Source organism: Desulfoluna butyratoxydans, assembly GCF_900699765.1.
In the GTDB taxonomy this organism is placed as follows: Bacteria; Desulfobacterota; Desulfobacteria; order Desulfobacterales; family Desulfolunaceae; genus Desulfoluna; species Desulfoluna butyratoxydans.
In genome coordinates this window covers 515449-746134 of sequence record NZ_CAADHO010000002.1, presented here as the reverse complement: position 1 = coordinate 746134, position 230686 = coordinate 515449, and the positions used below count along the sequence as shown (strand labels likewise).

The 230686-nt window shown below is 57.7% G+C and carries 178 protein-coding genes and 3 tRNA genes (1 of these 181 cut by a window edge); 116 read left to right on the top strand and 65 right to left on the bottom strand.

The genetic code is table 11. The features are described 5' to 3' along the window. On the bottom strand, window positions 1–115 hold the 5' portion of the coding sequence (locus MSL71_RS08215; RefSeq protein WP_180138667.1) for a zinc metallopeptidase. It extends 566 nt beyond the left edge of the window; 115 of the gene's 681 nt are visible here — the first part of the coding sequence; it begins with the start codon at window positions 113–115; its stop codon lies off the left edge, out of view. Window positions 116–170: 55 nt separating this feature from the next. After that, window positions 171–569 (bottom strand): acyl-CoA thioesterase, encoded by a 399-nt coding sequence (locus MSL71_RS08210; RefSeq protein ID WP_180138665.1) that lies wholly within the window; start codon window positions 567–569, stop codon window positions 171–173. A 391-nt stretch (window positions 570–960) separates the two neighbouring features. Here MSL71_RS08210 and MSL71_RS08205 point away from each other — a divergent pair, with 391 nt between their 5' ends. From MSL71_RS08205 to MSL71_RS08190, 4 genes are all read left to right on the top strand, one after another. After that, on the top strand, window positions 961–3855 hold the full coding sequence (locus MSL71_RS08205; protein ID WP_180138663.1) for an ATP-binding protein: 2895 nt from the start codon (window positions 961–963) through the stop codon (window positions 3853–3855). After that, entirely contained in the window at window positions 3839–4861 is a 1023-nt protein-coding gene (locus MSL71_RS08200) for a response regulator (protein ID WP_180138661.1), read from the top strand. Before MSL71_RS08205 ends, MSL71_RS08200 begins: the two co-directional genes overlap by 17 nt. 49 nt (window positions 4862–4910) lie before the next feature. Next, complete coding sequence (locus tag MSL71_RS08195) at window positions 4911–5957, top strand: HD-GYP domain-containing protein (RefSeq protein WP_180138659.1); 1047 nt, start codon at window positions 4911–4913, stop codon at window positions 5955–5957. Between the two features lie 191 nt (window positions 5958–6148). Further along, window positions 6149–6730: a TetR/AcrR family transcriptional regulator gene (locus MSL71_RS08190; RefSeq protein WP_180138657.1), complete on the top strand. Its 582-nt coding sequence runs from the start codon at window positions 6149–6151 to the stop codon at window positions 6728–6730. A 1188-nt stretch (window positions 6731–7918) separates the two neighbouring features. Here MSL71_RS08190 and MSL71_RS08185 read toward each other — a convergent pair. The 19 genes from MSL71_RS08185 to MSL71_RS08095 form a co-directional block, all read right to left on the bottom strand. Next, on the bottom strand, window positions 7919–8719 hold the full coding sequence (locus MSL71_RS08185; RefSeq protein ID WP_180138655.1) for an MBL fold metallo-hydrolase: 801 nt from the start codon (window positions 8717–8719) through the stop codon (window positions 7919–7921). A 290-nt stretch (window positions 8720–9009) separates the two neighbouring features. After that, a complete protein-coding gene (gene dut, locus MSL71_RS08180; RefSeq protein ID WP_180138653.1) occupies window positions 9010–9468 on the bottom strand; it encodes a dUTP diphosphatase in 459 nt (152 codons plus the stop codon). 358 nt (window positions 9469–9826) lie between these two features. Further along, window positions 9827–11128, bottom strand: coding sequence for a M16 family metallopeptidase (locus MSL71_RS08175; RefSeq protein ID WP_180138651.1), 1302 nt, complete (start codon window positions 11126–11128; stop codon window positions 9827–9829). Next, entirely contained in the window at window positions 11070–13283 is a 2214-nt protein-coding gene (locus MSL71_RS08170; protein ID WP_180138649.1) for a polyribonucleotide nucleotidyltransferase, read from the bottom strand. The genes MSL71_RS08175 and MSL71_RS08170 overlap by 59 nt, the downstream gene beginning before the upstream one ends. A 231-nt stretch (window positions 13284–13514) precedes the next feature. Further along, window positions 13515–13784, bottom strand: a complete 270-nt coding sequence (gene rpsO / locus MSL71_RS08165; protein WP_180138647.1) for a 30S ribosomal protein S15 — start codon at window positions 13782–13784, stop codon at window positions 13515–13517. Between the two features lie 268 nt (window positions 13785–14052). Then, a complete protein-coding gene (gene truB, locus MSL71_RS08160; RefSeq protein WP_180138639.1) occupies window positions 14053–14958 on the bottom strand; it encodes a tRNA pseudouridine(55) synthase TruB in 906 nt (301 codons plus the stop codon). A gap of 9 nt (window positions 14959–14967) precedes the next feature. Continuing rightward, window positions 14968–15933, bottom strand: coding sequence for a DHH family phosphoesterase (locus MSL71_RS08155; protein WP_180138637.1), 966 nt, complete (start codon window positions 15931–15933; stop codon window positions 14968–14970). Between the two features lie 105 nt (window positions 15934–16038). Then, window positions 16039–16419 carry a 30S ribosome-binding factor RbfA gene (gene rbfA / locus MSL71_RS08150; RefSeq protein ID WP_180138635.1) on the bottom strand — a complete coding sequence of 127 codons (381 nt, stop codon included), beginning with the start codon at window positions 16417–16419 and terminating at the stop codon, window positions 16039–16041. 142 nt (window positions 16420–16561) lie between these two features. Next, window positions 16562–19534, bottom strand: a complete 2973-nt coding sequence (infB, locus tag MSL71_RS08145) for a translation initiation factor IF-2 (protein ID WP_180138633.1) — start codon at window positions 19532–19534, stop codon at window positions 16562–16564. Window positions 19535–19638: 104 nt separating this feature from the next. Continuing rightward, on the bottom strand, window positions 19639–21120 hold the full coding sequence (nusA, locus tag MSL71_RS08140; protein WP_180138631.1) for a transcription termination factor NusA: 1482 nt from the start codon (window positions 21118–21120) through the stop codon (window positions 19639–19641). Continuing rightward, a complete protein-coding gene (locus MSL71_RS08135; RefSeq protein WP_180138629.1) occupies window positions 21120–21650 on the bottom strand; it encodes a ribosome maturation factor RimP in 531 nt (176 codons plus the stop codon). The genes nusA and MSL71_RS08135 overlap by 1 nt, the downstream gene beginning before the upstream one ends. Before the next feature lie 369 nt (window positions 21651–22019). Further along, window positions 22020–22349 carry a MerR family transcriptional regulator gene (locus tag MSL71_RS08130; protein WP_180138627.1) on the bottom strand — a complete coding sequence of 110 codons (330 nt, stop codon included), beginning with the start codon at window positions 22347–22349 and terminating at the stop codon, window positions 22020–22022. Between the two features lie 199 nt (window positions 22350–22548). Further along, window positions 22549–24978 (bottom strand): phenylalanine--tRNA ligase subunit beta, encoded by a 2430-nt coding sequence (gene pheT, locus MSL71_RS08125; RefSeq protein ID WP_180138625.1) that lies wholly within the window; start codon window positions 24976–24978, stop codon window positions 22549–22551. Window position 24979: 1 nt separating this feature from the next. Then, entirely contained in the window at window positions 24980–25987 is a 1008-nt protein-coding gene (gene pheS / locus MSL71_RS08120) for a phenylalanine--tRNA ligase subunit alpha (protein ID WP_180138623.1), read from the bottom strand. Window positions 25988–26186: 199 nt separating this feature from the next. Further along, entirely contained in the window at window positions 26187–26537 is a 351-nt protein-coding gene (gene rplT, locus MSL71_RS08115) for a 50S ribosomal protein L20 (protein ID WP_180138621.1), read from the bottom strand. A gap of 245 nt (window positions 26538–26782) precedes the next feature. Then, window positions 26783–26980 carry a 50S ribosomal protein L35 gene (gene rpmI, locus MSL71_RS08110; protein ID WP_180138619.1) on the bottom strand — a complete coding sequence of 66 codons (198 nt, stop codon included), beginning with the start codon at window positions 26978–26980 and terminating at the stop codon, window positions 26783–26785. A gap of 251 nt (window positions 26981–27231) precedes the next feature. Continuing rightward, the gene (infC, locus tag MSL71_RS08105; RefSeq protein ID WP_281374464.1) at window positions 27232–27726 is read right to left on the bottom strand and encodes a translation initiation factor IF-3; all 495 of its coding nucleotides are present in this window, start codon (window positions 27724–27726) and stop codon (window positions 27232–27234) included. 198 nt (window positions 27727–27924) lie between these two features. Next, the gene (locus MSL71_RS08100; protein WP_246317743.1) at window positions 27925–28434 is read right to left on the bottom strand and encodes a nucleoside deaminase; all 510 of its coding nucleotides are present in this window, start codon (window positions 28432–28434) and stop codon (window positions 27925–27927) included. A 229-nt stretch (window positions 28435–28663) separates the two neighbouring features. Beyond that, window positions 28664–29221: a type I restriction enzyme HsdR N-terminal domain-containing protein gene (locus MSL71_RS08095; RefSeq protein WP_180138617.1), complete on the bottom strand. Its 558-nt coding sequence runs from the start codon at window positions 29219–29221 to the stop codon at window positions 28664–28666. Window positions 29222–29717: 496 nt separating this feature from the next. Here MSL71_RS08095 and MSL71_RS08090 point away from each other — a divergent pair, with 496 nt between their 5' ends. The 3 genes from MSL71_RS08090 (at window position 29718) to MSL71_RS08080 (ending at window position 32232) form a co-directional block, all read left to right on the top strand. Then, on the top strand, window positions 29718–30776 hold the full coding sequence (locus tag MSL71_RS08090) for a deoxyguanosinetriphosphate triphosphohydrolase (RefSeq protein ID WP_180138586.1): 1059 nt from the start codon (window positions 29718–29720) through the stop codon (window positions 30774–30776). Window positions 30777–30838: 62 nt separating this feature from the next. Next, window positions 30839–31420, top strand: a complete 582-nt coding sequence (locus tag MSL71_RS08085) for a YkgJ family cysteine cluster protein (RefSeq protein ID WP_180138584.1) — start codon at window positions 30839–30841, stop codon at window positions 31418–31420. Window positions 31421–31455: 35 nt separating this feature from the next. After that, window positions 31456–32232 carry a YkgJ family cysteine cluster protein gene (locus MSL71_RS08080; RefSeq protein WP_180138582.1) on the top strand — a complete coding sequence of 259 codons (777 nt, stop codon included), beginning with the start codon at window positions 31456–31458 and terminating at the stop codon, window positions 32230–32232. A 484-nt stretch (window positions 32233–32716) separates the two neighbouring features. On the opposite strand, the gene MSL71_RS08075 is transcribed toward MSL71_RS08080, so the two are convergent. Beyond that, window positions 32717–33535 carry an SDR family NAD(P)-dependent oxidoreductase gene (locus MSL71_RS08075; RefSeq protein ID WP_180138580.1) on the bottom strand — a complete coding sequence of 273 codons (819 nt, stop codon included), beginning with the start codon at window positions 33533–33535 and terminating at the stop codon, window positions 32717–32719. A 569-nt stretch (window positions 33536–34104) separates the two neighbouring features. Continuing rightward, a complete protein-coding gene (locus MSL71_RS08070) occupies window positions 34105–34830 on the bottom strand; it encodes a YkgJ family cysteine cluster protein (protein WP_180138578.1) in 726 nt (241 codons plus the stop codon). An 803-nt stretch (window positions 34831–35633) separates the two neighbouring features. Here MSL71_RS08070 and aprB point away from each other — a divergent pair. From aprB to qmoC, 5 genes are all read left to right on the top strand, one after another. Beyond that, on the top strand, window positions 35634–36071 hold the full coding sequence (gene aprB / locus MSL71_RS08065; protein WP_180138576.1) for an adenylyl-sulfate reductase subunit beta: 438 nt from the start codon (window positions 35634–35636) through the stop codon (window positions 36069–36071). A 69-nt stretch (window positions 36072–36140) separates the two neighbouring features. Next, entirely contained in the window at window positions 36141–38120 is a 1980-nt protein-coding gene (aprA, locus tag MSL71_RS08060) for an adenylyl-sulfate reductase subunit alpha (RefSeq protein WP_180138574.1), read from the top strand. A gap of 324 nt (window positions 38121–38444) precedes the next feature. After that, window positions 38445–39716 carry a CoB--CoM heterodisulfide reductase iron-sulfur subunit A family protein gene (locus tag MSL71_RS08055; protein WP_180138572.1) on the top strand — a complete coding sequence of 424 codons (1272 nt, stop codon included), beginning with the start codon at window positions 38445–38447 and terminating at the stop codon, window positions 39714–39716. Between the two features lie 6 nt (window positions 39717–39722). Next, window positions 39723–42047: an FAD-dependent oxidoreductase gene (locus MSL71_RS08050; protein ID WP_180138570.1), complete on the top strand. Its 2325-nt coding sequence runs from the start codon at window positions 39723–39725 to the stop codon at window positions 42045–42047. A 103-nt stretch (window positions 42048–42150) separates the two neighbouring features. Next, window positions 42151–43323 (top strand): quinone-interacting membrane-bound oxidoreductase complex subunit QmoC, encoded by a 1173-nt coding sequence (gene qmoC, locus MSL71_RS08045; RefSeq protein WP_180138568.1) that lies wholly within the window; start codon window positions 42151–42153, stop codon window positions 43321–43323. Between the two features lie 710 nt (window positions 43324–44033). Here the strand turns inward: qmoC and sat are convergent. Both sat and MSL71_RS08035 read right to left on the bottom strand, forming a co-directional pair. Then, window positions 44034–45305: a sulfate adenylyltransferase gene (gene sat, locus MSL71_RS08040; protein ID WP_180138566.1), complete on the bottom strand. Its 1272-nt coding sequence runs from the start codon at window positions 45303–45305 to the stop codon at window positions 44034–44036. A gap of 380 nt (window positions 45306–45685) precedes the next feature. Next, complete coding sequence (locus MSL71_RS08035) at window positions 45686–47128, bottom strand: FG-GAP repeat domain-containing protein (RefSeq protein ID WP_180138555.1); 1443 nt, start codon at window positions 47126–47128, stop codon at window positions 45686–45688. A gap of 536 nt (window positions 47129–47664) precedes the next feature. Here MSL71_RS08035 and MSL71_RS08030 point away from each other — a divergent pair. Continuing rightward, the gene (locus tag MSL71_RS08030; RefSeq protein WP_180138553.1) at window positions 47665–48909 is read left to right on the top strand and encodes a hypothetical protein; all 1245 of its coding nucleotides are present in this window, start codon (window positions 47665–47667) and stop codon (window positions 48907–48909) included. 388 nt (window positions 48910–49297) lie between these two features. Here MSL71_RS08030 and gatB read toward each other — a convergent pair whose 3' ends face one another. Further along, complete coding sequence (gene gatB / locus MSL71_RS08025; RefSeq protein ID WP_180138551.1) at window positions 49298–50743, bottom strand: Asp-tRNA(Asn)/Glu-tRNA(Gln) amidotransferase subunit GatB; 1446 nt, start codon at window positions 50741–50743, stop codon at window positions 49298–49300. A 313-nt stretch (window positions 50744–51056) separates the two neighbouring features. On the opposite strand from gatB, the gene MSL71_RS08020 reads away from it, so the two are divergent. The 10 genes from MSL71_RS08020 (at window position 51057) to MSL71_RS07975 (ending at window position 64637) form a co-directional block, all read left to right on the top strand. Further along, complete coding sequence (locus MSL71_RS08020; RefSeq protein WP_343052572.1) at window positions 51057–51320, top strand: DUF2065 domain-containing protein; 264 nt, start codon at window positions 51057–51059, stop codon at window positions 51318–51320. 3 nt (window positions 51321–51323) lie between these two features. Continuing rightward, complete coding sequence (queA, locus tag MSL71_RS08015) at window positions 51324–52376, top strand: tRNA preQ1(34) S-adenosylmethionine ribosyltransferase-isomerase QueA (RefSeq protein ID WP_180138550.1); 1053 nt, start codon at window positions 51324–51326, stop codon at window positions 52374–52376. A 432-nt stretch (window positions 52377–52808) separates the two neighbouring features. Further along, a complete protein-coding gene (gene tgt / locus MSL71_RS08010; protein WP_180138548.1) occupies window positions 52809–53936 on the top strand; it encodes a tRNA guanosine(34) transglycosylase Tgt in 1128 nt (375 codons plus the stop codon). 549 nt (window positions 53937–54485) lie between these two features. Continuing rightward, the gene (locus MSL71_RS08005) at window positions 54486–55667 is read left to right on the top strand and encodes a pyridoxal phosphate-dependent aminotransferase (RefSeq protein WP_180138546.1); all 1182 of its coding nucleotides are present in this window, start codon (window positions 54486–54488) and stop codon (window positions 55665–55667) included. A gap of 779 nt (window positions 55668–56446) precedes the next feature. Next, window positions 56447–56683, top strand: coding sequence for an OadG family protein (locus MSL71_RS08000; protein WP_180138544.1), 237 nt, complete (start codon window positions 56447–56449; stop codon window positions 56681–56683). 18 nt (window positions 56684–56701) lie between these two features. Next, complete coding sequence (locus MSL71_RS07995) at window positions 56702–58798, top strand: biotin/lipoyl-containing protein (RefSeq protein ID WP_180138542.1); 2097 nt, start codon at window positions 56702–56704, stop codon at window positions 58796–58798. 58 nt (window positions 58799–58856) lie between these two features. Continuing rightward, the gene (locus MSL71_RS07990; protein WP_246317742.1) at window positions 58857–60200 is read left to right on the top strand and encodes a sodium ion-translocating decarboxylase subunit beta; all 1344 of its coding nucleotides are present in this window, start codon (window positions 58857–58859) and stop codon (window positions 60198–60200) included. 712 nt (window positions 60201–60912) lie between these two features. Next, window positions 60913–62466: an acyl-CoA carboxylase subunit beta gene (locus MSL71_RS07985; RefSeq protein ID WP_180138540.1), complete on the top strand. Its 1554-nt coding sequence runs from the start codon at window positions 60913–60915 to the stop codon at window positions 62464–62466. A gap of 428 nt (window positions 62467–62894) precedes the next feature. Next, the gene (amrB, locus tag MSL71_RS07980) at window positions 62895–63749 is read left to right on the top strand and encodes an AmmeMemoRadiSam system protein B (RefSeq protein ID WP_180138538.1); all 855 of its coding nucleotides are present in this window, start codon (window positions 62895–62897) and stop codon (window positions 63747–63749) included. A 3-nt stretch (window positions 63750–63752) separates the two neighbouring features. Beyond that, window positions 63753–64637, top strand: a complete 885-nt coding sequence (locus MSL71_RS07975; RefSeq protein ID WP_180138536.1) for a hypothetical protein — start codon at window positions 63753–63755, stop codon at window positions 64635–64637. A 262-nt stretch (window positions 64638–64899) separates the two neighbouring features. On the opposite strand, the gene MSL71_RS07970 is transcribed toward MSL71_RS07975, so the two are convergent. Together MSL71_RS07970 and gltX are read right to left on the bottom strand one after the other, a co-directional pair. Continuing rightward, window positions 64900–64973 (bottom strand) — tRNA-Gln (locus MSL71_RS07970). A 181-nt stretch (window positions 64974–65154) separates the two neighbouring features. Further along, window positions 65155–66555, bottom strand: coding sequence for a glutamate--tRNA ligase (gene gltX, locus MSL71_RS07965; RefSeq protein WP_180138534.1), 1401 nt, complete (start codon window positions 66553–66555; stop codon window positions 65155–65157). 268 nt (window positions 66556–66823) lie between these two features. Between gltX and rpmF the strand changes: the two genes are divergently transcribed. The 13 genes from rpmF (at window position 66824) to MSL71_RS07900 (ending at window position 76135) form a co-directional block, all read left to right on the top strand. Next, window positions 66824–67006: a 50S ribosomal protein L32 gene (gene rpmF, locus MSL71_RS07960; protein WP_180138532.1), complete on the top strand. Its 183-nt coding sequence runs from the start codon at window positions 66824–66826 to the stop codon at window positions 67004–67006. A gap of 80 nt (window positions 67007–67086) precedes the next feature. Further along, window positions 67087–67836: a 3-oxoacyl-[acyl-carrier-protein] reductase gene (gene fabG, locus MSL71_RS07955; protein WP_180138531.1), complete on the top strand. Its 750-nt coding sequence runs from the start codon at window positions 67087–67089 to the stop codon at window positions 67834–67836. Between the two features lie 18 nt (window positions 67837–67854). Then, on the top strand, window positions 67855–68085 hold the full coding sequence (gene acpP, locus MSL71_RS07950) for an acyl carrier protein (protein WP_180138529.1): 231 nt from the start codon (window positions 67855–67857) through the stop codon (window positions 68083–68085). A gap of 131 nt (window positions 68086–68216) precedes the next feature. Beyond that, the gene (gene rpiB / locus MSL71_RS07945) at window positions 68217–68675 is read left to right on the top strand and encodes a ribose 5-phosphate isomerase B (RefSeq protein WP_180138527.1); all 459 of its coding nucleotides are present in this window, start codon (window positions 68217–68219) and stop codon (window positions 68673–68675) included. A gap of 346 nt (window positions 68676–69021) precedes the next feature. Continuing rightward, complete coding sequence (gene glyA / locus MSL71_RS07940) at window positions 69022–70266, top strand: serine hydroxymethyltransferase (protein WP_180138525.1); 1245 nt, start codon at window positions 69022–69024, stop codon at window positions 70264–70266. A 76-nt stretch (window positions 70267–70342) separates the two neighbouring features. Further along, a complete protein-coding gene (locus MSL71_RS07935; protein WP_180138523.1) occupies window positions 70343–70798 on the top strand; it encodes a deoxycytidylate deaminase in 456 nt (151 codons plus the stop codon). Between the two features lie 44 nt (window positions 70799–70842). Further along, window positions 70843–71304: a transcriptional regulator NrdR gene (gene nrdR, locus MSL71_RS07930; RefSeq protein ID WP_180138521.1), complete on the top strand. Its 462-nt coding sequence runs from the start codon at window positions 70843–70845 to the stop codon at window positions 71302–71304. A 63-nt stretch (window positions 71305–71367) separates the two neighbouring features. Then, a complete protein-coding gene (ribD, locus tag MSL71_RS07925) occupies window positions 71368–72468 on the top strand; it encodes a bifunctional diaminohydroxyphosphoribosylaminopyrimidine deaminase/5-amino-6-(5-phosphoribosylamino)uracil reductase RibD (protein WP_180138519.1) in 1101 nt (366 codons plus the stop codon). A gap of 70 nt (window positions 72469–72538) precedes the next feature. Further along, window positions 72539–73195, top strand: coding sequence for a riboflavin synthase (locus MSL71_RS07920; protein WP_180138517.1), 657 nt, complete (start codon window positions 72539–72541; stop codon window positions 73193–73195). 76 nt (window positions 73196–73271) lie between these two features. Further along, entirely contained in the window at window positions 73272–74501 is a 1230-nt protein-coding gene (locus tag MSL71_RS07915; protein WP_180138515.1) for a bifunctional 3,4-dihydroxy-2-butanone-4-phosphate synthase/GTP cyclohydrolase II, read from the top strand. A 103-nt stretch (window positions 74502–74604) separates the two neighbouring features. Next, window positions 74605–75084 carry a 6,7-dimethyl-8-ribityllumazine synthase gene (gene ribH, locus MSL71_RS07910; protein WP_180138513.1) on the top strand — a complete coding sequence of 160 codons (480 nt, stop codon included), beginning with the start codon at window positions 74605–74607 and terminating at the stop codon, window positions 75082–75084. Continuing rightward, the gene (gene nusB / locus MSL71_RS07905; protein ID WP_180138511.1) at window positions 75085–75489 is read left to right on the top strand and encodes a transcription antitermination factor NusB; all 405 of its coding nucleotides are present in this window, start codon (window positions 75085–75087) and stop codon (window positions 75487–75489) included. Between the two features lie 19 nt (window positions 75490–75508). Continuing rightward, window positions 75509–76135, top strand: coding sequence for an MBL fold metallo-hydrolase (locus tag MSL71_RS07900; protein ID WP_180138509.1), 627 nt, complete (start codon window positions 75509–75511; stop codon window positions 76133–76135). Between the two features lie 151 nt (window positions 76136–76286). On the opposite strand, the gene MSL71_RS07895 is transcribed toward MSL71_RS07900, so the two are convergent. Both MSL71_RS07895 and MSL71_RS07890 read right to left on the bottom strand, forming a co-directional pair. Continuing rightward, a complete protein-coding gene (locus MSL71_RS07895) occupies window positions 76287–76496 on the bottom strand; it encodes a rubredoxin (protein WP_180138507.1) in 210 nt (69 codons plus the stop codon). A 155-nt stretch (window positions 76497–76651) separates the two neighbouring features. Then, on the bottom strand, window positions 76652–77050 hold the full coding sequence (locus tag MSL71_RS07890; protein WP_180138489.1) for a hypothetical protein: 399 nt from the start codon (window positions 77048–77050) through the stop codon (window positions 76652–76654). 620 nt (window positions 77051–77670) lie between these two features. Between MSL71_RS07890 and ispG the strand changes: the two genes are divergently transcribed. The 3 genes from ispG to MSL71_RS07875 all read left to right on the top strand — a co-directional run bounded on the left by ispG (window position 77671) and on the right by MSL71_RS07875 (window position 82681). Continuing rightward, window positions 77671–78747: a flavodoxin-dependent (E)-4-hydroxy-3-methylbut-2-enyl-diphosphate synthase gene (gene ispG, locus MSL71_RS07885; RefSeq protein ID WP_180138487.1), complete on the top strand. Its 1077-nt coding sequence runs from the start codon at window positions 77671–77673 to the stop codon at window positions 78745–78747. Window positions 78748–78819: 72 nt separating this feature from the next. Next, window positions 78820–80340 carry a proline--tRNA ligase gene (gene proS / locus MSL71_RS07880; protein WP_180138485.1) on the top strand — a complete coding sequence of 507 codons (1521 nt, stop codon included), beginning with the start codon at window positions 78820–78822 and terminating at the stop codon, window positions 80338–80340. Between the two features lie 190 nt (window positions 80341–80530). Beyond that, window positions 80531–82681, top strand: coding sequence for a RelA/SpoT family protein (locus MSL71_RS07875; RefSeq protein WP_180138483.1), 2151 nt, complete (start codon window positions 80531–80533; stop codon window positions 82679–82681). A 198-nt stretch (window positions 82682–82879) separates the two neighbouring features. Here MSL71_RS07875 and MSL71_RS07870 read toward each other — a convergent pair whose 3' ends face one another. The 3 genes from MSL71_RS07870 to MSL71_RS07860 form a co-directional block, all read right to left on the bottom strand. Continuing rightward, on the bottom strand, window positions 82880–83026 hold the full coding sequence (locus MSL71_RS07870; protein WP_180138481.1) for a hypothetical protein: 147 nt from the start codon (window positions 83024–83026) through the stop codon (window positions 82880–82882). 65 nt (window positions 83027–83091) lie between these two features. Continuing rightward, window positions 83092–83775: a S1 family peptidase gene (locus MSL71_RS07865; protein ID WP_180138479.1), complete on the bottom strand. Its 684-nt coding sequence runs from the start codon at window positions 83773–83775 to the stop codon at window positions 83092–83094. A 21-nt stretch (window positions 83776–83796) separates the two neighbouring features. After that, entirely contained in the window at window positions 83797–85446 is a 1650-nt protein-coding gene (locus MSL71_RS07860) for a BCCT family transporter (RefSeq protein WP_180138477.1), read from the bottom strand. An 837-nt stretch (window positions 85447–86283) separates the two neighbouring features. Here MSL71_RS07860 and MSL71_RS07855 point away from each other — a divergent pair. The 8 genes from MSL71_RS07855 (at window position 86284) to MSL71_RS07820 (ending at window position 97714) form a co-directional block, all read left to right on the top strand. After that, complete coding sequence (locus MSL71_RS07855; RefSeq protein WP_180138474.1) at window positions 86284–87426, top strand: acyl-CoA dehydrogenase family protein; 1143 nt, start codon at window positions 86284–86286, stop codon at window positions 87424–87426. A gap of 11 nt (window positions 87427–87437) precedes the next feature. Continuing rightward, on the top strand, window positions 87438–88475 hold the full coding sequence (locus MSL71_RS07850) for an acyl-CoA dehydrogenase family protein (RefSeq protein ID WP_180138472.1): 1038 nt from the start codon (window positions 87438–87440) through the stop codon (window positions 88473–88475). Between the two features lie 618 nt (window positions 88476–89093). Continuing rightward, window positions 89094–90710, top strand: coding sequence for a carboxyl transferase domain-containing protein (locus MSL71_RS07845; RefSeq protein WP_180138470.1), 1617 nt, complete (start codon window positions 89094–89096; stop codon window positions 90708–90710). Window positions 90711–91196: 486 nt separating this feature from the next. Then, window positions 91197–92687 (top strand): acetyl-CoA carboxylase biotin carboxylase subunit, encoded by a 1491-nt coding sequence (accC, locus tag MSL71_RS07840; RefSeq protein WP_180138468.1) that lies wholly within the window; start codon window positions 91197–91199, stop codon window positions 92685–92687. A 161-nt stretch (window positions 92688–92848) separates the two neighbouring features. Continuing rightward, the gene (locus MSL71_RS07835) at window positions 92849–93373 is read left to right on the top strand and encodes an acyl-CoA carboxylase biotin carboxyl carrier protein subunit (RefSeq protein ID WP_218950973.1); all 525 of its coding nucleotides are present in this window, start codon (window positions 92849–92851) and stop codon (window positions 93371–93373) included. A 233-nt stretch (window positions 93374–93606) separates the two neighbouring features. Continuing rightward, entirely contained in the window at window positions 93607–94386 is a 780-nt protein-coding gene (locus MSL71_RS07830) for an enoyl-CoA hydratase/isomerase family protein (RefSeq protein WP_180138464.1), read from the top strand. Window positions 94387–94620: 234 nt separating this feature from the next. Beyond that, on the top strand, window positions 94621–96399 hold the full coding sequence (locus MSL71_RS07825; protein WP_180138462.1) for an acyclic terpene utilization AtuA family protein: 1779 nt from the start codon (window positions 94621–94623) through the stop codon (window positions 96397–96399). A 655-nt stretch (window positions 96400–97054) separates the two neighbouring features. Beyond that, complete coding sequence (locus MSL71_RS07820; protein WP_180138460.1) at window positions 97055–97714, top strand: TetR/AcrR family transcriptional regulator; 660 nt, start codon at window positions 97055–97057, stop codon at window positions 97712–97714. A gap of 40 nt (window positions 97715–97754) precedes the next feature. Here the strand turns inward: MSL71_RS07820 and MSL71_RS07815 are convergent, their stop codons facing one another. Then, window positions 97755–98048, bottom strand: a complete 294-nt coding sequence (locus tag MSL71_RS07815) for a hypothetical protein (RefSeq protein ID WP_180138458.1) — start codon at window positions 98046–98048, stop codon at window positions 97755–97757. Window positions 98049–98634: 586 nt separating this feature from the next. After that, window positions 98635–98937 carry a Dabb family protein gene (locus tag MSL71_RS07810; protein ID WP_180138456.1) on the bottom strand — a complete coding sequence of 101 codons (303 nt, stop codon included), beginning with the start codon at window positions 98935–98937 and terminating at the stop codon, window positions 98635–98637. A gap of 493 nt (window positions 98938–99430) precedes the next feature. Between MSL71_RS07810 and MSL71_RS07805 the strand changes: the two genes are divergently transcribed. The 8 genes from MSL71_RS07805 to MSL71_RS07770 all read left to right on the top strand — a co-directional run bounded on the left by MSL71_RS07805 (window position 99431) and on the right by MSL71_RS07770 (window position 109183). After that, window positions 99431–100975, top strand: a complete 1545-nt coding sequence (locus tag MSL71_RS07805; RefSeq protein WP_180138454.1) for an ABC transporter substrate-binding protein — start codon at window positions 99431–99433, stop codon at window positions 100973–100975. 487 nt (window positions 100976–101462) lie between these two features. Continuing rightward, a complete protein-coding gene (nikB, locus tag MSL71_RS07800) occupies window positions 101463–102392 on the top strand; it encodes a nickel ABC transporter permease (protein WP_180138452.1) in 930 nt (309 codons plus the stop codon). 10 nt (window positions 102393–102402) lie between these two features. Beyond that, the gene (locus MSL71_RS07795) at window positions 102403–103257 is read left to right on the top strand and encodes an ABC transporter permease (RefSeq protein WP_218950972.1); all 855 of its coding nucleotides are present in this window, start codon (window positions 102403–102405) and stop codon (window positions 103255–103257) included. A gap of 34 nt (window positions 103258–103291) precedes the next feature. Further along, window positions 103292–104266 carry an ABC transporter ATP-binding protein gene (locus tag MSL71_RS07790; protein ID WP_180138449.1) on the top strand — a complete coding sequence of 325 codons (975 nt, stop codon included), beginning with the start codon at window positions 103292–103294 and terminating at the stop codon, window positions 104264–104266. Next, on the top strand, window positions 104263–105255 hold the full coding sequence (locus MSL71_RS07785) for an ABC transporter ATP-binding protein (protein ID WP_180138447.1): 993 nt from the start codon (window positions 104263–104265) through the stop codon (window positions 105253–105255). Before MSL71_RS07790 ends, MSL71_RS07785 begins: the two co-directional genes overlap by 4 nt. 738 nt (window positions 105256–105993) lie before the next feature. Continuing rightward, a complete protein-coding gene (gene pepT / locus MSL71_RS07780; protein ID WP_180138445.1) occupies window positions 105994–107238 on the top strand; it encodes a peptidase T in 1245 nt (414 codons plus the stop codon). 577 nt (window positions 107239–107815) lie between these two features. Then, window positions 107816–108601 carry an alpha/beta hydrolase gene (locus tag MSL71_RS07775; RefSeq protein WP_180138444.1) on the top strand — a complete coding sequence of 262 codons (786 nt, stop codon included), beginning with the start codon at window positions 107816–107818 and terminating at the stop codon, window positions 108599–108601. A 114-nt stretch (window positions 108602–108715) separates the two neighbouring features. Continuing rightward, window positions 108716–109183: a UPF0158 family protein gene (locus MSL71_RS07770; protein WP_180138442.1), complete on the top strand. Its 468-nt coding sequence runs from the start codon at window positions 108716–108718 to the stop codon at window positions 109181–109183. A 238-nt stretch (window positions 109184–109421) separates the two neighbouring features. On the opposite strand, the gene MSL71_RS07765 is transcribed toward MSL71_RS07770, so the two are convergent. The 4 genes from MSL71_RS07765 to MSL71_RS07750 all read right to left on the bottom strand — a co-directional run bounded on the left by MSL71_RS07765 (window position 109422) and on the right by MSL71_RS07750 (window position 114096). Continuing rightward, window positions 109422–110135 carry a spermidine synthase family protein gene (locus MSL71_RS07765; protein ID WP_180138440.1) on the bottom strand — a complete coding sequence of 238 codons (714 nt, stop codon included), beginning with the start codon at window positions 110133–110135 and terminating at the stop codon, window positions 109422–109424. Window positions 110136–110509: 374 nt separating this feature from the next. Continuing rightward, window positions 110510–111331, bottom strand: a complete 822-nt coding sequence (locus tag MSL71_RS07760) for an EFR1 family ferrodoxin (protein ID WP_180138438.1) — start codon at window positions 111329–111331, stop codon at window positions 110510–110512. A 232-nt stretch (window positions 111332–111563) separates the two neighbouring features. Then, window positions 111564–112244 carry a putative periplasmic lipoprotein gene (locus tag MSL71_RS07755; protein ID WP_180138436.1) on the bottom strand — a complete coding sequence of 227 codons (681 nt, stop codon included), beginning with the start codon at window positions 112242–112244 and terminating at the stop codon, window positions 111564–111566. Window positions 112245–112578: 334 nt separating this feature from the next. Beyond that, window positions 112579–114096: a sigma-54-dependent transcriptional regulator gene (locus MSL71_RS07750; RefSeq protein ID WP_180138434.1), complete on the bottom strand. Its 1518-nt coding sequence runs from the start codon at window positions 114094–114096 to the stop codon at window positions 112579–112581. 427 nt (window positions 114097–114523) lie between these two features. Here MSL71_RS07750 and MSL71_RS07745 point away from each other — a divergent pair, with 427 nt between their 5' ends. From MSL71_RS07745 to MSL71_RS07715, 7 genes are all read left to right on the top strand, one after another. Beyond that, a complete protein-coding gene (locus MSL71_RS07745) occupies window positions 114524–127315 on the top strand; it encodes a type I polyketide synthase (protein ID WP_180138432.1) in 12792 nt (4263 codons plus the stop codon). A gap of 836 nt (window positions 127316–128151) precedes the next feature. Continuing rightward, window positions 128152–128586 (top strand): hypothetical protein, encoded by a 435-nt coding sequence (locus tag MSL71_RS07740; RefSeq protein WP_180138430.1) that lies wholly within the window; start codon window positions 128152–128154, stop codon window positions 128584–128586. Window positions 128587–128749: 163 nt separating this feature from the next. Beyond that, complete coding sequence (locus tag MSL71_RS07735; RefSeq protein ID WP_180138428.1) at window positions 128750–129877, top strand: sodium ion-translocating decarboxylase subunit beta; 1128 nt, start codon at window positions 128750–128752, stop codon at window positions 129875–129877. 220 nt (window positions 129878–130097) lie between these two features. Continuing rightward, on the top strand, window positions 130098–131651 hold the full coding sequence (locus MSL71_RS07730; RefSeq protein WP_180138426.1) for an acyl-CoA carboxylase subunit beta: 1554 nt from the start codon (window positions 130098–130100) through the stop codon (window positions 131649–131651). A 9-nt stretch (window positions 131652–131660) separates the two neighbouring features. Further along, window positions 131661–131861, top strand: a complete 201-nt coding sequence (locus MSL71_RS07725) for a hypothetical protein (RefSeq protein ID WP_180138425.1) — start codon at window positions 131661–131663, stop codon at window positions 131859–131861. Window positions 131862–132015: 154 nt separating this feature from the next. Beyond that, on the top strand, window positions 132016–133956 hold the full coding sequence (locus MSL71_RS26660) for a biotin/lipoyl-containing protein (protein ID WP_180138423.1): 1941 nt from the start codon (window positions 132016–132018) through the stop codon (window positions 133954–133956). A gap of 835 nt (window positions 133957–134791) precedes the next feature. Beyond that, the gene (locus MSL71_RS07715; protein WP_180138421.1) at window positions 134792–134971 is read left to right on the top strand and encodes a hypothetical protein; all 180 of its coding nucleotides are present in this window, start codon (window positions 134792–134794) and stop codon (window positions 134969–134971) included. Window positions 134972–135086: 115 nt separating this feature from the next. On the opposite strand, the gene MSL71_RS07710 is transcribed toward MSL71_RS07715, so the two are convergent. The 4 genes from MSL71_RS07710 to MSL71_RS07695 all read right to left on the bottom strand — a co-directional run bounded on the left by MSL71_RS07710 (window position 135087) and on the right by MSL71_RS07695 (window position 138901). After that, window positions 135087–135914 carry a methylenetetrahydrofolate reductase gene (locus tag MSL71_RS07710; RefSeq protein ID WP_180138419.1) on the bottom strand — a complete coding sequence of 276 codons (828 nt, stop codon included), beginning with the start codon at window positions 135912–135914 and terminating at the stop codon, window positions 135087–135089. 69 nt (window positions 135915–135983) lie between these two features. After that, window positions 135984–136157 (bottom strand): hypothetical protein, encoded by a 174-nt coding sequence (locus tag MSL71_RS07705; RefSeq protein ID WP_180138417.1) that lies wholly within the window; start codon window positions 136155–136157, stop codon window positions 135984–135986. A gap of 11 nt (window positions 136158–136168) precedes the next feature. After that, window positions 136169–137803, bottom strand: a complete 1635-nt coding sequence (locus MSL71_RS07700) for a long-chain-fatty-acid--CoA ligase (protein WP_180138415.1) — start codon at window positions 137801–137803, stop codon at window positions 136169–136171. A gap of 192 nt (window positions 137804–137995) precedes the next feature. Then, window positions 137996–138901, bottom strand: coding sequence for an acyl-[acyl-carrier-protein] thioesterase (locus MSL71_RS07695; protein WP_180138414.1), 906 nt, complete (start codon window positions 138899–138901; stop codon window positions 137996–137998). Window positions 138902–139303: 402 nt separating this feature from the next. On the opposite strand from MSL71_RS07695, the gene MSL71_RS07690 reads away from it, so the two are divergent. Further along, complete coding sequence (locus tag MSL71_RS07690) at window positions 139304–141016, top strand: SulP family inorganic anion transporter (protein WP_180138412.1); 1713 nt, start codon at window positions 139304–139306, stop codon at window positions 141014–141016. 508 nt (window positions 141017–141524) lie between these two features. Here the strand turns inward: MSL71_RS07690 and MSL71_RS07685 are convergent. Both MSL71_RS07685 and MSL71_RS07680 read right to left on the bottom strand, forming a co-directional pair. Further along, on the bottom strand, window positions 141525–143150 hold the full coding sequence (locus MSL71_RS07685) for an FAD-binding dehydrogenase (RefSeq protein WP_180138410.1): 1626 nt from the start codon (window positions 143148–143150) through the stop codon (window positions 141525–141527). Window positions 143151–143504: 354 nt separating this feature from the next. After that, window positions 143505–144101: a TetR/AcrR family transcriptional regulator gene (locus MSL71_RS07680; protein WP_180138408.1), complete on the bottom strand. Its 597-nt coding sequence runs from the start codon at window positions 144099–144101 to the stop codon at window positions 143505–143507. A 207-nt stretch (window positions 144102–144308) separates the two neighbouring features. On the opposite strand from MSL71_RS07680, the gene MSL71_RS07675 reads away from it, so the two are divergent. From MSL71_RS07675 to MSL71_RS07635, 9 genes are all read left to right on the top strand, one after another. Continuing rightward, on the top strand, window positions 144309–144488 hold the full coding sequence (locus MSL71_RS07675) for a hypothetical protein (RefSeq protein WP_180138406.1): 180 nt from the start codon (window positions 144309–144311) through the stop codon (window positions 144486–144488). A 107-nt stretch (window positions 144489–144595) separates the two neighbouring features. Continuing rightward, on the top strand, window positions 144596–145597 hold the full coding sequence (locus MSL71_RS07670) for a biotin--[acetyl-CoA-carboxylase] ligase (protein ID WP_180138404.1): 1002 nt from the start codon (window positions 144596–144598) through the stop codon (window positions 145595–145597). Window positions 145598–146081: 484 nt separating this feature from the next. Beyond that, window positions 146082–147743 (top strand): methyl-accepting chemotaxis protein, encoded by a 1662-nt coding sequence (locus tag MSL71_RS07665; protein ID WP_180138402.1) that lies wholly within the window; start codon window positions 146082–146084, stop codon window positions 147741–147743. 75 nt (window positions 147744–147818) lie between these two features. Next, window positions 147819–148043 carry a CcdB family protein gene (locus MSL71_RS07660; RefSeq protein WP_180138400.1) on the top strand — a complete coding sequence of 75 codons (225 nt, stop codon included), beginning with the start codon at window positions 147819–147821 and terminating at the stop codon, window positions 148041–148043. A gap of 176 nt (window positions 148044–148219) precedes the next feature. Further along, window positions 148220–149431, top strand: coding sequence for an exonuclease SbcCD subunit D C-terminal domain-containing protein (locus tag MSL71_RS07655; RefSeq protein WP_180138398.1), 1212 nt, complete (start codon window positions 148220–148222; stop codon window positions 149429–149431). Continuing rightward, the gene (locus MSL71_RS07650) at window positions 149428–152886 is read left to right on the top strand and encodes an AAA family ATPase (protein WP_180138396.1); all 3459 of its coding nucleotides are present in this window, start codon (window positions 149428–149430) and stop codon (window positions 152884–152886) included. Before MSL71_RS07655 ends, MSL71_RS07650 begins: the two co-directional genes overlap by 4 nt. 759 nt (window positions 152887–153645) lie before the next feature. Then, window positions 153646–155811 (top strand): SF1B family DNA helicase RecD2, encoded by a 2166-nt coding sequence (recD2, locus tag MSL71_RS07645; protein WP_180138394.1) that lies wholly within the window; start codon window positions 153646–153648, stop codon window positions 155809–155811. 500 nt (window positions 155812–156311) lie between these two features. Continuing rightward, entirely contained in the window at window positions 156312–157076 is a 765-nt protein-coding gene (locus MSL71_RS07640; RefSeq protein WP_180138392.1) for a hypothetical protein, read from the top strand. Between the two features lie 439 nt (window positions 157077–157515). Continuing rightward, a complete protein-coding gene (locus MSL71_RS07635) occupies window positions 157516–158097 on the top strand; it encodes a GyrI-like domain-containing protein (RefSeq protein ID WP_180138390.1) in 582 nt (193 codons plus the stop codon). Window positions 158098–158143: 46 nt separating this feature from the next. On the opposite strand, the gene MSL71_RS07630 is transcribed toward MSL71_RS07635, so the two are convergent. The 5 genes from MSL71_RS07630 to MSL71_RS07610 all read right to left on the bottom strand — a co-directional run bounded on the left by MSL71_RS07630 (window position 158144) and on the right by MSL71_RS07610 (window position 162840). Next, window positions 158144–158219: transfer RNA gene (locus MSL71_RS07630), tRNA-Val, on the bottom strand. Between the two features lie 142 nt (window positions 158220–158361). Beyond that, window positions 158362–159567 carry a hypothetical protein gene (locus MSL71_RS07625; RefSeq protein WP_180138388.1) on the bottom strand — a complete coding sequence of 402 codons (1206 nt, stop codon included), beginning with the start codon at window positions 159565–159567 and terminating at the stop codon, window positions 158362–158364. Between the two features lie 15 nt (window positions 159568–159582). After that, complete coding sequence (locus tag MSL71_RS07620) at window positions 159583–160563, bottom strand: polyprenyl synthetase family protein (protein WP_180138386.1); 981 nt, start codon at window positions 160561–160563, stop codon at window positions 159583–159585. Further along, a complete protein-coding gene (gene rimO / locus MSL71_RS07615; RefSeq protein WP_180138384.1) occupies window positions 160560–161894 on the bottom strand; it encodes a 30S ribosomal protein S12 methylthiotransferase RimO in 1335 nt (444 codons plus the stop codon). The genes MSL71_RS07620 and rimO overlap by 4 nt, the downstream gene beginning before the upstream one ends. A gap of 124 nt (window positions 161895–162018) precedes the next feature. Beyond that, a complete protein-coding gene (locus MSL71_RS07610; protein WP_180138382.1) occupies window positions 162019–162840 on the bottom strand; it encodes a crotonase/enoyl-CoA hydratase family protein in 822 nt (273 codons plus the stop codon). A 467-nt stretch (window positions 162841–163307) separates the two neighbouring features. Between MSL71_RS07610 and MSL71_RS07605 the strand changes: the two genes are divergently transcribed. Both MSL71_RS07605 and MSL71_RS07600 read left to right on the top strand, forming a co-directional pair. Beyond that, window positions 163308–164330: a tRNA dihydrouridine synthase gene (locus tag MSL71_RS07605; protein WP_180138380.1), complete on the top strand. Its 1023-nt coding sequence runs from the start codon at window positions 163308–163310 to the stop codon at window positions 164328–164330. Between the two features lie 308 nt (window positions 164331–164638). Beyond that, window positions 164639–165919, top strand: coding sequence for an HD domain-containing phosphohydrolase (locus tag MSL71_RS07600; protein WP_180138378.1), 1281 nt, complete (start codon window positions 164639–164641; stop codon window positions 165917–165919). 501 nt (window positions 165920–166420) lie between these two features. On the opposite strand, the gene MSL71_RS07595 is transcribed toward MSL71_RS07600, so the two are convergent. From MSL71_RS07595 to MSL71_RS07585, 3 genes are all read right to left on the bottom strand, one after another. Then, window positions 166421–167716 carry a (Fe-S)-binding protein gene (locus MSL71_RS07595; protein WP_180138376.1) on the bottom strand — a complete coding sequence of 432 codons (1296 nt, stop codon included), beginning with the start codon at window positions 167714–167716 and terminating at the stop codon, window positions 166421–166423. Window positions 167717–167719: 3 nt separating this feature from the next. Continuing rightward, window positions 167720–169102, bottom strand: a complete 1383-nt coding sequence (locus MSL71_RS07590; RefSeq protein WP_180138375.1) for an FAD-binding oxidoreductase — start codon at window positions 169100–169102, stop codon at window positions 167720–167722. A 145-nt stretch (window positions 169103–169247) separates the two neighbouring features. Beyond that, window positions 169248–170942, bottom strand: a complete 1695-nt coding sequence (locus MSL71_RS07585; protein ID WP_180138374.1) for an L-lactate permease — start codon at window positions 170940–170942, stop codon at window positions 169248–169250. Between the two features lie 912 nt (window positions 170943–171854). Between MSL71_RS07585 and MSL71_RS07580 the strand changes: the two genes are divergently transcribed. The 4 genes from MSL71_RS07580 to MSL71_RS07565 all read left to right on the top strand — a co-directional run bounded on the left by MSL71_RS07580 (window position 171855) and on the right by MSL71_RS07565 (window position 178457). Then, a complete protein-coding gene (locus MSL71_RS07580) occupies window positions 171855–175256 on the top strand; it encodes an ABC transporter substrate binding protein (protein ID WP_180138373.1) in 3402 nt (1133 codons plus the stop codon). After that, the gene (locus MSL71_RS07575) at window positions 175253–176704 is read left to right on the top strand and encodes a sigma-54-dependent transcriptional regulator (protein WP_180138372.1); all 1452 of its coding nucleotides are present in this window, start codon (window positions 175253–175255) and stop codon (window positions 176702–176704) included. Before MSL71_RS07580 ends, MSL71_RS07575 begins: the two co-directional genes overlap by 4 nt. 859 nt (window positions 176705–177563) lie before the next feature. Further along, a complete protein-coding gene (locus MSL71_RS07570; protein WP_180138371.1) occupies window positions 177564–177866 on the top strand; it encodes a Dabb family protein in 303 nt (100 codons plus the stop codon). 321 nt (window positions 177867–178187) lie between these two features. Further along, window positions 178188–178457 carry a hypothetical protein gene (locus tag MSL71_RS07565; RefSeq protein WP_180138370.1) on the top strand — a complete coding sequence of 90 codons (270 nt, stop codon included), beginning with the start codon at window positions 178188–178190 and terminating at the stop codon, window positions 178455–178457. A 148-nt stretch (window positions 178458–178605) separates the two neighbouring features. On the opposite strand, the gene nifJ is transcribed toward MSL71_RS07565, so the two are convergent. The 3 genes from nifJ to MSL71_RS07550 form a co-directional block, all read right to left on the bottom strand. After that, on the bottom strand, window positions 178606–182145 hold the full coding sequence (gene nifJ, locus MSL71_RS07560; protein ID WP_180138369.1) for a pyruvate:ferredoxin (flavodoxin) oxidoreductase: 3540 nt from the start codon (window positions 182143–182145) through the stop codon (window positions 178606–178608). Between the two features lie 1250 nt (window positions 182146–183395). After that, window positions 183396–185552: an L-lactate dehydrogenase (quinone) large subunit LdhH gene (ldhH, locus tag MSL71_RS07555; protein ID WP_180138368.1), complete on the bottom strand. Its 2157-nt coding sequence runs from the start codon at window positions 185550–185552 to the stop codon at window positions 183396–183398. Further along, complete coding sequence (locus MSL71_RS07550; RefSeq protein WP_246317740.1) at window positions 185549–186115, bottom strand: LutC/YkgG family protein; 567 nt, start codon at window positions 186113–186115, stop codon at window positions 185549–185551. Before MSL71_RS07550 ends, ldhH begins: the two co-directional genes overlap by 4 nt. Window positions 186116–186773: 658 nt before the next feature. Between MSL71_RS07550 and MSL71_RS07545 the strand changes: the two genes are divergently transcribed. The 30 genes from MSL71_RS07545 (at window position 186774) to MSL71_RS07405 (ending at window position 214262) form a co-directional block, all read left to right on the top strand. Then, window positions 186774–187505 carry a FadR/GntR family transcriptional regulator gene (locus MSL71_RS07545; RefSeq protein WP_180138366.1) on the top strand — a complete coding sequence of 244 codons (732 nt, stop codon included), beginning with the start codon at window positions 186774–186776 and terminating at the stop codon, window positions 187503–187505. Between the two features lie 781 nt (window positions 187506–188286). After that, complete coding sequence (locus MSL71_RS07540) at window positions 188287–188778, top strand: hypothetical protein (protein ID WP_180138364.1); 492 nt, start codon at window positions 188287–188289, stop codon at window positions 188776–188778. Window positions 188779–189320: 542 nt separating this feature from the next. Continuing rightward, window positions 189321–189767, top strand: a complete 447-nt coding sequence (locus MSL71_RS07535; RefSeq protein WP_180138362.1) for a hypothetical protein — start codon at window positions 189321–189323, stop codon at window positions 189765–189767. Between the two features lie 332 nt (window positions 189768–190099). Then, a complete protein-coding gene (locus MSL71_RS07530) occupies window positions 190100–190633 on the top strand; it encodes a hypothetical protein (RefSeq protein ID WP_180138360.1) in 534 nt (177 codons plus the stop codon). 258 nt (window positions 190634–190891) lie between these two features. Further along, complete coding sequence (locus MSL71_RS07525) at window positions 190892–191761, top strand: hypothetical protein (protein ID WP_180138358.1); 870 nt, start codon at window positions 190892–190894, stop codon at window positions 191759–191761. Window positions 191762–191921: 160 nt separating this feature from the next. After that, window positions 191922–192563: a helix-turn-helix domain-containing protein gene (locus MSL71_RS07520; protein ID WP_180138357.1), complete on the top strand. Its 642-nt coding sequence runs from the start codon at window positions 191922–191924 to the stop codon at window positions 192561–192563. 297 nt (window positions 192564–192860) lie between these two features. Then, window positions 192861–192937, top strand: a tRNA-Met gene (locus MSL71_RS07515). Between the two features lie 223 nt (window positions 192938–193160). Then, a complete protein-coding gene (locus tag MSL71_RS07510; RefSeq protein WP_180138355.1) occupies window positions 193161–193592 on the top strand; it encodes a hypothetical protein in 432 nt (143 codons plus the stop codon). Between the two features lie 124 nt (window positions 193593–193716). After that, window positions 193717–194109, top strand: coding sequence for a hypothetical protein (locus MSL71_RS07505; RefSeq protein ID WP_180138352.1), 393 nt, complete (start codon window positions 193717–193719; stop codon window positions 194107–194109). A gap of 26 nt (window positions 194110–194135) precedes the next feature. Beyond that, on the top strand, window positions 194136–194636 hold the full coding sequence (locus MSL71_RS07500; RefSeq protein WP_180138350.1) for a hypothetical protein: 501 nt from the start codon (window positions 194136–194138) through the stop codon (window positions 194634–194636). Window positions 194637–194725: 89 nt separating this feature from the next. Next, the gene (locus tag MSL71_RS07495) at window positions 194726–195031 is read left to right on the top strand and encodes a hypothetical protein (protein WP_180138348.1); all 306 of its coding nucleotides are present in this window, start codon (window positions 194726–194728) and stop codon (window positions 195029–195031) included. A gap of 149 nt (window positions 195032–195180) precedes the next feature. Continuing rightward, a complete protein-coding gene (locus tag MSL71_RS07490) occupies window positions 195181–195342 on the top strand; it encodes a hypothetical protein (RefSeq protein WP_180138346.1) in 162 nt (53 codons plus the stop codon). Then, a complete protein-coding gene (locus MSL71_RS07485; protein WP_180137601.1) occupies window positions 195342–197645 on the top strand; it encodes a hypothetical protein in 2304 nt (767 codons plus the stop codon). The genes MSL71_RS07490 and MSL71_RS07485 overlap by 1 nt, the downstream gene beginning before the upstream one ends. Before the next feature lie 16 nt (window positions 197646–197661). After that, a complete protein-coding gene (locus tag MSL71_RS07480; RefSeq protein WP_180138344.1) occupies window positions 197662–198003 on the top strand; it encodes a DUF2460 domain-containing protein in 342 nt (113 codons plus the stop codon). Beyond that, window positions 197997–198995 carry a golvesin C-terminal-like domain-containing protein gene (locus tag MSL71_RS07475; RefSeq protein WP_180138342.1) on the top strand — a complete coding sequence of 333 codons (999 nt, stop codon included), beginning with the start codon at window positions 197997–197999 and terminating at the stop codon, window positions 198993–198995. The genes MSL71_RS07480 and MSL71_RS07475 overlap by 7 nt, the downstream gene beginning before the upstream one ends. A 9-nt stretch (window positions 198996–199004) precedes the next feature. After that, window positions 199005–199400 carry a C40 family peptidase gene (locus tag MSL71_RS07470; RefSeq protein WP_180138341.1) on the top strand — a complete coding sequence of 132 codons (396 nt, stop codon included), beginning with the start codon at window positions 199005–199007 and terminating at the stop codon, window positions 199398–199400. Then, window positions 199390–203163, top strand: coding sequence for a phage tail protein (locus MSL71_RS07465; protein ID WP_180138339.1), 3774 nt, complete (start codon window positions 199390–199392; stop codon window positions 203161–203163). The genes MSL71_RS07470 and MSL71_RS07465 overlap by 11 nt, the downstream gene beginning before the upstream one ends. 1 nt (window position 203164) lies before the next feature. Next, window positions 203165–203623: a hypothetical protein gene (locus tag MSL71_RS07460; RefSeq protein WP_180138337.1), complete on the top strand. Its 459-nt coding sequence runs from the start codon at window positions 203165–203167 to the stop codon at window positions 203621–203623. A gap of 8 nt (window positions 203624–203631) precedes the next feature. Next, window positions 203632–204588, top strand: coding sequence for a hypothetical protein (locus MSL71_RS07455; RefSeq protein ID WP_180138336.1), 957 nt, complete (start codon window positions 203632–203634; stop codon window positions 204586–204588). Between the two features lie 16 nt (window positions 204589–204604). Continuing rightward, window positions 204605–205378: a hypothetical protein gene (locus MSL71_RS07450; RefSeq protein ID WP_180138334.1), complete on the top strand. Its 774-nt coding sequence runs from the start codon at window positions 204605–204607 to the stop codon at window positions 205376–205378. A gap of 8 nt (window positions 205379–205386) precedes the next feature. Next, on the top strand, window positions 205387–206220 hold the full coding sequence (locus MSL71_RS07445) for a hypothetical protein (protein ID WP_180138332.1): 834 nt from the start codon (window positions 205387–205389) through the stop codon (window positions 206218–206220). A 5-nt stretch (window positions 206221–206225) separates the two neighbouring features. Next, the gene (locus tag MSL71_RS07440) at window positions 206226–207050 is read left to right on the top strand and encodes a radical SAM family protein (RefSeq protein ID WP_180138330.1); all 825 of its coding nucleotides are present in this window, start codon (window positions 206226–206228) and stop codon (window positions 207048–207050) included. Then, on the top strand, window positions 206938–207912 hold the full coding sequence (locus MSL71_RS07435; protein WP_343052559.1) for a radical SAM protein: 975 nt from the start codon (window positions 206938–206940) through the stop codon (window positions 207910–207912). Before MSL71_RS07440 ends, MSL71_RS07435 begins: the two co-directional genes overlap by 113 nt. An 8-nt stretch (window positions 207913–207920) precedes the next feature. Further along, on the top strand, window positions 207921–209054 hold the full coding sequence (locus tag MSL71_RS07430; RefSeq protein ID WP_180138326.1) for a radical SAM protein: 1134 nt from the start codon (window positions 207921–207923) through the stop codon (window positions 209052–209054). A gap of 8 nt (window positions 209055–209062) precedes the next feature. Continuing rightward, window positions 209063–210646 carry a hypothetical protein gene (locus tag MSL71_RS07425; protein WP_180138324.1) on the top strand — a complete coding sequence of 528 codons (1584 nt, stop codon included), beginning with the start codon at window positions 209063–209065 and terminating at the stop codon, window positions 210644–210646. 8 nt (window positions 210647–210654) lie between these two features. Next, the gene (locus tag MSL71_RS26870) at window positions 210655–211197 is read left to right on the top strand and encodes a thrombospondin type-1 domain-containing protein (protein ID WP_425484395.1); all 543 of its coding nucleotides are present in this window, start codon (window positions 210655–210657) and stop codon (window positions 211195–211197) included. Between the two features lie 16 nt (window positions 211198–211213). Then, window positions 211214–212131 carry a hypothetical protein gene (locus MSL71_RS07420; RefSeq protein WP_180138322.1) on the top strand — a complete coding sequence of 306 codons (918 nt, stop codon included), beginning with the start codon at window positions 211214–211216 and terminating at the stop codon, window positions 212129–212131. Between the two features lie 260 nt (window positions 212132–212391). Beyond that, entirely contained in the window at window positions 212392–213234 is an 843-nt protein-coding gene (locus tag MSL71_RS07415) for a lytic transglycosylase domain-containing protein (RefSeq protein ID WP_180138320.1), read from the top strand. An 8-nt stretch (window positions 213235–213242) separates the two neighbouring features. Then, entirely contained in the window at window positions 213243–213419 is a 177-nt protein-coding gene (locus tag MSL71_RS07410; RefSeq protein WP_180138318.1) for a hypothetical protein, read from the top strand. 393 nt (window positions 213420–213812) lie between these two features. Beyond that, window positions 213813–214262, top strand: coding sequence for a helix-turn-helix domain-containing protein (locus tag MSL71_RS07405; protein ID WP_180138316.1), 450 nt, complete (start codon window positions 213813–213815; stop codon window positions 214260–214262). A gap of 313 nt (window positions 214263–214575) precedes the next feature. Here the strand turns inward: MSL71_RS07405 and MSL71_RS07400 are convergent, their stop codons facing one another. After that, window positions 214576–214812 carry a hypothetical protein gene (locus MSL71_RS07400; protein WP_180138313.1) on the bottom strand — a complete coding sequence of 79 codons (237 nt, stop codon included), beginning with the start codon at window positions 214810–214812 and terminating at the stop codon, window positions 214576–214578. Between the two features lie 247 nt (window positions 214813–215059). Beyond that, on the bottom strand, window positions 215060–215260 hold the full coding sequence (locus tag MSL71_RS26865; RefSeq protein ID WP_425484406.1) for a winged helix-turn-helix transcriptional regulator: 201 nt from the start codon (window positions 215258–215260) through the stop codon (window positions 215060–215062). A gap of 947 nt (window positions 215261–216207) precedes the next feature. On the opposite strand from MSL71_RS26865, the gene MSL71_RS07390 reads away from it, so the two are divergent. Further along, window positions 216208–216945 (top strand): hypothetical protein, encoded by a 738-nt coding sequence (locus tag MSL71_RS07390; RefSeq protein WP_180138309.1) that lies wholly within the window; start codon window positions 216208–216210, stop codon window positions 216943–216945. A gap of 257 nt (window positions 216946–217202) precedes the next feature. On the opposite strand, the gene MSL71_RS07385 is transcribed toward MSL71_RS07390, so the two are convergent. From MSL71_RS07385 to mobA, 6 genes are all read right to left on the bottom strand, one after another. Next, a complete protein-coding gene (locus tag MSL71_RS07385; RefSeq protein WP_180138307.1) occupies window positions 217203–217871 on the bottom strand; it encodes a YkgJ family cysteine cluster protein in 669 nt (222 codons plus the stop codon). 775 nt (window positions 217872–218646) lie between these two features. Beyond that, a complete protein-coding gene (gene mltA, locus MSL71_RS07380; RefSeq protein WP_180138305.1) occupies window positions 218647–219885 on the bottom strand; it encodes a murein transglycosylase A in 1239 nt (412 codons plus the stop codon). Beyond that, window positions 219882–221330 carry a DNA recombination protein RmuC gene (locus tag MSL71_RS07375; RefSeq protein WP_180138303.1) on the bottom strand — a complete coding sequence of 483 codons (1449 nt, stop codon included), beginning with the start codon at window positions 221328–221330 and terminating at the stop codon, window positions 219882–219884. The genes mltA and MSL71_RS07375 overlap by 4 nt, the downstream gene beginning before the upstream one ends. Beyond that, window positions 221330–221812 (bottom strand): cyclic pyranopterin monophosphate synthase MoaC, encoded by a 483-nt coding sequence (gene moaC, locus MSL71_RS07370; RefSeq protein WP_180138301.1) that lies wholly within the window; start codon window positions 221810–221812, stop codon window positions 221330–221332. Before moaC ends, MSL71_RS07375 begins: the two co-directional genes overlap by 1 nt. Before the next feature lie 271 nt (window positions 221813–222083). Continuing rightward, a complete protein-coding gene (locus tag MSL71_RS07365; RefSeq protein ID WP_246317739.1) occupies window positions 222084–222452 on the bottom strand; it encodes a molybdenum cofactor biosynthesis protein MoaE in 369 nt (122 codons plus the stop codon). Window positions 222453–222760: 308 nt separating this feature from the next. After that, entirely contained in the window at window positions 222761–223375 is a 615-nt protein-coding gene (mobA, locus tag MSL71_RS07360) for a molybdenum cofactor guanylyltransferase (protein ID WP_180138299.1), read from the bottom strand. 335 nt (window positions 223376–223710) lie between these two features. Between mobA and pyrR the strand changes: the two genes are divergently transcribed. Continuing rightward, window positions 223711–224250 carry a bifunctional pyr operon transcriptional regulator/uracil phosphoribosyltransferase PyrR gene (pyrR, locus tag MSL71_RS07355; RefSeq protein WP_180138297.1) on the top strand — a complete coding sequence of 180 codons (540 nt, stop codon included), beginning with the start codon at window positions 223711–223713 and terminating at the stop codon, window positions 224248–224250. Window positions 224251–224260: 10 nt separating this feature from the next. Beyond that, window positions 224261–224764, top strand: a complete 504-nt coding sequence (locus MSL71_RS07350) for a MogA/MoaB family molybdenum cofactor biosynthesis protein (RefSeq protein ID WP_180138294.1) — start codon at window positions 224261–224263, stop codon at window positions 224762–224764. Between the two features lie 386 nt (window positions 224765–225150). On the opposite strand, the gene MSL71_RS07345 is transcribed toward MSL71_RS07350, so the two are convergent. Beyond that, window positions 225151–225642 carry a phosphate-starvation-inducible PsiE family protein gene (locus MSL71_RS07345; RefSeq protein WP_180138292.1) on the bottom strand — a complete coding sequence of 164 codons (492 nt, stop codon included), beginning with the start codon at window positions 225640–225642 and terminating at the stop codon, window positions 225151–225153. A 275-nt stretch (window positions 225643–225917) separates the two neighbouring features. Here MSL71_RS07345 and MSL71_RS07340 point away from each other — a divergent pair, with 275 nt between their 5' ends. From MSL71_RS07340 to phoU, 5 genes are all read left to right on the top strand, one after another. Beyond that, complete coding sequence (locus MSL71_RS07340; RefSeq protein ID WP_180138290.1) at window positions 225918–226736, top strand: phosphate ABC transporter substrate-binding protein; 819 nt, start codon at window positions 225918–225920, stop codon at window positions 226734–226736. A 115-nt stretch (window positions 226737–226851) separates the two neighbouring features. Then, complete coding sequence (pstC, locus tag MSL71_RS07335; protein ID WP_180138288.1) at window positions 226852–227829, top strand: phosphate ABC transporter permease subunit PstC; 978 nt, start codon at window positions 226852–226854, stop codon at window positions 227827–227829. Window positions 227830–227831: 2 nt separating this feature from the next. Continuing rightward, on the top strand, window positions 227832–228716 hold the full coding sequence (pstA, locus tag MSL71_RS07330) for a phosphate ABC transporter permease PstA (RefSeq protein ID WP_180138286.1): 885 nt from the start codon (window positions 227832–227834) through the stop codon (window positions 228714–228716). A gap of 207 nt (window positions 228717–228923) precedes the next feature. Further along, complete coding sequence (pstB, locus tag MSL71_RS07325; RefSeq protein WP_180138284.1) at window positions 228924–229700, top strand: phosphate ABC transporter ATP-binding protein PstB; 777 nt, start codon at window positions 228924–228926, stop codon at window positions 229698–229700. Between the two features lie 261 nt (window positions 229701–229961). Next, the gene (phoU, locus tag MSL71_RS07320) at window positions 229962–230624 is read left to right on the top strand and encodes a phosphate signaling complex protein PhoU (protein ID WP_180138282.1); all 663 of its coding nucleotides are present in this window, start codon (window positions 229962–229964) and stop codon (window positions 230622–230624) included. Window positions 230625–230686 lie beyond the last annotated feature (62 nt).

Sequence of the window (230686 nt, the reverse complement as noted above, 5' to 3'; positions counted from 1 at the left end):
GTCCGGTGCCCGAAAAATAGGCATCCCGGTTGTAGCGGGCAAGGATGTATCGTGCCCAGGCCTGGGGCCCGAAGAGAATCACCAGGATAAGAAGCGCTGCAACAAGAAAAGTCATGAACACTCCCGTAACATAAAAGGGCACGGGAAATCCGCAGCCCTTGGGGTGCAGATCAGGCAGTCAGGGTCCCTCCGGCCAGGGACCGGTACCGCACCTCGGCGGGGAGGTCGCACTTTTTCCCCTGCTCGTCCAGCCTGACAAAGGTGATGGTGGTGGAGAACACGTGCCTCTCGTTCGTGGCCCCGGGCTCGTCGGAGAAAACCTCCACCCCGTACCTCACGGAAGAGCCCCCCTTTTTCACCGGCTCGATCTGAAACCGCAGGATGGCCCCGCTGATCACCCTCTGCTTGAACACGATGTCGTCCATGCCGATGGTCACCAGGGTGCAGCCGGGAAAATCCCGCGACGCAACGAGCCATGCATATTCATCGATCCATTTGAGCAGGGCCCCTCCAAAAAGATAGCCGTGGTGGTTGAGGTGTTCGGGGCGAACAATGGCATAGGTGTCCATAAACGATTCTCTCCAGCGTCACGTGTTAAAAAATGCCTTTCCCAGAGCCCTTCGACCCGGTGAATTCGGCACACAGCTCCTGTGGCGTGTCTGCGGCTCCCCTTCGAACACACCCGTAACCGGGCCGATAAAAGAGCCTTCTGCACTCTACACAGGCTCTTTCCGGGTTTCAATGCAGATTTTCTCACCCCTTTATGGCCGCTCCTTATCTGTGGTATACTGGCACATTGCAAACGCACCTTCGCGATGCCTGCCCCGCCCCCGTCGACCCGGAACCGGAGTCTTCCTGCAGGCCCTCTTCGCCATCGCACACCCCGACCCAAAAAGACCGGCACCATCCCTTCCCTTGCGGCCCCTGTGCCCATGCGCCGCCGCCCAAAGGAAACCTGCCATGAGCCTTCGCCTTAAACTGACGCTTTTTATGGCCTTGTTTACGGCCACCCTGCTCGGCGCATATCTCGCATGGTGGCTCCCGGCGTATACCCGGCGGGTCGAATCCGACCTGATCACACTGGGAGAGGCCGAGGTCGCCCTCCTTGCCGAGGCCATGCGGCCCGGCATCCTCTCTGCGCCGCCGGGGGGCCTTGTGGGCGCCCTGGAGCACACCCTTGAGACCTCTCCGGTCTGGAGTCGCGTCATCCTGACCGATGCCCGGGGAAAGCAGGTCTACCCCCCCACGCCGGAGCCCCCCGAAACCACGCCCCTGACCTGGTTCGACGCCTCCATCACCCACGGCATGGAGGAGATTGCCACCCTGCGCCTCGGCGCCAATGTCAAAGCCCTCACCGCAAAGCGCACCGAGGCCGCCGCCCGCATGGGCCTTTTGCTCATTGCCCTGCCCGGGATCCTTACCATGGCCCTGCTCCTGTACATGACCCGGCGGATTACCCGGCCCCTGAACCGGCTGGGCGTTGCGGCACACCACATTGCACGCGCCGATTTTAGCGTCACCCTTCCCGGGGCCACAGGCGATGAAATCGGCCTGCTGACCCACGCCTTTGACACCATGAAGACCCGCCTTGCGCAACGGGAAAAAAAAGGCACCGAGGACCAGCGACGCCTCTCGGCCATCATCAACAACGCGGCGGCCGGTCTCATCACCATCGACCATGCAGGGACCCTGCGATCCCTCAACCAGGCGGCGGAACGCATGTTCGGATACGCATCCAGGGACGTCCTCGGACAAAACATCCGCATCCTCATGCCCCGGCCTTACCGAAGGGAACACGACCGATTCATACGGCGCTACCTCCAGTCAGGAGAAAAACGAGCCATCGGCATCGAGCAGCAGGTCAAGGGCAGGCGGAAAAACGGCGAGGTGTTCCCCATCTGGCTTGCGGTCTCGGAGATGAAACAGACCGAAGAGCCCATGTTTGTGGGATCTATCCTGGAAATCACCCAGCAGAAGAGCGCAGATGCCGAGCTGATGAAACACCGGGACAACCTGCGCGCCATGATCCATGAGCGCACCAAGGACCTGGAGGTCGCCATGGAGAAGGCCGAGTCCGCCAACCGGGCAAAATCCAACTTCATCTCCAACATGAGCCATGAAATCCGCACCCCCATGAACGCCCTGCTGGGCTTTCTGGCCCTGGCCCTGGAAAAGGACGACTTGCCTGCAGAACTCCGAAGCTACCTGGAAGTTGCCCACCGCTCCTCCTGGAGTCTCCTGGGCCTCCTGGACGACATCCTCGACATCTCCAAGCTTGAAGGAAACCGCATGGAGCTGGAGTTCACCCCCTTTGACCTCACCGCCCTGCTGCGGGACATCTCCCAGACCATGGCGTCAGCCGCCCGAGAAAAGGGCCTCTACCTGCGGTTATACATGGCCACGCCCATGCCCCGGTACTGCTCAGGAGACCCCATGCGCCTCCGGCAGGTCCTCTTCAACCTTCTCTCCAACGCCGTGAAGTTCACCCACAACGGGGGCGTCACCATTCATGTGGAAGCCCTCACCGGTACGAACATCCACTTTGCCATCAACGACACGGGCATCGGTATTCCCGAAGACCAGCTGAAGCGTATCTTCGAGCCCTTTGCCCAGGCCGATGACTCCACCACCCGACGATACGGGGGCACCGGTCTCGGAACCGCCATTGCCAAGCAGCTCACCGAACTCATGGGCGGCACCATCTGGGTCAAAAGCGAGGTGGGCAAGGGAAGCACCTTTCACCTGACCCTCGCCCTGCCGGAGGCCACAGCGCCCCACCGGGAAGCGCCGCAGCCCCATGTGCCGGTCCCGGTGACGGCAGCCATTTCCGTCCTCGTGGCCGAGGACATCGATGAAAACGCCAAGCTCATCATGATCCGCCTGGAGCAGCAGGGACACGGGGCCGTGTCGGTCTCCAACGGGCAGGAGGTTCTCAAAGCCCTTGCCGAAAGGCCCTTTGACCTCATCCTCATGGACGTTCACATGCCGGAAATGGACGGCCTGGAGGCCACCCGCAGAATCCGCGACGGTGCTTCCGGCAAGGCCCCCCGAACCATCCCCATCATCGGACTCACGGCCAGCGCCGGAAAGCAGGATGTCATGGAATGCCTGGGCGCGGGCATGGATGAGGTGGTCACCAAGCCCATCGATTTCACGCGCCTCTTTGCCGCCATTGAGGCCACCCTCCCCTTTGAGGGCCTCACGGCCCAGCCCACAGCAGAGCCTACTGATGACTCCTGCAACACCTGGCCGAGAATTACAGGGGTCGATATGCAAAAGGCCATGGCCACCTGGGGAGACCGGACCGTCTACCTCAAAGCCCTCTCGTCATTCGTGCAGAAATTCAAAGCAACCCCCCAGGCCATGCTCCGAGCCGTGGAGGCGGGGGGCACCGATGGCATCCACCAGAAACTCCATGCCATCAAAGGGGCGTCTGCCAACCTCTGCATGACCGAAGTTCACAGGGCCTGCCAGGCCCTCACACCCCTGCCGGGCCCCGACGAAAGCCACAAAGCGCGCCCCCTTCTCCTCACCCTCCACGGCGCGTTCCAACGATTGGCCCAGGCCCTGACACTGCCGGACCGGAAGGCCCCGACCACAGCCCACCCCGAGCGCTCCCCGGAACAGACGGCAACCTGGTTTGCCGAGCTGTTCAACGCCCTCGGCACCGACAACCCGGACCGGGTGGCGCCCCTTCTGGAACCGACAGTCGCCTGTATCTCCGAGGCACACACCCAAGCCATCCAGGACAGGGTGGAGCTGTTCGACTTCCGAGGGGCAGAGGAAGAGGCCAGGAACACAGCCCGAGACATGAACATTTACCTAAACGGGGAAGCCCATGGCGCAAAAACATAAAATACTCGCGGTGGACGATGAGCCCGGCAATCTTCAGATCATCCGGCTCATCCTCAAGGACCACTACGATCTGGCCTTTTCCACCAGCGGGCGGGAGGGTCTCCACGCGGCATACAAGCACCGGCCCGACCTTCTGCTTCTGGACGTAATGATGCCGGACCTCAACGGATACGACCTGTGCCAAAACCTCAAGGCAGACCCCAGGACCCGGCGTATCCCCATCATCTTCGTCACGGCCATGGGGGATGTGGAGGACGAAAAAAAAGGGCTGCAGCTCGGGGCCGTGGACTACATCACCAAACCCATCAGCCCCCCCATTCTCAAGGCCCGGGTCAACACCCACCTGGCACTCTATGACCAGAACCGGGAGCTCGAACATGCCGTTGCCCGCCGAACCCGGGACCTTCACTCCAGCCGCCTCAAGGTTATCCAGCGCCTTGGAAGGGCCTCGGAATACAAAGACGACGAAACCGGGGCCCACATTATCCGCATGAGCCACTACTCCCGGATGATCGCCCTGGCCGCCGGGCTCTCCCAGGAGGAGGCCCAGCGCCTCTTCACCGCCGCCCCCATGCACGATGTGGGAAAAATCGGCATCCCCGACAACATCCTCCAGAAACCAGGGCCCCTCACTGCCGAAGAGTGGGTCATCATGAAGCGCCACCCCGCCATCGGAGCGGAGATCATCGGCGAGGACGACTCCGAACTCCTGAAATACGCCCGCACCATTGCCCTGACCCACCATGAAAGATGGAACGGCTCCGGGTACCCCGGTGGCCTTGCCGGTGAGGCGATTCCCTTTGAAGGGCGTATTGTCGCCCTGGCCGACGTCTTTGATGCCCTCACCAGCAAGCGCCCGTACAAGGAGGCGTGGCCCGTGGAAAAAGCCATGGCCCATATTGCCGACGAATCCGGCGGCCACTTTGACCCGGCCCTGGTCAAGGCCTTCATGGGCATCAAAAAACACCTGCTCTGGGTTCTCAACAAATGGGGCGACAAGGCATGAGCCCCGGTATCCGTTACCCGAACAACCCATCCTTATCAGGAGACCTTCCGTGGAAAAATGGACCATTTTGACCGTGGATGATGAGCCCATCAACCGAGAGGTCATCAAACATATCCTCAAAGATCACTACCGGCTGATGTTTGCCGAAAACGGTTTCAAAGCCCTGGCCATGGCCACTGGCAGCCTGCCGGACCTCATCCTCCTGGATGTGATGATGCCAAAGATGAGCGGCTACCAGACATGTGTCGCCCTGAAAAAGGACCCCAGGACCCGGAATATCCCCGTCATCTTCGTCACGGCCATGACCGACATCGAAGACGAAACCACGGGCCTGGAAATGGGCGCCGCCGACTACATCACCAAACCCATCAGCCCCGCCATCCTCAAAGCACGCATCGCCACCCACCTGGCCCTCTACAACCAGAACCGCACCCTGGACGCCAGGGTCAAGGAGCGCACCAAGGAGCTCAACAACACCCGCCTTGAAATCATCCAGCGGCTGGGAAGGGCCTCGGAGTACAAAGATGACGAAACCGGGCTCCACATCCTGCGCATGAGCCACTATGCCCGTCTGCTCGGCCAGGCCATCGGCCTGCCCGAGGTGGAGGTCAACCGCCTGTACAATGCAGCCCCCATGCATGACATCGGTAAAATCGGCATCCCGGACTGCATCCTCCAGAAACAGACGGCCCTCACCGAAGACGAATGGCAGATCATGAGACGCCACCCCAAAATCGGGGCGGAGATCATCGGCCCCAACCCTTCCCTTCTGCTTCAGATGGCCCGCACCATTGCCCTCACCCACCATGAACGCTGGGACGGCAGCGGCTACCCCCGCCGACTCAAGGGCGAAGCCATCCCCATCGAAGGCCGCATCGTGGCCGTGGCCGATGTCTTTGATGCCCTGACCTCAAGGCGCCCATACAAAGACGCCTGGGATGTCAGCCGGGCAGTGGACTACCTCCGAAAGGAATCGGGACACCTCTTTGACCCGAACCTGATCAACCAGTTCATGGGCATCCTTTTCCAGGTGATCGAGGTCAAAGAGCGCCTCGCCGACCACCCTGAGGCCGTGCACCGTGCGGCGGCAAACTGAAGCAAAACCCTGTGGAAAACCCGATTTTGCTCGAAGCCCGCGACTGGCTGCCAAGTCGCCCGGCCCTGGCCGCCCGACCACAACCCATCATGATTATAGAGGATAACACAGGCATTCTGGCCAACCTAATAAGGGAGAGCCGGGGATATCCACCCCTTGACATTAAATGAATGATCGTTTATTAAACTCCCATGAGACCCAAAGACGAAACCAAACGAGAGGCCATCCTAAATGCCGCCATGGTGCTGATCAACACCCTGGGTCTGGCCCACACCTCCATGTCCAAAATCGCCCGGGAGGCTGGGGTCTCCCCCGCCACCATCTACATCTACTTCGAGAACAAGGACCATCTTCTCCTCACCCTCTACGTGGAGGTCAAACGGGAGATGAGCCGGGCCATCCTGGACAGCCTGGACGACGACCTGGACATCCGGGACGCCTTCCGCTTCATGTGGGAAAACCTCTACGCCTACTACCTGGCCTACCCGGACCACTTCGTCTTTGCCGAACAGTTCTGCAACGCCCCCATCGCCGATGCCGTGGAGGAAGAGGAGGCCAAAGGCTTCTTCGCACCCTTCACCCACCTCATCGAGCGAGGCCAGAAAGAGGGCATCCTCAAGCAGGTTCCCATGGAACTCCTCGTGGCCTTTGCTTTTCACCCCCTCACCCAGCTGGCCAAACAACACGTCAAAGAGGGAATCGCCATGGACGACGACGGCCTCGAAGCCGCCTTCTCCTGTGCCTGGGACGCCGTGGCCGCCCCCGAGGCATAACTTGCCTCCGGCGGCCCTGCCGGGGGCCAAACTTTTATAAAGTTTGACAAACAGGTCTTGATAGCTTTGGCATGAATTCCAGCGATTTTGACTGTTCTAATTTTTCGGAAAGTTTTTTGCGGAGCTTTTTTCAAAAAAGGGAACCTCCGGGGGCTCTGCCCCCCTCACCATAGAAGGCATCGCCTTTGCTTCTCTCCTCTTTGTGCTTCCCAACCCACGCCAGTTTTTCACTCCATGTCTGCTAAATTCGCCGTAACTTGATGATAACCTGACTCCGCTGTTGGAAAGTGCCCCAAAAGCGCCCTCCTGCTTCAGACTGTAGACAAAGGGATGAAAAAGATACCTTATTAGACTATTACAAATAAACAATCGTTCATTTATTATAAAATTTTGCAATCTTTCTGTGTATTGCCATGGCGTAAGACCAAGTCCTTTTCTCCCATATGCCCCCCATGCCACATAGCTTGTACCGCACACGTTGCGACGTTAGAAAAGGAACGCGGTTATTCCTTGGGTATAGGCTAATCCCAAAAACAACGTCCTGTTCAGCTCCCTTCCTGACCGCCCATGGCAACGGGGCCACACTTTTCATTGAAAAGTGCTAAACGATCGTTCTTTTATTATATCTTTTTAGAAGCAGTATGATGATAACAGAGTCCAGAACCATTGCACCCGATGCCACAGGTGTCCTCGTCTGTAATAGGGTTCCCACAATACCCATCTCCCTCTTATGGACACATATAAACAAACGATTATTCGTTTATTATAAGCACATCAAGAACACGGCGTTTTTATTCATGTTTGACTTCTATTACCGTTGGCTTCGGCGGTTCGCAGGGGCAATGTTACCCTGAATGGCTATACCGACCAGAGCATACGGGCAGCCCGTCAGCACATGTGGTGAGCCCGAGGAACGAAGGCTTGGAGCATCTGCGATACTGGGGTCAAAGGGCCCAGCCTTTTGCCGCCGAAGACAGTACGGTTAAATCGACACTGGATAAGTAGCGACAACGTATCCTTCTCATTCTGAGCTTGTATGCCACCCCGGACAAACCACCAGCGTTGATGTCGGGCGAAGCCCGAGCCAAAGGCCCTTGTGCTTTGGCCCGAGGAACGATGGGCGAAGCAAAAGGGCAATATGCTTTCGAGGTGGCTCACCTCGCTGCCAGCGCCAGGCTTTTTATGCGTCTAAAATGAAATCACGGGGGTGGAGAGGTGTTGCTTGGCCACGGAGATGGAGGTGTTGCTGCCGCTGAGAACGCTGTAGGCGGCGGCAAGGGCAAGATCGGGGGTGTTGTTCTCCTCGCTCAGGTGGGCAAGGACAAGGTGGGAGAGCCGGGACCGGTCCACGGCATCCAAAAGGGTGGCGGCCTCTTCGTTGGAAAGGTGGCCCACACGGCTGCGCACGCGCTGTTTCAGGGGCCAGGGGTAGTTGGGATTGTCGTAGAGGAGCTCCGGGTCGTGGTTGGACTCCAGGATCAGGGCGTTGCAGCCCGACAGGTGCTCTTTGACAAGGTGGCCTGCAATGCCCAGGTCCGTGGCGATGCCCAGGGTCGATCCGGACGGGGTGGTGACCCGAAATCCGGAGGTATCGGCCGCGTCATGGGAGATGGAAAAGGGATGGATCTCCAGCCCCCCCACGCAAAAACGCCTGCCGCACTCCATGGCCTGAATGTCCATGGCTTTGGTCTTGCCGAGCTTCTTGACCGACCCCGTGCGGGTGGCCTCGGTGATGAACAGGGGGATCCCGAACCTTCGACACACCACCCCCACGCCCCCCACATGGTCGGTGTGCTCATGGGAGACCACCACGGCAGAGAGGGTCGTGGGATCGAGGTCCCGCTCAGACATGCGCCGCTCCAGCTCACGGCCCGAAAGACCGCAGTCAAACAAGACCGCCGTCTCTCCCCCCTTTACGTACAGGGCGTTGCCCTTGCTGCCGCTGGCGAGCTGGCAAAAACAGTTTTCCGGTTCCTGAATCTCAGTCATCTCATGTCATCCCAAAGAATATAATGCCTCCGGCGGCCCTGCCGGGGGCCAAACTTTTGAAAAGTTTGACAAACAGATCTTAACAGCTTTGCTATGAATTCCAGCGATTCTGACTGTTCTAACCTTTCGGAAAGTTTTTTGCGGAGCTTTTTTTCAAAAAAGCGACCCACCGGAGGCAACTTATTTTTTAAATGCGCTTGCGCAATAAGCTTTCGAGGTGGCTCACCTCGCCGCCGGAGGCTGTTTTTTGGAGTTGAATCGTTACTTTTTGTTTTGATGTTGCACCGGCTTTATACGCCGGTGTGCCCGAAGCCGCCATCTCCGCGCTCTGTGGCGTCGAGGTCGTCCACCACGGTGATCTCGGCCTGCCAGACACGGGTCACGATCATCTGGGCGATGCGCTCATTGCGATTGATAATAAAGGGCTCGGCGCCAAAGTTAATGAGGGCCACCTTGACCTCGCCCCGGTAATCGCTGTCGATGGTGCCCGGTGCGTTGACGATACCGATGCCGTGCTTGACGGCCAGGCCGCTCCGGGGCCGGATCTGGGCCTCAAATCCCTTGGGAAGGGCCATGGAAAACCCGGTGGGGATCAGGGCCACGGCACCGGGTGCCAGGGTCACGGGTGCTTCATTGGCCGCATGGATATCCATGCCCGCGGCCTCTTCGGTCATGTAACGAGGCAAGGGAACGTCGCTGTTTTTCTGCGGGTCAAGGCGCTTGAAGGCCACCCGGGGTCTGTCGGTCATATCGGCTCCATATAATAAAAAAATGCGTAACTAATCAGTTCAAAAGCGCCTCCGGCGGCCCTGCCGGGGGCCAAACTTTTAAAAAGTTTGACAAACAGGTCTTAAGAAAGTCATTCCAGGCTTCGCCGAAAGAAATTCGTCACTTCTTTTGGAAAGTTTTTTGCGGAGCTTTTTTTCAAAAAAGCGACCCGCCGGAGGCATGCTTTTTTTCAGCACCCTTGCCCATAGGAGACTCGTTTTACGGAGCGGCAAAAAAATACCGTAACAGGCAGAGACAAAAAAAGGTACCCCCACACAGGAGGTACCTTTAATTTTTTTGGTGTCATGGGGAGCCGGCCATGGGGTCAGCCGGACGCCATCACAACCCGAAGACCTTTCGGATCTCTGCTTCGGAAGGGTCGGGACCGAGGACGGCCACGGCGGGTTTCTGGCTGAAGGCCATGTCCGCGACCTTTCGGACCTCTTCCACGGTGACGGCCTCGATCTGGGCCACCACCTCATCCAGGGAGAGCTGGCGTCCGAAGTGGAACTCGCTGGAGGCAAGTCGTGCCATCTGGCTGTCCACGCTCTCGGAGGCCAGGAGGATATTTCCCTTGGTAAAGGCCTTGGCCTCGTCCAGGGTCTCCTGGTCCACGCCGTGCTCGCAGAGCCTCATGAGCTCCTGATTCGTCACCTCCAGGCATTCGGTGAGCCGGTCCGGGCTGACGCCCGCATAGACACCGACCATGCCGCTGTCCACGTAGGACGCGTTGAAGGAGTAGACGTTGTAGGCAAGGCCACGCTTTTCCCGGATCTCCTGAAAAAGCCGAGAGCTCATGTTCCCGCCCAGGATGGTGTTCATCAGGGAGGAGGCAAAGCGCATCTCGTCGGTGACGGAGAGGCCGGGCCACGCCAGGCTCACGTGGGTCTGCTCGATGTCCCGGGACAGGGCCTTCACCCCGGACAGGGGGGCAGGCACCTTCCGCACGGGAAACCCGTCACGGGCCTTGATGCCTTCAAAGGCCGGGGCCAGAAGGGAGACAATCTCCTCGTGGTCCACATGGCCTGCGCAGGAGATCAGCACCCGGTCGGGCTGGTAGAGATGGGAAAAGAACCGAACCAGATCCTCCCGCCCGTACCCCAAGATCTGCTCCCGGGTACCCAGAATGGACCGCCCCAGGGCGTGATCCCCCCAGAAGCACTCTTCCAGGAGGGTATGGATATGATCCTCGGGGTTGTCCTCCACCATGCCGATCTCAGAGAGAATCACCGGCCTTTCGCTCTCCACCTCTTCCTGGGAAAAGGTGGAGTTCAGAAAGATATCGCTGAGCAGGTCCGCCATGGTGACGAGATGCTCATCCATCACGCGGGCGTGATAGCAGGTGTTCTCCATGGAGGTAAAGGCGTTGGTCTGCCCGCCAATGGCGTCGAAGGCCTTGGCGATGTCGTAGGACGACCGCTTTTGGGTTCCCTTGAAGAGCATGTGCTCGATGAAGTGGGAGAGCCCGCCTTCGGACACGGCCTCGTCACGGGCGCCTGCGTCTACCCAGACGCCCATGGAGACGGACCGCACATGGTCGATCCGTCTCGAGACGATGCGTACGCCGTTTGTCAGTGTGGTCTTATCGACGGCCCCTGTCATTGCCCCCTCGACCACCTCGTCCGCCGCGTCCGCGGTCATCCCTTCGGCCGCCCCTGTCGTCCCGGCGTCCGCCGCGGTCATCGCGGTGGGGACGTGCCTCTTCCCCTTCGGGGGCGGGCAGGACTGCCTTGTGGCTCAGGCGGATTTTTCCGTCGCGGGTTACCTCAAGGACACGGACCTTGAGCTTGTCCCCTTCGCTGACAATGTCGGAGACACTGTTCACGCGGTAGTGGGCCAGCTCGGAGATGTGGACGAGGCCGTCCACGCCCGGGCGGATGGTGACAAAAGCGCCGAAGTCGGCGATCTTGGCCACGGTGCCTTCGTACTCTTCACCGGGCTCGGGATCGGTGCCGATGTCGTTGACGATCTGAACCGCTTTGGCTGCGTCTTCCGCGTTGACGGCGGTGATCTTCACGGTGCCGTCATCGGAGACTTCCAGGCGGGTGTTGGTGTCGGTCTGGATCTGGCGGATGTTCTTGCCGCCGGGGCCGATGATGTCTCGGATCTTGTCCGGGTTGATCTTGACCACGTGCACCTTGGGTGCGTGGACAGAGATCTCCTCACGGGGTGCGTCGATGGCGTCGAGCATCCTGTCGAGGATGTGGAGGCGACCTTTACGGGCCTGCTCCAGGGCCTTGACCATGATCTCCTTGGGGAGTTCGTTGATCTTGATGTCCATCTGAAGGGCGGTGATGCCCTCGGAGGTACCGGCCACTTTGAAGTCCATGTCGCCGGTGTGGTCTTCATCCCCGAGGATATCGGAGAGGATGGCCACTTTGTCGCCCTCTTTCACGAGGCCCATGGCGATGCCGGAAACCGGCTTGGAGATGGGCACGCCGCCGTCCATGAGGGCCAGGGTGCAGGAGCATACCGTACCCATGGAGGAACTGCCGTTGGACTCGGTGACCTCGGAGACGAGGCGCACGGTGTATTCGAAGTCTTCCTTGGAGGGAAGGATCGGCTCGATGGCACGGAAGGCCAGGGCACCGTGACCGATTTCACGTCGGCTGGGTGCACCCACGCGCTTGCACTCTCCCACGGAGTAGGGAGGGAAGTTGTAGTGCAGCATGAAGGGCTTGGTGGTGTCCCCGGAGAGGGTCTCCACACGCTGCTCGTCCATGCCGGAGCCCAGGGTCAGGATACCCATGACCTGGGTCTCGCCGCGGGTGAACAGGGCGCTGCCGTGGGGGCGGGCCAGTACGTCCACGTCGCAGGTGATGTCGCGGATCTCGTCAAAGGCGCGGCCGTCGATGCGGTGCCCGTCTTCGAGGATAATGGCGCGGGCCACCTTCTTGCTCAGGGAGCTGAAGATATCGGAGATCTCGTCCTTGCGCTCAGCCATCTCTTCGGAGAGGCCTTCGATGAGCTCGGCTTTAACGGCTGAGACAGCGGCTTTACGGGCCATCTTGTCTTTCACCTGAAGGGCTTCGCGGACCTTGGCGGCCGCCTGGCCGTCCACAAAGGAAACCAGGGACTCGTCCACGGCAGGGGCTTCCACCACGCGCTTTTCACGGCCCACAGCCGCACGCATCTGCTCCTGAATATCAATGAGGGGCTGGATGGCGTTGTGGCCTGCTTCCAGGGCCTCGATCATCTCGGCTTCGGAAACCACTTTGGCCCCGGCTTCCACCATGGTGACACCGGTCTTGGAACCGGCCAGTACGATGTTGATGTCGCACTCTTCCATCTGGCTCAGGGTGGGGTTGATGACGAACTCACCGTCCACACGGGCCACGCGTACGGCGCCGATGGGCCCTTCAAAGGGCAGCTCGGAGATATGCAGGGCCGCGAAGGTGGCGATCATGGCCAGAACATCGGGCTCGTTCTCCTTGTCCATGCTCATGACGGTGGCGATGACCTGGGTCTCGCAGCCGTACCCGTCGGCAAAGAGGGGTCGGATGGGGCGGTCGATGAGGCGGCAGGTGAGAATCTCTTTCTCGCTGGGACGCCCCTGCTCACGCCTGAAGTAGTTGCCGGGGATACGTCCGGCCGCGTAAATCTTCTCCTGGTACTCCACGGAGAGGGGAAGGAAGTCGATTCCCTCCTTGTTCTTATCGGCCCCTACGACGGTAACCAGTACACTGGTTTCGCCCATCTGTGCGATGACGGCCCCGGAGGCCTGCTTGGCGATTTTGCCGGTTTTAAGGGTCAGTGTCTTTCCATTCAGCTCGGTTTCAAAGCTGTATTCTTGCATCTATTGCTCCTTGGTTAGGTGAAACCGCTGCGTTCATTTGTGAGGCCCCTCATCGAACGTCCTCATAAATAACGGCACGCGTGAGCCATCCACCCATATGACGGGGGTCGATACCTCAGGTGTGCTTATTTAAAAGGAGTTCGGTTTCGGGTTGCCTCGTGTGCGGCGGTCAAGGGGTATGGGAGTGCGGAGGGCACCGGAACCATTTCCGGTGCCTTCCGCAAAAACCATCTATCGTTTGAGGCCGAGTCGTGCGATCAGCTCACGGTAACGAGTGATGTTCTTCTTCTTCAGGTAGTTCAGAAGACGACGGCGACGGCCGACGAGAATCAGAAGGCCACGACGTGAGTGGTGGTCTTTCTTGTGTACCTTCACGTGCTCGGTGAGGTACTTGATTCGGTCGGTCAGAAGTGCAATCTGCACTTCGGGGGAGCCGGTATCGGACTCGTGGGTTTTGTACTGCTCGATGGTTCCCAGTTTCTGCTCAGTGGTAAATACCATGGATCTTGCCTCCAAATCTGGGCGCGCACCCTTCGGAGGGACGTTTTTCCGCTCCGTCGTGCTTGATCGCCCTTAATGAATAAAATTGGAATAATGAAAACCGGCAAACCGTTCGGCAAACGTATCTGCCAGCCCCGCCCGGCCTTCTCCGATCCGATATTCCATTCAGACCGGCTGCATCATTCGGGCGGTTGCTTCTGCTCGCATAAGTGCGACCGTAAGTCCCCCACAGGGAACCCCGACGCACAAATAACGAATAATTATACCTTTATGCGTTAAAAACACAACAATATTTATGATGTGCCCCGTATTTTGCCGACTCCACCACGGCAATCAGGGCGCCGTGGCCGTCCAGAACCCGGCAGAAATCAGCCCCGGCCTCCTGTCCGCAAGGCGTCCAAGCCAAAGGGTTCCCGTTCATGACCAGGGCTCGGGTGGCCTCGTCCACCACCATGGACGGCAGGTGGGAGAGAGCCTCGGCCATGGGGATCATGGACAGGTCTTCCCGTTCCATGGTCTCTGCCTCGGAAAGGGGCAGGGCCTCGTCCACATGAAACCCGGAGCTCTCGATACGGCGAAGGGCGGTGAGGTGCCCCACGGTCCCTGCGGACTCTGCCATGTCCCGGGCCAGGCTGCGGATGTAGGTCCCCTTGGAACAGCTGACCTCAAAATCGATGTGGGGAAAGGAGAAGGCCACAAGCCGGTTTTCATGGAGGGTCACGGGGCGGGGGGGCTTTTCCACGGCCTGCCCTTTTCGGGCCAGCTTGTAGAGGGGCACCCCGTTGTGTTTCAGGGCCGAGTAGATCGGCGGAACCTGCATAAAATCCCCGGTAAAGGCGGCACACAGGGCCTCGGCTTCGGAAAGCCCCAGGCGCGCCTCAAGGGCGGCCATGGCCTCGGCGGACTCGGTGGTGAGCACATCGCCGTCGGGGTCCAGGGTGTCGGTGAGGGTCCCCAGACCGAGGCGGGCTGCGTAGCGCTTGTCTGCATCAAGGAAAAAGCGGGAAAGCCGCGTGGCCTTTCCCACGGTGATCACCATGAGGCCCGTGGCAAAGGGGTCCAGGGTGCCCGCGTGGCCCACCTTGGAGAACTTGAACCGCTTTTTGATGCGGTAGACAACCGATGCCGACGAGATTCCCGCCGGCTTGTCGATCAATAAAATACCGTCGTTCATCTGTCTTATCTAGAATGCGTCGGAGATCCGAAGCACTTCCTTTTTGATGTCCTTGAGGCTGGTAAAGGAGGTAAAGGCGGCTGCGCCGGGATGGCCGCCGCCGCCGTAGGCCGCGGCAATGATCCCCACATCCACGGGGCCGTTGGAGCGCAGGCTGACGTGGTAGTGGGGCTTGGGCCTGTCCCCGGGAAGGGGCCGGGACTCCTGAATGAGAACGGCCACCTGCACATCTTCGATGTGCTTGGCGTAGTTCACCAGGCCGTTGATGTCGTCCACGCTGGTCTCGGTCTCCCGAAGCATCTCCTGGGTCAGGTACATGACGGAGAGCTTCCCGTTGTCGGAGATCTCTATGGTGTCCAGGACCATGTTCAGGAGTTTGAGGCGCCCCAGGGAGTAGGTGGCAAACAGGGTCTGGGCCACCTTGTAGGAGTCCACCCCGATCTCCACCATGCGACCGCAGATAAAATAGGCCTCCGGGGTCGTGTTCTGGAAGAGAAAAGAGCCGGTGTCTGTAAAAATGGCCGTGTAAATGGCGTACGCCATGGAGGCGTCGATGGGCACCTTCAGGTCCGTCACCAGGCGGTAAACGAGTTCTCCGGTGGACGACGCGGCCGGATCCACCATCTGGTGGAGGCCAAAGCCGGTGTTAGTCACGTGGTGGTCGATGTTGAGCACGGTGGGAATCCGGCCCACTTCGTCGGCATGGGACCCCACCCGGGACAGGTCACTGCAATCCAGGACCACGGCGGTGTCGTAGGACGAGAGGTTCCCGGGATCGGACATGATCCGCTCGATGCCGGGAAGAAAACGAAAAATGGCGGGAATGGGGCTCTCATTATACAGCCGCACGTTTTTCCCCATCAACGACAGGGCGCGACCCAGGGCCAACAGCGACCCGATGGCGTCACCGTCGGGCCGGATATGGGTCACGAGGAGCAGGCTCCTGCTCTCTTTCAGGGATTCCAGAATCATCATCCTGATGGCCTCGCATAGCTCTGAACGATCCGTCTGTATACGGTCACAGGAAAAACCACGGCACCCTGCGCACCAACGCGTGACGTCGTCGCTGAAGTTACCGGGTTACGACTCCGATTCGCCTTCTGATTCGGAGTCACCATTGACCGAGAGAGTTTTGAGGACCTCGTTGATATGCGAACCGTAGTCAAAGGATTCGTCATACACGAAGGTCAGCGACGGCATGAACTTCAGCCCGAGCTTGCCGGCCAGGGATTTTCGCAGAAACCCCGAGGCACTTTTGAACCCGGCCAGGGCGTCGTACTTGGCTTTTTTTCCACCGGACACGCAGAAAAAAACCTGGGCATGGCGCAGGTCGTCGGTGAGCTTGACGCCTGTCACGGTGGCCATATCAAGGCGGGGATCGCTCACCTTTTTGTGCAGCAATTCCGAAAGGGTGGACTGAATTTTAACGCTGACCCGTTCAGCACGAGAAAACGGCTTCATACTGGGTATGTATCCTTATGGTGTCAAACGCTGAAATGCCCCGTCATGAAAAACCGGTAAGGCGTATGGCGAGGCATTGCAGCGTGGAAGTCTTTTCAGAAATACCAGAATAGAATGCCGGCCCGAAGGCCGGCAGGATGCGCTAATCGAGGGAAGGTTTGATCTCTTCCAGGTAGTAGCAGTCGATGGTGTCACCGAGCTTGACATCGTTGTAGTTCTCGATGCCGATACCGCATTCGTAGCCCTGGGCCACTTCTTTGGCATCGTCCTTGAACCGCCTGAGGGAGGCCAGGTTGCCGTCGTAGACGATAACCCCCTCGCGCAGGAGGCGGACCTTGTTGCCACGGACAATCTTGCCTTCGAGAACGTAACACCCGGCAATGGTCCCTTTCTTGGGAATCACAAAGGTGTCGCGAACTTCGGCACGACCGAGGATCTTCTCCTCGAAGGTGGACTCCATGAGTCCGACCATGGCGTCTTTGAGGTCCTTGATGGCATCGTAGATGATGTCGTAGAACCGCATGTCCACGCCCTCTTCCTTGGCCATGTTCTGGACCTTGGTGGCAGGGCGGACGGCAAAGCCGAGGATGATGGCGTTGGAGACCGCTGCCAGGGAGACGTCGGATTCGGTGACGGTACCGGTGGCGGCGTGGATCACATTGACCTTCACCTCGCTGGTGGAGAGCTTGCCGAGGGACTCGCGGAGGGCCTCGATGGAGCCGTGAACGTCGGCCTTGATGATCAGGTTGAGGTCCTTGACCTCGCCCTCTTCCATCTGCTCGAAGAGACGATCCAGGGTCACGCGGCTGTTCTTGGCCAGCTCGCGGGCACGGGCCTTCTGGAGGCGATGCGCACTCACCTGCTTGGCGTCTTTGTCGTCTTTGACCGCAACCATCTCGTCGCCGGCTTCGGGAACACCGGTGAGGCCGATGATCTCAACAGGCATGGAGGGACCGGCCGTGGAGACCTGCTCGCCCTTGTCGTTGAACATGGCTCGGATCTTGCCGTGGTACATGCCGCAGACAACGGACTGCCCGGACTTCAGGGTACCTTCCTGGATCAGGACAGTGGCCAGGGGGCCACGCCCGATGTCGAGCTTGGACTCCACCACGTGGCCGATGGCCAAACGATCGGGGTTGGCATCCAGCTCCAGGACTTCTGCCTGGAGAAGGACCATGTCCAGCAGATCGCCGATACCTTCGTGGCTCTTGGCCGAGACGTTGACGAAGATGGTGTCTCCGCCCCAGTCTTCCGCCAGAACGCCGTGATCGGAGAGCTCTCGCTTCACACGATCCGGATCGGCATCGGGCTTGTCGATCTTGTTCACCGCGACGATGATGGGCACCTCGGCCGCCTTGGCGTGGTTCAGGGCCTCAACGGTCTGGGGCATGACACCGTCATCGGCGGCAACCACCAGGATAACCAGGTCGGTGACCTTGGCACCGCGGGCACGCATGGCGGTAAACGCCTCGTGACCGGGGGTGTCGAGAAAGGCGATGGCCCCGTTTTCGGTCTGCACGTGGTAGGCACCGATGTGCTGGGTGATGCCCCCGGCTTCCCCTGAGGTGACGGAGCTTTTACGGATCACGTCAAGCAGAGAGGTCTTACCGTGGTCGACGTGGCCCATGATGGTGACCACGGGGGATCGGGTCACACGCTTCGAGGGATCCTCGTCCACGGAGGAGGTGCTCAGGATGGTCTCTTCTTCAAAGGCCGCGCGCTCCACTTCAAAACCGAATTCCACGGCAACGAGCTCTGCGGTATCGTAATCGATGGTCTGGTTCACCGTGGCCATGACGCCCATGCCCATGAGCTTGATGATCATGTCGTTGGCCTTGATGCCCATGCGCTTGGCCAGTTCGGCCAGCACGATGGTATCATCCACCTTGATGCGTCGCTTGATGGCCTTGGGCACGGTAATCTGGGTCTTCTGGCCCACGGGCTGCTGCTTGTGCCTGCCGCCCTTACGGCCTTTGCGGCCCCGGCCTTCGGAGTACAGGGCGTTGCCCTCCACCACGGTCTTCTTACGACCCTTCTTGCGAGAGCCGAAGGCGTCTCCGCCGGTCTCGTTACCACGCCCGCGACGGCCCTTCTTGCCGCGTGAATCACCGGCCATCTCGCCACCCGTGGGGGGCATCTGGGGCTCATGGGTTCGTTCGTTGCGATCGTGGGTGTTGTTATTGGGCGTCGAAGGTCGGGAGTAACCGTTACCACGATGGGTTGACGCCTCTTTGTCCCGGAGGAACGCGGGCTTGGTCCCGGGCTCGGGGAGTTTGATAATCTTGGCAGCCGTGAACTTCTTCACTTTCTTGCGTTTCTTCTTGGGCTCATCTTTATCAGCCGCAGAAGCATCCGCCTCATCAGGTTGTCCCGTCTTACCGCCTTCTCCGGCTTCAGCTGCCGGAGCCACATCTTTTTCAGCGGCCTTTTCAGCCACCGGTGCCGCCTCTTGGGCGGGTTCGGCTTTCATCTCTGTGACACTCTCCTCTTCGTTCTTGGCCTCGACAACGGGTGCTTCCGGCGTCTCGGCAACGGGAGCTGGCGTCACGCTTGCGGGCTCAGGGGCGACCTCGGGGGCTGCGGGCTCTTCCTGGGAAGGCGTCTCAACCACGGGTCGCTTGATGATGCGGGCCGGCTCACTTTTCTTGGCTTTCTTGGGTTTCACGGGCTCGGTGGCCGCCTTGGCCTCGGCCTCGGCTGCTTCGTCCTCTGCCTCGACCACAGGCGTCTCCGCCTTTACCACCTCTTCAACAGGGGGAGTGGTCTCGGAGGCGGCTTCGTCAGCGGTTTCCGGCTGAGGAGGCTTCACCTCGGGGCGCACCACCTCTTTTTCCGCCACGGCGGCGGGCTCCACGTCGGAGGCGCTTTCTGCCTCGGCGTGTTCTGCATCGTTACTGCGCTTGCGTCGCCTGATGACGGTCTTTCGAACGCGCTTGTCCCGAGTCTCCGGATCTTTATCGCCAAAGAGGTTCTTTCGGATCAACTCAACGGTCTCATCCTCCAGAGAACTCATATGACTTCCAACCTCAATGCCCATGGCCTCAATCTTGTTGAGCAACGCACGGTTGGTCATATTCAGGCTTTTGGCAAGTTCATAAACTCTGATTTTTGCCATTCACTCCCCCTAATATATTCTGCAATATATTCTGCAACAACTCCCTGTTCACACGGCTTACCGAAAAACCAATCCTTGTGTGACGCCCGCCCGGGTTTTAAGGCTTACGCGTCGAGATTCGGCTCGGGGTCTGATTCCTGCTCCGGGCTATCGCCCTCCTTGTCGGCCTCATCGGCGTCCAGGGGTTCCGGCTCGGGTTCTGCTTCCTGCTCCGCGCTCTCGTCTGCACCGTCAGCCTCTTCGGCCACCGGCGTATCAAGCTCGGATTCCTCCGACATATCGTCTTCGGGGATGTCGCTCGCAGCGGCGTCGTCTGCCGCTGACTCATCATCTTCTTCGCTTCCCGTCTCCGCAGGCTCCGGGTTTCGGGCTGATTCAAGGACCAGGGTTGCCCGCTCCTCGTCAAAGCCGTCGATGTCGAGAAGATCGCTCATGGAGGCTTCCGCCACATCATCGACGGTGTAGTACCCGCTGGAATGAAGGGCCTCGGCCTGGGCTGCACCGACACCGGGAATGCTCATGAGGTTGTTGAACTCATCCTTGAGCGACCGGCTGTGCTCTTCTTCGCTGACCACATCCAGCTGCCATCCTGTGAGGATGGAGGCGAGCCGGACGTTCTGCCCTTTCTTTCCGATGGCCACGGAGAGGTAGTCCACAGGGACGATGACCTCCATGGTCATGGTGTCTTCATCGATGATCACCTTGGCAATCTCCGCAGGTGCCAGGGCGTTGCAAACATAACGGGCGGCATCGGGGTGCCAGGGGATGATATCGATCTTCTCCCCTTTGAGTTCCTGAACCACGTTCTGGACGCGGCTTCCCCGCATGCCCACACAGGCGCCCACGGGATCGATGTCCGAATCAATGGAGCTGACGGCGATCTTGGCACGTACACCGGACTCCCGGGCAGCGCCGTTGATCTTGACCACCCCTTCCATGATTTCGGGGACCTCGGTCTTGAACAGGGCGATGAGAAACTCCGAACTGGCCCGGGTCAGAATAACCTGGGGTCCGCGGGACTCCAGGAGGATATCTTTGATGAGGGCACGAACCCGATCGCCTCGACGGAAGGTCTCCCGGGGAATCTGCTCCCGCACGGGCAGCACGGCCTCGGTATTGCCGAGGTTGACGATGAGGTCCCCCCGGTCCACACGCTGGACAATGCCGTTGATGATCTCTCCCTTGCGGTCGATGAAGCTTTCATAGATGGCTTCGCGCTCGGCATCCTTCATTTTCTGGATGATGACCTGCTTGGCCGACTGGGCGGCAATGCGACCGAAGGTGGAGGTGTCGACCTTCAGGCCGAGGCTGTCCCCCATCTCGCAATCCCGATCCAGCTTTCGGCCCTCTTCGATGGTGATCTCCACGTCGGGATCCACCACCTCATCGACGACTTCCTTGAACTGGAAGACCTCGATCTCACCGGATTCTTCGTTATATTGAACCTCAATGTCGGCATTTTTACCCAGTTTTTTCCGGGCTGCAGACGCAAGGGCCTCTTCCATTGTCTTGATCAGCACATGAAAATCGATACCCTTGTCTTTGCTGACCTGCTCAACAACTCGTTTGATCTCTGAAATTTGCATCAGCTCTCTCCAATATTTCCGACAAGTCTGGCACGTTTGATGTTCTCAAGGGCAATCTCGTGCGTTGTTCCATCCACGTCCATGCACACCATCTCACCCGGGGCCTGCCCGAGGAGTGTGCCTTTGAAACGGCTTCTCCCTTCAACGGGGGAATGGGTCGTGATGACAGCCATGCTCCCTTTGAAGCGATCGAAATCCGCTGGTTTGGAAATGGGTCGGTCAAGGCCCGGTGAGGAAACCTCCAGACGGTATTCACCGCGGATGTCCAGGGAGACGTCCATGAGGTCGCCCAGCTGACGGCTCACATTGGTGCAGTCGCCCAGGCTCACCCCGCCCTCTTTATCAATATAAAGGCGTAGAATCGTCTGGCCAAACTCGGTCACGGTCTCCATGTGAACAAGCTCCAGCCCTTCGCCCTCGCACAGGTCATCGGCAAGGCGCCGCGCCTCGGCAAGGTGCCGTCCGGTGATCGCCGAATGCGATCGGCCCTCTTTTTTTCGATTTTTCTGTTTTTTGGAGCTGGTACCCATACCGTTTATCCGTTCAACCCACTGTAACACAGCGCAGTAAAAAACAAAAAACGGGCGTTTTGCCCGTTCCCGAATGCAACAGACCTTCATGTCACGGTATCGCCCGAGTGGGCAGACACCACTGCCGAATGGCCTCAAGGAACGGGGCTCACCCAGCAAAAAGCCCCGAAAATGGGACTGTTTCAAGGGGCGCACGGGTGGTAAATACGACAGGGCCAAACCCTTCGACGCCAGGTACCGGCGGGTTTTACCCCCCCGGAGCAAGCGTTGCGCGCAGCTCCCTCAAATTTCCAGCCTATTCTAATAAGATAAAAAAAGTGTATTGTCAATATATTAATCAGGGATGCCGCGCCCGAGGCCTTGCGCTGCCTAAACCATGGCCCGAATCAGCCGCAATTCGTCCACAATCCCCTGGAGAAAATCCCGGGTGGATGCCGGGGCGGCTTCTTTGTCCTTCCCCTTGCCCCCGAGCATTTTTTTGGCGCCTTCAATGGTATAGCGCTCATCGTGGAGCAGGCGCTTGATCTCCAGGATCGTGTCGATGTCTTTCCTGCGGTACATGCGCTGCCCCGACTCCGTACGCTTGGGACGAATGGCGGAAAACTCGCCCTCCCAAAAACGCAGAACATGGGACTCCAGCCCCGTCAGGCTGCTCACCTCGCTGATTTTGAAATACTTTTTCTGAGGAACAATACCCATTTTATCCTCCCCGCCTTGCGTGTCCTGGTCACCGGACCGTCACCGCGTCCAGCCCGCACCAACCTCCTTTTCGGAACCCCACCCTCGTTTGCGTCGCGCCCCGGCCCAAGGCCGGGACGCCTCAAAAAAAAGGGGCGCCAAAGACGCCCCTTTCCTGCCCGATCACAGCGTTCCTGTGTTGTCGGTACCTTCGATGGAATCAGGGAAGGACAGCATCGAAACGCTTTAACAGCATCTCCATGATCCGGTTGTGGATCTTGTTGACCGCCTTGTCGTTGAGGGTCTTGTCCGCAGATCGGTAAACCACCCTGAAGGTGAGGCTCTGCTTGCCTTCGGGGATGTTCTCCCCGGCGTACCGATCCAGGAGCCATGCACGCTCGATGAGGGGCTGCTTCTCGTCAAGAATGGAAGCCACCGCATCACCTGAGCGGACAGACGCCTCGCAGATGATAGTCACGTCCCGTGTCACGGAGGGAAACTTCGGAATGGCCGTGGCCTGACGGTCTCCGGAGATACGCTCCGCAAGGGGCGCCATGGCCATTTCAAAGACAAAGACATCCTGCTTGAGCTCAAAGCTCTTCAGCACATCGCCGTGGACCTTGCCGGCAAGACCGATGGCCTCACCATCCAGCAGGATCTCAGCCGTGTACCCCTGACGGGTATAGCTGCAATCATCCGCCGCCATGGGCCGGAAGGCAACCCCGGAAACGTGCAGGGCCTCAAAGAAGCCTTCGAGGGCGCCCTTGAGGTCGAAGAAATCGCACGACTCTTCCTTGCCGAACCAGGAGGCGGCCCGACGGTCACCGGTGACAAGGCCGGCAAGCATTTCCGGCTCCTGGGGAAGGGTTTCCCCTTCTCCTGCGATGAAGGTAGCCCCCACCTCGAAAAGCCGCAAGCTGCGCTCCTGGACGCTGATGTTTCGAGCGGCAGAAGAGAGAAGCCCGGGCACAAGGGAGGTTCGCATCACCTTCTGCTCTTCGGAAATGGGATTGAGGATGGTCACCAGGCGCCTGCGTGGGTCTGCCTCGGCAAAGCGCAGCCTGTCCACGGCGTCTTCCCGGATAAAGCTGTAGTTGACGGCCTCGTTGAAACCAAGCCCCACAAAGGCGCCGCGTACGGCCTGACGCGCTTCAAAGGCAGGAGGATAGCTCTCCTTGGCAGCCACAACCTTGGCGTAGGAGGTCTCGATGTTGTTGTACCCCCAAAGCCGGGCGATCTCCTCGGAGATGTCCTCGGGCCGCTCCACGTCCACGCGGAAGGAGGGCGGAACCACCTCCAGGGTGTTGGCGTCTGAAACGGTGACGGTAAATTCGACGCGGGCAAGGTACCCTGCCATGTCATCGGCCGACAGAGAGGTTCCCAGGCGCCTGTTCAGGGCGTCCACGTCCACGGTGATGGTCCGGGGCGCATAGGGCACGGGGTTTTCGTCGATGAGGCCTTCCACCAGGCGCCCGTTGCCGAGCTCCGCCATAAGGGCCGTGGCCCGATCCAGGGCATACACAACGCCCTCGGGGTCGGTGCCGCGCTCGAAGCGATGGGACGCATCGGAATGGATCCCCGTAAGCTTGGAGGTCTTCCGCACGGAGGTGGGGTTAAAGCAGGCGCTCTCCAGGAGTACGCGGGTGGTCCCCTCCTCAATTTCGGAGTTCATACCCCCCATGACCCCGCCGATGGCAACGGATTTCTCGCCGTCACAAATCATCAGCATCTCGGCGTTGAGCTTGTGCTCTTTTTCATCCAGGGTGGTAAAGGCCTCCCCTTCGGATGCGCGCTTCACCACGATGCGATTCTCGGCAAGGCGGTCAAAATCAAAGGCGTGCAGGGGCTGACCGGTCTCCATCATCACGAAGTTGGTGATATCCACGATGTTGTTGATGGGCGTCAGACCCACAGAGAGAAGTCGCCGCTGGAGCCAGGCCGGAGACGGCCCCACCTTGACGTCAAAGACCAGACGGGCGGCATATCGCCAGCACAGATCCGCGTCTTCGATGGTAACCGAGGTGTGATCACCAATGGTGCCCAGGGATGCGTCGGCCTCGGGAAGGGAAACTGCCGGACGGGTAAGCACCACGGGAGGCTCCTGAAGAGAACCGGCTTCACGAGCCACGCCAAGCACACTGAGGCAATCGGGACGGTTGGGGGTCAGGTCGATCTCCACCATGGAGTCGAACAGGTCCAGAGCCTCCTTCAGGGGCGTACCGGGCTCAAGGTCGGTACCGAGCTCCATCAGACCGGAGGCATCGGTGTCCAGCTGAAGTTCCCGGGCGCTGCAGAGCATGCCGCCGGACTTCTCACCGCGGATTTTCCCCTTCTTGATCTTCACCCCCCCGGGCAGAACCGCGCCGGGAAGGGCGCAGGGCACCACAAGGCCTTCGGCTGCATTGGGCGCGCCGCAGACGATGCCCACGGGCTCGTCGGCACCCACGTCCACCTGGCAGAGCCGGAGCTTATCGGCGTTGGGATGAGGTTTTGCCTCGACAATCCGGGCCACGACCACGCCGTCAAGGGAGTCATACAGAGGGGTTACGGAGTCCACCTCCAGGCCGGCCATGGTGAGCCCGTCTGTGAGGCCTTCGAGACCCATCTCCAGGGGTATGTATTCTTTTAACCAGCTTAGACTGAATTTCATCTTAGAATTGCCTCAGGAACCTGATGTCGTTTTCAAAATACTTCCGAATATCATCCACGCCGTATTTGAGCATGGTGATACGCTCGATGCCCATGCCGAAGGCGAAGCCGCTCACCTTGTCGGTGTCGTAGCCCACGTTCTCCAGAACAGCCGGGTGCACCATGCCGGAGCCGAGGATCTCAAGCCAGCCGGTATGGGAACAGACTCGGCAGCCCTTGCCCCGGCAGATCACGCACTTGATGTCCACCTCGGCGCTGGGCTCGGTGAAGGGGAAAAAGCTGGGACGGAACCGAAGGGAGATGCCGGGATCGAACATCTGGTGAATAAAGGAGGTGAGAACGCCCTTCAAATCCCCGAAGGAGACGTCTTTGTCCACATAGAGGCCTTCCACCTGGTGGAACATGGCCGTATGGGTCAAGTCGGAGTCACACCGGTACACCTTGCCCGGAGCGATGATCCTGACGGGAGGCTCGCTCTTTTCCATGACGCGGGGCTGAGTCGGAGAGGTGTGGGTCCTGAGCACGGTTTCAGGCGAAATATAAAAGGTATCCTGCATATCCCGGGCGGGATGGTGCTTGGGAATATTGAGGGCTTCAAAGTTGTAGTAGTCGCTCTCGACCTCGGGCCCCTCCACCACGGAAAACCCGAGACGGGTAAAAATCTCACAAATCTCCGTGGCAATGCGGGTGATGGGATGAAAGGAGCCGACCTCGGCACGGCGCCCGGGAAGGGTGACATCAATCCCCGGGTCAGACGCCTCGGCCTCGGCCGCAAGGACGCCCAGGCGCTCTGCAACGGCATTTTCGAGCCCGCGCTTCATCTCGTTGGCCCGCTTGCCCGCCAGGGGACGCTCTTCCGCAGGGAGGGCGGAGATATTTTTAAGGTACTGAGTCACAAAACCCTTTCGACCCAAATACTGGGTGGAAAGGGTTTTCACGCTTTTCTCATCGGAGGCCGCCTCAATGTCGGAAAGGGCCTCACTGTAGATCTGTTCGATATTAGTTTCCACGGTCGCGCTACGTATCCAGTTTGGATGGCCTCAACCTTCAAGAGGGTCGGGACCTGTTAAAAAAACGAGGCAAGGCAGCGTGCTTTGATAAAAGCGAGGCCGCCTTACCCCGAAAAAGGCCCATCCGAAAGAGCGGGTCGACATGCGTGGCACCAAGGCCGTCAATGCACGACCCGACTGTGGCAGGGAATCGATCTCCTTAAAGCTGCTGGGACGCTCGCTCTGCAATCACGGAAAACGCTGCAGGGTCGGAAACGGCCAGTTCAGCCAGGACTTTACGGTCCAGATCGATGTTGGCCAGCTTCAGGCCATGGATAAACTTGCTGTAGGAGAGACCGTTCATACGCGCGCCGGCGTTGATACGGGCGATCCAGAGTCTACGGAACTCGCGTTTTTTCTGCTTGCGGTCGCGGTAGGCGTACATCAACGCCTTGTCTACGGAGTCGGCCGCGGTGCGAAACAGTTTGCTGCGACCGCCACGAAAGCCTTTGGCCAGCTTAAGAACCTTATTTCGACGCTGCCTCGCTTTAGTTCCTCTTTTAATTCTCATTGTCTTTCTATCTCCTTCGTTACATCACGGCCTGACCGTTTACCTACAGTGGTCCGTGATGTCCGCCGTTTTTTTCTGGTGATGGTGACCGCGCCGAATCTTAAACGTCCAGCAACGGTTCAAAATCTCATTTTCGATTCCGTTGATCGGCCCGCTTGAACCTGGTGACCTCCGGATCCCGTACGGCAAAGCCGTTAAGGGGCTGGGGTTCCAGGCGGGGACAATCGCCTCTGCTTCAAGAAAGGCTACCCGTTGGGGAGCATTCTCCTGACAGCTTTAACGTTGGTTGCATCAAGAACCTGTGCAAGCCTCAGAGACCGCTTGCGCTTGGTGGTCTTCTTGGTGAGGATGTGGCTTGAGTTGGACTTGTTGAACTTGTATTTGCCGGAACCGGTCTTCTTGAAGCGCTTTGCAGCTGCTCTGTTGGTCTTGATCTTGGGCATGGTGTAAAACCTCTTTCACATTTAAGGTGGCGCAGACATCTGCCGCCCGAAGGCCGAATAACCACAGGCGAACCGAACGTGTACGGTACCGCCTGCGCCGAATGTCATCACGTTGACGCCCCGAACCGGGAAACGGGGACCCCGGAGTCGAAGGCATTATGACGACCCCGCAAAAAGCCGCAAGTCACCGGCCAGGTCTCCGGCATACCGGAAGACCACGGAGGGTGACCCTTGTGCTTTGCGAAGGCATCTTACTTGGGAGCGAGGATGATGAACATGGTACGCCCTTCAAACTTGGGCATCTGCTCTACCGTCGCGACGTCTGCAGTCTCTTCGGCGACACGGGCAAGCAACTCGCGTCCCAGGGCGGAGAGGGTAATTTCACGCCCGCGGAACATGCAGGTTACCTTGACCTTGTTCTTCTTGCCGATAAACTTTTTGATGTGACCGACCTTGGTCTGCAGGTCATGGTCACCTGTCTTGGGCCGGACCTTGATCTCCTTCATCTGGAAGGAGCTCTGCTTCTTCTTGGCCTCCTGCCGCTTCTTGGTCTCTTCGTACTTGAAACGACCAAAATCCATAATCTTGCAAACAGGAGGATTCGAGTTCGGTGCCACCTCAACAAGATCGAGTCCGCCTTCAGCGGCTGTGTTCAATGCCTTCTGAATGGGAAGCACGCCAAGCTGGGTTCCGTCGGAACCGATAACGCGTACTTCTCTTGCTCTGATCTTGTTGTTGACGTTGATTTTGCTGCGGTTAGCTATGTTCTCCTCCTCGTGGTCTACTGTTTCAAGCTATCAGTCCGCAATCACAGTCTATTTTGCGGATAATGTATCATCAACAAACGTTCTATTTATAGAAGATTTGGCACAAATGCAAGAAAAAAGTTACTTTTTCCGGGTTGTTAATCCCTGAAACCACAGGGAACAAAAGGGCTCGGCAGACTACACGGCTTCTAAGGTGTACCGTTCCAGAAAGCTGTCCTTCCAGTACCCGTTGTCCGGATTGGAAAAAAACGCCTTGAACAGCACCAGGCTCTCCTCCCGGAGAACGCGCCCCCGGACCTCAACCCCGGCCTGGGCGTACAGGGGCCCCACACTGGAGAGATCACAGGACGCCCCGCCCCCCATGGCGTCTTCATAGGCCCACACCACACGGGAGACCCCGCTGAGCAGAATCGCCCCAAAGCACATCAGGCAAGGCTCCATGGTGCAATACAGCGTGGCATTGGCCCCCTGGGCAAGCCCCCCGGATTCCAGAAGGCTCCTCAGGGCCGTCACCTCGGCGTGGTCCAGCTCGTTCCCGGGCCCTGCGGCCGTACCGCTTCGTCGCCCCGTGGCCACCACACGCCCCCCTGACACAACCACGCACCCAACGGGAAAATCCCCTCCTTCAAGGGCCTTTCGGGCCTCACCAAGGGCAACCTCCATCCAACGGATATCGTCTTCAGACACACTCACACTCCCACGTTTAAATTTTTGCCCCCGGCGGCCCTGCCGGGGACCAAACGCTTAAAACGTTTGTCAAACAGGTTTTGTTTTTTGGAGACGCACCCCAAACGGGGTATAATCCCTCATATTTTTTCATTTATCAAGGCGTTTACCGCAATGTTTTTTGCGGCGCTTTTTTTCAAAAAAAGCGACCCGCCGGAGACATAAGCTGAATAGTTACCACAAAAAACCATCACTCCAGCCTGCAGATGGTGGTGTCGCAGGGACAGCTGTCATCCACCTCGCAGGCATGGAGAAGCCGAAGGGCCATCTCCCTGCGCCGCTCCGGCACCGGCGCCATGGACGCCTCCGAGACCAGGGCCTCCAACTCGCCCCGGCCGGGGATCGCATCAAATCCGCTCCCCCTCACTTTCCCGGTGCCGGCGTCCAGCACATCGGCGTCCTCGCCGTTGGTCACCACCACCACAGGAATCTCATGGGGAGCCAGCACCAGGCACAGGGCCTGGCCCGATCGGTGACGGGTGACAATGGAACCTGGCCGGTAGCGGACCACCATGGCCGCGACCCCACCCGACGAGACGATAAAATCCACAGGAAACCGGGCCTTCTTCTCCCCGGCCCCCACCTCCACAACCCGGGACGCATCAATTTCACCCGGGGCAAACCCGCACACATCCATAAGATGCCGGGCAATTTTCTGGCGATACCGCTCGTCATGGGTGTCCGTCAATGTTTTGCCCGTCAGGCAGTCCGTCAGCGTCCCCAGAATCAGGTGATGACCTTCGCTCATATGCGCCTCCTCGACCATCAAATCCCTTTGACCATCTTTCAGTCTAACCGATTCAGCAGGGCGAAACAAGAATTGCCGCGCCTTACCCGGGGCAAACACATTCAGGTATTGACTCCGGCGGCCCTGCCGGGGGCCAAACTTTTGAAACGTTAGACAAACAGGTTTTGTTTTTTGGGGATGCGTCCCTACAAGGCATAGCCCCTCTTCTTTTTTATTACCGGAACGTTTTTGCGGAGCTTTTTTCAAAAAAGCGACCCGCCGGAGGCACCCCTCGGACAAAACGCCCGCCAAAGGCGCCCACACTGCGGCTTTCAGGGCTTCACCTTGTATTTACCCCTCAACCTGTTATATAAAGGTTATTTTATTTTGCCATGGTGCGCCATGGCCGCTCGCATCCAGTGCAAAGGGGGCACCACATGCAAGCCCCGACCAGCCGCTCGTTTCCGGCGCATTGCACGCCACCCGAGATGGTTCTGAAAAGAGGGACAAGGCCATCATGACATCACGTGAAGAGTTCGAAAAAAGGGAGGAGAGCTTTCTCTCCCCCTACGGGCTGCCCAGCTCGCAGTCCAGGGGCCGGGTACGGGAGGAAGAGGCCTGCCCCATCCGGAGCGACTTTCAACGCGACCGGGAGCGCATCGTCTACTGCAACGCCTTCAGACGCCTGAAACACAAAACCCAGGTCTTTCTCTCCCCGCTGGGGGAACACTACCGAACGCGCCTGACCCACACCCTTGAAGTGGCTCAGATTGCACGGGCCGTGGCCCGCGCCATGCGCCTCAACGAAGACCTCACCGAGGCCATCGCCCTGGGCCACGACCTCGGCCACACACCCTTCGGCCACAGCGGAGAGACGGTCCTGAAGGAGATCTACTCCGGCAACTTTTCCCATCCCATCCAGAGTCTTCGGGTCATCGACATCCTGGAAAAAAACGGGGCGGGGCTCAACCTCACCCTGGAAGTGCGCGACGGCATCCTCAAGCACTCCAAAGGGTACGGCACCATCATCCCGGAGTCCAAACGGGAAAAGGCCTGCACCGCAGAAGGTCAGGTGGTGAGGGTGGCCGACATCATGGCCTACCTGAACCACGACCTGGACGACGCCATCCGAAGCGGGGTCATCTGCAAGGATCAGATCCCCGAACGATGTGTCCGGGTCCTCGGCAGCAACCACCCGGAACGGGCCACCACCATGGTCCGGGACCTCATCTACGCCTCCCACCCGGAAAACGGAGAGCTGAAGCTCCAGATCACCGACGAGGTACACCGGGCCATGGACGAGCTGCGCAATTTCCTCTACCACAACGTCTACCGGTCTCCGCAGGTCCACAATGAGTTCGTCAAATCCAAAAAGATCCTGAGGGAGCTCTACACCTTTTTTCTCCAGGATGCCAACGAGACCATCTTCTCGCACGAGCTGGCCGCCCTGGAAATGCCGAACCACAACACGATCCGCTCCAAAGAGCGCTCCGTCTGCGACTTCATAGCCAGCATCACCGACCGGTACGCCCTGGAACTTTACGAGCGCCATTTTTTTCCGTCGTCGCTGGTATAAACCACAGCGGGCCCGCACAGCCAGCCGAGGCCCCATACACGAGACACAAGGCAAAAACACCCATGAACAGAACCCGCCCCCTCATCAAGATCGATAATCCCGAATGGGCCCACCGGATCAAGCACCTTTTCGATAAAATGGACGGCAGCTATGCTGCGGCCGCATCGTCAAGCGGGTTCACCTGCGCAGGCTGTGAAGACAACTGCTGCCTCTCCCTGTTTTATCACCACACCCTCATGGAACTCTTCTACCTCAAAGAGGGCCTTGCCACTCTGCCGGAAGAGACCCTTGCCACCGTCACCTTCCGGGCCCAGGAAGCGGCTCCCCTGCTCCACCAGCGTGCCAACGGAGAGCGGGAGGAGAAGGTCCCCTGCCCCCTCATGGAAGAGGGGCAGTGCATCCTCTATGAACATCGCCCCATGGTCTGCCGGCTCCACGGCGTCGCCCACATCCTTGAACGGCCGGACGGCACCGTCATCGACGGCCCCGGGTGCGCCCGATACGAGCAGGCCAGCACCCAAAGCCTGCCCCTGAACCGCACGCCCCTTTACCGGGAGATGGCCATCCTTGAAAAGGAGCTGAGGGAAGAGACCGGCTTTGCCGACCGACTGAGACTCACCATCGCCGAGATGATCCTGCTTTAATCAATAAAAGGCGATCCGCCGGAGACCATAAGCCCATGAAACACCTTGACACCCCCACCCTGGACGGCCTCGAAGGCCGCATCAAAGAGGGCGAAACCTTCCGGTTCCGCTGCCACTCAGGCCTTGAATGCTTCAACCGCTGCTGCCGCAACCTCAACCTCTTCCTGAGTCCCTACGACGTGCTGCGCCTCAAACAGGGCCTGAACATCACGGCCGGAGAATTCATCGACCAATACACCGATGCCGTACTCAGAGAAGGAAAGGCCCTTCCAGAGCTCCTGCTCCGCATGAATGACGATGACGAGGCCACCTGCGTCTTTCTCTCCGAGGCCGGCTGCACGGCCTACGACTTCCGTCCGGACACCTGCCGCACCTTCCCCTGCGAACACGGGCTCTACTACAACGCAGAGGGCCAAAAAGAACGGGTCCTCTTCCTTCGCCCCCCCTCTTTTTGCCGGGGCATCCACGAAGAGCAGGAACTGACACCGGAGGCGTGGCAAAAAGACCAGAACGCCGAAAAGCACAACGCCATGAACGAACTCTGGGGAGAGGTGGAGACGCTTCTATCCGGCAACACCTGGGGCGCAGAAGGTCCCAAGGGCCAGCGCGCCAAAATGGCCTTCATGGCCGCCTACAACGTGGATGATTTCAGGGAATTTATCTTTGGAAGCTCGCTTCTGAAACGCTGCAAAATCAAAAGCGACCTCAAGATGAAACTGAGAAGGGATGACGTGGCCGTGATGAAATTCGGCTTCGAATGGATCCGGGTCTTTCTCCTGGGCATGCCGTCAAACATGATCCACATGAAATAAAAGCGGGTGCCTCCGGCGGCCAGGTGGGGGGCACCTGAAAACCCTATTGCGAATGCTCGAAGATGGCCATCATGCAGACATTTTCGGGGCATTCGCGTGATGTGTGACACATGGCAACCGTCCTTACAAAAAGCTCCTTTTCGCTCTTCTGGAAACACAATAAGAGCCCCTTGGGATTCGCCTGACTTTACCCAGAACAAAGTCGGTGGATCGTTATGTTGCACCCCCAGCTAAGCCGCCGGACGCAAGCCCAGTCAAATAAAAATATGTACAAAACATGCCAACGTATCCTCTCACTTCAAAGCGTGCTGGCCGGTTGCATACACCATACGTAGTTATATCGGGCGAAGCCCGAACCGAAGGCCGTTGGGCTTTGGCACGAGGCACGAGGGACAAAGCCCAAGGGGGACCTGCTTTCGAGGTGGCTCACCTCGCCGCCGGAGGCACGCTTTTTCCCGGCAACGTTGACCATAGCGGTCATGCCTTACAGCTTTTCCACCCCTTCCGGCATCTCCCACACCCGATCACCGCCAAGGACATACCCGCCGTCGAGGCGAATGACGGAACCCGTCATAAAGGGGGCGTCAAACGCGAGGAAGCTCACGGCCTTTACCACATCGTCCGGTGTGCCGGTGCGGCCCAGGAGGGTATGGTCCACCAGACCCTTTTTAACCTTGTCGGGATGCATGCCCCAGCCTCTAGTCTCTTTGCCGTGGCGGGTGTCCATAACCCCCAGCATCAGCTCATTGACCCGGACATTGGGCGCGCCCAGGCGGGCCCAGGTTTCGGTGAGCAGGGAGATGCCACGGTTCAGGGCAGAATACCCCTCGTTAAACAGGTAGCTGGCAGGACCGCTTCGTCCCACCACCCCTGCAATGGACGTGAGATTCACCACGCAGCCGTCCGGGGCCTTTTTCAAATACGGCAGGGCCGCTTCAAACACCCAGCGCTTGGCCGTGAGGGTGGTGGCCACCTCCAGCTCCCACTGGTTCTTTGTGTAGGTACCGTGGACCACGGGCATGCCGCCCCGCTCGATGTTGTTGATGAGGATGTCCAGGCGCCCGAAGCGGTCAATCACGCGTTTGATAAGCCCCGGCACCACCTCGGTGTCGGTTAAGTCCACGCGAACGATCTCATGGTCACACCCCACCTCGGCAAAGGCAGCCTCCATGGCCGGAAGACTCTCCTCCCAGTCGTGCCAGGTTAACACCGTCCGAATCCCGCGGCGGGCCAACGAGAGCCCGATCTCCCGGCCAATCCCCTTCACCGCCCCCAACACCAACGCCACACGTTCGTCTGCCATCTTTCAAATTCCTTTTCTGTTAGCCAAAAGCATGCCTCCGGCGGCGAGGTGAGCCACCTCGAAAGCAGATAGCCCTTGCGCTTTGTCCCTCGTTCCTCGGGCCAAAGCGCAAGGGCCTTCGGCTCGGGCTTCGCCCGACATAAACGCCGATGGTTTATACGGGCTGACTCACAAGCTTCGACGTAACAGGATACGTTGTTGCTACGTGTCCATTTTGGATCTAACCGCACTGCTTCCGGAGGCCAACCCCTTTAAAAAGACTAACAAACAGATCTTAAATCATCATGCCTCGGATCCACCGTAACAGTTCAGGCGCGATCCCTTCAGGAACATTTTTGCGGAGCTTTTTTCAAACAAGCGCTCCTAAATGCCCTTCACTTCTTTGCAGAAAAATAAAATAGGCATCTCCTGCAAAAGCGGTTGCCATATGTCACACGCCACGCGAATGCCTCGAAAGCGCCTGCATGATGTGCACCGCCACGCATTCGCCACAGGGTCCCCAGGTGCCCCCACCTGGCCGCCGGAGGCATGCTTGTTATCACCCACGTTGGCCATGTCCGGACTTTACATCACGACGCCCGTCGGGTGCCGAAGAGGCGCTCCCGGATCCAGCCCATGGCCTCGCCGAGGAGGGCTTCGTCGTCTTCGAGCACGGCCTGTTTACGTTCTGCATCCAGGGAGATGGTCCCGTCGGCCACCTGGCCACGGAAACCGTCGAGGTCGTAGCAGGCGAGTTCGAAGGCCTTGCGGTCATCTCCTTCCAGGCGACCGGGCATGTGCTGCTGCTTGAGGCTGATAAGCTCCATCATTCGATCGTTGTGTTCGTTGTAGGCCACAAGGCCCTGGCTTTCCATCCAGCGTCTCGGGGTCCACACCTCTCCGCCGATGAAGCCCTCGCAGATGGGGTCTTCGATGACGGCAAAGTATTCGGAGATCGAACCGTCATCCCGGGAGCGGGCCAGGGCACGGGCCAGGGGAAAGAAACGACAGGAGGCCGGACGGTCGTCATACACGGCGCAGCCTTTGTCGGTCACAAAGGGACAGGCATTGTGTTCCCTTGTGGAGGTCTTGAAAGAGACCACGGGAAGGCCGGTGCTATCCCCTGTGTATATAAAGGTATAGGTATCGAGGAACTCGCGGGTGGACACCTTGAGGGCCCGGCTCAGCCGGAGGATGTCGTACGGATAGAGAAACTGGTTGAGATCGCAGCAGCACTGGTTGAAACACCCTTTTTGGGCGCCGCATGCAAAGGTAAAGGATTCGTCGATTCCAATAAACTGTGGTTCACCGCTCATAACACCTCCGTCCGGGGCCATGCCCCCCAAAAACATATTGTGCCGGGACCGACCCCGCCCCATTGGGTATGGCGGCAACGCATCCCGACTGTATTTCTTGAGCCTTGTGCCGGAAAAAGTCACCCCCCGGCCCCGGTGCGGCATCGCTCCGGAGGCACCATGGTCCCCCAGGCAGGTACCAATGTCAAGACCGCCTGAGGGGTGGCCCCGGGACTGAACGTCAATTCACTGATGGAAACCTTCAAAATTATTGATTTACTAGAACATCGTTCACGTCGACTTATGATAAATTCCTTTTAACAACCCAAAATTTATGGCCTGGAAAGCACCATAAACCCCCGCATCTTAGAGATGTTACCTCACACTCCGCCCCCCTCATCCCCATGCAACGCTTTCCATTTAAAATCCGACAGATACCTATATCTGGTATGAACTACCACTCATTATAGAAGATGTGGAAATACCACGAAAAACACAGTAGATAGCTCTTTTTTCTGGGAATTTCAGCCCCTAAAAATGGTTGACAAGGGTCAGACCCGGTGATACTTTGCAGCTTAATTATTATCATGGGAAGTAGGATTGATAGACACTATCACCTATTAGAAAAAAGCAATTTGAGAAGAACATTATATATCGGCGGAGAGGACGAACTCTGCGGATACATAATTTTTTTATTATCGTAGCCAAGAGGTGTAACACCTCAGGCAACAGTGTCAGTGGCGATACCTCCATTTTGGGAGTTTCGCCAAAAGTTAACGAGGCATTGAACAGGTGATCAATGCCCTATCAGGGAGGTATAGCAAATGCCAAGCTATGTAATCGCTGAAAAATGTGACGGTTGCAAAGGCGGGGAGAAGACAGCATGTATGTACATCTGCCCCAACGACTTGATGGTTCTGGACCCCACTGCCATGAAGGCCTACAACCAGGAGCCCGATCAGTGCTGGGAGTGCTTTTCCTGCGTTAAAATCTGCCCCTCACAGGCCATTGAAGTACGCGGCTACTCCGACTTCGTGCCCATGGGCTCCAGCATCATGCCCATGATGGGCACCGAGGACATCATGTGGACCTGTAAGTTCCGTAACGGTGTCGTCAAACGCTTCAAGTTCCCCATCCGAACCACCGCCGAAGGTTCCGCCAATGCCTACGAAGGTCTCAAAGGCAAAGACCTCAGCTCTGCCCTCCTCTCCACTGAGGAAGCGGACGGTAAGACCCTTGCACAGCCCCTCGAGCTTGCATAAGTCTTTTTGGTCACCACGAAGGTGTTTCTGATTACGATTCAAAAAATTTCTTTTTAGGAGGAAATGACAATGGCATTACCTAACAAGCCTTTGGGAGAACTGAAAGCTGTTCGCGACCCTGAAGTCGTCGAAATGGAAGTGGATATTCTGATTGTTGGCGGCGGCATGGCTGCCTGCGGTACGGCCTTTGAGGTCAAGAAGTGGGCCAGCGACGACACCAAGATCCTTCTCGTTGACAAGGCCGCCATGGAGCGTTCCGGCGCGGTTGCTCAGGGTCTCTCCGCCATCAACACCTACATCGGCGAGAACACCCCCGACGATTACACCCGCATGGTCCGTAACGACCTCATGGGTATCATCCGTGAAGACCTTTCCTTTGACGTAGGCCGCCACGTGGACGACTCCGTTCACCTCTTCGAAGAGTGGGGCCTCCCCATGTGGAAGAAGTCTGCCGACGGCAAGAGCATGGACGGCAAGAAGGGCCTCAAGATGGGCCTCCTTAAAGATGGCGCCACTCCTGTTCGTACCGGTAAGTGGCAGATCATGATCAACGGTGAATCCTACAAGCGTATCGTTGCCGAAGCCGCCAAAAAGGCCCTCGGTGAAGAGAACATCCTTGAGCGTGTTTTCATCGTCGAGCTTCTCAACGACAAAAACGATCCCAAGAAGATCGCCGGCGCCGTTGGTTTCTCCACCCGTGAAAACAAAGTCTACATCATCAAGTGCCAGACCATGATGTGTGCCTGCGGCGGCGCGGTTAACATCTACCAGCCCCGTTCCGTTGGCGAAGGTAAAGGTCGTGCATGGTACCCCGTATGGAACGCAGGTTCTACCTACACCATGTGTCTCCGTGCAGGTGCTGAGCTCTCCATGATGGAAAACCGTTTCACCCCCGCCCGTTTCAAAGACGGTTACGGCCCCGTGGGTGCCTGGTTCCTCCTCTTCAAGGCTCACCTTGAAAACGGTATCGGCGAAAACTACGCCGCCACCGACCGCTCCAAAGAAGAGCTGGCCAACTACGCGCCTTACGGCACCGCAGCCATCACTCCGACCTGTCTGCGTAACCACCTGATGCTCTTCGAGATGAAGGCCGGTCGTGGTCCCATCATCATGAAGACCACCAACGCCCTGCAGAAACTCGGCGAGACCATGGACAAGAAAGAGCTCAAGCACCTCGAGTCCGAAGCTTGGGAAGACTTCCTTGACATGACCTGCGGCCAGGCCAACCTCTGGTGCGCCACCAACACCGAGCCCGAGAAGAAAGACTCCGAGATCATGCCCACCGAACCGTACCTCCTCGGTTCACACTCCGGCTGCTGCGGTCTCTGGTGCTCCGGTCCCGATGAGGACTGGGTACCCGAGTCTTACAAGTGGGGCGTCGGCGACAAGGTCTACAACCGTATGACCACCGTTCCCGGCCTCTTCACCGCTGGCGACGGCGTTGGCTGCTCCGGTCACAAGTTCTCTTCCGGTTCTCACTACGAAGGTCGTGTGGCTGCCAAGGGCATGGTTCAGTACATCACTGACAACCCCTTCAAGCCTGAACTGGCCGAGACCAAAGAAGAGCTCGTCGACCTCGTATGGAAGCCCGTCCGTACTTACCTCGACAACAGCGAGTTCACCACTGCGCAGAACGTGAACCCCAACTACTGCAAGCCCGATGGCATGGCCCTTCGTCTCATGAAGGCCACCAACGAGTACGGCGGTGGTACGGCCACTTACTACCAGACCAGCTCCAAGGCCCTCGAAATCCTCATCGACGACCTGCTCAAGATGATGCACGAAGACTGCGAGAAACTCGCAGCCGGCGACCTGCACGAGCTGATGCGCTGCTGGGAAATCTTCCACCGTCTCTACACCGTAGAAGCTCACGTACGGCACATCCAGTTCCGTAAAGAGACCCGTTACCCCGGTTTCTACTACCAGGCAGACTTCCCCGGCCAGGATGATGAAGAGTGGTTCTGCTTCGTTAACTCTGCCTACGACAGGAAGTCCGACGAGTGGACCATGAAGAAAGAGCCTTACCACAGAATCATCCCCATGAAGTAATTCTAAGGGAAGCTGTGATGAAGTAGCTTAAATAAGCCTCCAGATGTCCCTTGCGATGTCTGGAGGCTTTTTTTAATGCCCCGCGCTCTTTCATGGGACTGAATTTATTTTTTTGTTGTAAACACTTTTTCCTTCGCCGAAATGTTGTGTCCAGATTTTTGCGGGCTTCAGCCCTTACGCCGGAGCCCGACGGAATGTGGACACGCACACCAAGGTGACCAAGGAGAAGGTGAACAGCACCATCTTGTCCCCGGAGTCCACAAAAAAGAGTAGCGAATACGATGGTTTCGACAGTTTATAAACATTTATGCATGGAGGGATAGCATGACAATCGACAAAGCAGCCCCTGCTAGTGCAAGCATTTTGGTCGTTGGCGGTGGGATCAGCGGACTGACCACCACCCTCGAAGCCGCTGAAACCGGCCACGAGGTCATCCTGGTTGAAAAAAACGCCTACCTCGGCGGGCGTGTTCTCCAGTTGAACCAGTACTTCCCCAAACTCTGTCCTCCCACCTGCGGGCTTGAAATCAACTTCCGCCGGATCAAGGACAACCCTGCCATTCACGTGCAGACCATGACCGAAGTGGTGAAGGTCGAAGGGACCCCCGGCAACTACGAGGTGACCCTGAAAACCCGCCCCCGCTACGTCAACGACAACTGCACCGGCTGCGGCGCCTGCGCCGAAGCGTGTGAAGGTGAAATCGAAAACGAGCTCAACTTCGGGATGGATCGCACCAAGGCAGCCTACCTGCCCCACCCCATGGCCTTCCCCGCCAAGTACATCATCAGCGAGTACATCAGCGCCGACGACAAGAAGAAGTGCGAAGAGGCCTGCAAGTACGGAGCCATTGATTTTTCCATGACCGAGACCACCACCACCGTGAAGGTGGCCTCCGTGGTCTGGGCCACCGGATGGAAGCCCTACGACGCCACCCGCATCGACAACCTGGGCTTCGGTCGTCACCAGAACATCATCACCAACATGATGCTGGAGCGCATGGCCTCCTCCACCGGCCCCACCGAAGGGAAAATCGTTCGTCCCTCGGACGATGCAGCCCCGAAATCCGTGGCTTTCGTGCAGTGCGCGGGCTCCAGGGATGAGAACCACCTGCCCTACTGCTCCTACATCTGCTGCATGGCATCCCTCAAGCACGCCACGTACCTGCGCGAGCAGTACCCCGACTGCGAGGTCACCATCTACTACATCGACCTCCGCGCACCGGGCCAGCGCTACGAAAAATTCTACAACAAGCTCAAGGAAGACGAGAAGGTCTTCTTCGTCAAGGGCAAGGTGGCCGAAGTGGCTGAGGCCGACAACGGCTGCGTCACCGTGGTGGCTGAAAACGCCGTCACCGGCAAAAAAGTGCGCCAGACAGCCGACATGGTGGTCCTGGCCACGGGCATGGAGCCCAGCCTCGCAACAGACAAGCCCCAGGCGGATCTCACCTTCAACGACAACGGCTTCATCATCAACGATTATGACAAGGGCGGCATGTTCGGGTGCGGCTGCGCCAACAAGCCCGCTGACGTTGTCTCTTCCAACCAGAATGCTACAGGTATGGCCCTGAAAGCGATTCAAACCGTAGTAGGGAGGTAAATAACCATGGCAAAAAAATATGGTGTATATATCTGCACAGGTTGTGGAATCGGCGATGTCCTCAATATCGACGAGCTGGCGGGTGTGGCTGAGGACGAGGGCTACACCGTCAAGCGTCACGAATGCCTCTGCGGCAAAGAGGGCCTTGAGATGCTCAACGCCGACGTCAAAGACGGCGTCAACGCACTGTCCATCAACGCCTGCTCCCGCCGGGTCAACTACGACATCTTCAAGTGGGACGACTGCCTGGTGGACCGCGCCAGCATCCGCGAGCAGGTGGTCTGGAGCATGAGCCGCGAGAAGTACCCGGCCAAAGGTCCCGAAGACGACGATTACTTTGTGGACAACATCCAGCTGGCCGCCAACGACTACATGCGCATGAGCCTGGCACGCCTCGAGAAGATCGAGCAGCCCGAGCCCTTCAAGCTTGAGAACCAGAGCAACAAAATCCTGGTTATCGGCGGCGGCATCACCGGTATCAACGCGGCCATCGACGCAGCCAAAACCGGCGCCGACGTCACCATTGTGGAAAAAGAGGCCAAGCTGGGCGGCTGGGCAGCCAAGATGCGCAAGCAGATGCCCCAGGGCGAGCCCTACACCGAGCTCTTGCCTCCGGTCATCGGCGACACCCTCGCCAAGCTTGACGGCTTCTCCAACATCACCGTCAAGACCAGCACGGTGGTGGCCCGTATCGCCGGTCAGCCCGGTGACTTCACCGTGACCCTTAAAAAGCCCGGTGAGAAGATCCCCTTTGACGTGCCCTTCCCCCTTCCCGAGGAGATGAAGGTGGATGAGGCCGGCAACGAGCTGGACGCCGAAGCCCTGGCTGAAAAGTACAAAGAGTACAACGAAGGCCGTGAGGACATCCTCCACCTCGACCCCGAAGGGGAACAATTCGGTGCCGTGATCCTGGCCGCCGGCTGGCGCCCCGCCGAGCTCACCGCCGAGGCATACCCCCACCTCTCCATCGACGATCCCGATGTGATCACCAACGCCCAGTTTGAAGAGATGGCAGCCGCAGGCAAGCTGACTCGCCCCTCCGACGGCAAAGAGGCCAAGAACGTGGTCTTCATCCAGAGCCCCGGTGCCGGCAGCGACCGCGACTTCGAGTACGCCGGTTCCGTTACCAGCCTCGTGGCCCTGAAGCAGGCCAAGTACGTCCGTGAAGACTACGAAGACGGCAAGGCATACATCTTCTACCAGCACATGCGCACCCCGGGTCTTACCGAGGAGTTCTACAAGAGCATGCAGCAGGACAACGGGGTCTTCATGACCAAGGGCGACATCGCCTCCGTTACCAAAGAAGGCAAAGCCTTTACCGTTGAAGCCAACGGCACCCTTCTGGGCGACAACCTCAAGGTGAAGGCCGACCTCGTGGTCGTGGCCGCCGGTATGGTCCCGGTCACCGTGGACGACGCCGTCATCAACCTGGCCTACCGCCAGGGTCCCGGCTTCCGCGACAACGACATCTTCGACGGATACGCAGACTCCAACTTCATCTGCTTCCCCTACGAAACCCAGCGTACCGGCATCTACGCCGCCGGCGCCATCCGCCGGGCCCAGACCATGGAAGAGTCCATCGAGGATGCCTCCGGTGCGGCCCTCAAGGCCATCCAGTGCCTTGAGTCCGTCAACCGCGGCGTGGCAGTCCACCCCCGAAGCGGGGACATGACCTTCCCGGACTTCTTCTTCCAGCGCTGTACCCAGTGCAAGCGCTGCACCGAAGAGTGCCCCTTCGGCGCCCTGGACGACGACGAGCGCGGGACCCCGAAACCCAACCCCACGCGTTGCCGTCGCTGCGGTACCTGCATGGGTGCCTGCCCCGAGCGTATCATCGGCTTTGCCGATTACAGCATCGACTCCGTGGGCTCCCAGGTCAAGTCCGTCTGGGTTCCCTCCGAGGACGACTACTACGAGCCCCCCATGCGTATCCTGGGCCTGATCTGCGAGAACGACGCTCTGCCCGCCCTGGACATGGCCGCCATGAAGAAACTCGGCGTTGACGCCCAGATTCGCTTCATCCCGGTTCGTTGCCTGGGTTCCGTCAACGTGGTCTGGATCAAGGACGCCCTCTCCCAGGGCATGGACGGTGTCTTCCTCCTCGGCTGCAAGCACGGGGACGACTACCAGTGCCACTTCGTCAAAGGCTCTGAGCTGGCCGATGTCCGTATGAAAAAGATCGGCGACGCCCTGGCCTCCCTCGCCCTCGAGGAAGAGCGCGTGGCCCAGTTCGAAATTGCCATCGACGAGGCAGACAAGCTGCCTGAAATCGTCAACGGCTTTGTCGAGCAGGTGGTGGCCCTGGGTCCGAACCCCTTCAAGGGCTTCTAAGACCCGGCTCTTATGATGCAATGATCGGAGCCTCCCCTGATGCTTTCGGGGGAGGCCCCTTCAAGCGAGTTTCTAACGCAGAAAACGATGAGGAGGAATTCTCATGTCCGATAAAACCCTTGTGAATCCAAACCTGGAGTTCATTGATGAAGTGGTGGGACTCGGTGGCGACTCCCTGAAGAAGTGTTTTCAGTGTGCAACCTGCGCCGTGGCATGTCCCATCGCCCCCGAAAACTCACCCTTTCCCCGAAAAGAGATGATTGCGGCCTCCTGGGGCCTCAAGGATCGCCTGGTGGGAAGCGCCGACATCTGGCTCTGCCATGAGTGCGGAGACTGCTCCACCCTGTGCCCCCGAGGGGCTCAGCCCGGCGACGTGCTCTCGGCCATTCGCTCCTATGCCATTACCGAGTACGCCCAGCCCAAAAAGCTGGCCAAAATGGTCACCGACAAGAGCAAGTTCTGGATCCTTACAGCCATTCCCGCGGCCTGGTTCGCCCTCATGGCCATCATCACCATGACCATGGGCGGCACCATGGAAAAGCTCTTCGGCTTTTTCGGCGCTCACTGGGTGCACCACACCGACGCCCCCATCGCCCAGGCCCGGTTCATCTCCTCCTGGCTGGTGGACCTTACCTTTATCCCCCTTGCCATTGCCGCAGTTACCGTCTTCTACCTCGGCCTCAAGCGCATGCTCAACGACATGCACGAAAACGCCCTGACCGAAGGCAAAACCGACAAGCAGGACCTGGACATCAAGGCATTCCTGAAAACCATCCCCGCCGTGATTCCCAAGATCCTCAAGCACACCCAGTTCAACGAGTGCGGAGAGAACAAAGCTCGCGGCACCGCTCACATGATGGTCCTCTACGGGTTTGTGGGTTGCTTTATCGCCACCAGCATCGGCTTCTTCCTTCTCTATGTGGTTGGGAGTGCAGGCCCCTACTCTCAGGTCAACCCCCTCAAGTGGTTCGGTAACCTGGGCGGTATCCTCATCGTCCTGGGCGCAGCCCTGATGATCAAGGACCGACTCGGCAAGGATAAGACCAGCAACTACAAAGACTGGTACCTCCTCGGCCTGGTTGTTCTCCTGGGCGCCACCGGTCTCCTCACGGAGATGGCCCGCCTGGCAGGCAGCACCTTCGGGACCTACCTGCTCTACTACATCCACCTGATCGCGGTCTTCCACCTCTTTGCGTATGTGCCCTTCTCCAAGCTGGCACACTTTGTTTACCGCATTGTGGGCATGACCTACGCAGAGTATGCAAACCGCCAGTAGTGGCTGAAGCTGCATCTGAATAAAAAAGGAGAGCCGCGCAAAGCGCGGCTCTCCTTTTTTTTGGGTTTACCATACCGAACGGGGCATGGCCAATGCCTCAAAAACCATGGCAGACCCAATTCCTTCCAGAACCGCCTCACCTTCCCGGCAGTTTCGTTCTCCAATGCCTACCCAATATCCACAGGAAAACCAAAAACGCTCATAGTAAGGGTTTCACCATCGCCGTACCCCTTCCATATCTGAATAAGAATTCATTCCATTTTGAGCCTGTCTGACACCTTGAGCAGCCATCTTACACTTATAAAGACTGACATGCCCACAGACTCTCTGGATTCTGTATGCGCCCACGTTGTGGCATTCAAGACGGTTCACACCCATGGTGACGGGTGCGGCACTCCCCTTTCCTCGCCACCTGGCATTCCGTCTATGTTCCGACGAATAACGATTCAGACGAAGCCTTCTATGGTTCAAGCGAATGGAGTAACAGGCTCCGGCGGCAAGGTGGGGGCACCTTGAAGCTCTGTGGCAAATGCATGGAGCAGACACCATGCACACGCTTTCAGGGCATTGGCGTATGGGTGTGGTATGTGTTTCAAAGGCAAAAACTCCGACGGCCCTGACCGGAGGCATAAAAAAAGGGCGGTGCATCACTGCACCGCCCTTTGACAAGCAAACCTATTATTTCACCCCGTCAGGAGTGACCACCCATGCTATTTACCGAGAGCGGCAGCGTGGGTTTTGATCTCAACTTTTTCGGTGAGACCGGCATAGTACTCGCGGAGGATGACGAGAACTTCTTCACGACCGAAGTGATCGGGAATCTCGGTGCCTTCGGAGAGGCCTTTACGCAGCATGGTGCCGGAAAGGATAACGCGGTCTTCTTTGCTGTGGGGGCAGGTACGCAGGGAAGCCATGCCGTCGCACTTCTTGCAGTAGAAGGTCCAGTCGATCTTCAGGGGCTCGCAGAGGAGACGCTTGCCTGCATCTTCGGGCATGGGGATCTTGTCGAAGAGATCCTGGGCTTCGAACATGCCGTAGAAGTCGCCAACACCAGCGTGGTCACGACCGATGATCATCTTGGAGACACCGTAGTTCTGACGGAAGGTGGCGTGGAGGAGGCCTTCACGGGGGCCAGCGTAACGCATGTCAAGGGGATACCCGCCCTGGAGAACGTTCTCTTTGACGAAGTACTTGTCAACCAGGGTATCGATGCATTTTACGCGTACTTCCGCGGGGATGTCGCCGGGCTTCAGGTTGCCCACGAGGGAGTGGATGAACACGCCGTCGCATACCTCGGCAGCAAGCTTGGCCAGGTACTCGTGGGAACGGTGCATGGGGTTACGGAGCTGCAGGGCAGCAACGGTTTTCCAGCCGCGCTCTTCGAAGATGGCACGGGACTGTGCGGGGGTCAGGTAAACACCCTTGTACTTCTCGGGGTAGTCGCCTTCGGAGAGAACCTTCACGGGACCGGCCAGGTTGAAAGCCTTCTGCTTCATAACCATCTGAACGCCGGGGTGATCGTCTTCAGCGATTTTCCAGAACTCTTCTGCAGTGGGAGTGCCTTCGCCCATGAAGACCTTCTCGCACTCGTAGCGCTTGTCGGCTTCGGTCATCTCGTACTTTTCGGTGACCTTCATGGTAGCCATGATCTCGCCTTCGGCGGTCACAAGGGCAATCTCTTCGCCGTCGGTGATGGCGTCAGCGTCTTCTTTGGAGGCGTCGAGGGTCACGGGGATGGGCCAGAAGGTCCCGTCAGCCAGGAGGAAATCGTCGCAAACACCTTTCCAGTCGGCTTTGGTCATGAAACCGGTAAGGGGGCTGAAACCACCGATGCCCATCATGATGAGGTCGCCTTCGGCGCGGGGGCTGATGGTGATTTTCTTGAGCCCTTCGGCTTTTTTGAGTTCAGCTTCCTTTTCAGCACCTTCGAGAAGGCAAATGGTCAGGCCTTTCCCACCATGGGGAGCAACTAAGTTGGACATGAGCACGTCTCCTTTCATTAAAAAAAATGACTTGGATATAATTCGAATAAATGTTCTTCACATTTACTTCATGTGCGTTATCTCTATTATTAAAGTAGATGAATAGGAAACAAGGCCGACTTTGTCAAGTTGAATTTAGGACTTTCATCAACACAGATGATGATAAAAGTTTTATCGCATTCACAATTCCGCTTTATTTTTGACCGGTTGATTGTTTTTTCACCCCATATGGTGCATTTTCAAAACCGCCACACCACCTGTAGGGACAACAACCGGCATGAAAAAAGGCCAAAAAAAAGGCACCGCCCCTTGATGATAAGGAGCGGTGCCGTCTTTTTGATGTCAAATCAGCCTTTACGGATGGATCTGTCCCCTTTGAATTACTTCAGGGGAGACAAAACAAAGTAGGAGCGGCCCTTCCCGGAAAGGCCGGCCTTTTTGTTGAGGACGCCACCGAAGACCTCCAGCTCGCCGTCTCCGTCGATATCCACGATATCAAAATCGATCAGGAACCCCTTGAAGGCTGCCGAGCTTGCAACCGGTGCCAGCTCATAGCCGTTCCAGCCCACAACCACGACCTGACCGTTCTTGTAACGCTTCATGCCTTGGAAAAAATGCCCCAGAGAGTCTTTATGCTTAAGAACGCCCACCCCTTTAAGGTTACCGTGGCCCACGGATTTAACGCGAGAAACCAGGTAGCGCCTTTCTTCCTGTTTCTTGGACCCTTCAGCCTTAGTCAGGAAGAATCGGGACCCCCCGAAATTTTCATCACTCCGGTAGACACTGGCAGTGGCCGTGGCGTCATTCCAGAAACCAAGACGCCCACCTTCAGACAGAAGAAAGTACCCGTTGCCATCGCCTTTCAATACAGGGGCCGTGTCCCACCCCAGGACATGGAAGGCATCATTCATCTCCAGAGGCTGTCCCAGTTCAAGTCCCTTGGCCTCTAAGCTCACCCGATGAATATCGCCCCAATAATCGATGCCGTCGAGTCTCTGGGCGATGCAAGCGCGGCCGCCCTCGGGCAGGGTCACAACAGCCGAAAGAAACGGTGCGGGTTTCCCCACCTGAACAAGGGAGGTCCCATCATGCCTGAACACCAGAGTAAAGGGGTCCTGGTTCACGGAGTGAACGGTAGAAAGCAGAACCTCTGCATTGCCGTCTCCGTCAAAATCAAGGGTATCCAAACGAACCGGCTTGAGGTAATCGGGGTAACTCACCCGGCCAGACTCGGCAATGGCTTTTTTAGACACGTTCAGGAGAAACAGGGTCCCCCTTGTTGCGGCCACGGCTTCCACCACCCCGTCTCCGTTCAAGTCCGCAGCAACCACGCTCTGGACCTCCATGGAAAAAATATCGCTTCGCACGGAATCTTCTTCGGTGGGAGCAGGCGCAGGAGTTGCCACCTCATTTTTTACAACCGGTGCAGGCACCGATGATGCCTTGGGCGCTTCCACTCCGGCAGTCATTTTGCCGGCCACCTCATCTGCCAGCTCACCCACAAAACCGATGAGCTCGGCTTCGGTGCCTGATCGGGAAAAATGGAAGCCCTTTTGCTCCATGGAGGCGCCGAGGTTGGCGGTACCGCCGAACAGGGTGACGCTGATATCAAGGGAGGGGCCGTCACACTCAGTAAGAACGGAGACCCCTGCCTCCCCGAGTCGGTTGGCCACCATCTGGGCCACGCCGGTTTTCAGGTACCCGCTCGCTTCGGGTCCGTTGTAGGCCACCTCGTCAATGGACAGGCAGGGCTGGGCCCCCATGGCCGTCCCCCCCAGCAGGAGGACCATGGTTGCCACCATACCGGCAACCCGCTTCTTCATGTGGAATCTCATAGACATCCTCTCCCGGCAAATACGCCGTGTTCATACCTATTTTATATAAGGTCGCTTTACATAAGTAGTGTATTGACAATACACAGAAACTTCACTTTTTTTAGACTATCATCATATCCACGTTGGGTGAAGTTTTTTCTACCCGCAAAACCACGTCTCGCCACCGAACTGTTTTTATTAATGATTCTCTCGAAGAACACCCTTCTAAAATCGTAAAATTATATTGACATTCCCATTGAAATTTTTTAAAAACTTAATCTTAATTAAGGTAACATAATGGATGTGTTGCTTTATGTTATCCGGTTGCTGCTTGTTGTTACACCCCGGAAATCTTCGTATTTTTCTAACGATTTCCAAACAGTATGGTGCTACCTTCCTGCGAAACCGGAGTCATGGTCAACACCGGCAATGCCGCGCATGGAGCCTTGCGATCGGTCTGACGCGCCTTCAGGGACCTGTCCGAAGCTAAGAATGCCAACGCGCCGGGGGACTATTTGAAACCTGAACGATAAGGAGATTTATTAATGTTCAAGAAAGTGTTCGCTGCAATGCTCGCCGGCCTTTTCATCAGCGCTCCTGCCTTCGCAGAAGTAAAGATGAGCGGTTCTTTTTTCATCAAAGGCAACGCCAACCAGTCAGCTTCCAAGAAGATTGACAACTACAGCTACTACGAGTCTGACTTTGAAGTTAAAACCGACTTCATCGTGGACGAAACCACCTCCGCCAAGCTCGTTGTTGAAGCCTTCGATGAAAATTGGACGAGCTCCAGCGCTGCCAACTCTGACACTATCGGTGTCACAACGGGTGTCTCTCAGGCCGCTGACAAAACTGTCTCGACTACCAGCGGAACTGCTGTTTCCGGGGAAGCCCAGAACCACCTTCAGGTCACCACCGCCACCCTGACCCACAAGTTCGCCACCGGCACCTCCTTCACCGGTGGTGTTTCCGGCAACCGTGATTCCTGGGGTACTCTCTTCGGCGATGACGCCGACAAGAACTACTTCGTTCAGATCGATCAGGCCCTCTCCTTCGGTACCCTGGTCCTGAAAAACGAAAAAATTGAAGAAAATGAACTTACCGATGACAACCTTGACGAAGACGGCTACCTCCTCGGCCTGAAGACCAAGGCTGGTGGCTTCGACATCATGCCCGCTGTCTACTACCGTGACAACCAGAAGGATGACAAAACTGAAGCCCGTTTCATGGTTGCAGCCACAGGTAAACTCGGCGCCTTCAGCATTGAGTCTGAATTCGGTTATGCCGACTTCTCCGATGACAAAATTGACGCCAACGAAGGTAGCGTTTTCGGTGCTTGGGTTGACGCTGGCACTACTGTTGCTGGCCTCAGCATCAATGCAGGCATCCTCTACTCTGGCACTGACGATGCAGTAGTTTACAATGTTGGTGACGAACTCTGCCCCATGGAAATCCTTGGCGATGACATCCTCATCGATGGCGCCAGCCTCGTTCGAGTTAAGGTAGCTAAAGCCATTACTGAAAAAGTGGGTGTTGACTTTTCCGCGGCTTACACCATGACCAACCTGGACGACGACTACAAAACAGCTACTGTTGTTGACGATGACGGCGATGTCAGCTTCAAGTACGCCTTCGACAAGGCTTACGAATTTGACGCAAATGCCTTCTATAAGGCTACTGACGCTGTCACTCTTTCCTGCGGTATTGCCTATCTTGACGGTGACTACGCCGACGATTCCTCTTTCCCCCAGGCTCGCATCGACAGCTACGCCAAAATCAACGTTGCTTTCTAATTTAAGCAATACTTAGATTTTCGGTTAGTTTAAAAAAGGCCCGCCTTTCGGCGGGCCTTTTTTTTATCTCCTAACATGCCCTCCCCCCCCTTGCCGCCATAGCCTAACTCCCTCCTCTAAGCGTTTCAGCGGGAAGTCTTCAAAAGAACCTTTTTCTCCCCATACCCAATAAAAAACCCCTGCTCATGGATGAGCAGAGGTTTCATATATTACCGACACCATCAGTAGATGGTATTAATTTGGTCAACACAAAAGCATCCGACAAGCCGAAACACTCGAACAGGTGAAAAAGTATGCAAAAACCTGTTTGTTAAACTTTTTAAAAGTTTAGCCCCCGGCAGGGCCGCCGGAGGCTTTTTATACGTTTTACGTTTGCTTTTTCAGGCCATCAACCATTCAGCTTCTCGTTCAGGAGCTGATTCACCACCTTGGGATTGCCCTTGCCCTTGGTGGCTTTCATGACCTGCCCCACGAAAAAGCCCATGAGCTTTTTCTTGCCGCCGCGGAAGGCCTCCACCTCTTTGGGATTGTCGGCCAGAAGTTTGTCCACGATGCCTTCGATCTCAGAGGTGTCTGAGACCTGGGCAAGGCCCTTTTCATCCACAATCGCCTTGGCCTCTTTACCGGTGGCTGCCATCTCGTCAAAGACGGTCTTGGCCATGGTGCCGCTGATGACATCCTCCTGTACAAGGGAGAGGAGTCCTGCCAGCATCGTTGGGGACACGGGCACGTTGCCGAGGTCCATGCCGTCGGTGTGCAGAAGCCCCAAGACCGAGCCCATGACCCAGTTGGCAACCATCTTGGCCTGCTTGGGCTTGGAGCCGAAGATTGCCAGGCAGTTGTCGAAGTAGGTGGCCAGCTCAATGGACGAGGTGAGGACATCGGCATCCGCCGCAGGCAGGTTCAGCTCTTCCACGTAACGCTTCTTCATGGCATCGGGCAGCTCAGGCAGGCTGCCTGCGATTTCATCGTACCAGGCATCGTCGATGACCACGGGCAGAAGATCGGGATCCGGGAAATACCGGTAATCGTGGGCGTCTTCCTTGCTGCGCATGGAGGTGGAGATCTCCTTGTCAGCGTTCCAGAGGCGGGTTTCCTGGATCACCTCGCCGCCGTTGTCCAGAATATCAGCCTGACGGTTGATCTCATAGCGAATGGCCCGCTCGATGTTCCTGAAGGAGTTTAAGTTCTTCATCTCGGTGCGGGTGCCGAACTCTTCCTGCCCTTTAGGCCGCAGGGAGACGTTGGCGTCGCAGCGCAGACTCCCTTCTTCCATGTTGCCGTCGCATACCCCGATGTGGCGCACGAGCTGATGGATTTTTCTGACCAGGGCACCGGCCTCCTGGGCAGAACGCATATCCGGTTCGGAGACGATCTCGATGAGGGGCACTCCGGCGCGGTTGAGGTTCACCAGACTGATGGGACGCATGGGATCATGATTGAGTTTGCCCGCATCGTTTTCCATATGGATCCGGGTAATGCCGATGCGCTTGGTGGAACCGTCTTCGAGCTCGATGTCCAAGTGACCGTGCTCGGCAATGGGCAGGGCAAACTGGGTGATCTGGTAGCCAAGGGGAAGATCCGGGTAAAAATAGTTCTTTCGGGCAAAGCGGTTCACCCGGTTGATGGTGCAGTTGGTTGCCACCCCGGCCTTGGCCGCATAGGCCACTGCGGTTTTGTTGAGCACCGGAAGCACCCCGGGCATGCCGGTACAGACCGGGCAGGTCTGGCTGTTGGGCTCCGCCCCGAAGGCGGTGGAGCACCCGCAAAAGATTTTCGTTTTGGTTTTCAGCTGCGCATGTATTTCAAGGCCAATGACGACTTCATATTCCATATCCGACTCCGCTCCATGGGCGATATCATAACAAAGAACCGGTCCATCAAGCCGACAGACCGGTATGTATATAAAAGTAAGGATTATAGAAGATTTCAGGTTTGATGACAAACCCTTATTCATGGCCGAGGGACTTTCCCGGCCCGACGGATCGTTACGCACCACCAGACTCGTCACGCTCTCTCACGGCCCTTCCCATCCCCTCGCCACCAAACACGGATACCAAAAATATACGTTTTGACAAACCCCGATCGCCATACTATAAATACGGGTTTTTCAAACTGTTTTGCGCCGACGTCAAGGTGACCGGCACATGAAACGAACCACACCGGACGGGACAAACCACGAACACCGCTCGCTCCCACCGATGTGTCAAGGCACGGCAGACCATATGAAATATTTTCTTTGCGTTATCGGAATGGTGATGATTGTTGAGGGACTTCCCTGGTTCGGATTCCCGAACAGGGCCCGCCAGATTCTCCTGACCCTGGCCGCCCAGCCGGAAAATCGCCTGAGAAGCATGGGGCTGTTCATGATGCTTGGAGGGCTTGCCCTCGTTTATCTGGGGAATATGTAAGAGATGTACCAACTCAGTGATTATCGATTCGACCTTCCGGAAGAACTCATCGCACGCCACCCGGAAAAAAACCGTACCGACTCCAGGCTTCTGCACCTGGAGCGTCACACCGGTGCAAGGCACCATCGACATTTTTCCGACCTCTCGGGCCTCCTTAATAAAGGAGACCTCCTGGTCGTCAACAACACCAGCGTCATCCCCGCCCGGCTCATCGGCCACAAAGAGACCGGCGGCAAGGTGGAGGTGCTGATCCTGGACTACCGGGAAGGCATGGCAGCCATGGACCGCGACGGGGCTTTCTCCTGCCGATGCCTGCTCAAGGCGTCCAAGCGGGTCAAGCCCGACACGCCCATTCGCTTCGGAGACGGTTTTTCCGCCGTTGTGGAAAGCTTTGACCAGGGTATTTACCGCCTCCGGTTTGCGTGTGACGGCGACTTTGACCGCCTCCTTGAGACCCACGGCAACATGCCCCTGCCCCCGTATATCAAACGGGACGCGGACGCCTTCGACAAAAAGACCTACCAGACGGTGTATGCCAAGAACCGCGGGGCCGTGGCCGCCCCCACCGCAGGGCTCCACTTTACGGGCGACCTCATGGAGACCCTGAAAGCCAAGGGCGTGGAGATCGCCGAACTCACCCTCCACGTGGGATACGGCACCTTCGAGCCCGTGCGGGTGGACGACATCCGGGACCACGCCATCCACACTGAATGGTACGAGGTCTCCGAAGCCACCGCAGCCGCCGTGAACAACGCCAAAGCCGAAGGCCGCCGGGTCATCGCCGTGGGCACCACCTCGGTGCGCACCCTGGAGTTTGCCACTGCCAAAGACGGCACCCTTACCCCCGGCGCCGGCCCCTGCGATATCTTTATCTATCCCGGCTACCAGTTCAAATGCGTGGACGCCATGGTCACCAACTTCCACACCCCGGAGTCGACCCTCCTCATGCTCGTCTCCGCCTTTGCCGGAAGAGACACCATCTTCACCGCCTACGAAGAAGCCGTCAGGCTGAAATACCGCTTCTTCAGCTATGGCGATGCGATGTTTATTGACTAAAGCGGACCGAAAAAGCATGCCTCCGGCGGCGAGGGTGGCGAAGCCACTGTAGCGAAAACACCTCGAAAGCTGATTGCCCTTGCTTTTTGTCTCTCGTTCCTCGAGCCAAAGAGCAAGGGCCTTCGGCTCGGGCTTCGCCCGATACAAACGCTATCGGTTGATGCAAACAGCGTCACAAGCCTCGAAGTAACAGGATACGTTATCGTAACGTGAGCAGTATCCTCATTAGCCGTGAAAGCGTTTCGACTTCAAGCAACCTCTTTCAGGCAAACGCCGGAGGCAACCGTCATATGAAAACAGCCTGTTCTACGCGGGCGAAGCCCGTCAGCGAATGTTATAACCCGAGGAACGAGGGTTGGAGCATTCGCAAACCTGGGGTGCAGGGGCTTTAGCCACTGCCCGCCGGAGGCAGCTTTTACATTAAGGAAAACCATGAGACTTACATATACCAAAGAAGCCCAGTCCACAGAGTGTCGGGCGCGGGCAGCCACCATCAAGACGCGTCGGGGGGAAATCAAAACCCCCATTTTCATGCCGGTGGGCACGGTGGGGTCTGTAAAGGCCGTGTCGGTTGAGGACCTGGAGGAAGCGGGGGCCCAGATCATCCTGGGCAACACCTACCATCTTTATTTACGGCCCGGCACGGAAGTGCTGGATGTGTTTGGCGGGCTCCATGATTTCATGAAATGGAAGCACCCCATTTTAACGGACAGCGGGGGGTTTCAGTTTTTCTCCCTGGCCAAGCTCACCAAACGTACGGAAGAGGGGGTCTCGTTTCAGTCCCACATCGACGGATCCCGACACCTCTTCACCCCGGAAAAATCCATTGAGGTGCAGAACCACATCGACTCGGACATCATGATGTGCCTGGACGAGTGCACGCCCTACCCGTCGGACCACAGGGCCACCAAAGAGTCCATGGAGCTCACCACCCGATGGGCCCAGCGCTGCTATGATTTCTGGCAGCAGGAGACCAACTTGCGCAACAACGCCTTCGGCATTGTCCAGGGCGGCATGTACAAGGACCTGCGCACGGCGTCTGTGGAGCAGATCTGCGACATCGATTTTCCCGGCTACTCCATCGGCGGCCTCTCCGTGGGCGAACCCAAGGACCTGATGATGGAGATGGGCGAGCACACCCTGGCCCAGATGCCGGACCTGAAGCCTCGCTACATCATGGGCGTAGGCACACCATCGGATATCGTGGAACTGGTCTCCATGGGCGCCGATATGTTCGACTGCGTCATGCCCAGCCGCAATGCCCGAAACGGCAAACTCTTCACCTCCGAAGGGGCCCTCAACATCGCCAACCAGCGGTATCAGAAAGATGAAAAACCCCTGGATCCTGTGTGCACCTGCTACACCTGCCGCAACTACTCCAGGGCCTATCTGCGCCACCTGTACAAATCCAAGGAGCTCCTGGCCTACCGCCTCAACACCATCCACAACCTTCATTATTATATGAACCTCGTGGGAGAGATCAGGCAGGCCATCCTCGAAGACCGCTTCATGGCTTGGCGCAAAGACTTCTACGCCGCCATGGAGGGCGGGATTCAGTAGTGAAACAAAAACGTGCCTCCGGCGGCAAGGTGGGGGCACCTTGAAACCCTATGACGGGCTCCGCCCGTTGCTTACGGAAGAGGGTGGCCAACCTCCGGCATACAAGCGGAGTCCGCTCTTGTCACGAGGGTGCCAGAAGCATCAACCAACTGTAGGGTGCGCTTGCGCACCATTGACGGGCCTTGTAATCGCAATACGGCTTCAGGGCTTCTAAGATTTGCGATGCATGAAGCTTCATTAGTCCAACCCACCAAAGGGTTTCCCAACAACTACCCGATGAGGCATAAGCAACGCCGATTCTCCCCCCGTTTTCTCAGTCCCTTCCTTCGTATGGATAAATTTCTTTGATTTTTTTCCACATCCTGTGAAATAAAAGTGATTCACACCGATCTCATCAAACGTTTCGTTTGGTTTGCAGCAGCCGTATCGGTTCCCAGGTAAAAACATGGACGCCGCGACGATACCGCCTGCCCGGGACACACCGCAGGCTTCGTGGCTGATATGCGTTCTTTTCATTCACCACAAGAGATAGACGGACCGGAGGATTTCATGACCATTTCGACCAAGATCAAGGGTGCCATCGAAAAATCATCATTTATCCGCAAAATGTTTGAGGAAGGAGCCCGCCTCAAGGCAGAGCACGGAGCGGACAAGGTATACGACTTCAGCCTCGGCAACCCCTACCTCGCCCCCCCGGCTGAATTCAAGGAGAGCCTCATGAAGGTGGCGGCCTCTTCCGGTGAAGGCATCCACTCCTACATGCCCAACACCGGCTACCCCTTTGTGCGCGAGGCCGTGGCCGGGTTTGTTTCCGAGCAGCAGGGGGTCACCCTGGATGAAAACGACATCGTCATGACCTGCGGAGCGGCCGGCGCCCTCAACGTGGTTCTCAAGACCCTCCTTGATCCCGGCGACGAAGTGATCTGCCCGGCTCCCTACTTTGTGGAGTACAATTTCTATGCAGACAACCACGGGGGCGTGGTAAAGACCGTTCGCACCAACCCGGATTTCACCCTGGACCTGTCCGCCATCGAAGAGGCCGTTTCTGATAAGACCAAGGCCGTCCTCATCAACACCCCCAACAACCCCACCGGCCAGGTGTACGACAAGGCGAGCCTTGATGCTCTGGGAGACCTTCTGGCCCGCAAGAGCCGGGACATCGGCCACCCCATCGTCCTCATCTCCGACGAGCCCTACCGAAAGATCACCTATGCCGGGATCACCGTGCCCTCCATTATGACCAGTTACGCCAACAGCGTGGTGGTGACCTCCTACTCCAAGGACATCTCCATCCCCGGAGAGCGCATCGGCTACATTGCCATCCACCCCGACTTCGAGGGCAAGGGCCTCTTCTTAGGTGGCCTGGCCCTGTGCAACCGCATCCTGGGGTATGTAAACGCTCCGGCCATCATGCAGCGGGTCATCGCCGACATCCAGGGCGTCAACGTGGACATGACGCCTTACGAAAAAAACCGGGAGCTTCTGGTGGACGGCCTCACCGAGGCCGGGTATGAGTTCACCGCCCCCAAAGGGGCCTTTTACCTCTTTCCCAAGGCCCCCATCGAAAACGACGTGGAGTTTGTACGGGAACTCCAGGAGGAGTTGATCCTCGTGGTGCCCGGCAGCGGATTCGCAGGGCCCGGCCATTTCCGTATCTCTTTCTGCGTGGACGCGAAAACCATCACCGAGGCCCTCCCGGGATTTGCCAGGGTGATGAAAAAATACAAGTAGTTACTCGCAGAGGAAAACGGCGATAAACTCCGTTTACATTCCTTTCAACGGTTACCCGGCGGAAAGATGTTTTTTCACGCGCATCTTTCCGCCGGGTTTTTACCTGCCCCCAGCCGCCTTCTGCCCAACCATACGAAATAAGAACCAATCAACGCACCGCCCGTGAAGGTCTGCTACACCATGGGCTGTCACCACAACCCCGTCCCCTTTCGCACCCAATATTCATGAATTCCACTGCTTGCCAAGTTCCCCGCCCCATCGCTCCCTGTCAATTCCAAGGTATCATCCTACAATAGCTCGAATTTTTTTACTTGACATTGTCGCCCAAATATACAAAATTGTTCGATTCTAGTAATATACTTTCAGTGCCTACATGGCCAATACCTCGATCTGAACGACACATTTAACGTACGTCTGACGACAAAAAAGGAATTGGGAGCCGTCTCAAGGTGACACGTGTCACCCCAAGGGAGTACTGCCCCCTGAGGGCCCATTGACTACCGATTTTTCGGGGACTTGGCCCGCCTTTACCGATATTGAAGATTGATGCGCGAATGCCCCCTGCCCGATGGGATACGGGCAGGTGCCGTTCGGCATACATGGATGCCGTGGCAACACGGCATCATCATGAGAAAAGATGCTTTCGCACCGGGCGTGGCTTTATTGCCTGCCGCGGGATGTATCGACCGCACCGTCGACCCCGCACATTCACCCCTGTGAACCCACACGTGAAACGCCTCCGGTCAAAGACATCGATTATTATGTGGAGGGGATAGAGTATGATAGTTGAAGGTCTGGGATTGATGGTTGCAGGCATGGGGGTGGTCTTCGCATTTCTGACCCTCCTGGTCTACGCAATGAAAATCTCGGCAAAGGTATTAGAGCGATTTACCGATGCCGAAGTGACGGGTGGACCTTTGGAAAAACCAAAAACCGCAGTGTTTCAAAAGGCTGGAGATGACCTGACTGAAATCGCGGTGGCCATTGCGGCTGTAAAAGCCTGCGCGCGCAGCTAACGAAAGGGATAGAAGATTATGGCTAAGAAATTAGTTCGTTTCATGAACACAGCGTTTCGTGATGGTTTTCAGTCGGTCTACGGAGCGCGAGTATTTACTGACGATTTTATGCCTGCCGTTGAAGCGGCAGCCGCAGCGGGCTGCAACTACTTTGAAGCAGGCGGCGGCGCGCGGTTTCAGGCACTCTATTTTTACAGCAATGAGTGCGCCTTTGATATGATGGACAGGTTCCGCGCGGCCGCTGGCCCCGACGCCGACCTGCAGACCCTGGCGCGAGGCATCAACGTGGTGGCCCTGGACTCCCAGCCCAAGGACATGATCAAGCTGCACGCGCAGATGTTCAAGAAGCACGGCATCTCCACCATCCGTAACTTCGATGCCTTGAACGACGTCAACAACCTTATCTACAGCGGCCAGTGCATCGCCGAAGCAGGCCTCAACCATCAGGTGGTCATCTCCATGATGGCCCTGCCTCCGGGCTGTACCGGCGCCCACGACGCCGATTTCTACGTCGACATGCTCAAGCAGATCATGGATGCGGACATCCCGTACCACTCCATCTGCTTCAAGGATGCCTCCGGCACCAGCTTCCCGTCAACGGTCTACGAGACCATCAAGCGGGCCAAGGAGATCATTCCGGCGGACATTCCTGTTCAGTTCCACACCCACGACACCGCCGGTATCGGTGTCATCGGGTACAAGGCCGCCCTGGACGCGGGCGTGGACATCATCGACCTCTCCATGGCTCCCTGCTCCGGCGGTACCTGCCAGCCCGACATCATGACCATGTGGCACGCCCTGCGCGGCACCGAGTACGAGCTGGACTGCGACATCGACAAGATCCGTGAGGCCGAGGAAGTCTTCAAAGAGTGCATGAAGGACTACTTCCTGCCCCCCGAAGCCAAGGCTGTCGAGCCCATCATTCCCTGGTCTCCCATGCCCGGCGGCGCCCTTACGGCCAACTCCCAGATGATGCGTGACAACAACATCATGGACCGCTTCCCCGAGATCATCGAAGCCATGGACGAGGTGGTTCGCCTGGGCGGTTTCGGTACCTCCGTAACCCCCGTGAGCCAGTTCTACTTCCAGCAGGCCTTCAACAACGTCATGATGGGCAAGTGGAAGAAGATCGCCGAAGGCTACGGCAAAATGGTCCTCGGCTACTTCGGCAAGACCCCCGTGCCCCCCGATGCCGAAATCATCAAGATCGCCTCCGAGCAGCTGGGCCTTGAGCCCACCACCCGCAGCCCCCTCGACATCAACGAGGAGGATCCCAACAAGGGCATCCCGTCTGCCAAGAAAAAGCTCGAAGAGAACGGCCTGCCCACCACCGATGAAAACATCTTCATCGCGGGCGCTTGTGGCGACAAGGGCATCAACTACCTTCTGGGCAAAGCCACCATCGGCGTTCGCAAGAACGTGGCCGAAGCACCCAAGGCCGAAGCCAAGGCAGCCCCGGACGGCTACACCGTCACCGTTGGCGGCAGCACCTACGCTGTCAAAATCGACGGCAACACCGCCGTGGTCAACGGAAAGGCCTACAACGTCAATGTGGCCGAAGGCCTCGCCGCCGCTCCTGTTGCCGCAGCCGCCCCTGCGGCCCCCGGCGTGAAAGAAGCGGTCAAGGCCCAGATGCCCGGCGCCGTGGTACGCATCTCTGCTGCCAAGGGTGCCCAGGTCAAGGCCGGTGACACCCTGCTCGTCCAGGAAGCCATGAAAATGGAAGTGGAGGTGAAAGCCCCCGTGGACGGTACCGTGGCCGATATCCTCGTGGCCACCGGAGACCAGGTGACTGCCGATCAGGTCCTCATCCAGATCGAAACCGCCGGCGCTCCCGCCGTAGCCGCAGCTCCTGCTGCCGCGGCCGCCCCTGCACCAGCACCTGCCGCCCCCGCCGGGGCAGGCGAAGAGGTGAAGGCGCAGATGCCCGGTGCCGTGATCAAGGTCCTGGTTGGAAACGGCAGCGCCGTGAAAGCCGGAGACACGCTTCTCGTTCAGGAAGCCATGAAGATGGAAGTGGAGGTCAAGGCCCCCGTTGACGGCACCGTCACCAGCGTGGCTGTTTCCGCGGGCGATCAGGTGGCATCCGGCCAGAGCCTGGTCACCATTGCTTAAGGTGATCCTCCATCGCACTCTTTATGCCTTCAAACGACTGAACGGACAGGATAGGACCATGACTCGATACATGAGATTGACACATAAAATCTCCACCAAGCCCCTGGCGATTGTGGCAGCCCTTGTCGCACTCTGCCTCTTCAGCGGGGTCTCCATGGCAAGTGCCGCCAGCGCGCCAGCGCCGGCTCCTGCTGCGGACGCCTCCATGGGGAAAGTGGAAAAGCTCTGGAAAAGCACCGGACTCAACGCCTTTGTCAACGGTGTCAAAGAAATCTTTGCAGAGAAAACCCTCGACAACCACCAGCTGATTCCCCTGGGGATCGGCCAGCTCATCATGATTGCCGTAGGCTGCATCCTGATCTGGCTGGCCATCAAAAAAGGGTTTGAACCCCTTCTTTTGATTCCCATCGGCTTCGGCGGTATCCTTGCCAACATTCCGGTGGCGGGTATTGCCGGGCCCGAAGGGTTCCTCGGCCTTATTTACGGCTTCGGGATCAAGACAGGGCTCTTTCCCCTGCTGATCTTCATGGGCGTGGGAGCCATGACCGACTTCGGCCCCCTCATCGCCAACCCGAAGACAGCCCTTTTGGGGGCAGCCGCCCAGTTCGGCATCTTCACCACCCTCATCGGCGCCCTGGTGCTGAGCCAGGTGGTTCCCGGCATCGACTTCTCCCTGCAGGACGCCGCCGCCATCGGTATCATCGGAGGCGCGGACGGCCCCACGGCCATCTTCCTTGCGGGACGGCTATCGCCGGACCTGCTGGGTGCCATTGCCGTTGCGGCTTACTCCTACATGGCCCTGGTGCCCATCATCCAGCCGCCCATCATGAAAGCCTTCACCTCCAAGGAGGAACGAGGCATCGAGATGAAGCAGCTTCGCCACGTCAACAAGGTGGAAAAGATTGTCTTCCCCTTGATGGTCCTGGGCATCTGTATCCTGCTCCTGCCGGATGCAACGCCCCTGATCGGTATGCTGATGTTCGGCAACCTGCTTAAGGAATGCGGCGTGGTGGAGCGCCTCTCCAAGACCGCCGCCAACGAGCTGATCAACATCGTCACCATCCTGCTGGGCATCTCCGTGGGCTCCAAGCTGGCTGCGGAAAAATTCCTGCAGCTTGAAACCCTGGGGATCCTCCTCCTCGGTCTCGTGGCCTTTGCCATCGGCACCGCGGCAGGTGTTCTCCTGGCGAAGCTGATGAACCGCATGAGCAAAGAGAAAATCAACCCCCTCATCGGCGCTGCCGGTGTCTCCGCCGTTCCCATGGCAGCACGCGTGGTCAACGGTGTGGGTGTTGAAGAGAACCCCCACAACTTCCTGCTGATGCACGCCATGGGCCCCAACGTGGCCGGCGTCATCGGTTCGGCGGTTGCCGCAGGTGTTCTCCTGGCCCTCTGCGGGTAAACAGCACCTGATCCGGTCAACGGATCCCGACATGAGAAAATCCCAAAGCCCCGTTCCCCCGGAACGGGGCTTTTTTTATGCCACAACGCATCGTAACTTGTTCAGCTTGCCCTCCATGGTTAAAGTGAGCCACTTCGAAAATTCACTGCCCTTGCGCTTCGCCCGACATAAACGCCGATGATTGTGCGGCCTGGCTCACAAGCTTCAAGGTCACGGGATGCGTTGTCTCTACCTGCCTGTTGCCGATTTAACCACTCTGCCTCCGGCGGGTCGCGTTTTGAATAAAAGCTCCGGAGGCTGTTTTAAGCTGAACAGTGACAAACCCAGAAACTGTCCGATTCATTCAGAACCTCCATTTAAACCACAATTGCAATGCGTTAGAACGCCCCCGCCTTGACAGCCCCAAAAAAAATATGGTAGACAATTCGTGACTGAGCGACCGTTCAGCCTCCTTGCACAGCCCTGCCACACCTTCTCATCCCGGCCCCACGGCTGATCGCTCAGGGGCGTACCCCAGGCACAACTCAGACCAGGAGCAAAGCACCCGACACACATGCAACCGGCGAGACTTTTCCGCTGCAGGTTTTCGGCCCAAAAATAGAAGGGGCCCATTTCCCTGATCCTGCTTTCATGATAATAATGTTCACCCCGATTATCACTTGCATGCAAAGCGCATCGCCATCATCAACCGGGAACCCCCCAAGGAGGCAGCATGAATCGCGTCCAGAACAAAATCCACAACCTGAAAGAGAAAGACGCACAGACGCTGATCATGGGCGGTGCTCCGGCCGTAGAAAAGCAGAAGGCCAAAGGCAAGCTCACCGCCAGGGAACGCCTGGACCGCCTCTTTGACAGGGACACCTTCCGGGAAATCGACCGCTTTGTGACCCACCGATGCACCCACTTCGGCATGGAGGGCGTGGAGATCCCCGCCGACGGTGTCATCACCGGACACGGCCTCGTGGGGGGACGCCCCGCCTTTGCCTATGCCCAGGACGTGACCTCCCGGGCAGGCAGCCTGGGCGAGATGCACGCCAAAAAAATCTGCAAGATCATGGACATGGCCATGAAAGCCGGGGTGCCCATCATCGGCATGAACGACTCCGGCGGTGCACGCATTCAGGAGGGGGTGGATGCCCTGGCCGGATACGGAGAGATCTTTTTCCGAAACGCCTCGGCTTCCGGGGTCATCCCCCAGATCTCGGCCATCATGGGGGCCACGGCGGGCGGGGCCGTCTATTCGCCGGCCATGACCGACTTTGTCTTCATGGTCAAAGAGACCAGCCACATGTTCATTACCGGCCCCGACGTGATCCGCTCGGTCACCGGCGAAGACGTGGGCTTTGACACCCTGGGCGGGGCCGTGACCCACTGCACCAAAAGCGGGGTCGCCCACTTTGCCTGCGAGGATGATGAAGAGTGCATCGACCGCATAAAACTACTCCTGTCTTACCTTCCGGCCAACAACAAGGAGACCGCGCCCCGGGCCCTTTCGGAAGAGCCCATCCACCGCCTCTGCCCGGAGCTCGACACCCTGATCCCCGAAAACCCCGTGAAGCCTTACGACATGTTCGACCTTATCCGGGCCGTTGCCGACCACGGGACCTATTTTGAACCCCACAGCCTCTTTGCCCCCAACATCATCACCTGCTTCATCCGCCTGGGGGGCCGCACCGTGGGGGTTATCGCCAACCAGCCCAAGGTCCTGGCGGGGTGCCTGGACATCGACACCTCGGACAAGGCCAGCCGCTTTATCCGCTTCTGCGACGCCTTTAACATTCCCCTGCTCACCATTGCCGACGTGCCCGGCTTTCTTCCCGGCATCCAGCAGGAGTGGGGAGGTATCATCCGCCACGGGGCCAAGCTCCTCTGGAGCTACTCCGAAGCCACCGTGCCCAAGCTCCTTCTCATCACCAAAAAGAGCTACGGCGGCGCCTACCTTGCCATGAGCTCCCGCCACCTGGGGGCGGACATGGCCTTTGCCTGGCCCACGGCCGAGATCGCCGTCATGGGAGCCCAGGGCGCGGCCAATGTCATCCACAGAAAAGAGATCAAAGGCGCCGACAACCCCGAGGCCATGCGCAATGAAAAAATCTGCGAATACAACGACCTGTTCCTCACCCCTTACATCGCCGCTTCCCGGGGCTATATCGACGCCGTCATCGTCCCTTCAGAAACCCGCAACCATCTCATCGATGCCCTGGACGTCATAAGCTCAAAACACGAAACCCGACCGCCCCGAAAACACGGAAATATCCCGCTTTAAAAAGCATGCCTCCGGCGGGTCGCTTTTTTAAAAAAAAGCTCCGCAAAAAACTCTTCTAAGGCACCCGCGCTACGTTTTGATCGCCCTTCAGGGCGATCAAAACGTAGCGCGGATGCGAAAATGTCGAAATTGTTTCGGCGTAGCCTGTAAGGCTTACTTAAGACCTGTTTGTCAAACTTTTTAAAAGTTTGGCCCCGGCAGGGCCGCCGGAGGCAATTTTAAGCTGAATTGTTACAAAAGAAGAGGGGCTATGCCCTGCAGGGATCAATCTTCAAAAAAACAAACCCTGTTTGTCAAACTTTTCAAAAGCTTGGCCCCCGGCAGGGCCGCCGGAGGCCACCTGAATACGTTGCTGCGCCCCTTCTTTTTCTTCCCCAAAACCCCGTGATATACTACCGTATAGAGACAAAATTTCAGGAGGAAAGAGCATGGGTGCACGAAAACGCGCGGCCCTTCGCGGGCAGTGGTATCCGGAAAGCCGGGAGGCCTGCTTCAAGGAGGTGGAAGGATATCGGAAGGAGGGGTGGCTGAAACGCCCCTCGGGGGACGCATTTCAAGCAGGGATCGTTCCCCACGCCGGATGGTTTTTTTCCGGCAGCATTGCCTGCCGGGTCATCGAAACCGTGGCCCGGGGTGAGTTGCCGGACCTGGTGGTCCTGTTCGGGCACCATCTGGGGCCGTCGGAGCCCACCAGCGTCATGGCCGAAGGAACCCTGGAAACCCCCTTCGGAGACCTGCGGGTCCACGAAACCTTCTCAGAGACCCTGGGAAGCACCCCTTATATACGGCGGGAGATGAGCCCTTTCATGGCCCCTGAAAACACCCTGGAGCTCCAGCTTCCTTTTATCCGGTACTTTTTCGGAGAGACTCCGGTCTGCCTCATGGGCGTGGCCCCCAACAAGTGCGCGGAGCCCGTGGGCAAATCCGTGGTGGACGCAGCATGCACCCTGGGCCTCACCGTCAAGGTCATCGGCTCCACCGACCTCACCCACTACGGCCCAAATTTCGGGTTCACCCCCCAGGGCAAAGGGGAAAAGGCGAGGGCCTGGGTCTGCGACACCAACGACCGAGAGGCCATCGACCACATGACACAACTTGATGCGGCCTACTTCACCGACGAGGCCCTGGCCCGGCGCAATGCCTGCTGCGCAGGTGCCGTGGCCGCCACCCTGGCCGCAGCCCGGTCCCTGGGCATCCCCCGCGGCCTTGAGATCGCTCACACCACCAGTTTTGACAAAAGCCCCTCGGACAGTTTCGTGGGATACACCGGGGTGGTATTCTAAGCCATGAACATTCCAAAATACTGGGCCAAAGGCACCACACGACACGACGTTCGCATGCGAAACATCCTCACGGGCAAACCCATGGCTCCCCTCGCCTGCTGGGGCTGGTCCGACACCAGCCTTGCCGACGCCAGGGAAAAGGGGCGCAAACGGGCGGACGCCGTTGCAGAAATGATCCTCAAGGGCAACCGGCCGGACACCTACCTCTATGGCGATCGCCCCATGCGGGAAGAAATTCTTGATGAATGGACATCGGAGGACGGCACGACCTGGGCCGCCGTCACCCTCAACGGATACGGATGCCGCGTGCTCAACACGGCACGGGCCATGTTCATCGACGTGGACCTGCCGGTACCGTCCCTGTGGGACTGGCTCAAATACAAGGCACGGATGCTCACGGGCACCCATGCTCTGCCCCCTCGTCAGCAAAAGGAGTATGAAGCCCTGTCCAAGGTGGAGACCATGGTCCGGGCAGATCCGTGTTTCGGCATCCGCGCCTACCGCACCCGGGGCGGGCTCCGCTATCTGGTTACCCACGCCCACGCCGACCCCACCTCTGAGCTCACCTCCGGCATGATGGAGGTCCTTGGCGCCGACCCCCTTTACATGCGGCTCTGCAAGACCCAAAAATGCTTTCGGGCCCGCCTCACCCCCAAACCCTGGCGGTGCGGGCTTCCGGCCCTGCCTGTCTCGTATCCCTGGCAGGATAAAGCCGCAGAGCAGAAAGCTCGCCAATGGCTATCAGCCTATGGGGACAAAACCAGAGACCTGGCCACCTGTGAACTGATCAACCACTTCGGCTCTGATGCCATGGACGAAGAGATCTCCCGCGTCGTCTCCTTCCACGACAAAGCGACCCGGGCCCAGTCCGGGCTTGAACTTGCATAAGCCGGATGCACGCCAACAATAGTTGTAACTATTCAGCCCATGCCTCCGGCGGCCCTGCCGGGGGCTAAACGTTTAAAAAGTTTAACAAACAGGTTTTAAAAAACCTTTTTGAGTGAATTTTTACCTTAAAGGCGGATGTGATTTGACCCGAGGAACGAGGGGCAAAACACACCTGCTATCTCGCCATGAAAACACCATGGCCTTAGTCCCCAAAAACACAAAAAGCCCCTTCGATTGCTCGAAGGGGCTTTATTTTTTTAATTGGCTGGGATGCAGGGATTCGAACCCCAATAGACGGAATCAGAATCCGTAGTCCTGCCATTAGACGACATCCCAGCAGGCAACTCAATTGGTTGCGAGAGGGTATATAGTCCGGTGAGGCCGGTTGAGTCAAGCAAAAATTTCGCCTTTTTCAAGACCCCTTCCGAGGGCTTCCCCTAACCCTCTTTGGGCAAAGGGCATTTTTGCCCTGAACAAGGCGCAGAAAAAAACGCCAGCGCCTTGTCCGCCCGGCTCGCTACCCCAGGCTCCGAATATGGGCCACGGCGTCGTCGATACGCTTTAAGGTCTCCTCTTTGCCGAGGACGTCGAGCATCTCGTACATGTCGGGACTGGCACCGGTGCCGGAGACGGCCAGGCGCATGGGCATGGCCACCTTGCCGAATCCCACCTCGAGCTTGGCCACCACGGCCTTGAAGGTCGCGGCCAGGGCGTCCTGGGTAAACTCGGTCTCAGCCAGGGCTTCTTTCATCACGAGGAGCACGTCCGCTGCCTCGGGCTTGAAGGCTTTTTTGGCCATCTTGGGATCGTACGCTTTCACGCCTTGAAAAAAGAACCGGGCGTTCTCGGCCATCTCCACCAGGGTATGGCTTCGGGGGGCCAGGGTTTTCACGGCCTTTTCCAGCTGCGCGCGGTCCTCGGCCACAATGCCCGCCTTCTCAAGGAAAGGCAGGAGGGCGTCGGTGATCTCCTCGGTAGACTTGGCCTGGATGTGCTCGTGGTTGATGGCCATGAGCTTGTCCTGGTCAAAGACACCGGGGGAGCGGCCGATGTTGTCCGGGGTGAACTTTTCGATGAGTTCTTCGCGGGTAAAGAACTCCTGATCCCCGCAGGACCATCCCAGACGCGCCAGGTAGTTGATCATGGCATCGGGAAGGATCCCCATGTCCCGATACTCGGTAACGCTGGTGGCACCGTGCCGCTTACTCAAACGGGCCTTGTCCGCCCCCAGCACCATGGGCACATGGCCGTAGGTGGGCACCTCTTCCCCCATGGCCTTGACGATGAGGACCTGCTTGGGGGTGTTGTTGACGTGGTCGTCGCCCCTTAAGATGGTGTTCACCTTCATGGTCAGGTCGTCCACGGCAACAGCCAGGTTGTAGGTGGGAGTTCCGTCACTACGCTGGATGATGAAGTCGTCGAGTTCTGCGTTGGGAATGGAGATCCGCCCCTTGACCATGTCGTCAAAGGCGGTGGCCCCGGCCAGGGGTACCTTGAAGCGCACCACGGCCCCTTCGGTGGGGCCCAGGTTCTTCTCGCGGCACTTGCCGTTGTATTTGGGTTTCTCCCCTTTGGCCCGTGCGGTCTCCCGCATCTCGTCGATCTCCTCGGGGGTGCAGGTGCACCAGTAAGCGTGGCCGTCCTCAAGGAGCTTGTCGATCACCTTTTTATAAAGGTCAAAACGCTTGGTCTGATAAAAGGGGCCCTGGTCCCAGTCGATCCCCAGCCACTCCAGCCCGTCGAAGATGGCCTGAACCGACGCCTCGGTGGAACGTTCCAGGTCTGTGTCTTCGATGCGGAGGATGAAGGTCCCGCCGGTTTTCCGGGCGTAGAGCCAGTTGAACAGGGCGGTGCGTGCTCCGCCGACATGAAGGTAACCCGTGGGGCTCGGAGGAAACCGTGTTATAATCTCACCCATAGCATCTCCTGTGGTATCTATTTTTTTAAAAAAAATTTTGCCCTTCAATCCGCACCCGCCCGAAAAAAAACGTTGTGGATCGATAGGGATCTGCGCTATCTACGGCTCATGGCCAATTACCACAGTTGCTTTGCCAGCACAAGTAGCCAAAATCTAAGCACGTGAATATTCTTGACAATCGCCTTTAAATAAAATAAATAAGGGCGGTTAAGACTGTTCCATCATTATACATAATTTTTTAAAGAAATAAATGAGTTAGGAGATAACCATGGCAGTACCTAAGCGTAAGACCTCCAAAGCCAGATCGCGAAAACGTCGCACCCATTACAAGACTGACGCCCCCAACGTGTCCGTCTGCCCCGAGTGCGGTGAGCCCAAGATGATGCACCAGGCATGCCCCGACTGTGGCACCTACAAGGGCCGCAACGTACTGGCTGAAGACGAAGAGTAGCGATCACACGATGTGTCGAATCCGCACGCGAGTAACAACGCGTGCAAGGCGCCACGTTTTTCCCCTGGAGTGTAGGGTCCATGCCTGACACCAATCCACGCAGTATCGTCGTCACCGGAGGGTCCCGGGGCATCGGCCGAGCGGTCTGTCTCGAATTTGCCGGTCCCGATACCCGTATTTACTTCAACTACGCGTCCTCCGAGGAGGCGGCACGGCAGACCGAAGCCCTTGTCGCTGAAAAGGGTGGTTCGGCCGTGGGCATCCGTGTGGATGTCACCTCCGAAGCGGAGGTCTCCGCCTTCATTAAGAAGGTGGTGGACGATACCGGGCGCGTGGATGTGCTGGTCAACAATGCCGGCGTCACGCGGGACGGGCTTTTGGTCCGCATGAAAGAGTCCGATTGGGACACGGTGTGCGACACCAATCTCAAAGGGGCTTTTTTCTGCCTGAAAGCCGCGGCACGGCCCATGATGAAGCAGCGTTCCGGCCGCATCATCAACATCACCTCCATGGTTGGGGTTACGGGCAATGCCGGCCAGGCCAACTACTGCGCCTCCAAGGCGGGGCTCATCGGCCTTACCCGTTCAGCGGCCCGCGAGCTGGCCTCCAGGCAAATCACGGTCAATGCCGTGGCACCGGGGTTCATCGATACCGACATGACCGCCGCCCTTTCGGAGGAGGCCATCGGATCCATCATCGCCCAGATCCCCATGCAACGTACCGGCTCACCTTCCGAGGTGGCCGGTGTTGTGGGTTTTCTCGCCTCAGAGCGGGCAGCCTACGTCACCGGGCAGGTACTTCATGTTAATGGGGGGATGTTCACATCATAACGACACAATGAGGTAGCGATGTCCGTAGAAGACAAAATCAAAAAAGTAGTCTCTGAAAAGCTGAAAGTCGAAGCCGGTGACGTGGTTCCCGAAGCGCACTTCGTCAACGACCTGGGAGCTGACTCCCTGGATCTCGTGGAGCTGATCATGTCCATGGAAGAGGTTTTCGATATCGAAATCTCCGACGATGAGGCAGAAAAGCTCGTTCGCGTCAAAGACGCCATCGAGTACATCGAAGCGCGCATGTAGCGCGTCCGGCCGCAAGGCCGACCTGGCAAGGCTCCCCTCCATGGGGAGAAGAGACAAAAAGACCATGACGATCAGGTTGACAGGGTGGGCCATTCCCACCCTTCCTTGTATCTATAAGGCACGATAAGATCATGAGCAACGACACAACCCCGTATGAGACCGAAGTCATCATCGGATGCGACCACGCCGCCTACCCCCTGAAGGAGACCATAAAGGCTTTCCTTGCTGAAAAGGGCGTCAAGGTGGTGGACGCGGGATGCCACGGGCCGGAGTCCGTCAACTATCCCGATTTCGCCAAAGAGGTGGCCGGCAAGGTCTCCGACGGGACACACCCGAAGGGCATCCTTCTGTGCGGCACCGGCCTCGGCATGTCCATGGCCGCCAACCGCTTCAAAGGTGTCCGTGCGGCCCTGGTGAGCGACGGTTTTTCCGCACGCATGAGCCGCATGCACAACAACAGCAACATCCTGGTCATGGGCGCCCGCGTCATCGGCGAATCCCTGGCCCTGGACCTTGTCCGGATCTGGATGGAAACCCCCTTTGAGGGAGGACGTCACCTGGATCGTATCCAGATGTTTGAGTCCTTCTGATCAACAGGGGAAACTGCACGGCAACACCGCTTTTCTATGGGGAGCGAACCCTTGAAAGCAGGGCCTGCACGGCGGGGTTCCCGGCGACAGGGGTCGCAGGCGGTGAGCCTGATCGCGATGACCCACGTCGAAGGCAACCTGCCGCCCTTGGGGATAAGGGCTTAAAGGGAAAATACCCGGCAGGGACGAACGCACACTGTTCGTCCACCGCACACCGGTCGGTCCCCACGGACCCCGGCAGCGCTTCAACAAGCCATTCGACGTGGCGTCCTTCACCAACCGAAAACCCGGCTGACAAGCCAAAACCGGCTGACGCGCCGAACACACGGCTGAAGAGGAAGCAAAGGTGAACCTGAAGTGTATTAGAGATGTGGACCCGGATATTGCCCTTGCCATTGAGAACGAAATCTCACGGCAACAGAACAACCTCGAACTTATCGCATCGGAAAACGCGGTGAGCACCCCGGTCATGGAAGCCATGGGCACCCCCCTGACCAACAAATATGCCGAAGGCTACCCCGGCAAGCGATACTACGGCGGTTGCGGCCACGTCGACACCGCCGAGGCCATTGCCATCGAGCGGGCCAAAGAGCTTTTTGGCGCAGCCTATGCCAACGTCCAGCCCCACTCGGGTTCCCAGGCCAACATGGCGGCCCTTTTCGGCATGCTTGAGCCCGGCGACACCGTCATGGGCATGGACCTCGCCCACGGCGGCCACCTCACCCACGGCAGCCCTGCCAGCTTCTCCGGCAAGTTGTTCAACTTTGTCCATTACGGCGTGGAAAAAGAGACCGGCATGATCGACCTCGACCATGTGGAGTCCATGGCCCGCGAGTGCAAGCCCAAGCTCATCATCGTCGGTGCCAGCGCCTATCCCCGCACCCTCGACTTCGAAGCCTTTTCCGCCATTGCCCAGCGCACCGGCGCCGCCCTCATGGTGGACATGGCGCACATCGCCGGCCTGGTGGCCGGTGGCGTCCATCCCAACCCCGTCCCCTACGCGGACGTGGTCACCTCCACCACCCACAAGACCTTAAGGGGTCCCAGGGGCGGCCTGATCCTTTCCGGCAAAGACCTCACAGGCGTCATGAACAAGCAGATCTTCCCCGGTATCCAGGGCGGTCCCCTCATGCACGTCATTGCGGCCAAGGCCATCGCCTTCAAGGAAGCGGCCACCGACGAATTCAAAGCCTACCAGGCACAGATCGTCAAAAACGCCGCCGTCCTGGCCGACGCCCTCATGGAGAACGGGTTTGACCTGGTCTCCGGCGGCACCGACAACCACCTCATGCTCCTGGACCTCACCCGCATGGACATCACGGGCAAGGACGCCGAAGAGACCCTGGACCGCGCCGGCATCACCGCCAACAAGAACGTGGTTCCCTTCGACACCCGCAGCCCCTTTGTCACCAGCGGGATCCGCATCGGTACCCCGGTGCTCACCACCCGGGGCATGAAGGAAGCTGAAATGAAGCAGGTGGCGGGTTTCATGGCCAAGGCCCTGACCAACAAGGACAACCCCGCCGTCATCGAAACCATTCGACAGGACGTGAAGGCCCTCTGCAACGCCTTCCCCCTGTTTACCGACTAACAGGTCACCGACCCGTTGATCGAAGGGAGGGCCGGCCCACAAAGCCGGGCCCTCCCACCGCCAAGGAGCCGCCCACATGGAACCGGAACAGACTCGCCCCTCATGGGCCCAGTACTTCATGGACATCACCGAGCTGGTGGCCAAGCGCTCCACCTGTACGCGCCGTGCGGTGGGAGCCATCCTTGTCAAGGACAAGCGGATCCTGGCCACGGGCTACAACGGCGCCCCCAGCGGGGTTCGCCACTGCGCCGAGACCGGATGCCTGAGAAAGCAGCTGGGCGTCCCCTCCGGGGAACGCCATGAACTCTGCCGCGGCGTCCACGCAGAACAGAACGCCATTGTCCAGGCCGCCCACTACGGGGTGTCCATCAACGGCGCCACCCTCTTTTGCACCAACCTCCCCTGCTCCATCTGCGCCAAGCTGCTGATCAACGCAGGGGTGAAGAAGATTGTGTACCAGTCGGGTTATGCCGACGCGATTTCCGAAGAGATGCTAAGCGAAGCCGGTGTTGAAGTGATTCAGGTCCCCTGAACCGGAGTATTGGCCCACAAGACCACTGTCACAAGGAGAACGCCATGAAATGCCCCTACTGCGCCGAAGACAACACAAAAGTCGTGGACTCTCGGGACACCAAGGATAAAAATGAAATCCGGAGGCGCCGGGAGTGCCTCGCCTGCGGCAGGCGCTTCACCACCTACGAGCACGTGGAAAAACTCCCGGTCATGATCGTGAAAAAAGACGGCCGCCGGGAAGAGTTTACCCGAAGCAAGGTGGCCGCAGGCCTCTACAGGGCCTGTGAAAAACTCGATATCAGCGTCAACGTCATCGACGCCTACTTGGACGAGCTGGAGCGGGACCTGCGGGAGACCGGAGAAAAAGAGATCCCCTCCCAGAAGATCGGTGAGAAGGTGATGATCTGGCTCCACGGCAAAAACGACATCGCCTACGTCCGCTTTGCCTCCGTCTACCGGGAGTTCAAGGACGTCAACGACTTTGTCATGGAGCTCAAGGGGCTCCTCTCAAAGGAGTCGCAGTAGCCGAGCCGTCCCCGGCACATTAAAGGGACGGCGCTTTACAAACAGCGCAACAAAGGGGGAGCCATGGAGGCTCAGGAGTACATGGAGATGGCCCTTGCCCTGGCGGCACGAGGCATCGGATGGACCTCCCCCAACCCCGCGGTCGGGGCTGTGGTGGTCAACAACGGACAGGTGGTGGGACGCGGCTGGCACAAGGCCTGCGGCGGCCCCCATGCCGAGGTCTTTGCCATTGATGAGGCAGGAGACCGGGCCGAAGGCGGCGACATCTATGTTACCCTGGAGCCCTGCAACCACACCGGCAAGACCCCGCCCTGCACCGAAAAGATTTTGAACGCCGGGATCCGGCGTGTCTTCATTGCCATGGAAGACCCCAACCCCGTGGCCTCGGGCGGCATCGAACGCCTCAGGTCCCAGGGAGTCGAGGTGACCTCCGGCATCCTTTGGGAAAAAGCCGAAGCCCTCAACGAAGGGTTCATCAAGCACGTGCAGACAGGCCGCCCCTTTGTGGTGGCCAAAAGCGCCGCCACCTTAGACGGCCGCACCGCCGCATCCACGGGCCACTCCCAGTGGATCACCGGCGAATCCTCCAGGCGCCATGTCCACGAGCTCCGGCACGCCGTGGACGCTATCATGGTGGGCATCGGCACGGTCAAAGCCGACAACCCCTCCCTCACCTGCCGCCTGGAATCCGGGGGAAAAGACCCCGTCCGCATCATCCTCGACAGTCGCCTCACCATTGACGACCAGGCGAGGGTATTGCAGCTCAATTCCGATTCTGATACAATAATCGTTTGCGGTAAGATCCCGGCAGACGCCGAGGAGCCCCTCCGGAAAAAGGCGCTCCTTGAGGCGGCCGGAGCGCGGGTCCTTGAGGTCCCCTTAAAGGACAATCACGTGGATCTTGACCGCCTCATGGCAACCTTGGGAAAAGAGAAGATCCAGAGCATCCTCCTCGAAGGGGGAGCGACCCTTCTCAAATCCGCCCTGGACGCAAAGATCGTGGACAAGTTCCGCATCTACATCGCGCCCAAGCTCCTCACAGGAGGCGACGGGTTTCCCGTCACCGCAGGCAAGGGGCCCCTCTCCATGGACGAGGCCCTGACCCTTTCCCGGGTTGCTGTTCGACACTTTGACAATGACGTAATGATCGAGGGCTACCTGTAAAGATGCCGATCGCCCTGCGGGGCGTGCCAGCCGTTTCAGGACCAGCTTTCTTGAGAAGAGGCGATGAGGTATGTTCACCGGAATTATTGAAGGATTCGGCACCATCAGGGACATCCGCCCCACAGGCCAGGGGTCCCGCTTTGCCATCGAGGCAGACTTTCCCCTCGACCGCGTCAAGATCGGGGACAGCATCGCTGTGAACGGTTCCTGCCTCACCGCCGTGGTCCTGGACGGCCGCCGCTTTGAAGTGGACGTAGCCCCCGAAACCATTAACCGCACCGTCTTTTCCACCATCCACGTGGGCTCACGCGTCAACCTGGAACGCGCCCTGCGCCTCTCCGACCGCTTAGACGGCCACATCGTCTCCGGCCATGTGGACGGCGTGGGCACCATTGTCAGCAAAGAGCGTCAGGCCAACGCGGTCATCGTCACCATTGCCGTGGAAAAGCACCTCTCCCGCTACATGATTGAAAAGGGCTCCGTGGCAGTAGACGGCATCAGCCTGACCATCAACGCCGTCACCGACACCACCTTCACCCTGAGCATCATTCCCCACACAGCAGAAATCACCAGCATCGGCCAGAAGCCGCCCGGTTCCATCGTCAACATCGAAACCGACATGGTGGGGAAGTACATCGAAAAATTTCTCATGACGCCCAAGCCCGATCAGAAGCCCCAAGCCCCTTCCATCGACATGGCCTTTCTGGCCGACAAGGGATTTTTGTAAGCCGACGACGCAAGAAAAAGGGACCGATGCGGGTCCCTTTATATAGTGAGAGCAAGAGGAGTAAGAGGAGTCTGATATGCCCGTTATATCCATCGAAGAAGCCATTGAAGAGATTCGCGCAGGTCGCATGGTCATCCTGGCCGATGACGAAGACCGTGAAAACGAAGGAGACCTGACCATGGCCGCCGAGGCGGTCACTCCCGAGGCCATCAACTTCATGGCCAAATACGGACGGGGGCTCATCTGCCTGCCCATGTCCTCTCAGATGTGCGACCACCTGGACCTGCCCATGATGGTGGACGACAACACCAGCCAGTTCGGCACCGGGTTCACCGTCTCCATCGAGGCCAAAAAAGGGGTTACCACCGGCATCTCCGCCGCGGACCGCGCCACCACCATCCTGACGGCGGTGGCCGATGAGACCAAGGCGGCCGACATTGCCCGCCCGGGCCACATCTTCCCCTTGCGCGCCCGTGACGGCGGGGTCATGGTCCGCGTGGGCCAGACCGAAGGATCCGTGGACCTGGCGCGCCTTGCCGGTCTCAAGCCCGCCGCCGTTATCTGCGAGATCATGGATGACGACGGCACCATGGCCCGCATGCCCTCCCTGGAGGAGTTCAGCAAGGAGCACGGCATCGGCATCTGCACCGTGGCGGACCTGGTGGAGTACCGCATGAAGAAGGAGTCCTTCGTCAAGCGGGCCGCCGAGACCATCATCCCCACCTCCTTTGGCGGGGACTTCAAGATCATCGCCTATGAAAACGACCTGGACAACCTCACCCACATCGCCATGGTCAAAGGGGAAATCAACCCGGAGGAGCCCGTTCTCGTACGCGTCCACTCCGAGTGCATGACCGGCGATATCTTCGGGTCCATGAAGTGCGACTGCGGCGATCAGCTCCAGCGTGCCATGGCCCGCATCAACGACGAAGGCTCAGGGGTCATCCTCTACCTTCGCCAGGAAGGCCGCGGCATCGGCCTGGTAAACAAGCTGAAGGCCTACGAGCTCCAGCGCCAGGGCTACGACACCGTGGAAGCCAACGAAAAGCTCGGCTTCAAGGCAGACCTGAGGGATTACGGCATCGGGGCCCAGATGCTCGCCGACATCGGCGTGCGCAAGATGCGCCTCATGACCAACAACCCCAAGAAGATGGTTGGCCTTCAGGGCTACGGGCTCTCCGTTGTGGAGCAGGTACCCATTGAGGTGCACACCAACGTCTACAACCAGGGCTACCTGACCTGCAAGAAGCTGAAGATGGGCCACACCCTGAACATCGAGCCCAAAAAAGACTCCCACAACATGTAGGGAGTCCCCAAGGACAACAAACCCGGAGCGGTCGGCTTGCCTGCCGCTCCTGTTTTCACATTTTAGACTGACGCCTATAAACCAATAGGGAAAGGGACTCACCATGCCCAATATCATCCAGTCCAGCCTGACCTCCGAAGGCAAAAAATTTGCCATCGTCGTAAGCCGTTTCAACGACTTCATCACCGAACGCCTTGTGGGCGGTGCCGTGGACGCCCTGACGCGCAGCGGCACAAAAGACGCAGACATCGACATCATCAAGGTCCCCGGTGCCTTTGAGATTCCCCTGCTGGCCCAGAAAGCCGTGCAGACCGAAAAATACGATGCCGTCATCTGCCTGGGTGCCGTCATCCGCGGGGCCACCCCCCACTTTGACTACGTCTGCGCCGAAGTATCCAAGGGCGTGGCCCATGTCAGCCTGGAAGCCAACATCCCCGTCATCTTCGGGGTCGTCACCACCGATACCATCGAGCAGGCCATTGAACGGGCCGGCACAAAAGCCGGGAACAAAGGCTTTGACTGTGCCCTGTCTGCCATCGAAATGGCCAACCTCATGACCGTCATGGATGAAGGACAGAAGTAAATGGGAGTAAGACGAGGCGCACGGGAGCTTGCGTTGCAGGCTCTCTTTTTTGCGGATATAAAGCCCCAGGCCCGCCACGACGCGGTGCAGCTCTTTCGGGACAACTACATCACCGACGAGGCGTATCTGCCCTTTTTCGATACCCTCACCGAAGGTGTCCTGGACAACCTGGAAGAGATCGACGCCGCCATTGCAAACCGATCCAAGAACTGGAAGGTCTACCGCATGTCTTCCGTGGATCGCAATGCCTTGCGGGTCGGGGTGTTTGAGATCATGTTCCTTGAAGATGTCCCGGACAAGGTAGCCATCAACGAGGCCATTGAGATCGGCAAACACTTTGGAACCGCAGAGTCGGGCGCCTTTATCAACGGTATCCTCGATGCCGTGTCCGCTGACAAAAGCTAAACTTTAGGAGGACCCGACCTTGTTGATCACAGACCTTGTTGTGGGACCCATCGGTGCAAACTGCATCATCCTCGGATGTGAAACCACCCGCGAAGCAGTGGTTATCGATCCCGGCGACGACGCCTCACGTATCTTGAAGGCCCTGGCCGATGAAAAGCTCACCGTTAAAGCCATCATCAACACCCACGGCCACTTTGACCATGTGGGGGCCAACAAGCGCCTGAAAGAGGCCACGGGCGCCGAGCTCATGATCCATGAAGCCGACGCGTCCATGCTCCAGGAGCTCTCGGTGACGGCCATGGCCTTTGGGCTCAAGGCGGAAAACTCGCCCCCGGCCGACCGTCTCCTCACCGACGGTGACACCATCACCTTCGGCAACAAGACCCTGGCGGTCCTCCACACACCGGGCCACACCCCCGGCGGGATCACCTTGTACTGCAAGGACGAGAAGGCGGCCTTTGCAGGGGATACCCTCTTCTACGGCTCCATCGGAAGAACCGACCTCCCCGGCGGCAACTACGCCACCCTCATCGCCAGCATCAAGGAGCAGCTCTTTTCCCTGCCCGATGACACCGTGGTCTACACCGGCCACGGTCCCAAGACCACCATCGGCACCGAAAAGCAGTACAACCCCTTTCTTAAGTAGAAGGGGGCGGGCATGACGCCCGGACTCCGGTACCAAATCAAAACGGGCCGTATCCCATCCGAAAAAAGGATGGGATACGGCCCGTTTTTTTTAAGGCGTCACAGCGGTAACTATTCAGATCAAACAAGCCTCCGGCGGCCCGCCGGCCTCCCTACCCCTCCTCCTCCGCCACCGAGCCGGGACCGGCCAGGGGCCGGAAACTCTTTTTGGAGGCCTGGCAGAAGGGGCAGGCCCAGTCATCGGGCAGATCCTTGAACGCGGTGCCGGGCGGGGTGCTGGTTTTGGGTTCCCCTTTGTCGGGGTCGTACACATAACCGCAGTTGTGGACCTGGCATTGATACATGTCTTTGAGTGAAGCCATGGAAGTACCTCCTGAAAGGATTGACGGGGGGTCGACACCACAATCATGTCGGGCTGCTGTCGGAACCAACAAAAGGGCACTACGGCATAACCTACCAAGTTTTTCGATATTATTCCAAGGTGTTTTGCCTCAGCCCCCCATACCCGCGGCCTAATTTATCCAAAGGCCCCCAGCTGGCATGCCCGAATCTTGACCCCGGTCTTTTCGCAGGCCCCGGCCAGTAGGGCCCGGGAGAGACCGTCCTCCTTGGCCTTGACAAAAATCTCCGCACAGGTGACGTGCCCCTTTGCCTCGGCACGTTCATTCAGCCAGCCGGCCACCTCTTCGGAGATGATCTCAGGAATCTGGATCCGTTTCTGCTTGTCCGGACCGAACCCGAACAGCCCCAGCTGGCAGGTCTCGATACGAATCTTGAGCTCATCAAGGCATGACCCGGCCTCCCCGGGGGTCACACCACAGCGCAGGGCCGTGGACAAGGCCAGGGCGCAGCTGATACGCCCCTGCCTTGCAGCCCCTTTCAACTCTTTGACTACCTGGTCTTTTGACACTGCCATTGCGCTACCTCCCCGTACACAGATCGTTCCTCGGTTGATTTACCCCAAGCCCCCATAAAACGGGCCTTTTCCACACCTCATTTCCCTTGCCATGGGCTGTGCTGTTCTGATACTCTTTTCCAACATTTACCGTAACGGCTCCCGCCAAAAACAACGCACTCCACTCATCCCGACCGGCAGGTGGCATCCACGCTCCGGTGGTGACCATCGTCTCCAAGACCATGGCCACGGACACCGCCCCGTGGCGCACGGGATGTTTGTCTGTTTTTCCGTGTCGTTACATAAAGAAAGACCCCCGGATGTATCCCACGGATCGCGCCCCGCGGAGCAGGTCGCCACAAAGACAAGGCTCCCTGGCGGCTCACCGCCGGACAAGGCGGCAACCCCGTGAATCAAGTGATCTGTTTGTTACATTTCCGGGAGCCCGACGTTCAGACATGCATCACGACGAGAGGGAACCGTCTGGTTTGCCCACAACCCGTCTGATACAATAACAGTTGGAAGGCGCTTTCGCCAAGCCCCACGGCATCGCGCCGGGGTGAGTCTGCCCCGGCCCGTAACGGCCCCACCCTGCCGAAGCCGTATGGCACCGGCCCCTTCCGACGAAAGAGATACGACCCATGTCCCTGGTTCAGACACGAAAAAAAACACGAACCCTCCGTGTCGGAGGGGTGGCCGTGGGCGGTGACGCCCCCATCTCGGTGCAGTCCATGACCAACACCCGCACCGAAGACATCAAGGCCACCGTGGCCCAGATCCACCGCCTGCAAGAGGCAGGGTGCGAGATCGTCCGGGTGGCGGTTCCCGGCATGGAGGCGGCCGAAGCCATCGCCGCCATCAAAAAAGAGATCGCCATTCCCCTCATCGCAGACATCCACTTCGACCATCGGCTGGCCATTGCCGCCGCTGAAAACGGAGCCGATGCCCTGCGCATCAACCCGGGGAACATCGGCAGCCGGGAAAAGGTCGTCAAGGTGGTCACCTGCGCCAAGGAACGCGGCTTGCCCATCCGCATCGGGGTCAACGCCGGGTCCCTCTCCCAGGAGATCCTGGACCGGTTCGACGGGGTCACCCCCGAGGCCATGGTGGCCAGTGCCATGGAGAACATCCGTATCCTTGAGGAGCTCGACTTTTTCGACATCAAGATCTCCCTGAAGGCGTCGGACGTCACACGCACTGTGGAGGCCTACCGCCTCCTCTCCGGTCAGGTGGACTACCCCCTGCACGTGGGGGTTACCGAAGCTGGCTCCCTGTTTCCCGGGGTGGTAAAATCCTCCATCGGCATCGGCATGCTCCTCTCCGAGGGCATCGGGGACACCATCCGCGTCTCCCTGACCCGGGACCCCGTGGAGGAGATCCGCGTGGGCCAGGAGATCTTAAAGTCCCTGGAACTCCGGCGCTTCGGCCCGGAGATCGTCTCCTGCCCCACCTGCGGCCGCTGCAACATCGACCTGTTCTCCATCGTGGAACAGGTGGAACAGGCCCTCATCGGCCGAAAGACGCCCATCAAGATCGCCATCATGGGATGCGTGGTCAACGGCCCCGGAGAAGCCCGGGAAGCCGACATCGGCGTTGCGGGCGGCCACGGCATCGGGATTCTGTTCAAAAAGGGGCAGGTGGTGAAAAAATTCCCCGAAGATCAGTTGGTGGAGGTGCTCCTGGCCGCCATCGATGATTTTGAAAAAAATAAAGCGTAACGACTCAACAGACCATAAAGAAACGATCACGGCCTGCATTAAAAACCGGCCGATATACCCATGAGGACGACAATGGCAAAAAAGGTACAGACAGCGATTACCCCCACCCGAACCGAAGACTACCCCCAGTGGTACCAGCAGGTGGTCAAGGCCTCCGACATGGCCGAAAGCTCCCCTGTGCGCGGGTGCATGGTGATCAAGCCCTGGGGCTATGCCCTCTGGGAAAACATCCAGAAGTCCATGGACGCCAAGTTCAAAAAAACCGGCGTGAGAAACGCCTACTTTCCCCTTTTCATCCCCTTGAGCTTCCTTGAAAAAGAAGCCGAACACGTGGAGGGCTTTGCCAAGGAGTGCGCCGTGGTGACCCACCACCGCCTTGAAGCAGGGCCCGAAGGGGGCCTGGTGCCCGCAGGGGAGCTCGCCGAGCCCCTCATCGTGCGCCCCACCTCCGAGACCATCATCGGGGACTCCTTTGCCAAATGGATCACCAGCTACAGGGACCTTCCCGTCCTCATCAACCAGTGGGCCAACGTGGTGCGCTGGGAAATGCGCACCCGGACCTTCCTGCGCACCAGTGAGTTCCTCTGGCAGGAAGGGCACACCGCCCATGCCACCTCCGAAGAGGCGATTTCCCGCACCGAGCAGATGCTGGAGGTCTACGCCAATTTTGCTGAAGAGTATCTCGCCATGCCGGTAATCAGGGGCCGCAAGTCAGACTCCGAACGATTCCCCGGCGCCGTGGACACCCTCTGCATCGAAGCCATGATGCAGGACCGAAAAGCCCTGCAGGCTGGGACCTCCCACTTCCTCGGCCAGAACTTCGCCAAGGGATCGGGCATCACCTTCCAGAGCGCCGATGAAAAAGAAGAGTACGCCTGGACCACCTCCTGGGGCACCTCCACCCGCCTCATCGGCGGCATGATCATGACCCACGGCGACGACGACGGCGTCATCATGCCCCCCCGCATCGCCCCGGCCCACATCGTGCTCCTGCCCATCTTCCGCAAGCCCGAAGAGAAAGAGGCGGTGCTGGCCTACACCCGCAAGCTGGCCGAAGAGCTCTCCCAGGTGACCTACCACGGCCGTGCCATCGAAGTGGAAGTGGACGAGCGCGAGATCGGCGGCGCCCGAGGCTGGGACTGGATCAAAAAAGGCATTCCCGTCCGCGCCGAGATCGGCCCCCGGGACATGAAAGAGGACTCGGTCTTCATGGCCCGCCGCGACCTCTCCCCCAAGGAGAAGCGCGGCGTCAAGCGCGAAGAGCTCCTGGCCACCCTGCCCGCCATCCTGGACGAGATCCAGCAGACCCTCTTCGACCGGGCCCTGGCCCACCGAGAAGCCAACACCCGTCCCATGGACGACAAAGAGGCCTTCTACGCCTGGTTCACCCCGGAAAATGAAGAGAAGCCCGAAATCCACGGCGGGTTTGCCCTCTCCCACTGGTGCGGAGACGGCGACTGTGAAGAAAAGATCAAAACCGACCTGAAGGTCACCATCCGATGCATCCCCTTTGAAGGCGAGGAAGAAGAGGGCACCTGCATCTGCTGCGGCAAACCCAGCAAAAAACGGGTGATCTTCGCCAAGGCATACTAATACCCCCAAAGGGGCCGCCACATCCGGTGACGGCCCCTTTGGTTTTTGTTTGATGTCAACGTAACGAAACGGTTTTCTTTAAACGTTGCGCTTTAACGCGTCGCGTTACCAAAGGCTGAACCGTTACATGTGCAAAAAAACCTTAACGTAAAAAATGGCCCCGGGGCCACGTGGTGAGGCAGCAGTACCGATGATCCGTATAAACGATATCCTGGACAGAATCATAGAAATCCATCCCGATGCCGACCTGGACATCGTGGAAAGGGCTTACATCTTTTCCGCGCGCGTCCACGACGGCCAGACACGCCTGTCCGGAGAGCCCTACCTCACCCACCCCCTGGAAGTGGCCTACATCCTGGCCGACATGAAACTCGACGTGGAGAGCGTGGCTGCGGCCCTGCTCCACGACGTGGTTGAAGACACCCACGCCACCGAAGAGGAGATCGCCCAGTACTTCGGCACCGGGGTGTGCCATATCGTGGCCGGGGTCACCAAGCTCAGCAAACTCAGCTTTGCCACCTCCCAGCAGCGCCAGGCCGAGAGCATCCGTAAGATGATCCTGGCCATGGCCAACGACATCCGCGTCATCCTCATCAAGCTGGCCGACCGCCTCCACAACATGCGCACCCTGAAGTTCCACAAGCGCGAGGAGAAAAAGCGGCAGATCGCCAAGGAGACCATGGACCTTTACGTGCCCATCGCCTCCCGCCTGGGGATCTACTGGCTCAAACAGGAGCTCGAGGACATCGCCTTTGAAACCCTGCAACCCGAAGAGTACAAGAAAATCCGGGAGCAGGTGAAAGACGATCAGCTGTCCCAGGAAGAGGTGGTCGCCTCCACCAAAAACCGCATCAAGGAGCTCATGGAGGATGCAGGGCTCCACGGCCAGGTCATGGGACGCTACAAGCAACTCTACAGCATCCACCACAAAATGGTCTCCCAGCAGCTCACCTTTGACGAGATCTACGACCTCGTGGCCTTCCGCATCATCCTGGACACCATCCCCCAGTGCTACACGGCCTTAGGGATCATCCACAGCACCTGGAACCCCATCTCCGGAAAATTCAAAGACTACATCGGCGTGCCCAAGCCCAACATGTACCAGTCCCTCCACACCACGGTGGTGGGACCCGGCGGGCACCGCATCGAGGTGCAGATCCGCACCAAGGAGATGGACAAAGTCGCCAAATCCGGCATCGCCGCCCACTGGTCCTACAAAGAGGGCAAGGTGGCCGACGAGAAGCTGGGGGAAGCCTACGCCTGGGTCCAGGACCTGGTGGAGAACCAGGAAAACGTGAAGAACCCCGGCGAGTTCATGGAGAACGTCCGCATCGACCTCTTCCAGGACGAGGTGTACGTCTTCAGCCCCAAGGGGGAGATAAAAACCCTGCCCAAGGGTGCCACCCCCATCGACTTTGCCTACGCCATCCACACCGAGGTGGGCAACCAGTGCAGCGGCGCCAAGGTCAACGGCCGCCTGGTCTCCCTCACCTACGAGCTCCAGACCGGCGACGCCGTAGAGATCATCATCACCAAGGGCAACACCCCCAGCAAGGACTGGATCGGCTTTGTAAAGACCGTAAAAGCCCGCTCCAGGATCCGGCACTTCATCCGCTCTGAGGAGAAAGAACACAGCGTGGCCCTGGGCAAGGACCTGCTGGAAAAAGAGTTCAGGAAGCACGGCCTCAACTTCAACAAGCTCTCAGCAACGCCGGAGATGGAAGAGGCCGCCGCCGCCTTCGGCTTCAAGGGCGCCTCCTCCCTCGTGGAAAACGTGGGCTACGGCAAGGTGACCCCCCGTCAGGTGGCAAACCGCTTCCTCCCCCAGGAGAGCAAGCAGGAGAAACCCGAACACTCCCTCTTCCACCGGCTCATGGGCCGATCACGAAAGAAGAAAGAGGGGGATGCCGTCATCGTCAAGGGCATCGACAACATCCTCATCCGTCTGGGCAAATGCTGCAACCCCGTGCCCGGGGATGAGATCACCGGCTACGTCACCCAGGGCCAGGGCATCACCATCCACCGCAGCAACTGCACCAATGCCCTTACCATGAGCCCGGAGCGCTGCGTGGACGTCACCTGGGCCAGCGAAACCCAGGAAAGCCTGCCCGTCAGCATCCTCGTGCGTTCCCAGGACCAGGTGGGCCTGCTGGCCAAGATCACCTCGGCCATCAGCGACAGCCGCGCCAACATCGTGGACCTTGTCATGAGCCGCCAGGACCAGGGCGGCTACGAATGCACCTTTACCCTCAATGTCAGCAACACCGACCAGATCAAAAAGGTCATCCAGAACATCAAGCGCATCCGCTCCGTCCGAGAGGTGCGCCGAATCGGCGACTGATGTGCCTTGGGCGGCCCTGCCGGGGCCAGACTTTTGCCGATTTTTTGGGGCTGGTTTTGACACACAGGCCATAAAAAAACAGCAGAATGGATGTCGTTTTCATGGAGGAAAGCGCCTCCTCGGCGAGGGAGGCCATGCTGTTGATAATCAGGCCCCGAAGCCGCGCCACCCTAAAATTCTGTTCTTTAAGGCCTTCAATCATCCGGTTGGTGTCGCTGGCACTCGGGTGTCGAAATCACCGGAGGCTACGGCGGTGAAGGTTCGGGTCTCTTCCTCCAGAAACTCGTGAATGTTCAGGGCATAGGTCATCACGATGTTAACCGTCCAGCCAGTCATGCCAGCCACAAAAAAACGCCTCCGGTTCTCACCGAAGGCGTTTTTTTATTTTTCAACAGGTCACATCAGGTTCGTCAGGACACCTCAAGCCCCTTTTTTTCCATCAAGGCCAGGCCGTACTCAATGGAGACGGCATAGCTGATCTGGGTGTCGTATCCCGAAGGCCGACTGCCCCGGGCAAAATCCCCACCGTCTTCAACCGGGGAAAACCGCCCGATGACCACCCCGATAACCCGGCCGTCATCGGCATTCACCAGGGGGCCTCCGGCCACGCCGTCAAACACCATGGTGTCGAAAAGCAAAAGCCGCTTTCCGTTCCTGGAACACACCTTGGAACTCAGGATCGCACTCTGGGCCACGAGGTTATGCATTTCATCGTGGCCGAAGGGAAACCCGAGGCTGAGAAGGCTGGTGCCTATAATCAGGTTCTCGGTGGTCCCCCCAAGGTGATCCGGGGTCCGGATACGCAGGTTTCGATCGATCTCCAGAAGCGCCACATTGTGGACCGTGTCCGCAGCCGCCACCGAGACGCTCATGGCCGACACCCGATCCAGGCTGATGGGCATGAAATCGTCCGGGTTGCTCGTGGGAACCACCATCAAGCCTTCGGGGTCCTCCTCAATGAGGTGGGCTGCCGTCAGCAAGTACCCGTCGTCGTGCATGAGAAAGGCCGTCCCCAAAAACACAACGGAGCTCTCCTTCTTCCGCACCAGCATCATGCACCCGCCTGCAAATTTCTGACTCACATCCTGTAACATCGCTTATCCTCCTTTTGCAGATCAGGCGCTTTTCTTGCGCGCAAACACGACGTGGGGGGCCTCGGCACCCTCGATCTCAAACTCTTCGCCCTTCTTCTTGCCGGTCTTCACGCTGAAGGTCTGGACCCCGATGTACTCGTTGAGCCCTTTCTTCAGGCTCACGCACATGATGATCAGGACAATGCCAAAGGGCAGCCCCGTGGTGATCACCGCAGACTGCAGGGCGGCCAGGCCGCCGCAGAGCAGCAGGGTCGCCGCCACCACCCCTTCCAGAATGGCCCAGAAAAGGCGCTGGGGAATGGGGGGATCCGGGTTGCCGCCGGCGGTGATGATGTCGATGACCATGGACCCCGAGTCCGACGAGGTCACAAAAAAGCTCACCACCACGAGAACCCCCAGCACACAGGAGATGCCGGATAACGGAAAGTGCTCAAGGAGGACAAACAAAGAGACCGGCACGTTCTTGGCCACAGCCTCGGCAATGCCGCCGCCACCGAACATCTCGATGAACAGTGCGGAGTTCCCGAACACCGTCAGCCACACAAAGGTGACAAAGGCCGGAATGCAGAGGACCCCCATGATAAACTCTCGGACGGTGCGCCCCTTGGAGACTCGGGCGATAAACATCCCCACAAAGGGAGACCAGGCAATCCACCAACCCCAGTAAAAGACGGTCCAGCCGTTCTGCCAGTTGGTGTTCTCAAAGGTTTCGCTCCAGGTGGCCAGCTTGGGAAAATTCTGAATGTAGGATCCGATGTTTTCGAGGAGGCCGTTGAAAATAAAGAGCGTGGGACCGCACACCAGAACAAAGAGCAACAGCCCCGTGGCCAGCCAGACATTGAGTTCCGAGAGCCTTCGGATCCCCGCATCCAGCCCCTTCACCACAGACGTCGTGGCAATGGCCGTAATCCCTGCGATGAGCCATAGCTGGGTGGTGGCACTCTGCTCCCACCCGAAAAGGTGGGCCAGACCGGCGTTGATCTGCTGCACACCGAACCCCAGGGAAGAGGCCACACCGAAAAGGGTGGCCACCGTGGCCAGGATATCGATGACATTGCCCCAGAAACCGTGGATACGCTCCCCGAGCAGGGGGTAGAACACCGCACGGATGGAGAGGGGAAGCCCTTTGTTAAAGCTGAAAAAGGCCAGGGCCAGCCCCACGATGGAGTAGACGGCCCAGGGGTGGAACCCCCAGTGGAGAAAGGTGATGGCCATGGCGGTTCGCGCCGCTTCCGTGGGGCCATCTGAAGGAAACGGGCTGGCACCGAAGTGGTACATGGGCTCTGCCACCCCGTAAAAAAGAAGGCCGATGCCCATGCCCGCGGAAAAGAGCATGGAAAACCAGCTGAGGGTGCTGAAGTCAGGTTCGGCGTCTTCCCCCCCGAGCCGGATATCTCCGTACCGACTGAACATCAGGTAGAGGGCAAAAAAGAGAATGATGTTCATGGTCCAGACAAAAAACCAGCCGGCATTGGAGGAAATCGCCGCCTGAAGCGGACCGAAAAAATCGCCGACTTTCTGATGAAAAAAGATGGTGAACACCACAAAGCCAACAATAATGGCTGCTGAGGTGAAAAAAACCTGGGGATGGACATCAAAGCGGGGAGACGCGCCCGAAGGCGCAGAAGAGGCATCGGAAGCCCCCTGAGGGTTTAACTCGCTGTCTGTCATAAGAAAAATCCACTGAGTGTTTCAAGAAACCCGAAGGGCGATGAAGATCCCTGGCCGCCGACCCTGTATAAACGGGCCTTCGGAGCATCATGAAACCCTGCAGCACACCCGAGGAAATCAAGCCATAAACCTGATTTCCTCGGGTGTTGCTGCCGGAAAGCTGCCGTGCGGGCCCCATGCAAAATATGCCTGCAGATCCTTCTCGCCTCTCCGGAACAACCGGAATCCGGCCCGCGGGCATTAAGGACAACCTTACCGTGGGCCGGGAAAACATGCGGGATGATCACTCACTTCATACCTTACACGAGCAGCAGACCACTCGAAATTTAAAATACTAAGAAAGCAATAAAGCAACAATGTGTTTTCAAATAACTTTTCAAAACATGACCGCACTTAAAAAGCACGGTAAAGTCAGTCATCTCGCAAAAACCGAAACAGGCTAACATAAATAAGGGAACTTTAAAACCCTTGTAATTATGATGCTAACAGCGCCCCATCCAAGCCTTATGGCGCAGACGTGCGCCCATCAAGGGAATCTCGCCATACACGTAACCCGCTGTTTCACAGATTTAAATTTTCGGACAATGGGACATTTTCAACACAAGATTTCCTAATATTAGATGGGAATTCATCGCCATGCCGTATTCGGCCTGCCGCCCCCGGAAATGTCGGGTAATACCTGGCCCTTGCCCCGAATTTTCCCACTCTTTTCTTGACTTTTGATATGAATTATATTTTTATTCTGAATATCATTCAATTATGGAATTGCGTTTTACCCAAGCTTCCCGCCGGCCCTGCCTTTTCGCCGGATCCATCCATCCCACCCCTGGAGGCCTTATGGAATTCGCGTTTACCAAAGACCAACTGATGTTCAAAAAAGAGGTGATCCGATTCGCCCGGAAAGAGATCGTCCCTCGCGTGGAAGAGAACGATCGGAACCACACCTTCGACTTTGACGCCTTTCGGAAAATGGGAGAGTTCGGCCTTCTGGGCCTCCACCTCCCGGAAACCTACGGCGGCTCCGGCGCCGACGTGGTCACCACGGTACTGGCAGGAGAGGCCCTGGGTGAAGCAGGTGTGGACGGAGGGCTCACCCTCTCCTACGGCGCCCACTCCTTCCTCTGCGCCGACACCCTCTGCTGCCACGGCACCGAGGCCCAAAGGCAAAAATACCTGCCGGACCTCATCTCCGGCGCAAAAATCGGCTGCATGGGGCTCACCGAACCCAACGCCGGCTCCGACGTCGCCTCCATGAAAACCACGGCCACCAGAAAAGGCGACACCTATGTGTTAAACGGCAGCAAAACCTTCATCACCAACGGCCCCATCGCCGATGTGGCCCTCATCTACGCAAAAACCGACCCCCAAAAAGCCCACGACGGCATTTCCGCATTCATCGTGGAAAAAGGCACCCCCGGCTTTGAGGCAGGCCCTCCCATGAACAAACTGGGCTGCAGAAGCTCCCAGACCTCGGAGCTCTTCTTCTCCGACTGCGTCATCCCTGCGGAAAACCTGGTGGGCACCGAAGGCACGGGCTTTCTCATGGCCATGCAGACCGTGGAGTGGGACCGCAGCGCCCTGCTCTCCCCCATGGTGGGCGGCATCAACCACGCCCTTGCCCGCTCCGTGGCCTACGCCAAAGGCCGGGAACAGTTCGGGCGCCCCATCGGCGCGTTCTACGCCACCAAAGAGAAGCTCGCCTCCATGAAGATCTTCGCCGAAGCGGCCAAACTCCTCGTCTACCGTATCGCCTGGTGCAAAGGCCAGGGCAAGCCCGTCAACCACCTGGAAGCGGCCGTGGCCAAACTCTTTGTGGGCGACTGGCTCCTGGGCCCAAGCAACGACGCCCTCCTGCTCCACGGCGGATACGGCTACTGCCACGAGTACGGCATGGAACGCATCTTCAGGGACGGACGCCTCGCCCCCATCGGCGGCGGCACCTCCGATGTCCAGAAAATGATCATCTCCAAAATGATATAGGGGGACCTGCCATGAACTTTGAGCACACCCGGGAAGAACGCGACCTGTTCCTCTCCCTTGAAACCATCCTCGGCACCCACCCCGACGAGCACCCCAAAGCCCTCATCAACCTGCTCTCGGACACCGGCTACACCACCTTGGACGCCCCCGGCCTCGCCACCGCCCTTCCCGGTGCGCAGGAACGCCTGGCCCAATGGAACCCCACAGCCTACCGCACCGTAGAATACGGCCTGCGCATTGCAGCGCCCCTCATGGAACGGTTTGGCCAGAAATCCTGGCAGGCAGAGTGGGTAGCCCCCGTCCAAAGCGGAAAAACCCTTGCCACCGCAGCCTTTGAGACCCCTCCGGGCGCAAAAGGCCTCACCGGGACACCCCACACAAACGAGACCTTCATATCCGGTACCTTAACGGGCATCCCCGGTGCCGACATCGCCGACCTTATCGTGGCCGCAGGCACCGTGGACGAAGCCCCGGCCCTTTTTCTCATCGAACAGGGAACCCCGGACATCTCCCTCACCCGGGGAGCCACCGGCCTGTTTACCCTGACGGCCCGCGGCGCAAGCCTTGCCCACACCCACGTGACCGTCCTTGAGCCAAGCGCCCCCATGGCCTCTCTTCTCACCCTCTTAAAAACCCAGCTCCAGGCCTCCGAAGCCACCGGCCACGCCGCCGCCCTCTTTGAACAGGCCAAAAAAGCGGCCAAAACCAAACCCGGCGGCGGCAAGCCCCCCATCGCACGTCAGGAAGTGGGCTTCACCCTGGCCACCATGTACACCCTGCTCCAGACCAGCCGCCTCATGAACGCCAACGCCTCGGCCCTCATCGCCACCGAAGAGAGCGACGCCGCCATGGCCGCACACTGCGCCCGGGTCTTCTGCAGCGACGCCGCCGAAGAGATCGTCTCCTCCGCCCTCTCCGTCATGGGCGAACAAGGCTTTGAAAAAGGAGGCCCCGCCGACCGCCTGGCAACCATCCAGGCCCTGCGCGTGGAAGGCGCCTCCGTGGGCCAGACCAAAGAGGCCATCGGCAACATGCTGCTGAAATATTAACGGCATAAAACACAGCCTCCGGCGGCCCTGCCGGGGGCCAAGCTTTTGAAAAGCTTGACAAACAGGTTTTAAAATTTCCCGACTCCTTTGGAGATAGGCCGGTTTAAGCCAAATAGTCAACGAGTTACGATAACGAATCTTAACCCTTTAAGGCTTGTTGCATCGCTCGTACAAACCACCAACATATGTTTCGGGCGAAGCCCGAGCCCAAGGCCCTTGCGCTTTAACCCGAAGAACGAGGGACAAAGCGCTGGGGCAATATGCTTTCGAGATGTTTTCGCTATTGTGGCTTCGCCACCCTCGCCGCCGGAGGCCGTGCGGTTAAATCAACACAGGGCAGGTGGTGACAACGTATCCTGTAACGTCGAAGCTTGTGATCCAGTCCGCATCAACCATCAGAGTTCATGTCGGGCGCAGCCCGAGCCGAAAGCCATTGCGCATTGTCCTGAGGAACGAAGGGCAAAGCGCAATGGCAATAAGCTTTCGAGGTGTTTTTCGCTATAGTGGCTTCGCCACCCTCGCCGCCGGAGACAGGCTTTTCCTTGCACTTTAACCATAGAAGGCACGCTTTTGTTTTTTTCCTGTGCCCTAAAAAATGATTCCAAATACGGAGGATATATGGCTGTTATCAGATCTGCGGTGGATACGACGTCTGAGACCTACCGGAAAAATGTGGAGGCGATGTCCGAGCGGGTAGGGATGTTGAAGGAACGGCTCAAGGAGGCACGGGAGGCCCGGTCGGACAAGGCAAAATCCCGGCTGGCCCAGCAGAACAAGCTGTCGGTGCGGGAGCGCCTCGACCTTCTCTTGGATCGCAACACGCCTTTTCTGGAGTTGGGGGCCCTGGCAGCCTACGGCCAGTACGACGGCAAGGTCCACGGTGCGGGCAGCGTCATGGGCATCGGGGTGATCCACGGCCGGGAGGTGATGGTCCACGCCAACGACCCCACCATCAAAGGGGGCACGGTCTACCCCATGGGGGTGAAAAAGACCCTCCGGTGCCAGGCCGTGGCCATGGAGAACCGCCTGCCCACGGTCTATCTCATTGATTCGGGCGGGGCCTTTCTACCCCTGCAGTCCGAGGTGTTTCCCGACATCGACGACGGAGGCCGGGTCTTCTACAACCAGGCCATGATGTCCAAGATGGGCATCCCTCAGATCACCTCGGTCATGGGGCTTTGCACGGCCGGGGCCGCCTACATCCCGGCCATGAGCGACGAGGTGGTCCATGTCAAGGGCACCGGAGCCATCTTTCTGGGCGGCCCGCCCCTGGTCAAGGCCGCCACTGGCGAAGAGGTCACCGCCGAAGAGCTGGGCGGGGCCGACCTCCACTGCCGGGAGTCCGGGGTCTCGGACTACCAGGCCCAGGACGATGCCCAGGCCCTTGCCATGGTGCGCGAGTCTGTCCGCCAGCTTCCCGGAAACGGCAAAAGCACCATGCCCATGGCCGAGCCCACCGAGCCCCTCTACGACCCCGAAGAGCTCTACGGCATCGTCAGCCATGAGCTGAAAATACCCTACGATGTCCGAGAGATCATCGCCCGCCTCGTGGACGGCAGCGACTTCCACGAATTCAAGCCTTTGTACGGCTCTACCCTGGTGTGCGGCTTCGCCCATATCCACGGCTACCCCGTGGGCATCCTTGGCAACAACGGCATCCTCTTCTCCGAGAGCGCCCTCAAGGCCACCCAGTTCATCCAGCTCTGCGACCGGCGTGGCATCCCCCTGGTCTTCCTCCAGAACATCAACGGCTACATCATCGGCAAGGCCTACGAGGCCCAGGGCATAACCAAGGATGGCCACAAGATGGTCAACGCCGTGGCCACCGCCTCGGTGCCCAAGTTCACCGTCATGGTGGGGGCCTCCTTCGGCGCCGGAAACTACGGCATGTGCGGCAGGGCCTACAGCCCCCGCCTCCTCTGGACCTGGCCCAGCCACGAAATAGGCGTCATGGGCGGAGAGCAGGCCGCAGGCGTCCTTGTCACCGTCAAAAACGACCAGCTCGCCCGGGAAGGACAGCCGCCCCTCACCGACGAGATGGTTGATCAGATCAAGGTCCCGGTCATGGACGCCGCCCGAAAGGAAGGTGACGCCTACTACAGCACCTCCCACCTCTGGGACGACGGCATCATCGACCCCAAAGACACCCGCACCGTCCTGGCCCTCTCCATCTCCGCAGCCCTCAACGCCCCCCTGCGTGACGACAAGGAAGGGTTTGGAGTGTTCAGGATGTGACCAGGGAATAATCCCCTGGACCCCAGGCTCGCGAATGCTCCGAGCCCTCGCTTGTCGCACCGCAAACCGCTGATGCAGGTTGAAGGCCGAGACGAAGAGTTGGCGGAAGCGGATTCCTCGGGCACGTCACATTCGCTGACGGGCTGCGCCCGTGGGTAAAGAAACTGAGAAACAAAACGTATCGAAAACGCTAAAACAGCCTTAAAAAAGTAAGAGATCTCACCAAAGGCACCAATATTAAATCCTATTTGCGGCAAAAATATAACACCGTGACCACACTCTTACGAAGCTTGTGAGTCAGCCCGTATAAACCATCGGCGTTTATGTCGGGCGAAGCCCGAGCCGAAGGCCCTTGCGCTTTGGCCCGAGGAACGAGGGACAAAGCGCAAGGGCAATCAGCTTTCGAGGTGTTTTTCTATAGTGTGGCTTCGCCACCCTCGCCGCCGAAGGCACGCTTTTTAACCCGATGTTAACGACGAGGCAAAAATGACTCAAACCATTGATAAGGTATTGATCTCCAATCGAGGGGAAATTGCTGTTCGGATTATGCGCACCTGCCGTGAGATGGGGATTGAGACAGTGGCGGTGTATTCGGAGGTGGACCGCAAGGCGGCCCATGTGCTGGCAGCGGATGAGGCGGTGTGTATCGGGCCTGCCGAGGCGGCGCAGAGCTATCTCAACATGGACGCCATTGTTGGGGCGGCACGTAGCACGGGGGCTCAAGCGATCCACCCGGGATACGGGTTCCTGGCGGAGAACGCGGAGTTTGCCGAGCGATGCAGGGCCGAGGGGTTTCTCTTCATTGGACCGGAGCCTGAGGTGATCCGCCTGCTGGGGGACAAGACGGCGGCAAGAAAAAAGCTGTCTACCGAAGGGCTTCCCATCATCCCAGGGACCTTGGGGGGTGAGGCCTCCCTGAAAGAGCAGGAGAAGGCGGCCCTTGCCATGGGGTATCCCGTGGTGGTGAAGGCGGCTGCCGGGGGCGGGGGCAAGGGGATGCGAACCGTCATGCGGCCTGCGGAGCTGGAGGCGGCCCTGGCGGCAGCTTCAGCCGAAGCATTGGCTGCCTTCGGAAGCGGCGAGGTTTACATCGAGAAATACTTAGAAGGGCCCCGCCACATCGAGGTACAGATCCTGGCCGATACCTTCGGAAACGCCATCCACCTTATTGAGCGGGAGTGTTCGGCCCAGCGGCGCCACCAGAAGATCGTGGAGGAGTGTCCCTCGCCTGTGGTGGACGAAACGCTCAGGCACACCATGGGCATGGCGGCGGTCAACGCGGCCAAAGCCGTGGGGTACACCAACGCAGGCACCTTTGAGTTCCTGATGGATCAGGAGATGAACTTTTATTTTCTGGAGGTCAACACCCGCCTTCAGGTGGAGCACCCCGTCACCGAAATGATCACCGGCGTGGACCTGGTGAGAGAGCAGATCCGCATTGCAGCGGGCGAGCCCCTGGCCTTGTCCCAGGAAGACATCATCCCACGGGGCCACGCAGTGGAATGCCGCATCTACGCCGAAGACCCGGCAAACAACTTCATGCCCTGCCCCGGCACCCTCCGGACCCTGGAGGAACCCTCAGGACCCGGCGTCCGCGTGGACAGCGGGGTCTACCAGGGATGGACCGTGCCCATGGAGTACGACCCCATTCTCTCCAAGCTCATCACCTTCGGCCAGGACCGACAGGCTGCCACCCAGCGCATGGTCCAGGCCTTGAAACAAACCGTCATCACCGGCATCAAAAGCCCCGTGCCCTTTCTCATCGACCTCCTGGAATCCGAGACCTTCCGGAACGGCCAGGTCAAAACCGACACCATCGACACCACCCTCTCGGGCTGGTCCCCGACCCGCCCGGAGGTGGAAGCCCTGCTCGCCTACGTGGCCCATGACCTCTTCGGCCAGGCAAAGGCTGCACAGCCCCAAGGCCCCTCTGCCCACCCGTCCCCCTGGACCCGGCTCGGGCCTTTTCGAATATAAGCAGGGGATAAATCCCCTGCACCCCAGGCTCGCGAATGCTCCCGGTCTTCGTTCCTCAGGCCGATCCCATTCGCTGACGGGCTTCGCCCGTAACCGCAAACAAAGTCATCGCAGATCACCGACGGTCACCAAACCGCCTTTCATCCGACATGGAGAAGACCATGGACTACCGATGCAAAACAGGAGACACCGAAACCACTCTCACCTGCACCACCCACAAGGACGGATTCTCCACAGAAATCGACGAAACCCCCTACACCGTCTCTGCTGCGCCCGTGGATGAGACAAAGCTCCATCTGTTTATCAACGGCCGGGGCCTCCTTGCCCATGTCGAGGAGATTGAAGGCGGCAAGCGTGTCACCATAGACGGCGTCCCTGTGGAAATCTTCGATGCGGACCGGCTTGCCCACCCACCAAGCGCCCCCGACGAACTGCCCGGAGACGTCACTCCGCCCATGCCCTCGGTGGTGGTTGCCGTCCTCGTGGCCCCAGGCGACCAGGTGGACAAAGGCACTCCCCTTGTCACCGTCTCCGCCATGAAGATGGAGACCACCCTGGTAGCCCCCTTTGACGCCAGGGTCTCGGCCATCAACGCCAACCCGGGCGATCAGGTGATGCCGGGTGAGATCCTTGTAAGCCTTGAGGCCAAAGGGCAGGAGGAAGAAAAAACAGGAACTGGCGGCTAAACCGGACAATCAACATTTTAAAATCACGATTCCTGCGACTATGTCCGAATAAACCGTTAACCGTTATGTCGGGTGAAGCCCGAGCCGAAGGCCTTCGCACTTTTTCCTGAGGAACGAAGGAAAAAGTGCAAAGGCAATCAGCTTTCGAGATGGCTCACCTCGCCGCCGGAGGCTTGCTTTTTCAATTGACGTTCACCATAGAAGGCATTTTTTCCACAACAAAGGAGATTGCCATGACGGACGCACCCCACCTGCTTTACACGCTCACGGATGCCGTGGCCTGCATCACCATCAACCGCGAGGCCCGTAAAAACGCTTTGAGCCCGGAGGCCATCGCCCTTTTCCACGATCATCTGGATGCCGTGGAGACGGATGCCTCGGTACGGTGCGTCCTCATCCGGGGTGCGGGATCCCGGGCTTTCTGCACCGGGGCGGACCTGGGCTCGGCCATCAAGACCGACGGGGACGCCCTGCCCACGGCCCTGGCCTACGCCCGGCTGCTCCACAGGCTCCACACCTTTCCCAAGCCCACGGTGGCCATGGTCCAGGGGTACTGCCTGGCCGGGGGCATGGGCCTGATGCTCGCCTGCGACATGGTCCTGGCCGACGACAAGAGCCGCTTCGGCACCCCGGAGGTCAACGTGGGGCTCTTCCCCATGATGATCGGCGCCCTCATCTTCCGCAACGTCCCCCGCAAGAAAGCCATGGAGATGATCCTCACCGGGCGCATGATCGAAGCTGCCGACGCCCTGGCCATGGGCCTTGTCACGGCCCTGCACCCCGCAGAAACCCTTGAGACCGAGACCCGAGACCTCCTCTCCCTGCTGGCAGGCAAAAGCCCCATCGGCCTGCGCCTGGGCAAGGAGGCCTTCGCGTCCGTGGAGGCCCTGCCCTTTGACAAAGCCGTCGACAGCCTCGCCCAGGCCCTCACCCGCGTCATCGCCACACAAGACGCCGCCGAAGGCCTCAAAGCCTTTATGGAAAAACGGACACCGGAGTTTACCGGAACATAATAAAAAAAGCCTCCGGCGGAATGCCCTTTGCCCCTCGCTTGTCGCGCCGTAGCCTATTGACGTTAATCGAATGGTGACTCATAGCCATGGGCGTAGGCGGATTCCTCGGGTCAAATCACATTCGCCTTTAAACGAGATCTCTTCAAAAATGAGTTTTTTAGACCTATTTGTTAAACTTTTTAAAAGTTTAGCCCCCGGCAGGGCCGCCGGAGGTATAAGCTAGCAGGAGGCCTCATGCCACACGAACATGCTGACGAAAAATTGATCATCGCCAATTGCAGTGGTTTTTACGGGGATCGATTCACGGCCATGAAGGAGATGGTGGAGGACGGGGAGATCCATGTACTCACCGGGGATTACCTGGCAGAGCTGACCATGGCCCTGTTGTTCAAGGCCCGGCGCAAGGATCCGTCCCTGGGGTATGCGGGAACCTTTTTGAAACAGATGGAAGAGGTGATGGGCACCTGCCTGGAGCGCGGAATCCGCGTGGTGACCAATGCAGGGGGACTCAATCCCAGGGGGCTTTGCGCGGCCCTTGAAAAGATGGCTTCGGCACTGGGGCTTTCACCGGTCATTGCCTGCATCGAAGGGGACGACCTCATGCCCAACCTTGCAGGCCTTCAGAAAAGCGGAGAAAGCTTTTGCCACCTTGACCGGGGCACGCCCCTGTCCGAGGGCGGGGTCTTTCCCATCACGGCCAACGCCTATCTGGGAGGCTGGGGGATTGCCGAAGCCCTGGGTCAGGGGGCCGACATCGTCATCGGCGGGCGCCTTGCCGACGCCTCCCTTGTGTCCGGTCCCTGCGCCTGGCATTTCGGCTGGAAACGGGATAACTGGGACGCCCTGGCAGGCGCGGTGGCGGCCGGTCACGTCATTGAGTGCGGCACCCAGGCCACCGGAGGCAACTACTCCCATTTTGAGGAGGTCCCCTCCTGGACAAAGGTGGGTTTTCCCCTGGCCGTCATGGAGCGCGACGGCTCTTCGGTCATCACCAAGCACAAGGGCACAGGTGGCCTGGTCTCCGTGGGCACGGTAACGGCCCAGCTCCTCTATGAGATCGAATCCCCGGCCTACCTGAACCCGGACGTCACGGCCCGCTTCGACACCCTGCACATTACCGATGACGGAAAAGACCGGGTGCGGCTCTCTGGGTGCAAGGGGTCATCGCCCCCTGCCACGGCCAAGGTGTGCATCAACACCATCGGAGGCTACCGGAACACGGTCTCGGTGCTTCTCACGGGCCTTGACCCCGACGCAAAAGCCCGCATCGTGGAAGAGATGCTCTTTGACGGGCCTGAAGGGCAGAAGCGGTTTGCCTCGGTGGAGACCCAGCTCCTCAAGAGCGCTCACCCGTGCCCCCGATGCATGGAAGAGGCCATGAACCTCCTGCGAATCACCGTGCGGGACCCGGACGAGAAAAAAGTGGGCCGCGCCTTCACCGCAAAGGTGGTGGAGCTCGCCCTCTCCTCCATCCCCGGGTTCAACCTCACGGCCCCTCCGGCACCTGCGGTCCCGGAGATCATCCACTGGCCCGCCCTCATCCACAAAGGCAATCTCTGCGAAGCCGTCCACATCCACAACACCACCATCCTCGTGGACCCCGTAGAGGGCAATAGTGCCGGTGCCCTGCCCCCGGATACGCCCGGTGACGAAGCGCCAGCGACAGGCGCCACCGTCACCCTGCCCATGGGCCACCTGTTCGCCACCCGCTCCGGGGACAAGGGCGGCAACGCCAACCTCGGCGTCTGGGCCAGCACCCCCGAGGCATTTCACTTCTTGCAGGCAACCCTCACCCCGGCGCGCCTCAAAGAGCTCCTGCCCGACCTGGCCCCCTTTGCCGTGGACCGCTGGTCCCTGCCCAACCTGAACGCCGTCAATTTTTATATCCGGGGCCTCCTGGGCGACGGCGTCGCCGCCTCCTCCCGCATCGACGCCCAGGCCAAAACCCTGGGGGAATACCTCCGGTGCCAGCCCATGGAGGTACCGAAGGCGCTGGGAGACGGACTGAGATAAGTCGGCTCAAAAAGCGTGCCTCCGGCGGCGAGGTGAGCCACCTCGAAAGCTGATTGCCCATGCGCTTTGTCCCTCGTTCCTCGGGCCAAAGCGCAAGGGCCTTCGGCTCGGGCTTCGCCCGATACAAACGCCGGTGGTTTGGGCGGACAAGCTCTCTCCCATCGACGGTATGGGATACGCTATCGAAACTTGTCCATTATCGGTTTAACCGGAAGAACTCCGGCGGCATGCTGTGCCATCTTGAAAGCAGCTTGCGGGTGTGCTGTATGCACTGCTTGATTTACGAGGCACGATGACGGTTCGCGTTACGCTAACCGGTGCGGGAGCCGCACCCTACAGGCCACGGATACTCCGATGCGGCTCGAGCAAAACGCAAGGGTACGCCGTGCGAACCCCGTGTCGTACGAGGCACGCTGGCGGTTTGCGTTGCGCTAATCGGTGCGGGAGCCGCACCCTACAGGCCACGGATACTCCGATGCGGCTCGAGCAAAACGCAAGGGTACGCCGTGCGCACCGCTTGACGTACGATACACGCTGGCGGCTCGCGTTATGCAAAGCGGTGCGGGAACCGCCCATACTTTGCCTTGGCCCGCGTTGTGGGGTTTGCTATGGAATGTGGATGGATTGCGCGGAAATACAGACTTTGGAGAGCTTGATGCAGGAAAACACGGACACCACCAGACAAGAAAAACCCTCAACGGCCAGGCGCAGGCGGGAAAAAGCCCACCGGGAGCGCACCATTCTCGATGCGGCTTTAAATCTCTTTGTGGCAAAGGGTTTTCACAAGACCAGCGCCAATGAAATCGCCAACGCCGCCGAAGTGTCCGTGGGCACGGTCTACTTCTACTTCAAAAACAAAGAGGCCCTTCTCATCCGCCTCACCGAAGAGATCTCTTATGAACTCAGGAAGCTGGTGGGCTCGGAGTTCACCAACTCCGACGGTACCCTGGACGGGTTCAGGCGGGCCGGGATCTCCTTCTTTAAAGATTTTTGCATTCCCCACCCTGAAAAGGTAACCCTCCTCTTCCGGGAAGCGGTGGGACACAGCCAGGCCGTGGAAAAAGCCAGGAAAAAAGGGTTTACCCAACTCACCGAGGATGTGCGCAAGGCGATTCTATTCATGGCGGAAAACATGGGCCGGCCCCTCACCGACCCGGATTCCGCGGACGTTTTGGCTGTCAGCATCGTGGGGATCTACGAACGGGTGGCTTACAACTATCTCTTCTGGAAAGAGGAAGAGGCGGACATCCTCAAGGTTGGGGAAGACGCGGTGACGTTTCTCGTGGCAGGGGTGGATCGGTTTCTCAAACCTTAGGCCCAGACTGTCGACAAGAGCAGGTGGCGATCGTTATCCCTCACGACTCCGGAGCAGGTGATTCCGCTTTCCGGGCAAGCTCCTCGTGGAGCCAGCTGGGGATCGGCTCGTTGAAGTAGGCCCTCACCACGGCATGGCCGATTTCATGGCGCAGGATGCGGATCTCACACTCCATGGGGATCACGATGAGGTTCTCCACGGCAGCATAAAAGGCCGGCACGTTCGTGGGGCGTCCGAATATGCGGTTGTGCTCCTTGGACACGGCCTCTCTGTCCGGAACGATCAGGATACTGTAGTCTGTCTGGGAGGGATAAAGCTGGAGGGTTTTGGACACGTCTCTTTCCACAGCCACCGGATCTACTTTCCACTCCGATGTCGTGGCACACGCACTTACCACAAATGCCGACAAAGCGGCCAAAAAAAACTTCACTACCACACCTGCGATGCTTCAGGCTAACGCCCGTCAATAAAACGGAAGGGCTTGTATCCTCCCAACACTGACACACCAGACAAAGAAACCTGAATTGTCGAACCAGGGGGTTCTTCGGGAAAAGCGAATAAGACGGAAACAACGAAAGAGTGGAAAGGGTATTCCTAAAATCTGATACCAACAAATATAAGACCGTTTTTTTCCGAATCAAGCCACTTTTTTCTAAAATCGACAGGCTATTACGCACCCAGGCCGCCCCCTTGCCCGAACGCCCCTTAACAGGCGCGCTACATCCAGGTTGATACGTATCTCATCGACCCATGACAACCCTGACTTTAGCAGGAACGCTCCCCATGTCACCGGCACCCACCCCGTCGGTCACCTGCCATTCTTTCATCCGCCCTCCCGGAAAAAAACAGGCCGTGATCGATCCGGCAGGATCAAGCACGGCCTGTTTTACAAAAGCGACCGATGAAGGGCGAGGATGGATTCAGCTTTCGTAATCCACCACCACCCTGTCGGAGATGACGGACCGGATATAGGCCAGGACCTCCAGGTGCTCGGGGTGACCCGCGTAGACGCTCAGGGCATCTTTGCTGACATGGGTAGTGGTGAGAACCACGTCAAAAGCCGCTTCCGTGGGGTTGAAGTTGATGCCCACCTCCACGGTCTCCAGCTCGGCAATCTTCGGAGGAAGGGCCTCCAGAAGGGTTTTCATTTTATGCATCGCGTCGTTTTTGTCCTCTGCGCTCAGTTCCTTGTTCATTCGAAATGCGACGACATGCTTGATCATCTGATCCTCCTTATTGATGTTGTCCCGACGCCACGGCCGGGGTCGTGGTTGCCCATCCCCCCGTCTCTCCTGGCACTCCCTGATCCGGCCACTGCACCGCAGCGCCCATCGGGGGAAAGTGTACCAGCCACCATGCAACCTGTCAGCCCATTTTCACGCTTAATATACCCCCTGCAGGTACACCCAGGCACCACACAACCCCTTGATACATCCCCTATTGCCTAATATTTAAAAATGGCGTCGCCCTGAAAAAAGGGAGCGAAGCGCCCCTTTCCTCCACGGGGAGGTCTCTTTCTTAATGGACTTTCCGGTATATCGGACAACATTCCGATATACCGGGCAAAATCATCAAAGGGCATTATTTTATAAGTCAAATTAAGTCCTTTTTACCAAAATTCCATGGGCGTAAAATCAGACAAAAAAATTGACAGGGCCTACCTATTAATGAGAATCAAAGTTCATCTTATTTTTTATAATCACTGGAGGTTTTTCAATGAATCGAACGCTCTCGTTCAGCCGTCTGGCCAAGGGCGGCCTGGTGGCCCTGCTCGCCCTTATGGTCGCAGCTCCCAACGCCCTTGCCCGTACGTCCAAGCACCCCGATACCCTTGTTGTCGCCACCACCTACGACGCAAAAACCCTCGACCCCTATATGACCAACGACGTGGCCTCGTCCAACGCCATGCGCCAGATCTATGAGACCCTGGTGGCCATCGACGCCGAAGGAAACGTGGTTCCCTCCCTGGCCGAAAAAATCGACCGCGTTGACGGAAAGACCTATCGCTTTACCCTGAAAAAAGGGGTCACATTCCATAACGGCGAGACCCTCACCGCAGACGACGCCCTCTACAGCCTGAAGCGCGCCTATGAACGAGGTGCTTCTGTTCGCCACATCCTGGGTGTCATCGATCCCGCAGGCTTCAAAAAAATCGATGACCTCACCTTTGAAGTGAAGACCAAGGAGGCCATGAGCTCCTTCCTGGCCGCCCTTACCCACTTCGGCGGCGGTGTCATCCTCAACCAGAAAGCCGTGGAAGCAGCCGGCGACGACTACGGCTTCAAGCCCGTGGGCACCGGCCCCTACAAGCTCGCCTCCTGGAAAAAAGGCGACCGCATGGAGCTTGAGCGCTTCGAAGCCTACCACGGCACCAAGCCTGAGTTCCCCAAAATGGTCCTGCGCGTGATCCCCGAGGCCTCCAACCGCACCATCGAGCTGGAGAGCGGCGATGTGGACATCTCCTTTGAGGTCTCTTCCCTGGACGTCTCCCGCGTAAAGGCCAACAAAAACCTGGAGCTCCTCACCCTGGTGGACACCGCCACCACCTACATGGGCTTCAACTGCAGCAAGGCCCCTTACGACAATGAGAAGCTCCGTCAGGCCCTGACCCTTGCCATCAACATCCCCGGCAGCGTCAAAGCCGTGTTCCGCGGCAACGCCTTCCCCGCTTACGGCCCCATTGCCCCCAACGTCAAGTACTCCAACAACGACCTTCAGCCCTCCAAGACCGACATCAAAAAGGCCAAAAAGCTCCTTGCCGAAGCCGGTTACCCCAACGGCCTCACCACCACCCTCTGGACCAACTCCAAGAAGGTGCGCGTGGATATGGCCACCATCATCCAGGCCCAGCTCAAAAAGATCGGCGTCACCGTCAAGATCCAGGTTCTGGAGTGGGGTGCCTACCTCCAGGGTCTGAAGGACAACAAGCACGAGCTCTTCATCGTGGGCTGGACCTGCCAGACCCCCGACCCCGACATGGCTGTATTCCCCACCTTCCACTCATCGCAGATCGGCGGCAACAACTTTGCAGCCTTCGGCGATGCCGAGGTGGACGCCCTGCTGGACAAGGCCCGCATCACCCCCGACGGTGCCGAGCGTAAGGCCCTCTACTTCGACATCCAGGACAAGCTCCGTGAAAAAGCGCCCTGGGTCTTCCTGGCCAACAAGAAGATCGCCTACGGCATGCAGAACTACCTGGAAGGGTTCACCCCCAGCCCCTACGGCTTCCACGCCCTCTACGAAGTAAAAATGAAGAAGTAAGCAGAAAGAAGCATGCTCTTCAGGGTGCAGCTTGCACACCATGTGGTGCCAGGCTGCACCCACGCTTTTTTGTAAGAAACATGGTAACGATTCAGCTTATGCCTCCGGCGGCCCTGCCGGGGGCTAAACTTTTGCCTGATTTTCTAAAGGCGGGTTTAACAAACAGGTTTTAAAAGATCTTTTTGAGTGAATTTTTACTTTAAAGGCGGATGTGATTTGACCCGAGGAACGAGGGGCAAAACGCGTCCGCAACCTGCTTTCAAGGTGGCACACCTTGCCGCCGGAGGCTGTTTTTTTTGAGCTGAATAGTTACGAAACATGTCCATTTTCAGAAAAAGGCCCTCTGAAGAGTCACTTTGGAGGGCCGCCTTGCTTTTCCCTGATGAACGATAGGGAAAAGCAAGGCGGCAACCAAAAGTTTTTTGCGGAGCTTTTTTTCAAAAAAGCGACCCGCCGGAGGCGTTTTTTTTAAACGAAGGAGGTCGAATTGCTCGGCTATATTCTGAGACGATGCGCCATGCTGATCCCCGTGATCCTTGGCGTTGTCTTTATTGTTTTTGTCATGATGTACGTCACGCCCGGCGATCCGGCCCGTATGGTGTTGGGGGAGCAGGCGCCCCAGGAGGATGTGGACAACCTGAGGGCGGAGATGGGCCTTGACGACCCCTTTCTCTTTCAATTCGGACGCTATGTCTACAAAGCCGTGGTGCACGGGGACATCGGCCGCTCCTACATCACCAAGCGCCCCGTATGGGACGAGCTGATGACGGCCTTTCCCATCACCTTGAAGCTCTCGGCCCTTGCCATGGGCATCGCCCTTCTGGTGGGGATCCCCTGCGGCATTGTCACGGCCGTGAAGCAATACTCCATCTTCGACAACATCGTCACCCTCTTTGCCCTCATCGGCATCTCCATGCCGGTGTTCTGGCTGGGCCTGCTTTTGATCCTGCTTTTTACGGTTAAACTCGCCTGGCTGCCGCCATCGGGTTTTGACTCCCTTGCCGCCATGATCATGCCCGCCGTGACCCTGGGCCTCCAGAGTGTTGCCATCATCACCCGCATGACCCGCTCCAGCATGCTGGAAGTGGTTCGCCAGGACTACATCCGTACGGCCCGCTCCAAGGGCCAGAAAGAGAGCGTGGTGATCCGCAAGCACGCCCTGCCCAACGCCCTGGTTCCCGTGGTCACCATCGCCGGCATCCAGTTCGGCATCCTCCTGGGCGGTGCGGTCTTAACCGAGATCATCTTCTCCATCCCGGGGCTGGGACGCCTCATGGTGAGCTCCATTGAAATGAGGGATTACCCCATGGTCCAGGGAGGCGTTCTCTTCATTGCCCTGGCCTTCTGCCTGGTGAACCTGGGAGTGGACCTGCTCTACGCCTGGCTCGACCCCCGCATCAAATCCCAGTACACGTAAAGGAGCCTCCGTGCAGACCAAGAAAAATTCTCTCTGGGGCCAGGTCTTCGGCCGCCTCAAAAAAAACCGCATGGCCATGATGGGCCTTTTCATCCTCTTTGCCCTGCTGCTCACGGCCCTCTTTGCCAATGTCATCGCCCCCTTTCCCTTTGACGAACAGGACCTCTTCGCCACCCTGGAAGGGCCTTCTTCCGCCCACTGGTTCGGTACCGATGAGTTTGGACGGGACATCTTCAGCCGCATCATCTACGGCAGCCGCATCTCCCTGCAGGTGGGCTTCGTGGCCGTGGGCTTCTCGGTCATGGCCGGTGGCTTCATCGGCGCCGTGGCCGGATACTACGGAGGCCGCACCGACAACATCCTCATGCGCCTCATGGACATCCTGCTCTCCATTCCCCAGCTGCTTTTGGCCATCTCCGTGGCCGCGTCCCTGGGGCCGGGCCTCTTAAACCTCATGCTGGCCGTGGGCATTGCCGCCATCCCGCAGTACGCCCGCCTTGTCCGGGCTTCGGTCCTCTCCATAAGGGACCAGGAGTTCGTGGAAGCCGCCGTCTCCGTAGGATCCAGCGACCTGCGCATCATCTGTCGCCACATCCTGCCCAACTGCATGGCACCCATCATTGTCCAGGCCACCCTGGGCGTGGCCTTTGCCATTCTCATTGCAGCGGGCTTAAGCTTCATCGGCCTCGGCCTGGAGCCCCCCACCCCCGAGTGGGGCGCCATGCTCTCCGGCGGACGCGAGTTCATCCGGGACTACCCCTACATGACCGTCTTCCCCGGCCTGGCCATCATGATCACCATCCTGGGCCTCAACTTCCTGGGCGACGGCCTCAGGGACGCCCTGGACCCGAAGCTCAAGAACTAAGTTTGAAACCAGCTCTGATTTGGAGTCACGATATATGTCCGACACACCTTTGCTATCCATCCGGGACTTAAGCGTCCGGTACAGCACCGACAACGGCGCGGTGAAAGCCATTTCGGACTTTCACCTTTCCATCGACAAGGGCGAAACCTTGGGGCTCGTGGGGGAGACCGGCGCAGGCAAGACCACCATGGCCCTGTCCGTCATGCAGCTCATTGCCGACCCTCCAGGCCGCATCACCGGAGGGGAGATCCTCTTTGAAGGCCAGGACCTCACCAAGACCTCCGAAGCCGACATGCGCAAAATCCGGGGCGGCAAGATCGCCATGATCTTCCAGGACCCCATGACCTCCCTGAACCCCATCATCCCCGTAGATGAACAGGTGGCTGAGATGATCGCCCTGCACAACAAGGTCTCCAAGGAAGAGGCCCTCAAAAGGGCCCTTGCCATGCTGGAGACCGTGGGCATCCAGCCCGATCGCGCAGGGGAGTACCCCCACCAGTTCAGCGGGGGCATGAAGCAGCGGGTCATCATCGCCATTGCCCTGGCCTGCAACCCGGCCCTGCTCATCGCCGACGAGCCCACCACGGCCCTGGACGTCACCATCCAGGCCCAGGTCCTGGAACTCATGAAGGCCCTGAAGAAAAAATTCGACACCGCCATGATCATGATCACCCACGACCTGGGCATTGTTGCCGAAACCTGCGACCGAGTGGCCATCATGTATGCAGGCCGCATCGTGGAAGAGGCCACCACCGAACTGCTCTACGCCGACCCCAGCCACCCCTACACACAAGGGCTGTTTGCCTCCATCCCCAACGTAGAAGAGGAGCGCGAGAGCCTCGCCGTGATCCCGGGCCTTCCCCCGGATCCCACGGACATGCCCAAAGGGTGCCCCTTTCACCCCCGGTGCGACAAGGCCATGCCCCGCTGCAGCACCGAGACCCCGCAACCCGTCGTCCGCGAAGACGGCCACATGGTGGCCTGCTTCCTGGAAGGAGGTGACGCATGAGCGCCCCGTTTATCCAGGTCAACAACCTGAAAAAGTACTTTGACACCAAAAAAGGGCCCCTCCACGCCGTGGACGATGTCACCTTCGACATCAACAAAGGGGAAACCTTAGGACTCGTGGGCGAGTCGGGCTGCGGCAAGTCCACCACGGGCCGGGCCGTCATCCGGCTCCTGGAGCCCTCCTCCGGGGAAGTCCTCTTTAACGGCAGCGACATTTTGCCCCTGCCCAAAAAAGAGATGAAGGCCATGCGCGCCAAGATGCAGATGGTCTTCCAGGACCCCTACTCCAGCCTCAACCCGCGCCTGTCCGTCTCGGAGATCATCTCCGAACCCTTAGACGTCAAAGGCCTCGGCTCCAGCGCAGACCGCACCCAGCGCGTGCGTGAGCTCATGGACATCGTGGGCCTGGGATCCCGGCTTGCCAACGCCTACCCCCACGAGCTTGACGGCGGACGCCGCCAGCGCGTGGGCATCGCACGGGCCCTGGCCCTGAACCCCGAGTTCCTCGTCCTGGACGAGCCCGTGTCCGCCCTGGACGTCTGCATCCAGGCCCAGGTCCTCAACCTTCTGGACACCCTCCAGAAAGAGATGGGCCTCACCTATCTCTTCATCTCCCACGACCTCTCCGTGGTCCATCACGTCTCTGATCGCATCGCCGTGATGTACCTGGGCCGCATCGTGGAGATGGCCGACTACAAGACCATTTTCAACGCACCGGTCCACGCCTACACCAAGGCACTTCTGTCCGCCATCACCATTCCCAAGCCCAACCTCGACCGGGAACGGATCATCCTCGAAGGCGACGTGCCCAGCCCCATCAACCCGCCCCCGGGTTGCCGCTTTGCGGGCCGCTGCTACTACGAGAAAATCGGCGCCTGCACCAGCGAAACCCCGGCCCTCAACGAGGTGTCCCCCGGACACTTCGTGGCCTGCCACCTGGCCGAACAGGTCATGGCAGACCAGATGCAGGGTGAAGCCAAGGCAGTGTAAGGAAATACCAAAAGCCTGCCTCCGGCGGCGAGGTGAGCCACCTCGAAAGCAGATTGCGGATGCGTTTTGCCCCTCGTTCCTCGGGGCAAATCACATCCGCCTTTAAAACGAATTCAGTTAAGGCCTGTTTGTTCGTTTATCCACCGCAGAACAGCCGTAGGTATCGCTTTTGTATATTGTATTTTTTCACGGGCTCTACGTAAAAAAAGCGCCCGTAGGATTATGAAAGCCACAATATAAAGCACTGAAACAAAGTAAGGTACGCTTGGGAGCGCCGCACTCCGGTGCGGCATAGCGATGACGCACCCAAGAAGGCGTCACCCCCGGCGTACCGTCACCGGTTGTATCAACACGGGTGTGTGAGGAAGAGGATGCGCCCCTTTCTCACCCTCCCATGAACCAACACCGGAGAAACAAAGACAACGCAATGGGTATTCGTTAATAACCATCGGTGACCGGGCGTGGAATCGCTATGCTCCTGCCGTTACAACAAACGACTCGCCAGCTCCCCCTTTTCATCCCAGCCTTTCCCGTGGCATGATCGAATCAGCCCGCCATTGCATGTGTAAGGACTCGCGCAAAAAATAGATGCCCACTTTTTATGAAAGAGGCCGCAGTGATTTGACCCGAGGAACGAGGGACAAAGCGCTGCTGCAACCCGCTTTCAAGGTGGCTCACCTTGCCGCCGGAGGCACGTTTTTTGTCCCTTTCTCTATGCATCGAATCAAAGGAGACCCCATGTCTGAAGCACGCATCAACACACTTGAAGAACGATTTGTCCGATACTGCAAAGTCGACACCCAGAGCGACTCAACCTCACCCACGGCTCCCAGCACGCCCTGTCAGCTCGACCTTTCCCGGATGCTGGTGGAAGAGCTGAAAAGCGTGGGCATTGCAGATGCACGGCTCACGGATTACGGGGCGGTCTTCGGGACGATTCCTGGCAATGTCACGGACCGGAAGATCCCCACCATCGCCTTTGTGGCCCATGTGGACACCGCCCCCTCCTTCCACGCCGAAGGGGTCAAGCCCATTGTGCATCACAACTGGGACGGTACCACCATCGTACTGCCCGACGATCCGGCCGTGGTCATCGACCCGGAGGAGAACCCGCACCTGAAAGGCAAAAAAGGCGAAGACATTGTCACGGCCAGCGGCACCACCCTTTTGGGGGCTGACGACAAGGCGGGCATTGCCATCATCATGGGCCTCATCGACTATTTGAACGAACACCCGGAGATCCCCCGGGGCGATGTGCGCATCTGCTTTACCCCGGACGAAGAGATCGGCCGGGGCGTCAGCGACGCCCTCATGGAAGACATCCACGCCGACTTTGCCTACACCCTGGACGGGGAAAACCCCGGCGATCTCGTGGCCGAGACCTTCTCCGCCGACCAGGCCGAGATCAACATCAAGGGCGTCTCCATCCACACCTGCTGCGCCAAGGACCGCCTGGTCAACGCCCTCTACCTCGCCTCCAAAATCATCGAACTCCTGCCCAAGCACCGCCTGAGCCCCGAGTCCACCGAAGGCCGGGAAGGGTTCATCTTTACCGAGAGCATCTCCGGCAACGCCGCCGAAGTCACCTTAAAGCTCAACCTCCGGGACTTTGAGCTGGAAGGCCTTGAAGAGCAGGCCACCCTCCTGCAGGAGACCTGCGCCCTGGTGGCCAAAACCGAGCCCCGCGCCCGCATCACCTGCAACATCCGGCCCGAGTACCGCAACATGCGCTACTGGCTGGAAAACGACATGCGCCCGGCCGACATCGCCAAAAAAGCCTACGTCGACGAAGGGTTCATCCCCAACATGCTCGCCTTCAGGGGCGGCACAGACGGCTCCCTCATGACCGAAAAAGGGATCCCCACCCCCAACATCTTCTGCGGCATGCAGAACCCCCACGGCCCCATGGAGTGGGTCAGCCTCCAGGACATGGATAAAGCCCTGCGGATCTGCGCGCGTGTTGTGGGATACTGGGCGGAATAAAGAAGGATAAAAAAAGCCTCCGGCGGCCCTGCCGGGGGCCAAACTTTTGAAAAGTTTGACAAACAGGTTTTAAAAAGCAAACTCAGGCCAATCCATATCAAAGGCGACTGTGATTTTCCCCGAAGAACGAGGGGGAAAGCGCATTCGCAACCTGCTTTCGAGGTGGCACACCTCGCCGCCGGAAGCAGTACGGTTAAATCGACAATGAGCAAGTAGCGACAACGTATCCTGTGACGTCGAAGCTTGTGAGCCAGCCCACATAAACCATCAGCATTTATGTCGGGCGAAGCCCGAGCCAAAGGCCCTTGCGCTTTGGCCCGAGGAACGAGGGACAAAGCGCAAGGGCAATCAGCTTTCGAGGTGGCTCACCTCGCCGCCGGAGGCAGGTTTTTCCATGCACTTTAACCATAGAAGGCATCGCTTTTTCTCGCTCCCAGGCGAAGCCTGGAAACGAAGGCTAAAGAGCATTCCCGAACCTGGGGTCCAGGGGATTTATCCCCTGTTTTTTTGAACTGGCTTTGACCCTTGAAGGCAAACTAAACAGGTTTATGGCGCCTGAAATAAACAGGAAACGCCCATGATTCTAAAAGGTTCCTTTTATTCACAGACCCTTGAGATGGAAACGGGATTGTCCGTCCTGGTTCCCAACAGCTCTCTTACCAGGGGCAACCACAGTGTGGTCTATCTGCTCCATGGGCTCTGCGGCAGAAACGAAGACTGGATCCATTATTCGATGCTGCCGGTGTACGCGGAGCGGTTCGACTGCGTCTTTATCATGCCGGAGGTGGCCCGAAGCTTTTACACGGACATGGCCTACGGCCAGCATTTCTTCCGCTACATCACGCAGGAGCTGCCTGCCGTCTGCGCCTCGGTATTTCAGGTATCATCACGCCGCGAGGAGACCTATGTCATGGGTACCTCCATGGGCGGGTACGGTGCGCTGAAATGTGCCCTGACCTACCCGGAGACCTACGGCGGCTGCGCGGCGTTCTCCTCTCCCTGCCTCTTTCTCAAGGAGGGGCTCGATGCCCAGAGGGACCCTGCAAACAGGCCTTATTTAGAGAAAACCTACGGTTGCCAGCTTCTCAACGATTTTGAGGCCGCCTTTGGCCCCGACCTCACCTGGAAGCCGGAGCACGACATCCTTGCCCTGGCCGCAGCGGCGGCCCAACAAGGGACCACACCACGGATCTACGCCGCATGCGGCACCCAGGACCCCATGTATCAGGAGAACAAACGGTTTGAGGGTGAGATGAAAAGGCTGGGCCTGGATTTTTCCTTTGAGGTGTGGGACGGGGAGCACAACTGGACATTCTTTAACAGCGCTCTGGAAAAGGCCCTGGGTTATTTTTTCGAACCTTAGCCCGGACATTTCATAAAAAAACGGATAGAATCGCCCATACCTTCGAAAGTCACATTTCAACAACACCGAAACCACCCCGGCCCACAAGGGTATGAAACCGCACAAGGAGACTCCATGCCATCTTCTGTTAAACTGAGCGACGTCATCGAACAGCTGGAATTGCAGTCCGAAGAATTTGAAGCGTTTTTCAACAAAAAAACCGGAGAATTTATTCTGATAAACACAGATTACATCTGCATTGTGGAAGACGGCGAGGACACCTCAGACCACCCGGCTTGGGAACAAGAGGCCATTGAAGAGGTCCGAGAATTTCTGGACACCCAGGAGGACCACATTGCCCTGCCCACAAAATTTGAGATCCACGAGTACCGGATCATGGAGCGATTCTGCCAAACGCTCCCGCAGGAGAACGTTCGAGAGGCCATGTGCAATGGGCTTCAGGGAAGAGGTGCCTTCAGGAAATTTCGGGACAACCTCCGCCGCTACGGCATCGAAGACGATTGGTATCGTTATTTAGGGGAAGCCCACAAAGAGATTGCTGTGGCCTGGTGCGAGGACAATGGTATCACGTACACACCGTGACACGCCCCACAGCCATTCGGCTGGCATTTATTCATCTCCTAAAAAGCTACCTCCGGCGGCAAGGTGTGCCACCTTGAAAGCAGGTTGCGGATGTGTTTTGCCCCTCGTTCCTCGGGGCAAATCACATCCGCATTTAAAGTAACATTCATTCAAAAAGTCATTTTAAGACCTGTTTGTTAAACTTTTTAAAAGCTTGGCCCCCGGCAGGGCCGCCGGAGGCTTAAACGCAATAGCCACCTTACTTTTTCCCTACATACACCCCATTTTCCGCGGTGTTGCCCTGGATGGGGTTCTCAAATTCAACCACATGCCCGTGGACCTCAGCAAAGACGCTGGCTAACGTATCCAGAAAACCTTTCTCCGGGGCATCGTTGGACCACATGGCAAAGATGCCCCCCGGCTTGAGGAAGGCGCGAAGGCGCATCAGCCCCTCTGTTGAATAAAAATCTGCGTGGGACGGGTTCAACAGGGCATCCGGGGTATGGTCAATATCAAGAAGGATGGCGTCGAACTGGTGCCCCGGCTCATCCGGATCAAAGCCATCGCCCCGTGCAAGGGCGAAAAAATCTGCGTTGACATAGCGACACCTGTCATCGTTGGAGAGCAGCGCGCCGTTGGGTACCAGCTCACGCTGGTGCCAATCAATGACCGGGGCCAGCGCCTCAACCACCGTCATGCGGGCCACCTGGCTGTATTTCAATGCGGCTGCGGCGGTGTACCCCAGGCCCAGGCCTCCGACCACGATATCCCATGCATCCCCCGCAAGGCCTGCCAGCCCCAGATCCGTGAGCGCCACTTCGGCGTCATGAAACAGAGAAGACATCAGAAATTCTTCATTGAGTTTCACCTCATACACCTCACGCCCGCCCATTTCCAGCGCACGCCGACGCCTCAGGATCAATTCACCAAGGGCCGTCTGCTGGTAATCCAGTTCTTCGAAAAACGCACTCATCGTATCTCTCCTGTTCAATAAAGCCGCGACGCGGCATATCGTTTCTCCACCTTATTCAAAAAAGCAGGCAGCCAATTTCATCGATTCTCTACAGTATCGATTTTCTACAGGAAAGACACAAAAAAAAGGTCTCTCAACCAGATGCCAGGAGGCATGGACTCACCGAAGAGCCCTTTCGCTCTATAGGGCCATAGCGAATGTGATTTTCCCTGAGGAACGAAGGGGAAAGCTCATTCGCAACCTGCTTTCGAGGTGGCACACCTCGCCGCCGGAGGCATTGCTTTTGCTTTTTCCTGAGCCCTCTTGACCCTGTGATTCATCAGACTTTAACCATAGAAGACACGCTTTTTAGCCCCTTTATCGTTCTGCCACCCTCAGACAAACACCTCCGGCTCTTTCCGATCAGCAAACTCAACTTCCAGCTCATGCTTATGCCGAAGGTAGTTCTCGTTGTCGTAGTACTTGGCCTGAACCGGGCATGCTTTGATGCAGGCCCCGCATTTGATGCAGATGCCGTTGATGGTCGAGACATCCTCAGGGTCGATGGAACCCATGGGGCAGACGGTGACGCACAGCTTGCAATCGGTGCAGTCGACGCTGGTTTTGGGAGCGACTTTACGGATGTCCACGGACACCCCGTCCGGATTTTTTGGTTTGTAATAGGGCCGGTAGGGACGATGGCCCTTGAGGGGAGCCGGGGCGGCTGGCTCAGGGCCTGACAGCTTTGCTGCGATCTTGTCCGCAAAATCGGCCACGAGGGCATTGTCCTTGCCATCGGGGCGCCCTTGCCCCAGGGTTTTGGAAAAGGAGTGCTCACCCACAAAAGCGCCTCCGGCCACGATGGAAAAGCCCTTTGCTTGCAGGATATCGGCCAGCTCCACAAGGGCATCATCGTAGTGTCGGTTGCCGAAAAGTACCACAGGCACAGCCCTTGCCCCCCGCCCCTCGATGGTATCCAGGTATTTCAGCAGGACATTGGGAACCCGCCCGGCATAGACCGGAACCCCGAAGACCACAAGGTCCTGGGGACCAAAGGAGACCACGTCTTTCCTTGCGCCCGGCAGGGTAAAGTCCTTCTGTTCCACCTCTGCGCTGCCGAGCACCTTTTCTGCAAGGGCCGTTGCCAGCCCGCACACCACGTGCCTGGTTGTGCCCGTGGGGCTGAAGTACATGGCCTGGATCCTTGATATCGTCATACCGTCCGCCTTTCATGCTTTACAAAAGCCTCCGGCGGCCCTGCCGGGGGCTAAACTTTTAAAAAGTTTAACAAACAGGTTTTGAGCATTCCATTATTCCTACTACCAACGCCAGAAGAATAGCCACCGTCACTTGTAAAAAGCAAAAAAAAAGCGATTCCGGCAAGGAGCCGAAACCGCTTTTCACAGACTTTTTTTAAAAGCCAACCCACCGGCAGATGGGCCGGGTTCTTTACCCGGATACCCCGGGAGCAGCCACCACAGTATTGGGGATAGGTTCTTTTTTTACGGGAAGGTACCCCTTGCCCTTGAGTTCAAGCACCAGGGAGTTGATATAATTTTTGGCGATCTCTTTTTCTGCGGTTGAAAGGTTTTTGAAGAGGCCCACGGGCAGGAGGGGGAGCCACCACACCTGGGTCACTTCATCCCGGGAGAAAAAGGATTCGGCCTTTTGCCCGTGCTCATACAGGGTGGCCACCCATTCGCAGTTGTGGGAGTACCACACGGGGAGAAGGAAAAGAGTAAATCCGGCAAGGTAGGAACCGCTGGCTTCATTGGGGCTGGGGTTCATGGTCACGTCAAAGCGGATATGAAAGTTCCCGGGGTCCCGTACCTCTTTGACGGTGTTGAAATAGCCTGTCTCAGAAAAATGACGCTTAATGGCCCGGCTGACCTGGGACTCCGTGGCCGTCCAGTCTGAACCGCTCAATGTTACCCCATGCATGGAGACACTTGCGCTCCCCGGCAGGTTGTTATGAACCTCAACGCTGTAGGTCATGTCCCCCCTGGCATCCGCACTCAATGACACCGGCTGGCACTCAGTGACCGGAATGTCGTGTTTGACAATGGATGCGCACCCGCTGAGTAAAAAAACGCCAAGGGCCATCACCAGGCCCGTCTTCATAAACCTCATCCCTCTTTTCCTTTCACCTGCAATATCAGATACCACCTGCGGCACGGATATCTTATTTCTCAATACATCGCCCATCTCAGGCCACAAAAAAGGCACCCAGGTTCAATCCGGATGCCCATGACTGAACCGACCTTTTTTTTGGCCGATTCTTCAGTAATTGTCTACTTATTTTTGTAACTATTCAGTTGCCTCCGGCGGAGCCTTGAAAGGCTTGCTTCAAACCTGTTTGTCAAACTTTTTAAAAGTTTGGCCCCCGGAAGGGCCGCCGGAGGCTTCTTTGAACTGAATAGGTACCCTTAATTTTTTGTATTTGATCACTTTCCTATATCCTGCCTCATTCCTCCTCCCCATCCAACCGATCCTGCCACTCCACCACGTACTTTTTAACGGTCCTGCGATCGAGGCTGGTGCGCCGGGCCACCTCTTCGAATTTGCCATATTTCTGGTAGAGCATGTGGCAGTAGGCGGTGACGAGTTCGTGGGCGGAGAGTTCGCCCCGTTCCAGGTCGCCGAAGCCTTCGGGGACCTGTCCGGTGTGGCGGGCGGTCTGGGAGGCGTCTCCGTGGTAGCTGCGGTTGAGGAAGACGCGCCGGATGCACTGCTCCAGCTCCCGGACGTTGCCGGGCCAGGGGTAGCCTTTGGGAAGATCGGTCTCGATGACATCCAGAACCATATCCGTGAGGTTGGCTGAGCGCTTGCCCACGGTGCGGGCCACGAGGAGTTCCACCAGGTCCACCAGCTCCCGCTTGTCCTCTTCGATGCGCTGGCGAAGCGGGGGCACGGTGATGACGTCCGAGCAGAGGCGGTAGTAGAAATCATCCCGGAACCGGCCTTCGCTCCTCAGCTGCTCCACGGGCTTGTTGGTGGCTGCGATGACCCGGCCCTTGAAACGCACCTCGTTGTGACTCCCCACGGGAGAGAAGACGCGCTCCTGGAGCACCTGGAGAAGCTTGATCTGCACGGGAATGGAGACCTCCCCGATTTCGTCCAGGAAGATGGCCCCCCAGGGGCTGCACCGGGAAAAGACCCCCTGGTAGTCGTCGATGGCGCCTGTAAAGGAGCCTTTGCGGTGGCCGAAGAGTTCGCTCTCGATGAGGGCTTCGGGAAACCGGGAGAGGTTGATGGAGAGAAACGAACGGGTAAAGCTCTCCTTGAAACAGCCTCGCTTGCGGTCGTAGGGGGTGTAGCCGGAGCGACCGATGGCGGCGGCGGCCGAGCCCTTGCCCGTGCCGGTTTCGCCTAAAATCAGGGTGGAAAAATCCTCCATGCGGTTCCAGAGGATCCCGCTGTAGAGCTCCATGTCGTGGGTAAAGACGTTGTTCCAGAGCCGGTAGCGCAGGGCCACCATGGACTCGCTGGGCCCCACCAGGGAGTAGTGGATAAAATGATAGGCGCGGCGGAGCTGGTAGCACCCCTCCACGGTTCGGATGGCTTCGTCGCGATCCAGGCCCGCGGCCTCTAGGCCGCTGATGGCTTCCCGCAGGAAGCTGGCGCGGATCTGGTGCTCCCCGGCCCTTGCCTGGGCCTTGATGAGGCGGTCGAACTCTTTTCTGTATCGGTAAAAAAAGACGAAGGTCACCACGCCGGTAAGGAGCTTGCGATCTTCGCCCTTATACATTCGAAGGTCCAGGCGGTTCTCTTTTTCCATGCGGATCGCCTCGGTCTCTACACGCTTCACCGCCGCTTCCACGGCGCGGGACGGGGAGGTGGATTCCGGGACCCCGGCGATCTTCCGGTCCAGGACGATCCGCTCTTCCCCAAAGGGGTTGACCCGGGGGGCGCGGCCCACCAGGGTAAACAATTCGCGTTCTTCCGGGGTGAGTTCTCCGACTCGCGTACTTCGTTTGAGCATCACTGGCATATTCCTTTCCCCACACTGTTCCTTTCATGCACACCGAGTGCACGGGGTGTCGACTTTTTACCATAGCACCCTCCCAAGGTACCCGGCAAGCATGGGCATCAAAGGTCGGCAAATCGAGAGCTTACCCCAGTTTAAAATAAATGGCACGCCTTTTGCATCCGTTTGGGACTCAAAATTTATGAATGCTATTCATTTTTTTCTGCATCAGGGCCATATTCAACGGCCCGCATCACGGGCGCCGAGTCTGCCCGGCCAAGACAGCATGTATTCACGACCGCCTCACGTACGGGTCACTCCGGGCAAGATTACCGGCCCCAAGACCCCATGGCGCTCAAACACGATGCAGAAGATGACACAACCCCGGCCCCGACGAGGCACTTAAGCCCCTTCGGGTCCGGAGATACTCAGGAGTCTTTGAATGATCAAACGAGTCTTAGGATCCAGACTGCCGGCACTGGCTTACAACCCCACAGGCGCTTTCGACATCGGCTATTTCCGCGCGCTCTCCAGGGCCGGCGTGCTCCCTGTGTTCGACACCGAAATGATGGACGAAAAAACCGCCATTGAAGGCGTGAAAACCCTTTCCAAGGAAGGATTCCCCTTCGGCGTCCGGCTCCGCACCTCCATGGGCGGGCTGATTCACTTCCTCGACACCAGCAGCATCCCCACCCTGGACCTGGTGGTTGTGGCGGCTGCGGCTGCCAAACACTTCTCCGCCATCTCCAAGAGCCGCCTGGGCTGCAAGGTGGTGGTGGAAGCCGTGAACCTGGGCACCACCTTTCCCCTGGCCGACGGCAAGCCCGACGCCGTGGTGGTCCGCGGTTCGGAAGCGGGCGGATGCATCTCCCGCTACACCTCTTTTATCCTGCTCCAGTGGTACCTGGAAAAGAGCGATTTTCCTGTCTTCGTCCACGGCGGTGTCGGTTTCCACACCGCTGCTGGCCTCTTCGGTGCCGGCGCCTCGGGCGTCGTCCTCGACTCCCAGCTCTACCTCACCGACGAAGCGCCGGTGGCCCCGGCCTTTAAGGAGCAGCTCAAAAAACTCGAAGAGTTCGACTCCATCTCCATCGGACGCACCCTGCCCTTCCGCTTCCGTTTCTTCTGCAAGCTCGCCACCAAGGTGGTCAAGGAGCTCGGGGAGATGGAATCCGCCCTGCTGAACCACGCGGACGAGGCCGAGGTGCTGCGCCGCGAGATCGAAAAGCGGTTCACCCCCATCAACACCGAAGGGGCCAACCCGGTCCAGAGCCTCTTCTTCCTGGGGCAGGACGGGGTCTTTGCCAAGCGCTTTGTGGCCGAAGGCACGGATGTGGCCTCGGTCATCGACCGCTTCTTCACCCGCGTGGGTGAACTCACCGCCCTGGTGGATGCCCACGATCCGTTAAAAGAAAACTCTCCCCTGGCCCAGGAGCTCGGCACCCGCTACCCCATCATGCAGGGCCCCATGGCCAACATCAGCGACAACGCCGACTTTGCCGAGACCGTCTTCCGCGAAGGGGGCCTGCCCTACTTTGCCATGGGCAGCCTTCCGGCCGACCTGGCCGAGAAGATCATCGAAGAGGGCTCCCGCAAGGTGCCTCGCTTCGGTGCGGGCCTCATCGGCATCGAAGCGCTGAACAAAGCAGTTGCCGGTCACATCGAGACCGTAAAAAAATACAAGGTCCCCTTTGCCCTGTTTGCAGGAGGCATCCCCTCCCAGGCCATTGAGCTGGAAGCAGCGGGCACCAAGACCTTTTTGCACACCCCGGCCTCGGGGATGCTGAAAAACGCTCTCTCCTCGGGCTGCAAGCGCTTCATCTTCGAAGGCACTGAAGCAGGCGGCCACGTCGGGCGCCTGAGCAGCCTGGTCCTCTGGGAGATGGGCATCACCCACCTCCTGGCCCAGCCTGAAGGGGCCCTTGCAAACCAGACCGCCATCTTTGCAGGGGGCATCGCCACCCGCACCGGCTCCTGGTTCATCTCCGCCATGTCCGCGGTCCTGGCCGAAAAAGGGGCCAAGGTGGGCATCCAGCTCGGCACCCCCTACCTCTTCACCGACGAGATCGTTGAAACCGGCGCCCTGATGAAAAAATATCAGGACGTGGCACGGGAAGAGATCACCACCCTGCGTATCGGTACCACCGTGGGCCTTGCCTGCCGCACCATCAAGACCCCCTTCTCCATGGAGATCGTGGCCAACGAATACCAGCGCATCGTGGAAAAGGTTTCTCTCTCGGACCGGAAGCGCGCCTTTGAAAAGGACAACATCGGCTCGCTTCTCATCGCGGCCAAGGGCTTCTCCCCGGATTTTGACAAGCTCAAGAAGGGTGAGCCCCTCTCTTACATCAAGTACAACGACGACGAGGCCTTCCACAAGGGCAACTACTCCGTGGGCAACAGCCTCGCCTTCTTTGCCGAGACCACCTCGGTCAAGGCGGTTCACGACGGCCAGATGCAGAGCAAGGAAGGCCTCTCCGCCAACTTAAACGAGCTGGAAGTCATGACCGCCAAGTGCGGGATGATGAACGATGAGATCGCCATCATCGGCATGGGCTGTGTCTATCCCGACGCCCATGACACCGACGACTTCTGGAAGAACATCGAGTCCAAGCGCTACTCCATCAAAGAGGTGGACCCGGCCCGTGTGGACCTTGCACCGTTCTACAACGAAAACCGCAAGGCCATGGACAGCACCTACACCAAGATCGCTGCCACCGTGGACGACTTCGTCTTTGACCCGGCTGCCTACGGACAGGATCCCAAGGCCGGCCAGCAGATCTCCCGAAGCCAGAAGATGGCCCTCACCGCCACCTTCGAGGCCCTGGAAAAAGCAGGGTATCCCCAGGGCAAGGGCCTTCCCCTGGCCACCACCGCGGTGATCATGGGCAGCTGCCTCGGCAACGAGACCAGCCACCATCTCAACCTCAAGTACTACTACCCGGAGCTGCGCTGGCACTTAGAGCAGAGCGACGCCTTCAAGGCCCTTACCGAGGACGAGAAGGTCAAAGTCCTGGCCCACCTCAAGGACCGCATGGCCGGAGACTACCGCAACGAGTCCCCGGACTGCGCCACCCTGAACATCGAAGCCTCCCGCGTGGCAGCCGCCATCGGCGCTTTGGGCGCCAACTACGTGGTGGACGCGGCCTGCGCCACCAGCTTTGCCGCCCTGGACTCCGGCATCAAGGAGCTCCTCTCAGGCAGCCACGACGTGGTCATCACCGGCGGCATCAACACCAGCATCAACCCCGAGACCTTCATCGGCTTTGCCAAGATGGGGGCCCTCTCGGCCAAGGGTTCCTGGCCCTTTGACGAGCGCTCCGACGGCTTTGTCCTGGGCGAAGGCGCCGGTGTGGTGGTCCTCAAGCGTGCCAAGGACGCCCTGCGGGACGGAGACACCATTCTGGGTATCGTCAAGGGCGTGGGCGGCAGCTCCGACGGCAAGGGCAAGGCCATTGCCGCACCCAACCCCGACGGACAGGAGTACGCCCTGAGGCGCTGCTTCGACCAGGCTCGTGGCCTCACCTTCGACGACGTGGACTTCATCGAAGCCCACGGCACCTCCACCATCCTGGGGGACATCACCGAGATCAAGACCCTGAAGCGGGTCTACGACACGGGCAGGCCCAAGGGGATCAGTTCCGTGAAGTCCCAGATCGGCCACCTCCTGGGCGGTGCGGGCGCAGCAGGCCTTATCAAGGTACTCCTGGCCATGAAACACGGCATCTTGCCCCCCAACGGCCAGTTTGAAAAGGCATCCCCCAAGCACGAGCTGGACGACAACTCCAAGCTTTACATCATCAAGGATGCCAAGCCCTGGACCACCGAAGCCGGAAAACCCAAGCGTGCAGCTGTCTCCGCCTACGGATTCGGCGGCATCAACTACCATGCGGTGGTGGAGGAGTTCACTTCCGACTACCAGCCCCCGGCGCGAACCATCTTCCCGGACACGGCCTGGGACTACAACGACGACCGCATCGTGATCAGCGGCATGGGCACCGTCCTTCCCGGCGGCCTCTCCACGGACCAGTTCTGGGAGACCCTGGTGGACGGCAAGAAGATCCTCTCCGAGATGCCGGAAAACCGCCTGCACCTCGACTACTTCGTGGATGAAGAGAACGACTTCAGCCTGCCCAGGGTCAAGGCCGGGGTGATCCCCGACTACACCTTCAACAACCTGAAGTACCGCATCCCGCCCAAAACGGCCAAATCCATCGACCGCGCCCAGTTCTTCGCCCTGGACGCCGCCACCCAGGCCATTGACGAAGCCTGCGGCGGGGACCGCGAGAAGATGTTCGGCAAAGCCAACAAGACCGCCGTCATCATGGGCAGCATCAGCGGGGAGAAGCACGTGGAGAACATCGTGCGGACCCGCGCCCCCCTGGTTGCGAGCTTTATCGCCGAGACCCCGGGTGTGGACCCTGCCAAGGCAGCCAAGGCCGGTGAAGCCCTCATGGAGAGCATCCGTGAGCGGTTCATGGAGAACAACGAGGACACCACCCCGGGCCTTCTCACCAACATCATCACCGGCCGCATCGCCAACTTCTTCGGCGCCAACGGTGCCAACTTCGTGGTGGACGCAGCCTGTGCCTCCGGCGGCATTGCAGCCGACCTTTCTGTAAAAGGCCTGAAGGCAGGAGACTTCGACATGGTCGTGGCAGGGGGCGTGGACGCCAGCTTCTACCCGGCCATCATGATGGTCTTTAAGCGCCTGGGGGTTCTCACCGACGCCGAGACCTTTATCTGCGACAAGCGGGCCAAGGGCATCCACCTGGGTGAAGGGGCCGCGGCCCTGGTGCTCACCACCTATAAAAAGGCCAAAGAGCTGAACATGCCCGTGTTCGCCGAGCTTTCCGAGATCGGCTTCCGCTCCAACCCGGCCCGTAACCTTTACGCTCCGTCCGAGGCCCTGTTCCGCGAGGTGACCACCCGCCGCTTTGATCGCTGCGACGTCATCAAAGAGGACGTGGCCCATGTGGACCTCTTCGGCTTCTCTTCCCTGATGCTCGACCAGGTGGAGCTCCAGGCCGCCTCCAAGAGCTTCGGCCACAAGACGCGCCTGGGCAACATCAAGCCCGAGTTCGGCTACTACAAGGGCGCCAACCCGGCCATTGCCCTGGTGAAGCTGGCCCTCATGGCCAAGCACGGCAAGCTGCTGCCCCACCACAGCCACTCCTCCGAGCACTCCATTGTGGCGGACCGCTACAACCTGGTCCCCGGCCTCGACCTGGCAGACGCGCCCAAGGGGCATCGCCTGAGCCTCGGCGCCAACCTCTTCGGCTTCGGTGCCAACCACGGCCACGCCGTTGTCAGCACCCTGCCCCGGTGGATGTCCGAGGAGGCAGCCTCCTTTGCTGAAGAGGCCGCCACCGAAACCGTGGCTGCACCCATGCCCCACGGTGAGGTCCACGCCGGAGAATCCTGCGCCCTCCTCTGCGGCCAGGGTTCCCAGTACCCGAAGATGATGCAGCCCGTCTACGAGAGCAACGCCTACGTCAAGGAGATGTTCGACAAGGCCGACGCCCTCTTCCGAAAAGAGCGGGGCACCTCCCTTCTGGAGGTGATGTTTGCCGAGGAGGACGCGAGGATCCACTCCACGGACTTCACCCAGCCCGCGGTTTTCCTGGCCACGGCAGCGGTGTTCGACCTGCTCTCCGAAGCCGGGTTTGACACCGACTACCACATCGGCCACAGCGTGGGCGAGTACTCGGCCCTTTACACCAGCGGCATCCTCTCCTTTGACGACGCCTTCCGCCTGGTGATGAAGCGCTCCGAGCTCATGAAAAAAGCGGACCAGAACACCCCGGGCCGCATTCTGGTGCTCTTCAAAAACGCCGAAGAGGCCGCGGCCCTCATCGCGGAGTCCGGCATCGGCGACATTTACGTCACCAACAAGAACAGCACCAAGCAGACGGCTGTCTCCGGTCTCGAAGGGGCCATCGACACATTCTGCGGGTTCCTGACCCAAAAGGGTGCCATGTTCCGAAAGCTCCCCTTGACCGGAGCGTTCCACACCCCTATCCTCAGGGCCGCCGCCGACGAGCTGGCCCGGTTCATCGAAGGCATGGCCTTCAACCGGCAGGGCTTTTCCAAGGTGATCTCCAATGTCACCGGACTGCCCTACCCCAATGACGAGGCCGCGGTAAAACGCCTCCTCATCAACCAGATTATCTCTCCGGTGGAATTCATAAAATCCGTGGAAACCGTCCACGCAGCCGGGGTTCGCACCTTCTACGAGGTGGGAACCGGCAAGATCCTCACCGGGCTTTTAAAATACATCCTGCCCGAGGGCTACACCGCTCACCTCTCCGTGGACAAAGGAAAGGGCGAGGCGGCCTCCCTTGAGGCACTTATCGAGACCATCAGACCCGTTATGACCGACACTGTTCAACAAGACACACCCGCTGCACACGCAGCCGCCGCCCCCAAGGCCCCGACACCTGCGGCCGTGCCCGTGGCTTCCGCGCCTTCCGAGGCCGAAGGCACCTTTTCCGGCGACCACGACGACTTCAACGCCTTTTTGCAGGACAACTCCGAGAGCCTGAAGGCCCTCATCGAAAAAGAGTACATCAAATCCCGCCGCGAGAAGCGCCTGCGCGAGGTGGAGACCTTCGGGTTCTACACCGGTTCCATCTCCATCGCCGGTGTCTCCATCGGCCTGCCCGGCTCTTCCGGACGTGTTTTTGACGAGGCCAACTTCGACAAGATCATCGCAGGCCACAACTGCATCGAGAACCTCACCGAGGCAGAGCGCGGGTTCATGCTGGACAAGAACATCGTGCGGATCCACAAGGCGCCCAACGGCAACGCCCGCATGATGGCCATCAACTCCCCCGAGGAGGTGATCCAGCTGGCCGGTAAGCTCGGGTACTTCCACCACAGCGACTTCGGCATCAAGTACAACTACGACATCAGCATCAACTTGGGGATCGCAGCCGGCATCAACGCCCTGCGCGACGCAGGCATCCCCCTGGTGCGTAACTGGACCACCGGGCCCAGCGGCAAGCGCATCACCAACGGCTTTGCCCTGCCCGAAGAGATGCAGGAGACCACCGGCGTCATCATGACCTCCCTGTTCCAGGGATGGGAGACCCTCCTCACCGAGGTGGAAAACTACTGCCGGGACAAGTTCTCCGTGAAGCCCTTCAAAGAGATGGAGAAGATCTACTACTATCTCATGGAAACCGTGAAGGACACCGAGCTCAAAGGGCGCCTCACAGACTGGTTCTTCGGCCTCAAGAAGGACCAGCCCGAGACCCCCTACCAGTTCAACCGGGAGCTGATCATCAACGCCATCGCCCTGGGCTCCGCCCACTTTGCCCAGATGATCAAGGCCAAGGGTCCCAACCTCCTGCTCTCCGGTGCCTGCGCCTCCACCACCCAGGCCTGCGCCACGGCCGAGGACTGGATCCGCACGGGCCGCTGCGAGCGCGTCATCGTCATCGGCGGCGAGGCAGCCACCAACAAGGCCCAGGTGCCCTGGATCGCTTCCAGCTTCCTCTCCATGGGGGCTGCCAGCATCAAGAAAACCGTGGCCGAAGCAGCCAAGCCCTTTGACACCAACCGCAACGGGACCATCCTGGGCGCCGGTGCCGTCTCCCTCATCGTGGAGCGAAAAGACTCCCTGGCAGGCAGGGGCCAGCGCGGCCAGGCCGATATCCTCGGCTCCTACATCGGCAACAGCGCCTTCCACTCCACCCGCATCGACCAGGAGCACCTGGCCCGGGAGCTGAGCCGCTTTGTTTCCCGCATCGAAGCACGCCACGGCCTCAAGCGTGACCAGTACGCCGAAAAGGCCCTGTTCATGTCCCACGAGACCTACACCCCGGCACGGGGCGGCAGCGCCGACGCCGAGATCAAGGCCCTGCGCGCAGCCTTTGGTGAGCACGCCTCCAAGGTGACCATCGCCAACACCAAGGGCTTCACCGGCCACACCCTGGGCGCGGCCATTGAAGACGCCGTGATGGTCAAGGCCCTGGCCAAGAACCAGGCGCCCCCCATCGCCAACCTCACGGACCTGGCCGAAGAGTTCTCCGATCTGACCTTTTCCCGAGGCGAGGAGAAAGACCTGGAGTACGGCATCCACTTTGCCGCGGGCTTCGGCTCCCACTTCGCCTTCCTCTTCATCCGGGAGGAGGCCGAGCTCAGCCGCGAGAACAACGCCGACTACTTCAACTGGCTCAAGCACATCTCCGGCGAGGAGTACCCCGTTCTGGAGGTGGTGGACCACACCTTGAGGGTTCAGTCCGACACCACCCCAGGGGGCCGCAAGACCATCGAAGCCCCGGCACATGTAAATGCCCAGGCCGCTCCCGCTGAAAAGCCCGCGCCCGCTCCGGCCGCCCAGACCGCAGCCCAGGTTCAGGAGCAGAAACCTGCTCCGGCTGAAGCAGCGCCCGCCGCAGCCGCCTCCGGTGCCGTGGACACGGTGAAGCGGATCATTGCCGAAGAGACCGGGTACACCACGGACATGCTCGAAGACGACCTCGACCTTGAGGCCGACCTTGGCATCGACACGGTGAAACAGGTGGAGGTCTTCGGCAAGATCTCGTCTGAGTTCGGCCTGGACGTGCCCGAAAACCTTCAGCTCCGCGACCTCAACACCATCGCCAAGCTGGCTGGCTACATCTCTGCTCAAGGAGGTGCGGCTGCCGCTCCGGCTGAGGCAGCTCCCGCAACACCGGCAGTAAACGCCTCCGGCGCCGTGGACGCGATTAAGAAAATCATTGCTGAGGAGACCGGCTACACCACGGACATGCTTGAAGACGACCTCGACCTGGAGGCGGACCTTGGCATCGACACGGTGAAGCAGGTGGAAGTCTTCGGCAAGATCTCCGCTGAATTCGGCCTGGATGTCCCCGAAGACCTTCAGCTCCGGGACCTCAACACCATCGCCAAGCTGGCAGGCTATATTTCTGCACAGGGCGGCGCAGCCGCCCCTGCTGAAGCGGCTCCCGCAGCCCCGGCAATAAACGCCTCCGGCGCTGTGGACATCGTGAAGAACATCATCGCTGAGGAGACCGGCTACACCACGGACATGCTCGAAGACGACCTCGACCTGGAGGCCGACCTCGGCATCGACACGGTGAAGCAGGTGGAAGTCTTCGGCAAGATCTCCGCTGAGTTCGGCCTGGACGTCCCCGAAGATCTTCAGCTCCGGGATTTGAACACCATCGCCAAGCTGGCAGGTTACATTTCAGCACAGGGCGGCGCATCAGCTGCCGCCCCTGCTGAAGCAGCTCCCGCAGCCCCGGCAGCAAACGCCTCCGGCGCTGTGGACACAGTGAAGAACATCATTGCCGAGGAGACCGGCTACACCACGGACATGCTCGAAGACGACCTCGACCTTGAGGCCGACCTCGGCATCGACACGGTGAAGCAGGTGGAAGTCTTCGGCAAGATCTCCGCTGAGTTCGGCCTGGACGTTCCCGAAGACCTTCAGCTCCGAGACTTAAACACCATCGCCAAGCTGGCAGGTTACATTTCAGCACAGGGCGGCGCAGCAGCAGCCGCCCCCGCTGAAGCGGCTCCCGCAGCCCCGACAGCGAACGCCTCCGGCGCTGTGGATACAGTTAAGCAAATAATTGCAGAAGAGACCGGCTACACCACGGACATGCTCGAAGACGACCTCGACCTGGAGGCCGACCTCGGTATCGACACGGTGAAGCAGGTGGAGGTCTTTGGCAAGATCTCCGCTGAGTTTGGCCTGGATGTCCCCGAAGACCTTCAGCTCCGAGACCTCAACACCATCGCCAAGCTGGCTGGCTATATTTCAGCACAGGGCGGCGCATCAACTGCCGCCCCTGCTGAAGCAGCTCCCGCAGCCCCGGCAGCAAACGCCTCCGGCGCCGTAGAGACAGTCAAGAACATCATCGCAGAAGAGACAGGCTACACCACGGACATGCTCGACGAGGACCTCGACCTGGAGGCCGACCTCGGCATCGACACGGTGAAGCAGGTGGAGGTCTTCGGCAAGATCTCCGCTGAGTTCGGGCTGGATGTGCCTGAAGACCTTCAGCTCCGCGACCTGAACACCATCGCCAAGCTGGCAGGGTATATTTCAGCACAGGGTGGCGCACCAGCTGCCGCCCCTGCTGAAGCAGCTCCCGCAGCCCCTGCAGCAGACGCCTCCTGCGCCGTGGAGACAGTCAAGAACATCATCGCAGAAGAGACAGGCTACACCACGGACATGCTCGACGAAGGCCTCGACCTTGAGGCCGACCTCGGCATCGACACGGTGAAGCAGGTGGAAGTCTTCGGCAAGATCTCCGCTGAGTTCGGCCTGGATGTCCCCGAAGACCTCCAGCTCCGCGACCTCAACACCATCGCCAAGCTGGCAGGCTACATTGCTGCCCAGGGGGGAACCGCCCCTGCTGAAGCAGCACCCGCTGCCCCGGCTGCTTCCGGTACGGCGCCAGCGGCCACCGGCGTTGTCTCTGCCATCAAGGGCATCATCGCCGATGAGACCGGCTACACCGTGGACATGCTGGACGACGGCCTGGACCTGGAAGCCGACCTCGGCATCGACACCGTCAAGCAGGTGGAAGTCTTCGGCAAGATCTCGGCCCACTTCGGCCTGGACGTGCCCGAAGACCTGCAGCTCCGGGACTTAAACTCCATCGAGAGCCTGGCAGGCTACGTCACCGAAAGGGCCCACATCGAGGCGCCGGAGAGTGGTTCTCCTTCCGCTCCCGCCCCAGCAGGGTCCGGGGTCACTGACTTAGGCGTCCCCGCCTTTGAAGAGGGTGGGGTCAACCGCTACGCCATCCGCGTCAAGCAGCTGGGAGAGCGTTCCGGCGTTCATGTGGACCTTGCCAAAAAGACCATCCTTGTCACCCAGGACCGTCACGGCTTTGCCGACCAGGTCAAGCTGGTGGTGGAAGCCCGGGGCGGCCGCGTCATCACCCTGGGTTCCGCCGCATCCACCTACCCCTGTGATCTCGCCGACCACGAGGCCCTTGTGGCCACCCTGGCCGAAATGAAGAAACGGGAACCTTCTGTGGACGGCCTCCTGCACTTGTCTGCCATGGACGGCTACCTGGAGAACTGCCCCAACGGGGTTGCCGCCGACGCTGAAGGCGCCATCAAAGGCTTCTTCCTTATCCTTCGGGAGCTCCAAGAGTCCCTGAACCGCGACGGGGCCCTCATCGGCGCCCTCTCCGTAGGCTCTGTGGTCTTCCCTTACGGAGACGCGGGCGGCGCCAAGAGCCACCCCGCCTTTGCCGGGCTTTCCGGGATGCTGAAGACGGTAAACAAAGAGTTCGAAAACGCCCTGGTCCGCATCATCGACCTGGCCCCCGGCATCACCGCTGCAGATGCCCGCATGGCAGCCGCCGCCTTCATGGGCGAGCTGACCAACGGCAGCCGCCGCGTGGAGACGGGCCTTGAGAGCGGAAAACGCTTAGGCCTCAGGCTGGTGGCCGAGTCCTCGTCCAAGGGCACCCCGCTCATGAAGGCCGGGGACACCGTGGTGGTCACCGGCGGCGCCCGGGGCATCACCTACGACATCCTTAAAAAAGTCGTGGCCCACGCCCCCTGCAACCTGGTGATCCTGGGTCGCTCGGACATCGAGGGCCTTGCCCCCGAGTTCGCCACGGGCGACCTCTCCGAAGGAGCGGTCATGGCCAAGCTCCGCGCCACCATGAAAGGGGCCAAACCCCTGGAGCTGAAGCGCGCGGCAAGCAAGATCGTCAAAATCCGCGAAACCCGGGACAACCTCGACACCCTGAGGCAGGCCGCCCAGAGCGTGGCCTACCACGCCGTGGACGCGGCAGACACCCAGGCCGTCACCCAGGCCATGGCGGGCTACGCCAAGATCGACGGGGTCATCCACGCCGCAGGCCTGGAAGAGAGCGCCATGATCGAGAAGAAAGAGCTCTCCTCCTTCAACCGGGTCTTCAACACCAAGATCAAGGGAGCGGAGAACCTCTTCAAAGGCCTTGAAGGCAAAACACCGCGTTTTGTCATCACCTTCTCCTCGGTAACCGCACGCTTCGGCAACGAGGCCCAGGTGGATTACACCTGCGCCAACGACATGCTGGGCCGCATGGTCCAGCGATTCGGAGCGGAAAAAGGCTGCATCGCCAAGATCATGGACTGGACCGCCTGGAGCGGCAGCGGCATGGCCGCCACCAACGACACCGTGAAGAAGGTCCTCGAATCCCGAGGGCTCACCTTCCTGCCCCTTGACCGGGGCGTGGACTTCTTCATGGGCGAGCTGGCAGGCACCGAAAGCTGCGAGAGCCTCTTCACCGGGCCGGACATCGCCTTTGACCGGGACTTCATGTTCGAAGAGGTGGACGCCGCCGAGTTTGACAGGCAGACCCCCTTCATCGACGAGGTCAAGGCCGAGAGCGACGACAAGATGGTCTTTACCCGGGTCCTGGACCTGAAGCGGGACCTCTTCCTGAAAGACCACAGCATGAAGGACGTGCCCATCTTCCTGGGCGCCACCGGCATCGAGACCATGGCCGAAGCGGCTTCCCGCCTCTTCCCCCGGTCCGGCGCACGGCTTGAGAGCGTCACGGACTTCTCCATCCCCTACGGCATCAAGATCCTCAAGGAGCGCCCCAAGGAGCTGGAGATTGAAACGGAGAAGAGCGACAAAGGCGAGGACGCCCTCAACTGCCGCATCACCTCCACCTTCCGCAAAGGGAAGATCACCGGCAAGACCACCCTGCACTACGAAGGGACCTTCCACTTCACGGACAAGCCCGTGGAGGACCGCGTCATGGCGCTTCCCGAGTTCACGAAAGTGAAATTAGACGGCACCGTGGACGAGCTGGTCTACCATCCGGAGCGCCTCTTCATGCACGGCTCCTTCCGCACCATCCGGGACATCGCATCCTTTGACGGCGAGACCCTGGTGACCAAGGTGATCCACAATGGTGAACGTGAATTCTTCAAGGGCGAGACCCGCCCCGAGTTCTTCACCGACGTCATTATGGTGGATGCCATGTTCCAGACCGGCGGCCTCTTCGAGTTCTTCACCACCAGCGAGCTGGTGCTGCCCTACGGGCTGGAGAAATTCGAGTTCGTCCGCCCCGTGGAGCGCGGCAAGGAGTACTACTGCATCACCCAGCGTGTGGCCTCCGACGACCGGACCAACACCTACCGCATGGTCCTCACCGACCTCACCGGAAAGGTCTATCTGGATCTGACCAACTTCCGCATGGTGAAGCTGTCCCGACTCGACGACAAGCACAAAATCAGCGGCAAAGTATCTGCCGCCTGATCAGGATAAACACCCCGGAGCCACACCCTGCGGCTCCGGGGGACCCATTGAAGCCGCCCTTTTCCACTGGAAAGGGCGGCTTCGTTGTTTGTGGCAGGGCTTCCGGCGGCTCTGCCGGGGCCAACCGTTCGAAAAGTGCAACTATTCAGCTCAAAAAAAAGCCTCCGGCGGCAAGGTATGCCACATTAAAAGCAGATAGCAGATGTGTTTTGCCCCTCGTTCCTCGGGTCAAATCACATCTGCCTTTAAAGTAAAAATTCACTCAAAAAGCTATCCGGGCAACATGGCACCGCTCCCATCCCCCCGCAGGCATCGATTCTGAGTTATTGCACCAAGGGCGTTGATGTTACCTGCTGCTTGCGAGTATACTATAGACCTGTTCAGGAACGTTTTTCCGGATCGGCGTCTCAGCACACCTGCAGGCACTGAATCGATCCCCGCACATTGCAGCGATCGCGACTATTCTTCACATCCCTCCTCGGCCCCCGGACCTTTCCCCTGCCCGGCATGAACACGATCTGGTTTTGCGTCTCAAGAAACGTATAACCCTTGCACCTCTCCGCCCCGGTTCCCGTCGAGCCATTTTTTTATCGTGTCCGGATTTACATTGGCACGCAATATGCTTACTTTTACCTGTGACCTCACAAAAGGCCTGATCACCTCCAGGATAACGGACGGACCCCCTCAATGATACATCACAGATACAGGATGTTACCCCAGCGAGAGACCCGCCACGAGGCATAGGCCCCTGGAATACACGCATCAACACCCGATGCACATCATGTGCTCTCATATGCATGAGGCGCCTCGGGACCAACATTTTCGGAGAGTAACAGATGCAGATTGCGACACTTATTGAACAGGTTTCTGCACACAACGGCTGGAACATGGCCCTGGCAGGCATCATTATCGTCTTTTCCTGTCTCGTCATCCTGGCCCTGGCCATTTCCCGCATCCATAAAATTCTTGAGTTTATCGAGAACCGGGACCAATTGCGCCTCAACATACGTCAATTCTTTATGGGCCGCGAAAAAGAGAAACAGGTGGCGTCCCTCCTGACCCCCAGCCTGGAGCTGGAGGCGGCCCGCTACAAGCGTCTCACCCCCTTCTTAGGGGAGAGCTTCAGCCTCAAAGGGCTCATCCGTTTTGCCGAAGGCCGGGGCATCACCAACCCGCCCCCGGAAAAGATGGTTCGCCAGTTCCTTGAGGTGGGCCTGCTGAAAAAAGAGGTGCGCAACCTCTTTACCTGGGAAGAATCTGCGGCCAAGTAGCCCGGGCCACTGAAGGGCCCTTTGCCCGCACCGCCCGACCCGAGACCAATCCCGCAACGCACGGCCCCTGCCGGTCGCCGTTGCTAAAAAGCGAAGGATGAGAACGCGCCCGCCGACCGTCACGTTCCGGCGATCCGCCGCCTCATGAAGACATAGACAACTTATGGAAGATCTGTTTTTACAGTTTTTAAACAACACCGGGTTCGCCCTGGTGGACTACCGCCAGATCATCATGCTCTGCGTGGGCTCCCTCTTTATTTACCTCGGCATCGCCAAGCACTACGAGCCCCTGCTCCTAGTGCCCATCGGTTTCGGGATTCTCATGGGCAACATCCCCGTCATCCACGGCATGGGGCTCAGTATCTACGAAGAGGGCAGTGTCCTCAGCTACCTCTACTACGGGGTGACCAAGGGCATCTACCCGCCCCTGATCTTCATGGGCATCGGCGCCATGACCGACTTTTCCACCATGCTGGCCCGGCCCTCTCTCATGCTGCTGGGAGCCGCGGCCCAGGCGGGTATCTTCATCACCTTCCTGGGAGCCCTCATGCTCGGGTTCGGTCCCGGAGAGGCCGCTTCCATCGGCATCATCGGCGGTGCGGACGGCCCCACGGCCATCTTCCTCACCTCCAAGCTGGCGCCCAAGCTCATCGGCCCCATTGCCATCGCGGCTTACTCCTACATGGCCCTGGTCCCGGTGATCCAGCCCCCCATCATGAAGCTCCTCACCACCAAGAAGGAACGCCTCGTGAAGATGCGGGAGCCCCGAAAGGTCTCCAAAAAAGAGCGCATCATCTTTCCCATTGTCGGACTGATCTTAAGCTGCCTGCTGGCCCCGGCCGCCCTGCCCCTTCTGGGCATGCTCTTCCTCGGGAACCTCCTGAAGGAGGCCACCGTCACCGAGCGCCTGGCCGAAGCCGCACGCAACACCGTCATCGACACGGTGACCATCCTGTTGGGTATTACCGTGGGCGCGAGCACCCAGGGGGACATCTTCCTCACCAAAGAGTCCATCGGTATCTTTGTTCTGGGGGCCCTCTCCTTTGGCGTTGCCACGGCCTGCGGCCTGCTCTTTGCCAAGGGCATGAACCTCTTCCTCAAAGAGAAGATCAACCCCCTCATCGGCGCTGCCGGCGTCTCGGCTGTGCCTGACTCAGCCCGGGTGGTCCACACCGTGGCCCAGCAGGAGGACCCCACGAACTTTCTCCTCATGCACGCCATGGCCCCCAACATCTCCGGGGTTATCGGCTCTGCCATCGGTGCAGGAGTTCTCTGGAGTTTTCTCAGTTAAAAAAAAGCCCCCGGCGATCCTGCCGGGGGCTAAGCTTTTCCCCCATCTCTAACAGGGTTTGACACACAGGTTTTTGCAGGCGGCGCAGGCCGGCCTGCCTTCTGTTGGCTAACCACGGTTTTCGGCCCAGTTGAGCAAGTAAACCAGTTTACAGGGAGCTTTGTATTGACACAAGCGGCCCGCCGAAGGCCTACCGCAAGGAGCGAAAAGACGTTCTATTATGAAAAAAGTCAGCGATAAAATCCTCGATCTGAAACAACGAAAGCACCTCATCATGCAGATGGGGGGCAAAAAAGCGGTGGAAGCCCACAAAGCCAAGGGCAAATTCACGGCCCGAGAACGGTTGGACCTCTTTTTCGACCGGAACACCTTCCGGGAGGTGGACATGTTCGCCACCCACCGCTGCACCAACTACGGCATGGAGGAAGTGTCCATCGCCAGCGACGGCGTGGTCTGCGGCTACGGTCTGGTGGACGGTCGCCCGGTCTACGCCTATGCCCAGGACTTCACCTCCCGGGCGGGCAGCCTTGGCGAAGTCCAGGCCCGGAAGATCTGCAAGGTCATGGACATGGCCATGAAGTCCGGGGTGCCCATTGTGGGTATCAACGACTCGGGCGGTGCCCGCATCCAGGAGGGCATCGACGCCCTGGCCGGCTTCGGGGAGATCTTCTTCCGAAACTCCGCCGCCTCAGGGGTCATCCCCCAGATCTCCGCCATCATGGGACCCTCCGCGGGCGGCGCCGTCTATTCGCCTGCCATGACCGACTTCATCTTCATGGTGAAAAAAACAAGCCACATGTTCATCACCGGCCCCGAAGTGATCAAGTCGGTCACCGGGGAAGACGTGGACTTCGAGACCCTGGGCGGAGCCGACACCCACGCCACCAAGAGCGGGGTGTGTCACTTTGCCTGCGAGGACGAAACCGAGGCCATCAGCGATATCCGAAAGCTCCTCTCCTACCTGCCGTCCAACAACATGGAGGATCCCCCCCTGATCAAGGGCGAGGACTCCGGGCGCCGCTACATTCCCGAGCTGGACACCATCATCCCGGATTCGCCCTCGGCCCCCTACGACATGCGCGCGGTGATCCGCCACCTCGTGGACGAAGGCTCCATCTTCGAGCCCCACATGACCTACGCCCCCAACATCATCACCTGCTTTGCGCGCCTGGGGGGACGAAGCATCGGCATCATCGCCAGCCAGCCCAACGTCCTGGCCGGCTGCCTGGATATCAACGCATCGGACAAGGCGGCCCGGTTTATCCGGTTCTGCGATGCCTTCAACATTCCCATCCTCACCATTGCCGACGTTCCCGGGTTTCTCCCGGGCACCCAGCAGGAGTGGGGAGGCATCATCCGCCACGGCGCCAAGATGCTCTGGAGCTACGCCGAAGCCACCGTGCCCAAGCTCCTGCTCATCACCCGGAAAGACTACGGGGGTGCCTACATTGCCATGAGCTCCAAGCACCTGGGCACAGACTTCGCCTTTGCCTGGCCCTCGGCAGAGATCGCGGTCATGGGTGCCGAAGGCGCGGCCAACATCATCCACCGCCGGGAGATCAAGGACGCCCTGGACCCCGATGAAAAGCGCCGGGAGAAGGTGGAAGAGTATCAGGAGCTCTTTTCAAACCCGTACGTGGCAGCCCAACGGGGCTATGTGGACTCGGTCATCGTCCCCTCGGAGAGCCGGGTCCGGCTCATGGAGGCCCTGGAGATCTGCTCCACCAAACGTGAGATGCGGCCGCCCAAAAAGCACGGCAACATCCCCCTTTAAGGAGCTGTCATGGAGACCCACGCACGAAAGCAACTCGAACTCAGGAAAAAAGCGGCCATCAGCGCTGTCCTCACCCTCTTGGCCACCGAACAGGCAGAGGAGACCGAGCCCGTCGTGGCCGAGCGGTCCAATGCCTGGGGCCTTTCCGGGCGCAGCCAGAGCATGGAGCTGAGAAACCTCATGCAGCTGCGTTCCCTGGGGCGCAGGTAATCGGTGGCCCCGTCACCGTGAGGCAGAACCCAACACCCACTCGTCACGCGGGCCCCGTCCGCCAGTGATATAAGGCCGGACCCTTCGCGAACCCTAGCGCCGGAAGCCCCACACGTCATGGCGCAGGAGGAACCACAGGAGCACAACGATAAATATGAGCCAATCAACCATTCGAATATACGACACCTCGTTCACCGCCGGACAGGAGAGCCTCCTCTCCGGCCTCATGCGCACGTCTGAGATGGAACGCATCGCCCCCTTTCTCAACCGAGCCGGTCTCTACGCCGTGGAGGCGACCCGGGGCTTCTCCTTCAAGCACACCCTGGCCGAACTCAACGAGAACCCCTTCGGCCGCATCCGGGCCATCAAACGAGCCATGGACGACACCCCCGTTGCCATGACCCTTTCCGCCCTTCACATGGCCGGACGATCCGCCGCCCCCCTGGACCTGATGCAGGCCTTCCTGGGCAGCGCCTTTGAAGCCGGGGTCTCCATTTTCCGCATCTTCGATCCGGTGAACGACCTGAGGAACCTTTCCGCGCCCCTGGAAACCGTCAAGGAGCTGGGAGCCACGGCCGTTGCCGCCATCCTCATCCCCACCTCGGGAAAGCGCACCCCCTTTGACGAGATCGCCCAGATTGCCGTCCGCATCCAGGCGCTCGGCGCCGACGCCGTCTGCCTCATGGACACCGAAGGTTTCCTCTGCCCGGACAGCACCAGAAAGCTGGTGAGCCGTGTCAACGAAGCGGTCTCCATCCCCGTGCACCTCTCCATCGCCAACACCGCCATGTGCGGCACGGCCGCGGCCCACGCCGCCTTTGAGGCCGGGGCAGCCGTTGTGGAAGCCGCCCTCTCCCCCTTTGCCGACGGCGGGGTCACCATCCCCTCCGAAGGCCTCATCAACTCGCTCAACATGGCCCGTGAAGGTGCCCTGGAACCCCTGTGCGAAGCCGCCGCCCTCTTTGAAGAGGAGATCCGACCCCGGCACCTGAGCACCCTGATGAAGCGTTCCAACCTCCACCTGCGCAGCCTGGCCCTGAAATACCGCATCCCGGTGACCACCCTGCGCGTGGCTGTGAACCAGCTGGCCGAGATCGACAAATCCGATCTTATGGACAAGGTGGTGGCCGAGATCCTTGCCGTGCGAAACGACCTGGGCAACATCGCCCTGAAGTTTCCCCTGGATGAGATGGTTGTGACCCAGTCCATCAATAACGTGGTCTTCGACAACGTGGAAGCCCGCTACTCCATCGCCACCACAGCGGTGAAGGACCACTGCTACGGCATGAACGGCCGCCCGACCGCAGCCATTGACCCGGCCATCGTGAAAACCGTCCTGGAAGGCTACCCCAGGGGCGAGGCCCCCACCACCGAATTTCCCCCGGAGCTTCTCCCTGCCGCCCTCAAGGGTGAGGAAGGCCGCAATCCCCTGGCCAACGGCCTGGAGGACGAGGTGATCATGGCCCTCTTCCCCGTGGAAGGCAAACGCCACCTGGAGTGGCAGAAAGGGGTGAAGCGCGTTCCGGAAGAGGCCAAATTCCTCTCCCTGGAAGAGGCCCTGGATCGCGCCGCCATTGCGGAGAAGATCCTCGAAGGGGACATGGACGCCCTTGCCCGGAAGTCCAACGCCCCGGACCAGAGCCCCTATGCAAGGACCTTCAACGTCTTTGTGGGCGGTGATCACTTTGAAGTGGCCGTGGATGAAGTGGGAGGCCCCACCATCCTGAGCCACGCCCCGGTGGCTGCGCCTGCGGCACCGGTTGCTCCGGCACCCGTCCCGGCCCAGCCCGCGGCTCCGGCCCCTGCACCCGCGCCCAAACCTGCGGCACCGGCTCCCAAGCCCGCCGCCCCCAAACCCTCTGCAGCACCTGCCGCAGAAGGAGGGGCCACCCTCACCGCCCCCATGCCCGGTGTGGTTCTCCGCTACGAGAAAAAGCCCGGTGACAAGGTGGAAAAAGGCGACGTGGTCGTGGTCCTGGAAGCCATGAAGATGGAGAACGTCCTTTCGGCTCCGGCCTCCGGCACCGTCGGGGACCTCCCCTGCCGCGAAGGAGACACCGTCTCCACCGGCGATGTCCTCTGCGTCATCGAGTAACCACCACCCGCCACACACACGAAAGCCCCCCTGGCGCATGGCGCCGGGGGGGCTTTCACGTTTGTACCCCGCCTCTTTCTTTGCCCAACCCGGATATTTCACGAGTCGAGTGCACCCATATTCAAGGCATCAGAGCTGCAGATGTAGTGGTTTACCTCAAAGCTCTGATAACGCAGAAGATGGGTGCACTCGGCTCGCCCGAAGGGTGAGAAAATCAAACAGCAAACGTCTATTTATATTTTGCATTTTCAAAATAGCTGACATTTTTACTCCAGCCATTCGAAATAATAGTGCTTTCCTTTTGGCTGGTTGCTTTCTCATGAAATATCCGGGCCAGGTGTCTCAATCGTCTTTACTCCGCGAAGTGTACCCGTATATGGGTTTTCATGACCGTTACGATTCTTCGGCGGTGCGCAAGCGCACCCTGCCCCATAGCCCTGATTTATTTCTCACCGGCCACACTATTCAACACCCTGAACTCACAGAACATTCGCCATTCATTTTTGCCTTTTTGCCGTACATGCCCGTCACCGGGTGCACACGCCATGGCCATGCCGGTCCCATGGGCATTTTTCTATCCAACCGATATCAATAGATATTTCATTTTTGCGCATCCCTTGGCACGCCTTTTGACTCTATCCTTCCAACGAAAGCAAATGCTTATGGCCCCAACGCTGCGGCTTGCCGCATCCGGGACCGACATTCAACCAGAACCTACCTGGGCCAGATCTTCACAGCCCTGAGATCCGGAAGCCAAAGGCCCGGAAGGCGCGCCGGGCGTGACAGCGTCCTGACCACGGCACGGAAGCTCACCCACAGACAAAGGAGGCACGCCATGTACGACATTGAAATCGGCAACACCGACCTGTCGGTGCTGAAGCAGTACCTCACCGACCTCAAAAAACGAAGCACCGTGCGAACCCATCGCAGGTCGCTCAAGAAGGTCAAGCGTCAGCTTGAGCTGATCTTCTCCACCAAAAACCCCACGCTCCCGGCCATTCCCTGGGGCTACTGATTCCACCCGGCCCGGGTGCAGGTTCACGTAAACAAAAAAGGCCCGGCAAAACGGCTTTTTCGCCTTTTGCCAGGCCTTCCCCCCCACTCTCTGTACGTGAAACGCACCCGGGCCCTTACCCCGCGTCTCCCCCTTCCCTTGGCAACACCCCGTGAAGAATCTCGAAATGATCGAAGGGCGGCATGATACACACGCCGTCAAAACACGTCCGGGCTGCGGTCAAAAGGTCCCGGGCCTGGCGAATCCCCTCGGCCGTGGGATTTTCAGCCGTTGCCATGGCGCTCCTCACCTCATCGGGCACCTCAATGCCCGAGACCTTGTGGTGAAGAAAGGCGGCATGGCGGAACGTGCGCAGGGGAAGGATTCCGAGCATGACCGGAATCCCCAGGGGGTTCAGGGCTCCTGCCAGGATCTCGGCATCCTTTGCGGTGTAGACAGGCTGGGTCACCACGAACTGTGCCCCGGCAGCGACCTTCTCCTTCAAGCGCTTGACCGCGATACCCAGGCGCAGCTCGTCGGTGAAGGGGTTCATCACCACCCCGACGTTTAGCCCGGCCTGCCTGGCCATGCCGATGAGCTCCGTCAGGGAGATATCCCGAACCGAGCTGGTCATGCCCTTTTCGGCCAGGGGCACAAAGTCCCCGGTCATGGCCAGCACCGTGGTAATGCCCAGGGCCTTTGCCCCCCAGAGGATCCCCTGGAGGCTCAACCGATTGTGGTCCCGGGTGGTGACATGGAGGGTGGCGGGCCGCTTCAGCTCGTCCTGGAGAATCCGGCACAAGGAGAGGGCATCCATGCGGGGCTTGGCCACCGGGTTGGTGGCCACGCTGAACCCGGTAAAGGAAAGGTCATTGATCCCCTCAAGGGCAGAGAGCAACGGCTCCACATCGGCCCCGGCCGGAGGCACCACCTCCACCACCACCTCAAACCTTTTGTGTGTCATGGGTCGGCTCCGTTTCGATCCTGTGAGCGAGCCCTGCTCAGGCGGCAGGCGTCACCGGAAACCGGCGGCTCAAAACCACCGCCGCCACTCCGGCCAGCCGAGTTCTTCCGCACAGGTGGGCTCTCGTGTGATGTCCTTTAAAAACGCCCAGGTCTCGCTCAGATCCCGGATAAAACCCGGACCGGCCTCCCGGGGCTCCTGCTTCAATGGCTGAGACGTACGTGTCGACTTGTCATATTCCATGGCAAACCTCCTTATCGAAAGGCACTGCGCATGCTTTTTTTGTGCAGTTTCCCCACGCTGGTCTTGGGGATATCGTCCACGAACTCAAAGGCGTCGGGCACGCCGTATCGGGGGATATCCCCCTTTTCAGCCGCCCCCTGAAGATAGGCCTTCAGATCTTCGGCGCCCACGCTTCCCACAAACTCGGGCTTCAGGTGCACAATCATCATGGGTCTCTCTCCCCACGTTTCATGGGGCACCCCGATGGCCGCCGACTCCAGCACGGCCTCGTGGCGGCTCAGGATGTTTTCCAGGTCCAGGGACGAGATCCACTCACCCCCGCTTTTAATGACATCTTTCATGCGATCCGTGATCTGAATATAGCCGTCCGGATCGATGATGCCCACGTCCCCGCTGTAGAGCCACCCGTCCCGCCACAGCTCGGTGCTTCGCTCCGCATCGGCCACATAGCCCTGTGTCAGCCAGGGCGCCCGGAAAACCAGCTCCCCGGTGGAGACCCCGTCATGGGGGAGGAACCGGCCCACCTCGTCCACCACCTCCACCTCGGCAAGGGGAACCGGGCGCCCGGTTTTCACCACAGTCTCCATGAGCGCGTCTCGGTCCAGGAGTTCCCAGTCGGCCCCGGGCATGCCCAGGCTGATGAGGGGGCAGGTTTCGGACATGCCGAACCCCGCATACACCTTGATTCCGATCTTCCATGCATCTTCGGCCAGGCCCCTGGGGAGCCTCGCCCCGCCGATGATCACCTTCCAGCGGGACAGGTCAAAGGAGGCCACCGCCGGGTTGGAGGTAATCATCTGGAGAATGGTGGGCACGCAGTGGGAGAAGGTCACCTTTTCGCCCACGATGAGCTTCAGGAGCATGGGCGGCTCGTACTTGCCGGGATACACCTGCTTCACCCCCAGCAAGGTGGCCAGGTAGGGCATGCCCCAGGCATGGACATGGAACATGGGCGTCAGGGGCATGTACACGTCCCCGGAGCGAAAGCGCCCCACCGAGTCGAAGGCTCCCAGGGCCGCTGCACCGGCCAGGGTGTGGAGCACCAGCTGGCGGTGGGTAAACGACACCCCCTTGGGGTTGCCTGTGGTGCCCGTGGTGTAAAAGGTGGTGGCCACGGTACGTTCATCCAGGTCGGGAAACTCGTAAGCCGGGTCTCCGCCGCCAAGCACCCCCTCATAATCACCGGCAACGGGAAAAGACGGGCTGACGCGGCTCTCCCCCTCCTGCATCAGCACCACGGACTCCACCGTCTCCAGGCGGGGGCGCATGGCCTCCACCAGGGGCAGAAAATCGGTGTTCACAAAAAGCACCCGGGCACGGGCGTGGTTCACCGTGTAGACCATCTGCTCCAGGGAGAGGCGCCAGTTGACCATCTGCAGCGTGGCCCCGGTCATGGGCACGCCGAAAAAACATTCGAGGAACCGGTGGCTGTCGTAATCCATGACCGCCACCACGTCTCCGGTCGAGACGCCCAGCTGCCCCAGGGCTGATCCCAGGCGGCCGATACGCTGACGAAAATCCCGGTACGTGAACCGTACCTGGTCCCGATAGACAATTTCCTGCTCCGGTGAGTAAACAAGCGGCGTATTCAGAAGTTTCTTGAGAATAAGGGGGTAGTCATACGGCTCGCCGGGCTGATAGACCATGGATGATCCTCCTGTGCCTGGGGGTGCATGCTTCTGTTACGGAATCTGATGGGAGAGATAAAACCGAAAATCAATGAAAAGGAATGCCTTAATCATAGACAGAGAACATTGCGACTGTCAACCACCAGGTACAGTCATGGCGTCACACGCAAAAAGAAGGTATTGGGGTTGCAATGCGACGGCGCCGCCCGGTCAACAAATGGAATGAAGCGCCTCCGGCACCTCAAAGGCCTCCATGGGCTGCCAGACGGTCCGCATGCGCATGAGCTCCCCTTCGCCGCCTTTGCCGGAGATGCGATGGAGAAACGCGTTATCTTCGGTTTCATCGACCTGGGCTTCGGAGACAACGCCCCTGCCGCGGGAGATCTCCCGGATAAAGCGCACCTCCAGCCGGGTGGGAAGGTGCTGGCTGAGGAAGGATTCGGGAAGGGCCTCCAGGGCCCAGCCGATGTAAATGGAGTTGTTCACGTGGCGGTTGAAATCAAGGTCTGAGATCCGCACACGGAAATCGGTGGTGTGCGCAGGCTCCTTGACCGGAAGGATCCGCTCAAAGCTGTCGGGGATGGCCCCGGCACCGGACCGCTGCTCCGGAGAGAGGCAGCGACTCAGCCGTGTGGGTTTTCGGGTGGTGTAATCCATGATCACCCAGGCGCTGTTCACGGTGATGAGGGTCTCGCCCCAGGCATCCGTCACCCGGAATTCCCGCAGGTCGTAAAGGTCGTTCAAGGGCGACCGCCACGAGGTGAGGGTCACCTCCTCGTTCCAGAAAGGATAGCGAGACACCCGCACCTGATACTTCAGGAGCACCCAGGTGCGATTCTTGGCCAGGAGCTCTGCAGCGCTCATCCCCAGCTGGGAAGCATGCTCGCAACCGCCGTCCTGAAGCCAGTCAAAGAGGCTCTGCACCTTAAGCAGGGCCCGGGGGTCCACCTCGGAGAGCCTCACCTTCAATTTTCGTGAGAATATATCGGTCATGGTGTGTACGTTTCGATCCAGGGTTATCAAGGTCAGCTCGCGGGTCGCATCAGGATTGAAATCGAACCGGACCGTCACCTCCCCACTGTCCGTTCCGGGCGTCCCGCATCCGTCGTTTACCATACCCCATCTGCCTGAAGAATCAACAATAGTATGCTCCTTATTCCTCCTTGACATCACTGTGTGATGGCGTTACCGTAGCGGCGTCGTCTTGTTGGATACTTATTAAAATTCATAATTATCATAAGTATTTTTGATAGAACAAGCGGACCGCATCCCGCTGAACAACCCGGAGATATCACCCCCTTCCGGGCCATGGCATGGTGCGCCCTCCCTTCGTATCAACCGCAACAAGCCCCATTCTAAAGGTTGTTATCCTTTGATTGGCCACGACCGAAGCAGCGCCCAGTCGCTGCCCGTGCCGCCCCATTGCCGCCTTGCCGTCACCGGCAACCCGACAGACCAATCAACCGATACGCATGACTCATAAAAAACTGGTGATTGTCTTCTTCAAGGAGTTGTCAGATGTTTTCGCTTTTTGTTCCGGAATCGGTGCGTGCGTTCAAGGAGGGGATCTCGAAAAAGATCCTCGTCAGTGACGTCATGGCCGGTGTCATCGTAGGTATTGTGGCCCTGCCCCTGGCCATTGCCTTTGCCATTGCCTCGGGGGTCAAACCCGAACAGGGAATCTTCACGGCGGTTGTGGCCGGCTTTATCATCTCCTGTTTCGGAGGAAGCCGGGTCCAGATCGGCGGCCCCACCGGGGCCTTTATCATCGTGGTCTTCGATATTGTGGCCCAGTACGGCTACGAAGGGCTGGCCGTGGCCACCATGATGGCCGGGGTGATGCTCCTCATCATGGGTTTCTCCAAGCTGGGGGCCACCATCCGGTTTATCCCCTACCCCATGACCGTGGGCTTTACCAGCGGCATTGCCCTCATCATCTTCACCACGCAGATCCCGGACTTTTTCGGGCTCACCCTGGCAAACACCCCGGGTGATTTCATCGGCAAGATCGGTGCCTATATAGCAGGCATGGACACCCTAAACACCCAGGCCCTGGCCGTGGGGGCCGTGACCCTTGCCATCCTGCTCTTCTGGCCCAAGGTCACCCGAAAAGTGCCCGGGTCCGTGGTGGCCATCATCGCCACCACCGTCATCACCGCCCTTCTCGGCCTCGACGTGGAGACCATCGGGAGCCGTTTCGGCAGCGTGCCCTCCTGCCTTCCCTCCCCGTCCATTCCCAAGGTCAACTGGGAGATGATCAAGCAGCTCAGCTCTCCGGCCTTTACCATCGCCATGCTCGCCGCCATCGAGTCCCTTCTTTCGGCTGTGGTGGCCGACGGGATGATCGGCAAACGCCACAACGCCAACATGGAGCTGGTGGCCCAGGGCCTGGCCAACTTCGTGGTTCCCCTCTTCGGCGGCATCCCCGCCACCGGAGCCATCGCGCGAACTGCCACCAACATCAAAAGCGGCGGCACCACCCCGGTGGCCGGCATGGTCCATGCCGTGACCCTGCTTCTCATCCTGCTCTTCTTCGGCAAATGGGCGGTGCTCATCCCCATGGCCACCCTGTCCGCCATCCTCATGATGGTGGCCTACCACATGAGCGAGTGGCGCTTTTTCGTCAAGCTCCTCAAGAGCCCGCCCTCGGACATCGCCGTCATGTTGGTGACCTTTGGCCTGACTGTCTTCGTGGACCTCACCGTGGCCATCGAGGTGGGTGTGGTCATGGCTTCCCTGCTCTTCATGAACCGCATGGCCAACCTCACCCGCATCAAGCGCCGCACCGACGACTTTGAAAACGACCCCCACGCCCTGGCCTGCCGCAAGGTGCCCCGCCGCGTGGAGATTTTCGAGATCAACGGCCCCTTCTTTTTCGGCGCTGCAAACCGGTTCAAGGACACCCTGCGGGTGGTGCGTGAAAAACCCCAGGTGCTCATCCTGCGATGCCGCCACATCCTCATGATGGACGCCACCGCCTTAAGGGCCCTGGAAGAGATGGTGGACGAGGCCCAGCGGGAAAAAACCCTGCTCATCCTCTCCGGCGTCCACGCCCAGCCCCTCATCTGCCTCGAACAGTCGGGCCTCTACTACAAAATCGGTGAGGACAACGTCTACACCAACATCGACGACGCCTTAAACGGCGCACGGCGGTTCCTCGGCCTCGAAGAGATCCCCCGCCCCGTCCCCTTTGTCCCCACCGTCAGCCGGGAAATCGAGACCAGGGGATAATCCCCTGGACCCCAGGTTCGCGAATGCTCCAGCCCTCGTTCCTCGGGCTGTCACATTCGCTGACGGGCTGCGCCCGTAACAGAAGCCAGAGCATTTAGCTCGCCTTCGTTGACGAGTAACCAAAACAGGCCGTGGGCGATCCATTCGGATCACCCACGGCCTGTTTTGGTATGCATAGAACGCCAGACGCTACCCCACCAGTGTCATTTGATACCTCCCCCGCAACTATTCAGCTCCAGTTTGCCTACAGCGGCCCTGCCGGGGGCCAAACCTTTGGCCAGAAATTGTCCTGGCATTTTGTGGACATACGAAGCTTGTAAAAATACCTGCGTAGCCACCAGCCTTGGTGGCGGGCGCAGCCCGCGGCGAACGCCCTTGCGCTTTTTCCTGAGGTACGAAGGACAAAGCGCAAGGGCAATCAGCTTTCGAGGTGTTTTCGCTATTGTGGCTTCGCCACCCTCGCCGCCGGAGGCTTGTTTTTCGCTTTTTCCCCTCTCCCTTCTTCCCCTCACAACCCCTTGCCACAGATATGGTGGGCGGCAATACGGCCCATGAGGATACAGGAGCCGAGGAAGGTGCCTTCGAGGGAGCCTTTGCCATGGATGCCTCCGCCGCCGAAGCCGGCGGTTTCACCGGCGGCGTAGAGGCCCTCCATGGGGTCTCCGTCCTTGTTCAGGACCCGGCAGAAGAGGTCGGTCTGGATACCGCCCAGGCTTTTTCGGCTGAGGATGAACTCACGCACGGCGATCAGGGGCCGGGCTTTGGGGTCGTCGATTTTTCGAAACTTGCAGGTACGGAGGCGATCGCCCCGGTAGGTGCGGAAGTTGGCGATGCGGCGGAGCTGATCGTCGTTGAAAAAGGCCGGGCCCCGTTCGATCTGGGCGTCGTAGGTTTTGACCGCGGTTTTGAGGGCGTCGCGGTCCACGGTCAGGTGGTTGCCCATGTCGTTCATCCTGTCCACCAGCTCGTCCAGGGAGTTTGCGGCGATGAAGTCCCGGGACTCGGTCAGGAGTCGCTTCACCAGCTCGGTGTTGCCCAAAAGGAGCTCTTTGACAAGGCGCACCTTGTCCCTGTTGCGAAAGGCTTTCATATGCTCGCTCCCGGAAACGGCAAGCTCTTTGGCGGCGATTTTCCAGTTCATGATTTGATAGGAGTATTTTCCGGGCTGCCTGCAGATCTGCTCCACCAGGTAGCGGGTGTCGGTGTACCCCACCAGGGGGGCCGGATCCATGATGCGCTCCCCCAGGGCGTTGACCCAGAGGGCAGACCGAGGCGGCACCAGGCTGAGCCCCTTGCCCGGCATATCCGCGTCGGGGTAGTCCACCCCGGCTGCGTAGTGCCACTGCTTGTCCAGGTGGGTGATGGTGGCCCCGGCGGCTGCGGCCGCGTCGTGGATCAGGCCGTCTGCGTAGCGGTGGGAGCCGTTGAGGAGCTTGTCCGGGGGCTCGCCCCAGGGGGCGTACCAGTTCTCCCGCACCTTGGACAGATCACCGCCGCACATGCCCCCTGCGGCCAGGATCACGGCCTCGCCCCTTGCGGAAAAAGATTCCCCGTTTTCTTCCCTGGTGCCCCGGACCCCGGTGATGGCCCCTGCGCTCAGCTCCAGGGCCTCGACCCGGCACCCGAAGTGAACCTCAAGGTTCCTCCGATGGGGATGGCCGCTCAGACCGGCTTCCATGGCCTCAATGATCCCGAACCCCGTGCCCCAGGCGATGTGCCAGCGGGGCACCGAATTCCCGGGCTTGAAAAGCCCCCGCTCCGGCCAGTTGACCACGGGAAGGAAGGTGACCTTTCGATCCTTGAGGAACTCGTGGATGATGTCCCCGGACCGGTGCACATACAGCTCGGCCCATTTCCTGGGCCAGTGGGCGCCCTCTTCGAAATCGGCGCAGCTCAGCCAGTCGGCCAGGGCCAGCTCCGGGGAGTCCCGGATTCCGTTTTTTCGCTGCAGGGGCGTATCCACCATCATCACCCCGCCAAAGGACTCCTTGGCAAGGCCCCCGAACCGCTCCGGCACATCCCGGTCCAGGATCACGACCTTAGCCCCCAGCCCGAGGAGCTCAAAGGCGGCGGTCATGCCCGCCAGTCCCCCGCCCACAATCACCACATCCGCTTCAAACCGCCTGTGCGCCATCTCTCCCCCTTGTTCCATCGGTTGATTCAGGATTCACACCAGACATGCTCAGCATTTCCTTCATCGGCAAAGTGAGCCCTCTTGAAAGCAGGCGGCCACCGCGCCAACCTAAAACAGACCACACAGTCTGTTTATGGATTGTCACACCTCAAGCCAATAAAGTAAAGATCTTATCCCACTCCAAGGAACATTGTTCCACAACACAAACGAAAAATATCATACCCGGACAGACCCGCAGCGTGGGCGCTCCGTGGCGTTGCCGGTTTCCCGGAGAGGGAATGGATTTTCAGGAAGATCAACTCAGGTAACACAGGTCTCCGGCGGTCCTGCCGGAGGCAAGCGGCATGGTTCCGTTCAAGGTATGGAAGCCGCGGTATGTCGAATGATCGAAGCCCAGGCCTGCCTGAGATGGCGGTAATGGTCGGGACGGTCCAGGGAGAGGGATTGGATGGCCATGCCCCGCAAAAGATAAAGGGAGAGGTCCAGAAGGTCTTTGGCCATGGCATAGGTGGCGGCATCGGGAAGCCGTGAACGCCAGATGGCGTCCAGCTCGTCGAAAAAGCCTTCGATGACCGGTGTCAACCGAATCCGCAGATCGGCGTCGGTGCGGCAGGCAACGTTGAACTCCACCCAGACATCCCGGTACGGGCCCTGATAAAAACGGTTCCAGACCTCCTCCAGAATCGTTTCCAGATCAGGGGCTTCGGACGCCAGGTGGCTCCCCACCTCCCGGGCCTCTTCAAGGGCAATGGCCAAAAGGGCCTTGGCACTGTCAGCCACCATGGCCCGCTTGGTCTCATAGTGGTGGCTCCAGGCCCCGCGGGAGACACCGGCCCGGTCCAGGATCCGGGAGAGGCTGGCCCCTGCGTAACCGTAGTCCTGGAGGCACGACAGGGTAGCGTCCACCAGTTTTTTCCGTGTCCTGAGACTTCGCTCCTGTTGGGTGCTCATGGGTTTGGCCTTCCCGTGGGGATCACGTTGCCCTTTCCGGGGGTTGTGTGATAAGTAGCTCGAAGAGAGTGCGGCAGGCCGGGTACCAAGCACGAGAAGGACCGAAGCAAGAACAAGACGGGTGTCTTTTCTTTTCGATCCCACAACCCTGCCGCAGACACCCCAATGATTCGTAAATAATACATAGAAATACAGGAAACACACCCCATGGGCAACAAGAAGAGCAAGAAGAACAACGTGGATCCGGAGCGTCAGATGGCCCTGGATGCCCTTCCCCCCAACATCCGGAAAAGCCTCACCGATGAAGAGGTGGAACTCTTCCTCCACGCCGAGGTCTGGCCGGAAGAGATGTGCGAAAAGCTCAACGAATTCCTCAGCCCGGAATAGCGTCGGCATCGCCCCACCCGGTTTCCCCTTCGCTTCCCGGGGCCCCCACGGGCCCGGCGAAGCGTCTTCGGGGACCGATCCTGAATTTTCACCCCATGGGAGCCACCATGACCTTGTCAGGAAAACGCCAGGACCTTTTGTCCACCCTGCGCAGCCGCACCGGCCACTGGGTCTCCGGAGAAGAGCTCAGCGGTGAACTCGGCATCAGCCGCGCCGCCATCTCCAAACACATCTCCGCCATCAAGGGGCTCGGCTACGCCATCTCCTCGGCGCCGGGCAAGGGGTACCTCCTCACCGAAGCCCCCGATCTTCTCCTGGCCGAAGAGATCCTCTTCGGGCTGGGCACCTCGGTCATGGGAAAAAACGGCATCGTCCACCACCATCTCACCGACTCCACCAACACCCGGGCCCGGGAGCTGGCTCGCGACGGCGCCCCCGAGGGCACGTTGGTGGTGGCCGAATCCCAGAGCGCGGGCCGCGGCCGGAAAGGTCGCTCCTGGCTGGCCAGGCCCGGGGAAGGCCTCCTCTTCTCCCTTGTGCTGCGCCCGGACATGGACCCGTCACGCGCCGCCCTCATCACCCTGATGACCGCCGTCTCCGTTGCCGAGGCCCTCATCCGCGAGACCGGCATCGACGCCCGCATCAAGTGGCCCAACGACATTCTGGTGGGGGGGAGAAAACTCGCGGGGATCCTCACGGAGATGAGCATGGAGCTCGATGCCGTGGACTACGTCATCACCGGCCTGGGCCTCAACGTCAACACCCCCACCGAGGCGTTTTCCCCGGACATCCGGGACATCGCCACCTCGGTCATGGCCGAATCCTCCGCCCCCTTTTCCCGGGTCGCCCTCCTTCAGGCCATTCTCTCCAGCTTTGAAACCCACTACCACACCCTGGCCACCCAGGGCCCGGAGTCAATTCTCACCCGCTGGAAGGAACTCTCCGACATTGTGGGACGACGGGTCCGGGTCTCCATGATGCGCGAAGAGATCGAAGGCCGGGTCACGGACATCGACGCAGACGGCGTGCTGCTTGTGACCACCGATGCCGGTGAGGCCCTGCGAATTCTCTCCGGAGATGTCACCTACCTGGACCCTTCCGGGCACTGACATTACCAGCCCGGAAAACAGCACCCGGCGTCTCCGTGAAACAGGTTGACCACTTTATCGAGCGTTCGCTCTATACAACCGCCGTTCTATATTCGAAATATCTATTTGCCCTTTCTTGAGCCTCCCGTATCCATATCCGGCACCTCCCTGCGCAAAAACTTTGTATACATAGTTTTTCTTTGACAAAAACCATCGATATCCTTTACCGTCTTATCAATCTAGAAATACCATAGCTGAATAATTCTTTATTTTCGGACTATCATACTCGCCGTACAGCTGGTTAGTAACCAAAAATACAGTGTCAATCAAATACGGCGAGACAAGTATAAAGAGTAATCACAGAACAGGCACAAAACACAAACACCCGTTAAATATACAGTGAACAGGAACCGATATTAAATAAGAGATCACCGATACCAAACGAAACACACCGTACGGACACAAACGTATCTGACATACAATTTACCAGTGGAGGGGAAACCATATGTGGCAATCGCTGAGCACAGGGAAAAAAATCTGGTGCAGTCTGTTGATCCTCATGGCGGGTTACGCCATTACCACGGGCGTCGGGCTCATCGGCGGCTATTCCATGCGGGGGGAGCTGAACCAAGTCTCGGACACCATGTTCCCTGCAGCCATGGAATCGTTGACCACCCTTGCCAAGTTCAAGGCCCAGGTCAAACTCTACGGTGATGCCGTCATGGCCGGTGACACCGAACTCCTGGAAGCTGCTGGGCAGCGAGCAGACGAGGTCATCTCCCACCTGGACGCCATTGCAGGGCTGGACCCTGGAGCAGCACCCGAGGCCCGGGCCCTGGCCCAGCAGATCCGCTCCTTCTCAGACAAAGCCCTTACCATCTACACCCGCGTGGCCGAAGACTTCGAAGGCACGGACACAGAAGCAGCCCGTGAATCCCAGGCCCTGGCCAATGAAACCAAGGTCCTCACCGAATCCCTGGCCACCCTGTCCAAAACCCGCTCCGAAGCCCTCCAGAGCCGACTCCACGACGTGGGCCAGGAAGCAGGGCACCAGCAGATGATGAACCTGGCCCTGTTCATCGTGGTGGTGGTGGCCACCATCCTCTTTAACCTCATCATCATCCGCCGCTTTATCACCGGGCCCCTGTCGGACACCGTGGAGATGGTCAAAGACATCGCCCAGGGCGAAGGGGACCTCACCAAACGCCTCACCGTCCACAGCAAGGATGACGTGGGCCAGCTCGCCTTCTGGATGAACAAATTCATCGAGAACCTCCAGAGCATGATTGCCCGCATCGCAGACAACGCCACCTCCCTCAACGACTCCGCCGAAGAGCTCACCCGCCTCTCCGGGAACCTCAAAGAGGGGGCCCACGGAGTCAAATCCAAGTCCGAAGCCGTTTCCACCGCATCGGACCAGATGAAGGGCAACATGGACTCTGTGGCCGCCGCCATGGAGCAGGCCTCCACCAGCACCACGGCCGTGGCCGCCTCCACCGAAGAGATGACGGCCACCATCCGCACCATCGCCGAAAGCTCGGAAAGGGCCAGGGAAATCACCATGGAAGCCGTGACCCAGTCCCGCAACGCCACCGAACGCGTGGGTGAGCTGGGCAACCAGGCCGAAGCCATCGGCAAGGTCACCGAGGCCATCACCGACATCTCCGAGCAGACCAACCTCCTGGCCCTGAACGCCACCATTGAGGCGGCCCGTGCCGGTGAATACGGCAAGGGGTTTGCCGTTGTGGCCGCCGAGATCAAGGACCTGGCACGCCAGACCGCCGATGCAACCCGGGACATCCGCGACACCATCGTCAACATCCAGACCTCCACCCAGGCCACCATCGGGGACATCGAAGGGATCTCCGGGGTCATCGACAAAACCAGCGACATTGTCTCGGAGATCGCCTCCTCCGTGGACTCCCAGGCTCAGACCACCCAGGGCATTGCCGACAACGTCACCCAGATCTCCAGCGGCCTGTCCGAGATCAACGAAAACGTCGCGGCCACCTCCGGCCTCTCCTCCACCATCGCCCAGGACATCGAAGACGTCAGCCACGCCTCCGGCGACATGAACGAGAGCTGCGCCCGATCCGACGAAGGGGTCTCCAGCATCCTGTCCATGAGCGAAAACCTTACCTCCATGGTGGGCCGGTTCAAAGTCTGATCACATAGAGCCCACGCCAACCTGGAAACAACCATTAAAAAACCTCCGTCGGGCACCGTTGCCTGCGGAGGTTTTTTGCCTTGGTTAGACTGGGTTGTGACTCCCATATCAAAGCAATCCCGCCTCATCACCACCCCCATTGAGAGGCTGCCCCCTGTGCTGTCCATTGAAAACACCCCCCACGTTCTTTTGACGCCCCAGCTCTCCGCCATCCCGGCATCTGAGCTTGGCGATGCCATCATCGGTGCCCTGGATTTTCTATGTACCGGTTACGAAAGGCACGTGCTTATCCCCGTTTGACACCCCCACACCGGACTGCTAATTCTGGATATCAAATCGTTTCCCCCCGGCAGGGCCGCCGGAAGCTGCTTCTGGGAGCCGAGTCGTTACCCTATTTTTTTAACGGGCACAGCCCGTAAGCATATGTGAGGAGCCCGATAAGCGAGGGGTCGGAGCATATGCGAAACCGGAGAGCCATGCACATCATCCACACCTCGGACTGGCACCTGGGCCAGCACTTCTTCGACCGGGATCGCTTTGAGGAGCACGAGGCGTTTCTGCGCTTTCTCCTTGCGACCATTGAAACCCGCCGGGTGGACCTTCTCATTGTGTCCGGCGACATCTTTGACACGGCCAATCCGCCCAGGGAGGCCGAGCGCATGTACTACCGGTTTCTCACCCGCCTTGGGGCCATGGGGACCTGTTCTGCGGTCATCGTCGGGGGCAACCACGACTCAGCCCCCCACCTGGACGCCCCGGCCACGGTGCTGGAGACCCTCAACATCAAGGTGGTGGGAGCCCTGCCGGAAAGCGCGGAAGAGGCGGTCTTTCATGTGCCCTGCCTGCGGGATGAAACCGATCCCGGTGTGTGGGTGGCGGCTGTTCCCTATTTAAGGGACCGGGACGTACGAAAGGCCGTGGCCGGGGAAAGCTTTGACGAGCTGTCGGCGCGAACCCGCGCAGGCATCAGGGCCGCCTACACAGAGATCGCCGAGGTGGCCCACGCCAGAAGCAACGGCACCCCGGTCATCGGCACCGGCCACCTTACGGCCCTGGGCTCTTCGGTCTCCGACTCGGAACGCACCATCCACATCGGCAACCTGGGCAGCATCTCCGGAGGAGACTTTCCCGATACCTTCGACTACGTGGCCCTCGGCCACATCCACACCCCCCAGGCCGTGGGGGGCAGCCAGACCATCCGGTACTCGGGCAGCCCCATTGCCTTAAGCTTCAGCGAAGCAAGCCAGCCCAAGGAAATTCGGCTTATCAACACGGCAGGCGGCACCCTCACCCAGGAGCCCATCGCCGTCCCCACGTTCCGCCCCCTGCTGCGCATCAAAGGCGACGCCGATGCCCTCAAGGAGGCCCTGACAGCCCTTGAGGTAAGCGAAAAAGGCCTCACACCCTGGGTGGAACTCACCGTCAAAGGAAGCCTTCCCTCCTCCACCCTCAATGAAGAGCTGCGGACCCTGGCAGGAGAACACGGCGCAGAGGTCCTCAAGGTGGGCCTCGATACCTCGGGCCGCCCTTCAGCCGAGCTTGCCCCGGGGGATCTCTCCATCAACGAACTGAACCCCGAAGAGGTCTTTCAACGGCGCCTGGAGGCCTATGAGGGCGAGGTCCCCCCCGACACCCTTGTTGAATGCTTTTCCCACCTTCTCACCCTGGCCCAGGAGGCGGAAAAATGAAAATCCTCCATCTTGCCTTTCAGAACCTCAACTCCCTGAAAGGCCGGTTCGACATCGATTTTTCCGAAGGCCCCCTGTCCGAGGCAGGCATCTTTGCCATCACCGGCCCCACAGGCTCCGGGAAGACCACCATCCTGGATGCCATCACCCTGGCCCTCTTTGGCAAGGCTGCCCGGTACGACGACAACAAGCGAAACAACCCGGAAAATATGATGAGCCGCGGCACAGGAGAGTGCTTTGCCGAAGTGAGCTTTGAGTGCGGAAAAGGGGTCTATTCGGCCAGGTGGGACCTGGCCAGGGCCCGCAAAAAACCCGATGGGCGCATCCAGGGGACCAAGCGCCAGCTCGCGGACGCCTCCGGCGATGTGCTGGAGACAAAGATCAGGCTGGTGGACGAGGCCGTCACCGAGCTCACCGGCCTCGATTACCACCGGTTTCTTCGGTCCGTGCTCCTCGCCCAGGGCCGGTTCAAAGAGTTCCTTGACGCTGGCATCAAAGACCGGGGAGAGCTCCTGGAGCGCATCACCGGCACCGAGATCTATTCGGAGCTGAGCATCCTGGCCCACGAAGCAGCCCGGGAAAAAGAGGAGGCCATCAAGGACGCCCGCACCGCGGCCAACCTCATCTCCCTTCTCTCCGAAGAAGACTTAAAAGGTCTCGACGAGGAGCACGGCTCCCTTGCCGAACTGAAACAGGCCCTGGAAGATAAGCTGAAAACCCTCATAGGCCGCCTGGACTGCCACGCAGCCTGGGTGAAGGCCACAACAGAAAAAGAGAACCTCCAGATAGAACAAAAGGCGTGGCATGAGCAAAACACAGGCTTTCAGCCGCAACGGGAAAAGCTGAAACGCCATCAGGCGGCAGCGCCCCTTGCCGGGGACCTGAAACTCTGGGCCTCTAAAAATAATACCCTGACAACCCTCAAGGGCCAGCTGGCAGAGCTCAAGACAGCCCACACCAACGCCCGAAACGATGCGGCCACCGCCTTTGCATCGGCTGTTGCAGCCTGCACAAACCAGATCCAGGCCATTGAAACCAGAAGAGGCAAGGGCCTTGCTCAAAAAGAGGCCCTCACGCTTGACATAACCGCCATGGAAGCCTGGCAGCGAGCCCACAGCAGCGATGAATCCATCGAAAACGCGCTTGCCAAATTGCGCGGCAACGCCGAAACGATCCGGTCCATGGCCCAAGGTTTGATGGAAGCGGACAAAGCAGCGGCCCTCACCCTTCAATCCATGGATCGCCTCCAAAAAGAGAGGAAAACAGCCAACACCGAGGAGGCCCAATCCAAAAAAGAGCTGGCAGACAAAGAGGGGATCGCAAAAAACCTGGCCGCAGAGCTTTCCGCCCTCAAGCCCAAGGCAGAGTGGACCCGGCAAAAGGAAGCGGCTGAAAAGATGCGCGGTGCCCTTGAAGATCTCACACGCCTCATGGACGCCCACCTCACCGTCTGTGCGGAACAAGAAACGCTGAAGGCCCAGCGATCAGAGCAGGAGGCCGAAAAAAAACGCCTGGACGCCGAAGCCGCCAAGCTGTGCAAATCCCTGGAGACCGAGCGAAGAATTCTTTCTCACAAAGAAGTGCTTCACACCCAGGCCTCTGTCATAGCCAGCCTGGAGGAGAGACGGGCCCAGCTCGTACCCGGAGAGGCGTGCCCCCTGTGCGGGGCCACAGCCCACCCCTTTGCAGACCACGACCTCCCGAAACCGTCGGATACCGAAGCGGCTTTAAAGACGCAGAAAACAACCGTGGCCGACCTGGAGAAAAAAGAACGGCACTGTGAAAAAAGCCTCACGGCCACCCTCGCCACCCTCAAAGGCCTTGATGCGCAGCTCACAGCACAGGAAAAAAAAGCCAGCGAGATAAGCAAAAATGTTTCCCGTATCTCGTCTGAGCAGGCCATTGACATGGCCATCGGTGACCGGCCGAAACTTGACGCCCTGATCTCCGAAAACAGAGAAACACTCGACGCCATTGGCCGTCAGCTCAGCAGCATCGAAACCCTGGAAACCAAACTCACCGCAGCCGAAAAAGCGTGCATCGCGGCCCGCGGAAGAAGCGAGGCCAGCGCTGCCCGGCTCGTGCAGCTGAACGCCTCCCTGGCCGACACCACCGCCCGACTTGAAGAGCAAAGGGCTCACCAGGCACGCCTCAAAGAGGACACCCACCAGGCCCTGACCGCCTTTGAACAGTCCCTTGCCCCGTGGAATCTTACGGCGACATCACCCGAAGAGGCGTCCAAGGCCCTTGCCGCCCTGGAAACCCGGGCTGCAGCCTGGAGATCAAAGGGAGATGCGCTGAAAACGGCCCGGCATACCCTGACCACCACCGAGGCCGGCCTTGCCACCCTTGCCGATCAGATCACCCGCATCAAAACAGAACGCAACGAATGGACTGAAAAAAGCGCCCCATTCAGCGACATCGAGGTTGCCTCCCCTGAGGTACCCGACGCGCTCCTGGCAGATCCAGCACGCCGCACCCTCTGCGAAAAAGCCCTCTCTGCCCTCGCCGCCCTTGCCACCCGCATCGCCACCACCGAACGTGAGCTTGCCGATGGCGAAACATCACGGAAAGCGTTTCACGTGGAACTGACCGCCAATGCCATCAAACGGGGGTTTGCGGACATCACGGAGCTTACGTCGGCCCTCCTGGATGAAGACACCCTGGCAGGCCTCCAAGCCGAAAGCCAGCGCCTCGAAACCCAGAAAGTCCGCCTGGAGACCCTGACCCGCCAGACCGAAGAGGCCCTGGCCCGTCTCGCCGAGAAAAAGCCGCCCACAGACGAAGAGGCCGCAGAGCTCACCCGGCTGAAACAGGAAAAAGAGAAAGAGCGGGACAACCTCTTGAAACGCATGGGCGAAATAAGCGCCGCCCTTGCCGCAGACAAAAAAGCCCGCGCCGACCAGGCCGACCAGCTCAAACAAATCGACGCGTTGGAAGCCGAAGCCCGCCCCTGGCTGGTTCTGAAAGACCTCATCGGCTCCTCCAACGGCAGCAAGTTTTCCACCTTTGCCCAGGGCCTTACCCTGGCCCAGCTGGTGAGTCTGGCCAACAGGCACCTCGTCACCTTGAACCCCCGCTACGAGATCCAGCGAATTCCGGGGGAAGACCTGGAGCTCGAAATCATCGACCGCTACCAGGCCGATGCCGTGCGCCCCACCAAGAGCCTCTCCGGCGGCGAATCCTTTCTCGTAAGCCTCGCCCTGGCCCTGGGCCTCTCGGAAATGGCAGGCCGGAAAACCCGCATCGAGAGCCTCTTCATCGACGAAGGCTTCGGAAGCCTCGACTCAGACACCCTGGACACCGCCCTGGCCGCCCTGGAAAACCTGCGCCTGTCAAGCCGCACCATCGGTGTCATCTCCCACGTGGAACTCCTCAAAAACCGCCTGGGCACCCAGATCGAAGTGACCCGCACAGCCGACGGCCACGCCACGCTGGCGATTGTGGATGGATAGCTAAGGGAAAAAGCCTCCGGCGGCGAGGTGGAGCCACCTCGAAAGCTGGTTGCGCGTGCGCATTTTCCTTCGTTCCTCAGAAAAATGCGCACGCGCCTTCGGCTCGGGCTTCGCCCGATACGTGAGCTGGCAGTTTGTACAAACGGTCCCACAAGCATTGGAAGGCCAGGATGCGCTATCGTAACCCGTTAAAAGTCAGCTTTAACCGGCCTGCTTCCGGCGACAAGGTTTACCGCCTTGAAAGCACTGGCCGCAGGCGAAGACGAATCGCTTATCGCGCCGTAGCCCGTTGATGTGGAACAAATAGTGCTACATCAACGGGCACAGGCGGTTTCCTCGGGTCAAATCACATCCCCCCTCAGCATCCTTGTCCCCTGGAGCGCCGCACTCCTGTGCGGCACGGGTAACGACGGACTAAAATGCCGCACCGGAGTGCGGCGCTCCGTTTTGGTCGATCTTTCGTGGTTGTTTTGGAATCCGTGGCAGGGCAACGGAAGGCACACACCGAATCGTTACTTTTTAATTTTGCTCTTCCCTTGAATCTTGGCATTTCGCCGACTATGTAGTCTATTAGTGAATAACGTATAAAAGAACGGTTTCAACGTACCGATAAACACGGGCGAAGCCCGTCAGCGAATGGGACAACCCGAGGCACGAGGGTTGGAGTATTCGCAATCCTGAGGTCAAGGGGCTCAGCCCCTTGCCGCCGGAGGCACACTTTTCCACCGACGTTAACCATAGAAAGGCTCGCTTTTCATCATGACCGAAACCCTTTGTGGAGAGATTGTTCGCACCACGTTTACCAGTGAGGAGACGGGGTTTACCATTGCCAAGGTAAAGGTGAAGGGGCGTGGTGAAGTGACCATGGTGGGGCCGCTCATGGGACCTCCGGACGGGACGTTCATCGAGGCCATGGGACGGTTTGAATCCCACTCCCAGTACGGGTTGCAGTTCAAGGTCGACACATTCTCCACGGCCCTGCCGGTGACATCTGCGGGCATCGAAAAATACCTGTCGTCCAAGGCCATCCACGGCATCGGGCCGAAAATGGCCGAGAGGCTTGTGGCCGCCTTTGGGACCAAGACCCTGGAGGTCATCGACAAGGAGCCGGAAAAACTTCTGGATGTGGAGGGCATCGGCAAAAAGAAGGCCGAGCAGATCTTGTCCGGCTGGGAAGAACAGATGGACGTGCGCCAGGTGATGGTGTTTCTCCACTCCCACGGAGTGGGGTCGGCCTTTGCCACCCGCATCGTGAAGGCCTTCGGCAAAAAGGCGGTGTCTGTTGTGACGAGAAACCCTTACGCCCTGGCCACGGAGGTGGCGGGCATCGGGTTTCTCACGGCGGATCGCATTGCGCGCTCCACCGGGTTTGCCATGGACGCCCCCCAGAGGATCCACGCAGGGCTTCTCTACGTCCTCTCCCACGCCACGGACGAGGGACACCTTTTCCTGCCCTCAGACCAGCTCCTCCAAAAGGCCGTGGAGCTTCTCCAGCTCCCGGCCGAGCCCATCGGAAAAGGCATCGCCCACCTTGCCGAACACGAAAAGGTGATCACCAAAAAGGTGGACAACCCGGAGATAGGCGAGGCCGTCTACCTGCCCTGGCTCTTTCACTCAGAGCGGGGCATCGCCAACACCCTTGCCCAGGTGGCACGGGGAAAAAAATTCCCTGTGTTCGAAGATCCCCAAGGGGAGGTGGCTGCCATGGAAAAACGCCTCTCCATGCGCCTTGCTCCCCGCCAGCGGGAAGCAGTGCAAGGGGCCCTCTCGTCCAAAGCCATGGTCATCACCGGCGGCCCGGGCACGGGCAAGACCACCATCATCAAAGCCATCCTGAAGATCTACCACAAGGCCGGGGCCAGGATGCTCCTGGCCGCCCCCACGGGCCGTGCGGCCAAGCGCATGACCGAGTCCACGGGCTTTACGTCCAAGACCATCCACCGGCTCCTGGAATTCAGCTTTCAAAAGGGAGGCTTTCAGCGAAACCGGGAGAACCCTCTCTCCTGCGACGTCCTGGTGGTGGACGAGGCCTCCATGATCGACGTGCCCCTGATGTTCAACCTCTTGAAAGCCGTGCCCGACACCGCCACCCTCATCTTGGTGGGGGACGTTCATCAGCTGCCCCCGGTGGGCCCGGGCAACGTGCTCCGGGACATCATCGCCTCCACATGCATCCCGGTCACCACCCTCACCGAAATCTTCCGGCAGGCTGAAAAAAGCCTCATCGTGGTCAACGCCCACCGCATCAACAAAGGGGAAAAACCTTTTTCCGGAACCCGCGAACCGGGCGGGGATTTTTTCATCATCGAGAGAAACGACCCCGAAGCCGTGGCCCGCACCATCGTGGAGCTGGTGGCCCGGCGGATCCCCCGGCGCTTTAACCTGAACCCCATGGAAGACATCCAGCTCCTCACCCCCATGCACCGGGGCTCTCTGGGGGGCGAGCGCCTCAATCAGCTCCTCCAGGACACCCTCAACCCCAGGCCCCCGGGAGCCCCGGACGAAGCCGGGTTCAGGTTCCGACTGGGGGACAAGGTAATGCAGCTTAAAAACAACTACGACAAAGACGTCTTCAACGGGGACATCGGCCGCGTTGTGGAGGCAGACCCTGCCGCCAAACGCGTCACCGCACGCTTCGACGACAACCAGGTCACCTACGAGGCCGCCGAGCTGGACGAGATCACCCTGGCCTACGCCGTCTCCATCCATAAATCCCAGGGATCGGAGTACCCGGCCGTGGTCATCCCCGTCTCCACCCAGCACCAGATCATGCTCCAGCGAAACCTCATCTACACCGGCATCACCCGGGGCAAAGAGCTCGTGGTCCTCGTGGGGTCCTACAAGGCCCTTGCCATCGCCGTCCGTACCAACAAAACCATCAAGCGCTTTACCCGATTGACGGAACTGCTTCAAAAGGTTGTGTAGCGGCAGAAAAAAACCAGCCTCCGGCGGCGAGGTGAGCCACCTCGAAAGCATATTGCCATTGCGCTTTACCCTTCGTTCCTCAGGGCAAAGCGCAATGGCCTTCGGCTCGGGCTTCGCCCGACATAAACGGTGATGGTTTGTGCGGACCGATTCACAGGCTTCGACCGAACAGGATACGTTGTTGCCACTTGTCCATTGTGGATTTAACCACACTGCCCCCGGCGGCCCTACCGCAAGGCAAGGATTTCAGATGTTCGATAAACAATCATTAACATAGCGTCTCGTATTTCACCGGTAACGCCACCCCATGGATTTCTTCACGGGCGCAGCCCGTCAGCGAATGGGATCGGCCTGAGGAACGAAGGCCGGGAGCATTCGCGCCCCTGGGGTCCAGGGGTGGCGAAGCCACTTAGGCTAAAAATCCCCTGGCCGCCGGAGGCAGCTATATAAAGATTAAATATTCACCTTGATACGTTCAAATCATTGGCAAAAGGATGTCCATGAACCCCATGTTAGCCACTCTCTTCCGCCACGTTCTCAGAAGCCTTCTGCGGCTCCGCGTTCTCTGGCTGCGCACCCTCAAGAGGGGTCCCCACGGCGAGGCGCCTCACCACCTCTCCCCAGCGGAGCTGGCGACGCTCCGGGACAAGGACGAGCGATTCAAACGGCTTTTTGCCACGCGCACGCCCCAGGTCACCGAGTCATCCTGTTCGGCGGCGGCCGTGGCCTGCGTTCTCAACGCCATGGGGGATGGGAAAAACCCGCGCATCGAAAACCAGATGGATCTTCTGGAGACGATCCGTGCCGGGCGCTGGAAGGAGCGCCTTTCGCCGGAAGGATGGCAAGGCCGCCGGGGGCTGCCCCTGGAAGTCCTGGCAGAGGTGGTGCCTGCGGCCCTGGCCTACCATGGTATCCACGCCCTCACCGAGGTGGTGCCCTTTTACCCTGAAGAGTCCCTGGAAACCCGCATGGCACGGGCCGGAACCATCCTCGACCGGTTTGCCAACGACCCCGGCCTCTATCTCATCGCCCACTTTGACCAGGGCGCCTTCCTGCCGGTCCTCACCATTCCCCATATCTCGCCTGTGGGCCGATGGAACCCCGAGACCCAGACCGTTCTCATGCTGGACGTGGACCCAGACCAGCCCGTCCCCTACGAGGTCTCCCTTGCCCGCTTTGCCGACGGCATTGCCAGCCACTACGGAGGCCTCTTGAAACCCTACGGATACGGTCACGGCGGTCTGGTGATCATCACGGCCGACTAAAAAGCAGGGGGGCGCACATGCTCCGTCCCTTCGTTCCTCAGGGGCGTCACATGTGCTGACGGGCTGCGCCCGTGGGACAGTTGCCAAACGGCCTTCCTCGTATTTCCAGAAGAATAAAATCGACCTCTCCTTCAAAAACGGTTGCCACATATCACACATCACGTGAATGCCCCGAGAACAATGGCATAATGACTGCCTTCATGCAGTCGCCACAGGGTTTCCAAGTGTCCCCACCTGGCCGCCGGAGGCAACTGATTTTTTACATGCGTTGGCCCTGGCCGGACGTATTGCTCTTCTTGTCCCCACCTAGATGTTGTGATAAAGGGTATTTGCATCTGCTTGCAATGGAATCAGGAAGAAAAGGCGGGTGCGACAGCACCGGCAACAGGGGCTGAGGCCCTTGTGCCGGACCTCACCCACCCACAATGAGGAATCACGGATGAAACCGATACTCTCCGTCACGCTCATCGCCCTGGCCGCCATTGTCGCCATCCTTTCCTGGTACGGCCTCTTTGCCCCCACCACCTTATCCGAGCAGACCATCCCCTCTTTCAGCTTTGCGTACAAGAAACAGACGGGAAACTACCGCCAAAGCGGTCGCGCCATGAATGACATGTATTGGAAACTCGATAAGGAGGGCATCTCTACCACACAAGGTGTGGGGCTCTACTACGACAACCCCAAAAAGGTGGCCGTGCAAAACCTGCGCTCCCTGGCCGGATGCATCCTGCCTGACGAGAGCGCTGAAAAATGGGAAGAACTCCGCACAGACTACCTGATCGGAACCCTTCCCGGCGCAACCCTGCCTGTGATCACCTTCCCTTACAAGGGAAAGCTCTCGGTGGTTCTGGGGACCTTGAAGGTCTACCCCAAGCTCGATGCATGGTTCAAAGCCCACCCCGATCAAAAGGGGCCGGTCATGGAGATCTACGATATGTCCAAGGGGGAGATTCGGTACGTGGTGGCACGTCCCATGGGAGGCGAGGTACTGGACGCGCTCTGGCGGGCAGAGCGGCCTTGAGGCAATAAAAAAAGGGATCCAGAAAACTGGATCCCTTTAATATGCATGGTAGGCACGACCAGACTTGAACTGGTGACTTCTACCGTGTCGGGGTAGCGCTCTACCAACTGAGCTACGCGCCTTCAGGTGTTACCTGTAAAAACAAGATACATTTAGCAGCGATGGGCCGGAAGTGTCAAGGGGAAAAAGACCGAGGTGCCCGAAAAATCGACCCTCCCCGCGGGTATCCCCCCTAACCCCTCCTCGGCAAAGGAGGATATGCCCTTACTGCATGAAGGTGTTTTTCCCTCCGGCCACCATGTCCACCTTGATGTGATCCCTGGAGACCTCGGAAAGGGTGATGGAAAACCCGTTGTAGTTCCTTGCCAGGAGCTGCTCGGCAAGCTGCTTGCCTTCCCCTGTGAAGTTCACCACCATCACCGCCCGCTCGATGCGGCGCTCCCTGGGCCTCACGGAAATCACCCCTTTGAGCCCCGCCATATCGCGGGAGAGCTGGGTAAAATTCTCGAAAAAGTTGGTGCCCTCCACCACCACCTCGATCATGGTGGTGCGGCTCTTCTTCTCCTTCATGGCGTCGACGATCTGGGCCGAAAGGTCCCGGCCTGCGTCCCCGGCCGCATCGGTCATGGCCCGGGTGCCCACGTCCACAGGATCGGTACCCACGGCAATGCTGGCCCTGAGGACCCCGTCTGTGGACCGGTCCGAGCCCACGAGGAACCCTTCCAGTTCAACGGACGCCCTGATGGATCGTTCATCCCCCATGACGTTGCCGGACGGCTCGGTCCAGGCCCGTCCAACCACCACCACGTCGGCACCAAAGGCCCGGCCGATGCGCAAGGCCTCCTCCCGGTGAACCAGCCCGTCTGGCCCTAAGGGAGCGGCGTCGTCGATGATCGCCCGATGGGGAAGCACCTCAAAGCCACGCTTGGCCATGATGCTTGCAATGGCATCATCGGAGACCGTGGAGATAATGGACATGCCCGGTCCCCACCAGTGCACAAAAGAGTCGCCTCCCGACAGCTTTTCCGAGACCAGGAACAGCAGCTTGGGCTTCTCCGTGCCCTCAAGGACGATGCCCGAAGAGGTGAGGCGCCCTTCCAGACGATCCATGGCCACGGACGCTTCCACGGCCACATGGTAATAGGTGCCGGAACGTCGCTCCGCCACCACCTTGTATCCGTCGATATAGGTTGCAGGGGACTCGGTGAGTATCTCGGTCACCGCCTCAAAGTGCGCGGCCACGGCCCGGTCCGAGAGGATATGAAACAACGCCTCTTCCACGGCGGTGTACAACCCCTCCTTCACGGCCTTGTCCTTGGCGTCCGGGATGTTGCTGCGGGCAATCACGCCCTTGCCCAGGGCAAGAAAGACCTTGAGGGATCCCTCCCCTTCCGCACGCAGGGTGCAGGGCAGTGTCAGGGAAAGGGCGAGAAGCATGGCCATAGTCCATGAAAAGATCCGTTTCTGCATCAGGTGCTCCATCCTTTATGATTTACGTCCCAGGCTGTAGTCCCCCACGAGAAGCAACAGCTCCTTCTCACGGCTGTGTGGAAGCCCTTCCAACGCTTTCTTGGCCTGTGCCACGTGGTCGCTGGCGCAACGCTCGGTGTACCCGATGCCGTCAAGTCTTGTGAGCATGGCCACCAGCTCGGCAAAGGCGTCCGCTGTAAAATTTGGATCGGCCATGATGGCCTCCATGCGCTCTTTCTCACCGTTGGAGGCTTTGGAAAGGGCATAGATCACCGGCAGGGTGAGTTTTCCTTCCCTGAGGTCCGCCCCGGGTTCCTTGCCCAGGCTGGCCAGGTCCGCGGTGTAATCCAGCAAATCGTCGGCCATCTGAAAGGCCATGCCGATATGCCATCCGTAGCGCCCCAGGGCGTCCACCACCTCGTCGGGCTGACCGGCCAGGTGAGCGCCGGTCACGCAGGCCCCTTTGAGAAGGACAGCGGTCTTGCGCTCGATGACATCCAGGTACTCGGCCTCGGTGAGGTCCATGCGGCCTTTGTTGTAAAGCTGCTGGATCTCCCCCTGGCTCATGGCCTCGGTGATCCCGCAGATCTCGTCGATGACGGCAAAATTACGGGTCTCGGCCGTAAGCGTAAGGCACCGGGCCAGGATAAAATCCCCGGTCAGGACCGCCTCGGGAGCGCCATACACCCCGTGGGCCGCGGGCTTGCCCCGCCGCATCACCGCCTCGTCCACCAGGTCGTCGTGGATGAGGGTGGCGGCGTGAAGGTACTCAAAGAGCACGGAGTAGCGGGCAAGATCCTGTCGATCGGACCCGCAGGCCCGGGCAGCCAGGATCATCAGCAGGGGGCGAAGGCGTTTCCCCCCGGAAAAGAGGAGATGGCCCGCCACCTCCCCGGCCAGCTCAGCCCAGGGATTCAGGTTCTCTTTCAACGCGGCTTCGATGGCAGAAAGCTCGCCTGCCACCTCGCCCAGAATTCTCGCCTTCAAGTCGCTCATACCACTTCTCCTGACAAATCGTAGACGATGGCGTCCGTGATGCGGACGTCCACAAAGGAGCCGACGGTGATCCCGTCACCGTAGACAAAGGTGACGCCGTCCACCTCCGGGGCCTGAAAAAAGGTGCGGCCGATGAAGACACCCTCTTCGGGGTTCTCCTCGATGAGCACCTTGGTGACCATGCCCACCCGCGCCATGTTCCGGCGGGCCGAGATCTCCTCCTGGGCGGCCATGAGGGTGTCCTGCCGCATCTGGGCGATCTCTTCGTCCACATGGCCCGGCAGGGCGTGGGAGGCCTGCTCTTCGGAATCGGAATAGGTAAAGACACCCAGGTGATCAAACTCCACCTCGGTGATGAAATCGAGGAGTTCCTGAAAATCCTCTTCGGTCTCCCCGGGAAAGCCCACGATGAGAGTGGTGCGCAGGGCCACACCCGGGACTTCCTTTCGGAGCCGGGCAAAAAGGGCCTTCAGGTCCGCCTGGGTGTAATGGCGGCCCATCTTCTTGATGATGGGGTCCGAGGCGTGCTGGATGGGGATGTCAAAATAGGCGCAGACATTCTCCCTGTCGGCGGCCAGCTTGATGGTGGCGTCGTCCAGGGTGTCGGGAAAGGCGTAGAGGAACCGGATCCACGCGTCCGGTGCCTGGTCGGACAGGGTCTCCAGCACCTCGGCAAGCTTGCCGGGTTCGCCCAGGTCCTCCCCGTAATCGGTGGTGCTCTCGGCCACGAGGTTCAGCTCCTGAACGCCCGCATCTATAAGGCGTCCTGCTTCAGCCGTGATGTCCGCAACGGAGCGGCTGCGGTACCGGCCCCTGAGGCTGGGGATGATGCAGTAAGTGCAGTGCCTGCTGCAGCCTTCGGCGATCTTGAGGTAAGCCAGGGGGCCTGTGGTGGTAATGCGCGGCGAATGGGTCCTAGCAGGGGAGGTGCTGTTGGGATCAGGAAACAGGCAGGTGGCTTTGCCTATGCGCCCGTCCACGGCCATGAGCCGGTTGACCTCCTCGGCGATGCGCTCGTACCCTCCGGTGCCGATGAACAGGTCCACTTCGGGAAGCTCGGGCACGGCATCTTCTTTAAATCGTTGGGGAAGACAGCCCGCCACCACCAGGTAGCGACAGGTTCCCTTTTTTTTGTACTCCGCCATCTCCAGGATGGTGTCGATGGATTCGTCCACGGCGGACGTGATGAAGCTGCAGGTGTTGATGATGATGACATCCGCCTCTTCCGGTGAATCGATGATGGTGCAACGGGCCTCGGTGAGGTGGCCCAGCATCACTTCGCTGTCGACGAGGTTGCGCGCGCAACCCAGGCTGACCAGGTAAATGTTCATGGGATTTAAAAAAAACTCCTGATACAACGGCCCGTACCCAAGCACCGCGGATCACCCGGGCGCTCTTTTTCCAAAAAAAAGGCGCCCGGGGATCATGGGAGAATCAGGGGACTTGCCGTCTGGGCTAGTTGCCCGTAAAAACCGGTTTTCGTTTTTCCGCAAAGGCGGTAAACGCTTCAATCAAATCGTGGGACGGAATGATGTTTGAGCTGATGGAAGCCACGTACTTGAGCCCCTCGGCCACCGTGGATTCGGTGGCGTGGTTGAGGACGTCCTTGGAGGCCTGCACCGCAATGGGCGGGTTGGCCGCGATGGTGTCGGCCATGGCCTGGGCCTCGGCAAACAGGGTGTCAACGTCCTTGTACACCTCATTGACCAGGTTGACATCCAGGGCGCGTTGGGAATCAATGCTCTTGGCCGTGTAGGCCATCTCCCGGGTCACCCCCTGACCCACAATGAAGGGGAGGCGCTGGAGCACGCCAACATCGGCCACAAAGCCGATGGCGGTCTCCTTGAGGCAGAAGGTGGCGTCTTCCGTGCAGAGACGGATGTCGCAGGCGGTGACAAAGTCGAGGCCGGCGCCGATGCAGTGACCGTGAATGGCCGCGATAACAGGCTTGCGGCACTTCTCCATGGCGCTCATGGTCTCCTGGAGGGGATAAATCTTCTTGAGGAGCTTCCACTTGAGCCCCCCTTTCTGCTCGTTCTCCATCAGCTCGGGCATGGCGCCCACCATGCCGATGAGGTCGATGCCCGCGCAGAAGCAATCCCCCTTGCCCGCCACCACGATGGCGCGGATCTCAGGGTCTTCGTCCAGCTCCTTGAACACGGCCGGGGAGTCCATCCAGGCGTCCTGGCTCATGGCGTTCTTCTTGTCCGCCCTGTTAAACCATACCCAGGCCACATGGCCTTTCTTTTCCACCAGATAGTACGTGCTTTCGCTCATCTCTTCCTTACTCCTTCTCTGTCGTTACACCAGAATCATCGCGTATCCATATCATCAGAGTCGTTTCCACTCATGCCAACGAAGGTCGAAGGTATCCCGCAACTATAGTACACTATCTAACCAAGATCAATCGGCATCCACCTTCCCGCCCCCTGCCGAATATGCTATGGTTCGCGAATGCTCCTCCCCCGTACCCCGGGGGATCACATTCCCTTGCGGGCAGTGCCCGTAAAGAAGGTTGACGCGCCCCAACCATGGATGTTGCGCCAGCATCCCGGTGAGATGCGTATGCCGCCAGTGGATCGCCTTGTGAAAAAATGAGGCGCCGAACGAACGTTTTTTAAAACCTGTTTATCAAACCCGACTCATAAAATCGGGCAAAAGTTTGGCCACCGGCAGGGCCGCCGGAGGCATGCGTTGACCATAACCCCAATAAAGAGAGACGTCGCAACACGGCAACACGAGCTATGACCACCATACCTGAAACCATAAAAACCCCCATCACCATCGGGAGCAAAGAGATCCCCAACCGCCTCTTCCTGGCCCCCCTTGCCGGTCTCGGCCACGTGGCCATGCGGCAGATCATCGACGAATTCGGCGGCTGCGGCCTTTTCTTCTCTGAGATGTGCAGCGCCAAGGCCCTGCCAGGAGAAAACAGACTCATCTCCCCCATGTTCCGCTGGCGGGACCAGGAGGCCAAGCGCCTTGTCATGCAGATCGTCGGCGCCGCCCCACAGGAGATGGCCCTTGCCGCCGAGCGCATCGAGAAAGAGGGGCTTTTCGGAGTGGACATCAACTTCGGCTGCTCCGTGGCCGGTATCTGCAAAAAGGAGAGCGGGGCTGCTGTTCTCCGTGACCCCGACCGGGCCGAGGCCATCGTCCGAGAGGTCCGCAACGCCACCTCCCTGCCCCTGTTCGTCAAGTACCGCACGGGCTGGACAGACGACCCTGTCTTTGCCTCGGACATGGCAAAACGCTTTGAAGACGCCGGTGCCGACGCCCTGGTCTTTCACCCCAGGGTCTCGCCGGACCGCCGGAGCCGCCCCCCGAAGTGGCAGCACATAAAGGCCGTAAAGGAGGGCGTCACCATCCCCGTCTTCGGCAACGGCAACGTCTTTACCCCGGCTGATCTTACCCGCATGGTGGACACCACCGGCTGCGACGGTGTCTCCCTGGGACGCATCGCCATTGCCCGGCCCTTTGTCTTTGCCGAGATGCTGGAGGGAAAGAGCTTCGGCCCCGACATCTACCCCCAGGTGGCCCTGCGCTTCCTCGATCTGGTGGAAGAGGCCTTTGACCCGGCCTACGCCGTGCGCCTTTTCAAGAAATTTGTCATCTATTTTTCCGCCAACTTCAAATTCGGCCACCCCGTGTTCAAACAACTCGCCTACGCCGACACCCTGGACGGTCTGCGGGAAAACGTCCGACAAACCTTTGCCGAACCCCTGGACCTGGCCGCCACTCCCAACCTCAACCTCTTTACGGCCTGATCAAAAAGCCTTCAGGCTCCATTCTTTTGATCCGATAAGAAACGTGTCTGATAAAAATGTACCGAATTCAGCTTATGCCTCCGGCGGGTCGCTTTTTGAAAAAAGCTCCGCAAAAACGTTCCGGTTGCATCGTCTTCTGCCGCCCTGCCCCGTTGGGGCTGGGCGGCAGAAGACGATGCCTGTTCGTTACGCTCAAAACAGTCAGGTAATCGGTAACGTTCGGCCGGGCCGCCGGAGGCAATTTTCAGCTAAATAGTTACATAAAAATAAGCCTTTTCTGATTTGATCAGTATGTGGAGCCTTACCCCATGTTGCGTGAAATTAACGTCGACTTAAACAACGTCTTTCTCTCCCTGTCCGATGCCATCGACCTTGCCAACCCGAGCATAGCCTGCCACCAGATGCGCTGTGCCTACATCGTCTGGCAAATGGGAAAAGCCGCCAAACTCTCCAAAGAGCGCATCAAGCGGCTCTACATGGCGGCCCTGCTCCACGACATCGGGGCCATGACCCCCAAGGACAAAATACGGCTCCACACCTTTGAGGAATCGGACATCCTGGCCCACTGCCTAAGGGGTGAGGTCCTCTTCGAATCCGTCCCCCTGCTGGCCCCGGCAGCGCCCCTTATCCGCCACCACCACCGCAACTGGAGCGACTGTGAGGCCCCCATCGGGGACCCGGACGTCCTCGACGCCCAGATCCTCCACCTGGCAGACTGGGTGGAAAGGCTTATTCAACGGGACGCCTTTATCCTCAGCCAGATGGAGGTCATCACCACACAGATCCGCACCATGGAGCACACCGTCTTTCACCCGGACGTCGTGGAGCTCTTCATCCGCACCTCGGACCGAGAGGAGTTCTGGCTGGATCTCTCCTCAACCCGGCTCTACGGGCTTCTCCTTCGAAACGGCCCCTTGCGGTCCATCGAGACCCCCATAGAAGAGATCGGCTCCATTGCCCGGGTCATACAGAAACTCATCGACTTCCGGTCCCCCTTCACCGCCACCCACTCCGCGGGTGTGGCCGAGTGCGCGTCCCTTCTCACCCAGCACTTCGGCTACATGGAGAGCGAGGTCAAACTCATGCGCCTGGCAGGCCACTTCCACGACCTGGGCAAGCTCATCATCCCCAACGCCATCCTGGAAAAACCGGGCAAGCTCACCCGGGAAGAGTTCCAGGTGATGAAACAGCACACCTACTTTACCTACGAGGTGATCCACTCCATCGACCGCCTGGAGCGGGTGGCCGAATGGGCGGCCTTTCACCACGAAAAACTCGACGGCACTGGCTACCCCTTCCGCGTGGGGGCCGAAAAGATCAACACCGGGGCCCGCATCATGGCCGTGGCCGACATCTTCACCGCCCTCACCGAAGACCGTCCCTACCGCACGGGCATGCCCCTGGACAAAGCCCTGGGCATCCTGAAAAACCAGGCGGACAACGGCAAAATCGAACCCCGGGTGGTGAGCCTCTTGGGCGACCACGCCAAAGAGATCTCCCAACAGGTCAAAGCCACCCAACTCGAATCCATGCGCTTCTACACCGAACACTTCACCGACGCCGTCCTCGCCGAGCATCACGTGGCCTAAGTTAAAAAATGCCTCCGGCGGCGAGGTGAGCCACCTCGAAAGCTGGTTGCCCTTGCGCTTTGCCCTTCGTTCCTCAGGGCAAAGCGCAAGGGCGTTCGCTGAGGACTCCGCCCGCCACCAACGTTGAAGGCGATTCGTGCATGCCCCCAAATACCGGCCTAAAGACCCACCCCAAACATCAAAGAAAACAATTACTTACACACCGCATAAAATTAAGTTCTTTCAATCGTGGAGGCAGAGCCTCCGTTGAAAGGGCCCTGATTCAATAAATGGGTCCTTGCATCGGGCTTTCACCACGGGCGAAGCCCGTCAGGGAATGCGATGGGCCTGAGGAACGAAGGCCCGAGAGCATTCCCGAACCTGGGGTGCAGGGGCTCAGCCCCTGCCCGCCGGAGGCGTTTTTCCCAAAGTTTTTGCCCAAACAAAAAACCCCCGCCCTGATCTAAGGGCGGGGGTTTTTTGATTCGGCATCACGCCGATGGAGAGACGCTTTGGTGGGGTTTAAAGTGCGTCGGCGTAGAGTTCGATGACGTGTTTGACGGCCACATGGTCGTGGGCCTGGGAGAGCATGTCCGTCATCTGCATCATGCAGGCCGGGCACCCGGTGGTGACCACGTCGGCGCCGGTGGCGAGGATGTTCTCCCGCTTGCGGCCGCCGATGCGGCTGGAGGTGTCGTAGTGGGCCAGGTTGAAGCTGCCGCCGTTGCCGCAGCAGGTGTCGGCCTCGTTCATCTCCACGAACTCGTAGCCGGGCAGGCCTTTGAGGATGGCCCGGGGCTCCTGGGAGACGCCGATGGACTTTTTCAGGTGGCAGGGATCGTGCCAGGTGACTTTTTGGGTCGCCCCCTTGCCTGCCTGGGCGGCGAGATCCACGTTGAAATGTTTCACGAGGAACTCGCTGATATCCATGGTGCGATTAGCAACCCGCTGGGCCTTTTTCTCCGCTTCAGGAGAGATCTTGGCCGCCATCTTGGGCCAGAGCTTCTTGATGGTGGAGGTACAGGTGGCGCACGGGGTGACCAGCACGTCGTAGTTGCCGCTGGAGAAGGGCTTCAGGTTGTGCTTGAGGAGCTTCAGGAAACTCTCCTCGTCGCCTGAGGCCAGGGTGGGGATCCCGCAGCAGGCCTGGTTCTTGGGCAGGTAGATACCGCATCCGTGGTGTTCCAGCACCTTGATCACGGCGTGGCCCACCTGGGGGAGCATCTTGTCCACCACACAGCCCGGGTAAAAGGCCACGCGGATGTTTGCAGTGCCCTTGCCCGTGTCCATGCCCGAGTAGTCCTTGCGGAAAGGCCGCTTGGCCAGGGGCATGAAGTGGCGGTCCCCGATGAGGGGAGACATGATCTTGGAGCAGGAGGTCCCCAGGAAGGTGTCCGCCTCACTGGTCATGATCCCCTGGAACTTGGAGCCCATGGAGAGAAGCCCGGAAAAAAGCCGTGGATGCACCAGGGTGCCCCTGAAAATGGCCTTTTTCATGGGCGACAGGCCGATGTATCCGGTAAGGATAGCGCGGGCCTTGATAAAGATATCGGTGATCTTTACCCCGCTGGGGCAGTTGGCTTCGCAGGAGCCGCACAGGAGGCATTTTTCCAGACGGTCCTTGACCTCCACGGGGCTGTCGATCATGCGTTTGGCCAGGCTGTCGATGAGGGCCAGCTTGCCCCTGGCCACGTCCCCTTCCAGCATGGAGTCCTTGAACACGGGGCACACCGACTGGCACATCCCGCAGCGCATGCAGGTCACCAGCAGGTCGTCCAGTTCGGCAAGGGTGGTCCGGAGATTGGCGATGTCTTTCATGGCTTAATCTCCTATGACCTTACCGGGGTTCAGGATGCCCTTGGGATCCACCGCCTGTTTGATCTTGTGGAAATAGGTGAGGGACTTCTCGCCCACCTCACGGGCCATGAACCCGGCCTTGGCGATGCCGATGCCGTGCTCTCCGGAGAGGGTGCCCCCCAGCTTGAGGGCCAGATCAAAGATGTCCTCGATGGCGGTCTCCACCTTGTGCCACTCTTTTTCGTTTCGGCGGTCACACAGGATGGTGGGGTGCAGGTTGCCGTCCCCGGCGTGGCCGAAGGTGCCGATGGACAGGCCGTACTTGGCAGCCACCGTGTCCAGGCCGCGCACCATCTCGGGAATCTTGCTCCGGGGCACGGTGGCGTCTTCGAGGACCAGGGTGGGCTTGAGCTTGGCCAGGGCCGACAGGGCCGCCCTTCGGGCTTCCCACACCTTGTTCTTCTCCTCTTCGTCCTTGGCCACCTGGATGCGGGTGGCATTGTGCTTCTTGCAGATCTCCTCCACCTTGGCGGCGTCATCGGCCACCTGTCCGGCGTGGCCGTCCACTTCGATGAGCAGGAGGGCCTGAGCTTCGGTGGGCAGGCCTGCCTTGGCGTAGTCTTCCACGGCACGGATGGTGAAGTTATCCATGAACTCCAGGGTACAGGGGACGATCTTGGCAGCGATGATGGCGGCCACGGACTCTGTGGCATCAGCCACACTGTCGTAGACGGCCATCATGGACTTGGAGGCGCTGGGGGGCGGAACGAGCTTCAAGGTGATCTCATTAAAGATCCCCAGGGTCCCTTCGGAGGCCACCATGAGGCCCCCGACATTGTACCCGGTGACGCACTTCACGGTCTTGGAGCCGGTCTTCACCAGGTTGCCTTCGGCATCGAAAAAATCAATGCCCATGAGGTAGTCTTTGGTGACGCCGTACTTCAGGCCCCGAAGGCCCCCTGCGTTTTCCGCCACGTTGCCCGCCAGGGTGGAGACCTTCTGGCTGCCCGGGTCCGGAGGATAGAAGAGCCCCTTGGCGGCAACGGCCGCTGCAAAGTCCGCGGTGACCACGCCGGGCTGGACAATGGCGTACATGTCCGCTTCGTTGATCTCGATGATCTTGTTCATGGCGTTGGTCAGAATCACCACGCCGTTTTTAAAGGGGATGGTCCCCCCGGAGAGATTGGTTCCGGCACCGCGCACGGTGACGGGGATGCCGTTTTCACCGCACAGGCGGATGGCTGAGCCCAGCTGCTCGCTGGAGTCGGGCCGCAGGACCAGCGCAGGCATCACAGGGTCCAGGACCGCTGCGTCGTATGCGTAGTTCATGCGGGTGACTTCGTCACTCATTACGTTTTTCTCACCCAGCAGGGCCTCGAACTCTTTTTTCAAATTCTCAGAAATCATATAGCCCCCTCCCACAGGTTCCTTATGTTTCTTATGGGTTTTTATCTCACAACTCAGGTCCGGACATGAAAAGGGGGCCCCTGCCGGACCAAGCCTGGTGGGGCCCCCTGGTGTTTTTTATACGTATGGTTTCTGTGCGGCCGGGTTAGAAGACCCCGGGGAACAGAACGTAGCAGAAAACGGTACCGATGGTACCGGCCATGATGCCGTAAAGTACCAGCGGAATCATGGTACGCCGAATGATGGTGCCTTCCATGCCCACCAGACCTACGGTGGCGGAGACCGCAACCACGTTATGGACACAGATCATGTTGCCCATGGCGCCGCCCACGCCCTGGAGGGCGACAATGATCTCACGGCTGGCGCCGATGGTGGTGGCCAGGCCGTACTGGAAGTCGGCAAACAGAAGGTCGGACACGGTACAGGAGCCGGTAATAAAGGATCCCAGGGCACCGACATAGGAGGCAAACATGGGCCATGTCTTACCGGTAATGGACGCCACAGCCTCTGCCATGGTCAAGGGCAGGGAACTGTAACCCATGACGTTGTGACCGGACTGCTTCATGATCTCCACCATGGCCACGGCAAAGAGCATGGCGATGGTGGGGTTTTTCATACGGATGAAGCTCTCTTTCCATGCGCCGATGGCTTTTTCTGCAGGAATTTTGTGGAGAGCGATGGTGATGATGGCCACCAGCATGAAGGGAATGGTACCGGGCAGGTAGAGAAGCTTGGTGGCGAAGTTGACGCTTTCATACCCCAGGATATGGGGGAAGCTGATCACCCATGAGGTGACCCATCCCTTAAAGGGCAGGGAGCTTAAACGGGTAAGCACCAGGATCACGGCAATCAGAACGTACGGCATCCAGGCCATGAGCTGGCTCATGCGGGGCTTGAGATCCGTTTTACCGGGCTCGATTTCACCGACCCAATCCTTATCCCAGGAAGCGCGCTCGCCAAAATCCCAGATCTCTTCCGGCATGAAGAGCCCTTTTTTGGCTGCGGTCACGACAATACCGAGGCTTACGAGGCCACCGATAAGAGAGGGGAATTCAACACCGACCAGGAAGGCGGTGGAGAGGTACACAACGTCGAAGGTCACGGCGGTGAAGAGAGCAAATTTCCAGGCGCCCAGGCCTTCGCTCCATTTCTTGTTCTTGCCGAAATAGCGGGTCAAAAAGCAGATGACGAAGACGAGAAGGAAGCAGGCGATGATGGCGTGGGTGATGGCAGCCCACTGGCCCACATGCTTGAGGAACCCATCAAAGGTGGTGAAACCGGTCTCGACGGCTCCGTCCGCCAGGGCCTGTTCGATGGGGGTTCGAAGGGTTTTAAACCCGAACCAGACCGGGGTACCGACGGCACCAAAGGTCACGGGAACAGAGTTAAAGATCAGACACACACACACCGCCGCAAGGGCGGGGAACCCCAGTCCCAGAAGCAACGGAGCCGCGATGGCTGCCGGCGTACCGAAACCTGCCGCACCTTCGATAAAGGCACCGAAGGTAAAGGCGATGATGATGGTCTGGATTCGACGGTCCCGGGAGATTCCCAGGAACCCGTAACTGATCGTCTCCATGGCCCCGCTCACCTGCATGGTATACAGGATGATGATGGCCCCGAAGACGATGATCAAGACGTTAACGGCACTTCCGAAACCCGCAAGGGTCGACGCCGCAACAAAACCGGCCGGCATCTTCCAGACGGCCATGGCAATCACGGCACAGGCGGCCCAGGCCAAGGGCATCGCCTTGGTGGCAGGCCATTTCATACCAACCATAAAGATCAGTACGATAGCAATGGGAACAAAGGCAATGAGTGCTAATACACCTAACGACATTTCAAATCCCCCTAACTTTAGATTTGAGTGCGATGAACCCTGCATGTGCAAGGTATGTTTGGTACCCACGTTCACCCGCCTACACCATGGGGACGGCCCCGAGCCGTAAGAGAAGGAATGCAGATAAAGCCACAAAACGCTTCCACACCCGAGTTTCAATTTCCGTGCCTACAACCCGCCCTTTTTTGTTTCGCCTTATTCGACGCGACGTTAGCCATGGTCGGGGGTTGAATATCGTCCCGGGCGTGTAACGGTGTTCCCCATAAAAACGCCCGGCCCTTTCCCGAAAAACAAACCGGTCTGACCAATTTCCCGGGATTACGACCCGTGGGCCGGTTCCAAAAAAAGGACTTCCCGCGCCCTGTGCCCCGCCAGCAACCTGCGGGGCTTCCGGCTCCTCCCCTGTGGGACATCCCTGACGAGAAACCGAGATATCGCCTTGTATTCATGGCAGATAGAAGGGCACGCCGCCATGAGGCATCTGCGGGTTCTGTTCGAAAAAGCCACTGATTTCAGGCAGAATCGGCCAGGTCCTTTTTTGCGGACCTTCGGCCCGGGGAGGTTGCGGTGCCCTTTCTCCATGTTGCCAGGTGGTGTAAGGTGATGAGGAACATCCGGTGTTTTCCACCGCACAGGGGCCTCCGGGTTCCCGGGCCCATCCCGGCCGGGGCTGCCAAACCGGTCACAGCACGTCACGGGGAGCCACGACAAGGGGCACTCAAAAGGGGGCAGCTGGCATGGATCTTGAACATTCCGTTCTGTAAGAAGAGGCGAGGGTCAAGGGGTGCGGGGGAATCCCCATGGACGGATGGTACGGTGGGGCGTTTTCCGGCATGCTTTGTCCATAATACGCTGATTTTCCGAAAAAAGGTACCATTGAGAAAACAAGATCCAAAAAGAGAGAGGACGGTCATGATTCGCACGGTTACCCTCTGGCTGGCAGCAGCCGCGGCTCTTTTCCTGACAGCCACACCGGCGTTGGCCGGTAAGACCAATGTGCTGATCCTCAACTCCTATGAAAATGGATACGCCTGGTCCGACAAGATCCTGGAAGGAATCAGGGCCGTCTTCAAGGAGAGCGGCGTGCCCATCGAGTTGCAGGTGGAGTACATGGACTCCAAGCGGTACCGGGGCGAGGCCGTGGAAGAGACCCTGCTGGCCCTGTACCGCCACAAGCTCACCTTTTTCCGCCCCGATATCGTCATCGTCTCGGACAACAACGCCTTCCGGTTCGCCGTCACCCACCGCCAGGCCCTCTTCCCGGAGGTCCCCCTGGTCTTCTGCGGGGTCAACAACTACAGCCCGGAGCTGCTCCAGGGCGAGACGAACATCACCGGCGCGGCGGAATCCGTGGATATCTCCGGAAACATCGACATCGCCCTGAAGCTTCACCCCACCCGCAACCGCATCGTGGTGATCACCGACTCGTCGGCCACGGGGGTGGCAGTGAGCAGTGAGATCCGGGAGATCTATCCCGACGCCGACCGGCAGCTGCACATCGAGTTCATCAACATGGCCAACCGGGACAACCTCTTTCAAACGGTCCGCGGGGCCACCGACGACACCATCTTCTTTTTCATTCCCCAGTACAGCGCAGGGGACGGCACCTTTTACGGTACAGCCGACATCGTTCCCGACCTGGAGAAAAACTCCCGGGCCCCCATCTACAGCTTCTGGAAATTCATGGTGGGCGAGGGGACCATGGGGGGCCGTGTCACCAGCGGTCGCCTCCACGGCGAGACAGCGGCCCACATGGCCCTGGAGATCCTGAGCGGGACCCCGGTCTCGGAGCTTCCTGTCTCCTACGACGCCCAGTACAGCTGGATCTTTGACCATAACCAGCTGAAGAAGTTTTCCATCCCTTTAACCGCCCTGCCGGACGAGGCCGAGATTCTCAACATGCCCCAGCCCTTTTACCGGCTGAACCGGGAGCTCTTCTGGGTGCTGGTGGTGAGTTTTGTCACCCTCACTGTGGTGCTGATCTTCCTGGTCATGAACATCATCATGCGACGCCGGGTGGAGGAGGACTTAAAGGACCAGCTCTCGTTTCTGGAGATCTTCATGGAGACCGTGCCCGTCCCCATCTACGTCAAGGACTTAAACGGTCACTACCAGGGCATGAACCGGGAATTTGAAAAGTGGTTCGGGGTGACACGAGCGGACGTCCTGGGCCACACCGACGCCCTCTTCTACCCCAAGGGAGTCCCCCCCCTTTCCGATGAAAGCGACTCCCACCTCACCGCGGAAAACGACATCCGGGTGTATCATTCCCGCATCTTCAAGCACGGCAGCGACAACCACCACGTGATCCTGCACAAGGCCACCTACCGCAACGCCAAAAACGAAATCTGCGGGCTCGTGGGGGCCATTCTGGACATCAACGACATGAAAAAGGCGCAATGGGACCTGCAGAAAGCCGAGGAGCGGTACCGGAGCATCTTTGAAAACGCCACCAAGGGCATCTTCCTCTCCGATCTCTCCGGGCGGCTCCTGAACATCAACAACGCCTTTGCCCAGATGCTGGGGTACGATGGCCGAAAGGAGGCTCTGGCCCATGTCGACAAGATCGAAAACCACTACGCCACCCAGGAGACCCGGGAAAAGCTCCGGGAGATGATCCGAAAAGGCGACAACATCCAGGGGCTGGAGATCGAGTTCTACACCATCGGCGGCAAAAAACGGTGGGCGTCCCTCAACGCCGGACTGGTGAGGAACAAGCAGGGGGAGCTGGAGCACATCGAAGGCATCGGCGAGGACATCACCCAGAGAAAGCTGGCGGAGATCGCCATGAAAGAGTCCAAGAACAAGCTCCAGATCGTCCTGGACAACATCCCCCAGCTGGTTTACTGGCAGGACCCCTCCCTTACGTACGTGGGGGGCAACCGCTCCTTCAAGCTCTTCTACGACCTGGACCCGGCCCAAGAGGTCAACGTCACCTACACGGACCTCATGGCCGAACCCGAGGACATCCGCACCTCCTGCGAGGTGGATCGCACGGTCATCCGCTCGGCATCCCCGCGCTACCGGATCCGCCGCAACATCAAAAAGCGCAACGGAAAAGAGGTGTGCCTGGAGATCAACAAGATCCCCTTGAGCGACGAAAACGGCCACATTACGGGCATCCTGGGCACGGCCGAGGACATCACCAAAAAGGTGAACCTGGAAAAGCAGCTCGTGCAGTCCCAGAAAATGGAGGCCCTGGGCACCCTCTCCGGGGGCATTGCCCACGACTTCAACAACATCCTGACCTCCATCATCAACTCCACGGAGCTGGCCCTGGAGGACATCGACCCCACGGCCATGGCCGCCGACGACCTCAAGCGGGTCCTCAAGGCCAGCGCCCGGGGCAGCGAGCTGGTCAACCGCATCCTGGCCTTCAGCCGTCCGTCCCGGGAAGAGCACCAGATCGTCAACGTCACCGACGTGGTGGCCGAGGCCCTTTCTCTGTTCCGCTCCACCATTCCGGGGAACATCGAGCTCAATGAGATCAAGAAGTGCTCGGAGTGCATCTGTCTGGCCGCCCCCACCCAGCTCCACCAGATCATCATGAACCTGTGCACCAACTCGTTCCACGCCATGAAGACCGGGGGCGGCACCATCACCGTCTCCGTGGCCCCGGCCGAGGTGGACGACCACCTGGCCGACCTGCTCAGCATCCAGGCCGGGGACTACTGCCGTATCACGGTCTCAGACAACGGCCCGGGCATCCCTTCGGAGCTCATGGACAAGATCTTCGACCCCTTCTTCACCACCAAGGAGAAGGGGGTGGGAACAGGCCTTGGCCTTGCCGTGGTTCATGGTATACTCAAAGGGCACCGCGGGGGCATCCACGTCAGCAGCCTGCCCGGCATCGAAACCACCTTCGACATCTACCTGCCGAGGACGGAGAAACCCGATGCTCCCACAGCCAAGCGCTCTTTCTCCCCTGCCACGGGCAGGGGCACCATCCTCTTCGTGGAGGACGACGAAGAGCAGCGGCAAACCGTGCCCCGGGTTCTGGAACGCCTTGGGTACCAAGTGCTGGTGGCCAATGACGCCACCACGGCCCTTGCCGTCATCACCGCCCAGACCGAGGCCGTGGACCTGGTGATCACCGACTTCGACATGCCCGGCGACAACGGCTTCGTCCTTGCCGCCAAGCTTTGCAACATCGCCCCGGCCTGCCCTGTCATCATCGTCTCGGGCCGCCAGAAAAGCCTCTCCATGGATCGCACGGAAAATGTCCGGAGCGTTCTGATCAAACCCTACAACCGCCAAAGCCTGTCCGAGGCCATCAACACCGCCCTGCATCAGCAGCCCAAGGAGATCCCATGACCACCATCCTCATCATCGACGACGACATCGAGTTCTGCGAAACCATGGAAAGCCTGGTGGGGAGGATGGACCACCGCTGCGTCACGGCCCACACCCTCAAGGCGGGCTCGGACTTTCTTGCAGGAAACGACGTGGACGTGGTGTTCCTCGACGTGCGCCTCCCCGACGGCAACGGGCTCACGGCCCTGCCCCTCATCAAAAAAGCCCCATCCGAGCCCGAGGTGATCATCCTCACGGGCCAGGGGGACCCGGACGGCGCAGAGCTGGCCATCCAGGGCGGGGTGTGGGACTACCTGGTGAAGCCCACCTCCATCAAGCAGACACGCCTGAGCCTCTCCCGGGCCCTAAAGTACCGCCAGGAAAAACAGGCCGAGACCCCGGTGGCCCTGAACCTGGACAACATCATCGGGGTGAGCCCCTCCATGCGCAAATGCTTTGACCTGGTGGCCAAGGCCGCCGTCTCCAACTCCCAGGTGCTCATCACCGGGGAGACGGGCACGGGCAAGGAGCTCTTTGCCCGGACCATCCACGAAAACAGCGCCCGGGCAGGGCACAACTTTGTCATCGTGGACTGCGCCTCCCTCACCGAGACCCTCTTGGAGAGCACCCTCTTCGGACACCGCAAAGGGGCCTTCACCGGAGCGGACGCCGACCGCACCGGCCTGGTGAAGGTGGCCGACGGCGGCACCCTCTTCCTGGACGAGGTGGGGGACATGCCCCTGTCCATCCAGCGCTCCTTTTTGCGGGTGCTCCAGGAAAAACGGTTCCGGCCCGTGGGCCAGACCCAGGAGGTGACCAGCAACTTCCGCCTCATCGCCGCCACCAACCGCAACCTGGAAGAGATGGTGGAAAAGGGCCAGTTCCGAAGGGACCTCCTCTTCCGCCTCTGGGCCGTTCACCTGGAGCTGCCCCCCTTGAGAAGCCGCAAAGGGGACATCAAGCGCCTGGCCATGTTCTTTGTGGACCACCTCTGCGAAGAGTACGGGGTCCCCAACAAGGGCTTTGACGCCGAGTTCTTCGAGACCCTCTCCGCCTACGACTGGCCCGGCAACGTGCGGGAACTCTTCAATGTCCTGGAGATGGCCTTCATCACCTCGGGGCGCACCACCACCCTGTATGCCATGGACCTTCCCAGCAACATCCGCATCAAGGTGGCCAAGGCCACCCTCACCCGGGACTCGGCGAGCACCCCGGAGGCCGCCCCCGGGGACACCAACCCGCCCGTAAGCCGGATCCTGTCGGAAACCGAAGCCCAGGTGAGCCGCCATTTCGGGAACCGCATCCCGGAGATCAAGGAGTTTAAGGGTATCATGGAGGAGCAGTACCTACGGGAGCTCATCCGCCACACCGGGGGAAACGCCAAAAAAATCATGCAGATTTCGGGGCTCTCCAAGTCCCATTTTTACACCCTTCTTAAAAAGAAGGAGATCTCCATCTCCTCGGATTAAGCCCCCGTGGCAGGGCTGAGCACCGCGGCTGTCAGGGTACCTTCGCCCCTGAACAGGTGCTTTCAAAGGCGTTGAGCCTCTGCGGCCCAGGACGGAGTGCCTTTTTTTCGGGCCGAAAGGGGCAATACCCTAGCCAGGAGAGAAACCACTGTTTCCCTTTCGGACGGAGTTCTGAATTTCGGACTTTCGGTCCTATTTTTCATAAGATGCGGCGGAAAGGGCCCCGGTTTTTCTGGTACGCCGGAAGCGCCATACTCCCAACACCTTACCTATCAACGCGTTACACTTTTCTATTGTGCATGGCATAATATTTGTATATTAACAAAGACAACCTGTTAGATTCTCTTTCTCCTGCTGGGTTTAACAGTGTTACACAGAAATACTCCAAAACTGCGTCTGATGGGGGGGACCCGTCCGGGTCCCCCCCATCAATCTCCCTTCGAACCCCATGCGCAGCGTCCCAACCCTCAGCCGTCTTCCCGTGCAGCACCTCCGATGGCCGATCTGCATTCGGCAGCCCGGGCCCTCAATCGCCGCACCATGAGCACGGCGGGACACAAGAACCGAACAACACGGCTCTTTTACAGGGAGCCTTTAACCATCGTCACTGAAAACCGACATCCTGTCTTCCGTGGGTTCCCTTCAGCCGGGGAACCTGAAGCCCGGCATCTCCCTTCGGCCCATCCCCTTGGCGTCCAGCGGTTGATGCCGGGCTTCATCTTTTTTTTTGGTACCCAAAAGTGCTATACCCCACGGGTCATGAACAGACGCCCTGCCATTCTTGCCGGGACGCCAGGCGGGAATGGTTCCAACGCACAACCGGACGGGTCGCGCACCCGTTTTTTTAGAAGGAGGAACCATGCTCAAACATATTGTGATGCTCAAACTCAAGGACGAAGCCAAAGGCGCCAGCGCCGCGGAGAACGCAGAAAAGCTCAAAACCATGCTCGACGCCCTGGTGGGCAAGATCGACGAGATCCGAGCCTTTGAGGTGGGGATCAACATCTTCTCCGGGAGTCAGACCGCCCACATCTGCCTCTACTCCGAGTTCGACGATGAAGAGGCCCTGGACCGCTACGCCAACCACCCCGAGCACCAGCGGGTCGTGGCCTTTATCCAGCAGGTGATGAGCGAGCGCCGGGTGGTGGATTACCACGTCTGATACGCGCCCGTCCCTCCCCTTTGCCCCAAGCTCACCGGGGGCCTTTTCCGGGCCCCCGGTCCCCACCCTCCCCATGGCCGCCTTACCCCACCCGCACCGTTGCCCCTGTTTTTTTTTCGTGCAGCCGCCCTTGCGTCAAAACACCCGTCCCCCGGGGCATTCCACATGGCCTGCCCCTCATTATGCTGCATTGCAACATTTTTACGCTTGACACGGGTGCATATTGAGTTACATTGTTTATCGAAACAATACTCGAACGTTACAAACCTGCCTTACCCAACATAACCTTCCCTTAACCCATCCATATTACGGAGGTGCAGCATGAGTGAGACCACCAGTTTTATCCGCAAGGCCTACGAGTTCAACAAAAACGGTTTTGAAAATGCTTACAACGCCATGGGCTCATTCCAGGAGCAGGCGGAAGAGGTCACCCTCCGGCTCATCGGCGACAACCCCCTCTTCCCCGAGCCGGCCAAAAAGATCGTCAAGAGCGGGTTCGATGCATGCAAGCAGGGCCGCGAGACCTTCAAGGGCCAGGTGACCAAGAGCCAGAAAGCCTTTGAAGACCTGCTGACCACAGCCAACCTCTGATCCCGGGCCTTGGGTTAGCCACCGCCTTTTCAAAAACAAAAAAGCCGCCCTTTCCAAATAATCCGGAAAGGGCGGCTTTTTTTTTATTCGACGCGCATCAGGTGATGCGCGTTTTTTTCGTTTTTTACGGTGTCAGCTCACCGGGGGCCTACTCGCCGCCCATGTCACGCTCAGCGAGGTGCTTGTACATTTCGTACTTCTTGAGCATGTCATCTTCGATCTTCGCACGAAGGGCTTTGGACTCTTCGGGGAAGCTCTTTTCCAGGGCTGCGTAACGGTTCTCACCGCCCAGGAACTCCTGGATGGTGCCGTTGGGCTCTTTGGACTCGAAGATGAAGGGGTTCTTGCCTTCGTCTTTGAGGAGGGGGTTGTACCTGTACAGGGGCCAGTAGCCGCACTCAACAGCCAGCTTGGACTCTTCCTGGGTTTTGCCCATGCCTTTCTTGATGCCGTGGTTGATGCACGGAGCATAAGCGATGACCAGTGAGGGACCGGGGTAAGCTTCGGCTTCCAGCAGGGCCTTCAGGGTCTGCTGCTTGTTGGCGCCCATGGAGATGTAGGCCACGTAGACGTAACCGTAGCTCATGGCGATGGCGCCGAGGTCTTTTTTGGAGACCTTCTTGCCGGAGGCTGCGAACTTGGCGATGGAACCGGTGGGGGTAGCCTTGGAGCACTGACCGCCGGTGTTGGAGTAAACCTCGGTATCCATAACGAAGATGTTGATGTCTTCGCCGGAGGCCAGGACGTGGTCCACGCCGCCGAAACCGATGTCGTATGCCCAGCCGTCACCGCCGAAGACCCAGAAGGACTTCTTGGTGAAGAGGTCGGCCTGAGCCGCGATCTGATCGATCAGCTCGTCTTCCAGGGGCTCGACAACCAGGAGGGCTTCCATGGTCTGACCGGCCTTCTTGGAGCCTTCGGCGTCGTTCATGTTCTCGACCCATTCGCCCATGGCGGCCTTGAGCTCGTCGGAGATCTCAAGTTCCATGGCAGCCAGGATCTGGTTCTTCAGGGCGTTGCGGCGATGGGTAATGGCCACCTGCTTGCCGTAACCGTACTCTGCAGCGTCCTCAAAGAGGGAGTTGCCCCAGGTGGGACCGAAACCGTCCTTGTTGACACAGTAGGGAGACGAGGGAGCAGAAGCAGCCCAGATGGAGGAGCAACCGGTGGCATTGGCCACGAACATGCGGTCCCCGAAGAGCTGGGTGATGAGCTTGACGTAGGGAGTCTCACCACAACCGGAGCATGCACCGGAGAACTCAAGGAGGGGTTTCTGAAGCTGGCTGCCTTTGACGCTTGTCTTGGGCATGACCTCATCCTTGAACTCGATGGTCTCGGAGAACTCGTGGTTGGGTACCTCAACGGCGGTCTGGGTAGCCAGGGGCTTCATGACCAGAGCAGGGGTCTTGGCAGGGCAGATGTCTGCGCAGTTGCCGCAACCCAGGCAGTCCAGGGTGTTGACCTGAATACGGAACTTGTACTTGCCTTTGAGCTCCTTGCCGATGGCGGGCAGGGTGGAGAAGCCTTCGGGTGCGCCTTCCAGCTCTTCGTCGGTGGCAAGCACAGGCAGGATGGCTGCGTGGGGGCAGACAAAGGAGCACTGGTTGCACTGGATGCAGTTTTCAGCAACCCACTCGGGAACCTCGATGGCCACACCGCGTTTTTCGTACTGGCTGGTGGCAACGGGGAAAATGCCGTCGGGCTCGAAGGCGCTGACGGGCAGGGTGTCCCCTTTCTGGGCCAGGATGGGCTTCATCACGTCGGTGACGAACTCGGGCAGATCAGCCTGTGAGGGCTTTTCAAGCTCAGCTTCGGCCCAGCTCTCGGGAACAGGCACTTCCACGAGCTTGTCCATGGCCTGATCCACGGCTTCGATGTTCATGTTGACGATCTTGTCGCCCTTCTTGCCGTAGGTCTTCTTGATGTCGGCCTTGAGGTACGCGATGGCCTCATCGATGGGAAGTACGTTGGCCAGCTTGAAGAAGGCGGTCTGCATAACCATGTTGATGCGGTTGCGCAGGCCCACTTCACCGGCGATCTTCACGGCGTCGATGGTGTAGAACTTGATCTTCTTGGTGGCCAGGGTACGCTTCATGCTGCCGGGGAGACGGGTCTCCATCTCGTCGGCGCTCCAGGAAGAGTTCAGCACAAAGGTGCCGCCCTCTTTGATTCCTTCGAGGACGTCGTACTGGTTCACGTACGCGGGTACGTGGCAGCCCACGTAGTCGGGGGCGGTAACCAGGTAGGTGGAGCGGATGGGGGTGTCACCGAAACGCAGGTGAGACACGGTGATGCCGCCGGACTTCTTGGAGTCGTAAGAGAAGTAGCCCTGGGCGAACTTCTCGGTGTTGTCCCCGATGATTTTGATGGCGCTCTTGTTGGCGCCGACAGTACCGTCGGAACCGAGGCCCCAGAACTTGGTCTGAACCGTGCCCTCGGCATCGGGGTGGATCTCGTCCACCACGTCAAGGGAGGTGTAGGTAACGTCGTCTTTGATGCCCACGGTGAAGTGGTTCTTGGGTGAAGTGGCCTTCATGTTGTCGTAGACAGCCTTCACCATGGAGGGGGTGAACTCCTTGGAACCCAGGCCGTAACGGCCAGCGGTGATCTGGGGAGTCAGGACGTTGCTCTCCATGAAAGCGGTGCAGACGTCGAGGTAGAGGGGATCGCCGATGGCGCCGCGCTCTTTGGTACGGTCCAGAACGGTGATGCGGTCGCAGGTGGCGGGCAGCACGTTGAGGAAGGCTTCGGTGACAAAGGGGCGGTAAAGACGAACCTTGACCAGACCGATGCGCTCGCCCTGGGCAGAGAGGTGGTCGATGGTCTCTTCGATGGTCTCACAGGCAGAGCCCATGGCCACGATGACACGCTCGGCTTCGGGGTGACCCACGTAGTCGAAGGGACGGTACTTACGGCCGGTGGCCTCGTACACCTTGTCCATGTAGTCGGTGACGATGGCGGGGATGGCATCGTAGTAGAGGTTGGCAGCTTCGCAGCCCTGGAAGTAGATGTCGGGGTTCTGGGCGGTGCCGCGGATCTCGGGGTGCTCGGGGTTCATGGAGTTGGCCTTGAACTCCTGAACGGCGTCCATGTTCACCATCTCTTTAATGGCGTCGTACTCCAGCACGTCGATCTTCTGGATCTCGTGGGAGGTACGGAAGCCGTCGAAGAAGTGGAGGAAGGGCACGCGGCCTTCGATGGTGGCCAGGTGGGCCACCAGGGCCATGTCGTGGGCTTCCTGGACAGAGTTGGAGCAGAGCATGGCAAAACCGGTCTGACGGGTAGCCATGACGTCCTGGTGGTCTCCGAAGATGGAGAGAGCGTGTGAAGCCAGGGCGCGGGCCGTAACATGGAAGACGCAGGGGAGAAGCTCACCGGCGATCTTGTACATGTTGGGGATCATCAGCAGGAGGCCCTGGGAAGCGGTGAAGGTACTGGTCAGCGCACCGGCTGCAATGGCACCGTGAACCGCGCCCGCCGCACCGGCTTCGGACTGCATCTCCTTGATGGTGAGGGTTTCGCCGAAGGCGTTCTTCTTACCGCCGGCAGCCCACACATCGGCGTTCTCGCCGATGGGAGTAGAGGGGGTGATCGGATAGATGGCCGCCACGTCGCTCAGGGCATAGGCCACATGGGCCGCTGCCGTGTTACCGTCAATCGTCTTTTTAAACTGTTTCGTCTGATTCACAAGAAGACTCCCTTGTCTTTGTTTGTTCTCATGCCGCAGCCCTGGCTGGTGCGGTCCGCCGGCTGCACCGCCCCGAAGGGGACGGACGGATGCACGTCGTTGTTATATGAACCCCGCCTGAGTTAACGCAAACGGAGTGTGTTGCCTGTGTCGGTGCTGCCGGTTGGCACAAAAAACAAAATCTCTGCCTCCGGCTCCCGGACCAATCAGAAAAAACCGCCTGAAAAACCAGGCAGTTGATTGATATGGGCATTATGAGAAGTCGAAAACCACCCATGCGGAGTGGAATTTTTCATATAAGGAAAGAAGGTGAAAAATGTTCTGGTGTTTTGGCATTACGCCCGCAGGGGCGGTTTTCGACAACCCGGGAAACATACAAAAGTCGTGCCACAATTTCAAGCAAACAACGCTTACCTGCTCGGATCCCGTGATCAAGCAGAATGTACCTTTAAAAAACGACGCCCAAAAAAGGCTATTTCAAGAGGAGGTTAGCGTCAGGAGAGGAGGAACCTTGTGGTTGAAACGAAAGGAAAATCATTTTTGCCAAAACACGTTTTTTGGTCCCCAAGGCCCGGTTGGGTCGCCCCGGGGACTGTTATCCACGCGAAACAGCCGTCCGTTGCGTATCCCGCGGTGAGCACCATGGACGCCATGACCGATGGCCATACACCCTGTGAACGAAACGGCATCAAATGATCCACGTTACCGGCCGCAACGGGCTTTTCCGGGGGCGTTTCGCCTTTTGAACGCCGGAAGAAGGGCCGCAGAAATATATCCGTATATAACCGGGACGTTAATCACACATCCTCCATTTTTAACATCTTTGATTCAGCGGGAAAAGTCCGATTTTTCGAACCCCGCGTATGGAAAAAAGGAAGGCCCCGTTCCGGGGAAAGGACCCTTTGGGCCGGCTCCCCTCTGGGGTGGATAAAAAAAACCCGCCCCGGTGACACCATGTTCCTGTGGGAGGGGGCTATGGTCGTCAACACCGGGGCGGGCGAGGTCAGAACAATCAAATGTGATGGGTCTTTTTTCAGCGCCCCCTTCCCTTGGGGGGCCAACCGCTTAATACGTTTGACAAACAGGTCGTAAATGGCTTTTTTCCGGGTTTCTCCGAAACAATGACGGCATGTTCCTGAAAAATTTTTTTTCGGATCTTTTTTTATAAAGCGACCCGCCGGGGGCATAAGCTGAACAGTCGAGTGATAAACCAGGGGATCACCGGGCACGTTCGTGCCCGGATCCTCTGCTTATTTCTTTTCTTCCAGCAGCACCTCGGCCATGTGCTTGACGGTGACGTTCATGCCCCGTGCCTTGATGCCGCCTTTGAGCTGGAGCACGCACCCCGGGCAGTCCGTGACCAGGGTGGTTGCCTGGGTGGCTTCCACGTTGTCCAGCTTGTGGGCCAGCATGTTCTTGGAGATCATGGGGAAATCCACGGAAAAGGACCCGGAAAAACCGCAGCAGACCTGGCTTTCGTCGCACTCCGTAAAGTTTACCCCGGCCTTCTCAAGAAGGGCCATGGGCGCCTCGGTGACATCCAGTCCCCGCACCAGGTGACAGGGATAGTGGTAGGTCACCTTGCGTCCCAGGTTCATGAAGTCTTCGGCCTTTACTTTGACCACGTCGTTCATAAAGGAGCTGAAGTCGATGAGCTTGTCGGCCATGGCCTGGACATCGACTGGCACCGCCCCCTCGGTTGTCAGAAGCTTGGGAAAGTTCTCCTTGATATGGGAACCACAGGAGGCGCACAGGGTCACGATGTAGTCGTAGTTGCCCGCATGAAACGCCTTCACGTTCTGGGCGGCGATCTCCTTGGCCGTGTCCATCTGGGCCATCATCATGGTGGGAAGGCCGCAGCAGGTCTGGTCCATGGGGTAGTCCACGGCGATGTTGTACGCCTCGCAGAGCCTGGCAAAGGCCTTGCCGTGCTCGGGGTAGATGAAATCCCCGGCGCAGCCCCCGAAAAGGGCCACCTTCAGAGCGGGTTTGGTTACCTTGGGTTTCACCTTTTTCCAGTCGTCCCGAAGGGAACGGTCGGCAATGGCCGGAAGGCGCCTGAAGTTGTGCTCTCCCATGAGAAAGGTGGGCAGATGGCGGATGTAAGGTCCTTCGGTGGCCGGTCCCTGGATCTTGGAGGCGGTCTTCAGGGCAGCATGGAACAGCCGACGGTTTTTCAGGAGCATGGAAGTCATGCGGGTCTTGAAGGGCTTTTTGCCGTCTTCGTCCTGAACCTTGGCGTACACGTTCTTAATAAGGTAGGGCAGATCGATCTTGGACGGGCAGACGCTCTTGCAGGACTGACAGTTGAGGCAGCACTTCACGATCTCCCGGGCTTTTTCCTTGCCGTGGAAAAAGGGCGTGAGGATCAGGCCGATGGCACCGATATACACATGCCCGAAGGTGTGCCCCCCCACCATGCGGTAGATGGGGCAGACGTTGGCACAGGCCCCGCACCGAATACACCGGAGGGCCTCGGCAAAGATCGGGTCCTTGGCCAGCTCCAAGCGGCCGTTGTCCAGAAAAACGATATGCTGGACCTTGCGCCCTGAAGGCCCGGTGGCGCACTCGTTGGTGCCCTTGATCCAGGTGACGTAGGAGGTAAGGGCCTGGCCCGTTGCGTTTCGGGGAAGGATCTTCAGGATCTTCATGGCGGCAGCCATGTCCGGCACCAGCTTGTCAAAGCCCATGAGGGCCACGTGGACCCTGGGCAGGGTGGTGGTGAGACGGGCGTTGCCCTCGTTGGTCACCAGGCCGATGGCCCCGGTATCTGCGATGGCAAAGTTCCCCCCGGAAACCCCCATGTCCGCGTTGATAAACTTGGGACGCAGCTCCTTGCGGGCCACCTTCACCAGACCCTCGATGTCCTCGGGGTCCTGCTTTCTGGCGGTAACACCGGAAAAGAGTTCCCCCACCTGATACCGGGAGAGGTGGATGGCGGGCATCACCATGTGGGAGGGGCCTTCGTGGCGCATCTGGATGATCCACTCTCCGAGGTCGGTCTCCACCACCTCGTAGCCGTCCTTTTCCAGATGGTCGTTGAGGAAGGTCTCTTCCGCTGTCATGGACTTGGACTTGACGATGCTCTTGACGTTGTTCTCTTTGGCGATCTCGGCGATGATCCGGTTGGCCTCGTCGGCATCCCGGGCCACATGGATCACGGTACCTGCGGCCTCGGCGTTTTTCTTGAAGGCATCAAAAAGCTCGGAGAGATGGGGGATGCCCTCGTCCTTCATGCAGGCCACGTCGTTTCGCAACCCGTCAAGGTCGAGCTCGGCAAAGGCGTTGGCGCGGGACTGGCGGTAGGCCACGGAAAAGGTGTTGAGGGTCTTGCGCATGAAGTCCTTGTCCAGGGACTCCTTGATCTGCTTTTTAAAGGCTTTATCGGTTTCAGGGGTATGGATCATTTGTCACCTCCGTCCGCAAGGTCTGCCAACAAAATATGAAGTCGTTCAGGCCCGTGCACCCCGATGGTGAGGATCCTCTCGATGTCCGCGGTGCGGCTGGGCCCGGTGATAAACGCCACGTACCCCGCGCCCTTTTTGAAATGATCGCTCATGTACCCCTCCAGGGCGTCCATGTCCGGGACCACCTTGTCCGTGGGAAGGACCGCCACATGGGTTTCGCTGAGCATGGTGGCCAGGCGAAGCTCCTCGGAATCGGAGTTGAGCACCAGGGTACCGGTGTCGGCAATGCCCCGGTCCGCCCAGGTAAAGGCCGTGTGGATCCCGTTCATGTGGGCCCGCAGGGGGGACTCCAGAAGGACAATCCCCTTTTCGGCGCAGGCTGAGGCCAGGGCCTCACGCGCTGCACCCACCATGCCCGGGGCCGCCATGGTGGTGCCGCCCTCCTCCGCCGTCAAGTTGACCGCGTAGGTTATCGCCTCATCAAGGGATGCAGCCGGCGCCACAACCGCAGCCACCTTCTCCGCCCCCGCTTTCATGGATTCAAGAATCTCACCCTGACTCACGTTGCCCTCCTTGCTTGTGGATGCCTCGGCCCGGACCGCCCCGCTTATGTGGGGCCCCTGACACGTGCGCCCTCCGTTACCCCGGAGGCCGCCGCCTTAAAACGCCTGGAACCAGGCATCCTTCGTTACCGCCTGAAACGAATCGGGACGTCGTCGTCCCTTCAAACACCCATCGGCGCCTAACGCGCCGAACAGCCTGCTGAACAGCGTTCGTTTCAAAGGCATTGTCCTGATGGCATGGCAACGGCCCGAAGCCCTCTTTCCCCCCGGATCTCTTCCGCGTGTGGAAGCTGGTCACGGGCCTGGGGTTGCCACCATGTCGTCATTGGTACTACCAAAAATTGGTAGTACCAATATGAAGCACACGTTGCCCGCCTGTCAAGAAAAAATCCAAAACCCACAGGAAATACACCGCCATACCCTGAACAAGCCACGCCTGATTTGTTTTGATTCCCGGTGAGGATTTTGATAAAACACCAAGTCAGAAGGGGTTCAGCAAAAAGGTACGACCATTTCGAGGCCAAAAAACCCCACACAAAAAATCCGCCTTCGTGATAACGAATGGCGGATCATCGCCCCCGGGCCCTGCAGAGCACCCGGGACGCAAAAAACGGCACGGCTTTATATCAGACGTTCTCCAAGCAAAGGACCCGACCCCATGAACAGCCATCTGGCCCCTGTCAAACCCAAACGCGTTGCCGACCAGGTCTTTGAACAGATCCGTGACCTCATTTTCCGTGGAGACCTGAAGCCGGGGGAGAAAATCATGCCCGAGCGGGAGCTCATGAAAGAGATGGGCGTGAGCCGCAACTCGGTGCGGGAGGCCCTGAACAAGCTCGTGGCCATGGGACTGGTGGATCAGCGACAGGGCCAGGGAACCTTTGTCCGAGGCCTCGGGTCGGTTCAGGACAACCCCATCATGGACCTCATGGCCTCCCACAACGCCACCATCACGGACCTCCTGGAGGTGCGCATGGGCCTGGAGTGCAACGGCGCGGCCCTGGCTGCGGAAAAGGCGACCCTGGACGACATCCGCACCATGGAGAAAAGCATCGCCACCATGGAGGAAGCCATCGCCGAAGGGCGGGTGGGCACCGACGAAGACGCCCACTTCCACATGGCCATCGCCCACGCCACGAGAAACCCCCTGCAGGTCCACATGATGAAGTACTTCCACGACTTCATCTTCTACGGCATCAACGAAAGCCTGAAACGCTTCTTTGACATGCCCGACCGCACCGAAGAGATCCTCACCCAGCACCGCCGCATCCTTGAGGCCATCGCACGGCGCGACAGCGGCAACGCCTACGCCGCCATGGCCGAGCACATTCTGTACATCAAAGATTTCTTTGAGCATACCCGAGAGGGGAACATGCCGGCAATGCGGTAAAGGGACGTGAGGCCAATCCTCCGGCGGACAACCATCTGAATTGTTGAGCAAACATAATTTGAAAACTATTTGAGATGACCCGAGAAAACCCCATCCAAAGGGTTCTTCTTTGTCAGGCTTGCCTCACGTCCTGAACCAACATAAATCAAGCCCATTGAAAAGTCTTTGCTGAGACCGGCTCCTTAAACGCCGCCCCTCAAGCCCCTTACAGCACACCGTCAGCAGTTGAATCTTCCCGGCCCTTTTTCCAATTGTGCATGCCCCACCCGCAAACCCTACTCACATACCGGCCCACGCACCGCCCTCCTGGGAACCTGCTTGCTCAGCAAAGGGCCGATGATATCAGCCTGCACGGAAACAATCCCCACAAGCCCAGCAACTCCTTGGACCGCTTATCCGATTTCAAAAATCTCAAATCCCTTCTATTGAAAAAACCTGACAACACATGAAGTGTACTCTTTTGCATGCCCCTCCCTTCCTACACAGCCCTTCGAACACATCGAAGATGTGCTTGCATTACCTGACAGCCAAGGCCAATTGAAATCACATCGGCCGCCCTTGTGCATGTGCTTTATGTGTTGGAATAACAGACTACAGCAGCAGTGAAATGAAAGCGCACTCTATTCGCCAGAACATTCTATCATACAGTTGAAACGAGCAGCTCCGCGCAATGCCTCAACACTTTTTCAACTAATTAGTTGAAAAAGTGTTGACACAAAATTACTGGCCACGTATAAATCGAAACACAATCACTTTTAACGCCGTAGACCGAGGACTAAATATGCCCCCCAAAAGCGATGTAACCATTTGCCTGGATTGCGCCCGGAAGCTTGGCTTCCAGCAAGAGCAGCTTGAAAAGAGCACAGAGAGTAATACCCACCAGACCTGCAGACACTGCATGATGGTTTCTTCTCAGACCATTCAGACCTCTACCGAGAATTACTATCGAGTAAACAGTATGTTGGATTTCATCTCAGATACGGACCGACTTAACTATATCGAGGCATGCCTGCGAGATGTCCCTGTATTCAACCGGGTTAAATTTTTCCCTCGCTTGGGACAATTCACAACAACCGCATCGACCTCTAACTCCCAGGGATTTCAGTCAAGTTATCGCAACGCAATTGACACAGCCATCCAATCGGAGTTGGCAAAGCTCCCCTCCCTTGAAATTCCGAAAGACCCTTACGATGAAGATGGCAATAAGCAATCGTGGACAAAAAACAACGATGGCGCGTGTCATGTCGAGAAGAATGACGCAGCCATGCCATGAGCATCCAAATGTATTTCATCAAAAAGACGATTTTCAATGCGATGAATGGGGTGCCAACCCCATTATCAGCCACACCACCGATAACCTGTGATGTGCCGTTAATTAAGCTCTTGGGAGAACGTCATAATGCCCACCCACAACACGGGATTGAGGCCCGTTTGTCTTGACTGCGCCAAACTCATCGGCTTGGTGGTCGGAAAGAGCCATACGATTCAAGGCCAATATACCCGTTGTTCGATTTGTGATTGGGAATCAAGCGACACCATCATGATAGACTCTGAAGTCGTTATTCTTTCCCTTCAAAAATTCAAGTCCAAACAAAACCCTCAAAAAACCAGCTGAATACTTATAGGCCGGACAGGCCTGCGATTGAATTCCCCCGTCCGATATCAGACATCATCATTCAGGCGTTCAAACCACAATCCATTAAAAAGCCTGAAAGTGCTTGCCGATGCATCAAAGCCAAAACCCATGATGTCATCTTATCGAAATCAGTCTGCCAGCGTTTCCATAGATAAACAGATAAAAGGAGTTAAAATGATATGAAATTCGCAAGTGGTCAAGATGCCATGATCTGGTATCTAACCGTCAAAAAGATCGATATAAACCTGTTCCTTAATGAACATGCCATCGCTGAGACCTTGGCCTGCTCCAAGGAAATGTCAATTGATGATGCAGTAGCTGCCGTGGCTTCTGACATACGATTTAAGCATGCCGTTCAGCACGGTGAGATTGAAAAGTGTATGTCCAGGCCCGGAGAAGGCTACAACATAGATAGAATTCAGGAAGAGGTTCTGGTTGCGGTTGATATTGAGACGATGTTACTGAAGTTACCCCTGAATGAACGGCGCCATGTCTTTCAGTATGCCATCCAGGGACCAACAAAATATGTTCCCGTCGATGTCCGGAAAGCCTTAAGGCACTTCGAACTCTGCCTGCAAGAAGCCGACTATATTATCACACCTCCAGAGAAGCGGCGTTTCCCTTAAGGGATTGAAAAAAGTTGAGTGAAAAGGCCTGTTTCTACGGAAGCAAAGGGCGCTCTCGGTTCCACCTTCACGTCAATGGTAACGCCCCTCAAAACCTTCTCTTAATTTGTCAAATGCTTAACCCCCACCGTACAAATCATACCTGATACAAACGAATCGTTCCAAACGCGCAAGGGTATCGCCCTGCATTTCAGAAGGCCAGGGGAAGTGAATTTTTGCAATGAGTTGTCAATCAATAACGCCATCATAAAGCACGACATGTAAACAAACAAAAAGCGGGCAGTACCAGCGACATCGGATATTTCGAATACTCAGATTTATAGGGGCTTAGGATGAACTCACAAAATCAAAAAATCGTTAACCTTATGAACTACAAGGCAGATGCTCTTGACCGAGATGAATTCTCTGACGAAAGGATTCTCCTGGATATTTTGGGTTGGGACAAATCACGAGCTGAAAAGGTTATCAAAGTGGTAAACGCATCCATCGACTTCATGCTGTCTATTGATGCGGGAACATCAGGCCGCATGGTCAACGACAGCGAGCTCTGCCCACATTGCATCGACACACAAGGCGACAATCTCGACAACATTGACCTCAATAAATGTGCAAAAAAATGCAAGTGGGCAGAGATCTTCGGAAATTGCCTTGACGCAAACTCCGTGTATCGGGACATTGTCGCAAGCTCAGGAGGCTGTGCCTTGAAATTGGATCCTGTATCCATGCGTAAAGCCCTCGGACATGTCGAGGAAAGAACCGACCAGCAGCGTCATGAGAGGTGTAAGACGAATTGTATGCCCCCCCCCACCCCCGCTCAAGCACAAAGACAATATAAAGAAATTCCAGATATCTTTTACAAGCGATAAAGGCCGCTTCGAAGCGATACCCCAATCCTTTCCGAGCCCTGTGAGCACTCCCAATTCAGCCCCAATATATCAACTCACGGGTTGAAATAGCGTTTTTTGACATGCCTGCTGATGGTTTTTTCTCATTGCTCTATCTTTGTTTGCTACCCATTGTCCCAAACGCAGGGCCCCTTTTCGTAAATAACCACTATAAATTCAGATTAACTTTGGCGACCAAGCCCATAGGCACATCGCCACAATTTATTGGAGGAAATATCCATGAACTACGAAATCAATTACATTTTCGACCCCGAAAATACTTCCGACGCCCTTAAACTGCCAGGTCCCGACCTTCTCTCTCGAGGGGCCCTTGCTCCCGGTGGAATAAATTTGACCCAATTTGCGGGCAAGAAAGCTGCCGCCATCCATATTTCGGCAGAAGCTGATGGCCCGAATACGCCCGATGTGAGTTGTGGCCTTATAGAGTTTGATGAAAAGGGTGGTTTACACCCTGATATTCTCTCATTTCTGGCCGAAGCCGTGGAATTAAAAGAAAATGATCAAAAACTCCAAGAGCTTGACGTCAAATACAGATCCCGATGGAACTGGGAGCCTGGTGAGGATGTGCTTGAGCACTTTATCACAGAATTTCTGAGCAAGGATATGCTCGTTCTTATGCTCCAAAAAAAGCATAAAGCCCCCACCACCGATTTCGTCATCATCAAAGACGATCTGGAGCCCATCGTATGGTCTCAGATGCGTTTTAATGATTTTTTCGGACGCAAATCCAAGGCCGGTATAGAAGGTGGAGCAAGGCAAACGGTTACGGTTATTGCCGTCACGTCCAGAATCAGTGATCAAGGCCAAATATTGTCGGCCCCCATTGTCGGATCCCATTTTCAGCTTGACGAGAATGGCCTCCCCACCGAGGAACTGCTTGAAACGCACTTGGAAATCACCAGGGACCTTTTGGCTTGCTCCAACAAAGAGGAGGTGACGTCCATCGGTGAGAGGATCGTTACAGAGCTAAACACACCCCTGGACGAAGAAACCGTCACCAAGGCCTTCGCATTGGTTTTCAATCGAGCTCCCGACGCAGATGAGATGAAACTAGCCATGGCCAGCCACACCAAACTGGAGATTAACTGAAATGAAGGGTTCTTCTTTCGAGCAGTTCCTATCTGAGAAACTTACAAGTCAGCCCATGAACATATCATGAGAAAACCAAAACAGATTACCGGTCAAAGAAATAAGGCTACGCTTCTTAGCTCTAAGCCACTGAAAAACCGAATGGCCAAGGAAAAGAGGAATGGAAAGCATGCGTAGCTCTTTTGGAAAAAAGGGCCGTCCCCTGGTTGTAACAACCCAATCGGTTGAGGAGTTGTTGGCAAAAGGCACTTCTCCAAAAGCCATGGCCAAAGAGCTCGGAGTGTCTCTTGCAACAATCTACCGACGGCTGGAACGATCTCCAATGCAGGCCCGCAACGAAAACGCGGCAAAAAGCATGGCTGCAAAAATGGTCTCAGACGGAATGGGTATCCCAGATATAGCCGCCAGGGTCGAAAAATCAGAGGTGTGGGTAGCTCAACGGCTGAAAAAATGGGGATTCAGGGTCAGACCGGATGCGACCAGCAAGAAAACAAGATATGAGGCGATGTTGTTCCGAGAGCCTGGTGACCAGGAACTGGTACTGGCCCTTACGAAAAGGCATACCAACGCCTTGATGCGAACTGGAGTTGAGGTGGATGCCAGCGACGTGTCCAGAACGGTCTTGAAAGGGTACAGGAAGGCCGTGGATAGCTTCGACGAGGAAAAGGGCATTCCCTTTGAAGGGTGGCTTGCTGTGGTTGTGACGAGTCAGATCCGGGACCTGCGGCGAAAGCTGGTCCGTAACCAATATCGAAAGGTTCTGTTTGATGACAATCTCCACAGTGGAAAGAACTCGGTTTGAAGCATACCCGAGACCATCAACCCAAAGGGTCTTCTCAAAAGTCGCGCGCACAGACGCTCAACAAAAACATAATATATCAACTTGTTACCCACCCCACCTCTTTTATCCTGCGTTAAATTGGAAAAAGCACGGCCCGAAGAACGTATATAAGCCAGAAGACAGTTTATGCCACCAGGTAATGCTGAGTTGTTCTGGAGCATCTTTTCAGAAAACAAACCGTCAACTCACTCAGGTGCCACGAACTCACAAGCTGTCGTAAAAACTGCTGCTGCGTAATACCGGGGCTACAATTTTTGTTGCGGGATAGAGAAGTGGTTTAACTCGTCGGGCTCATTACCCGAAGATCGCTGGTTCAAATCCAGCTCCCGCAACCACTCAAATCAGTATGGCGTACCTCGCTTGGAACTACAAAATCCCGCTCCAACATCTGTTTCGCCGACCTGTTCATTTATTAGTCGATCCCTTTCGGATGGTTTATTGTTCTCCGTTTCCGGCCGCCCCCAAACATTCCCCAGAGGAAATTAAAGGGCATCATCAGGGATAAGCTGGCCAACAACGAACCCAGCTCGGCGAAATCATTTTTTTAAAGGAGCTTCCATGGACAATCATAATGTTTATGGCCGCCTCCAGCACATCGAAGGCCAAGTTGAGTCTCTTGCGAAGGACGTAGACGCTCTCAAGCAACAGAGAGAAATCCTGATCAGATTGGAATCCAAGGTCGACCAGACCTCGGACTTCATAAGAAAAGTGAGTGATAACGGCGGCTTTAACCGATGCGTTGAACGCGGTCAAATTATTGGAAATATCAACTCTCGCGTCAAGAACCTCGAGAGCGGGAACACCCCGGAAGCCGTTCAAACCAGAGCTGAGATAGAGGCCCTTCGCCGGGAGATGCTTGACACCCAAAATGAACTTACGGACCTGGGTAACAAGATCACCCCCCTTGAAAAACGGGTACTTATGTGGGTCGGAGCGATCAGCGCAGGCATGTTTTTAGCACCGCTCATCGTTCGCTACATAAAAATGTAACGGCGCATAAAAGCAGATAAACCCAAAGAGCTAAGGGGGGCTGCTTGGGCGGGCCATGAAGGAAACCATGGAGGACATCACCCCATGAACGGGGATGTCACCAATCAATTTTATAGGAGCAATCATGATTTCAGACGTACTGGTCGAGCAAATCGCATCGACCATTCCTGAGCTTGAGGTTGATCAGACACTGTTTTCAGAACACGTGATCACAGAAAAGGGCGTAAGCGTCATTACGACAAGCAACACCCCCACGAAAGGAGGTACAAACTCTGAGTTTCGGACCTCCAAACTTCAAATCATGCTTCGAGGTTATACGGCAGCCGAAGGGCTGAAACTGGGTGAACGACTCGTTGAATCAGCCGAGGAAACAAACGGACTTTTTTCGGTCAGCGGCGATGCGTTGTACACCATCTATTCGACACAAGCACTCGGATTCCCGATTCTTGTTTCCGATGGGGGCTATAAAGATATTTCATTTGAGGTTCAAGTCAACCACCACCGGAAAGCTATCTAATACACATTTTTATGAGGAGATTTATTATGGGCGATTCTGCCAAAGTGCGCATGGGCGCATGCACTGTATCTTTTAACGGAGAGGACCTTGGTTACACAAAGGGCAACGTGAGTGTTTCTTACTCCACGGAGTCCCAGCCCAAAGAGGTTGACCAGGAAGACACCCCCGTAGACGAGATTATCACCAAACAGACCTTTGAAGCAAAAGTCCCCCTTGCCGAGTATGACCTCGACCGATTTGCGGCCCTGCTTCCCGGAGCGACCGTCACCAAGGATGGCGAAAAAGTACGCATGGACCTTTCCGGTTCCGCCGGCGGCTCACTTATTGAAAAAGCAGCCGAACTGAAGATTCACCCTATCGGTGGCGGAGCGAACGATGCCGTCACCCTGCACCACGCCGTGCCTGTCCCCAACCTTGAATATGCCTATGAGCGTGACGGACAGCGTGTTTTTGAAATCACCTTCAAGGCACTTAAAGGGACCAAGGGATTTGTAACCTTTGGTGACACCACCGTTGTTGCAGCTTAGTTAAAACCGCTTGTCAGCTTAAATATTTCGTAAAAACAAGCCCCTTGCATGCAGGTGTATGTAAGGGGCCGCAAAAAAAGAGAGGCTATATGAAAGTCATCAATCTGGATCGTTTCCGAACAACGCAAACTGTTTCCCTCGAAGGTGTCGAATACGAAGTGTACGGAATGACTGTACGGCAATTCCTGGAAAACGGCGGCGAACAACATGAATTTGAAAACGCACAGGATCAGTTTAATTTTTTCATCGATAAGCTCGAAAAAAGCACGAACATTCCCAGAGATGTGTTGGTCGATCAGGAACCTGGTGTTCTCGCGGCCCTGTTTAAGGTTTGCCAGGGTATTGATCCGGAAATCGAGGAAGGTGCTCCGGAGGGATCCCCGGAAAAAAAGTAGAAATCGGGGAAATTGATTTCGGCTTTCTGGCGAGTGATGTGATGCACCATTATGCCATGTCACTCCCCAGCCTCCTTGACCTACCAATTTATACGTTTTGGGAGTTATCCCGGAACGCAGAAAGGCAGAGGGCATCCGAAGATATGCGCATGCTTGGCCTTTTGAGCCAGGTAATCGGAGGCGACACCAATTCATATGCAAAAGAGTTAGAGGAAAAAAGAGGTGTGATTGTGCGTATCGATCAAGGTAATTCAGAATTTGATAAGTCTGGCTACCAGAGGCTTCGTATGATGATGAAAGGAAATGTGTAATGAATAGTAAGTCATCAACACCTGGCCTTTCAAAGCAATCAGAAAAAGATATTAGCAAAACTTGCAAGAATATCGACAGAAAATTTAGTAGATTGGTCCCTGCTTTTGACGCATTTATAGCAGTCTGTTCCAGCTTGCTTGCTGTGGGAAGAAAATCTGAGAATGTAGAATTTAGTTTAACTGAAGGGTTCAACGATACTAGTAAAGGTGTCAAAGCTGTAAAACACATTACAAATGAGATAGGCGAAACAGCTGAGACATTCGATGAAATGTCCGCCGCGATGGTTAAGATATCGCCAATATTGGCAAAATTTAATGAGCCGATAGATGTTTGGTATCGCATACTTGCCGATGTAAGTGCGGCTAGCAGTTCACCCCCATCGAAGGCTGCGGCTGAACTTAGTCAACTTATTAATTCTGGTAATACAAAGAAGGCGGGTAAGCTCCTGCAGAGTGGAGTGATTGATGACCTCGGTATAGATCAAAAAAAGACCTACACCCCCCACGGGATGCTCGCCCAAATAAAAAAAGGAAGCGAAAATCCCAGCATTAAAGGAGCTTCCGACCGCAAGTTAGAAACCTTCGACGGACGGATTCAACAATTTGAAAACAAATGGTTTGCATTTAAAAAAACAATAGCAGACGAGGGGTTTTTCGATCTTGCTCGCGGTAGCGTAAAAATACTCAACGATTTTACTGATTCAGATCATATCATTGATATCGCCAGAGCCATAGGTAAAACAACCACCGATGCGGGCAAATGGGCGATAGAGAGCAGTCTGCGTCAGGTATATTCTAACTTTTACAGGGCTAACGATTTCTGGAATCGTCTTTTTGATCCATTCGAGGATTCCGAAAACCCGGACAATTGGGTTCGAGTTCAGGGCAGAACCCCACACACGAAACGTAAAGCCAAACCCATATTTCTTGATCACAGTGAAGAAATCAACGGGTTAATAGACAATTTACCGTCTTTTTTCCAAGAAGTTTTTGGCAAAAATCATACACTGTCTTCGGTTGAGACACCTACTCCCATCAAAACCGATAAAAAAGTTGCCCCCGCAGCCGACGCAAAGGTTCCCCCCGCAGCAAACGCAACTGTCAGCTCTTCAGGCGCCAGCAAACTTACCGAGGCAGCTACGACTATCATCGCTCCTGCTGCCGTTACAATCATTGCCTCCGCAGCCGCTAAAATCGTTACGTCCCAAGATACAACACCAGGGTTAAAGAAGGCATGCGCTCACCTTGAATGTACCTGTACAGAGGCTTTTAAGGCTGCCTCTAGCAACCATACAGATTCCTCTATGAACAGTGTGGCTAAGTCCACCACTGATACAAAGGTTACCCCAAAATCAGGTTCAAAGATTGCACCAGCCCCCGCCTCCGACACAACAGTTGGCACTTCAGCTACCAACAAACTTACCGAGGCAGCTACGACCATCAATGCCCCGGCAGCCGCTACAATCATTGCCTCCGCAGCGGCTAAAATCGTCACTTCCGCTGATAATGCAACACCCAACAAGCAAAGCGGAGACGCAACAAAAAATGCCACGCCAGGATCACCGAATCCTAACGCGACCACTGATGAAACCTATACAGACGCTTTCAACACTGCCAGGAGTAACCCGGCAGAGGCCTGGATGACCCGAGAGAACACTCTGCTTGGTCTCAAGAGTCAAGACGCGGAGGACTTTAAGAAGTCCTATGACATGGGGGCTACCGCAGGAGCCCTTAAAGGCCAGCTTGATGGCATGGCCGGGGCATTTACAAGTTTTTTCACAACCGTTCAGGAAACAGGAAAGTTTGCTTACAAGGAGTTGGCCGCAAGCCTCGTGAAGCAGATCCAGGTACAAGCAGCAGCAATGCTGACACAGTTTATGCTGCAGGCCATGTATCATGGCATTATGGCCATGATCGAGACGAACGATCAGTTAAATGGCCGTCCCCACGCAGAACAGGCCGTTGCAGCCTTGAAGGGCATGGCTGTCATGGGGGCCTTCGTAACCGGCTCCACCCTGGCCGGCATGGCCCACGACGGCATGGACAGTATCCCCGAAGAGGGGACCTGGCTCCTGAACAAGGGCGAGCGCGTGGTCGACTCCAGAACCAACGAAGACTTGAAGGGCTATTTGAAAAATGGCGGCAACGGTGGCGCGCAGGTCAACATCACCATCAACGAACCCCGGGACAAGGACAGCGTCCTTTCAGCCATCCCCGAGCTGAGGCGAATGATCGTCGACACCGTCGGCGGGAATATCGCGTCAAACGGCTCTCTTAACAAAACAATCCGAGCATACACATAAAAGAAGGAGGCAGGGTATGGGAGACACATACCCCCTCGTCCCCAACAGGATCTCCGAATTCGAAATCGAGTTTAAAACCTCCGAGGTAAAATTCGAAAACGGCTGGGAGCAGAGGTCCGCCAACTGGGACGAGGGCCAGGAGGGTTTTACCCTCGAGCATTATTTCTTGGGCAAGGAGGAGGCTGACATCCTGTCGAGCTTCTTTCGGGAAAAGCGCGGAAAATTCCGCAAATTTTACTTTAAAAACTATATCGACGGGAAAACCTATCAAGTTCGATTTGCAGAAGACAAATTGCATTTCGAGCCCCTTAAGGCACGATTTTTCAGCACGAAGGTCAAGTTGGTGAAAGCATGCTAAAGGTTTCCGAAGAGTTGAATCGAGTACTTACCGCCCCGGAAATCAGGTCGTGCTACCTCTATGACCTTGAGTACGAGGAAGGCGGTGTCCTCCGATGGGTAGGGGGCAAAAACCCCGTTCTTCACAACGGCTTTACCTATGAGCCCTCGACAATCAAGCACTCCGATATTTCGCAGGATACCGATGGGAAAATCAACGATGTTTCGGTGACCGTCGGTAACCTGGATCGCATCATCCAGCACTATATCAATCAGTACGACCTCATCGGCAAACCCGTTAAGGTCACTCAGGTGTTCTGGGGAAGAAGCAATACAGAGACGATCGTCGACGCCCAAGATGAGGAGCATGTCTCTGCAACCGGAGACTGGGTGACCGCAGATCTCTCAGGGGCTTACGGCTCCTCCGCCATGGTAAGCGACGGCACAGGCTCTTTCGGGTGGCGGCGTATGGTTAATGGGCCCCAGGAAGTCTACGCCTGGTATCCGGAGGACGCTTCTCACACCGATCAAGCTGTCTTCGACATCTACACCAATGATGTTTTACTTGACACCATCGAGCTGAGCCAGAAGACCGGCGGTGGGCAGTGGATTCGCCTGGGCGAGTATGAGTTCGACAACGACGCCCTGATCAGGCTCAAAAGAAAGGCTGGCGCTGCCGGAAACCTGTGCGCCGATGCCGTAAAATTTTTCGGCGCAAACGGCCCGGAAACTATCATCGGTGATCTCGTCTACAATCTCACCATCAAAGCGGTTACTGCCAAGAAAGACGTGGCCACCTTTACCCTAGGCATCGGCCTTGATGTCCTCAAGCTGGAAGTCCCCGGCCGGAAGATCTTTTCGAAATCCTGTTCCTGGCGGTTCAAGGACAACATCTGCCAGTACAAAGGCCCTGACAAATATTGCAGCAAAACCTTTGAGGACTGCCATCGCAAAAAAAATATCGCGAACTTCGGCGGATTTCCCGGTGTGATCAACGAACGGTTGTATTTCTAAGGAGGGCAGATGGTTCGGTATTTCGAAATCCCCTACAAGCACAACGGCAAGAGCTTTACGGGGGCGGATTGCTGGGGTTTTGTCGTCCTCTACTTCGAAAGCAAACTCGGGATAAAACTCCGGGATTACAAAGACATAATCCCTCCCGCCTATGCAGATGTGCGTAATTCAACCATTTTTATAGATAACGCCGAAGCGGAGTTCGAGAAAGTCGAAACCTTGCGAGAAAACGACTGCATCCTGCTCAACGTTGACTCAAAAACCCCCAACCATGTCGCGATCTACATCGGCAACGAAAAAATCATTCATATGATCCATCCGGCAGGGGTTGTCGTATCCCGCCTGACGGAGTGGCAGTCAAAGGTCCACGGGTACTATCGATATCGAGGTGTAAATGCAAGTTAAGATCATTACAAACCCCTTGGACAAGACAGAAATTGAAATCCGAGAGGTTGACTACACATACCAGTCTGTCGGTTCCCTTTTCGATGCACTCGAAGTGGGGGACAGAATGGACTTTTTTCCTGTCGTTTCTGGCGGCAGGGTCGAGTGGGATTATATCCACACCATTGATGACGAAGTGATATTCGTAGCAGACCTTCAGGGTAAAGCTACAGGAATAATTGCTGGCGCGGCATTGATCGGGTTAAGTTTAATCAACCCAATCGCGGGCACCATATACGCAGCAGGCTTCATGAGTGCTGGTGTCGGGATGGTTATCGGCGGAATCATGGGCTACCTCATGCCTACACCCGACGTCCCAACGCCTGACGGCACGGACAACACTCCTACCTACTCCTGGAGTGGTGTCCAGAACATCATCGGAGAAGGAACAACAATGCCCCTGGTGTTTGGAAAACACCGAGTGGGTGGGGCCATTGTCGAGGCCTTTATCTCGGGAGACAAGGAAAGCGGCCTCTCCGAGAAGAAATACTTGAACGTCATCTCGGCTCTATCCGAAGGCGAAATTGACAGCGTTGTCCCAGGCAGCATCCAGCTCAACAAAAAGGACATCGAACTCTACGGCGGCATCAAGCACCAGGTCCGTACCGGCACCTGGGACCAGACGGCCATGAACGGTTTTTCAAAGATCGTTCGACATCACTCTCTTTCCCGTGCCGTCCTCAAATGCAACAAGCCGTACATCTACAAAACAAATGGTGTGGTGGATTCAGCGGTCCTGGACGTCTCATTTAAAGCCCTCTATAAAATGGACGGCCAAAACCTGGCCAAAAATACGGTCAAGTTCGACATTGAGTACATCCTGTACGAAAAGCGCAACGACATTCCCTGGACCAAGCATGGAACCCTGGTAGCCACGGCCGAGAGCCGGTCTCAGGTGGAATTCCGTTACAACCTGGCCCCCCTGCCAACACGAGATCAGTATCTCATCCGGATAACTCGAAAAACACCTGACGCAATAAAGGTAACAGAGGCATGCGATGCGAACCTGGCAGCGGTGTCCGAGGTTGAAAATGCCTCTCTTCGTTACCCTCACACGGCCCTTCTCGGCATGCAAATCCTGGCCACGGACCAGCTATCCGGAGCAATGCCTTCCATTACCGCAGATGTCAAAGGTTTGAAGTTTCGAGATGTAAGGGATCTTGAAAAGGCTCCGGCCTGGACCGACAACCATGCGAATATCATTTTCGGAGCCTTGACGGACCATCGATTTGGGCTGGGGCGGTGGTTCAACGAGGGCATGGTTGATATCGAGTCACTCAAGGCCCTGGCCGACTATTGCGATGAAGAGGCCACCTATAAATACTGGGATTCTGCTATCGGGGCCTGGAAGACCAAAAAAGAGAAACGGCATGCGTTTAACATGGTTCTCGATCAGCCGATGAAAGCAAGTGAGTTCATCGAGATGATCTGTGCCTCATGCCGGGCAATGCCTTACTGGTCAGGCGACAAGCTGAAATTTGCCATCGACAGGCCATCTGAACCGGCCCAGCTATTCTCCATGGGCAACATCATCGCCGACTCTTTTGAAGAAACCTACTATGGCATGCTGGATGTGCCCAATCAGATCGAGGCCACATTCTATGACGAAGAAGATGATTTCAACCGTCATACCGTGGTGGCTGTGGACAAAGCCCGCATGGACGAGCCGACATTCTCCCGGCAAATCCAGATAAAAGGCACAACCAAGATGTCGCGCATTAAGCGGGACACAATGTTTGCCCTGAAAAAAGCCCGGGCCTTAGGCACCTCAATTACGTTCTCTGCCGGCGTCGACGCCGTTGTGGTGGAGCCTGGAGATGTCTTCCTCTTCCAGCATCACACCCCCGAGTATGGCCTTGCAGGTGGCCGCATCAAAAAAGTTCTCCAGAGTTCTGTTTTGCTCGATACACCCGCCGAGGTCGAACAGGGCGTTCAGTATTGTCTCCGGATTCGCCGCCGAGATAACACCCAGAAAGTATACAACCTGGTTGCGGAGCTCACCGGCGAAACCCGTGAAATTAAGATCAATGAGACCCCGCAATGTGCTGTCGGTGATGTCTATGCCTTTGGCGTGATCAAGAAAGAGGCCAAACCTTACCGGGTGACTTCGATCACGAAAAAAACCGACAATACGGTTGAGGTCAGCGGTGAAGTCTACAATGAATCGATCTACACCGAAGATGACTCGATTGAAGTGGAGGACGTTCGATACTCCTCCCTCGGCATTACTCAGAGATATGAACTCGATGGTACGGCCGAAGACCCGATCCCCATCAAACTCGCCGACAACCCCGCCGTTCAGACCAGCCATTACGATCAGCCCCCGTATGTGGATAAGATCGAGTTGACAGAGAGCGTGGAGATTGTCAACCAGCAGGTTGTTTCGAATATCCATATCGATTTCGCACCTGTGTCCATGCCGGACAACTCCCTGGCGAAAATAGTCCGGTATGAGATTCTCTGGAGCACCGACGGCAAGAACTGGTCTGGTGAACGGGCCATCGGCAGCAAGCACGTGCTTCGCAACATGCCCATTAGAAAGAAGATCTACATCCTGGTCCGGCCGTGGACGCAATACGGCGTGACGAATTACATTGATATGAGTGACTCCCGGCTCAGGTGGGAGATCACCCCCACAGGCGAGCCACCCGTTCCCGACAATGTTCAGGATTTTTATGTCACCCAGGTCGGCCGCGATCTCAAATTCACCTGGCTTCCTGTGGAAAACACGGTGATCGACCGATACGAGGTGCGGCTGGGAGACTGGACCCTTGGCCAGAAGGTGGGCTTTACCAAGAACGGCCATTTAACCATCCCGGTCAAAGGCATCGGGAAGAAAAAGTACTTCATCAAAGCCCGGAACACCTCTGGCGTTTGGTCTTACCTCCCTTCCATATACGAAGTGGATGTCGTTTCTCCGCCCGCTCAAAACATCCTGCTGCGCCTCGATCAGCGGAAAGATTCATGGCCTGGGGCTATGAAGAACATGGAGAAAATGATTGAAGGCGGCCTTCGGCTTCCGCCTGGGATCAAGTACGGCAGGTACCTAACGCCTCTCATCCGCCATGGTGCCATGGTTCGAGCGAGAAGCTCAGTGGATATCCAACTGGCCTCCGTGGCGTTTGATAAAACCATCTGGGAAAACGCCTTCGGAACATGGGACGAACGAAACGGCCCTTGGGAAATCCTTGACGATCTCGACAACATTGAGACCGACCTCGAGATTTCCTACTCAACCGGCCTCACCGAAAACTTCATCGATGTATTTCGGCTTGATGGAAACACCCTCTCTGAAAAGGGCCGAACGCCATGCATAAGCAAAGACCTGGTCTACGACGAAGGTTGCTTCCATAGAGGGATCTCTCAAGGGGTGCACACAGGCTTGGCATACGACATCTCCCTGCCTGATGCCTATACTCTCCGCCTCAGGCACACCGTTGGTGAAAACCCGGAGACCGGCATTGTCTTCACGTTGGGGAATGACACCGGGCGGCTCCACATAGTCGCCTTCCCTACCGGAGAATTCTGGCTTTGGGATATGTCTCAGCAAATCTCGGTTTCCCTGTCTCCCATCCAACCCAAGGATGACCTCGCCTTCGGAGTAACATCCAATCAGTCAGGCCAGTTCACCTTTTTTGTTCATAACATGACTGAGGGTGAGTCCGGGTCAAACTCCGGCCAGCTCAACTTCTCTAAACCAACCCAAATATCTGTAGGAGCCTAAAATGCTGAAAGAACACGAACTGCGCCTGTGCGGCGTAATGAATGCCACACTCATCAAGCCCAATGGAGATGTGCATGAATTCGAAGAGAAAAACCTCATTCTCAATGAAGGTTTCGACTTCATTTGCAACGCACTCGCCAGCCCCTCCGGCCGTCCCAACATTATGAAATATATCGCTGTTGGAAACGATTCTACAACCGCAGCACCCACCCAGGAAGGCCTTCTCGGGCAAATCGGCATTAAGGAAGCGACTTACGCCCATGCCGGTGGCACCAAATCATTTACTTTGACAACCACCTTTGAGGCAGGAGAGGCCTCCGGAGCCATTAAAGAGGCCGGTGTCACTAACAATTCCGCTGGAAACGAAAGCTCGACATTTCTGGATCGACTCACTTTTGGCGTCATCAACAAAGAATTGAACGATGTCCTGACCGTCACCTTTACCTTCACCTTCGCATAGGAATGTAAATGGGCACTGCTGTAACCTCACAATACCCTCATCATATCGAATGGGGCGGTGCGCTGACGACCTGGGGTGACAGTCTCTTTACATGGGAGGCTGCCAACTCAATCCATCATGTCCTTGATATCTCGGAGACTGCGACGTTATCGGACTCGACTGCCAAAGAGATCTTCCTGCCTTTCACCGAAGACCTGGCGGTACATGACGACTTTGCAAGAGAAACCACGTTTATGCGATCTCATGCCACGCGGGTAACGGTAGGCGAAGAGATCATCAAGCAAACAAACAAGCCATGTGCCGAGATTTGCGAGCTTAGCGACATCACGGCGAAATATATTGCATTGAACCGCGGAGAAAGTGTGGCGGTAGCCGAGGTTGAAACAGACCCCACCGACTACAGTCGAAACTACTATGAAACGGTGTCCATTGCAGACTCGATAGCAAAGCAGGTAGCCAAACCCGCAGGTTCGAAAATCTCCATCCGGGATGCCTTCATTAAGCCATTCTTATCAGGGGTGACTTCGGATGTTTCCCTTGTAACAGAAGACATGACGGGGGTGTCTGCTGAGAATTTCGCGAAAAACGACTATCCCGCCGGCATGGTTCCCTGGAGGCCATTTGTGGATGGCGAATATGAGTACCAGGATGCGCTCATCCGCCTGTCTGTCAAAGACAACACCCCAGGCGGCCAGACAGAAACCCGCCTTGAGCAGGAAGTGATCGTTTGTGATGTCGAGGATGTTATTGACGCCGGCACCGCAGTTGTCTCCGGAGTCCAGCGTGTTGAGTTTAACAGAAAATTTACCTCGCCACCCATCGTCACGCCCACCGTTCGAACCTGTAATGATTTTGCCATACCAGAGGTCGTTTCAACCGACAAAACCGGCTTTGAAATTCGACTCAGAAAAGTGGATGACACCAATGCCGATGGCTCTGTGAACTGGCAAGCCAAGGGATATTAACCTCATCGGAGGATGAATGACAAAAGATTTAAAAGTAATCCAGCCCGACGACATCGTTTCCGAGTCGCGGCCCGACATTAACCACAACTTCCAGCAGCTCAAAAGCAACTTTGCCGGATCGACCTACCCGGACAACCCAGTCCAGGGTCAGAGAATTTTCAAGGATGGTCATTGGGAAACCTACGATCAGGATGCTTGGAAGCCCGATCCTGCGCTTCACAACCATGACGAACGTTATTTTACGGAAGGCGAGATAAATACTCTACTCGCGCAGAAAAGCGATGTTGGTCATAGCCATGACGACACCTATTACACCGAAGACGAAGTGAACCTTCTGCTTGCTGAGAAGGCTGCCAAGAATCATGCCCATGATGATCGCTACTTCACTGAAACCGAAGTAACTCAGAAGCTTGAAACAAAATCAGACGTCGGCCACAGTCACCCGGAGCACTATACCAGGGAAGAGGTTGAAACGAAGTTGGACACAAAGTCCAATGTCGACCACTCCCATGACTCCAGGTATTACACCGAGTCGGAGATCAATTCAAAGTTGAGTACAATCAACACTGCGATCGCATCAAAACTCGGAGCTGGTTCAACAGCAGCGAACGCCTCAAAGCTTGCAGGGCAGACCTCGGGTTACTATCGCTGTTCAGGATGTTCCTGGACGTGTTCGACGTATTGCACTGGCGGATGTTCTAATAAATGTACCGCATGCACCGGATGCAGCTCATGTACAGGTAGATGTACTGGTTGTAGTGGTGATTGTTCTGGTTGCCGCGATCATTAGGAGGAAAATTGAAATTTAAACACGCAATTCAAAATCTTCCAACGATTTGTTATGCTTTTGCCACCTATGATGAGTTTCTTTCGAGCCTCGTCAAACATGTTATTGACCTGGTTGATGAGGTTAAGGCTGATTCGGTTAAAACGGCGACCAATGCTACGATGGCCGACAACACATTAGATTGGACTCGTTACAAATCCATAGCAATTCATCACGCCCCCGAGAGTTCAGAAGCAAGGCCGGTTGCTGAGTTTCTAAAAACACCTCTATCAGAACGGAGAGTGTTCTCAAATGCCGGAGGTAACCTCGAAGTACTGTCTGCACAGCATGATTCCTTCTTGATCCAGTCTGCCTCCGTCGAAGGTAGCCGCTACGTTCCGGTCGTCGATATATACGGCAATTTTAGCCACATAGACTTAAGTAAGCAAAACAGCCTCGGAATGTACACGGTGATAGAGAACGGCCAGGATGCCGACACAGCTTTAGAAGTTCACCTGGCCCCAGAAAGCGAGGAGATGGCTGACCTCATCGCCTTTCATTTTGCCTACAGTTACGACTTCGATCAAAAGGGGTTTGTACATGTCCCAGATGAAGTGGCCAAACGTAACTTCTTCAGACTAAAATGCCAGTACGAGGCACACCGTATTGTCGGCAACGACAGCGCGGCAATTGCCGACTTGGTCAAGCTCGTTACATTCCTTCTGCAACTCGTCCAGAACGACATGACCGAGGAGCAACAAACTCTCCTTTCAGGCTTCCTTGAAACTGAGATGTCACATGCCAGCCTCGCTCGTGTCGACTCTCGCCACCGCGCCCTCGGCGCACGTCTCAAAACACTAAGGTAGTAAACATGATTCAGCGAACCAGCCTGTCTATCAAGCTGTTCGCTGAATGCAACATGTCTTGTTCATATTGCATTCAGCGGACGCAGAAACAATACCCCTGTATCGATCTGCGAGAGCCCCTCCAGAGGCATCTCGCTAAGTACAACTACGAATTCGTTTCGATCATGGGTGGCGAACCCCTGTTGATTCCAGAATACGTCACTCGACTGGTCAAAATTATCAACGAAATGACGCCAGAAACACGGGTGACGGTCATCACGAACGGTACGCAGCTTAGCCCCGGACTTGTCGACTTCTTTAATGAAAAATGCGTGAAAATAACCCTCTCAACAAACTCCGTCAACGGCGGTGAAAAGTCCCTGGCTGAAATCTCCTCCAAGGCTGCTGCCGGCCCCAAAGTGATTGGCCACCTCAAAGAAATCGACAGACTCGACATCCGAAAGATTGTTACTCTTGATGAGGGTGAGTTTGCCACAGAGACTGCCATGTTGAAAGAAGTTTTCAGCCCCCTCAGGATTCACGTCTCGCCCGACTACACCACCTTGGATGAGTTCGGTGCAAAGCATCTGATGAATTTCGAAGTCAGCTTAGATAAGCTCTACCGCTGGTATGCCGGAGATCTTAGCTGGCTCTTCCTCTCCGGCACCAACAGAAACTGCTGTGACTGTTCTGAAAGCCACGTTATGAACGCCGACGGATCCATGACCACCCTGGCTGATGTTCAGGGGAATCACAACATCGTTGAGGGCTGTTCGCTTTTTGAAAACAGCATGGGAAAAGAGAATTATGCCCTCTACCGAAAGATCCTCAACCGCTACTTCGCAGTCTGAATCACTCGCAATTCACATCACCGAACAATGCAACATGCGCTGCTCATACTGTTACCTCAAAAACCGGCTCCCGGGGAGGATCTCCAGAGAAGATGTTGACCTGGCCATGGAGTTGGTGACCCCCCGAAAGGTTTTTTTTTACGGGGGGGAGTGCCTCCTCTACAAAAAGTTTCTTTGGAAAATCATCGGAGCCTACCCGGGGATCCAGTTTTTTGTTGTCACCAACGGAAAACTACTGGATTTCGACTTCCTGCATCGTTTAGCAACAGTAAATATGGGGGTCATTACCTCTCTGGACTCTCTTGATCTTGACGAGTGTAATCCCAGAGGGATGACTCGCAAGCATCAGGCGAGCCTTATTTCCAACCTCCGGAACGCCCGAAGCTTTATGTCGGCCTCACTTCTCCATACAGTCGGTCCTTGGACGGTGGGATTGGCAAAATACCAATCGCTGGCCAACGAGCTGCAAGCCAACATTGACTACTGCGTCTTGATCTCTGATGATCCTTGCAAATTCGAATCAACCCCATTCGCTAAGGCCCTTGCAGGCATCCCTCAAGAGGTAATCCAAGATCTTAGCCGGGAATACAGCTTCAAACCGCCCAAGCTTCGGCTCCACGTAAACGGAGAGCTTTCTTATAGCTTTAAACGCGGCTCCCGGTTCTCCCTGGGGTATGTGACCTCTCTAAAATCGATACCCGAAAGAATGTGGCCATGCATGCCGGCCTGTTGCCGAGATTGCTCGCTACATACCCGATGCCAACTCGCAAACATTTTCCCTGAGGCTGCAGGCGAATTTGCATCTAAAGGTACATTAAAAGCCTCCTTTGCATGCCAACTCACCAATAACCTCTTGACGTAGGACATACCATGACAAATTCCATCCCCAAAGAGTACCAGATCCTGACAAATCTCAACTGCAACCTGGACTGCTCGTACTGTTACGAGAAAAAGTGCAAAAAGGTCAACAAAATCGAAGATATCCGGGAGTTCCTGGAAGCATGTTTTGAACGGGATAAGGAGAAAGACTTCGACGTGAATGTAACCTTTGTGGGCGGTGAGTGCCTGATGTATCCCGAACTTCTCGCATTATCCATCGATCACGCGAAGATGCTTTGCGAGAAATATGAAGTCGGCTTCAATGGTGCGTCCATTTCGACGAACGGTACGCTCATTACCACCCCCGACGTCCAGGAATTTCTCCTGAAATACAAGCACGACCTCCACGTCGGCCTCTCCATTGACGGCCTCAAAGAGAACCACGACAAGCATCGGGTTTATAAAACGTCTCGCAAAGGTTCGTATGACGACGTTGTGGCCGGCGCAAATTGGCTTTTCGAAAACTACTGTCCACACCGGATCGGTGTCAAAGCTACCTTCACCAAAGACACGTTTGACGATTACGCAAAGAGCGTCATCAGCTTGATTGACCTCGGTTTTATTGATATTGGGGCGAACCTGATTTTCGAAGGCACCTACGACCAGGTCTTCGGCATGAAGGTAGCCCGACAGCTCATTGATGTTGGCGAATACCTCTTCAAAAACAACCTGCAGGATAAAGTGAAGGTTTTTCAACTCAACGGGTTTGAGGATATCGAGGGGATGAACTACCAAACCTCCCTTGGCCACGGTAACGAAGGCAGAAACGCCTGCGGCAGTACCGAGCACATGACCTGCCTTGGTTTTGATCGCAAGATCTATGGCTGCAACCGATTCTGCACCATGGATCGGGACGACATGCACGTCGGTATCCTGAACAAAGGTGAAATCGTTCCCTGCAACCACTTTCTCAAAGAGCAGATTATCACCCAGTACAAAGCCCTTCCGGATGAATGCCAGAGCTGCCCTGTGGCTCAGTACTGTTCTGCGTGCGTGGCAATCCCCTACGAATATGACAACGACCCACAAAAATATCTGGATGAAAAGCGTATGTGTGGCTGGACCTACGGCCAGACCATCGCTCGGATGTATTTTGCAAACGGCCTGCGTGGCTTGGAAAATTAGGAGTTTAAATGACAACACTCAAGGTGATTGGTGAGGGGGAGCGCCTGGCAGATAGCCGCCAGGACATCAACGAAAACTTTGCCTCACTGGACGAAGGTAAAGTAGAAAAAATCGATGTGACAGCGTCCCCGACAGCAGATACAATTCCGCGCAGAACCAACGCTGGCGACATTAATATGCGCCTTCCCCGGAGCACCTACGTAAACGATAGTAGAATCAATTCAAGTGCTGCGGTTATCATGCGAAATAGTAACTCTGGGGACAACTACCATCGATCTGTAACTAAAGATGCGTTTAAGATGTGGTTTGAAAGTCTACATGGCCTTGGTGACGCCAACCTGCCAAACAAAGAGCCTAACAATCAAGACATGTATACCCATTTCTTTGTTGTTGGTAAGTCAAATCCGAATTCGCCATTCAATCAAAACTCTGTAATTTTGCAGCTTCTACGAATTCCTCCGACGCATGCGGTACAGCTCGCTTTTGATTGCCTTGGACAATGTTACACTCGAGAGACCAGTGATGGTGGTATGACATGGAATAGTTGGGTTTCAGGTACTACCGCCTTTCGTGTTGATTCAAAAGGTAATGGTCACGACATTGTCAGAACGAATGGCGGCTCTTTCATGAAGCAAATAACGGCCCGAGGTGGTGTAGCCATGGGCCGAGATGACTCAATAGTTATCGTTGCTGGTGATAAAAGAGACGAGGTCGTTAACAATACAGATCCAAATTTGGAGTATCTTTATCTTGGGGCGGACAGTGATGTGTACGTCTTGGCAGGCCTCCAAGATGGTTGGGGTGTTCGCAAGTCGTTCAAGTTTGACCGCAACGGAGATCTCACCATTCCAAGGGGAATTAAAATAGCGAATGCGACTTTAACCCAGGGCCGCTCTGAGGGGCCTCTTCGTGTCACCACCCCTCATGGGCACATTGACGTCGGCCCTTACAACAGCAGTTACGCTCACATTCACACCGACCGGCCTAAGTTCCACTTTGACAAACCCATGTACGTAAACGGGGATATGTTTGCGGGGAAAGGTTACAACAAGCGAGTTGTACTTGAAGGGGAGCCGACAGTTGGTATCAACCACACTGAAGGCAATGGGACTCCAATTTCACTCGACAACGGTGATTTCAAAGTGACTGTCCATGATGGAGGGGGGAATCTTAATTTTAAGGCGGGTTGTGACAGATGCTGTACCGCTGACACCTACAAAAAGGCAGGCGATGGTGCGGTAAAAATGACATTTAACTACGCTGAAAGTGATGGGACAATTATCATCAATTTGGCCCCAAAGGCAGCGGCAGTAGGAGATACTGTAGCCTACGACAAAGCCTTTCAATTTGCGCGTAATGGTCTCATCATTGGCGGCAAAAAAGCACTTGTTCGAGACGATCCGGTCTCCAACCTCTCTCAAGATTCCACACATAGGTTCGTCACTGACACCGAAAAAGCAACTTGGAACGGCAAACTTGATTCTACTTCAACCGCTGCAAATGCATCGAAATGGGGCGGGGCCAATAAAACAGTTTCAACCGCCGCGCCATCAGGTGGGGCAGATGGAGATATCTGGTTTCAGTATCTATAAGAGGTTCAATGTCATACGTCAAAATAAACAAATCATGGCGTTCTTTCTCACGGGCTTACGTCAAAGTCAGTGGCACGTGGCGAGAGGCTAAACTTATCTACGTTCGTATCAACGGTACGTGGCGTCAGGCACATGATGGTTATTCATATAGTTGGTTTACCGGTTCCTATGGAGGTTGCACAAAGACCTGTGGGACAGGCAGCCAGTCTCGCTCGGTTTATTGCAGACGCTCGGATGGTGTGACCGTTACAAATTCAAAATGCACAACTGCCAAACCTGCAACGTGGCGTTACTGCAACAAACAATCCTGCACCACCTGCCCCACATATAATAAATCTACATACACGTGGCTTGAAGAAAGTAGTTTCACGACCTACAGGACTCTTCTTTACTACGGAAGCTCCAGGCCTTTTACACACTTCAGGAAAGGCCCTACCACCTATAACTATGGAGGCTACAGGTATAGTAGGTCCACACATAAGGATAGTTGGTCGAAATCAGATAAGAACTGGTACAAGTGGTACTACGCAATCTGCCGTACCCTTCTCTAATTATGAAGGAAATAGAATGAACACAATCGTCTGGAACAACGAACTGTCAGAAGGCTTTGTAGTAGACAACGCTAAAGGAATTGGCTGTGACATCAAAACGAAACCCTCTCTGGATTTCCCCTTTGATGGGCTCTACTATGAGCCCGAGATTGGCAACGCTTTTAAAGTTGTCAAAGGGGGGGCCTTCATTCCACTTACCTCTGAAGAAATCAACGCAATAAACTTATTCATTTCTGGTTACGCTTTCCCGGATGAACCGGTTCATGTTGTAGATTTAGACGGGGTGTACCGTGGTCTGGTGGATACAGCAAAGATGGAAGAGGGTGATAAGGCAGTCCATACGGCTCCTCCATCAGAAGGACACATCTGGCGTGACGGGGCATGGCAAAAAGTCGAAATTGCCGTACGAGAGGATGGAACATGGGAAGACCACCCAACCGCCACCGACATTTACGCCATATATTTCACCAAAGGGGAATGTTCACCTCTTCCCTCAGAGGGATTCAAGTGGAACTTCAAAGCCGAGGCTTTTTATGATGCAAGAGACCTTGAGAAAACCCGTTATGAGAAATCCACCGATATCAGAAATGTTTATGAAGCAAAAAATTGGCAAACATGGGGCAAATTCATTCCTCAATATGAAATGGAAACATGGCGGATGCAGGAGTCGGAAGCTTTAGCTTTCGAAGCGGATGCAAAAGCGTCCACACCTTTCCTTGATGCATTGATCGCAAACAGGGCTGATTTGAACGTGTCTGACAAGGCGGCGCTTGTGGAGGAGGTCCTTTCCAACGCCACCTCTTTCAAAAAAATCCTGGCAAAGACCATGGCCGAGGAATTTAATCTTCTTACCAAGGTAAAAAATGCAACATCTCTTGCTGAATTGGATTTGATCGAAATCCCTACCGTTACCCCTCGCTGGCAACCCGCATAACCCGGAAAGGCTTACAGCATTATTCAAAAACCTTATAAGTCATCGAAATAAAGGGGTTTAAGCAAATTCGAAAACTTGATGAAAAAGCCCTGTGGTTAAACGAGGTTAACGTCCTGCCTTACTGCGATGAAATTACAATTGAAGCCACTAAGATCAAAGGTGTGGATTCAGTTGGTTGCGTTAGGACCAGAGTATAGTGATCGTCCTGTAGATCTGGCAATGCATTTCTCTGATGATAATTATGCTGGCATGGTGATGACATGCCCCCTATCCATCTCGTAATAGGTTCAATAGGAGTAGCGACTGGAGCCCTCTTGCCATATGTCACGAAGGCTAATACAGGTCTTAAATTAAAATTTTTGCCTTCATTTGAGCCAGGTATATTGCAAAGGCAATCAACAGAGCTAACAAACCAGCGGATATCAATGAACTGGCCTTCCAGATGCCCAACAAGCCGCTCGAAGAGTGATGGGATAAATGTTGTTTTCGATAACACCTATGCTGGCGAAGGTGAGATCCCCAATCCAGCTCACTCAAGTCCAACTTTTACAAACTTCGGGTTTAGCGAGCTGCAAAAAAAGATTAACTTTGAGCCTAAAGCTCATCATGTTCCCCTGCCTTTCTCAAGGAAATTAATGACCACCAACTTAATCGAAAAAATCACCATCTTTGCGAGAAAACACTCGCTTCCACCCGAAATCGTCTACGGAGTTTGTGTCCAGGAAAGCCGCTTAATCCCAATTGCGGCTCGCTTTGAGCCAGGTTATCGATGGCTTTATAAAGTTGAAGAAGTTTGCCCCCCACTCTGCTCTAAAGCTACCGAGAAAAATCTACAAATGACCTCCTTCGGCCTCATGCAGGTGATGGGAGCTGTGTACCGCGAATACGGTTATAAGGGATGGCTTACGGCACTTTTCAACGACACTGAATCCCAACTCGAATACGGGTGCAGGCATTTGGCCCGAAAGGTCAAGAAATACGGTCTGAACGAGGGTATCCTCGCCTACAATGCGGGTTCTCCCCGAAAAAACGCATCGGGTCGCTACGTCAACGAGGACTACCTGAAGAATATTCTAAGGCATTCCCTTTCATTTAAAAATTGAGGTATAAAATGCAATTGAAAGAAATCAACGTGATTCGGACTGTGCTGGGAATCATTTACAGAACCTTTGTGCGGAAATCGCTCAAAAAGGCTGTGGATGACCCCAGTCACGTTTGGGACGATATCATGATGGGTGCTTGTGATGCAGTTTTTGGCAACGCCGATAAACCCAACAAGCCGGAATAACGAAAAAGCCCCATGCTACGGAGTAGCATGGGGCTTTTTTTGTTTCTAAAGGAAAGGATCATGGCATCAGTGATTTGGCAAGACCAGCCTATGACCGATGGTCCTCTCCCTTGGCCGTATCTCAATAAGCGAGGAGATTCGATCATCCACGTTCTCAATGGTACGGAACGCTGTTTCACGACTGGCCCCATAGATTCCCTAAAACGGGGTCATTCTGCACTGATTTATTTTCGTGCAAGAAAGAACAACTCGAATACTTCAAGTTTAATAGTTGAAAATTTTTCAATTATAAGATTGAAATTTGTCTTGACTTGGAAAGTCGATATCACCTACTAATCAGCCATGGCATAAAATTCTTTTGATCTTGCAAACCGACTATAAGAAGAGACCACAATGGACATTATTGACATTTTCAACGGCCTCACTGAGGAGCAGCGGAAGAGAATGATTGGCTGTATATTAAGGGATATCAGATCTAAAAAAGGGATATCTCAAACCCATGTGGCCAACACCCTTGGATATAAGAGTACCAATTTCATTTATATGGTTGAAAAAGGCAAGGCTCTTATACCTGCACAAGCGATAGACAAATTCATTCACGCTTATAAAATCCAGAACCCTTTGTTTAGGGTCATCATTTTCAAATCTTTATACCCGGATATTTGGATTAATGTTCAACACATTCTATCGGCCGCCCTTTATACCGATGATGTGAAAACCCTCGAAGAAGGCTCTATTAAACTATTCTTCAAGATCTGTCGCAATATACCTGAGCTTCATGATATTACCGACGGTCTCGATGGGTTATCGGGACTTGCAGGCCTTTATGAGGACATGTATTAATCAAGCTGAACGATATTCAACAAGAAAAGATATTGAGCAAAAAAGTCCCTCCCATTTCTCAAAAAAGCTTTTCCTTAACCTGTCTATGCAAATCTCCAGCAGAAACCATGATACTTGTAATTCCGAGCGAGCGACTGCCTTTGGCAGTCGCTGGGCGACAGGCCACCTGTTGTGTTCAAACCCAGAACCACCACTGGTGAAAGCTCTCCTGGGCAAGTGGGTTTAAAATATAGTCAATCGGTGGGTTGGCCATAAAAATAAATACCACCTTTATTAGATAAACACTCCCGCACGTCCAGCACCACCAAGGATATCACTGATTGCTCGCGATAAGAGAAATATCAAAAAGACAAGTCTCGAAATAACTTTCATTTTCATTGAAAAAAGCCCTGATAACCTCTGCCACATTCTTTAATACTTTCTCGACAAGAATAATATCTTCCAGAACAAGATCACGTCGTTGGCCCAACAATTCTAACTGCTCCAGCAACTGATTAGCTCGTAATAGCCGTTCCATCCCCCTCAGTGTATCTCTTTCAACATCGAGCATATCTACCTCACTTGCAAAACCGGCTCGCAAAAAAGTGTTTCTTGATCATTCAAATAGAGCGAATAAAATGCTCATCGCATCGACATAAGGCTACTTACACAGGGCGCATAATACTGTCAAGAAATATTCATCATGAATACGATATACTGCGTAAAATTCGATAGTTCAACATTCACATTGGTCAAATGTTAGTTAGAAGTCTATAATTTAAATATATTATAACCACAAAAGTACTACATTATTCGATCTACTCAGATTTAGAAAGTATATGCTTCATTAACCTTGAACCCTGGGCCGTTAAAGATATTCGCCGCTCGCTATCGGCTTTAACCAACCCCCTGTCCTCAAGTAACGTAATATTTCGCCATACCGATGGCTGGGAGATCAAGACATTTCGGATAATATCTTTTTGACTGAGGGGTGATTCCGCATCCAAAATACAAAGCATAATCAACAATTGGTTAAGTCCGCCAGGAAGCTGCCGTCGACTCTCCAGTAATATATTCTTCAGGCATCGTGCTGTCATATCGTCTCGCTTAAGCTTTCCAAATTATACAATATACATCTTTATTTTTACTCGCAACATGCTTCTTTTTATAGATTATGTCAATGACACATTATCCCTTTTGGTCACATAATATGTGAAAAATGGATCAGCCAAATTGCAAGAAGTATTCGCCGTCGTCCTTTTCAAAGGGTACTCGATTTTTGCTTCGATTCTCTATCAGGCAAAATGAAACCATAACCAAATAATCTGTGAATAAGTCGACCCCGGAGGCAGATCTGATGAAATGCCCCCCTTAATTCTTCCTGTTAAATAATACGTCGCGTCCTTGGCTTGTTTCAATTGCTGACAACCATTAAAATCTTCATATTATTATTCTATTACACGAGGCCTTTAGAGCGATTCCATTTTTTGACCGTTCACACAACATTCGTAATCTCCCATGATCACAGGTAGGGGTCCTGCAGAATTTGCTCGCAAAGCCCTTGACACTCTGGGAACAGCCATATAATTTCTCAAAACAACAGGAAATTACGCAACCCTGAATAACAGGCAATACGTATATACCCGTCAATGAATTCATCAATTACCCGAAATAATACAGAGCAATACAACCAAATACTTATATCGGGTATTCTTTGAACTCACTGGTACTACGGAAAAATTCATTTTATATGAAGGATTCAAAGCTTCGTCATTGGCCCTGCCACGCCTTGCAAAAGTCTTCTTTGCGCAAACAGGTGTCAACGCTCCATATCCCATTGAACCCGAGAACGAACTATACCAGACATAACGGGTAACCAATGAAATACCACACGAAGACGCTCAAGACTGAAAGAAGACCTCAAAGTAAAGCAAAGTAAGATATGCTTGATGCAGGAGAAGAAAATATGAAAAGCAGAGGAAAATCAGCATTTACCAGCGCGGCACTTTCAATGTTACTCTCAGGGGAGGGACTTACCTCTTTGGAAATGTCCATAATCGGGGCTGAAAAATACGGTGTAAATAAAGGAGCCCCGCAATACTCGAGTATTCTGACAAAAATCTATGGATCAGACCTTGGTTTTTTCATTACCCGTGCTAAAAATGACGACAAGGGGGCATATAAGTACACATTACACCCTGACGCATGCCGCATGACCTTAGACGAGGCATACAGCCTTTATGATGCCAGGGGTGAAATAACCCTCCAGAATATTACCCAAAAAGTCAAAGCAATTAAAAAGGTTGATCTCTCAAAAGACCCACGGCCAATGGGAAAAAGGCATTCTTATACGATGCTAACGGAACAAGCCGAAATACCAGAGCTACCTGTATCAAAAACCGCCAAAGATCTTCGATCATTACACTCCCCTGAGGAGCTGCAAGGATCGCCCGCCTGGTATAGGTCAACATTGGAAGAAATGCAAAAAAACCAACGGGAACTCGAAGCCCAAATTTCTGAATTGCGCCAATCCATTCTTAATAGTCCCATAGAAAATAAGACAGTCCCATCCTGTGAGGCATCCACAAAGACTCTTGCCGATGCTATCAATAAGCTTGCTGATCTATTGGGTGAAGGACAGATCAACGTGAATCTAAACCTCACTCATCGAATTATTTTCGGCAAAGATGTCACCGATGACTGATGGAATTTAAAAAATGAGTGGTGTACATAACGATCGAAATCAAACCCAAACCGATGGAAGGGTGTACAGTCCAATAGCCTAAAAATTGATACTTTTTCTAAGCAGAGCTCCTCTTAATGAACGCATATTGGACTGATACCATTATATCCATTGCCCCTTAAAAGCAGCATACTGCCCCAAAATGGTTTTAATTGGGCGCAGATTTCACCCATGTGACAAAGGTCAAAGAGACTGTAAATGCCGTAGGAGCCCTCGGCCTAACTCGCGCACTCTTTCTGGATTAACTGTTCGATACCGATGCAGCCGGTCATAAAACCGTGTTTTTTGGTGGCGGGGTATTCCCGGCAGATGGCGGGCTTCACATCATGGATGGCGCATTTGGCCTTGCCGCCTTCCATGGTGAGAAAGGGACAGGGGTCCTGGGGCTCGCCCGTGCCGGGGTCGACCCAGATGGTGTAGCCCCCGTCCACCTTGTCTTTTCCCACCCAGGCCAGGAGATCGTCCCGTCCGGCCTTCTTCCACATGGCAATGTCCTCGGCGGTGAGGGCACGGCTGTAGTCCAGGTTGGTGCAACACTGACCGCACTGGAGGCATGTAAAGTCGTGGAGTTCCGTGGTTAAGGCCACCCCCTCTTCCCCTTCGGGTCCTCTTGCCTTTCGCACATCCGACCAGAACATGAGGGAAAAGGCCCGGCACAGGGTCTCCTCGGTGAGGGTTGGGCTGTTCAGAAACTCCTGGACCAGGGCGATCATCTCGTACAGGCTCCCCTCCCCCCCGCTCATGACCTCCCGGAAGCGCTCCGGCCACCCCCCGCCGGCCATGGCAGCCATCTCTTCCAGGGTGTCCTCCTGGAGACCGTACTGCTCCAGGTCCAGGCATACGGCATCTTTGGCTTCTTCTGTGGTCAAAAAGATCTCAGCGTCCATCCGGTCCCCCTTTTTCATGAAACCTTCGTCATTTCAGGTATGCGAGTGCTCAGCGGGTGGTGTTGGTCAGGCCGTCTTTTGCGGGCGGCTGCGGGCCCGGTTCCAGGGCACGAGATGGAAACCGGGTGCGCTCAGGTCGGATGCAAGACACAAAGCTCCGACCCAGAAGGGTAATCGATGAGGAAAATCCGCCAACGCCCGGGGCGTCGGCAGTCTGACACCATTGAATCACCGGGCCTGTCGGTTGTCAAATCAATTCACGGGAAAGATCATTGCTCAATCACATGAAATAATTATTAAACCAAGCCAGAGGTCCACTTAATTTGAGTGTGGGGATAAAAAATAGGAGGAAATCGAAAGATTGAGGCACGGCCTGTCCCCGCCGAAAGCCCTGCCAACGAAGGGGAAGACGGGATTAACCACTCGTTATAACTTTGTTTTTTAGCAACAACTTTGACTGATCTTGAAACGTTTTTCCAGGAAAGATAAGGTAAACATACGCTAAATGAAAAATTGAGATTACCGCCGAGCTTCAACACCATTCATGTAACCTTGGGCAGGGTGAAGGCCCGAAAGGTTAACGTACAACAAAGGGAGTTCCGGTGGTATTCGGGGAGGTTTGCTCACTCTCCAAGGGTGGCCCGCTGGCAGGGGCCACCCTTTTTTTGTTGTCACTCTTCAGATCAAAAAAACAACCTCAGGCGGCAAGGCGTGCCACCTTGAAAGCAGGCAGCGGATACGTTTGGCCTCTGGCAGGGCCGCCGACCATGGCACGTCACCTCACCGAGGGCTTCAACACGAGAAAGTAGAGGGACCCGGTCTGCTTCATGTGGCCAGCCGTAAGTTCCGCCTCTTCCCCATGGCCGGTGAACAGATCCACCCGCCCCGGGCCTTTGATGGCCCCGCCCGTATCCTGATTCATCACGAACCTGCCGAAGGATTCCCAGGAGAGCACTTCATCCGGCCTTGTTTCCCCGGGTTTTTCCGTGGTGATAAAGGCGATGCCGCAGGCGGGAAAGGGCCTCTTGTCCGTGGCGATGGAGCGGTTGGGGGTCACGAGCACGTTGTAGCAGCCCAGGGGCCCCTTGGCCTCTTCCATAAAAAAGACCATGCTGGGGTTGTAGTTGAACACCTCCTGCCTGCGCTCCGGGTTCTCCTCCAGCCACCTGCGGATGGACTGCATGGAGACCGCCTCCCTTTCCAGAAACCCCTGCCGGATCATGTACCTGCCGATACTGCGGTAGGGATGGCCGTTTTTGGTCTGGTAGTGCACCCTGAGTTCCTCCCCGTTCTCCATGGTGATAACCCCCGAACCCTGAATTTCCAGAAAAAACAGATCCACGGGATCATCCACCCAGGCCAGGGGCTCGGTGCGATCGAGAAGAGCGCTGCCGTTGTCCGCCTCATGACGGGTGTAGTAGGGCACCACCGTTCCCTTTTCCGTCACCCGGCCGATGAGGTGCCGCTTTCCCGAGGCCTTCACCCCGGGAAACCGGGAGATATCGATGGTCACCAGGTCGTCGGGCCGGGAGAGCACGGGGTAGCGATACCGCTCGGTCTCTTCGGTGTGGCCGAAAAGTGAGGCTTCGTAGTAACCGGTAAAAAGAACTTCCCCTTTTCCGTCCCGTCCCGTGGACCGGTACACACGGTAGTTGTCCCGGATAAATCCCGCAACCGCCTCAGGGGAAGGGTCCTCGTGAATGGCGTAGAGAAGGGCCACGGCCGAGCGAATCATCTCCGAGACGCTGTAGCGGTCCTCTCCCACAGTAAAGGTACGCGTCTTGGGAATCCTGTTGTAGTAGACCAGGCTCCGAAACAGGGCCTCTTCAAGCCCTTGAAAATCCAGGTCGTCCTCAAAGGAGGGGTACCCCGCCTCCCCCGGAACCACGGGCACCAGCGCAGGAAGCGCCTTGCTCTTCTCTTTGCCCGTGGTGATGCAGCCAAAGCACAGAAAAACCAACGCAGCAGCCACGAGCCACCACCGTGCACCGGTTCGTTTAAAGGCGTCCATCATCCTGCCTCCACCTTTCTGGGCACCGTTTCGACGGGATCCGGTGCTTCAATAACAGCCGTATCCTTCTCCCGCACCCCCAACTCTTCAAACCGCCGGGCCGAGACAAAGAGGCGCCGCTCAAAGGAGCCTGCCAGCTGGTTGTAGGTGGAGGTCACCTTGCCGATCTCCCCGCCCAGCTTGTTCAAATGGGAGGCAAAGGTAACCACGCGGCTGTAGAGCTCCTTGCCCAGCGCCTGGATCTCGTGAACGCTTTCAGCGGCCTGCTCCTGGCGCCACCCGTAGGCCACAGCCTTGAGCAGGGAGATCAGGGTGGTGGGAGTGGCCAGCACCACCCCTTTTTCAATGCCCTCTTCAATAAGGCCGGGCCGCTTGGCAAGGGCCGCGGAGAAAAAGCTCTCCCCCGGGATAAAGAGGACCACAAACTCAGGGGCGGGCTTGAGACCCGCCCAGTACGCCTTGCCCGAGAGAACCTGCACATGGTGATGAAGGGCCCGGGCATGTTCGTCCAGATGTTTCGCCTTTTCCCCTTGGGTGGTGGCCTCCATGGCCCGCAGATAGGCGGCCAGGGGGACCTTGGAGTCCACGGCAATGCGCCGCCCTCCGGGGAGCTGTACCACCATGTCCGGTCGCATGGCACCGGCCTCGCCCTTCATGCTCACCTGCTCGAAAAAATCGCACCGGTCCACCATGCCAGAGAGCTCGGCCACCCGCTTCAGGGTGATCTCGCCCCAGCGACCGCGCACATTGGGCACCTGCAACGCCCCGGAGAGCTTGGTGGTCTCCTTCTGGAGCACGGCATGGGTCCGGGCAAGGGTCTCCACCTGCTCGGTGAGGGCCCCGTACGCCTTTTCCCGCTGCATCTCCATCTGACGGACCTTCTCGTCGTAGGCTTTCATGGCCTCGGCCACGGGGGCCACGATCTCTTTGACCGCCTCCCCCCGGCGGGTAAAATCACGCCGGGCCTCGCCAACCACCGCCTCCAGGGTCTCCTTAGAGAGCTGGGCAAAGGTCTTTGCGTTGTCTGCCAGGGCATCGGCAGACAGGGCCTTGAGCATCTGGCGCAATTCGTCTTTCTGGGCAGAGAGCAGGGCCACCTTCTCGCCCGCGGATTCCCGCTCCTTCACAAGCTCGGCCTCAAGGCGCGCCATGCGGGACCGCAGGGCGATCTCTGTTTCTCCCTTCTGATGAAGGGCGGCATCCCTCTCTTTGATGCCCTGCTCCAGGGTGAGAAGGTTGGTCAGGCGTCCCCGGGCCTCGGCCGCTTCATCAGCCAAGGCAAAGAGTCGCTCCTCCTGGGCATCCCGGCTCTCCAGGGCCTCGTCCAAAGCGCGAACCGTCCGGCGATGCCGAAGTCCGGCAAGACCCCAGGCTGCGGCCGCACCGGCCACCAGCCCCGCCCCCAGGGCGGGCTGCATCAGCATATCCAACAAGCCAGAGACTGCCATCACGCCCCTTCCCGCTGGTACACGCCGGACTTACCGCCGCTCTTGGCCATAAGGCGAATTCCCTCAATGGTCATGCCCTTGTCGTAGGCCTTGCACATGTCGTAGATGGTCAGGGCAGCAACAGACACCGCATGGAGGGCCTCCATCTCCACCCCGGTCTCCCCTTTCACCCGCACCTCGGCCTCAATGCGAAAGGCATGGTTCTCCGGCTCCGGATAAAAATCGACACGGGCCCCGGTAATGAACAATGGGTGGCACATGGGAATGACCTCGCTGGTACGCTTGGCCGCCATCACCCCTGCAATGCGCGCGGTCTCAAGGACGTTGCCCTTTTTCACCCGGGTGTCCGTGATCCGCTCAAACGTGTCGCGATTCATGACAATGCGGCCCTCGGCCACGGCCCGACGGTCCGTGGCCGCCTTGTCCGTGACATCCACCATGCGAACCGCGCCGTCCTCATCAATATGCGTAAATTCTTTCATGAAAAAATCCTTTCTTATAAAGCATGCCTCCGGCGGGTCGCTTTTTTAAAAAAAAGCTCCGCAAAAAACTTTTCTAAGGCACCCGCGCTACGTTTTGATCGCCCTTCAGGGCGATCAAAACGTAGCGCGGATGCGAAAATGTCGAAATTGTTTCGGCGTAGCCTGGAAGGCTTACTTAAGACCTGTTTGTCAAACTTTTTAAAAGTTTGTCCCCCGGCAGGGCCGCCGGAGGCAATTTTGAGCTGAACAGCGCCCCCCGGCCTATGCCAATCTAGCTTTCGGTAAAATGCTCTGTCTTGGAGGTCACCTCGGCCTTGACGGCGTTTAAGAGCCCTTCAAGGGTAGCCAGCACGTTCTCGCGGATGTCCCCTGCCACCACAATGGCCATGACGTCGTCCCCCACGGCCAGGGGCTTCTCCTCTTCAATGGCGATGAGGATCTCCACGATACCCGCCCGGCTCCGGTACTCGGCCATGAGTTCGTCAAGGCGTGCGTGGTTCACATGGACCGTGAGGCCTGTGACGGGGCGTCCGTCCCGGGAGCTTTCCCGCACCACCCCGTTGTGGGCCAGTACCATGCCTGCCTTGCCGAAATCAGGGTGGGCCTTTATCTCTTGAATCATCTCAGCGATGTGAATCATTCTTTTTCCTTATGTGTTTAACCTGGTTTGTAAGGACGTGATTACCCCCTGCTTGTCAAACGGTTGGCCGCCGGAATTATTCCGGTTAAAGCCAGGCGAATCCCAAATGCCTTTCATCATGTTTTCAAAAAGAATGAAATGGGCCTCTCCTGCAAAACCGGTTGCCACATATCACACATCACGCGAATGCCCCGAAAAGGATTGCATGGTGTCTGCCTGCATGCATTCGCCACAGGGTCTCCAGGTGCCCCCACCTGGCCGCCGGAGGCTGGTTTTTTTTCAGCTACATTGCCCAATAAAAGACAAGGTTATTCATCGCCTTTCCGGGCAAGCATGTCCAGGGCCCATTGGTAGTCTTCGGGGGTGTTGATATTGAAAAAGCTGCGCAGCTCCGGGTCGATGCGCCGGATCTCCTCTTCCGGGACCTTGCGGGTCCTCTTCTTGCGAAAGAGACTCTGGATCTTGTAACGGCCTTCGGCCAGCCTGTTTTCGGCCAGGGTGAGATTTTCTCGGGAATAGGCGGCGCAGAGGGGCTCCATGCCCTTGGAGGTCTCAGGCACCACGATGGTGGCGCCGTCCGTGCGATACGAGAGCACCAGTTCCACCATTTCCCGGGAGAGGAAGGGGTTGTCGCAGGGGGCCACAAAAATCCAGGGGGTTTCCGCGTGGAAGAGGGCGGCGTGGATGCCGGCCAAAGAGCAGCGTTCCGGGAAGAGGTCCGAGACGACCTTGACGTCAAATTCGAGAAAGTCCAGGGGGTTGTTGGAGACCACCAGCACCCGGCCGAAGAGTTCCTCAAACAGGTCGAGGGTGCGCGCCATGATGCTCTGCCCCCCGATGTCGAGGAGGGCCTTGTTGGTTCCGCTCATCCTGGAATTCAACCCACCGGCCAGAATCACGCCGGTACAATCAAAAATCCCCATTGCACTCGTTGCTCCCTCTTTGGTTTCTGAGGGGAGTCTGTCAAAAATAATCCGCAAAATCAAGGCATTTCAAAGAGGTCAAACCAAGGCGTTTACGCCCCATTTCGCCACATTTGACTTGATCAATCGTCCATCAATAGGATAAAAATAAGGGGTTGATGCCTGCGGCACCGGCCGCTTGGCATCCCACCTCCATCGGACTGCGAGCCGATGGCATCGTCAACCCTTTGCATGCCCGTATGTGAACAGCCCTTCCACACCCACGCGTGACGATCCCCCGACAAGGTATCGGCGAAACGTTCCTACACAGGCATCCACCCATTGGGAACCCTGCTATGACCAGCGCAACCGTTCTTCTCGATGCCACGGACATTAAACGTGCCATCACCCGCATGGCCCACGAAATCATCGAACACCACCGGGGGGCCCAGGGGCTCGCCCTCATCGGAATCCAGACCCGCGGCGTCTTCATCGCCCGCCGCCTGAAACGCGAAATCGAAGCCATCGAAGGGCTTGAGGCCAACTCGCTTCCCTGCGGTGAGATGGATATCAACCTCTACCGCGACGACTGGACCCGCATCAGCCACCAGCCCATCGTCAAGCCCACGGAAATCCCCTTTGAAGTCAATGACCGGGAGATCCTCCTGGTGGACGACGTCCTCTACACCGGCCGCACCATCCGAGCCGCCATGGACGCCCTCATGGACTTTGGACGCCCCTCGCGCATCGGCCTGGCCGTTCTGGTGGACCGGGGACACCGGGAATTTCCCATCCAACCCGACTACACCGGCAAGAAAGTGGACAGTGAATACGAACAGCATGTCAACGTCCTGCTCAGCGAGCACGATGACTCTGACCTGGTAACCCTAAACTGAGAGGTAGCCTATGGGAACCCAAGAGCACAGAAGCCAAAGCAAGAAACAACTGAAGGTAGCCGTCGTCTCCGTCTCTTCCACCCGCACCATGGACACGGACGAAAGCGGCGCGTGGATTGAAAAACAGGCAAAAAAAGAGGGCCATGAGGTGGTGGACCGCCTGGTGGTCATGGACTCGGAAGGAGAGGTGCGAAAGGCCATCCGGGACATCATCCGGGATCACAACGCCGACGGCATCATCGTCACCGGCGGCACCGGCATCACCGCAGGGGACCTTACCTTAGAAGCGGTCCGGCCCATGTTCAGGAAAGAGCTCACCGCCTTCGGCCCCATCTTCGCCCAGCTGAGCTTTGACGAGATCGACTCGGCAGCCATCCTCTCCCGCGCCACCGCGGGCATCGTCTCGGACACCGCGGTCTTTGTCATCCCCGGAAGCCTGGCCGCCTGCAAACTCGCCTGCAAAAACCTCATCTTCCCGGAACTCGGCCACGTCTCCAAACACGCCAGAGGATAAAGGGTCATGATGCCTCCGGCGGCAAGGTGAGCCACCTTGAAAGCTTGTTGCCGCTGTGATTGTCCCCCTCGCGTGTCACGGCGTAGTCGGACTCCCCGGGGTAAATCACAGCGGTATTTTTCCTGAAATTGGGCCTTAATCGTCGTTTGGGCCGCGACCTGCAAAGAGCCGATTCCTCAAAGCGCACTCCGCACACCAACATCAAAGCCTTGGGTGGTCCGGACACGGTGCAAAGAGTGCACCCTACGGGCTGTCGGCCTTTTGGGACGATCTCATTAAGAACACCCTGGTGACCATACGATGCCCAAGGCCTGAAATTGTATCTGTGTGACGCCGGTCATCCTGTGTCGTCGGGCTACCACGCGGCAACCGTGGGCTGGGAGCATTTACGACCCCGGGGTGTAGCGGACGGCCAGGGTGCGGATGACGCCCAGGCTCACAAGGAGCAGGGCAAATCCGGTGAGGACCTCCCAGGAGGGGCCCTTTGCTTCGTCCCGGTACAAGGTGATCATCACCTCGCGCACCACAAAGAGAATGGCCGGATCCATCATGGTGTGGAGCCGGATGCGTCGGGTGCTGAAAAAATCCACGAACCCCCTGAAGAGTTCCAGCATGACGAGAAAGGAGAGGATCTCGGCCACCACAAAGGTGAACCCCTCTCCGTCCATCATGTGGAGCAGGTGCCTTGCGTCCAGCAGGGTTTTCCCCAGACCGGCAGCCAGCACCACGATGATATAGACGGTCATGATATTGACCATCACCTCCTGGGTCTTGAAGAAAATCGCTCTGGGATGAATGGTTTCCAGAATCCGGCCGGTCCGTGCCGGCCCCTCTTGGTCTCTGTTTTTTTGCCACACGGGCTCATTGATCTGTTCCATGGGATCAAGGGTGCACCGGGTATGTGTGAAACATGTCAGCATCCTGCAAGAACTCGACGATCAGCGCTTCCGACACAGGCCTTTTCCCCCGATCCTCGCCCGAAAGGGCAAACACATCAACCGCTCACAACGCCCTAACCAAACCCTAACACGCCGACACTATCTTCCTGTGGAACATGTCAAGGCCCACCGCCCCCCAAGGTGCGGAAAACATGCCGTTGCCCGACGGCAACGGCTCGCGACATACCATCACCAACCTCCACAGGAGAGATATCATGAAAAAGAGTCTTTGGTTCACCGCCCTTGTTTCCACCCTCTTCCTTGCGGCGTCCGTTACCACGGCATCGGCCGGAAGGCTTGTTCTGAAAGGGTCCACCACGGTCCTTCCCATCGCCCAGAAAATCTCCGAGGCGTACATGGCCTCCCACCCGGAGGTAAAAATCTCCCTGTCCGGGGGCGGCTCCGGTAACGGCATCAAGGCGGTCATCGACCAGACCGCAGACATCGGCAACTCCTCCCGCTTCATCAAGGGCAAAGAGGTAAAGCTGGCAACAGGCAAGGGCGTGCTTCCCGTGCCCCACCGCATCGCCCTGGACTGCATCGTACCGGTGGTTCACCCGGACAACCCGGTAAAAGACCTCTCCCTGGACCAGCTCAAGCAGATCTACCTGGGCAAGATCACCAACTGGAAGCAGGTGGGCGGCTCGGACAAAAAAATCGTGGTGATCTCCCGGGACAGCTCCTCAGGTACCTTTGACGCCTGGAAGAGCCTGGTCATGAAAAAAGAGCGGGTCACCCCCCGCGCCCTGACCCAGCCATCCAACGGCGGCCTGGTGACCCAGGTGGCCACCACCAAAGGCGCCATCGCCTACATCGCCCTGGGGTACATGAACGAAGAGGTGAAAGCCATTCGAGTAGACGGGGTCATGGGCTCTGCCGAAACCACCCTGAACGGCCGCTACCCCATCAGCCGCCCCCTGTTCATGTTCACCAACGGATGGCCCAAGGGAGAGACCCTTTCGTTCATCAACTTCATCCTCTCCAAAAAGGGGCAGGCCCTGGTGGAAGAGGCCGGAAGCATCTCCCTTTACTAAGCATGACGCCTCCCGCTGAGCGGGACCGTGGGTTCACTCAGCCGACACGCCAGGCCAGTACACGGCGCGTCGGCTGCGTGTTCGCTTTTTTGCCACAAGCCAAGGACGACTTTACATGACACACAGCGAGTCTACCGCAGCACCCCACGCCCCGGTGTCCCCCCCGGGCCGGGTTCCACGTGAAACAACCGCCCCGGAGCGGGGAAGCCTCACCGGGCGGCGCACCGCCGTAGGGGAGTGGGTGGCCGAGTCTTCCCTTTTGATCATCTCCCTGATCTCCATCCTCATCCTGGGCCTGATCATGCTCTTCCTGATCCTGGAGGGGAGCCCCACCTTTTCCTTTGTCTCGGTGCGGGAGTTCATCGGCGGCGTGCTCTGGTACCCCACGGACGAGCCCCCGGCCTTCGGCATCCTGGCCCTCATCGTGGGCTCCTTTGCCGTGACCCTGCTCTCCTCCCTCATCTCGGTACCCTCCGGGGTGATGACGGCCATCTACCTCTCGGAACTGGCCCCGCCCAAGGTGGCGGAGTGGCTCAAACCGGCCATCGAGCTCTTGGCCTCCCTCCCGTCGGTGGTCATCGGCTTTTTCGGCATGGTGGCGGTGGCCCCCCTCATGCAGAATCTCTTTGACATCCCCACGGGGCTGAACATGTTCACGGCCTCCATCATGCTGGCCTTCATGTCCATCCCCACCATCTGCACCATCTCCGAAGATGCCTTGCGAAGCGTGCCGGTCACCTACCGGGAAGCCTCCCTGGCCCTGGGCGCCACCCCCTTTGAGACCATCTCCAGGGTCACGGTGCCCGCGGCCCTCTCCGGCATCACCACGGCCATCATCCTGGGCATGTCCCGGGCCATCGGCGAGACCATGGTGGTGCTCATGGTGGCCGGAGGCGCGGCCATGGTGCCCGAATCCCTCTTCGACCCCATCCGCCCCATGCCGGCGAGCATCGCCGCGGAAATGGGGGAAGCTCCTTTCCGGGGGGACCACTACCACGCCCTGTTTGCCACGGGCATCACCCTGTTCCTCTTCACCATTGTCTTTAACGTCCTGGCCATGGCCGTCTCGCGCAAATACCGGCTCAAGGGGTAATCATGACCGTTTCCATGTCTCAAAGCATCCAGTCCCGAAGGCGCGGCACCACCCAGACGCTCTGGTTCACCCTCTTCCGTGTGGCCGCAGCCATCAACGTCCTGGCCCTTTTTGCCGTGATCCTCTTCATCATCACCCGGGGCCTCTCCGCCATCAGTTGGGAGTTCCTCACCCAGATGCCGAGGAACTCCATGACCGAAGGGGGGATTCTTCCCTGCATCGTGGGCACCGCCTCCCTGGCCTTCGGGGCCCTGGCCATCGCCTTTCCCGTGGGGGTGGGCACGGCCATCTACCTTAATGAATATGCCGGCCAGGGCAAGATCGTCTCTGTCATCCGGTTTGCCATCGCCAACCTCGCCGGGGTCCCCTCCGTGGTCTTCGGCCTCTTTGGCCTGGCCTTCTTCTGCACGGTACTCAAGATGGGGGTGAGCCTTCTGGCAGGAGCCCTGACCCTGGGGGTCATGAGCCTGCCCGTCATCATCGGGGCCGCGGAAGAGGCCTTAAAGGCCGTGCCCGATACCTACCGGGAAGCCTCCCTGGGGCTCGGGGCCTCCAAGTGGCAGACCATCTGCCGGGTGGTGGTGCCGTCTGCCCTGCCGGGGATCCTCACCGGCTCCATCCTGGCCCTGGGCCGGGCCGCGGGCGAAACCGCCCCCATCATGTTCACCGGTGCCGTCTTCTTTACCCCGGACCTGCCCACCTCGATTTTCGACGAGGTCATGGCCCTGCCCTACCACATCTACGTCCTGGCCACGGCAGGCACCCACATCGGAGAGACGCGCCACCTCCAGTACGGCACGGCCCTGGTCCTCATTGCCCTGGTCCTCGGCATGAACCTGTGCGCCATCCTCCTGCGCTCGCGCCTGCGCAAACGGAGCCGCGTGTAAGGGCATCTACGGTTAAACAAGCCTCCGGCGGCGAGGTGGAGCCACCTCGAAAGCGCAAGGCCTTCGGCTCGGGCTTCGCCCGACATAAACGCTGATGGTTTCTACGGGCTGGTTCACAAGCGTCGAGGCTACAGGACACGTTCTCGCCGCGTGTTTTTAAACAGAACCGTTACCGAAAAACGTATCATTCATAAAAAGTGACTTAACATGACCCGACAAAACGAGACCCACGACACCATTATCCACGCCAGGGACCTGAGCCTTTTCTACGGAGACTTCCAAGCCCTCCACGGGATCACCCTGCCCTTTGCCGAAAGGCAGGTCACCGCCCTCATCGGCCCTTCGGGGTGCGGAAAGAGCTCTTTTCTACGGTGCCTGAACCGCATGAACGACCTTACCGCAGGAACCCGCAGCGAGGGGGAGGTGATCTTTGAGGGGAAGAACATCCTGGAGAAAAAAATCGACGTGGTCTTCCTCAGGCGGCACATCGGCATGGTGTTTCAGAAGCCCAACCCCTTTCCCAAAAGCATCTACGACAACGTGGCTTACGGCCTCAAGGTGAACGGCATCACCAACAAATCCATGGTGGCCTCCCGGGTGGAACGAAGCCTGATCCAGGCCGCCCTCTGGGACGAGGTCAAAGACCGCCTCCACAAACCCGCCTTAGGACTCTCCGGGGGGCAGCAGCAGCGCCTCTGCATTGCCCGGGCCCTGGCCGTGGAACCGGAGATCCTGCTCATGGACGAGCCCGCCTCGGCCCTGGACCCCATCGCCACCCAGAAAATCGAGGAACTCGTCCTGGAGCTCAAGGAGCGCTACACCATCATCATCGTCACCCACAACATGCAGCAGGCGGCCCGGGTCTCCGACACCACCGCCTTCTTCTACATGGGCAAACTCGTGGAGGTGGGGGACACCAACACCCTGTTCACCAAACCGGTGAAAAAAGAGACCGAAGACTACATCACCGGCCGGTTCGGGTAAGGGAAAAAGCATGCCTCCGGCGGCCAGGGGATGATCCCCTGGACCCCAGGCTGCGAATGACCTCAACCTTCGTGCCTCAGGTTGAGGTCATTCGCGACGGTTCCTAAATGTAATTGAGCACGACCTGTTTATTAAACCCGTCGTTATAAGATCATGAAAACGTTTAGCCCCCGGCAGGACCGCCGGAGGCCTCTTTTTAAGCATTTATTGTTTTTTTACCTTCAAGGAGGCACCCGGTGTGCCGGGTGATAGAGATAAACCATGACCATCCATCTGCAACGGGAACTTGATAAAATCCGGCGCATGCTCCTCTCGTTGGGAGCCCTCACCGAAGACCGCTTCCGGCTGGCCATCCGCGCATTGAACGACATGGACCTGGACCTGGCCCGGGAGATCATTGAAAAAGACGAGGAGATCGACTTAAAGGAGGTCCAGATCGAAGAGGAGTGCCTTAAGGTCCTGGCCCTGCACCAGCCCGTGGCCGGTGATTTGAGATCCCTGGTGGTGGTCATCAAGATCAACAACGACCTGGAGCGCATTGCCGACCAGGCCGTGAACATCGCCGTACGCATCAAAACACTGGCGTCCAAAAAAAAGCCGGGCTTCACCTACGATTACACAGAAATGGCGGACAAAGCCGGGCTGATGCTCAAAATGAGCCTGGATGCCTTTGTCCGCCAGGACGACGAGATGGCCGAAAAGGTCCGCTTTATGGATGAAGAGGTGGACGCCATGCGCAATGCGGCCTACGACCGCATCAAGGAGGTCATCTCCCAAACCCCGGACGAAGCCGGGTACCTCATCAACCTCTTTCTTGTCTCCCGGCACCTGGAGCGCATTGCCGATCACGCCACCAACATCGCAGAAGAGGTGATCTACATGCGCAAGGGTGAGATCATCCGCCACACAGAAGCCCTGGATTAACCTTGTTGCCGGACGGGCCCCTTTGCAAGGGGCTCTCCGGGTCCCCCGGCATTTCCCACCCA

Bases quoted from the DNA above. Each gene is read 5' to 3' on its own strand.
- MSL71_RS08210 (WP_180138665.1), bottom strand. From the start codon at position 569: ATGGACACCTATGCCATTGTTCGCCCCGAACACCTCAACCACCACGGC.
- MSL71_RS08205 (WP_180138663.1), top strand. From the start codon at position 961: ATGAGCCTTCGCCTTAAACTGACGCTTTTTATGGCCTTGTTTACGGCC.
- MSL71_RS08200 (WP_180138661.1), top strand. From the start codon at position 3,839: ATGGCGCAAAAACATAAAATACTCGCGGTGGACGATGAGCCCGGCAAT.
- MSL71_RS08190 (WP_180138657.1), top strand. From the start codon at position 6,149: ATGAGACCCAAAGACGAAACCAAACGAGAGGCCATCCTAAATGCCGCC.
- MSL71_RS08185 (WP_180138655.1), bottom strand. From the start codon at position 8,719: ATGACTGAGATTCAGGAACCGGAAAACTGTTTTTGCCAGCTCGCCAGC.
- dut (WP_180138653.1), bottom strand. From the start codon at position 9,468: ATGACCGACAGACCCCGGGTGGCCTTCAAGCGCCTTGACCCGCAGAAA.
- MSL71_RS08175 (WP_180138651.1), bottom strand. From the start codon at position 11,128: ATGACCGCGGACGCGGCGGACGAGGTGGTCGAGGGGGCAATGACAGGG.
- MSL71_RS08170 (WP_180138649.1), bottom strand. From the start codon at position 13,283: ATGCAAGAATACAGCTTTGAAACCGAGCTGAATGGAAAGACACTGACC.
- rpsO (WP_180138647.1), bottom strand. From the start codon at position 13,784: ATGGTATTTACCACTGAGCAGAAACTGGGAACCATCGAGCAGTACAAA.
- truB (WP_180138639.1), bottom strand. From the start codon at position 14,958: ATGAACGACGGTATTTTATTGATCGACAAGCCGGCGGGAATCTCGTCG.
- MSL71_RS08155 (WP_180138637.1), bottom strand. From the start codon at position 15,933: ATGATGATTCTGGAATCCCTGAAAGAGAGCAGGAGCCTGCTCCTCGTG.
- rbfA (WP_180138635.1), bottom strand. From the start codon at position 16,419: ATGAAGCCGTTTTCTCGTGCTGAACGGGTCAGCGTTAAAATTCAGTCC.
- infB (WP_180138633.1), bottom strand. From the start codon at position 19,534: ATGGCAAAAATCAGAGTTTATGAACTTGCCAAAAGCCTGAATATGACC.
- nusA (WP_180138631.1), bottom strand. From the start codon at position 21,120: ATGCAAATTTCAGAGATCAAACGAGTTGTTGAGCAGGTCAGCAAAGAC.
- MSL71_RS08135 (WP_180138629.1), bottom strand. From the start codon at position 21,650: ATGGGTACCAGCTCCAAAAAACAGAAAAATCGAAAAAAAGAGGGCCGA.
- MSL71_RS08130 (WP_180138627.1), bottom strand. From the start codon at position 22,349: ATGGGTATTGTTCCTCAGAAAAAGTATTTCAAAATCAGCGAGGTGAGC.
- pheT (WP_180138625.1), bottom strand. From the start codon at position 24,978: ATGAAATTCAGTCTAAGCTGGTTAAAAGAATACATACCCCTGGAGATG.
- rplT (WP_180138621.1), bottom strand. From the start codon at position 26,537: ATGAGAATTAAAAGAGGAACTAAAGCGAGGCAGCGTCGAAATAAGGTT.
- rpmI (WP_180138619.1), bottom strand. From the start codon at position 26,980: ATGCCCAAGATCAAGACCAACAGAGCAGCTGCAAAGCGCTTCAAGAAG.
- MSL71_RS08095 (WP_180138617.1), bottom strand. From the start codon at position 29,221: ATGAGCGAAGGTCATCACCTGATTCTGGGGACGCTGACGGACTGCCTG.
- MSL71_RS08090 (WP_180138586.1), top strand. From the start codon at position 29,718: ATGACATCACGTGAAGAGTTCGAAAAAAGGGAGGAGAGCTTTCTCTCC.
- MSL71_RS08085 (WP_180138584.1), top strand. From the start codon at position 30,839: ATGAACAGAACCCGCCCCCTCATCAAGATCGATAATCCCGAATGGGCC.
- MSL71_RS08080 (WP_180138582.1), top strand. From the start codon at position 31,456: ATGAAACACCTTGACACCCCCACCCTGGACGGCCTCGAAGGCCGCATC.
- MSL71_RS08075 (WP_180138580.1), bottom strand. From the start codon at position 33,535: ATGGCAGACGAACGTGTGGCGTTGGTGTTGGGGGCGGTGAAGGGGATT.
- MSL71_RS08070 (WP_180138578.1), bottom strand. From the start codon at position 34,830: ATGAGCGGTGAACCACAGTTTATTGGAATCGACGAATCCTTTACCTTT.
- aprB (WP_180138576.1), top strand. From the start codon at position 35,634: ATGCCAAGCTATGTAATCGCTGAAAAATGTGACGGTTGCAAAGGCGGG.
- aprA (WP_180138574.1), top strand. From the start codon at position 36,141: ATGGCATTACCTAACAAGCCTTTGGGAGAACTGAAAGCTGTTCGCGAC.
- MSL71_RS08055 (WP_180138572.1), top strand. From the start codon at position 38,445: ATGACAATCGACAAAGCAGCCCCTGCTAGTGCAAGCATTTTGGTCGTT.
- MSL71_RS08050 (WP_180138570.1), top strand. From the start codon at position 39,723: ATGGCAAAAAAATATGGTGTATATATCTGCACAGGTTGTGGAATCGGC.
- qmoC (WP_180138568.1), top strand. From the start codon at position 42,151: ATGTCCGATAAAACCCTTGTGAATCCAAACCTGGAGTTCATTGATGAA.
- sat (WP_180138566.1), bottom strand. From the start codon at position 45,305: ATGTCCAACTTAGTTGCTCCCCATGGTGGGAAAGGCCTGACCATTTGC.
- MSL71_RS08035 (WP_180138555.1), bottom strand. From the start codon at position 47,128: ATGAAGAAGCGGGTTGCCGGTATGGTGGCAACCATGGTCCTCCTGCTG.
- MSL71_RS08030 (WP_180138553.1), top strand. From the start codon at position 47,665: ATGTTCAAGAAAGTGTTCGCTGCAATGCTCGCCGGCCTTTTCATCAGC.
- gatB (WP_180138551.1), bottom strand. From the start codon at position 50,743: ATGGAATATGAAGTCGTCATTGGCCTTGAAATACATGCGCAGCTGAAA.
- MSL71_RS08020 (WP_343052572.1), top strand. From the start codon at position 51,057: ATGAAACGAACCACACCGGACGGGACAAACCACGAACACCGCTCGCTC.
- queA (WP_180138550.1), top strand. From the start codon at position 51,324: ATGTACCAACTCAGTGATTATCGATTCGACCTTCCGGAAGAACTCATC.
- tgt (WP_180138548.1), top strand. From the start codon at position 52,809: ATGAGACTTACATATACCAAAGAAGCCCAGTCCACAGAGTGTCGGGCG.
- MSL71_RS08005 (WP_180138546.1), top strand. From the start codon at position 54,486: ATGACCATTTCGACCAAGATCAAGGGTGCCATCGAAAAATCATCATTT.
- MSL71_RS08000 (WP_180138544.1), top strand. From the start codon at position 56,447: ATGATAGTTGAAGGTCTGGGATTGATGGTTGCAGGCATGGGGGTGGTC.
- MSL71_RS07995 (WP_180138542.1), top strand. From the start codon at position 56,702: ATGGCTAAGAAATTAGTTCGTTTCATGAACACAGCGTTTCGTGATGGT.
- MSL71_RS07990 (WP_246317742.1), top strand. From the start codon at position 58,857: ATGACTCGATACATGAGATTGACACATAAAATCTCCACCAAGCCCCTG.
- MSL71_RS07985 (WP_180138540.1), top strand. From the start codon at position 60,913: ATGAATCGCGTCCAGAACAAAATCCACAACCTGAAAGAGAAAGACGCA.
- amrB (WP_180138538.1), top strand. From the start codon at position 62,895: ATGGGTGCACGAAAACGCGCGGCCCTTCGCGGGCAGTGGTATCCGGAA.
- MSL71_RS07975 (WP_180138536.1), top strand. From the start codon at position 63,753: ATGAACATTCCAAAATACTGGGCCAAAGGCACCACACGACACGACGTT.
- gltX (WP_180138534.1), bottom strand. From the start codon at position 66,555: ATGGGTGAGATTATAACACGGTTTCCTCCGAGCCCCACGGGTTACCTT.
- rpmF (WP_180138532.1), top strand. From the start codon at position 66,824: ATGGCAGTACCTAAGCGTAAGACCTCCAAAGCCAGATCGCGAAAACGT.
- fabG (WP_180138531.1), top strand. From the start codon at position 67,087: ATGCCTGACACCAATCCACGCAGTATCGTCGTCACCGGAGGGTCCCGG.
- acpP (WP_180138529.1), top strand. From the start codon at position 67,855: ATGTCCGTAGAAGACAAAATCAAAAAAGTAGTCTCTGAAAAGCTGAAA.
- rpiB (WP_180138527.1), top strand. From the start codon at position 68,217: ATGAGCAACGACACAACCCCGTATGAGACCGAAGTCATCATCGGATGC.
- MSL71_RS07935 (WP_180138523.1), top strand. From the start codon at position 70,343: ATGGAACCGGAACAGACTCGCCCCTCATGGGCCCAGTACTTCATGGAC.
- nrdR (WP_180138521.1), top strand. From the start codon at position 70,843: ATGAAATGCCCCTACTGCGCCGAAGACAACACAAAAGTCGTGGACTCT.
- ribD (WP_180138519.1), top strand. From the start codon at position 71,368: ATGGAGGCTCAGGAGTACATGGAGATGGCCCTTGCCCTGGCGGCACGA.
- MSL71_RS07920 (WP_180138517.1), top strand. From the start codon at position 72,539: ATGTTCACCGGAATTATTGAAGGATTCGGCACCATCAGGGACATCCGC.
- MSL71_RS07915 (WP_180138515.1), top strand. From the start codon at position 73,272: ATGCCCGTTATATCCATCGAAGAAGCCATTGAAGAGATTCGCGCAGGT.
- ribH (WP_180138513.1), top strand. From the start codon at position 74,605: ATGCCCAATATCATCCAGTCCAGCCTGACCTCCGAAGGCAAAAAATTT.
- nusB (WP_180138511.1), top strand. From the start codon at position 75,085: ATGGGAGTAAGACGAGGCGCACGGGAGCTTGCGTTGCAGGCTCTCTTT.
- MSL71_RS07895 (WP_180138507.1), bottom strand. From the start codon at position 76,496: ATGGCTTCACTCAAAGACATGTATCAATGCCAGGTCCACAACTGCGGT.
- MSL71_RS07890 (WP_180138489.1), bottom strand. From the start codon at position 77,050: ATGGCAGTGTCAAAAGACCAGGTAGTCAAAGAGTTGAAAGGGGCTGCA.
- ispG (WP_180138487.1), top strand. From the start codon at position 77,671: ATGTCCCTGGTTCAGACACGAAAAAAAACACGAACCCTCCGTGTCGGA.
- proS (WP_180138485.1), top strand. From the start codon at position 78,820: ATGGCAAAAAAGGTACAGACAGCGATTACCCCCACCCGAACCGAAGAC.
- MSL71_RS07875 (WP_180138483.1), top strand. From the start codon at position 80,531: ATGATCCGTATAAACGATATCCTGGACAGAATCATAGAAATCCATCCC.
- MSL71_RS07865 (WP_180138479.1), bottom strand. From the start codon at position 83,775: ATGTTACAGGATGTGAGTCAGAAATTTGCAGGCGGGTGCATGATGCTG.
- MSL71_RS07860 (WP_180138477.1), bottom strand. From the start codon at position 85,446: ATGACAGACAGCGAGTTAAACCCTCAGGGGGCTTCCGATGCCTCTTCT.
- MSL71_RS07855 (WP_180138474.1), top strand. From the start codon at position 86,284: ATGGAATTCGCGTTTACCAAAGACCAACTGATGTTCAAAAAAGAGGTG.
- MSL71_RS07850 (WP_180138472.1), top strand. From the start codon at position 87,438: ATGAACTTTGAGCACACCCGGGAAGAACGCGACCTGTTCCTCTCCCTT.
- MSL71_RS07845 (WP_180138470.1), top strand. From the start codon at position 89,094: ATGGCTGTTATCAGATCTGCGGTGGATACGACGTCTGAGACCTACCGG.
- accC (WP_180138468.1), top strand. From the start codon at position 91,197: ATGACTCAAACCATTGATAAGGTATTGATCTCCAATCGAGGGGAAATT.
- MSL71_RS07835 (WP_218950973.1), top strand. From the start codon at position 92,849: ATGGACTACCGATGCAAAACAGGAGACACCGAAACCACTCTCACCTGC.
- MSL71_RS07830 (WP_180138464.1), top strand. From the start codon at position 93,607: ATGACGGACGCACCCCACCTGCTTTACACGCTCACGGATGCCGTGGCC.
- MSL71_RS07825 (WP_180138462.1), top strand. From the start codon at position 94,621: ATGCCACACGAACATGCTGACGAAAAATTGATCATCGCCAATTGCAGT.
- MSL71_RS07820 (WP_180138460.1), top strand. From the start codon at position 97,055: ATGCAGGAAAACACGGACACCACCAGACAAGAAAAACCCTCAACGGCC.
- MSL71_RS07810 (WP_180138456.1), bottom strand. From the start codon at position 98,937: ATGATCAAGCATGTCGTCGCATTTCGAATGAACAAGGAACTGAGCGCA.
- MSL71_RS07805 (WP_180138454.1), top strand. From the start codon at position 99,431: ATGAATCGAACGCTCTCGTTCAGCCGTCTGGCCAAGGGCGGCCTGGTG.
- MSL71_RS07790 (WP_180138449.1), top strand. From the start codon at position 103,292: ATGTCCGACACACCTTTGCTATCCATCCGGGACTTAAGCGTCCGGTAC.
- MSL71_RS07785 (WP_180138447.1), top strand. From the start codon at position 104,263: ATGAGCGCCCCGTTTATCCAGGTCAACAACCTGAAAAAGTACTTTGAC.
- pepT (WP_180138445.1), top strand. From the start codon at position 105,994: ATGTCTGAAGCACGCATCAACACACTTGAAGAACGATTTGTCCGATAC.
- MSL71_RS07775 (WP_180138444.1), top strand. From the start codon at position 107,816: ATGATTCTAAAAGGTTCCTTTTATTCACAGACCCTTGAGATGGAAACG.
- MSL71_RS07770 (WP_180138442.1), top strand. From the start codon at position 108,716: ATGCCATCTTCTGTTAAACTGAGCGACGTCATCGAACAGCTGGAATTG.
- MSL71_RS07765 (WP_180138440.1), bottom strand. From the start codon at position 110,135: ATGAGTGCGTTTTTCGAAGAACTGGATTACCAGCAGACGGCCCTTGGT.
- MSL71_RS07760 (WP_180138438.1), bottom strand. From the start codon at position 111,331: ATGACGATATCAAGGATCCAGGCCATGTACTTCAGCCCCACGGGCACA.
- MSL71_RS07755 (WP_180138436.1), bottom strand. From the start codon at position 112,244: ATGAGGTTTATGAAGACGGGCCTGGTGATGGCCCTTGGCGTTTTTTTA.
- MSL71_RS07750 (WP_180138434.1), bottom strand. From the start codon at position 114,096: ATGCTCAAACGAAGTACGCGAGTCGGAGAACTCACCCCGGAAGAACGC.
- MSL71_RS07745 (WP_180138432.1), top strand. From the start codon at position 114,524: ATGATCAAACGAGTCTTAGGATCCAGACTGCCGGCACTGGCTTACAAC.
- MSL71_RS07740 (WP_180138430.1), top strand. From the start codon at position 128,152: ATGCAGATTGCGACACTTATTGAACAGGTTTCTGCACACAACGGCTGG.
- MSL71_RS07735 (WP_180138428.1), top strand. From the start codon at position 128,750: ATGGAAGATCTGTTTTTACAGTTTTTAAACAACACCGGGTTCGCCCTG.
- MSL71_RS07730 (WP_180138426.1), top strand. From the start codon at position 130,098: ATGAAAAAAGTCAGCGATAAAATCCTCGATCTGAAACAACGAAAGCAC.
- MSL71_RS07725 (WP_180138425.1), top strand. From the start codon at position 131,661: ATGGAGACCCACGCACGAAAGCAACTCGAACTCAGGAAAAAAGCGGCC.
- MSL71_RS26660 (WP_180138423.1), top strand. From the start codon at position 132,016: ATGAGCCAATCAACCATTCGAATATACGACACCTCGTTCACCGCCGGA.
- MSL71_RS07715 (WP_180138421.1), top strand. From the start codon at position 134,792: ATGTACGACATTGAAATCGGCAACACCGACCTGTCGGTGCTGAAGCAG.
- MSL71_RS07710 (WP_180138419.1), bottom strand. From the start codon at position 135,914: ATGACACACAAAAGGTTTGAGGTGGTGGTGGAGGTGGTGCCTCCGGCC.
- MSL71_RS07705 (WP_180138417.1), bottom strand. From the start codon at position 136,157: ATGGAATATGACAAGTCGACACGTACGTCTCAGCCATTGAAGCAGGAG.
- MSL71_RS07700 (WP_180138415.1), bottom strand. From the start codon at position 137,803: ATGGTCTATCAGCCCGGCGAGCCGTATGACTACCCCCTTATTCTCAAG.
- MSL71_RS07695 (WP_180138414.1), bottom strand. From the start codon at position 138,901: ATGGTAAACGACGGATGCGGGACGCCCGGAACGGACAGTGGGGAGGTG.
- MSL71_RS07690 (WP_180138412.1), top strand. From the start codon at position 139,304: ATGTTTTCGCTTTTTGTTCCGGAATCGGTGCGTGCGTTCAAGGAGGGG.
- MSL71_RS07685 (WP_180138410.1), bottom strand. From the start codon at position 143,150: ATGGCGCACAGGCGGTTTGAAGCGGATGTGGTGATTGTGGGCGGGGGA.
- MSL71_RS07680 (WP_180138408.1), bottom strand. From the start codon at position 144,101: ATGAGCACCCAACAGGAGCGAAGTCTCAGGACACGGAAAAAACTGGTG.
- MSL71_RS07675 (WP_180138406.1), top strand. From the start codon at position 144,309: ATGGGCAACAAGAAGAGCAAGAAGAACAACGTGGATCCGGAGCGTCAG.
- MSL71_RS07670 (WP_180138404.1), top strand. From the start codon at position 144,596: ATGACCTTGTCAGGAAAACGCCAGGACCTTTTGTCCACCCTGCGCAGC.
- MSL71_RS07665 (WP_180138402.1), top strand. From the start codon at position 146,082: ATGTGGCAATCGCTGAGCACAGGGAAAAAAATCTGGTGCAGTCTGTTG.
- MSL71_RS07655 (WP_180138398.1), top strand. From the start codon at position 148,220: ATGCACATCATCCACACCTCGGACTGGCACCTGGGCCAGCACTTCTTC.
- MSL71_RS07650 (WP_180138396.1), top strand. From the start codon at position 149,428: ATGAAAATCCTCCATCTTGCCTTTCAGAACCTCAACTCCCTGAAAGGC.
- recD2 (WP_180138394.1), top strand. From the start codon at position 153,646: ATGACCGAAACCCTTTGTGGAGAGATTGTTCGCACCACGTTTACCAGT.
- MSL71_RS07640 (WP_180138392.1), top strand. From the start codon at position 156,312: ATGAACCCCATGTTAGCCACTCTCTTCCGCCACGTTCTCAGAAGCCTT.
- MSL71_RS07635 (WP_180138390.1), top strand. From the start codon at position 157,516: ATGAAACCGATACTCTCCGTCACGCTCATCGCCCTGGCCGCCATTGTC.
- MSL71_RS07625 (WP_180138388.1), bottom strand. From the start codon at position 159,567: ATGCAGAAACGGATCTTTTCATGGACTATGGCCATGCTTCTCGCCCTT.
- MSL71_RS07620 (WP_180138386.1), bottom strand. From the start codon at position 160,563: ATGAGCGACTTGAAGGCGAGAATTCTGGGCGAGGTGGCAGGCGAGCTT.
- rimO (WP_180138384.1), bottom strand. From the start codon at position 161,894: ATGAACATTTACCTGGTCAGCCTGGGTTGCGCGCGCAACCTCGTCGAC.
- MSL71_RS07610 (WP_180138382.1), bottom strand. From the start codon at position 162,840: ATGAGCGAAAGCACGTACTATCTGGTGGAAAAGAAAGGCCATGTGGCC.
- MSL71_RS07605 (WP_180138380.1), top strand. From the start codon at position 163,308: ATGACCACCATACCTGAAACCATAAAAACCCCCATCACCATCGGGAGC.
- MSL71_RS07600 (WP_180138378.1), top strand. From the start codon at position 164,639: ATGTTGCGTGAAATTAACGTCGACTTAAACAACGTCTTTCTCTCCCTG.
- MSL71_RS07595 (WP_180138376.1), bottom strand. From the start codon at position 167,716: ATGAAAGACATCGCCAATCTCCGGACCACCCTTGCCGAACTGGACGAC.
- MSL71_RS07590 (WP_180138375.1), bottom strand. From the start codon at position 169,102: ATGATTTCTGAGAATTTGAAAAAAGAGTTCGAGGCCCTGCTGGGTGAG.
- MSL71_RS07585 (WP_180138374.1), bottom strand. From the start codon at position 170,942: ATGTCGTTAGGTGTATTAGCACTCATTGCCTTTGTTCCCATTGCTATC.
- MSL71_RS07580 (WP_180138373.1), top strand. From the start codon at position 171,855: ATGATTCGCACGGTTACCCTCTGGCTGGCAGCAGCCGCGGCTCTTTTC.
- MSL71_RS07575 (WP_180138372.1), top strand. From the start codon at position 175,253: ATGACCACCATCCTCATCATCGACGACGACATCGAGTTCTGCGAAACC.
- MSL71_RS07570 (WP_180138371.1), top strand. From the start codon at position 177,564: ATGCTCAAACATATTGTGATGCTCAAACTCAAGGACGAAGCCAAAGGC.
- MSL71_RS07565 (WP_180138370.1), top strand. From the start codon at position 178,188: ATGAGTGAGACCACCAGTTTTATCCGCAAGGCCTACGAGTTCAACAAA.
- ldhH (WP_180138368.1), bottom strand. From the start codon at position 185,552: ATGATCCATACCCCTGAAACCGATAAAGCCTTTAAAAAGCAGATCAAG.
- MSL71_RS07545 (WP_180138366.1), top strand. From the start codon at position 186,774: ATGAACAGCCATCTGGCCCCTGTCAAACCCAAACGCGTTGCCGACCAG.
- MSL71_RS07540 (WP_180138364.1), top strand. From the start codon at position 188,287: ATGCCCCCCAAAAGCGATGTAACCATTTGCCTGGATTGCGCCCGGAAG.
- MSL71_RS07535 (WP_180138362.1), top strand. From the start codon at position 189,321: ATGAAATTCGCAAGTGGTCAAGATGCCATGATCTGGTATCTAACCGTC.
- MSL71_RS07530 (WP_180138360.1), top strand. From the start codon at position 190,100: ATGAACTCACAAAATCAAAAAATCGTTAACCTTATGAACTACAAGGCA.
- MSL71_RS07525 (WP_180138358.1), top strand. From the start codon at position 190,892: ATGAACTACGAAATCAATTACATTTTCGACCCCGAAAATACTTCCGAC.
- MSL71_RS07520 (WP_180138357.1), top strand. From the start codon at position 191,922: ATGGAAAGCATGCGTAGCTCTTTTGGAAAAAAGGGCCGTCCCCTGGTT.
- MSL71_RS07510 (WP_180138355.1), top strand. From the start codon at position 193,161: ATGGACAATCATAATGTTTATGGCCGCCTCCAGCACATCGAAGGCCAA.
- MSL71_RS07505 (WP_180138352.1), top strand. From the start codon at position 193,717: ATGATTTCAGACGTACTGGTCGAGCAAATCGCATCGACCATTCCTGAG.
- MSL71_RS07500 (WP_180138350.1), top strand. From the start codon at position 194,136: ATGGGCGATTCTGCCAAAGTGCGCATGGGCGCATGCACTGTATCTTTT.
- MSL71_RS07495 (WP_180138348.1), top strand. From the start codon at position 194,726: ATGAAAGTCATCAATCTGGATCGTTTCCGAACAACGCAAACTGTTTCC.
- MSL71_RS07490 (WP_180138346.1), top strand. From the start codon at position 195,181: ATGCTTGGCCTTTTGAGCCAGGTAATCGGAGGCGACACCAATTCATAT.
- MSL71_RS07485 (WP_180137601.1), top strand. From the start codon at position 195,342: ATGAATAGTAAGTCATCAACACCTGGCCTTTCAAAGCAATCAGAAAAA.
- MSL71_RS07480 (WP_180138344.1), top strand. From the start codon at position 197,662: ATGGGAGACACATACCCCCTCGTCCCCAACAGGATCTCCGAATTCGAA.
- MSL71_RS07475 (WP_180138342.1), top strand. From the start codon at position 197,997: ATGCTAAAGGTTTCCGAAGAGTTGAATCGAGTACTTACCGCCCCGGAA.
- MSL71_RS07470 (WP_180138341.1), top strand. From the start codon at position 199,005: ATGGTTCGGTATTTCGAAATCCCCTACAAGCACAACGGCAAGAGCTTT.
- MSL71_RS07465 (WP_180138339.1), top strand. From the start codon at position 199,390: ATGCAAGTTAAGATCATTACAAACCCCTTGGACAAGACAGAAATTGAA.
- MSL71_RS07460 (WP_180138337.1), top strand. From the start codon at position 203,165: ATGCTGAAAGAACACGAACTGCGCCTGTGCGGCGTAATGAATGCCACA.
- MSL71_RS07455 (WP_180138336.1), top strand. From the start codon at position 203,632: ATGGGCACTGCTGTAACCTCACAATACCCTCATCATATCGAATGGGGC.
- MSL71_RS07450 (WP_180138334.1), top strand. From the start codon at position 204,605: ATGACAAAAGATTTAAAAGTAATCCAGCCCGACGACATCGTTTCCGAG.
- MSL71_RS07440 (WP_180138330.1), top strand. From the start codon at position 206,226: ATGATTCAGCGAACCAGCCTGTCTATCAAGCTGTTCGCTGAATGCAAC.
- MSL71_RS07435 (WP_343052559.1), top strand. From the start codon at position 206,938: ATGTTCAGGGGAATCACAACATCGTTGAGGGCTGTTCGCTTTTTGAAA.
- MSL71_RS07430 (WP_180138326.1), top strand. From the start codon at position 207,921: ATGACAAATTCCATCCCCAAAGAGTACCAGATCCTGACAAATCTCAAC.
- MSL71_RS07425 (WP_180138324.1), top strand. From the start codon at position 209,063: ATGACAACACTCAAGGTGATTGGTGAGGGGGAGCGCCTGGCAGATAGC.
- MSL71_RS26870 (WP_425484395.1), top strand. From the start codon at position 210,655: ATGTCATACGTCAAAATAAACAAATCATGGCGTTCTTTCTCACGGGCT.
- MSL71_RS07420 (WP_180138322.1), top strand. From the start codon at position 211,214: ATGAACACAATCGTCTGGAACAACGAACTGTCAGAAGGCTTTGTAGTA.
- MSL71_RS07415 (WP_180138320.1), top strand. From the start codon at position 212,392: ATGCCCCCTATCCATCTCGTAATAGGTTCAATAGGAGTAGCGACTGGA.
- MSL71_RS07410 (WP_180138318.1), top strand. From the start codon at position 213,243: ATGCAATTGAAAGAAATCAACGTGATTCGGACTGTGCTGGGAATCATT.
- MSL71_RS07405 (WP_180138316.1), top strand. From the start codon at position 213,813: ATGGACATTATTGACATTTTCAACGGCCTCACTGAGGAGCAGCGGAAG.
- MSL71_RS07400 (WP_180138313.1), bottom strand. From the start codon at position 214,812: ATGCTCGATGTTGAAAGAGATACACTGAGGGGGATGGAACGGCTATTA.
- MSL71_RS26865 (WP_425484406.1), bottom strand. From the start codon at position 215,260: ATGCTTTGTATTTTGGATGCGGAATCACCCCTCAGTCAAAAAGATATT.
- MSL71_RS07390 (WP_180138309.1), top strand. From the start codon at position 216,208: ATGAAAAGCAGAGGAAAATCAGCATTTACCAGCGCGGCACTTTCAATG.
- MSL71_RS07385 (WP_180138307.1), bottom strand. From the start codon at position 217,871: ATGGACGCTGAGATCTTTTTGACCACAGAAGAAGCCAAAGATGCCGTA.
- mltA (WP_180138305.1), bottom strand. From the start codon at position 219,885: ATGATGGACGCCTTTAAACGAACCGGTGCACGGTGGTGGCTCGTGGCT.
- MSL71_RS07375 (WP_180138303.1), bottom strand. From the start codon at position 221,330: ATGGCAGTCTCTGGCTTGTTGGATATGCTGATGCAGCCCGCCCTGGGG.
- moaC (WP_180138301.1), bottom strand. From the start codon at position 221,812: ATGAAAGAATTTACGCATATTGATGAGGACGGCGCGGTTCGCATGGTG.
- MSL71_RS07365 (WP_246317739.1), bottom strand. From the start codon at position 222,452: ATGATTCACATCGCTGAGATGATTCAAGAGATAAAGGCCCACCCTGAT.
- mobA (WP_180138299.1), bottom strand. From the start codon at position 223,375: ATGGGGATTTTTGATTGTACCGGCGTGATTCTGGCCGGTGGGTTGAAT.
- pyrR (WP_180138297.1), top strand. From the start codon at position 223,711: ATGACCAGCGCAACCGTTCTTCTCGATGCCACGGACATTAAACGTGCC.
- MSL71_RS07350 (WP_180138294.1), top strand. From the start codon at position 224,261: ATGGGAACCCAAGAGCACAGAAGCCAAAGCAAGAAACAACTGAAGGTA.
- MSL71_RS07345 (WP_180138292.1), bottom strand. From the start codon at position 225,642: ATGGAACAGATCAATGAGCCCGTGTGGCAAAAAAACAGAGACCAAGAG.
- MSL71_RS07340 (WP_180138290.1), top strand. From the start codon at position 225,918: ATGAAAAAGAGTCTTTGGTTCACCGCCCTTGTTTCCACCCTCTTCCTT.
- pstC (WP_180138288.1), top strand. From the start codon at position 226,852: ATGACACACAGCGAGTCTACCGCAGCACCCCACGCCCCGGTGTCCCCC.
- pstA (WP_180138286.1), top strand. From the start codon at position 227,832: ATGACCGTTTCCATGTCTCAAAGCATCCAGTCCCGAAGGCGCGGCACC.
- pstB (WP_180138284.1), top strand. From the start codon at position 228,924: ATGACCCGACAAAACGAGACCCACGACACCATTATCCACGCCAGGGAC.
- phoU (WP_180138282.1), top strand. From the start codon at position 229,962: ATGACCATCCATCTGCAACGGGAACTTGATAAAATCCGGCGCATGCTC.